Origin of the sequence: Microbacterium sp. Bi121, from assembly GCF_918698005.1 — a bacterium.
Lineage (GTDB): Bacteria > Actinomycetota > Actinomycetes > Actinomycetales > Microbacteriaceae > Microbacterium.
Map to the genome: position 1 here is coordinate 285,068 of NZ_CAKKLJ010000002.1, position 181,025 is coordinate 466,092.

170 protein-coding genes and 1 tRNA gene (1 of these 171 cut by a window edge) are annotated in these 181,025 nt (G+C 67.8%); 110 read left to right on the forward strand and 61 right to left on the reverse strand.

Annotated elements, in window-relative coordinates:
• From LQZ87_RS04030 to LQZ87_RS04040, 3 genes are all read left to right on the forward strand, one after another.
• Positions 1-625: the 3' portion of a 5-(carboxyamino)imidazole ribonucleotide synthase gene (locus LQZ87_RS04030; RefSeq protein ID WP_290368242.1), read on the forward strand. Its footprint begins 536 nt before the window's first position; the window shows 625 of its 1,161 coding nt (coding positions 537-1,161); its start codon lies beyond the left edge, outside the window; the stop codon is at positions 623-625.
• Between the two features lie 121 nt (positions 626-746).
• Positions 747-1,214 carry a 5-(carboxyamino)imidazole ribonucleotide mutase gene (gene purE, locus LQZ87_RS04035; RefSeq protein WP_230102341.1) on the forward strand — a complete coding sequence of 156 codons (468 nt, stop codon included), beginning with the start codon at positions 747-749 and terminating at the stop codon, positions 1,212-1,214.
• Positions 1,211-2,671 (forward strand): LCP family protein, encoded by a 1,461-nt coding sequence (locus tag LQZ87_RS04040; RefSeq protein ID WP_230102168.1) that lies wholly within the window; start codon positions 1,211-1,213, stop codon positions 2,669-2,671. The genes purE and LQZ87_RS04040 overlap by 4 nt, the downstream gene beginning before the upstream one ends.
• A gap of 13 nt (positions 2,672-2,684) precedes the next feature.
• Here LQZ87_RS04040 and LQZ87_RS04045 read toward each other — a convergent pair whose 3' ends face one another.
• Entirely contained in the window at positions 2,685-4,403 is a 1,719-nt protein-coding gene (locus tag LQZ87_RS04045) for a DUF4012 domain-containing protein (RefSeq protein ID WP_230102169.1), read from the reverse strand.
• A gap of 124 nt (positions 4,404-4,527) precedes the next feature.
• On the opposite strand from LQZ87_RS04045, the gene LQZ87_RS04050 reads away from it, so the two are divergent.
• The 29 genes from LQZ87_RS04050 to LQZ87_RS04190 all read left to right on the forward strand — a co-directional run bounded on the left by LQZ87_RS04050 (position 4,528) and on the right by LQZ87_RS04190 (position 36,455).
• Positions 4,528-5,601, forward strand: a complete 1,074-nt coding sequence (locus tag LQZ87_RS04050; RefSeq protein WP_230102170.1) for a glycosyltransferase — start codon at positions 4,528-4,530, stop codon at positions 5,599-5,601.
• Positions 5,602-5,751: 150 nt separating this feature from the next.
• The gene (locus LQZ87_RS04055) at positions 5,752-8,445 is read left to right on the forward strand and encodes a hypothetical protein (RefSeq protein WP_230102171.1); all 2,694 of its coding nucleotides are present in this window, start codon (positions 5,752-5,754) and stop codon (positions 8,443-8,445) included.
• 32 nt (positions 8,446-8,477) lie between these two features.
• The gene (locus LQZ87_RS04060; protein ID WP_230102172.1) at positions 8,478-9,473 is read left to right on the forward strand and encodes a GDP-mannose 4,6-dehydratase; all 996 of its coding nucleotides are present in this window, start codon (positions 8,478-8,480) and stop codon (positions 9,471-9,473) included.
• Positions 9,470-10,627, forward strand: a complete 1,158-nt coding sequence (locus LQZ87_RS04065; protein WP_230102173.1) for a LegC family aminotransferase — start codon at positions 9,470-9,472, stop codon at positions 10,625-10,627. Before LQZ87_RS04060 ends, LQZ87_RS04065 begins: the two co-directional genes overlap by 4 nt.
• The gene (gene neuC, locus LQZ87_RS04070; RefSeq protein ID WP_230102174.1) at positions 10,624-11,790 is read left to right on the forward strand and encodes a UDP-N-acetylglucosamine 2-epimerase; all 1,167 of its coding nucleotides are present in this window, start codon (positions 10,624-10,626) and stop codon (positions 11,788-11,790) included. Before LQZ87_RS04065 ends, neuC begins: the two co-directional genes overlap by 4 nt.
• Positions 11,783-12,880, forward strand: a complete 1,098-nt coding sequence (locus LQZ87_RS04075) for an N-acetylneuraminate synthase family protein (RefSeq protein WP_230102175.1) — start codon at positions 11,783-11,785, stop codon at positions 12,878-12,880. The genes neuC and LQZ87_RS04075 overlap by 8 nt, the downstream gene beginning before the upstream one ends.
• Positions 12,873-13,511, forward strand: coding sequence for a NeuD/PglB/VioB family sugar acetyltransferase (locus LQZ87_RS04080; protein ID WP_230102176.1), 639 nt, complete (start codon positions 12,873-12,875; stop codon positions 13,509-13,511). Before LQZ87_RS04075 ends, LQZ87_RS04080 begins: the two co-directional genes overlap by 8 nt.
• On the forward strand, positions 13,508-14,554 hold the full coding sequence (locus LQZ87_RS04085) for a nucleotidyltransferase family protein (RefSeq protein WP_230102177.1): 1,047 nt from the start codon (positions 13,508-13,510) through the stop codon (positions 14,552-14,554). Before LQZ87_RS04080 ends, LQZ87_RS04085 begins: the two co-directional genes overlap by 4 nt.
• The gene (locus LQZ87_RS04090) at positions 14,551-15,249 is read left to right on the forward strand and encodes an acylneuraminate cytidylyltransferase family protein (protein ID WP_290368243.1); all 699 of its coding nucleotides are present in this window, start codon (positions 14,551-14,553) and stop codon (positions 15,247-15,249) included. The genes LQZ87_RS04085 and LQZ87_RS04090 overlap by 4 nt, the downstream gene beginning before the upstream one ends.
• Positions 15,246-16,721, forward strand: coding sequence for a hypothetical protein (locus LQZ87_RS04095; protein WP_230102179.1), 1,476 nt, complete (start codon positions 15,246-15,248; stop codon positions 16,719-16,721). Before LQZ87_RS04090 ends, LQZ87_RS04095 begins: the two co-directional genes overlap by 4 nt.
• A gap of 79 nt (positions 16,722-16,800) precedes the next feature.
• Entirely contained in the window at positions 16,801-17,730 is a 930-nt protein-coding gene (locus tag LQZ87_RS04100) for an ABC transporter permease (protein WP_230102180.1), read from the forward strand.
• Entirely contained in the window at positions 17,727-18,464 is a 738-nt protein-coding gene (locus LQZ87_RS04105) for an ABC transporter ATP-binding protein (protein ID WP_230102181.1), read from the forward strand. Before LQZ87_RS04100 ends, LQZ87_RS04105 begins: the two co-directional genes overlap by 4 nt.
• A complete protein-coding gene (locus LQZ87_RS04110) occupies positions 18,461-20,398 on the forward strand; it encodes a DUF6541 family protein (protein ID WP_230102182.1) in 1,938 nt (645 codons plus the stop codon). The genes LQZ87_RS04105 and LQZ87_RS04110 overlap by 4 nt, the downstream gene beginning before the upstream one ends.
• Before the next feature lie 32 nt (positions 20,399-20,430).
• The gene (locus tag LQZ87_RS04115; RefSeq protein ID WP_230102183.1) at positions 20,431-21,159 is read left to right on the forward strand and encodes a glycosyltransferase family 2 protein; all 729 of its coding nucleotides are present in this window, start codon (positions 20,431-20,433) and stop codon (positions 21,157-21,159) included.
• Positions 21,156-21,557 (forward strand): DUF2304 domain-containing protein, encoded by a 402-nt coding sequence (locus tag LQZ87_RS04120; RefSeq protein ID WP_230102184.1) that lies wholly within the window; start codon positions 21,156-21,158, stop codon positions 21,555-21,557. The genes LQZ87_RS04115 and LQZ87_RS04120 overlap by 4 nt, the downstream gene beginning before the upstream one ends.
• On the forward strand, positions 21,554-22,786 hold the full coding sequence (locus LQZ87_RS04125) for a glycosyltransferase family 4 protein (protein WP_230102185.1): 1,233 nt from the start codon (positions 21,554-21,556) through the stop codon (positions 22,784-22,786). Before LQZ87_RS04120 ends, LQZ87_RS04125 begins: the two co-directional genes overlap by 4 nt.
• Positions 22,783-23,394, forward strand: a complete 612-nt coding sequence (locus tag LQZ87_RS04130) for an acyltransferase (protein ID WP_230102186.1) — start codon at positions 22,783-22,785, stop codon at positions 23,392-23,394. Before LQZ87_RS04125 ends, LQZ87_RS04130 begins: the two co-directional genes overlap by 4 nt.
• Positions 23,391-24,488 (forward strand): DegT/DnrJ/EryC1/StrS family aminotransferase, encoded by a 1,098-nt coding sequence (locus tag LQZ87_RS04135; protein ID WP_230102187.1) that lies wholly within the window; start codon positions 23,391-23,393, stop codon positions 24,486-24,488. The genes LQZ87_RS04130 and LQZ87_RS04135 overlap by 4 nt, the downstream gene beginning before the upstream one ends.
• Entirely contained in the window at positions 24,485-25,471 is a 987-nt protein-coding gene (locus LQZ87_RS04140) for a Gfo/Idh/MocA family oxidoreductase (RefSeq protein WP_230102342.1), read from the forward strand. The genes LQZ87_RS04135 and LQZ87_RS04140 overlap by 4 nt, the downstream gene beginning before the upstream one ends.
• 3 nt (positions 25,472-25,474) lie before the next feature.
• Positions 25,475-27,259: an ABC transporter ATP-binding protein/permease gene (locus LQZ87_RS04145; protein WP_230102188.1), complete on the forward strand. Its 1,785-nt coding sequence runs from the start codon at positions 25,475-25,477 to the stop codon at positions 27,257-27,259.
• Complete coding sequence (locus tag LQZ87_RS04150; protein WP_230102189.1) at positions 27,256-27,666, forward strand: hypothetical protein; 411 nt, start codon at positions 27,256-27,258, stop codon at positions 27,664-27,666. Before LQZ87_RS04145 ends, LQZ87_RS04150 begins: the two co-directional genes overlap by 4 nt.
• A gap of 11 nt (positions 27,667-27,677) precedes the next feature.
• The gene (locus LQZ87_RS04155) at positions 27,678-28,979 is read left to right on the forward strand and encodes a glycosyltransferase (RefSeq protein WP_230102190.1); all 1,302 of its coding nucleotides are present in this window, start codon (positions 27,678-27,680) and stop codon (positions 28,977-28,979) included.
• Positions 28,976-30,145: a glycosyltransferase gene (locus tag LQZ87_RS04160; RefSeq protein ID WP_230102191.1), complete on the forward strand. Its 1,170-nt coding sequence runs from the start codon at positions 28,976-28,978 to the stop codon at positions 30,143-30,145. The genes LQZ87_RS04155 and LQZ87_RS04160 overlap by 4 nt, the downstream gene beginning before the upstream one ends.
• Positions 30,142-31,281: a hypothetical protein gene (locus LQZ87_RS04165; protein WP_230102192.1), complete on the forward strand. Its 1,140-nt coding sequence runs from the start codon at positions 30,142-30,144 to the stop codon at positions 31,279-31,281. Before LQZ87_RS04160 ends, LQZ87_RS04165 begins: the two co-directional genes overlap by 4 nt.
• 83 nt (positions 31,282-31,364) lie before the next feature.
• Positions 31,365-32,435, forward strand: a complete 1,071-nt coding sequence (gene wecB, locus LQZ87_RS04170; RefSeq protein ID WP_230102193.1) for a UDP-N-acetylglucosamine 2-epimerase (non-hydrolyzing) — start codon at positions 31,365-31,367, stop codon at positions 32,433-32,435.
• Between the two features lie 46 nt (positions 32,436-32,481).
• Entirely contained in the window at positions 32,482-33,777 is a 1,296-nt protein-coding gene (locus LQZ87_RS04175; RefSeq protein WP_230102194.1) for a nucleotide sugar dehydrogenase, read from the forward strand.
• The gene (gene glf / locus LQZ87_RS04180; protein WP_230102195.1) at positions 33,777-34,913 is read left to right on the forward strand and encodes a UDP-galactopyranose mutase; all 1,137 of its coding nucleotides are present in this window, start codon (positions 33,777-33,779) and stop codon (positions 34,911-34,913) included. Before LQZ87_RS04175 ends, glf begins: the two co-directional genes overlap by 1 nt.
• Before the next feature lie 10 nt (positions 34,914-34,923).
• Positions 34,924-35,718 carry an ABC transporter permease gene (locus LQZ87_RS04185; RefSeq protein ID WP_230102196.1) on the forward strand — a complete coding sequence of 265 codons (795 nt, stop codon included), beginning with the start codon at positions 34,924-34,926 and terminating at the stop codon, positions 35,716-35,718.
• Complete coding sequence (locus LQZ87_RS04190; protein ID WP_230102197.1) at positions 35,718-36,455, forward strand: ABC transporter ATP-binding protein; 738 nt, start codon at positions 35,718-35,720, stop codon at positions 36,453-36,455. Before LQZ87_RS04185 ends, LQZ87_RS04190 begins: the two co-directional genes overlap by 1 nt.
• Positions 36,456-36,457: 2 nt before the next feature.
• Here the strand turns inward: LQZ87_RS04190 and LQZ87_RS04195 are convergent, their stop codons facing one another.
• The 5 genes from LQZ87_RS04195 to LQZ87_RS04215 all read right to left on the reverse strand — a co-directional run bounded on the left by LQZ87_RS04195 (position 36,458) and on the right by LQZ87_RS04215 (position 42,724).
• Complete coding sequence (locus tag LQZ87_RS04195) at positions 36,458-37,042, reverse strand: hypothetical protein (protein ID WP_230102198.1); 585 nt, start codon at positions 37,040-37,042, stop codon at positions 36,458-36,460.
• Positions 37,042-37,995: a glycosyltransferase gene (locus LQZ87_RS04200; RefSeq protein WP_230102199.1), complete on the reverse strand. Its 954-nt coding sequence runs from the start codon at positions 37,993-37,995 to the stop codon at positions 37,042-37,044. Before LQZ87_RS04200 ends, LQZ87_RS04195 begins: the two co-directional genes overlap by 1 nt.
• Positions 37,992-39,902, reverse strand: coding sequence for a glycosyltransferase (locus LQZ87_RS04205; protein WP_230102200.1), 1,911 nt, complete (start codon positions 39,900-39,902; stop codon positions 37,992-37,994). The genes LQZ87_RS04200 and LQZ87_RS04205 overlap by 4 nt, the downstream gene beginning before the upstream one ends.
• A gap of 102 nt (positions 39,903-40,004) precedes the next feature.
• The gene (locus tag LQZ87_RS04210) at positions 40,005-41,306 is read right to left on the reverse strand and encodes an O-antigen ligase family protein (RefSeq protein WP_230102201.1); all 1,302 of its coding nucleotides are present in this window, start codon (positions 41,304-41,306) and stop codon (positions 40,005-40,007) included.
• Positions 41,303-42,724: an O-antigen ligase family protein gene (locus LQZ87_RS04215; RefSeq protein WP_230102202.1), complete on the reverse strand. Its 1,422-nt coding sequence runs from the start codon at positions 42,722-42,724 to the stop codon at positions 41,303-41,305. The genes LQZ87_RS04210 and LQZ87_RS04215 overlap by 4 nt, the downstream gene beginning before the upstream one ends.
• Positions 42,725-42,790: 66 nt before the next feature.
• Between LQZ87_RS04215 and manA the strand changes: the two genes are divergently transcribed.
• The 4 genes from manA (at position 42,791) to LQZ87_RS04235 (ending at position 48,692) form a co-directional block, all read left to right on the forward strand.
• Positions 42,791-43,918, forward strand: a complete 1,128-nt coding sequence (gene manA / locus LQZ87_RS04220; protein ID WP_230102203.1) for a mannose-6-phosphate isomerase, class I — start codon at positions 42,791-42,793, stop codon at positions 43,916-43,918.
• Positions 43,919-44,043: 125 nt separating this feature from the next.
• Entirely contained in the window at positions 44,044-44,361 is a 318-nt protein-coding gene (locus LQZ87_RS04225; protein WP_230102204.1) for a WhiB family transcriptional regulator, read from the forward strand.
• 72 nt (positions 44,362-44,433) lie between these two features.
• Positions 44,434-47,325 carry a glycosyltransferase gene (locus LQZ87_RS04230; protein WP_230102205.1) on the forward strand — a complete coding sequence of 964 codons (2,892 nt, stop codon included), beginning with the start codon at positions 44,434-44,436 and terminating at the stop codon, positions 47,323-47,325.
• Positions 47,322-48,692: a DUF5719 family protein gene (locus tag LQZ87_RS04235; RefSeq protein ID WP_230102206.1), complete on the forward strand. Its 1,371-nt coding sequence runs from the start codon at positions 47,322-47,324 to the stop codon at positions 48,690-48,692. The genes LQZ87_RS04230 and LQZ87_RS04235 overlap by 4 nt, the downstream gene beginning before the upstream one ends.
• A gap of 25 nt (positions 48,693-48,717) precedes the next feature.
• Here the strand turns inward: LQZ87_RS04235 and LQZ87_RS04240 are convergent, their stop codons facing one another.
• On the reverse strand, positions 48,718-49,143 hold the full coding sequence (locus LQZ87_RS04240) for a hypothetical protein (RefSeq protein ID WP_230102207.1): 426 nt from the start codon (positions 49,141-49,143) through the stop codon (positions 48,718-48,720).
• Positions 49,144-49,209: 66 nt separating this feature from the next.
• On the opposite strand from LQZ87_RS04240, the gene LQZ87_RS04245 reads away from it, so the two are divergent.
• Positions 49,210-49,416, forward strand: coding sequence for a DUF3499 family protein (locus LQZ87_RS04245; RefSeq protein ID WP_147037642.1), 207 nt, complete (start codon positions 49,210-49,212; stop codon positions 49,414-49,416).
• 25 nt (positions 49,417-49,441) lie between these two features.
• Here the strand turns inward: LQZ87_RS04245 and LQZ87_RS04250 are convergent, their stop codons facing one another.
• Positions 49,442-50,251, reverse strand: a complete 810-nt coding sequence (locus tag LQZ87_RS04250; RefSeq protein WP_230102208.1) for an RDD family protein — start codon at positions 50,249-50,251, stop codon at positions 49,442-49,444.
• Positions 50,252-50,267: 16 nt separating this feature from the next.
• Between LQZ87_RS04250 and LQZ87_RS04255 the strand changes: the two genes are divergently transcribed.
• Entirely contained in the window at positions 50,268-51,260 is a 993-nt protein-coding gene (locus LQZ87_RS04255) for a stage II sporulation protein M (RefSeq protein ID WP_230102343.1), read from the forward strand.
• Between the two features lie 12 nt (positions 51,261-51,272).
• Here the strand turns inward: LQZ87_RS04255 and aqpZ are convergent, their stop codons facing one another.
• The 8 genes from aqpZ to LQZ87_RS04295 form a co-directional block, all read right to left on the reverse strand.
• Positions 51,273-52,055 carry an aquaporin Z gene (gene aqpZ / locus LQZ87_RS04260; RefSeq protein WP_230102209.1) on the reverse strand — a complete coding sequence of 261 codons (783 nt, stop codon included), beginning with the start codon at positions 52,053-52,055 and terminating at the stop codon, positions 51,273-51,275.
• Positions 52,056-52,172: 117 nt separating this feature from the next.
• A complete protein-coding gene (locus LQZ87_RS04265) occupies positions 52,173-53,669 on the reverse strand; it encodes a catalase (protein ID WP_230102210.1) in 1,497 nt (498 codons plus the stop codon).
• A gap of 1 nt (position 53,670) precedes the next feature.
• Positions 53,671-54,108, reverse strand: a complete 438-nt coding sequence (locus tag LQZ87_RS04270; RefSeq protein WP_230102211.1) for a Fur family transcriptional regulator — start codon at positions 54,106-54,108, stop codon at positions 53,671-53,673.
• 237 nt (positions 54,109-54,345) lie between these two features.
• Positions 54,346-55,653, reverse strand: a complete 1,308-nt coding sequence (locus LQZ87_RS04275) for a DUF58 domain-containing protein (RefSeq protein WP_230102212.1) — start codon at positions 55,651-55,653, stop codon at positions 54,346-54,348.
• The gene (locus tag LQZ87_RS04280; RefSeq protein WP_230102344.1) at positions 55,654-56,577 is read right to left on the reverse strand and encodes a MoxR family ATPase; all 924 of its coding nucleotides are present in this window, start codon (positions 56,575-56,577) and stop codon (positions 55,654-55,656) included. It lies immediately after the preceding gene.
• A 68-nt stretch (positions 56,578-56,645) separates the two neighbouring features.
• Positions 56,646-57,830 carry a DUF4350 domain-containing protein gene (locus tag LQZ87_RS04285; RefSeq protein ID WP_230102213.1) on the reverse strand — a complete coding sequence of 395 codons (1,185 nt, stop codon included), beginning with the start codon at positions 57,828-57,830 and terminating at the stop codon, positions 56,646-56,648.
• Positions 57,827-58,510 carry a DUF4129 domain-containing protein gene (locus LQZ87_RS04290; RefSeq protein WP_230102214.1) on the reverse strand — a complete coding sequence of 228 codons (684 nt, stop codon included), beginning with the start codon at positions 58,508-58,510 and terminating at the stop codon, positions 57,827-57,829. The genes LQZ87_RS04285 and LQZ87_RS04290 overlap by 4 nt, the downstream gene beginning before the upstream one ends.
• Positions 58,507-59,796 carry a hypothetical protein gene (locus tag LQZ87_RS04295; RefSeq protein ID WP_230102215.1) on the reverse strand — a complete coding sequence of 430 codons (1,290 nt, stop codon included), beginning with the start codon at positions 59,794-59,796 and terminating at the stop codon, positions 58,507-58,509. The genes LQZ87_RS04290 and LQZ87_RS04295 overlap by 4 nt, the downstream gene beginning before the upstream one ends.
• 175 nt (positions 59,797-59,971) lie before the next feature.
• Here LQZ87_RS04295 and mtrA point away from each other — a divergent pair, with 175 nt between their 5' ends.
• The 5 genes from mtrA (at position 59,972) to raiA (ending at position 65,589) form a co-directional block, all read left to right on the forward strand.
• A complete protein-coding gene (gene mtrA / locus LQZ87_RS04300) occupies positions 59,972-60,652 on the forward strand; it encodes an MtrAB system response regulator MtrA (protein WP_230102216.1) in 681 nt (226 codons plus the stop codon).
• Positions 60,653-60,678: 26 nt separating this feature from the next.
• Positions 60,679-62,367, forward strand: coding sequence for an MtrAB system histidine kinase MtrB (gene mtrB, locus LQZ87_RS04305; RefSeq protein ID WP_230102217.1), 1,689 nt, complete (start codon positions 60,679-60,681; stop codon positions 62,365-62,367).
• Positions 62,364-64,070 (forward strand): LpqB family beta-propeller domain-containing protein, encoded by a 1,707-nt coding sequence (locus LQZ87_RS04310; protein ID WP_230102218.1) that lies wholly within the window; start codon positions 62,364-62,366, stop codon positions 64,068-64,070. Before mtrB ends, LQZ87_RS04310 begins: the two co-directional genes overlap by 4 nt.
• Positions 64,071-64,171: 101 nt before the next feature.
• Positions 64,172-64,813: a phosphoribosyltransferase family protein gene (locus LQZ87_RS04315; protein ID WP_230102219.1), complete on the forward strand. Its 642-nt coding sequence runs from the start codon at positions 64,172-64,174 to the stop codon at positions 64,811-64,813.
• 113 nt (positions 64,814-64,926) lie between these two features.
• Entirely contained in the window at positions 64,927-65,589 is a 663-nt protein-coding gene (raiA, locus tag LQZ87_RS04320; RefSeq protein ID WP_230102220.1) for a ribosome-associated translation inhibitor RaiA, read from the forward strand.
• 54 nt (positions 65,590-65,643) lie between these two features.
• Here the strand turns inward: raiA and LQZ87_RS04325 are convergent, their stop codons facing one another.
• The 4 genes from LQZ87_RS04325 to LQZ87_RS04340 all read right to left on the reverse strand — a co-directional run bounded on the left by LQZ87_RS04325 (position 65,644) and on the right by LQZ87_RS04340 (position 71,244).
• Positions 65,644-66,966 carry a hypothetical protein gene (locus LQZ87_RS04325; protein ID WP_230102221.1) on the reverse strand — a complete coding sequence of 441 codons (1,323 nt, stop codon included), beginning with the start codon at positions 66,964-66,966 and terminating at the stop codon, positions 65,644-65,646.
• Positions 66,967-67,037: 71 nt separating this feature from the next.
• Entirely contained in the window at positions 67,038-69,899 is a 2,862-nt protein-coding gene (locus LQZ87_RS04330) for an FtsX-like permease family protein (RefSeq protein ID WP_230102222.1), read from the reverse strand.
• Entirely contained in the window at positions 69,896-70,618 is a 723-nt protein-coding gene (locus LQZ87_RS04335) for an ABC transporter ATP-binding protein (RefSeq protein ID WP_230102223.1), read from the reverse strand. Before LQZ87_RS04335 ends, LQZ87_RS04330 begins: the two co-directional genes overlap by 4 nt.
• 5 nt (positions 70,619-70,623) lie before the next feature.
• Positions 70,624-71,244: a PadR family transcriptional regulator gene (locus LQZ87_RS04340; protein WP_230102224.1), complete on the reverse strand. Its 621-nt coding sequence runs from the start codon at positions 71,242-71,244 to the stop codon at positions 70,624-70,626.
• Between the two features lie 190 nt (positions 71,245-71,434).
• On the opposite strand from LQZ87_RS04340, the gene secA reads away from it, so the two are divergent.
• Together secA and LQZ87_RS04350 are read left to right on the forward strand one after the other, a co-directional pair.
• Positions 71,435-74,206 (forward strand): preprotein translocase subunit SecA, encoded by a 2,772-nt coding sequence (gene secA / locus LQZ87_RS04345; RefSeq protein ID WP_230102225.1) that lies wholly within the window; start codon positions 71,435-71,437, stop codon positions 74,204-74,206.
• 46 nt (positions 74,207-74,252) lie between these two features.
• Positions 74,253-75,479, forward strand: a complete 1,227-nt coding sequence (locus LQZ87_RS04350) for a pyridoxal phosphate-dependent aminotransferase (protein WP_230102226.1) — start codon at positions 74,253-74,255, stop codon at positions 75,477-75,479.
• Here the strand turns inward: LQZ87_RS04350 and LQZ87_RS04355 are convergent.
• Together LQZ87_RS04355 and LQZ87_RS04360 are read right to left on the reverse strand one after the other, a co-directional pair.
• Complete coding sequence (locus LQZ87_RS04355; protein ID WP_230102227.1) at positions 75,403-76,650, reverse strand: hypothetical protein; 1,248 nt, start codon at positions 76,648-76,650, stop codon at positions 75,403-75,405. The genes LQZ87_RS04350 and LQZ87_RS04355 overlap by 77 nt on opposite strands.
• Positions 76,647-77,267 carry an SAF domain-containing protein gene (locus LQZ87_RS04360; RefSeq protein ID WP_230102228.1) on the reverse strand — a complete coding sequence of 207 codons (621 nt, stop codon included), beginning with the start codon at positions 77,265-77,267 and terminating at the stop codon, positions 76,647-76,649. The genes LQZ87_RS04355 and LQZ87_RS04360 overlap by 4 nt, the downstream gene beginning before the upstream one ends.
• A gap of 98 nt (positions 77,268-77,365) precedes the next feature.
• On the opposite strand from LQZ87_RS04360, the gene LQZ87_RS04365 reads away from it, so the two are divergent.
• Positions 77,366-77,644 (forward strand): helix-turn-helix domain-containing protein, encoded by a 279-nt coding sequence (locus tag LQZ87_RS04365; RefSeq protein ID WP_230102229.1) that lies wholly within the window; start codon positions 77,366-77,368, stop codon positions 77,642-77,644.
• 29 nt (positions 77,645-77,673) lie between these two features.
• Here the strand turns inward: LQZ87_RS04365 and LQZ87_RS04370 are convergent, their stop codons facing one another.
• Positions 77,674-78,264, reverse strand: coding sequence for a hypothetical protein (locus tag LQZ87_RS04370; protein WP_230102230.1), 591 nt, complete (start codon positions 78,262-78,264; stop codon positions 77,674-77,676).
• A 124-nt stretch (positions 78,265-78,388) separates the two neighbouring features.
• On the opposite strand from LQZ87_RS04370, the gene LQZ87_RS04375 reads away from it, so the two are divergent.
• Positions 78,389-78,775 (forward strand): Rv3235 family protein, encoded by a 387-nt coding sequence (locus LQZ87_RS04375; RefSeq protein ID WP_230102231.1) that lies wholly within the window; start codon positions 78,389-78,391, stop codon positions 78,773-78,775.
• Between the two features lie 29 nt (positions 78,776-78,804).
• Complete coding sequence (locus tag LQZ87_RS04380; protein ID WP_230102232.1) at positions 78,805-80,289, forward strand: PAS domain-containing sensor histidine kinase; 1,485 nt, start codon at positions 78,805-78,807, stop codon at positions 80,287-80,289.
• Positions 80,290-80,370: 81 nt separating this feature from the next.
• Here the strand turns inward: LQZ87_RS04380 and LQZ87_RS04385 are convergent, their stop codons facing one another.
• Positions 80,371-80,619, reverse strand: coding sequence for a WhiB family transcriptional regulator (locus tag LQZ87_RS04385; protein ID WP_017203224.1), 249 nt, complete (start codon positions 80,617-80,619; stop codon positions 80,371-80,373).
• Between the two features lie 207 nt (positions 80,620-80,826).
• On the opposite strand from LQZ87_RS04385, the gene LQZ87_RS04390 reads away from it, so the two are divergent.
• Complete coding sequence (locus tag LQZ87_RS04390; protein ID WP_230102233.1) at positions 80,827-81,255, forward strand: hypothetical protein; 429 nt, start codon at positions 80,827-80,829, stop codon at positions 81,253-81,255.
• On the opposite strand, the gene bcp is transcribed toward LQZ87_RS04390, so the two are convergent.
• The 3 genes from bcp to aroA are packed head-to-tail and all read right to left on the reverse strand — an operon-like array spanning position 81,256 to position 84,141.
• Entirely contained in the window at positions 81,256-81,732 is a 477-nt protein-coding gene (gene bcp / locus LQZ87_RS04395) for a thioredoxin-dependent thiol peroxidase (protein ID WP_230102234.1), read from the reverse strand. It abuts the gene before it with no gap.
• Positions 81,733-81,742: 10 nt separating this feature from the next.
• Positions 81,743-82,813 carry a ribosome small subunit-dependent GTPase A gene (rsgA, locus tag LQZ87_RS04400; RefSeq protein ID WP_230102235.1) on the reverse strand — a complete coding sequence of 357 codons (1,071 nt, stop codon included), beginning with the start codon at positions 82,811-82,813 and terminating at the stop codon, positions 81,743-81,745.
• Complete coding sequence (aroA, locus tag LQZ87_RS04405) at positions 82,810-84,141, reverse strand: 3-phosphoshikimate 1-carboxyvinyltransferase (RefSeq protein ID WP_230102236.1); 1,332 nt, start codon at positions 84,139-84,141, stop codon at positions 82,810-82,812. Before aroA ends, rsgA begins: the two co-directional genes overlap by 4 nt.
• Positions 84,142-84,248: 107 nt before the next feature.
• Between aroA and LQZ87_RS04410 the strand changes: the two genes are divergently transcribed.
• Genes LQZ87_RS04410 through LQZ87_RS04420 form a run of 3 tightly spaced genes read left to right on the forward strand, consistent with a single transcriptional unit; the run spans position 84,249 to position 86,435 of the window.
• Positions 84,249-84,854 carry a sigma-70 family RNA polymerase sigma factor gene (locus LQZ87_RS04410; protein ID WP_230102345.1) on the forward strand — a complete coding sequence of 202 codons (606 nt, stop codon included), beginning with the start codon at positions 84,249-84,251 and terminating at the stop codon, positions 84,852-84,854.
• Positions 84,851-85,096: a zf-HC2 domain-containing protein gene (locus LQZ87_RS04415; protein ID WP_230102237.1), complete on the forward strand. Its 246-nt coding sequence runs from the start codon at positions 84,851-84,853 to the stop codon at positions 85,094-85,096. The genes LQZ87_RS04410 and LQZ87_RS04415 overlap by 4 nt, the downstream gene beginning before the upstream one ends.
• A gap of 46 nt (positions 85,097-85,142) precedes the next feature.
• A complete protein-coding gene (locus LQZ87_RS04420; RefSeq protein ID WP_230102238.1) occupies positions 85,143-86,435 on the forward strand; it encodes a GNAT family N-acetyltransferase in 1,293 nt (430 codons plus the stop codon).
• An 18-nt stretch (positions 86,436-86,453) separates the two neighbouring features.
• On the opposite strand, the gene LQZ87_RS04425 is transcribed toward LQZ87_RS04420, so the two are convergent.
• Positions 86,454-90,140, reverse strand: coding sequence for a multifunctional oxoglutarate decarboxylase/oxoglutarate dehydrogenase thiamine pyrophosphate-binding subunit/dihydrolipoyllysine-residue succinyltransferase subunit (locus tag LQZ87_RS04425; protein WP_230102239.1), 3,687 nt, complete (start codon positions 90,138-90,140; stop codon positions 86,454-86,456).
• Positions 90,141-90,296: 156 nt separating this feature from the next.
• Between LQZ87_RS04425 and LQZ87_RS04430 the strand changes: the two genes are divergently transcribed.
• The 3 genes from LQZ87_RS04430 (at position 90,297) to LQZ87_RS04440 (ending at position 94,273) form a co-directional block, all read left to right on the forward strand.
• Entirely contained in the window at positions 90,297-91,751 is a 1,455-nt protein-coding gene (locus LQZ87_RS04430) for a GuaB1 family IMP dehydrogenase-related protein (protein ID WP_230102240.1), read from the forward strand.
• Positions 91,752-91,895: 144 nt separating this feature from the next.
• Positions 91,896-93,215: a hemolysin family protein gene (locus LQZ87_RS04435; RefSeq protein ID WP_230102241.1), complete on the forward strand. Its 1,320-nt coding sequence runs from the start codon at positions 91,896-91,898 to the stop codon at positions 93,213-93,215.
• A complete protein-coding gene (locus LQZ87_RS04440) occupies positions 93,212-94,273 on the forward strand; it encodes a hemolysin family protein (protein WP_230102242.1) in 1,062 nt (353 codons plus the stop codon). The genes LQZ87_RS04435 and LQZ87_RS04440 overlap by 4 nt, the downstream gene beginning before the upstream one ends.
• Before the next feature lie 18 nt (positions 94,274-94,291).
• Here the strand turns inward: LQZ87_RS04440 and LQZ87_RS04445 are convergent, their stop codons facing one another.
• Positions 94,292-95,359, reverse strand: a complete 1,068-nt coding sequence (locus LQZ87_RS04445; RefSeq protein ID WP_230102243.1) for an NADH:flavin oxidoreductase/NADH oxidase — start codon at positions 95,357-95,359, stop codon at positions 94,292-94,294.
• Positions 95,360-95,411: 52 nt separating this feature from the next.
• On the opposite strand from LQZ87_RS04445, the gene LQZ87_RS04450 reads away from it, so the two are divergent.
• The 5 genes from LQZ87_RS04450 to LQZ87_RS04470 are packed head-to-tail and all read left to right on the forward strand — an operon-like array spanning position 95,412 to position 99,653.
• Entirely contained in the window at positions 95,412-96,245 is an 834-nt protein-coding gene (locus LQZ87_RS04450) for an ADP/ATP-dependent (S)-NAD(P)H-hydrate dehydratase (protein ID WP_230102244.1), read from the forward strand.
• Positions 96,246-96,247: 2 nt separating this feature from the next.
• On the forward strand, positions 96,248-97,465 hold the full coding sequence (locus LQZ87_RS04455) for a hypothetical protein (protein WP_230102346.1): 1,218 nt from the start codon (positions 96,248-96,250) through the stop codon (positions 97,463-97,465).
• Positions 97,466-97,475: 10 nt separating this feature from the next.
• On the forward strand, positions 97,476-97,793 hold the full coding sequence (locus LQZ87_RS04460; protein WP_230102245.1) for a thiamine-binding protein: 318 nt from the start codon (positions 97,476-97,478) through the stop codon (positions 97,791-97,793).
• Positions 97,794-97,838: 45 nt separating this feature from the next.
• Entirely contained in the window at positions 97,839-99,017 is a 1,179-nt protein-coding gene (locus LQZ87_RS04465) for an MFS transporter (protein ID WP_230102246.1), read from the forward strand.
• Positions 99,018-99,026: 9 nt separating this feature from the next.
• The gene (locus LQZ87_RS04470) at positions 99,027-99,653 is read left to right on the forward strand and encodes an NUDIX domain-containing protein (RefSeq protein ID WP_230102247.1); all 627 of its coding nucleotides are present in this window, start codon (positions 99,027-99,029) and stop codon (positions 99,651-99,653) included.
• A 4-nt stretch (positions 99,654-99,657) separates the two neighbouring features.
• On the opposite strand, the gene LQZ87_RS04475 is transcribed toward LQZ87_RS04470, so the two are convergent.
• Together LQZ87_RS04475 and LQZ87_RS04480 are read right to left on the reverse strand one after the other, a co-directional pair.
• Positions 99,658-100,866: a homoserine O-acetyltransferase gene (locus tag LQZ87_RS04475; protein ID WP_230102248.1), complete on the reverse strand. Its 1,209-nt coding sequence runs from the start codon at positions 100,864-100,866 to the stop codon at positions 99,658-99,660.
• Positions 100,867-101,010: 144 nt separating this feature from the next.
• Positions 101,011-102,333 (reverse strand): bifunctional o-acetylhomoserine/o-acetylserine sulfhydrylase, encoded by a 1,323-nt coding sequence (locus tag LQZ87_RS04480; RefSeq protein ID WP_230102249.1) that lies wholly within the window; start codon positions 102,331-102,333, stop codon positions 101,011-101,013.
• 149 nt (positions 102,334-102,482) lie between these two features.
• Between LQZ87_RS04480 and LQZ87_RS04485 the strand changes: the two genes are divergently transcribed.
• Genes LQZ87_RS04485 through LQZ87_RS04495 form a run of 3 tightly spaced genes read left to right on the forward strand, consistent with a single transcriptional unit; the run spans position 102,483 to position 104,624 of the window.
• Positions 102,483-103,286, forward strand: a complete 804-nt coding sequence (locus LQZ87_RS04485; RefSeq protein WP_230102250.1) for an SDR family oxidoreductase — start codon at positions 102,483-102,485, stop codon at positions 103,284-103,286.
• A 5-nt stretch (positions 103,287-103,291) separates the two neighbouring features.
• Complete coding sequence (locus LQZ87_RS04490; protein WP_230102251.1) at positions 103,292-103,993, forward strand: uracil-DNA glycosylase; 702 nt, start codon at positions 103,292-103,294, stop codon at positions 103,991-103,993.
• A 28-nt stretch (positions 103,994-104,021) separates the two neighbouring features.
• A complete protein-coding gene (locus LQZ87_RS04495) occupies positions 104,022-104,624 on the forward strand; it encodes a GNAT family N-acetyltransferase (protein ID WP_230102252.1) in 603 nt (200 codons plus the stop codon).
• Here LQZ87_RS04495 and LQZ87_RS04500 read toward each other — a convergent pair.
• The 6 genes from LQZ87_RS04500 to LQZ87_RS04525 form a co-directional block, all read right to left on the reverse strand.
• Positions 104,593-105,417 (reverse strand): ABC transporter ATP-binding protein, encoded by an 825-nt coding sequence (locus LQZ87_RS04500; RefSeq protein WP_230102253.1) that lies wholly within the window; start codon positions 105,415-105,417, stop codon positions 104,593-104,595. The two genes, LQZ87_RS04495 and LQZ87_RS04500, sit on opposite strands and share 32 nt — an antisense overlap.
• Positions 105,414-106,205 (reverse strand): ABC transporter ATP-binding protein, encoded by a 792-nt coding sequence (locus LQZ87_RS04505; protein ID WP_230102254.1) that lies wholly within the window; start codon positions 106,203-106,205, stop codon positions 105,414-105,416. The genes LQZ87_RS04500 and LQZ87_RS04505 overlap by 4 nt, the downstream gene beginning before the upstream one ends.
• Positions 106,202-107,083, reverse strand: coding sequence for an ABC transporter permease (locus LQZ87_RS04510; RefSeq protein ID WP_230102347.1), 882 nt, complete (start codon positions 107,081-107,083; stop codon positions 106,202-106,204). Before LQZ87_RS04510 ends, LQZ87_RS04505 begins: the two co-directional genes overlap by 4 nt.
• Positions 107,083-108,030, reverse strand: coding sequence for an ABC transporter permease (locus LQZ87_RS04515; protein WP_230102255.1), 948 nt, complete (start codon positions 108,028-108,030; stop codon positions 107,083-107,085). The genes LQZ87_RS04510 and LQZ87_RS04515 overlap by 1 nt, the downstream gene beginning before the upstream one ends.
• A 20-nt stretch (positions 108,031-108,050) precedes the next feature.
• Positions 108,051-109,568 (reverse strand): ABC transporter substrate-binding protein, encoded by a 1,518-nt coding sequence (locus LQZ87_RS04520; protein ID WP_230102256.1) that lies wholly within the window; start codon positions 109,566-109,568, stop codon positions 108,051-108,053.
• A gap of 71 nt (positions 109,569-109,639) precedes the next feature.
• A complete protein-coding gene (locus tag LQZ87_RS04525; protein WP_230102257.1) occupies positions 109,640-110,563 on the reverse strand; it encodes an alpha/beta hydrolase in 924 nt (307 codons plus the stop codon).
• Between the two features lie 164 nt (positions 110,564-110,727).
• Here LQZ87_RS04525 and LQZ87_RS04530 point away from each other — a divergent pair, with 164 nt between their 5' ends.
• Complete coding sequence (locus LQZ87_RS04530) at positions 110,728-112,254, forward strand: glycosyltransferase (RefSeq protein ID WP_230102258.1); 1,527 nt, start codon at positions 110,728-110,730, stop codon at positions 112,252-112,254.
• On the opposite strand, the gene LQZ87_RS04535 is transcribed toward LQZ87_RS04530, so the two are convergent.
• Positions 112,243-113,355, reverse strand: coding sequence for an acyltransferase (locus LQZ87_RS04535; RefSeq protein WP_230102259.1), 1,113 nt, complete (start codon positions 113,353-113,355; stop codon positions 112,243-112,245). The genes LQZ87_RS04530 and LQZ87_RS04535 overlap by 12 nt on opposite strands.
• 43 nt (positions 113,356-113,398) lie before the next feature.
• Here LQZ87_RS04535 and LQZ87_RS04540 point away from each other — a divergent pair, with 43 nt between their 5' ends.
• The 3 genes from LQZ87_RS04540 to LQZ87_RS04550 are packed head-to-tail and all read left to right on the forward strand — an operon-like array spanning position 113,399 to position 115,124.
• On the forward strand, positions 113,399-113,875 hold the full coding sequence (locus LQZ87_RS04540) for a carboxymuconolactone decarboxylase family protein (protein ID WP_230102260.1): 477 nt from the start codon (positions 113,399-113,401) through the stop codon (positions 113,873-113,875).
• A complete protein-coding gene (locus LQZ87_RS04545; RefSeq protein ID WP_230102261.1) occupies positions 113,872-114,579 on the forward strand; it encodes a tyrosine-protein phosphatase in 708 nt (235 codons plus the stop codon). The genes LQZ87_RS04540 and LQZ87_RS04545 overlap by 4 nt, the downstream gene beginning before the upstream one ends.
• A 53-nt stretch (positions 114,580-114,632) precedes the next feature.
• On the forward strand, positions 114,633-115,124 hold the full coding sequence (locus tag LQZ87_RS04550; protein ID WP_230102262.1) for an SIP domain-containing protein: 492 nt from the start codon (positions 114,633-114,635) through the stop codon (positions 115,122-115,124).
• Here the strand turns inward: LQZ87_RS04550 and LQZ87_RS04555 are convergent.
• From LQZ87_RS04555 to LQZ87_RS04570, 4 genes are all read right to left on the reverse strand, one after another.
• Entirely contained in the window at positions 115,117-115,569 is a 453-nt protein-coding gene (locus tag LQZ87_RS04555; protein ID WP_230102263.1) for a Fe-S oxidoreductase, read from the reverse strand. The two genes, LQZ87_RS04550 and LQZ87_RS04555, sit on opposite strands and share 8 nt — an antisense overlap.
• Complete coding sequence (locus LQZ87_RS04560; protein ID WP_230102264.1) at positions 115,566-116,363, reverse strand: arginase family protein; 798 nt, start codon at positions 116,361-116,363, stop codon at positions 115,566-115,568. Before LQZ87_RS04560 ends, LQZ87_RS04555 begins: the two co-directional genes overlap by 4 nt.
• Before the next feature lie 78 nt (positions 116,364-116,441).
• Positions 116,442-117,185: a PspA/IM30 family protein gene (locus tag LQZ87_RS04565; RefSeq protein WP_230102265.1), complete on the reverse strand. Its 744-nt coding sequence runs from the start codon at positions 117,183-117,185 to the stop codon at positions 116,442-116,444.
• Between the two features lie 73 nt (positions 117,186-117,258).
• Positions 117,259-119,295 carry a TPM domain-containing protein gene (locus LQZ87_RS04570; RefSeq protein WP_230102266.1) on the reverse strand — a complete coding sequence of 679 codons (2,037 nt, stop codon included), beginning with the start codon at positions 119,293-119,295 and terminating at the stop codon, positions 117,259-117,261.
• A gap of 133 nt (positions 119,296-119,428) precedes the next feature.
• Here LQZ87_RS04570 and LQZ87_RS04575 point away from each other — a divergent pair, with 133 nt between their 5' ends.
• From LQZ87_RS04575 to LQZ87_RS04590, 4 genes are all read left to right on the forward strand, one after another.
• On the forward strand, positions 119,429-120,268 hold the full coding sequence (locus LQZ87_RS04575; RefSeq protein ID WP_230102267.1) for a DUF3097 domain-containing protein: 840 nt from the start codon (positions 119,429-119,431) through the stop codon (positions 120,266-120,268).
• Positions 120,269-120,351: 83 nt separating this feature from the next.
• Complete coding sequence (gene trmB, locus LQZ87_RS04580) at positions 120,352-121,017, forward strand: tRNA (guanosine(46)-N7)-methyltransferase TrmB (protein WP_230102268.1); 666 nt, start codon at positions 120,352-120,354, stop codon at positions 121,015-121,017.
• Entirely contained in the window at positions 121,014-121,832 is an 819-nt protein-coding gene (locus tag LQZ87_RS04585) for a CPBP family intramembrane glutamic endopeptidase (RefSeq protein ID WP_230102269.1), read from the forward strand. The genes trmB and LQZ87_RS04585 overlap by 4 nt, the downstream gene beginning before the upstream one ends.
• A gap of 27 nt (positions 121,833-121,859) precedes the next feature.
• The gene (locus tag LQZ87_RS04590; RefSeq protein ID WP_230102270.1) at positions 121,860-122,252 is read left to right on the forward strand and encodes a DUF1304 domain-containing protein; all 393 of its coding nucleotides are present in this window, start codon (positions 121,860-121,862) and stop codon (positions 122,250-122,252) included.
• On the opposite strand, the gene LQZ87_RS04595 is transcribed toward LQZ87_RS04590, so the two are convergent.
• The 4 genes from LQZ87_RS04595 to LQZ87_RS04610 all read right to left on the reverse strand — a co-directional run bounded on the left by LQZ87_RS04595 (position 122,245) and on the right by LQZ87_RS04610 (position 126,230).
• Positions 122,245-122,865, reverse strand: a complete 621-nt coding sequence (locus LQZ87_RS04595) for a GyrI-like domain-containing protein (protein ID WP_230102271.1) — start codon at positions 122,863-122,865, stop codon at positions 122,245-122,247. The two genes, LQZ87_RS04590 and LQZ87_RS04595, sit on opposite strands and share 8 nt — an antisense overlap.
• Positions 122,862-123,965 (reverse strand): serine hydrolase domain-containing protein, encoded by a 1,104-nt coding sequence (locus LQZ87_RS04600; RefSeq protein WP_230102272.1) that lies wholly within the window; start codon positions 123,963-123,965, stop codon positions 122,862-122,864. Before LQZ87_RS04600 ends, LQZ87_RS04595 begins: the two co-directional genes overlap by 4 nt.
• Positions 123,966-124,009: 44 nt before the next feature.
• A complete protein-coding gene (thrC, locus tag LQZ87_RS04605; RefSeq protein WP_230102273.1) occupies positions 124,010-125,434 on the reverse strand; it encodes a threonine synthase in 1,425 nt (474 codons plus the stop codon).
• 106 nt (positions 125,435-125,540) lie between these two features.
• Positions 125,541-126,230, reverse strand: coding sequence for a nucleotidyltransferase domain-containing protein (locus LQZ87_RS04610; protein WP_230102274.1), 690 nt, complete (start codon positions 126,228-126,230; stop codon positions 125,541-125,543).
• A gap of 45 nt (positions 126,231-126,275) precedes the next feature.
• Between LQZ87_RS04610 and LQZ87_RS04615 the strand changes: the two genes are divergently transcribed.
• Positions 126,276-127,139 (forward strand): transposase, encoded by an 864-nt coding sequence (locus LQZ87_RS04615; protein ID WP_230102275.1) that lies wholly within the window; start codon positions 126,276-126,278, stop codon positions 127,137-127,139.
• 38 nt (positions 127,140-127,177) lie between these two features.
• Here LQZ87_RS04615 and LQZ87_RS04620 read toward each other — a convergent pair.
• A tRNA-Arg gene (locus LQZ87_RS04620) sits at positions 127,178-127,250 on the reverse strand.
• A 16-nt stretch (positions 127,251-127,266) separates the two neighbouring features.
• Entirely contained in the window at positions 127,267-128,067 is an 801-nt protein-coding gene (locus tag LQZ87_RS04625; RefSeq protein ID WP_230102276.1) for an SGNH/GDSL hydrolase family protein, read from the reverse strand.
• A 59-nt stretch (positions 128,068-128,126) separates the two neighbouring features.
• Here LQZ87_RS04625 and argS point away from each other — a divergent pair, with 59 nt between their 5' ends.
• Together argS and LQZ87_RS04635 are read left to right on the forward strand one after the other, a co-directional pair.
• The gene (gene argS / locus LQZ87_RS04630) at positions 128,127-129,791 is read left to right on the forward strand and encodes an arginine--tRNA ligase (protein WP_230102277.1); all 1,665 of its coding nucleotides are present in this window, start codon (positions 128,127-128,129) and stop codon (positions 129,789-129,791) included.
• 19 nt (positions 129,792-129,810) lie between these two features.
• Positions 129,811-130,647 (forward strand): DUF2993 domain-containing protein, encoded by an 837-nt coding sequence (locus LQZ87_RS04635; RefSeq protein ID WP_230102278.1) that lies wholly within the window; start codon positions 129,811-129,813, stop codon positions 130,645-130,647.
• On the opposite strand, the gene LQZ87_RS04640 is transcribed toward LQZ87_RS04635, so the two are convergent.
• The gene (locus LQZ87_RS04640) at positions 130,644-131,657 is read right to left on the reverse strand and encodes a YihY/virulence factor BrkB family protein (RefSeq protein ID WP_230102279.1); all 1,014 of its coding nucleotides are present in this window, start codon (positions 131,655-131,657) and stop codon (positions 130,644-130,646) included. The two genes, LQZ87_RS04635 and LQZ87_RS04640, sit on opposite strands and share 4 nt — an antisense overlap.
• 138 nt (positions 131,658-131,795) lie before the next feature.
• On the opposite strand from LQZ87_RS04640, the gene lysA reads away from it, so the two are divergent.
• The 6 genes from lysA to LQZ87_RS04670 all read left to right on the forward strand — a co-directional run bounded on the left by lysA (position 131,796) and on the right by LQZ87_RS04670 (position 139,122).
• Positions 131,796-133,205 carry a diaminopimelate decarboxylase gene (lysA, locus tag LQZ87_RS04645; protein WP_230102280.1) on the forward strand — a complete coding sequence of 470 codons (1,410 nt, stop codon included), beginning with the start codon at positions 131,796-131,798 and terminating at the stop codon, positions 133,203-133,205.
• On the forward strand, positions 133,202-134,524 hold the full coding sequence (locus LQZ87_RS04650) for a homoserine dehydrogenase (protein ID WP_230102281.1): 1,323 nt from the start codon (positions 133,202-133,204) through the stop codon (positions 134,522-134,524). Before lysA ends, LQZ87_RS04650 begins: the two co-directional genes overlap by 4 nt.
• Positions 134,524-135,459, forward strand: a complete 936-nt coding sequence (gene thrB / locus LQZ87_RS04655; RefSeq protein WP_230102282.1) for a homoserine kinase — start codon at positions 134,524-134,526, stop codon at positions 135,457-135,459. The genes LQZ87_RS04650 and thrB overlap by 1 nt, the downstream gene beginning before the upstream one ends.
• A 167-nt stretch (positions 135,460-135,626) precedes the next feature.
• Complete coding sequence (gene rho, locus LQZ87_RS04660) at positions 135,627-137,591, forward strand: transcription termination factor Rho (protein ID WP_230102283.1); 1,965 nt, start codon at positions 135,627-135,629, stop codon at positions 137,589-137,591.
• Positions 137,592-137,610: 19 nt separating this feature from the next.
• Complete coding sequence (prfA, locus tag LQZ87_RS04665) at positions 137,611-138,687, forward strand: peptide chain release factor 1 (protein ID WP_230102284.1); 1,077 nt, start codon at positions 137,611-137,613, stop codon at positions 138,685-138,687.
• Between the two features lie 33 nt (positions 138,688-138,720).
• Entirely contained in the window at positions 138,721-139,122 is a 402-nt protein-coding gene (locus tag LQZ87_RS04670) for a phage holin family protein (RefSeq protein ID WP_230102285.1), read from the forward strand.
• Position 139,123: 1 nt separating this feature from the next.
• On the opposite strand, the gene epsC is transcribed toward LQZ87_RS04670, so the two are convergent.
• Together epsC and cysK are read right to left on the reverse strand one after the other, a co-directional pair.
• Complete coding sequence (gene epsC / locus LQZ87_RS04675; protein ID WP_230102286.1) at positions 139,124-139,696, reverse strand: serine O-acetyltransferase EpsC; 573 nt, start codon at positions 139,694-139,696, stop codon at positions 139,124-139,126.
• 8 nt (positions 139,697-139,704) lie between these two features.
• Positions 139,705-140,643, reverse strand: a complete 939-nt coding sequence (gene cysK, locus LQZ87_RS04680) for a cysteine synthase A (protein WP_230102287.1) — start codon at positions 140,641-140,643, stop codon at positions 139,705-139,707.
• 107 nt (positions 140,644-140,750) lie between these two features.
• Here cysK and prmC point away from each other — a divergent pair, with 107 nt between their 5' ends.
• The 16 genes from prmC (at position 140,751) to LQZ87_RS04760 (ending at position 156,529) form a co-directional block, all read left to right on the forward strand.
• The gene (gene prmC / locus LQZ87_RS04685; RefSeq protein WP_230102288.1) at positions 140,751-141,611 is read left to right on the forward strand and encodes a peptide chain release factor N(5)-glutamine methyltransferase; all 861 of its coding nucleotides are present in this window, start codon (positions 140,751-140,753) and stop codon (positions 141,609-141,611) included.
• A gap of 47 nt (positions 141,612-141,658) precedes the next feature.
• A complete protein-coding gene (locus tag LQZ87_RS04690) occupies positions 141,659-142,360 on the forward strand; it encodes an L-threonylcarbamoyladenylate synthase (RefSeq protein WP_230102289.1) in 702 nt (233 codons plus the stop codon).
• Entirely contained in the window at positions 142,357-143,520 is a 1,164-nt protein-coding gene (locus LQZ87_RS04695) for an MraY family glycosyltransferase (RefSeq protein WP_230102290.1), read from the forward strand. The genes LQZ87_RS04690 and LQZ87_RS04695 overlap by 4 nt, the downstream gene beginning before the upstream one ends.
• A complete protein-coding gene (locus tag LQZ87_RS04700) occupies positions 143,517-144,002 on the forward strand; it encodes a hypothetical protein (protein WP_230102291.1) in 486 nt (161 codons plus the stop codon). The genes LQZ87_RS04695 and LQZ87_RS04700 overlap by 4 nt, the downstream gene beginning before the upstream one ends.
• Before the next feature lie 134 nt (positions 144,003-144,136).
• The gene (gene atpB, locus LQZ87_RS04705) at positions 144,137-144,940 is read left to right on the forward strand and encodes a F0F1 ATP synthase subunit A (RefSeq protein WP_230102292.1); all 804 of its coding nucleotides are present in this window, start codon (positions 144,137-144,139) and stop codon (positions 144,938-144,940) included.
• Between the two features lie 49 nt (positions 144,941-144,989).
• Positions 144,990-145,238: a F0F1 ATP synthase subunit C gene (atpE, locus tag LQZ87_RS04710; RefSeq protein WP_147037730.1), complete on the forward strand. Its 249-nt coding sequence runs from the start codon at positions 144,990-144,992 to the stop codon at positions 145,236-145,238.
• A gap of 28 nt (positions 145,239-145,266) precedes the next feature.
• Positions 145,267-145,818 (forward strand): F0F1 ATP synthase subunit B, encoded by a 552-nt coding sequence (locus tag LQZ87_RS04715; RefSeq protein WP_230102293.1) that lies wholly within the window; start codon positions 145,267-145,269, stop codon positions 145,816-145,818.
• A complete protein-coding gene (locus LQZ87_RS04720; protein ID WP_230102294.1) occupies positions 145,818-146,606 on the forward strand; it encodes a F0F1 ATP synthase subunit delta in 789 nt (262 codons plus the stop codon). The genes LQZ87_RS04715 and LQZ87_RS04720 overlap by 1 nt, the downstream gene beginning before the upstream one ends.
• Positions 146,607-146,653: 47 nt before the next feature.
• Positions 146,654-148,294: a F0F1 ATP synthase subunit alpha gene (gene atpA, locus LQZ87_RS04725; RefSeq protein ID WP_230102295.1), complete on the forward strand. Its 1,641-nt coding sequence runs from the start codon at positions 146,654-146,656 to the stop codon at positions 148,292-148,294.
• 17 nt (positions 148,295-148,311) lie between these two features.
• Complete coding sequence (locus LQZ87_RS04730; RefSeq protein ID WP_230102296.1) at positions 148,312-149,214, forward strand: F0F1 ATP synthase subunit gamma; 903 nt, start codon at positions 148,312-148,314, stop codon at positions 149,212-149,214.
• 23 nt (positions 149,215-149,237) lie between these two features.
• A complete protein-coding gene (gene atpD, locus LQZ87_RS04735) occupies positions 149,238-150,689 on the forward strand; it encodes a F0F1 ATP synthase subunit beta (RefSeq protein ID WP_230102297.1) in 1,452 nt (483 codons plus the stop codon).
• Between the two features lie 2 nt (positions 150,690-150,691).
• Positions 150,692-150,952 carry a F0F1 ATP synthase subunit epsilon gene (locus tag LQZ87_RS04740; protein ID WP_194422197.1) on the forward strand — a complete coding sequence of 87 codons (261 nt, stop codon included), beginning with the start codon at positions 150,692-150,694 and terminating at the stop codon, positions 150,950-150,952.
• 76 nt (positions 150,953-151,028) lie between these two features.
• Positions 151,029-151,775: a peroxide stress protein YaaA gene (gene yaaA, locus LQZ87_RS04745; RefSeq protein ID WP_230102298.1), complete on the forward strand. Its 747-nt coding sequence runs from the start codon at positions 151,029-151,031 to the stop codon at positions 151,773-151,775.
• A gap of 90 nt (positions 151,776-151,865) precedes the next feature.
• The gene (locus LQZ87_RS04750) at positions 151,866-152,696 is read left to right on the forward strand and encodes a DUF5684 domain-containing protein (protein WP_230102299.1); all 831 of its coding nucleotides are present in this window, start codon (positions 151,866-151,868) and stop codon (positions 152,694-152,696) included.
• Positions 152,697-152,807: 111 nt separating this feature from the next.
• A complete protein-coding gene (locus tag LQZ87_RS04755) occupies positions 152,808-153,680 on the forward strand; it encodes a protein phosphatase 2C domain-containing protein (RefSeq protein WP_230102300.1) in 873 nt (290 codons plus the stop codon).
• 56 nt (positions 153,681-153,736) lie between these two features.
• Positions 153,737-156,529, forward strand: coding sequence for an FtsK/SpoIIIE domain-containing protein (locus tag LQZ87_RS04760; RefSeq protein ID WP_230102301.1), 2,793 nt, complete (start codon positions 153,737-153,739; stop codon positions 156,527-156,529).
• Here LQZ87_RS04760 and ald read toward each other — a convergent pair.
• Positions 156,518-157,630: an alanine dehydrogenase gene (gene ald / locus LQZ87_RS04765; RefSeq protein WP_230102302.1), complete on the reverse strand. Its 1,113-nt coding sequence runs from the start codon at positions 157,628-157,630 to the stop codon at positions 156,518-156,520. The genes LQZ87_RS04760 and ald overlap by 12 nt on opposite strands.
• Before the next feature lie 58 nt (positions 157,631-157,688).
• Positions 157,689-158,684, reverse strand: coding sequence for an asparaginase (locus LQZ87_RS04770; protein ID WP_230102303.1), 996 nt, complete (start codon positions 158,682-158,684; stop codon positions 157,689-157,691).
• Between the two features lie 59 nt (positions 158,685-158,743).
• Here LQZ87_RS04770 and LQZ87_RS04775 point away from each other — a divergent pair, with 59 nt between their 5' ends.
• Entirely contained in the window at positions 158,744-159,217 is a 474-nt protein-coding gene (locus LQZ87_RS04775; protein ID WP_230102304.1) for an OsmC family protein, read from the forward strand.
• A 4-nt stretch (positions 159,218-159,221) separates the two neighbouring features.
• Here the strand turns inward: LQZ87_RS04775 and LQZ87_RS04780 are convergent, their stop codons facing one another.
• Entirely contained in the window at positions 159,222-160,025 is an 804-nt protein-coding gene (locus tag LQZ87_RS04780) for a lysophospholipid acyltransferase family protein (RefSeq protein WP_230102305.1), read from the reverse strand.
• A 123-nt stretch (positions 160,026-160,148) separates the two neighbouring features.
• Between LQZ87_RS04780 and LQZ87_RS04785 the strand changes: the two genes are divergently transcribed.
• Together LQZ87_RS04785 and dxr are read left to right on the forward strand one after the other, a co-directional pair.
• Entirely contained in the window at positions 160,149-161,102 is a 954-nt protein-coding gene (locus LQZ87_RS04785) for an FKBP-type peptidyl-prolyl cis-trans isomerase (RefSeq protein WP_230102306.1), read from the forward strand.
• Positions 161,103-161,130: 28 nt separating this feature from the next.
• Complete coding sequence (dxr, locus tag LQZ87_RS04790) at positions 161,131-162,213, forward strand: 1-deoxy-D-xylulose-5-phosphate reductoisomerase (protein ID WP_230102307.1); 1,083 nt, start codon at positions 161,131-161,133, stop codon at positions 162,211-162,213.
• Positions 162,214-162,243: 30 nt separating this feature from the next.
• Here dxr and LQZ87_RS04795 read toward each other — a convergent pair whose 3' ends face one another.
• From LQZ87_RS04795 to LQZ87_RS04805, 3 genes are all read right to left on the reverse strand, one after another.
• Complete coding sequence (locus LQZ87_RS04795; protein WP_230102308.1) at positions 162,244-163,857, reverse strand: UDP-N-acetylmuramoyl-L-alanyl-D-glutamate--2,6-diaminopimelate ligase; 1,614 nt, start codon at positions 163,855-163,857, stop codon at positions 162,244-162,246.
• A 72-nt stretch (positions 163,858-163,929) separates the two neighbouring features.
• A complete protein-coding gene (locus LQZ87_RS04800; RefSeq protein WP_230102309.1) occupies positions 163,930-164,598 on the reverse strand; it encodes a YcnI family protein in 669 nt (222 codons plus the stop codon).
• A gap of 113 nt (positions 164,599-164,711) precedes the next feature.
• Complete coding sequence (locus tag LQZ87_RS04805; RefSeq protein WP_230102310.1) at positions 164,712-165,302, reverse strand: hypothetical protein; 591 nt, start codon at positions 165,300-165,302, stop codon at positions 164,712-164,714.
• Positions 165,303-165,375: 73 nt separating this feature from the next.
• On the opposite strand from LQZ87_RS04805, the gene LQZ87_RS04810 reads away from it, so the two are divergent.
• On the forward strand, positions 165,376-166,686 hold the full coding sequence (locus LQZ87_RS04810) for a site-2 protease family protein (RefSeq protein ID WP_230102311.1): 1,311 nt from the start codon (positions 165,376-165,378) through the stop codon (positions 166,684-166,686).
• A gap of 15 nt (positions 166,687-166,701) precedes the next feature.
• Here LQZ87_RS04810 and LQZ87_RS04815 read toward each other — a convergent pair whose 3' ends face one another.
• Entirely contained in the window at positions 166,702-168,588 is a 1,887-nt protein-coding gene (locus LQZ87_RS04815; RefSeq protein ID WP_230102312.1) for a chorismate-binding protein, read from the reverse strand.
• A 210-nt stretch (positions 168,589-168,798) separates the two neighbouring features.
• Here LQZ87_RS04815 and ispG point away from each other — a divergent pair, with 210 nt between their 5' ends.
• Positions 168,799-169,929: a flavodoxin-dependent (E)-4-hydroxy-3-methylbut-2-enyl-diphosphate synthase gene (gene ispG, locus LQZ87_RS04820; protein WP_230102348.1), complete on the forward strand. Its 1,131-nt coding sequence runs from the start codon at positions 168,799-168,801 to the stop codon at positions 169,927-169,929.
• Positions 169,929-170,786: a hypothetical protein gene (locus LQZ87_RS04825; protein WP_230102313.1), complete on the forward strand. Its 858-nt coding sequence runs from the start codon at positions 169,929-169,931 to the stop codon at positions 170,784-170,786. The genes ispG and LQZ87_RS04825 overlap by 1 nt, the downstream gene beginning before the upstream one ends.
• A gap of 42 nt (positions 170,787-170,828) precedes the next feature.
• Here the strand turns inward: LQZ87_RS04825 and LQZ87_RS04830 are convergent, their stop codons facing one another.
• Positions 170,829-171,650, reverse strand: coding sequence for an HNH endonuclease signature motif containing protein (locus LQZ87_RS04830; RefSeq protein WP_230102314.1), 822 nt, complete (start codon positions 171,648-171,650; stop codon positions 170,829-170,831).
• 109 nt (positions 171,651-171,759) lie between these two features.
• Between LQZ87_RS04830 and LQZ87_RS04835 the strand changes: the two genes are divergently transcribed.
• Positions 171,760-172,374 carry an HAD family hydrolase gene (locus tag LQZ87_RS04835; protein ID WP_230102315.1) on the forward strand — a complete coding sequence of 205 codons (615 nt, stop codon included), beginning with the start codon at positions 171,760-171,762 and terminating at the stop codon, positions 172,372-172,374.
• A gap of 29 nt (positions 172,375-172,403) precedes the next feature.
• On the forward strand, positions 172,404-173,303 hold the full coding sequence (locus LQZ87_RS04840; RefSeq protein ID WP_230102349.1) for an aminoglycoside phosphotransferase family protein: 900 nt from the start codon (positions 172,404-172,406) through the stop codon (positions 173,301-173,303).
• Between the two features lie 6 nt (positions 173,304-173,309).
• On the opposite strand, the gene LQZ87_RS04845 is transcribed toward LQZ87_RS04840, so the two are convergent.
• The gene (locus LQZ87_RS04845; RefSeq protein WP_230102316.1) at positions 173,310-174,155 is read right to left on the reverse strand and encodes an aminoglycoside phosphotransferase family protein; all 846 of its coding nucleotides are present in this window, start codon (positions 174,153-174,155) and stop codon (positions 173,310-173,312) included.
• A complete protein-coding gene (locus LQZ87_RS04850) occupies positions 174,152-175,573 on the reverse strand; it encodes an RNB domain-containing ribonuclease (RefSeq protein ID WP_230102317.1) in 1,422 nt (473 codons plus the stop codon). Before LQZ87_RS04850 ends, LQZ87_RS04845 begins: the two co-directional genes overlap by 4 nt.
• A 53-nt stretch (positions 175,574-175,626) precedes the next feature.
• Between LQZ87_RS04850 and LQZ87_RS04855 the strand changes: the two genes are divergently transcribed.
• The 6 genes from LQZ87_RS04855 to LQZ87_RS04880 form a co-directional block, all read left to right on the forward strand.
• Positions 175,627-176,397, forward strand: coding sequence for an isocitrate lyase/phosphoenolpyruvate mutase family protein (locus tag LQZ87_RS04855; RefSeq protein ID WP_230102318.1), 771 nt, complete (start codon positions 175,627-175,629; stop codon positions 176,395-176,397).
• Between the two features lie 40 nt (positions 176,398-176,437).
• Positions 176,438-178,192: a proline--tRNA ligase gene (locus LQZ87_RS04860; RefSeq protein WP_230102319.1), complete on the forward strand. Its 1,755-nt coding sequence runs from the start codon at positions 176,438-176,440 to the stop codon at positions 178,190-178,192.
• 50 nt (positions 178,193-178,242) lie between these two features.
• On the forward strand, positions 178,243-179,229 hold the full coding sequence (locus LQZ87_RS04865; protein ID WP_230102320.1) for a TIGR00730 family Rossman fold protein: 987 nt from the start codon (positions 178,243-178,245) through the stop codon (positions 179,227-179,229).
• 83 nt (positions 179,230-179,312) lie between these two features.
• Positions 179,313-180,296 carry a transcription termination factor NusA gene (nusA, locus tag LQZ87_RS04870; RefSeq protein WP_230102321.1) on the forward strand — a complete coding sequence of 328 codons (984 nt, stop codon included), beginning with the start codon at positions 179,313-179,315 and terminating at the stop codon, positions 180,294-180,296.
• Positions 180,297-180,337: 41 nt separating this feature from the next.
• Positions 180,338-180,610: a YlxR family protein gene (locus LQZ87_RS04875; protein WP_230102322.1), complete on the forward strand. Its 273-nt coding sequence runs from the start codon at positions 180,338-180,340 to the stop codon at positions 180,608-180,610.
• Positions 180,611-180,704: 94 nt separating this feature from the next.
• A partial coding sequence (locus LQZ87_RS04880) for a translation initiation factor IF-2 N-terminal domain-containing protein (protein ID WP_230102323.1) occupies positions 180,705-181,025 on the forward strand: 321 nt, incomplete at its 3' end.

Genomic DNA, 181,025 nt, shown 5'->3' on the forward strand with positions numbered 1-181,025 from the left:
CGAGGCCGGCGATGCGCTGCTCGTCGAGGAGCTGGTGTCCTTCCGACGCGAGCTCGCTCAGCAGATCGCGCGCCGGCCGAGCGGGCAGATGGTGGCCTATCCGGTCGTCGAGACCGTGCAGCGCGATGGTGTGTGCGCCGAGGTGTTCGCGCCGGCGCCCGGCGCGGGGGAGCGATTGGCGCACATGGCTGAGGGGATCGGCCGGCTGATCGCGGAGGGCCTCGGGGTGACCGGGATGCTCGCGGTCGAGCTGTTCGAGACCGATGACGAGCGGATCCTCGTGAACGAGCTGGCGATGCGTCCGCACAACAGCGGCCATTGGAGCCAGGACGGCGCTGTCACCGGGCAGTTCGAACAGCACCTCAGGGCTGTGGCCGATCTGCCGCTCGGCGATGCGACACCGACCGCCGAGTGGGCGACGATGGTCAACATCCTCGGCGGCCCGGCCGACGGCACCTTCGAGAGCCGCTTCGAGGCTGCGATGTCCGAGCATCCTGACGCGAAGATCCACACGTACGGCAAGGCTGCACGGCCCGGGCGCAAGGTCGGACACGTCAACGTCTCGGGCGACGACCTCGACGACATCGTGTACAAGGCCCGCGCCGCCGCCGCACATTTCGCCTGAATCTGCTGAGAACGCGGAGCCAAACGTCGCGCCGTTCAGTCGAACATCGGCGACCAGAAAGTAGCCTGGGTTGGTGACTGAGCAACTGCACTCCTCCAGCGTGCCCGTCGTCGGCGTCGTGATGGGTTCCGACTCCGACTGGCGCGTGATGAGCGACGCCTCCCAGGCGCTCACCGACTTCGGCATCCCGCACGAGGTCGAGGTCGTCTCGGCGCACCGGACGCCGGACAAGCTCATGTCTTATGCACGCGAGGCGCGAGCACGCGGCATCCGGGTCATCATCGCCGGCGCAGGCGGAGCAGCGCACCTGCCCGGCATGGTCGCTTCGATGACGCCGCTGCCCGTGATCGGCGTCCCCGTCCCGCTGGCGCACCTGGACGGCATGGACTCTCTGCTCTCCATCGTGCAGATGCCGGCCGGCATCCCCGTCGCGACGGTGTCGATCGGCGGTGCTCGCAATGCCGGGATCCTCGCTGCCCGCATTCTCGGAGCGGCGGATGCCGCGATCGCGGACAGTCTCGAGGACTACGCGAAGACCCTCGAGTCGCAGGTGGCGGAGAAGAACGAGCGGCTGAAGGATTCCCTGTGACCCTTGCCGCACCGCACGCGACGGCGGGCGTCGGCCGCCGGCTGATCGAGCCGCGGCCGCTGCGCAACCCCGACAGCGCCGATCCGGCGTTCATGGGCCGGCGCGGCTGGTGGCTGGTCGCGATGAACGTCCTGGTTCCCGGTTCTGCGCAGATCCTCGCGGGGCGCAATCGCAAGCTCGGACGGTTCGGCCTCGGGGCGACGCTGCTCGGGTGGCTGCTGGTCCTCGTGGCTGCCGGCATCGCACTGTTCGCGCGTTCCACACTCGTGTGGCTGGTGAGCGGTCCGCTGTCGTGGGCTGTGCTGACGCTCGTGCAGGTGCTGCTCATCGGGTATTTCGTGTTGTGGCTGGTGCTCACGACCGATACGTTGCGGCTGGTGCGTCTGGTGAAGGTGCCGCCGGCCTCGCGGTGGGCGATTCCGATCGCGTCACTGCTCGTGCTTGCGCTCGTCGGCGGGGGCGCGCTGTACGCAGCCAGTGCGGCAGCATCCGGCCGCGGTGCCCTCGGAGACATTTTCGCCAACAGCGGTCCGAGCGTCGAGCCCAGCGACGGGTACTACAACATCCTGCTCCTCGGGGCCGACAGCGGTGACGGACGCGACTCCATGCGCTTCGACAGCATCTCTGTCGCGTCGATCAACGCGGACACCGGAGCTGTGACGATCTTCGGCATCCCGCGTGAATTGCCGCACCCGCCGTTCAGTGACGGCAGCCCGATGCAAGAGCTGTACCCGGACGGATTCCAGGGTCAGTCATCGGCGACCTGCGGATGGAACGGCTGGGTGAATCACATCCGCTACGCCGCCGAGGTCTGCCGTGAGGACGAGGGCGCGAGCCTGTATCCGGATGCGGCCGCCCACGGCTCCGCTCCGGGGATCGAAGCGACCAAGGACGCCGCAGAGGGGATCCTCGGCATTCAGATCCCGTACTACGTCTTCATCGACATGCACGGGTTCGCCGACATGATCGACGCGCTCGGCGGCGTCGACATCAACGTCACGGAGCGGCTGCCCAAGGGTGGACCGCCCGAGGGCTGGACCGGCAACGATGTCAATGAATGGGCGATCGGCTGGATCGAACCAGGGCAGCAGCACATGAACGGCGACACCGCTCAGTGGTACGCCCGGTCGCGCTACACCACGAGCGACTGGGATCGCATGGAGCGGCAGCGCGAGCTGCAGGTCGCGATGCTGAAGCAGTTCACACCGCAGAACGTGCTGTCGCGGTTCAACGAGATCGCGGCCGCCGGCACGGTTCTCATCGACACCGACCTCCCCAAGGACAAGCTGCCGGAGTTCTTCGACCTGATGATGAAGGCCAAGGAGCAGCCGGTCACATCGATCGAGTTGACCCCGGCTAGCGGTGTCGACGAGTTCGAGCCGGACTACGCCCACATCCGTGAACTGGCGCAGGAGACGCTGCATCCGCCGACGGCCACGCCGACGCCGACGCCGTAGGTTGGGCGGCGATTCAGCCGCAGTCGACGTCCGCTCGGACGACGTCCGGTGACGCGAGGAGCGGTGTGTGGTGGACGCGTGCGACTCGTTCGCCTGCGCCACCGCCGGTGAAGGTGGCGGTGACGGTCGTCGATTCGCCGGGGGATACCGTCACATCCTGCTGGACGACAGGGCGGGCGCCCAGCATCGCCGTCGTCGCCCCGCCGCGAACAGTCGATCCGTCCGGCCCGTAGACGGCGATGAGCGTTCGGATGTCACCCGGGGCGCCGTCAGCCGGTGCTGGCGCTGCGGCCGCGATGCCTTCAGGGACCTCGCTCGTCCACGTCACGCGCACCTGAGTCGTGGGTGCGCCTTCGCACGTGCCGATGGCCGTGCTGATCGTCGCGTCGGCGTACGCGCCGAGAGGCGCTCCGGTCCGGTCGTTGAACAGCACCCCGATGTCGGACGCGCTCTCGCCGTCGGTCGGCGGTGCGCCGGCGAGACTGGATGCGGCGAGCAGTTCTTGCTCCTCGGGGCGGGCGCTCCAGACACGAATGCGGTCGTCGGTCGCGGCTCCGCTGAGAGCTGCGAGCACGGCGGCCGGCTCCTGAGAGGACAGCGCGGCTGTGAGGACGGCAGTCGCGGCATGCGCGAATGCAGCATCCTGTGCTCTGGGATCGGCCGCAGTCGCCGGCACCTCGGCGGTGAGGATGGAGACGAGTGACCGGTCGGTCGCGCTGAATCCATCGAAGGTCACGCCGCCTGTGGCCGCGAGGATCCTGCGCATGGTCTCGATATCGACCGCCACGACACCGTCGACCTTGCCGCCGAACGCGTCCTGCCATCGCTGAGCCAGGTGCTCCCCGGCCAGGGAGAACTCCGGGATGCTCGTCAGATCGCGCGCCACGCGACCAGGGGCGTCGCCGAACAGTGCGACCACCGCATCATCCGTCGGGGCGGGATCCTTCAACGAGGGAAGATCGTGTCCGGTCATGGCGCGGTCGATGGAGATCGCTCCATCATCGGCGCTGACCAGGACGAGGGCTGCGATCGCACCGCCCTGCGAGCGCAGCTCGGCGTTGTTCTGCACCGCGATGAGGTAGGTGCGCGGTTCGGAGCCACCGAGCATGCCCGGCAGCAGCAGGGACGCATCGTGCAGCGCCCCCACGTTGGATGCCGCGTCGCGGAGGAGAGCTTTGGCCTCGCGCACCGCATCCGCGATCGGGGGAAGAGAGACCTCGGCGTCGATGAGGCGCGCCCGAGCGTTCGCGCCTGCCAGTGCCGAGGCGGCGTCTGCGAGGGGCTCGGCGATGGTCGGCAGTGTGGTCAGGTCGATCCGGCTCCCGGCGAACCCCAGCGTCGCCAGGTCGACGTCGGGGGCGAGGGCGACGATCGGCGCGACGGCGTCGTCCGCGACGTCGTCGGCGATCTCGGCGACCTCGCGGACGGCGGTGAGGTTCTGGCCCAGCCAGGGGATGAACTCGAAGCCTCGCCAGATCGGGTCGGAGGTGAGGTCGTGGGCGAGGGCGGCATGGTCCGCGATGCGGGGTGCGATCCGCTCGGCGCGTTCGTAGGCGCGTTCGTCGATCGCGCTGCGCAGCTGGGCCGCGGAATGGCGGAGGTTCTGGAGCTCGCTGAACGCGCCGAAGCCGCGGACGACCACCCAGCTGACCGCGAACACGATGACCACGGCGACCACGGCGATGGTCCACCCGGCCCAACGCCGTCGTGTCGGCAGTCGCCCGTCGCTCATGACTGCATTCAAGCACGTCGCGGCGTGCTGCCGATGTTCGCGATTCGGGTTCAGCCCGGTCCCTGGGGCGTCGAAGGGTGAGGCGATCCGTGTAACCGCTCGTCTGCGCGATTACGCTGTGCACATGAGTGCTGAGCTGCGCGTCGTCCTCGACCAGATCGCGAGCGTCGTCGACGTCGATCAGGCCGGCGCGGCACGCGATCTCGTCGTCGGGCTCGTCGAGACCGCACCGAAGGACTGCACAGTGGAGGTCATCGTCCCCTCCGGCTCGGCGGCTGAGATCGACGGCGTCGCCTCCGTGCACGCGTTGGGCCTCCGCCGACGCGAACTCGCGGCGTCCTGGCAACTCGGTCTGGTCTCCGGCGTCGGTGGAGGACTGATCCACGCGCCGTCCTTGATGGCACCGCTCGCCAAGCACGACCGAGTGCATGATCACGATCAGACGGCGATCACCGTGTGGGATCTGAATGCGTGGGAGGCGCCGCAGACGCTGTCCAAGTCCGCGGTGGCCTGGCAGCGCGGGATGCTGCGGCGAGCGGCGAAGCATGCCGATGCCGTGGTCGTGCCTTCGCACGCGATGGCGGAGCGGATCGGAGAGCTCGCGAAGCTCGGCGATCGGGTGCGGGTGATCGCCGGCGCCCCGCCCACCGGTTTCGCTGTTCCGGTCGATGCCGGTGCGCGCAGGGGTGAACTGTCTCTGCCGTCGCGCTATGTGGTGCTGACCGGGACTGCCGGCGAGTTGGAGTCCGGCTTCCGGGCCGCGGCCGCAGCCGACATCGATGCGGTCGTGCTGGATGTCGCTGAGGGAGCAGAGCCGCGGCTCGCCGACGCAGCCTCGGCCGCCGGCCTGCCGGAGCGACGCGCGCACATCCGCGGCACGCTGTCGCTCGAGGACCGGGCCGCGGTGCTCGGAGCGGCTTCCGCTCTGGTGGCGACCAGCGAACGGTCCGCGTGGCCATGGCGGGCGATGGAGGCTCTGACCCTGGGAGTTCCGATCGTCGCTGCTGCCAGCGGTGGGCATCGCGACGCGATCGCTGAAGGCGGGATGCTCGTGTCTTCCGACGAGATCGCGGATGCGGTGGTGGATGCCGTGGCTGCGGGGGAGCGGCGGCTCAGGGTGCTCGCAAGCGACAGAGCGAAGGCGTTCTCGTGGGCGAGTTCGGCGGAGCGCGTGTGGGCGCTGCACGCCGATCTTTGACGCATTTTGTGCGGGTTCGGAGCCTGCACGCTGGCTGACAGTTCGTGCGACACGCCGGTTTCTTATGCGGATCTATGAATCCCAGTGGCATCATCTCGCAACTTCAGTCACACTAGTCACATGTCTCGTCGTGCCCAACGCTCCGGATCCGTGCGTCACCGTACTCGGTTCCTGACCGTATTCGTCGCCGCCATCGCCGTCGTCATCGGCACGGTCGCGCCGCTTGAGTCGGCGACGGCGTCTGCAGCGATGTCCTCGTCGACGAGCCTCGCGCGGTCGACGGGCGATGTGACGCAGACGGGCATGGTCAAGACGTCGCTTGCCGGGTTCAATCCCGGCAACATCATCAGCGATGCGATGTTCACGAACTCGGGCACGATGACCGAGGCGCAGATCCAGTCGTTCCTGAACGGGAAAGTCGCGAAGTGCGTCGTCGGCAAGGACGAGGACGGTCTGCCGTTCGTCTGCCTCAAGGACTTGAAAGTACCGACGCAGTCGAAGGCGGCCGACAAGTACTGCTCGGCGTACGCAGGCGCTTCGAGTGAGCCAGCGGCGCGGATTCTCTACAAGGTGGCTCGCGCCTGCAACATCAATCCGCAGGTGCTGATCGTCATGCTCCAGAAGGAGCAGGGTCTCGTGAACCACGTGTGGCCGAGCAACTGGCGATACAACAAGGCGATGGGCCAGGCGTGCCCGGATACGGCACCCTGCGACACGGCATTCGCCGGCTTCTTCGCGCAGGTGTACGGCGCTGCGCGCCAGATGCAGATCTACATGGAGGGCAAGTACTTCCAGTGGTACAAGGCCGGCAGGACCTGGCCGGTGCTCTACCACCCGAATGCCTCCTGCGGTACGGCGCCCGTGTATATCGCGAACAAGGCGACAGAGGCCCTTTACTACTACACGCCGTACCAGCCCAACGCGGCAGCGCTGAAGGCGGGTTACGGGACGGGCGACGGCTGCTCGAGCTATGGCAACCGAAACTTCTACAACTACTTCACCGACTGGTTCGGGTCGACGCAGACCCCGGCGATCACACCCACCGGAGCCATCGCCACCGAGTGGAAGCGCATGGGCGGCGCTTCGGGCGCGCTGGGGAAGCCCGCTGCGGTAGTGCAGGCCGTAACGGACCCGAACGGCAACGGGTTCGCGCAGAAGTTCGCGGGAGGTTGGATCCACTCATCCGCGGCGGGGACGTTCTCCTCACTGACGCCGATCATGACGGCTTACAGCGCGGCCGGCTGGTTGCGTGGAAGCCTCGGATGGCCGCTCTCGCAGACGGCCTGCGCCAACGGCTCCTGCACGCAATTGTTCGACGGTGGGATCATCTCCTACGCGAGCGGAAAACCAGCGACGACGACTCTCGGCCTCACAGAGCGGTCGTTGTATGCGGCATCCCCCGGGCTGAGCACTGTCGGAGCGATGGTCGGCGAACTGCAGGTGGTGGGTGACCCGAACGGCGGGGGGCTCGCTCAGAAGTATCAGAACGGGTGGATGCATGCCTCCTCTTCAGGAGCGTTCTGGTCATCGACGGGCATCATGACCGGCTACAGCCGCGCCGGGTGGCTTCGCGGTTTCCTCGGCTGGCCGATCAAGGCGGAGCAGATCGTTAGCGATCCGAATGGGAACGGTGTCGCGCAGGAGTTCCAAGGCGGCTGGGTGCACTCTTCAACCGCAGGCACGTTCAGTTCGTCGACCGAGATGATGAAGGCTTATAGCGCTGCCGGCTGGGTGCGCGGACAGCTCGGCTGGCCGACGAGCGACGAGGCGTGCACCGGGCAGGCGTGTGCCCAGGCCTTCACCAAGGGTGTGATCGGATACGTCAAGGGCCAGGGCGCCGTCACGAAGATCGGCGTCACACCCGCAGCGATGAAGACGGCCGCCACCCAACAGGTGAACGTGACGAAGTCGCTCGGTGCCGCACAGGCACCGCTCCAGGTGATCGCGGATCCGAACGGCAGCGGGCTGGCTCAGAAGTTCGCGAACGGATGGGTGCACTCCTCGGATAAGGGAACGTTCGTCTCCTCGACGAGCGTCATGACCGCGTACAGCTCCGCTGGGTGGTTGCGTGGCACGCTCGGCTGGCCCACGGGGATCGAGACCTGCTCTGGAACGCTGTGCTCTCAGCCGTTCGAAGGGGGCACGATCGCCTACTCGCCCGGCAAACCCGCTGTCGCGTTGCATGGCATCGCTGCCCAGGCGTTTGCAACGCTCCGATCCCCGCAGGCGACCGGTATCGGTGCTGCGGCTGCTGGCGTCCAGGTCGTGAAGGACCCGAACGGAAACGGGCTCGCTCGCAAGTACGCGGCAGGATGGCTGCATGCCTCGGATCGAGGAACGTTCTCGTCGAGCCTCAGAATCATGACCGGCTACAGCGCTGCGGGCTGGCTTCGTGGTTCGCTGGGGTGGCCGGTGAAGGCTGAGCAGACTGTGACCGATCCGAAGGGCAATGGTGTCGCTCAGGAGTTCGAGGGTGGCTGGATCCACTCGTCGAACGCAGGCACGTACGCGTCCTCCAGCAAGATCATGGCAGGGTACAGCGCGGCGGGCTGGGTGCGTGGCGACCTGGGCTGGCCGGTGAAGGCCGAGCAGGTCGTGACCGACCGCAACGGCAATGGCGTCGCCCAGTCGTTCCAGGGCGGTTGGGTGCATTCATCGGCCGCAGGAACGTTCGCATCGTCGTCGACCGTGATGAAGGCGTACAGCGCGGCCGGATGGCTGCGGGGCAAGCTCGGATGGCCGACGGGAGCCGAGACCTGCTCCGGGACAACGTGCTCGCAGACGTTCACAGGCGGCACGATCTCGTACTCTCCTGGCAAGCCGGCGGTCACCACCTTCAAGTGAGGGTGAGCGGCTGCGATGGCTAGACTGGGAGTATGAAGGTACTGCTCACAGGCGCTGACGGTTTCATCGGATCGCACCTCGCGGAGCAGCTCGTCAGGGATGGACACGACGTCCGGGCACTCGTGCTGTACAACTCGTTCGACTCGCGTGGATGGCTTGACGGGATCTCTCCCGACGTGGCCTCTCAGATCGAGTTCCTCCCTGGAGACATCCGCGATCCCGCGCTGATGATGTCGGCTGTTCGCGACCGCGACGCCGTCCTGCACCTCGCCGCGCTGATAGCGATCCCGTACTCGTACGCTGCTCCCGACCTCTACGTCCAGACGAACATCCAGGGCACCCTGAACCTCCTCAATGCGGCGCGGGCGGCGGACGTGAGCCGTTTCATCCACACTTCGACGAGCGAGGTCTACGGCACGGCTCGCTACGTCCCCATGGACGAGGGGCACCCGCTCCAGGGGCAGTCGCCGTACTCGGCCTCCAAGATCGCCGCCGACCAGATGGTCAACTCATATCACGCGTCCTTCGGCCTGCCGACGGTGACGATCCGCCCGTTCAACACGTTCGGGCCCCGGCAATCGGCGCGTGCCGTGATTCCTACGATCATCAGCCAGCTCGCGGCGGGTAAGCGTGAGATCCAGCTCGGCGCGCTGACACCGACGCGCGACTTCACCTACGTGCCTGACACTGTGGCGGGCTTCACTACTGCACTCACGAGCACCGCGGGAGTTGGCGAGGTCATCAACCTCGGCGTCGGCTTCGAGGTCTCGATCGGGCGCACTTTCGAGCTCATCGCCGAAGCCATGGGAATCGACGCGGTCGCCACCGAAGACCCCGCGCGACTGCGCCCGGCCAACTCCGAGGTCGAACGACTCTTCTCCGACAACACCAAGGCGAGGGAGATCCTCGGCTGGGCTCCCCGCTTCAGCGGCGACGACGGCTTCCGCGAGGGGCTGCGCGAGACCGCGCAGTGGTTCACCGACCCGGACAACCTCGCCCGCTATCGGACCGACGCGTACGTCGTATGAGCGTCGCGGCAGAGGTCGTCGGCGCCATCCGCAGTGTCGTCGGCGACGACTCGTTCGTCGGACTCCACATCCCGAGTATCACCGAGCGTGAGAAGGCCAGGGTGCTCGAGTGTCTGGACTCGACTTTCGTCTCCAGCGTCGGCACATTCGTCACAGATTTCGAGGACGGCATCGCCTCGTACACCGGCGCGGCGCACGCGATCGCCGTCTCCAACGGAACTTCCGCGCTCCAGGTGGCTCTCGAACTCGCCGGTGTGCGTCCTGGCGACGCGGTGATCGTCCCGACACTCTCATTCGTCGCGACAGCCAACGCCGTCTCCCATGCCGGGGCCGTGCCGTTCTTCGTCGACAGTGACGAGGAGACGCTCGGGATGTCCGTCGAAGCTGTCGCGCGTGTACTGCGTGCCGCAAGCTCCGGGCCTGACGGCCTGGTCGACGGAAGCACGGGGCGGCGGATCGCCGCGATCGTTCCGATGCACACCCTCGGCCATCCGATGCGGATCGTCGAGCTGGTGGCGCTCGGGGACGAGTACGGCGTGCCCGTCGTCGAGGACGCCGCTGAGTCCCTCGGCAGCCGGGTCGCTGACATGCACACCGGAATCTTCGGCCGCCTGGGCATTCTCAGTTTCAACGGGAACAAGATCCTCACAACGGGCGGCGGCGGCATGATTCTCACCGCGGACGACGAACTCGCCCGACGCGCCAAACACGTGACCACGACGGCGAAGCTTCCACATCGCTGGGAGTTCGAACACGACGAGGTCGCCTACAACTACCGAATGCCGAATCTGAACGCCGCACTGGGCGTGGCCCAACTCGAGCGGCTACCCGAGTTTCTCTCGGCCAAGCGCATGCTCGCCGGCCGGTACCGGTCGGCGTTCGCCGACATGCCTGGACTGCACTTCCTCGCCGAACCGACCGGAACAACCAGCAACTACTGGCTCTGCGCGCTGCGCGTCGATGGCGGCTTGCGCGAGCGTGACGCGGTGCTGGAGGCGACCAACGACGCCGGGCTGCAGTGCCGACCGTTCTGGAATCTGCTCCACAGGCAAGCGCCGTACCGCGATCTTCCCCGTGCAGAGACTCCAGTCGCCGAGGCGTTGCATGCCAGTACGATCTGCATCCCCAGCACGCCGTCGCTGGCGGCCGCATGAGGACGATCGCGGTTCTGACCGGGACGCGGGCGGACTACGGATTGCTGCGGGGCCTTCTTCGTGCCATCGAAGACGACCCGGAGCTCGCGCTGCGGCTGATCGCCACCGGCACCCATCTCGTCGACGAGTTCGGACGGACGAGCAGCGAGATCGAGGCTGACGGATTCGCCGTCGCCGCAGCCGTTCCGATCTGGACCGGCTGCGACGACCGGCTGGCCGTTGCCGCAGATGTGGGTGCTGCGATACCCCGCTATGCACACGCGCTCGCCGAGATCGCTCCCGATGTGCTGGTAGTTCTCGGTGACAGGCTCGAAGCTTTCGCCGCAGCGACCGCGGCGACGATCCTCTCCGTGCCCGTCGCGCACATCCACGGCGGCGAGGTCACCGAAGGCGCGATGGATGACGCGCTGCGGCACTCGCTGACGAAGATGTCATACCTGCATTTCGCGTCCACAGAGGATCATCGCCGCCGCGTCATCCAGCTCGGGGAAGCGCCGGACCGCGTGTACGCCCATGGCGCCCCGATCGTCGACGCGCTGGATGCTCTTGAATTGCTGTCCAAGGGTGAGGTCGAGCGTCGATTCGGCATCCGCCTGCCTGAACCGACGGCTCTGGTCACCTTCCATCCTGCCGTGATGGATGCCGCAGAGCCCGAGGTTCTCGTCGATGAGCTTCTCCATGGCCTCCTCGCCGTGAACGGGCTGCACATGGTCATCACGGGGTCGAACTCGGACATCGGCACGGCGGACGTGCGAGCCCGCATCGCGGCCTTCGTCACCGAGCATCCCGACAGAGTCGACTTCGTCGAGTCCTTTGGTCAGCTCGGGTACCTCAGCGCGATGTCCTCCGTCGCCGTCGTCGCGGGCAACTCGTCGAGCACCGTGCTCGAGGCTCCGGTCCTCGGCGTTCCATCCGTGCTCATCGGGGACCGACAGAAGGGTCGCCCGATCGCGGAGTCCGTCGCTGTCCCCCGGCCGGATCGCCACTCGATCGCGGCCGCCGTGCGCGCGGCGATCGAGCGAACCTCGACCACGGTCGAGACCAGCATCTTCGGGGGCTCCGGCTTCGCTGAACGCACCGCCGCTACCCTGCGTGACGCGACCATTCCGCGCCCGCCACGCAAGTCCTTCCACGACCTTCAGGGAGAACCCGCCCATGACTGACCAGGTTTTCGTCATCGCAGAAGCAGGAGTGAACCACAACGGTTCGCTCGAGACGGCCAAGGAACTCGTCGATCTCGCCGCGTCCGCCGGCGCTGACGCCGTGAAGTTCCAGACGTTCTCGGCTGATGCACTTGCGCTGCAGAGCGCCGCGCTTGCCGACTACCAGCGACTGTCCGACGAAGACGGTCGCACGCAGCATGATCTGCTGCGACAGCTCGAACTGACGCACGAAGAGTTCCGCTCCCTGCGTGACCACTGTGACTCACGCGGCATCCAGTTCCTGTCGACGGCCTTTGACGAGGCGGGGCTCGACTTCCTCGTCGGCGAACTCGGCATCCCGATCGTCAAGATCGCCTCGGGTGACCTGACGTTCGCCCCGCTACTGGTCGCCGCCGGTCGTACGGGGCTTCCGATCATCCTCTCAACCGGGATGGCCGAGATTCCCGAAATCCAGCGGGCGCTGCGATTCCTTGCAGCCGGGGTGGCGCAGGCACATGGCGTACTGCCGGTCGGCACACGCCTGCACGAGGACAAACTCGCCCGTGCCTGGGCGCAACGAGACCAGTTCGTCGACTTCTCGCAGCACGTGACGATCCTGCACTGCACCACCGAGTATCCGGCGGCTGACGAGCATCTCAACCTTCGCGCGATGCAGACAATCGCCGAGACGTTCGGACACAGGGTCGGCTATTCGGATCACTCGCTGGGATCGCTGGCCTCTGTCATCGCGGTCGGCCTGGGCGCCACTGTCGTTGAGAAGCACTTCACCTTCGACGTGAACGCAGACGGCCCAGACCACGCTGCGTCGCTCGACCCGGACGGGCTGCACGCGTATGTCGCAGACCTGCGACGCGTGCCGGTGATGCTCGGTTCGCGCGAGAAGCACTGTCAGCCGGTGGAGGAGGGGAATCGCGCGGTCGTGCGCCGCAGCCTCGTCGCCACGCGCACCATCGCCGCCGGCGCGACGATCGTCGAGGATGACGTCGCCTGCTTCCGACCTGCATCGGGCCGGACATCGTTCGATTTCTGGGAGGTCGTCGGCACTAGCGCCAGTCGGGCGTACCGCAGGGGTGATCTGATCGATGCCTGACCTCATCCTTCTCGGCGGCGGGGGACATGCGCGATCCGTGCTCGCTGCGCTTCTCGCCGCGGGGGAGAGTGTGCGCGGATACCTCGCCCCCGAGCCGTCGCCGGACTGGTCGCTGCCCTACCTGGGCGACGATGACGTCCTCGACGGTCTGGATCCGGCGGACGTCCGCATCGTGAACGGACTAGGCTCAATCGCCTCCACAGCAGCCCGCCGCCGGTTGCACGATCACACAATCGCGCGCGGGTTCACCGTCGTCGGCGTGATTCATCCCCGCGCGATCGTCGATCCTGAAGCCAGCATCGATCCGTCGGCGCAGGTGCTCGCCGGCGCCATCGTGAGCGCCGGGGCGACGATCGACGTGGACGCCATCGTCAACAGCGGAGCGATCGTCGAGCACGACTGCATCGTGGAGGCGCATGCGCACGTCTCGCCGGGGGCTGTACTGGGCGGGGAGGTCCGTATCGGCGGCGGCGCCCACATCGGGCTCGGCTCCCGTGTGCTACAAGGGCTCACGATAGGGTCGGGGAGTGTCGTCGGTGCGGGAGCGGTCGTGATCTCGGACGTGGCTCCGGGCGTCACAGTGGTCGGCGTGCCCGCGCGGCCCCGCCCGAACAAGGAAGTGCATGCATGATCGACAGGACGGACCTGATCGTTGCGCCGGACACGACGATCAGGACGACATTGATACACCTGGACCGCAGCCGCCTTCAAGTCGTGTTCGTCGAGGACGTCGAGGGTCGGCTGGTCGGTGCCGTCAGCGACGGCGACGTGCGTCGAGGACTGCTCTCGGGCTCCGGGTTGGAGGACCGTGTTGAGGCAGTGATGAATCGGACTCCGGCCACCGTTGCTCCGACCGCGAGCCAGGAAGTCGTCGACGAGCTCAAGTCGCGCCGCGGCATCCGAGTGGTCGCGGTCGTCGACGACGCCGGGCGAATGGTCGATGTGGTGGCGGAGGGCGACCGCATCGCGACGCCTCTGCCCACGCCGGTCGTGCTGATGGCCGGCGGTCGGGGACAGAGGCTCTATCCGATCACGAAGGACATCCCCAAACCGCTGGTGCCGCTGGGCGACGTGCCGATGATCGATATCATCCTCAGCCGACTGTACGATCAGGGCTTCCGTCGGGTGCATGTCTCGGTGAATCACCTGGGTCATCTCATCGAGGAGCATCTCGGAGACGGTGCAGAGCACGGCCTCGAGATCACGTATCTGCATGAACCAGCGCCACTGGGGACCGCCGGCGCTCTGGCGCAGCTCCGTGGTGCCGTCGATGAGCCCTTCGTGGTGATGAACTCCGACCTGCTCACCCAGGTCGATCTTCGTCGCATGCTCGCATCCCACACGGCTGCCGGACACACGGCCACCATCGGCGCGCGCGAGTACGGGTTCGAGATCCCGTTCGGGGTGATTCGACGCGAAGGCGACCGGGTAACCGCGCTCGCGGAGAAGCCCTATCACAGCGAGCTCGTCAGCGCCGGCATCTATGTGCTGGACCCGAGAGTGCTGGAGTCGCTCGCGGCCGACGAGTACTGCGACATGCCGACGGTGCTCGCCCGGCTCATGGACGAAGGTCGGTCCGTCGGAGCCTTCGAGATCCACGAGGAGTGGATCGACGTGGGGCGCCCAGAGGATCTTGAGCGCGCTCGACAGGCGTGGGAACGGAGCGGACGATGAGGATCTGCACGATAACGGTGAGAGCAGGATCGAAAGGCGTGCCGGGGAAGAACCTCCGTATCGTGGCAGGCAGACCGCTGTTCGGCCACTCGGTGGCGCAGGCCGTCGCCACCGGACTGTTCGACGAGGTCGTGGTCTCCAGCGACTCGGACGAGATCCTGGCTCTAGCCCCCACGTTCGGTGCCACCGGGGTCATCCGCCGCCCGCCGGAGATGGCGACGGACACCGCGGGCAAGGTCCCGGCCATCGCCCACGCCGTGCGCAGCACGGAAGATCGCACCGGTGCCCGATACGACGTGTGTGTCGATCTCGACGCGACCAGCCCGCTTCGCACCGTCGACGACATCCGCACTGCCGTGTCGATGTTCGAAGAGGTCCGTCCAGAGTCCCTGATCACAGGGTCGGAAGCACGCCGGAATCCGTATTTCAACCTTGTCGAAGAGCAGCCGGACGGCACTGTCGCGGTGAGCAAGAAGCCCGACGATGCGGTTCTGCGCCGACAGGATGCGCCTCGTTGCTTCGATATGAACGGCTCGATCTACGTCTGGCGCCGGGAGTCGCTGCTGGAGGATCAAGTGGTGTTCCTTCCGTCAACGATCCTGTACGAGATGCCGGCGGAGCGATCCATCGACGTCGACAGCGAGTTCGATTTCCGCATCGTCGAATGGCTGATGGACCAGCGGGTCGACCTGTGACCGATCACGCCGATCTCGATGGACGCACCTCGGATGCCGTGCGCGCCATCCTCGAACTGGAGGAGGAGTCGCCTGACTCGCTCTTCGAGGTGCTTCCAGGGGCCACTGTTCCGTTCTGGGCGCACGTGCGCGTCCAGATCGCCTGGGCGCTCGGCGAACGGCAGACGGGGAGCGTGTCCGTCGCGTCGGAATCCACGTGGACGCGTTGGGGCGAGTTCAGGCGCGTCGTCCGCGGCCACCTCCCCAGCCGATGGGATGCCGTGCGCCACGGCCGCGCACACGACGTATGCTTCTACGTCTCCGGTACGACGCTCACCGTCGCAGGTGATCGTGCGCGTAACTGGCTCGTGGACGACTTCGCCTTCGTGACACCCGGCGCGGTCGTCGTGCAGAAGAAGCCGCTCCCTGCGCCCGCCGGAGCGCCGCTGTTCCGACCGACGCTGAGCATGGAGCCCGCGACAGCCCGGGCCAGGTGGCGCGAGCGCGGCGCGATGCTGCCCACCGGATTCGCAGACGGTGTGCGACGACTGCTCCGTGAGTACGCGTCGAGGCTCGGAGTCGAGGCCGACGCCTTCGACGACATCGGCACGCGCGCGCTGCGGACGGAACGTCTTCGTCCGTTCGAGATGGACGAACTGCGTCGGATGCTGGACAGGATGCGCCCACGCCTTGTCGTGTTCGACAACGGATCGTATTCGTATCACGGCGAGACGGTCGGTGCGATGAAGGACGCAGGCGCGTACGTCGTCGAACCGCAGCACGGCTGGATTGGTCCCTCGCATGCCGCCTACAACTACGGGCGAGCATTCCAGGAGCCATCGCTTCGACGCGCCCTCCCGGACGAGGTGCTGACGTTCGGGGACTACTGGACGGATTCGATCCGTCACCCCGGTCGAGTCACAACCATCGGCAAGCCTCATCTCGAGCGTCAGGCGGCGTTGGCCGAGGCCGAGCGCCCGAGACGGATACTCGTCATCTCCTCACGCACCGATCCGAGCGCGACAGATGGGTTCGTCGCCGATCTGCACGCCGCAGTGGGCGGTGACTGGGCGATCGCGTTCCGTCCGCATCCGGGCGAGCGCGCGGAGACAGCACGACGGTACCCGCGGATCGCGTCGACTCCCGGCATCGCCGTGGACGTCGAACCCGACGTTTACGAGTCCCTGAAGCATGCTGCCGTGGTCATCGGGGAGGCGAGCACGGTGCTGTTCGAAGCACGCGCATTCGGCTGCACGGTGATCGCGCGCGACAGCGCATTCGCGCAAAACGTCATCGGCGACGCATTCGGTGTGCGCGTCGTCGACGTCCCCGGCGTCGCGGCGAGGCTCGCCGACATCGAGCACGGAGGGCGGTTCGTCGCGACGGCCGACCCCGCGATCTGGGCGCCGGATGCCGTTGCCGCCTACGCGCAGTGGCTGGAAAGACGTGTCGCCGACGACGACGCGCATGCGACGCGCACGCGTCCGCGATGAGTGGCGACTCAGGTTCTCTGTCCTAGAATGGCGTCATCCCCGCGGCGTAACCGTCGTCGCGTGCTGAATGAGTAGGCCCGTGACTGACACCCGAGATCTTTTCGCCGCTGTCCCGCGCAACCAGTTCGACACACCGGGCAAGAGCCGTGGCCTGATCGACGTGGTGCGCTGGCGCTACCTTCTCCTGCTCCTAGTGCGCACAGGTGTCACCACGCGGTACCGCAACTCCGTGCTCGGCTGGACATGGTCGTACGTGCGTCCCGGCGCCCAGTTCCTGGTGTTCTGGGTGGTTCTCGGACTTTTCCTGAACCTCGATCGGGGCATCCCGAACTATGCGGTGTACCTCTTCTCGGGGATCATCGTCATCAACCTTTTCTCCGAGGCGTTCAAGAACGCGACGACGTCGATCGTCGGCAATGCGCCGCTGGTACGGAAGGTCTTCCTGCCGCGGCAGTTGTTCGCGGTCTCTGCTGCCATCGTGGCATTGGTGCACTTCCTGCCGCAGCTCGCGCTGCTGTTGCTGGTCTGCCTCGTGCTCGGCTGGATCACGCACGTGTCGCTCCTCGGAGTGCTAGCGATCTTCGCAGCAATCGCACTCGTACTCCTATTCAGCCTGGGTCTCGGTCTGCTGTTCGGCGCGCTCAACGTGCGCTATCGGGATGCCGAGAACATCGTCGAACTCCTCCTGCTACTGGCCACGTGGGCGTCGCCGGTTCTGTACAGCTGGACTCAGGTGCAGGATGCGATCGTCAGCAAGCTCGGCTGGCCGCAGTGGCTCGTGGAGGTCTACCTTCTGAACCCGATCACACAGGCCGTGGAGTTATTCCACTACGCGTTCTGGCGCCCGGTTTCCGAGGGAACGATCACGATCGAGGGGATCGGCATGGCCGATCTGCCTCCGAATCTGGGCTGGAATACCCTGTGGACGTTCCTCATCGCCATCGTCACTCTGCTGATCGGACAGGCTGTCTTCCGCCGCCTCGAGGGAAGGTTCGCCCAGGACCTATGACTGCGCACACCGTGTCCAAGCCCAGCATCATCATCGACGACGCTCGCAAGCGCTTCACCCTCAATCACGCGTTCTCGCTCAAGGACACCGTCGTGTCGTGGATCAAGCGACGCAAACTCACCAGCGAATTCGAAGCGCTCAAGGGGGTCGACCTCGTCATTGAAGAGGGCGAGTCAGTGGCGATCCTCGGCTTTAACGGATCCGGCAAGTCCACCCTGCTCAAGCTCATCTCCGGTGTGATGGAGCCTGACGAGGGCGATGTCCTCACTCGTGGTCGGGTCGCCGGCCTCATCGAGGTCGGTGCGGGTTTTCATCCCGAACTCTCCGGGCGAGAGAATGTGTTCCTGAACGCCGCGATCCTCGGGATGAAACGGCATGAGATTGAGGAACGCTACGATGAGATCGTCGCGTTCAGCGAAATCGAGCAGTTCATCGACCAGGAGGTCAAGCACTACTCGTCGGGCATGTTCATGCGTCTTGCGTTCTCAGTTGCGATCCACGTCGAACTCGACGTGCTCCTCGTCGATGAGATCCTCTCCGTCGGCGACGCTCCGTTCCGTGAGAAGTGCAGGCTGAAGTTCGAAGAGCTCATCGAGCAGGGCAAGACGCTTGTCGTAGTCAGCCACGACATGGAGATGGTGCGCGAGCTGTGCACCCGCGGCGTCGTCATCAACAAGGGCGAGGTGGTCTTCGACGGCGACATCGAGGGCGCGATCGCGCTGGTAGACCGATGATTGGCGAGTGGGTCGCCGCGCTGCCGGCGCTGCTCGTCGCGGTTGCGCTCTTCTTCGTACCCGGTGGCGTCGCACTCGCGGGTATCGGGGTGCGCCGCCTGCCCCTCGTTGCGTTCGCACCCCCGGTGAGTGCGATCATGCTCGCTGCCGTCGGCTTGATCTTCGGCTTCGCCGGCGTCTCCTGGAATCCGCTGACCGTCGCGCTAGCGCTGCTGCTGCTCGCCGCAGTCGCCTGGCTGCTGGGTGTCTTCCTCGGGCGCGTGCGTGTCGAGCATCGGACTTTCGTCGGCAGGACGTGGGTGCTCCCCGTGGCGATCGCGGTCGGGATGCTCGTGACTGGATGGCGGCTGATCGCCTACATCGGACCGGCGTCGGCGATCTCGCAGACGAACGATGCGGTGTTCCATCTGAATGCCGTCCAGTACATCCTGGACACCTCTGACGCGTCCGTCCTGCACGTGAGCGGCGTGATCGGTGGGCACAGTTTCTATCCGGCCGTGTGGCACGGCTTCGTCTCACTCATCGTCCTCGTCACAGGGGTGGAGATCCCCGTCGCGGCGAACGTCGTCACGCTCGTCATTGGGGCCGGCATCTGGACGCTCGGCATCGCATGGCTGACGCGGGTGCTCACCGGCTCCGGGATCGTTGCAGGGTTCGCGGCTGTGTTCGCTGGTGCGCTGCAGACCTTCCCGCTGCTGCTGTTTCAATGGGGCGTCCTCTATCCGAACGCGCTGTCGACTGCGCTCGTTCCGGCCGCGGTGGCGGCGGTGGTATCGCTGCCACGTTGGCTTCTCGCAGACCGCACGGTGCGCCACGGCATCCTCGGAGTGATCCTCGTCGGAATCGCCGCGGTCTCTCTGCTCCTAGCGCAGCCGTCGACGGCGGTCCCGTGGGCGCTGCTGTGTGCGATCTGGTTCACGTTCTGGATTCTGCGCAACCCTGTGCCGCGCGCCCTTGTGGCAAGACTCGGTCTCGTCGTCCTCGCGTGGGCGGTCGTCGCAGTGACGTGGCGATACCTCGCATCCGGTACCAGTGGGTCGCACTGGCCTCCGTTCCGGAGCCGCGGGGAGGCACTTCTCGACATCCTCCTGAACGGGCACATGCGCATCCCGTGGGCCGTGGGCATAAGCGTCCTCATGGTCGTCGGGCTCGCGGTCGCCGTGCGGCGTCGGCCTCTGCAGTGGTTTGCAGTGGGCTGGGTCGCGGTGAGCGTGCTCTACTTCCTCGTCGCCACCGTCGGTCGCGAGAACATCCGCAACGGGGTGCTCGCCGTGTGGTACGCCGACCCGTACCGTCTCGCAGCTCTCGCCCCGATCGTCGTCGTGCCTCTTGCCGCCATCGGCTTCGATGCGCTAGTGCGGCTGGTCCGGCAGCGGGTGCTGCGAAAGCATGGCGATGACGACACGCGCACCACCCTGATCCCGCTCGCGGTCGCTGTGGTGGGCATGGTGGTGCTGGTGCTGCTGCGCCCGGTCGCGATGCCCCAGTTCCTCGACGCGACCGTCGAACTGCACTCGAAGTACGCCGTCGAGGAAAGCGACTATCTCGAGCCGGATGAACGGGAGCTTCTCGAAGATCTGCGAGAGTACGTGCCGCCAGGGGATCGCATCATCGCCAATCCGTCCACGGGAGCGGGATTCGGGTACATGCTCGCCGGCTACGACGTGTTCCCTCGCACCTGGTCGCCCCCCGCTGGCAAGGCGTGGAACGTCCTCGCGGAGGATCTGCGGGATGCCGCATCCGATCCCGCCGTGTGCACGGCGTTGCACGCGTTTGGCGACCCCGAGTTCGTGCTCGACTTCGGGCCGGGCGAGGCGCGGGCCGGCCGGTGGCTGATGCCGGGGATGACCGATTTCGCTGGCGAGGACGGCTTCGAGCTTGTTGCAGAGCGGGGTGATGCGTCTCTGTGGCGCATCACGGCATGCGCTCCGTGAAACGGTCGGCCGAGTCGGTAGGATCACAGGCGATGCGTCCACTAGAGCTGTCCGTTCTCGTCGTGATTCCGGCGCTGAACGAAGAGAATTCCGTCGCGGACGTGGTCCGCAACGTGCGCTCCGCGGTCCCGACCGCGACGGTCGTGGTCATCGACGACGGATCAACCGACGCGACTGCCCGGCGTGCCGCAGAGGCGGGTGCGGAGGTGTTGACGCTGCCGTACAACCTCGGTGTCGGCGGGGCGATGCGCGCGGGCTATCGCTTCGCACTCGATCGCGGTTTCGGCGTCGTCGTGCAAGTGGACGCCGATGGACAGCATGACGCGGTCGCCATTCCGCAGCTGATCGCTGCGCTCGACGAGGCCGATCTCGTTATCGGGGCGCGATTCGCCGGTGTTGGGGAGTACGGCGCGCGCGGACCACGGAGATGGGCGATGCGTCTGCTCGCCGTCGTGATGAGCTCGGTGGCGCACACCAGGCTCACCGACGTCACGAGCGGCTTCAAAGCTGCGGGCCCCAGGGCAGTGCGCCTGTTCGCGGACAGCTTCCCTGCGGAGTACCTCGGTGACACCATCGAGTCGCTCGTGATTGCTGCACGGTCGGGGCTCATCATCCGTCAGCTGCCGGTGGTGATGCACGAACGCCAGGCCGGTACGCCGTCGCACCACCCGATCAAGGCCGCGGTGTACCTATTCCGTGCCTGCGCCGCGTTCGGCCTCGCGATGATGCGGCCGCGCACGCCGCTGGAGGAGGAAGCGTGAATCCGATCACCTATGCCTTCGGCATTGCTGCCGCCGTCTTCGCCCTCATCGCCATCGTCGAGCTGATGCGCCGGGGAACGCTGCGCGAACGCCACGCAGTGTGGTGGTTTGTCGGCGGCGTCCTTGCATTGGTCATCGCGATCTTCCCGCAGACGCTGACCTGGGCCGCCCGCACGCTGGGTGTGAGCGTTCCGACGAACCTCGTGTTCTTCATCGCCATCGGACTCCTCTTCCTCGTGAGTCTGCAGTACGGGGCCGAGCTCACTCGCGTCGAGGAGAAGCTGCGCACGCTCGCCGAACGATCCGCGTTCCACGAGCACCGCATCGCCGAGCTCGAGCGACGCCTCAGTGCGCCGAAGCATCCCGATGACCAGAGCCCGGAGGACCGCACCGAATGAGACGCCCGATCCGTGCCCTGATCGCCTCTCGTCTTTTCCCACCGGAGGTGAGCGCCGGCGCGTTCCGGCTCGGCGCGCTCGCCCGATCCCTCTCCCGTCGCGAGGCGGAGGTGACCGTGCTGACGACGACGCCCCCGAGCACGGCGCCCACGATCGCCGACCCCCCTGGCGTGCATGTGCGCCGCTGGCCCGTGCTGCGCGACGCCGGCGGAAACGTCCGCGGTTACGTGCAGTACATGAGCTTCGACATCCCACTGATGCTGCGCGTCCTCACGCGCCGCTTCGACGTCGCAGTCTCGGAGTCCCCGCCGACGACGGGCCTTGTGGTCGTGCTCGCCGGCATTCTGCGCCGGAAGCCCGTGGTGTACTACGCCGCAGACGTGTGGACCGACGGGGTCATCTCGATGGGTGCTCCCAAAGCGGTGATCACGATCATGAAGATGCTCGAGCGCACCGTACTTGCGCGCTCCGCTCGTATCATCTCGGTCTCGGATGAGGTGACGGAGCGGCTCATCGCGCTCGGCGCCGACCGTGGCCGGGTCACGACCGTCGGCAACGGCGTAGACACGGACGTGTTCACCCCGGAGGTGGAGCCGGCGGCGTCCGACCGCTACTTCGTGTACACCGGCACGATGTCCGAGTGGCAGCAGCCCGAGATCTTCGTCCGCGGGTTCGCTCAGATCTCCGATGAGGTTCCCGACGTGCGGTTGCGATTCTTCGGACAGGGCGCGATGAAGGAGCAGCTGCAGCGGATCGCGGAGGAACTCGTGCCCGGACGGGTCGAGTTCGGCGGAGTCGTCACCCCAGAGGAGTCGGCGTCCTGGATCCGCGGCGCGGTCGCCTCGCTCGTGAGCATCGTGCCGGGAATCGGCTACGACTTCGCGCGACCGACGAAGACGTACGCCGCGGCCGCCGTCGGAACCCCGGTGCTCTTCGCAGGTCCCGCCACCGGCTCGGAGCTGGTGCGTTCGGCTCAACTCGGTCACGCCGTCGATTTCAACCCTGTGGCCGTGGCCGCGGCCATGCGGGAGCTGATCGCCGAGACCGAGGACGGGACGCGTGAGCGGTTGCGTGCGCAGCGGAGCTCGTGGGCGAGAGCGAACGTGTCTCTCACCGCGGTCGCAGCGCGCGTCTCGGCGGTGGTCTCCCAGGCGGCCCTGGGCACCGCGGGTAAGCTGGGGGACGCTTCGGACAGACCCGCTGACCGAGATGAAGGGCAGGCCGCGTGACTCGCTCCACTTCTGTTCGCATCGTCGACTCCGCCGACGTCGCAGCTGACGCATCTATCGGCGATGGCACCTCTATCTGGCACCTCGCGCAGGTGCGCGAGAACGTGCGGATGGGCGAGAACTGCATCGTCGGGCGTGGCGCGTACATCGGCAACGGCGTGGTCATGGGCGACAACTGCAAGGTGCAGAACTACGCACTCGTCTACGAACCGGCTCGACTCGGTGACGGCGTTTTCATCGGCCCGGCCGTGGTTCTCACGAACGACACGTACCCTCGCGCTATCAATGCGGACGGTTCGCTCAAGAGCGCCCATGACTGGACGCCCGTCGGCGTGACAATCGAGCGCGGGGCATCCGTCGGCGCGCGTGCGACCTGCGTCGCCCCTGTGAGGATCGGGGCCTGGGCGACGGTCGCCGCCGGTGCCGTCGTCGTCAAGGACGTTCAGCCCTACGCACTCGTCGCGGGCGTCCCTGCGCGCCGAATCGGCTGGGTGGGGGAGTCGGGCATCCCGCTCGTGGCGGGCGAGGACGAGGACGTGTGGGTCTGCCCGAACACCGGCGACCGGTATGTAGAGAACGATGGCATTTTGAGCAAGGAGTCCGTGTGAGCGATTTCATTCCCCCCGCGAAGCCGATCATCGGTGATGAGGAGCGGGAAGCCGTCGATCGTGTGATGCGCAGCGGCATGGTCGCACAGGGGCCGGAGGTCGCCGCATTCGAAAGCGAGTTCTCGGAGCATTTCGTCGCGGGCCGCGCGGCGGTCGCGGTGAATTCGGGTACGGCAGGTCTGCACCTGGGCCTGCTGGCGGCGGGCGTGGGTGCGGGTGACGAGGTCATCGTCCCGTCGTTCACCTTCGCGGCGACGGGCAACTCGGTGGCGTTGACGGGTGCGACGCCCGTGTTCGTCGACATCGAGCCGGACACTTTCACGCTGGATCCTGAGGCCGTTGCCGCGGCGCTCACGTCCGCGACGAAGGGGATCATGCCAGTGCATCTGTACGGGCACCCCGCGCGGATGCGGGAGTTGGAGGCGCTGGCCGCGGAGCGCGGCGTCGCATTGTACGAGGATGCCGCGCAGGCGCACGGTGCGTCGCTGGAGGGGCGCCCGGTCGGCACGTTCGGCGAGTTCGCGATGTTCAGCCTGTACCCGACGAAGAACATGACCAGTGGCGAAGGCGGCATGGTGACCGCCGCCACGGAGGACCTCGCCCGTCGGGTGAAGCTGCTGCGCAACCAGGGCATGGAGAAGCAGTACGAGAACGAGATCATCGGGTTCAATGCCCGCATGACGGACATCCACGCTGCTATCGGCCGTGTGCAGTTGACGAAGGTTGACGCGTGGACGAAAACGCGGCAGCAGAACGCAGCCTTCCTCGATGCGAATCTGCGCGGCGTGCTCACACCGCCGGTCGCCGATGGCGCGGTGCACGTGTACCACCAGTACACGATCCGGGTTCCCGAGGACCGTGACGGGTTCGTCGCCGCGCTCAAGGCGGAGCACAATGTGGGCGCCGGGGTGTACTACCCGATCCCGAACCACCGTCTGCCCTCGCTCGCACCCTACGCTCCGGGGCTGGATCTTCGCGAGACGGAGCGGGCCGCGCGTGAGGTCGTCTCCCTGCCGGTGCATCCGTCGCTGTCGCAGGACGATCTGGATCGGATCGTCGCCGCGGTGAACGCTGTCGCGAAGGCGGGTGCCTGATGGTGTTGCGCGCTGGTCTACTCGGTGTGGGCATGATGGGCCGCCATCATGCCCGTGTGTTGCGTGAGCTGGACGGAGTCGAGCTCGCCGCGATCGCTGATCCGGGCGGAGACCCGCATGGCGTGGCCGGAAACTTGCAGGTCCTTCCGGATATCGACGCGCTGATCGATGCGGGCATCGACATCGCCGTGGTGGCGGTGCCGACTCGGTTCCACGAGGATGCTGCGCTGAAGCTTGCGGCCGCCGGTGTTCATACGCTGGTCGAGAAGCCGATTGCGCACAGCATCGAGGCAGGACAGCGGATGGTTGATGCGTTCGCGGCTGCAGGTCTGGTCGGTGCCGTCGGGCACATCGAGCGTTTCAACCCCGCTCTGCAGGAGCTGCGCCGTCGGATCGAAGCAGGCGAGCTGGGCGCTCTGTACCAGGTCGCCACACGCCGTCAGGGCCCGTTCCCGTCGCGTATCGCTGACGTGGGCGTGGCAAAGGATCTCGCATCCCATGACGTTGATCTCACCGCGTGGGTCGTGCAATCCGACTACGAGCGGGTCTTCGCGCAGACCGCGTTTAAGTCCGGTCGTGAATACGAGGACATGATCACGATCACCGGGCGCACAGCATCCGGTGTGATCGTGAACAACATCGTGAACTGGCTGTCTCCGATGAAGGAGCGTGTCACGGTCGTCACGGGTGAGAAGGGCGCCTTCATCGCCGACACCTCCACAGGCGACCTCACGTTCTACGCCAACGGAACGATCCCGCTCGAGTGGGAGTCTGTGTCGTCGTTCCGAGGTGTGTCGGAGGGCGATGTCACGCGTTTCGCGTTCGCCAAGCGCGAGCCGTTGCGTGTCGAGCACGAGAACTTCCGTGACGCCGTCCTGGGACAGCAGACCGATGTCGTCACGATGGAACAGGGACAGCGCACGCTCGTCGTCGTGGAAGCGGCCCTGGAATCCGCCCGCGTCGGCGAGTCAGTGCACCTCTGAGCCATGCTCGAGATCTTTCGCACCCTGAGGCGGCTGCTGCCCCTGCTGCCGCCGTCCACGGGCAGGTTCCTGACGGTCTTCGGCTTAGTGTCGGCGGTCCTCGCTCTGATCGATGTCACCGCGCTGATGCTGCTCGCGGTCGCCCTGGCGGGGACGGTCGCCGGCACGGGTGCCTCGCTTCCGCTGGTGGGCAAAATTCCCCAGGACCAACTGGTGTGGCTGATCCTCATTCTGGCCGCGATCGTCATCGCGAAGTCCGCAGCCAACGTCTGGTTGCAGTGGATCGCCACGCGCCGGTTCGCGAGCTACGAGCTGGCGGTCGGGCAGGAGCTGTTCGGCGCCTACATCCGCTCCTCGTGGACCGACCGGATATCGCGTAACAGCGCCCAGATCGTCGCTATGACCGACAGCGCGATCGCGAACGTCGTCGCGGGTTTCCTGCTGCCGATCACGACCTTGCCCGGCCTGCTCGTGACGTCTGTCGGGGTCGTCGCCGTCATCGTCGTGGCGCAGCCGCTGACAGCGCTGATCACGATCGTGTACCTCGGCGGTATCGCACTGCTGCAGTACTTCGTGCTCAGCGGGAAGACTCGCCAGGCCGCCAGGGTCGCCCGTGATTCCTCCCTTCGCGTTGCCGCTCTGATCTCGGGGATGATCGCCGCGCTGAAGGAGATCACGCTCCGTGACAAGGCGGACGAGGTGACTGCAGTGGTCGGCGCAACCCGTGCACGCACCTCGCAGGCGCGGGCGAATTCGAGCTTCCTATCCGCCGTGCCGCGATTCGTGTTCGATGCGGCCATCATCGGCGGGTTCATCGTCGTGGGCGGTGGAGCGTATCTCACCAACGGCGGTGACATGGGCGCAACGATCTCGGCGGTCGCACTCTTCGGCGTCGCCGGGTTCCGGCTCGTGCCCTCGCTGACTGGTTTTCAGACCGTGCTCACCCGCACGGTCACCGCGGCTCCGTACATCGAACTCGTCATCGCCGATATCGAGGCCTCGAAGAGATATCACGCCGACCGCGAGATGCTCGGGTACGAGCCGCTCCCGGCCCAGCCGCAAGCTCTGCGACTGGAGGACGTGTCATTCGCGTTCCCGGGCAGCGACGTCGCCGCCGTTCGCGATGTCTCCCTCGACATACCGCTCGGCAGCACGGTCGGCATCGCCGGTGCCTCCGGTGCGGGTAAGTCGACGCTCGTCGACCTGCTCCTCGGTCTGCTCTCACCTACCGGGGGGGCCATCAGCGTCGACGACCGCCCGCTGGCCGATGTGCTGCGGGCGTGGCGGAGCCACGTCGGGTATGTGCCTCAGGAGGTCACTCTGTTCGATGGCAGCATCGCGCAAAACATCGCGCTGACGTGGAGCGACGATTACGACCGTGCTCGGGTCGAGGAGGCAGCACGTCGTGCGCAGCTGTGGAGCGTCATCGAGGGACGAGCCGATGGTCTCGACACCCGGGTGGGCGAGCGTGGCCTGAGCCTGTCCGGGGGGCAGAGGCAGCGTCTCGGCATCGCCCGCGCCCTCTACAACGAGCCCCTGGTGCTCGTGCTCGATGAGGCGACCAGCGCCTTGGATACCAAGACCGAGGCCGATGTCGCCGAGGCGATCCGGGAACTGCACGGCGACGTGACGGTCATTGCCGTCGCGCACCGCCTCAGCACCATCCGCGACTCCGATCAGATCATCTTCATGCAGGACGGCACGATAGGCGCCCAGGGCACGTTCGACGAGGTCGTCGCGACCAACCCGGCGTTCGCGGCGCAGGCACGTCTGGCGGGTCTCGCGTGAACGTGGTCGTCGTGACGACGCGCGCTCCGACCAGTCAGCCGCTGGGTGATCTGTCGGACACGGTGCGTGTTCGCTGGATGATGCCCACGGGCGGAGTGCACTCGTCGGCAGAGGTGCTGGTCATCGCGCAGCCGCATGGACCCGTCGCGCGCGCGGCGGATCGCATCTCGAGGATGCTGTCGCGGAACGCAGCTGCGCGGATGCTTCTGCGGATGTCTCCGCTGGATCCGGGCGCGCGATTCTGGCGCGCGGTTCGCGGTGACGCGCGCGTGCGCGAGTTCCTCTGCGGAGTCGACCTGCTGGTCGCCGGCGACCGCGACGCCAACTTCACCTGCTGGCAGCTCGCGCGCCGCGCGGATCTCCGTGCAGTGAGCGGCTATGCGGCGGCGAAGCAGGAAGTACCGTGAGAGGCGGGCCGATGAGACGACCCCACCTGCTGTACACAGCGTGGAGCTTTCCCCCGAGCCGTGCGGGCGGGGTGTACCGGGCGCTCGCAACAGTCAATGCGTTCGCGCGCGCGGGCTGGGATGTCACTGTACTCACCGTTCCGCGTGCGGTCTTCGAGACCAGCACCGGTATCGACCCGTCCCTCGAGGAGACGGTGGATCCGGGCGTTCGAGTGGTGCGCGTCGACCCACACGCCACTGCGCATCGCAACGATCTGCGGGCGTGGAGTCGACTGCGCGCGCGCAACATCGAGCTCTGGCGCGGTATCGATCGACTGCGCGATCTTCGAAGTTTTCCCGAGCTCACCTACGGTCGCTGGCGTCCCGAGCTGGAGAGGGCAGCGGCGCGCGTGCACGCAGCGCATCCGGTCGACCTGTGCATCGGAACCGCGAACCCGAACGTGGACTTCTCGACTGGAGCGTACCTCGCGCGTCGCTACGAGATCCCGTATGTGATGGACTACCGCGACGCGTGGACGCTGGACGTGTTCAGCGGCGAGACTCTCCACAGCTGGATCCCCGGAGTGGCGCGCCTCGAGCGCAGGCTCCTGTCGTCCGCGACCGAGGTGTGGTTCGTCAATGATCCGATCCGAGCGTGGCATGAGCGTCGGTACGGTCGAGGCGACCGGATGCACGTCGTGGCGAACGGCTTCGACGAGTATGAGGTGCCGCTCACCGCGCCCGTTCGACCGGATCGGGTGAATGGACTGGTCTTCGGCTACATCGGCACAGTGACGGATCAGGTTCCGATCGCGCCGCTACTGCAGGGCTGGCGCTTGGCCAGAGAACGCGGCGATGTGCCCGCGTCCGCTCAACTCGTGATCCACGGGTACCTGGGCCACACCGGCGACGGTGCCGCCTCGGGAGTGCTGGGTGAGTTCGCGGCGGACGGCGTGAGCTTCCTCGGGCCCGTGAGCAAGTCGCGGATCGGCGAGGCCTACGCAGATTTCGACGCCTTGGTGCTTGCGCTCGGTACCGGCAAGTACGTCACCAGCGGAAAGGTCTATGAGTACGCGGCAACCGGTATCCCGATCATCTCGGTGCACGACCCTGGTAACGCGGCCACGGACGTCATCCAAGGCGCTCCTGGTTGGGTCGGCGCCCGATCACTCGGTGCGTCCGACATCGCCGATGCGCTGGGTGAGACAGCAGGCATTGCTGCGTGCCAGAGTCCCGAGGAGCGGGCGAAAGCGCAGGCCTGGGGCTCGCGCTACGCGCGCCACGCGCAGCTGGCTCCGCGGATCGAAGCCCTGCGGCGGGTGGTGCGACCATGAACACGACGCGGATCGCTCTGACGAAGGGGTCACTGCGGATTCCCCCGACCTATTTCGCCGTGCAGCATGCTCTCGCGCTCGCCGATGACTTCGACTTCAGGATGTTCACGATGGCCGCCGAGGTCACCGACGCGGATGTGCTGCGGGGGATCCGAGTAGAAGACGCGTCGGCCGGTTCGCTCGTGCCGTCGCGACGGCTCTCCTGGAGCCGTCGCGAGCGGGCCCTCCCGCTGCTCTTCGGGCGCATGAGACGTCAGATCCAGCAGTTTGCACCGGAAGTGGTGCACCAGCACTTCGCGAACTGGTCGCAGCCGGCCGTCGCGGCATCACGCCGGCTCGGCGTGCCTCTCCTGCTCACCGTTCATGGTGCAGACGTGTATGTGCCGCTGACCCCGCTCTCCGAGCGGAACGCGTTCGGCAAGCCCATGCTCCGGTGGCACCAACGCACTGTGACGAGGGCATTCGACGCCTCGACGCGGATTCTCGCGGTGAGCGAGTATCTCGCGGGCATGGTTGTCAGAGCCGGAGCCGATTCGGCGCGGGTGGAGGTGCACTACCAGGGCGTCGATACCGACCTCTATCGCCCTGCAGCTGCCGTGCGCGACGGGATTCCGCGGGTCGTCTTCGTCGGCGCGCTCTCTCCGGCGAAGGGGGTGCGCGACCTTATCCGCGCATCCATCGACATCGTCGGTGGCGTTCCTCACGAGCTCGTCCTCGTCGGCGACGGGGCGCTGCGCGCGGAAGCTGAGGCCGCGGCCGCTGAGCACTCCCATATCGACGTGCGCGGGCCGGTCGACCGAGCTGGCGTCCGCGACGCGCTTTCGGGTGCGTCGGTCTTCGTTCTTCCTACGCAACGGTACGGTCGCTGGCGCGAGGCCGCAGGCCTTGTGTCGCTGGAGGCGCAGGCGTCCGGTGTCCCGGCGATTGTCTACGATTCAGGGGGAGCGGCCGAGATGCTCGAAGACGGCAGCACGGGCGTCGTCGTGCCAGAGGGAGATATCCCGGCGCTCGGTGATGCGATCCGCTCCGTGCTCGCCCTGCCGGGTGCCGACTGGAGGGCCATGAGCGCCAGGGCCAGGGACTTCGTCGTCGAGAAGCGGAGCCTGCGCACCAGCGCTGCTGAGCTGTCCGCGCACTATCGCGATCTGACCGAGGAGCACTCATGACCCGCCCGCGCATCCTCTGCATCTCCTTCTCGGACATCCGCAGCGACGCCCGCGTCCTGAGGCAGCTGGAGGTGCTCGCCCGACATGGCGACGTCACCACCCTGTCGTACGGCGACCGCCCGGACGCCGCCGCGGATCATCTCTCGATTCCGAGCGAGCTGCCCTCACTGCCGCAGACGCCCGTCGGCGTCGTCAAACTCGCGCTGCGTCGATTCCGATCCGTCGCCATGGAGGCACCTGCCGTGAAGGCAGCCAGGGCACTTCTGGGCGGCCGGGAGTTCGACATCGTGGTGGCCAACGAGGCACGCGCGCTTCCTCTCGCCTTCGAGGTGGCGGGGGCACCGAAGATCTGGTGCGATCTGCACGAGTGGGCGCCGGAGGAGCGGACGCATGTGCTGTCGTGGCGTGTTCTGGTCGCGCCGTTCATGACTTGGGTATGCGCGCAGTATCTCCCGCGAGCGGATGCCGCGACGACTGTGAACGCGTCGATCGCGCAGATGTACGAGGAGCAGTTCGGAGTCCGCTGCGAGATCGTCCGGAACGCCATCGAGTACCGGCCGGAACTCTCGCCGTCGCCTGCGGCGGACAGCATCCGTCTGGTGCACAGCGGTGGGGCGGTGCCGGGGCGCAACCTGGAGGCGATCATCGATGCCGTCGACCTGCTCGGCGACGGGCACACCCTTGACCTCTACCTGGTGAAGTCCAGGCAGGCGGATGCCTATTGGCGCCAGCTGGTCGCTCGCGTCGAAGCGAGCCCCCGTACGCAGCTGCACGCCGCGGTGGCACCTGACGATCTGCCGGCGACGCTGAATCCCTACGACCTCGGTGTCTTCGCGCTGCCGCACCATACGCCGAACCACCGGCTGATGCTGCCGAACAAGTTCTTCGATTTCGTCCAGGCGCGCCTCGGCTTCGTCTTCGGCTCGGCGGTCGAGACCGACCGACTCATCAATGAGAATGGTCTCGGTGTCATCGTGCCCGGATACTCCGCGGAAGATCTGGCGGACGCAATTCGCGGTCTGACCGCAGATCAGATCGCCGGCTTCAAGTTGGCTGCCGACCGTGTCGCCGAACGGCTGTCTTCGAAGTCCGATGTGCTCGTCGAAGACGAGATTCTGCGCAGGCTCGTGGCGTAGACCGCGCGCGTGCGTGCGCGGTCTACCATCCGCGATGCGCGTGGTCCATCGGAGGATCAGACGGGCACCCTAAGATTGACGCCGTGAAGATCGTCAGTGTCGTGGGCGCGCGCCCGCAGTTCGTCAAGCTCGCTCCCATCCACAAGGCGGCGCTCGCCGCCGGGGTGGAGCACATCATCGTGCACACCGGACAGCACTACGACCCGATGCTGTCGGACGTGTTCTTCGACGACCTGGGCATCGGCGCGCCAGACGTGCACCTGGGCGTCGGGAGCGGGTCGCACGGGGTGCAGACCGGATCGATGCTCGCGGCCCTCGACGCAGTGTTCGACGAGCATCGGCCCGACTGGGTGCTCGTCTACGGCGACACGAACTCGACGGTCGCGGCAGCCCTCAGCGCGGTGAAGATGCATATCCCCGTCGCGCACCTGGAAGCCGGCCTGCGCAGTTTCAACCGGCGGATGCCCGAAGAGCACAACCGCGTCATGACCGACCACGCGGCAGACCTGCTGCTGGCTCCGACCCAGGTGGCAGTCGACCACCTTGCGACCGAGGGGCTGGCCGGCCGGACTGTGCTCGTAGGCGACGTCATGACCGACGTGCTCTTCGAGGTTCGCGACGATGTCGCCGGTCGACCTTCCGCGCTGCTGGAGGAGTTGGGCCTGACCCGTGGCGGGTACTACGTCGCGACGATCCATCGAGCCGAGAACACCGATGATCCGGATCGTCTTCGGGACGTGGTAGCCGGTCTGGCCGGGCTCGACAAGCCTGTGGTTCTTCTCGCCCACCCGCGGGTCGTCGCCAAGGCCGCTTCACACGACATCCAGCTCATGGAGGGATCTTTGATCGCACACGCACCTCTGGCGTACCCCGAGCTCATCGCCGCCGCGCTCTCGAGCGCAGGTGTCGTCACCGACTCCGGCGGCCTCCAGAAGGAGGCGTTCTTGTTGGGTGTCCCGTGCACGACGGTGCGCACGGAGACCGAGTGGGTCGAGACGGTTCAACTGGGATGGAACGTCCTCGCGAACAGCGCCGAAGAGATCGCCGCGGCCGTGACGCGGCCTCGGCCTATCGCTACTGACGCGGCACCGTACGGTGATGGCCACGCAGCGGAGCGCGTGATCAGCGAGCTCCTCGACGCTGCCGAAGCCTGAGTCTGCCTGAGCGTCCGCCACACCTTCGCCCCGTAGACTGGATCTCATGCGTATTGCCGTCGTCGCCCTCGGAAAGATCGGGCTTCCCCTCGCCGTCCAGTTCGCCGACTCCGGTCATGAGGTGGTGGGGGTCGACGTGAACCAGCGGGCAGTCGACACCATCAACGCGGGGCTCGAGCCCTTCCCGGGTGAGGCTCATCTGCAGGAGAAGCTGTCTGAGCTGATTCCGGCCGGTCGGCTTCGTGCGACGACGGATTACGCGGACGCGATCCCCGGTGCGGATGCCGTGGTGCTGGTCGCGCCGGTGTTCGTGAACGATGAGACCTGGGAGCCGGACTTCAAGTACATGGACGCGGCGACGCGTTCGCTCGCTGAGCATCTGACCCCGGGCACGCTCGTCTCGTACGAGACGACTCTCCCAGTGGGAACGACCCGTAACCGGTGGAAGCCGATGCTCGAGGAGGGGTCGGGTCTTGTCGAGGGGAAGGATTTCTTCTTGGCGTATTCGCCGGAGCGCGTCCTGACGGGGCGGGTCTTCGCCGACCTCCGTAAGTATCCGAAGCTGATCGGCGCGCTCTCGGAGGAGGGCAACCGGCGGGCGCGGGAGTTCTATGAGGCGGTGCTGCAGTTCGATGAGCGTCCCGACCTTGCCCAGCCGAACGGGGTGTGGGACCTCGGGTCGACGGAGGCGTCGGAGATGGCGAAGCTCGCTGAGACGACGTACCGGGATGTGAACATCGGGTTGGCGAACCAGTTCGGCCTGTTCGCCGCGTCGCACGGTATCGACGTGTACAAGGTGATCGAGGCGTGCAACTCGCAGCCGTACAGCCACATCCACCGTCCGGGTATCGCCGTGGGCGGGCACTGCATCCCCGTGTATCCGCGGCTGTACCTGTCGACGGATCCGGATGCGGACATCGTGCGCGTGGCCCGGCAGCTCAACGCGTCGATGCCGGAACGTCTGGTCGCGCAGGCTGAGGGGATCCTCGGCGATCTGTCCGGGCAGAAGGCTGTCGTGCTGGGTGCTGCGTACCGGGGCGGGGTGAAGGAGACCGCGTTCTCCGGCGTGTTCCCGACCGTGAAGGCGCTGACGGATCGTGGGGCGCAGGTCGTCGTGCACGACCCGCTCTACACAGACGAGGAACTGCGCGGGCTCGGGTTCGACCCGTACGAGATCGGCGGGGACGCTGACCTGGTCATCCTGCAGACCGACCACGCCGACTACAAGACCCTCACCCCGGCAGACCTCCCCGGTGTGAAGCTCCTCGTCGACGGACGCAACGCCACCGACGCCGCCCTCTGGGCAGGAACACCCCGCGTCGTCGTCGGGACGGCCGCCTGATGGATCTCCTCGTCGTAGGGTCGGGTTTCTTCGGCCTCACCATTGCTGAGCGTGCCGCTGAAGCCGGCCGCAAGGTCACCGTCATCGACCGCCGCCCTCACATCGGCGGCAACGCCTACAGCGAGGCGGAGCCCGAAACCGGTATCGAGGTCCACCGCTACGGTGCACACCTGTTCCATACGTCGAACGCGACGGTATGGGAGTACGTGAACCGCTTCACGTCCTTCACGAACTACGTCCACCGCGTGTACACGAACCACAACAGCGTCGTGTATCCGATGCCAGTGAACCTCGGAACGATCAACCAGTTCTTTCAGGCCGCGTACTCGCCGGACGAAGCACGAGCCCTCATCAAGGAACAGGCTGGCGAGTTCGACGTCAAGACAGCGCAGAACTTCGAAGAGAAGGGCATCGCCCTCGTCGGCCGCCCTCTCTTCGAGGCGTTCTTCCGTGACTACACGGCGAAGCAGTGGCAGACCGACCCGCACAAGCTCTCCGGTGACATCGTCAGCCGTCTGCCCGTCCGGTACAACTACGACAACCGGTACTTCAACGACACATGGGAGGGCCTGCCCACCGACGGCTACACCGCGTGGCTGGAGCGGATGGCCGAGCACCCCAACATCGACGTGAAGCTGAACGTGGACTTCTTCGACGAGTCGCAGCCTTTGAACAAGAGGGCGCTCGTCGGTCAGGTGCCGATCGTATACACCGGCCCGGTGGATCGCTACTTCGACTACGCCGAGGGTGAGCTCAGCTGGCGCACGCTCGATTTCGAACAGGAAGTGCTCAACATCGGCGACTTCCAGGGCACCCCGGTCATGAACTATCCCGACATGGATGTCCCCTTCACCCGCATCCACGAGTTCAAGCACTTCCACCCGGAGCGCAAGGACGTGTACCCGACGGACAAGACCGTCATCATGCGCGAGTTCTCCCGGTTCGCTGAGAAGAGCGACGAGCCGTACTATCCGGTGAACACGCCCGCTGATCGCGATGGACTGCTGGCCTACCGTGAGCTGCAGAAGGGCGAGAAGGACGTCCACTTCGGCGGGCGCCTCGGCACGTACCAGTACCTCGACATGCACATGGCCATCGGCTCGGCGCTGTCGATGTGGAACAACACTCTCTCTTAGACTCAGAATCGTGAGTCACGCTGCTGTCGGGGCGCCGGGAACGCCCCGGCGGTATCTGCATTCGTTGTGGTTGCTGTCTGCCCGCGACCTGAAGGTTCGTTACTCGACGAGCTTCCTCGGATACCTCTGGTCCGTCCTCGATCCGCTCGTCATGAGTGCGATCTACTGGTTCGTGTTCACCCAGATCTTCAAGCGCGACGTCGGTGAAGATCCGTATATCGTGTTCCTGATCAGCGCACTGCTGCCGTGGGTGTGGTTCAACTCTTCGGTGTCGGATTTCACAAAGGCATTCAAGCGCGACTCCAGACTGGTGCGCTCAACGAACATCCCTCGTTCGATCTGGGTCAACCGCATCGTCCTCAGCAAGGGGATGGAGTTCCTGTTCTCGCTCCCTGTGCTCGTACTCTTCGCGGTGTTCTCGCCCGGGACACAGTTCGGGTGGGGCATCCTGTGGTTCCCCGTGGCCATGCTTCTCCAGGTGATCCTGCTCGTCGGACTCGGGATGCTCGTCGCACCGCTCTGCGCGCTGTATTCCGACCTGGAGCGCACCACAGGACTGATCCTGCGAGCACTCTTCTACGCCACACCCATCATCTACAGCGTGAACAACCTGCCGGGCCCGTTCGAGACGATCGGATCCTTCAATCCGCTGGCGGGCATCTTCACCCTCTATCGGATGGCCTTCTTCCCCGACCAGTGGCACACGAACACCGTGGTCATCGGTGCGGTCATGAGCATTCTGATCTTCGTTCTCGGCTCGTGGGTGTTCCGCACGCTCGAGCGTCCCGTGCTGAAGGAGCTGTGATGTCTGCCGCGATCGACGTCCAGAGACTCGGCGTCCATTTCCGTCGCAATCGTCGGGGACGGCGAAGCTTCAAGGACATGTTCGCGGGCGCGTCACGCCGTAGCCGCCCCGGCGAGTTCTGGGCGCTGCGCGACGTCTCATTCACCGTTCAGCAGGGCGAATCGATCGGCGTGGTGGGCCGCAACGGCCAAGGCAAGTCGACACTGTTGCGGCTTGTCGCCGGGGTCCTGCTCCCCGATGAGGGCTCAGTCACCGTGCATGGGGGAGTGGCCCCACTGATCGAACTCACCGGCGGCTTCGTCGGCGATCTCACGGTTCGTGAGAACGTGCGGATGACCGCCGGGCTGCACGGCATGTCGAAGGCGGAGATCGCACGTCGGTACGACGAGATGATCGCGTTCGCGGAGCTGGAGGACTTCCAGGAGACCCCCTACAAGCACTTGTCCAACGGTATGAAAGTGCGGCTCGCGTTCTCGGTCGTGTCACAGCTCAACGAGCCGATCCTCCTGGTCGATGAGGTCCTGGCGGTCGGCGACAAGGCGTTCCGTGACAAGTGCTACCAGCGCATCGACGAGCTGCTCGCCGAGGGGCGCACGCTGTTCTTCGTCAGCCACAATGAGCGCGACCTTCGCCGCTTCTGCAAGCGTGGCCTCTACCTCAACAAGGGCGCGCTGGTGCTGGATGCCGGGATCGACGAGGTCCTCGACCGCTACAACGCCGACTCCGGCGTGAAGTGATTTCAGAGTCCGACGAGCGCGCGTACCTTCTGCAGGGCCGCGCTGGCCGCATCGAGAGGCGCCTGCGGATCTGAACCGTTGTCGTACGCCGCACGAAGGTCGCCGAGCCTCGAAGCATACTGCGACACCGCGTCGCTCCAGTCCGCAGCGAGCGAACTCGGGGCGGGGGTGTCCGACAGTACGGCGGCATCGTTCTGCAGCGAATCGACGATCTGCGCGCCGAGATCCATGTTGTCCTGCACCAGCTGCAGCCCTCTTACCCCGTCATCCAGCCGTGGCTGGACCTTGCCGACGAACGTATCCATGTCGGGATCCGCAGCCGGCGGCTGAGTCGGGACGGGCTCGGACGTAGGCGTGGAAGTGGGCGTCGGTGCTGATGTCGGCGAGGGCGACGCCGTCGCCGACGAACTGGCGCTCGGAGACGGAGATGGTGTTGGCTCACCGTCGCGAGGCAGCAGGAAGAACAGCAACGTCCCGACGATCGCCAGCGCGAGAACAGACAGGCCCACGATCAGCCAGATGCGACCCTTGTTGCTCTTCTTCTCCTCCGGGAAGATCCATTCGGCTCGAGGCTGTCCGTCGCTCATCACTTCTCCAATGCGGGCATGGGCTGCCAGGTGCGATCACGTGCGGCCTTGCCGCCGTCGCGGAGACCCCGGAACAGGTTACTGGTGCCGCGCACCGTTCTCTCGACGAACACGAGGCGGATGAGTTCTTTGAAGAAGGTCGCCGTCGTGCCGAGGCCGAATAACACTGGGTTGTAGACGCCGTGGACCCGGTAGTAGTGCTTGATGAACGCCCGGTTGCGCATGATGTAGTAGCGGTAGGCGTTGCTGGACGCGTTCATGTGCCGCACGCCCATATCCCACTGCTTGATCTCACGGGTGCGACGCAGCACGAACTCGTCGACGATCACAGCGGTCGTGAGCCGCGAGGCGAGCCAGCCGTACACCTGGTCGTCCCAATAGATGAAGAAGCGAGGGTCGGGGAGTCCGATCTGCGACACGATCGAGCGGTGGATGAACATGCCCTCGAAGCATCCGCTGTTCATCTCCTTGAAGCCGGACTCATCGAACCCGGCCGGTGCGAACGGGATCGGGATGCCCATGCGCTCGGCGATGCGGTACTGCCAGTAGAACTCGCTGCCGTCGTAGTCGTAGCGGCGTCCTTGGATGCTCTTGAAGCGGGGGGCCCACTTGCCCATCTTGGCGAGGCCGTCGGGGAGAACCTCGACGTCGTCGTCCATCATCCAGATCCACTCGCTGCCGAGTTCGTACGCGGTGCGCATGCCCTCGCTGAATCCGCCGGATCCACCGGTGTTGGTTTCCAGCTTGCGATACACGATCTCTGTGCCGATGCCGTCGCGGAACGACTCGACGACTTCAGTGGTGTCATCCGCTGAAGCGTTGTCGATGATGACGACGCGGCCTGGCTTCGGATCCATCGCGGTGATGCTCGTGAGGAGGCCGGACAACAGGTGGGAGCGGTTGTAGGTGACGATGACGATCGCCGAAGACGCGGGATCGAACGCCGCGGTCATGCCGTCTCCTCGAAGATCTGCTGCCAGGACTCTGGCGAGACGAGCTCCGGCAGCGCCTGCCGGTACTGACGCTGCAGCTCGGGCCACCGTCGCTGGAGTTCGGCGTGGAGCCGGATCGTGTCGCGCAGCATGCGCCGATACTTCTTGCGGTCACGGGTGTAGATGTTCTTGCCCGAACCGTCCGCGGCGCTCACGAGCGCGCTGTCGAAGGCCGGCACACGCCACCAGTGGGCGTCCTCCTTGCCGAACTCGACCTCCGGCCGTTCCACGTTCGCGGGGTCGGGCTTGTGGAGCCAGTGCGCCACGAGCGTCACAAAGGTGAACCATCGCAGTTGTAGACCGCTCGGGCTGTCGAACTCGTGCCGAGAGGTCTGCTTGTACACGCGTCGCCCGTACCGCGAATGCAAGACCGCCGACGGATCGCGGTGGACCGTGGTCTCCGGATACTCGGCGGCGAGGGCCCTGGCAGCAGGCATCGCCGTCGCCAGGTTCTTCGGCATGTGGTCTGGGCCGGATAGGACATCACGCAGTGCGCGTGCCCGGAGCTCGACGGGGTAGTACTGCATCATCATGAGGTGCTTGAGATCGGCGCGACGGCTGTGTCTGATCAGCCGCCCACCGCGTGGCGCGTTCGAGTGCAGGAGACCTGCGACGATGCGGTTCCGCGCGTGGAAGTACGCCTGCCAGTCGATCGTGTCGTCCTTGTTCACCCACGAGACGTGCCAGAGCGCAACGCCGGGCATGGAGACGGTCGGGAATCCGGCTTCGCCTGCCCGCAGGCAGAACTCGGCGTCGTCCCATTTAATGAATGCGGGCAGCGCGAGGCCGACCTCGCGGATCGCATCGAGGGGGATCAGGCACATCCACCAGCCGTTGTAGTCGGCATCCATGCGCATGTGCAGGAGTGTGGACTGACGCAGGTTCGATGCGCCGAAGTCGTGCGGCATCTCCTCCTGATACAGGTTGCGCCACATGAACGGCGCTTCATCGACGACCTCTGCCCAACCGTGCAGCTTGGGGCGGTCGAGCAGGTCGAACATGTGCCCGCCGACGAGGACGGGTTTCGTGGCGTACTGGCCGAACACGATCGAGCGACGCAGGGACTCCGGCTCCAACCGCACGTCATCGTCGAGCAGCTGCACGAAGTCGCTTTCGGGACGTTGCAGTGTCTCGTGCATGGCGCGCGCGAATCCACCCGAGCCGCCGAGATTCGGCTGACGCACCACTTGCAGCGTGTCGCCGAGTTGACTTGCGACCCCATCGAAGCCGTCCTGGTCAGCGACGAGCTGGGTGCCCTGGTCGATGAGGAAGATTCGGTCGACGAACTCGAGGGCGTCCGGCGACGCGGCAAGCGCCTGAAGCGTCTCCACGCAGTAGTCGGGCTTGTTGAAGGTCGTGATGCCGAGGGAGGCCTTGCCCGCGCGAGCGGGCTCTTGCTCCGTCGTCCACTCCGCGCCCTCGAGCACTGCCTGCTTGTCCTCGGCGACGATGTCGAACCAGATCCAGCCACCGTCGCTGTATTGAGTGAGTTCGAGGTCGAAGGCTGTCGTGGCCTCACCTGTCACCTCGCGCGTATCGATGCGCTGACGTACTCCAGAGCCGTTCGAGCGGTACACGAGGATCGTCGCGGGCCCCGTGGTGCGAACCGTGAGCCGCACCTGCCGAACGCTCGTCCAGTGCTGCCAGTAGGAAGCGGGAAACGCGTTGAAGTACGTGCCGAGCGAGACCCGTCGTCCCGAGACGATGCGTGCGCGGTGGCGCCCGAGGATGTTGCCGAGCTGCGCACGGTTCGAGACGCGAACCGGCTTCTCATCGATGAACGACCAGGTTTCCGGGTCGGCGTAAAGCGGAAGCAGATCAGGGTCGCGGTCGAGGGGAAAGACGACATTCTGAAGGACGTGAGTCACGTGATGGATCTCCGAAGTTCTATTCCCGCAGGACCCGGTTCGGGTGCCCAACGGGGTTCGACGAGCAGGAACAGCCTACCCGTCGCAGTTGTGGATGACCCGTCACCCCTCCGCACGCAGCGTCGGTATCACCCCGGTGTTGGCCGCATCGATGTTCTCGCGCCATGACCTCGACTGTCCGGCGCGCAGAGCGCACAGGACGAGCATGAACCATCCGGCGCCCGCGAGCGTGAAGCTCTCGAACATCGAATCCACAGCGAGCGTCACGAGCACCAGCGGCGTCCAGGCGTAGACGACGGAACGGCGCGCGCTGGCGACCAGCCACGAGCGCACGATCGCCACTCCACCCAGCAGCAGGAACAGCACGAGCCCGATGATGCCGAGCTGGAGCAGCACGTCGAAGAACGCGTTCAGCGCCGTCTGGTGGTGGTCGGCGAGCCAGTAGTTGATGTAGACGAAGGGGTACTCGCCGCGATCCCACGGCCCGAACCAGCCCCACCCCTGGAGGGGCTTGACCGCTGAGAAGTCGAGGATCTTGTTCCACAGATCCGCTCGGGTCGAGAAGTCGGATCCCGCGCCCATCCACCTGATGATGGGATGCCGGAACGCGAACGCCAGGGCGAGTGCCAGCGCGACCAGCGCGCCGAGCGCCCACTGCGCGAACGTGCGTCGCTCAACCGGAGCGTGGCGGACGATCGTCAGTGCGCCCGTCACGACGCCGACGGCTGCAGCGAGCACGAGGACCGTCGGGGACGCGGACAGCAGGGCGAGGAAGCCGGCCAATGCGATCGACGGGACGGCGATGGGGGCGATCACCGACTGCGAGCGCCATTCGATGACGAACGTGATGAGTGCGATCACGGCGACGAAGCCGAGCATGTTCCTCGTGCCGAACAGGCCCTGGATAGGGCCGCCGATGGCGAGGTTGCCCGCGATGTCCAGGAAATGGATCGGCACGTCGAGGAGTACGCCGGAGAGGATCTCGACGCCGAGCGAGAGCCCGAGCGTGACCCGGAGCGTGTCGCCGATCGCACGCACCGTCTGCAGCGTGTCGCGGATGTGGCCGATCGTGATCGCGATCACGGCGAAGCCGAGCAGCCACAGCCACCCGATGAAGGTGTCCGATCTGTCGGTCGTCCAGATGATGCTCACCAGCGCCAGCGTCAGGAACATCAGCAGCGACGTGGGTGCGATGCGCAGCAGCGAGAGCTCCTCGCGGCGGACGAACAGGATCGCGATGCCCAGTAGAGCGAGCAGGAGCACGATCGTCGCGAACGTCGCAGCCGAGGTCATCCGCTCGATCGCGAATGATCCGAACGTCGCCCCGAGTGCTGTGAGCGTGTACGCACGCGCCATCTCCACAGACCCGAGCAGGCGGGCGAGCGCAGCCTGACCCCCCGTCACGGGATGCGCCGAGCCTCACGGCCGCGCTCGGTGACGCGGGACTTCTCATCGAGGCCTACTCCGATCAGGGGAACGGCCTTGATCTTGAACGAGAACAGCACGAGCAGCATCCATCCCCAGAGCATGATCGGCGTGGACTCGACGAGGCCCTGGACGAGCAGGATCACCGTGAACAGGATCGGCAGCAGCGTCAGAGGGGAGAACGGACGGTCGGCTCGCAGATCCCAGCGCGGCCGGTCTGCTGCGAAGAACCACGCCCGCCACAGCAGGCTCAGATAGGCGGCTGCCATCAGGATCACGCCGACGACGCCGAGCTGCATCAGCACGTCCAGCCACATGTTGTGCGCGTGGAAGACCGTGATGCCGTGGTCCACGATCCACCTGTCGAACGCCGGCTCTGTGGGAACCCATGGGCTGGAGAAGCCATTCCCGAAGATCGGGTGGTGTCCGGCGCGCTCGACGACCTTCGCCCAGATGAGGTCGGTCCGTCCGGTGAGATCTGCACCTCGTCCCAGCGCGGTGAACAGGGGCTCGCGGAAGACCACGACGGCGGCGACGGCGATCGTGACGAGCGTGCCGCACGTGGCGTAGATCCGTGCGCGTGCACCCGGCGCGTGCGTCCGTCTGATGAGGATCGCGACGACCAGCACGACAGCGACCGCCGCGGCGCAGACGTACGCCGTGGCGGACGACGCCCGGAGCATCAGATACGCCGCGACGACGATCCACAGCGCATGCGTGACGCGCCAGCGCGCACGCTGCGCGATGCGCACACCGAACGTGATGATCGCGAACAGACACAGGATCGCGAGCACGTTCGCGTTGCCGACGATCCCCTGGATGCGTCCGCCGTCGAAGAGGTTTTCTCGCACCCAGTACCACTGCGCATCGACGTCGCCCTCGGGGAGCGTCAGGAAGTTGGGCAGCAGTGGATGCCGGAGCACCACCGCGACGAGCAGCTCGAGCGCGAGGGACAGGCCGACGATCCACTTGAAGGCGGATGCCAGGGACTGCACGATCTCGTGCCACGTGAGCACGTGGGCGATCAGCAGTGCGGTGACGGTGACGGCCGCCAGCAGCACCCACGTCACGATCGTGGCGGCGCGCCACTGCGACCACGCCAAAGACAGCAGCGCGAGCGCGACATAGCCCAGCGCCGCCCACGGGAGTCGCCGCCAGGCGAACGGGTGCGGACGGTTCTTCGCGAGCATCGGGATGCCTATGGCGCACGATCCGAGAACCGACAGTCCGAGGACCACCGCGGCCCCGACCTCGCCGAGCAGGTTGTATACGGCGGTGTGCGCGAACACGACGAACAGCATGAGCGTGGTGTACCCGCGCAGCAGAAGATGCCCCGTCGACTCGCGCTCCGGCGCGGTGGGCGGGGCCGCCACTGGGTGCTTCGTGTACTGCGCCATCGCAATCAGGCTACCGCGCGACACCCTCGGCCCAGCCGTGCCACGGCAGATCGATACGCTGGGCCCATGCTGCTTCGTCTCTCCAACATCCCTCGCGACTACGCCTGGGGATCGCCCACCCTTCTGGCCGAGCTCGAGCGTCGACAGCCGAGCGGCTCCCCGGAGGCGGAGGTCTGGTTCGGCGATCACCCAGGAGACCCTGCCGATGTCGAAGACGGCTCGACGCTGGACGCCGTCACCGGGGGCACCCTTCCGTATCTGCTCAAGCTCCTCGCCGCCGGTGACCCGCTCTCGATCCAGGTGCATCCGACGATCGCACAGGCACGCGACGGCTGGGCACGGGAGACTCATCTCGCCGCTGACGACCCCACCCGCAACTACCGCGACGAGAACCACAAACCGGAGCTCATCGTGGCGCTCAGCGACCGCTTCGAGGCTCTCGGCGGGCTGCGTCCCGTCGCGGACACGCTGCGCCTTCTCGACAGTCTCGGTCCATCTTCCGCCGTCACAGCACTGCGCGTGCGCCTGTCGGCCGACGGGGACGCGCTGGGAGACGCAATCGCCTGGCTGCTCTCCGGCGCGGCGCAGGCCGAGGTGGCCGACATCATCGCGGCACTGGAGCACGCAGCATCCGACGAGTTCGCCCCCGAGCTGGACGCAGCGCGGAGGATCGCGGCTCGCAACCCCGGCGACGCCGGCGTCGTCGTGGCGCTCCTGATGAACTTCATCGTGCTCGGCCGCGGCGAGGGCATCTTCCTGCGCGCCGGGCTGCTGCACGCCTACGTCTCCGGCCTCGGCGTCGAGATCATGGCGGCCAGTGACAACGTCCTGCGCGGCGGGCTGACGCCCAAGCACATCGACGTGCCCGAACTGCTCTCGATTCTGGACACCACGCCGGGGACGGTTCCCGTTCTGCGCCCGGCGACCGCGGGTCCCGTGACGTCGTACCCCGTCGATGTCCCCGACTTCGCGCTGCGCCGTGTCGTGCTCGACGGAGCGCCGGTGTCCGTCGATGTCGTCGCCCCGGCGATGGTGCTGAGCGCCGGGGGAGAGGTGACCGTCGAGGGGGCGGATGCTGCGACCGTCACCGTGCCCGTCGGCCAGGTCGTCTTCGCCTCGGAGGGCGAACGCACCCTGGTGCTGTCGGGGGAGGGAGTCGCCTTCGTCGCCGAGCCGGGCGCGACACGCCGATGACACGCCGTGAACTTTCAATATGCGCTTGAGGGTTTACGATCCGCGACTTGACCGAGGCGAATGACACGGGTGTAATTAGTGGAGCAAAGCCCAGTGGGGGACTGTTATAGGGCAAGGAGAACGATATGACGGGTTACCGTTCCGACGTTCCCGAGAATTGGTTTGTCGATCCGGTCAATCTCGGGGTACCCGGGGTCAGGCGTCCAGAGCATGAAGCGGACACGGCTCTCGCGTGGCAGACCGACGCACTCTGCTCGCAGACCGACCCGGAAGCGTTCTTCCCTGAGAAGGGCGGCTCGACGCGCGATGCGAAGCGCATCTGCTCGTCCTGCGACGTACGCGGCGAATGCCTCGAGTACGCGCTGAACAACGATGAGCGCTTCGGCATCTGGGGCGGTCTCAGCGAGCGCGAGCGCCGCAAGCTCAAGCGTCAGGCCGGCTGAGCGGACTGCTTGGCGGCCACGCCGCGCGGGCTGACGATGTGGTCGAGTCCGAGCGCTTAGGCTGACCAGGCCATGCCAACCCGAGTCCATGCCATCATCGTCGCGCGTCCAGGACAGTCATCTCGTGCTCAGCTGCTGCGGACGCTCGATGCGCTGACGTTGCAGACGCGTCAGCCGGATGCGGTGACACTCGTCGTCTGCGGTGACGGAACGGCGGCTCGCGAGAGCGAGGTGATCGCGCGTTCGGTCGAGGGCATCATCGAAGCCCGGAGCAGCACATCGTTCGCCGAGGCCGTCGCCTACGCGCAGCCGCGTGTGGCCGACGACACCGCTGTGTGGCTGCTCGCGCACGACACGGCGCCGCACCCGCAGGCGCTGGCACAGCTCGCCGGTGCCCTCGAGCGTTCACCGTCCGCCTCGGTCGCCGCTCCCAAGCTCGTGGACGTCGACAACGATCGTGAACTTGTCAGCCTCGGCGTCACCATGACTCGTTGGGGTCGTTCCGTCGAACTGGCTGCGGGTGAACTCGACCAGAATCAGCACGACGGGCGCGAGGACGTCCTCGGCGCGGACATCCGCGGCACGCTCATCCGTGCAGAGGTGCGGCGCGATCTGCAGCCCGACCCGGCCCTGGGCGGAGCGGACGAGGGGCTCGACCTCGGCGTCCGAGCCCGTCTGGGCGGCGGACGAGTGGTCCTCGCGCCGAGCGCGCGGATCACGGTCAGCCCCGACGGACCGGCAGCGCTGCCGCAGGGTATGGCGCAGCGAGCCTTCGGCACGCGTCTCGCCCAGCTGCACCGCCGTCTCTCCTATGCTCCAGCGGCAGCCGTGCCCCTGCACTGGCTCACGCTGCTGCCGCTCGCCCTGTGGCGGACGATCGTCCACCTGATCGCGAAGCGTCCGGCGGCGGTGGCACCGGAGTGGGGTGCCGCTGTGACAGCGATGGCGCGCTTCGGTTCCGTCGCCAGATCGCGTCGCGGCATCCGCTCGCACCGAACGGCATCCTGGGCGAGCATCGCGCCGCTCCGCATCACCCGCGGTGAGCTGCACCGTCGCCTCGACGATGGGCACGGTAGCGAGGGCGGTGCCGTCAGCGAACTCGACTTCTTCTCGGGCGGCGGGGCATGGGCGGTTCTCGGCGCGCTGGTCGTGAGCGTGGCCGCCTTCACCACACTCCTCGCGTGGCCTGCCATCGGGGGCGGGGCGCTCCTTCCGATGCGCGACACGCTCGCAGGTCTCTGGGCGGATGCAGCCTGGGGTCAGCGCGGCCTGGGCATCGGAGTGACGGGGCCGGCGGATCCGTTCGCCGGCGTGCTCGCGGTCGTCGGTTCGCTGTGGCCTGGGGCTCCGTCCTTCGCGATGGTGCTGCTGTGGCTGGCGGCCCTGCCGCTGGCCGTTCTGGGCGGGTGGTTCGCCGCGACGCGCATCACGGATCGCGGGGGGCTGCGGATCTTCGGCGGCGTGGCCTGGGCGCTGGCGCCGACCTTCCTCACCGCCCTGATCGAGGGTCGGCCGGCAGCCGTGCTCCTGCATCTGCTGCTGCCGTGGCTCTTCCACACCGCAGTGGTCGCGCACCGCTCCTGGGGTGCGGCGGGTGCCGCATCGATCGTTCTCGCGGCGACTCTCGCGTGCGCGCCCTCGCTCGCCCCGGCGCTTCTCGTGCTCTGGCTGCTGGCGATCATCATCGTGCTCTCCCGCGCCTGGTTCCACGGTGCGGTCAGACTGCTCTGGATCCTGGTGCCGACCGCGGCCCTGTTCGCGCCGCTCATCGTCTGGCAGGTCCGACAGGGGAACATCTGGGCGGTGTTCGCCGACCCCGGTGCTGTGTGGGCGGGCCCCCAGGTCGCTGCCGATTCTGCCGGCCGGCTGCTGCTGGCCACCGGCTTCCCGACCACGGACCTCGCCGGGTGGATGGACGTCCTCGATCCGGCGCTCGCGGCTTGGGCTCCCATTCTCATCGCTCCTGTCGCGCTGCTGGCGCTCGCTGCCGCCGTCGCTCCACGATGGGGTGCCGGCATCGCTCTGCTCGGTGTCACGATGGCCGGCATCGCCACGTCTTTCCTCGCCGTCGGTGTGACGGTCAGTTTCGTCCAGGGCACCCCGGTCGAGATCTGGCCCGGTACCGGACTCAGCCTCGCGTGGGCCGGACTGATCGGGGGTGCGCTCGTCACGCTCGACACGGCGATCACGATGCCGAAGCTCCGCATCCTCGCCGTCACGTTGGCCGGCCTCTCACTCGCCGTCTGCGCGGTGCCGGCACTCACAGCCCTTCACGGCGACCGTACCGAGCTCACCAACGGCCCGGAGAGCACGCTCCCCGCCTATGTGGCTGCCGAAGCGCGCGGCGACCGCGAGATCTCGACTCTCGTGCTGACCCCGCAGAACAACGGTGGACTCGCAGCAGGCGTCGTCTGGGGGCCCAGCGAGACGCTCGGAGCGCAGACGACGATGCTCAGCACCGCGACAGCGCCGCAGGGGGTCGACGTCAGCGCTCTCGCGGTGGACCTCCTCTCCCCGCGCACCTTCGATGCGCCGGCCGAGCTTGCGGCTCACGGCATCCATTTCGTCCTTCTCGATCAGGTGAGCGGCCAGGAGTCGGACGCCGCGCGCGCCTTCCGGGTGGAAGCGATCACCGCACTCGACCAGCGCGCCGGATTCGTGAAGGTCGGCGAGACCGACAAGGGCGTGCTGTGGCGCCTGGACACCAAGCCGGCCGAGCGCGCCGACCTGACCCGCGCCGAAGGCGGCACGGCGAGCACGATCATCGCCGTCCAGCTCGTCCTTCTGCTTGCCGCCCTCCTGCTCGCGATCCCGACCCGTGCTTCCCGCCGTGCAGCTCGGGCGCAGTCCCGTATCGTCGGCCGGTCCTCTGAAGAGCCGATGATCCTGCCTCGCCGTCGTGAGGATCCGCCTCGTGAGCGCGCGGACGACGACGGTGATGATGATGACGAGGAGGACCGATGATCCAGAACCGAGCCGTCCGACTCGTCGCCACCGGTGCACGCTTCCTGACCGGAGCGGCGCTCGCTGTCGGCTGCGTCGTTGCCGTGGTGATCGCTGTCGCGCTGCCGTGGCCCGGCGCGCAGAGCGAACCCGCCCAGGTGTCCGTCACGCCGACGGCGGGCGACACCACTCTTGTCTGCTCCGGGGAGTTCCGCGCACTCGGACGCAACCCGGCGGATGCCGCGCAGCAGATGTCCGCCGGCACGCCGTCACTCACCGTCGGCAGCACCGGCGTCCTCGCCGACTCCGTGCTCGCTGCCCCTGAGATCGGCGAGTCCAGCGGCCCGAAGCGGTTCGTCGGCAGTGCGGAGCAGGGCGGTGCGGCACTCGTGGCCGCAGCGGAATCGCTCACTCTCGCCGCAGACGATCTGTCTGGCCTGGCGGCATCAGCATGTCGAGAGACGCGCACCGAGTCCTGGCTGGTCGGGGGCACGGTCGAGACGGGGACGAGCGACCTGATCATCCTGTCCAACCCCGGCGATGTGACCGCCACCGCGACGCTGACGGTGTTCGGTCCCACCGAGACGTCCACGACCACGCTCGTGCCGGCTGCGACGCAGGTCACCGTGCCGCTGTCGTCCGTCGCCGCCGGAACGCCGTCACCCGTCGTGCGAGTCACCGCTCAGGGCGCGCCGCTGCGCGCTGAGCTGCAGTCGTCGCTCATCCGCACCCTCGATCCCTCCGGCATCGATATCCAGGACTCCGCGGCCGCACCGAACGCGCGCATCGGCTTCGCAGGCATCCAGGTCCTGGACACCAGCGAGGACACCGCACTCACGCTTCTCCGGCTCATGGCCACCGACCAGGCGACCAAGGCGCGGATCGTCGTGCGATCGAACGGCACGGAAGTGATGCAGACCTCCGTCCCGCTCGACGCCCGCATTCCCGCCGAGGTGAATCTCGACCAGCTCGAGCCCGGCGTGTACAGCATCGACATCGAGGCGGATGCCTCGGTGGTCGGTGCGGTCCGTCAGACGACGGGAGCGGGCGCAGGAAGCGATTTCGCATGGACGCCGTCGGCGCCCGAGCTGCGCGGCGAGGTGTTCGTCGCTGTTCCCTCCGGCCCGAGCCCGCGCCTGCATCTGGCGAACTCGTCGGATGCAGATGCATCGATCACCCTGACCCCGACGGCGGGAGGCGCGGCTCAGGAGATCACGATTCCCGCCGGTGGCGACAGCCTTATGGACGTTCGCGCCGACCGGGTGTACGCGCTCACGACGGATCAGCCCGTTCGCGCTGCGGTGATGCTCTCCGGCGCGGATGCGCTGGCCGGATGGCCGGTGTGGCCGGGAGCAGCCGCGCAGGAGCCGATCACCGTCTACCCCTGATCACCCGTCGTCTCGTCGGACGGGCTCAGGGGCCGTCGGGGCCGAACTCCCACGGATCCTTGCCGACGTACTCGGCCGCCGCGCGGAAGACCGCGCTCTCGATGGCAACCCGCCGGTGCATGTCGTCATCGTGTCCCGGCGGCAGGAGGCGCTCGATCGGGATCCGGAAGACCACGATCCGCCGCTGATCGCGATCGATCTCCCAACGGGGGATGCCGTCCGCGTCGGGCTTCATCGGGAGCCCGCCGATCTCGAAGCGCACCTCCTGCAGTTCCGGCCAGGTGCCGCGGAGGAACTCGACCGCCGTGCCGATCGTCGCGTCGAACCGGTCGATGCGGCCGTCGAGCGGCGGAAGGGGCGGACGGACGACCTCACTGCGTCCGAGGCGTCCGTGGCGTCCGTGCCTGGCGCCGCGACGGGGAGGTGAGGCAGCGGTTCGACGGCGGGTCATGTCGAAAGTCTATGTGTTCCGCGCGGCATCCCGACCGGACCGGTCGCGCGGCCTACGCTGATGGAGATGGACGGACGACTCTGCTCGAAGGTGACCTGCGCACGCGAGGCTGTGGCCACGCTGACGTTCGACTACGGCGACCAGATGGCCGCTCTCGGGCCGCTCGGCGGCACTGATCATCCGCACGCCCACGACCTGTGCGCGCAGCACGCCGACCGGCTGTCTGTGCCGGCCGGCTGGATCGTCGTTCGCCACGAGGCGCTGCGCGCCTGACGGCCCTGACGTCCTGATCGAAGCGTCAGACCCCGACGCGTCGGCCGGTCAGCTTCTCAGCCCGCGCATCCGCTATCGCGAGTGCCCTGCGCTCCCTCTCGCGGCGCAGCACCGTGATGGCGACGAGCAGCTGCTCGGGGTGCGCCGCCGGCTGGGGCGAGATGTACGCGGACGATTCGGCAACGAGATCGTGCGCGACGCGAGCGCGAGCGGCGGGCGACATCCGCTCGGCGTGCTGCAGGAACTGGGAGATCCGTCGCGCCAGTCGATCGGGCATCCGCGCGACATCCGCGATCTGCGCCCATCCGGCCAATGCGGGCGGCATCACGGGCGAGAGCGGGACGAGCTTCGGCGTTCGCACACGCTGACTGTACGTGCCCGCGACGAGATCGCCCAGTCGCTGTGAGCGTGCGGTGAAGGCTCCGGACAGGATCGCGACGGCGCCCGCCGTCATGTAGATCTCGAGGACGCCGATCAGCGCGCGGATGAACGCGTGACGGAAGCCTGCCGCGCCGCCGTCCAGCCGCACGATGCGGCCGCCGACGGCCAGGCGACCCAGGCTCCTGCCTCGTGTGGCCAGTTCGACGACGATCGGCACGACGACGAAGCAGACGACGAGGGCGGCGACGGTCAGGATGCCGTCGATCGAACCGCCGATGATGCCGGAGACCACCAGCCACGTGCGGAGCCAGATGAAGAGCGCGAACAGCACCCAGCCGACGGCCATGTCGATCAGCGAGCCCAGGGCCCGCATGAAGAATCCGAGCGGCTGGACGTCGATCGCGACCGCTTCGCCGGAGAGGACCTCGTCGGCGGTGTCGATCGGCGTGGACATGAGTACAGTAAATCAGGTGGATGCCGATGCTCTCGCCGATGCGCGCCGCGCCGAGTGGGAACGACTGAACGAGCTCAGCCGCGCGCGCCTGGACGGCGAGGGCGTCGATGAGCTGATCGTGCGCTATCGCGCGGCATCCGCGGATCTCGCCGAGCTCAAGACCTCGGTCGGGGACTCGCCGCAGGGCGCGTACGTGTCATCCGTGCTTTCGAAGGCGCGCCTGCGCCTGACCGGTGCGTCCGACAGCATCCTGACCCAGATCGCCCGGTTCTTCGTCGACCAGCTCCCGGCGGCTCTGTACCGGCTGCGCTGGACCACCCTCGTGATCGCCGTGGTCTTCATCGCGATCACCGTACTGGTGGCGGCCTGGATCTCGGGCGATCCGGCGCTGGTGGCGACACTCGGGCCGGCGGACTTCCTCGAGCAGTACGCCGAGGAGACGTTCACCGGCTATTACACCGAGAATCCTGCGGCGGTGTTCGCCGGCATGGTGTGGACCAACAACGCCTGGATCGCCGCGCAGTGCGTGCTATTCGGCGTCACGGGTGTCTGGCCTGTGTACGTGATCGTGCAGAACGCGTTCGGCGTCGGCGTCTCCGCCGCCATCATGGCCGCACACGACCGCCTCGACGTCATGGTGCTGTACATCCTGCCGCACGGGATGCTGGAGCTCACGAGCATCTTCGTGGCGGCGGCCGCCGGCCTGCACCTGTTCTGGGCGTGGGTCGCTCCCGGCCGTCGTACCCGAGGCGCAGCCCTCGCCGAAGAGGGCAGGGCGCTGGCGACCGTGGCGATCGGGCTCGTGTTCGCGCTGTTCCTGTCCGGCCTCGTCGAGGGCTTCGTCACCGGCTGGTCGCTTCCGTGGCCGGTGAAGATCGGGATCGGAGCTGCCGCTCTCGCGGTGTTCCTCGTCTACATGCTGCTGGTCGGGCGTCGTGCGTACCGGCGCGGTGAGCGCGGAGACCTCCTCGAGTACGAAGCAGGGACCCCGCAGCTCACCGCCGGCTGAGCGTTTCTCGCGTCAGGCGCGCTTCCTGGCGTCGTGCACGACGGTGCCGTCGAGCAGCGTCTTGTACGCGACGCCGGCGAGCATTGCGCCGACGATCGGGAAGACGATGAACACCCACAGCTGCGAGAGCGGACCGACGCCGCCGTAGATCGCCGCGGCGATCGAGCGTGCCGGGTTCACCGAGGTGTTGTCCACCGGGATGCTGATGAGGTGGATGAGCGTCAGCGTGAGTCCGATCGCGAGCCCGGCGAATGGCGTCGGACGCAGCTTGTGGGTCGTGCCGAGGATCACGAACAGGAACACGGCAGTCAGTACGATCTCGATGATGATGGCCGCCCACATGCCGAATCCGCTGGGGGAGTGCTCTCCCCAGCCGTTGCTGGCGAATCCGGCGTCCTGTGCGGTGGTGAGCCATCCGTCCGGTCCGAACAGACCGATGAGCACGAGGATCGTGCTCGCGACGATGCCGCCGACGACCTGGGCGATGATGTAGCCGGGTACGTCGCGCCACGGGAGGCGTCCTGCGGCAGCGACACCGAGCGTGACAGCGGGGTTGAAGTGTCCGCCCGAGATCGGGCCGAACGCGTAGGCGCCGACGACCACCGTGAGGCCGAAGGCGAAGGCGACGGCCACATACACGGCGGAGCCTGAGCCCGGGTCGGTGAAGTGGTTGGAGGCGAACAGTGCGGTGCCGACGCCGCCGAGGACCAGCAGGAAGGTGCCGAGAGCTTCGGCGGTCAGTTTGGATCCGGTGGACGGGACCGGAGCTGCAGCTTCAGCGAGCGTTTCGCTCATGGAATTCCCTCTCGTCGGTTCGACCGGGATCGATCGAATTCAGGGCACATGCTAGTGGGGCCGGATGCCGAAGCATCCGACCCCACGCGCGAATCGACGATTCAGGGAATCAGCGGCTCACTCGCCGACGCCCACCGGCTCCGCGTTGTCGAACGCACGGCTGGTGAGCGCGCGCACGTCATCAGCGACCTTCTGGTCGACCTGGCCCCAATACCAGAAGAAGCGCTCCTGGATCGCAGGGACGGTCAGCGCGTCGTACTGACCGGCGAGGGTCTCGATGAAGCGCTGGCGCTCCTCGGCGGTGAAGACCTCGTTGATCAGCGTGCGCGCCTGGCCGAAGTCGTCGTCCTCTGCGTGCAGGGTCGCCGCCGTGCGGATGAGCGCGCCGTCGTTCTCCCAGCTCGCCTCGACACCGCGCTGCGGGTCGGCCTCGGGGCCACCGGCCGCACCATAGGAGTTCGGGGTGTAGACCCGGTGCTCTGCGGTGTTGAAGTGGTACTGCATGTTGCCCTCATGCATGTAGTTGCTGATGTGGGTGGCATGCGGCTGGTTGACCGGCAGCTGGTTGAAGTTCGTTCCGATGCGGTGACGCTGGGCGTCCGGGTAGGCGAACACGCGGGCCATGAGCATCTTGTCGGGCGAGATGCCGGTGCCCGGTACCTGGTTGCCCGGCGAGAAAGCGGCCTGCTCGATCTCGGCGAAGAAGTTGCGAGGGTTGCGGTTCAGCGTGAAGGTGCCGACCTTGATGCGCGGGTAGTCCTTCTTCGACCACGTCTTGGTGAGGTCGAACGGGTTGAAGCGGTACGTCTTGGCCTCTTCGTAGGGCATGACCTGAACGTAGACGTCCCACGACGGGTGATCGCCGTTCTCGATCGCCTCGTAGAGGTCGCGACGGTAGTAGTCGGCGTCCTGGCCGGCGATGCGCTCGGCCTCGTCGGAGAACATCGGCTCGACGCCCTGCTTGGTGAGGAAGTGGTACTGCACCCAGAAGCGCTCGCCCTCGGCGTTGACCCACTGGTAGGTGTGCGAGCCGTAGCCGTTCATGTGGCGCCACGAGCGCGGCAGACCGCGATCGCCCATGACGTAGGTGACCTGGTGGGCCGACTCGGGGGAGAGCGTCCAGAAGTCCCACTGCATGTCGGCGTCGCGCAGGGCGGAGCCGGTCAGGCGCTTCTGCGAGTGGATGAAGTCGGGGAACTTCATGCCGTCGCGCAGGAAGAACGTGGGGGTGTTGTTGCCCACGATGTCGAGGTTGCCCTCGGTGGTGTAGAAGCGCAGCGAGAATCCGCGCACGTCGCGCCACGTGTCGGGGGAGCCCTGCTCGCCGGCGACCGACGAGAAGCGCAGCAGCGTCTCGCTCGTGGCGCCGGGCTGGAAGACGGCAGCACGCGTGTACTGCGAGACGTCCTCGGTGACGACGAACTCACCGAAGGCTCCGCCGCCCTTGGCGTGCGGGTTGCGCTCCGGCACGCGCTCGCGGTTGAACGAGGCGAGCTTCTCGACCAGGTATCGGTCGTGCAGCGCGGTGATCCCGTCGGGACCGGACGTCAGCGAGTGTGCGTCGCTGGCGACAGGTGTTCCGGTCTGGGTGGTCGTGAAAGTCTTGTCAGTCATTTCACTTCTTCCTTTCGCAGTCGGAGCAGATGGCTCGGTAGGTCACAGAGGCTTCGATGATCCGCATCCCGTGGTCGTGGGACGGATGCAGGCAGGGGGCTTCGCCGACGGCGCACGCGACGTCTTCGACGCGGCCGCATTCGACGCACTGCAGGTGGTGGTGGTTGTCGAACTCGTCCTGCACCTCGTAGAGGGCGCTGCCGGCGTCGGGGAGGCTCACCTTGCGCACGATTCCAGCGCCGGTGAGGTCGCCCAGGATGCCGTGAACGGTGGGCAGGGCCACACCGCTGAGCCGGTCGCGCAATGAGGAGAAGACGGTCTCCGCCGAGGCGTGCGGCCGAGCGGCCAATGCTTCGAGAACGGCGACGCGCTGCACCGTGACACGCAGACCAGCGGCGCGCAGGCGCTCGGGTGCTTCATGCGGGGCGGCGATTGTCATCGCATCCATTGTAGCCTTTTTCTGAATCATTCACAAAAAGGAAACTCGGTTGCCGTGGGGGTTCGGATCGCGAACTGTGTCGGTGTCGCGCACGCATAGCGGCGATATCTGCGACCCGAGGGTCTGGATCGTCCTCCACAGAACAGCGGTGGTCGTTCAGGTAGCGAATCGTGCCGCTGTGACGGGCTCACAGCGGCGAATTTTGCGACCTGAACAGACCGGGCGGATGCTCCGACCTCAGAGACGTCCGGCGGCCTTGAGTTCGAGATACCGGTCGGCGATCTTCGGCGGAAGCTCCTCCGGATCGGCGGCGATGGCCTCGCCGCCTGCGCGACGGATGGCATCCGCGACGTTCTCCGCATCGCGGATGGTGCGTTCTGCGGCGGCCGCGAGATAGATGTCCTCGCGGGAGTCGCGCCGCATGGCGAGCTCTCCGACCGCATCGTCGGTGACGGAGCCGACGAGCACGGTCGTGGCGCGAGAGGCGTTGGGGAACGCGCCCAGGAAGCTGCGAGCGGACTCGGCGGCGTCCTGCGCGGTGAGGACGACGATCAGTGACGGCCGTGTGGTGAGCGTCCGGATCGCCGCGAACGCACCGCCCCAGTCGGTGTCGACGAGCCGGGCGTGCACCGGTGCCATGGCGTCCGTGATCGCCTGCAGGAGTCCGGGGCCGTCGACGCCGGTGACGCGGCCGCGCACGACGCGGTCGTACATCAGCAGATGCACGTGATCGCCCGCTCTCGCGGCGAGGGCTGCGAGCAGGAGGGACGCCTCGAGCGCGGCATCCAGACGGGTGCTGTCGCCGACGCGGGCGGCCGCGGTCCGTCCGGTGTCGATCAGGATGACGACGTGCCGGTCGCGCTCGGGTCGCCAGGTGCGCAGCATCGTCGTCCCCGCGCGGGCGGTCGCGCGCCAATCGATCGAGCGCACGTCGTCGCCTCGGACGTATTCGCGCAGCGAGTCGAATTCGGTGCCCTGCCCACGGACCTGAATGCTGGTGTTGCCGTCGAGTTCACGCAACCGCGCCAGACGTGACGGCAGGTGCTTGCGGGAGGCGAATGCCGGCAGCACGCGGAGGGCGCCGCGCACCTCATGCCTGGCCTGCCTGCCGCCGAGGCCCAGCGGCCCCCGCGAGCGGATGAAGACGAAGGTGCTCACGAGCTCGCCGCGACGACGGGGGAGGAGGGGCACGGTCAGCCGGCGCCGCTCGTCGGCTGGAACGACGAACCGCATCCGCTCGGGACTCGCCCCGGCCGTCGGCTGCCAGGCGTCCCTGATCAGCGCGTTCAGGGTCCGCTGTCCGTGGTTGTGCAGCACCAGCTCGGCGTCGATCGGCTCGCCGATGCGAGCACGCGCAGGCACTCGTCTGGTCACGGTGACCGTACGGGCGCTCGCCGCCAGGGACACGTCGATCGCGAGCAGGATGCCGCACAGCACGAGCCATCCGCCGATGACCGCCCACACCGGTGCACCCGCGATGGCGAGGGCCACGACGGGGACGAGTCCGATCCCGGTGAGGAGGGCGAGGCGGAGGGTGATGAACACTTAGATCGGCACCCGGGTCTGCTGGATCACCGATGCGAGCACGGCGTCCGCCGAGACGCCCTCCATCTCGGCATCCGGTCGCAGCTGCAGTCGGTGCCGCCAGACCGGAACGAGCATGGTCTGCACATGATCGGGGGTGACTGCGGTGGACCCGTTCAGCCACGCCCACGCCTTCGCGGCCGCGAGCAGCGCGGTCGAGGCGCGCGGGCTCGCGCCCAGCAGCACGGACGGGGACTGGCGGGTAGCACGGGCCAGGTCCACGACGTAGCCGAGCACCTCATCGGTGACCTCGACGCGGGCCGCTGCATCCTGAGCGGCACGGATCTCCTCCGCGGTGACGGCCGACTCGACGCCCGTGAGCTCGCGCGGCGAGAAGCCGCCGGCGTGCAGCCGCAGCACCGTGACCTCGGCGTCGCGCTCCGGCATCCCCACGACGAGCTTCATGAGGAAGCGGTCGAGTTGCGCTTCGGGCAGAGAATACGTGCCCTCGTGCTCGATCGGATTCTGCGTCGCAGCGACCAGGAAGGGGTCGGGCAGGTCGCGGCTCTCGCCGTCGGCCGACACCTGCCGCTCCTCCATCGCCTCCAGCAGAGCGGCCTGGGTCTTGGGCGGGGTGCGGTTGATCTCGTCGGCGAGCAGGATGTTCGTGAACACCGGCCCCTGGCGGAACTCGAACTCGCCGGTTCTCGCGTCGTACACGAGCGAACCCGTGACGTCACCCGGCATCAGGTCGGGGGTGAACTGGACGCGCTTGGTGTCCAGACCCAGCGCCCGCGCGAACGATCGCACGACCAGCGTCTTGGCGACACCGGGTACGCCCTCGAGCAGCACATGGCCGCGGGCGAGCAGGCACACCAGAAGTCCGGTGACGGTTCCTGCCTGGCCGACCACGGCCTTGTCGACCTCGGTGCGCACGCGGTGCATGGCCTTGCGCAGCTGAGCGTCATCGAACGCTGCTGGAGCGGCGCCGGTCACGGACTCGTCTGTATCGGTCACTGGGTGTTCCTTTCCACGTGCACGGCGGAATCGACCGCCGTCTCGAGTTCTGCGAGTCGACGGGCAGTGTCGACGAGTTCGGAGTCGTTGGCGGGCAGAGGCCCGGCGAGGAGGTCGTGCAGGGAGCCGCGCGGTATGCGCAGACGATCGGATGCCGCATCCGCGACTTCGACGGGCGTCGAGCGAGCCGTCAGGCCCAGACGCGTCGCGAGGCGCCGCAGCGAGCCGTCCCGCAGCGCGGCGGCGGCATGCGCCGCGTCGCCCGCCTTGGCCGTCAGGCGCGCACGTCCGTGCATCGTCTCGGATGCGCGAACCGTGACCGGGAGCGTCTCGGTGACGAGGGGGCCGAACCGCTGACCCCCTGCGATGCCGGCGACGATCCCGGCGAGCAGCAGCAGGAGGATCGCCGGCGTCACCCAGGGTGGGGTGAGGCTCGCGAGCGTGTCTGGCGTCTGCGCTTCGATGTCGGTGTCCGCGAGCGATGGCACGTACCAGACGACGTGACCGGTCTGACCGAGAAGCGCGAGCCCGAGTGCCGCGTTGCCGTTCTCGGCGAGATGCTCGTTGCTGAAGAGTGACGCACCCTCGATCATCACGGTTCGGATGCCGGCCCGATCATCGATGAGCAGCCCGGCGGCCCCGTCGTCAGAGAAGCATCCGGTGACACCGTCCGCCGGCGCGAAGAAGCGGTCGGGTCGCACCGTGCCGATGTTGGCGAACTCCGGCACATCGCAACCCGCAGCGAGCGCCTCGGCGACGGGCGGGGCCGCATTCTCGCCGAGGTCGAGCAGACGCAGGATCCGTGAGGCGCTGGAGAGGAGCACCGTGTGGTTCGCAGGTTCGATGAGCTCTCGGACCGCGTCGTCCGACAGGGCGTACGGATCGGCCATCACGAGGGTGGTGTCGTCCGATATCGCAGCTTGCGCGTCCCCGCGGGTACGCGCCACGGTGATCTCCACGCCCTGATCGCGCAGCAGCTCGGCCAGGGCGAGAGTGCCGGAATCCTTGGCGCTCTCGGGATCCAGACCATCGCGGGAATCAGGGGCTCCGAAGGAGAGCGCGCTGATGATCAGGGCGAAGACGACGACGGCCGCAGCGATCGCCGCCCAGCCCAGGACCGAGCGCAGTCGGCCCTTCTCGCGAACCGCGGTGCCGGTCGTAAGAACCGTTATGTCGGTCATGCGGGCACGCTCTCGGGGGAGCGCTGCTCGGGCCCGCGCACGGCGGGATGCGCCTTCGAGACGGCATCGTCGATGCTCACCAGCTCGCGGTAGCTCTTCTCGGATGCCGGATGCTGCAGATAGCGCACCTGATCGAACGCGCTCGCCGCGGCGGCGAGTTCTGCGTGCAGCGATCCGAGCTCGGCAGCGCCTTCGCGTGCGATCGCCTGCGCGGTCGCACCGGGCGCGGGGTCGACGATGTCGCGTTCGAGCAGACCGCGTGCGAGCGCACGGAAGCGCAGCACCGTCGCCGCGTCCCAGTCGCCCTCTCGAGCTCTGCGCTCGGCGTCTGTTCGCAGCTGCGACGCTGTGCGGTCGTCGCGCTCCCCGAGCAGCTCGCCGCCGCGGCGCCTCACCCGTCGCGAGGCGCGCGGTCGTCCCCACAGGATGAGGACCGTGATGAGTGCGGCGACGATGACGACCGTGACGATCACGAGGGCAGTGCTGCCGACCTGCTGCCCCGTGTCCGGCGAGAAGAGCCCGGAGACGAACTCCGCGATGTCCTCCGCCAGGTAGTCGAACCACGTCGGCTTCGCATCGGCGTAGCGCGGATTCTGCAGCTCCTGCTCGGCCCAACGGCGCGCGTCGTCACCGTCCGGAGCGTACGGATCGTTCGCGAGAAGGCTGGCGAGGAAGATCATGCCCCGTGATGCCCCGGCGGTGGTGGCGGAGGAGCTTGCGGTGGGGCGTATGGAGCGGGCGGGGGTGCCTCGCCCGCGGCATACGGCTGCGGCGGGTACTGCGGAATCGGCTGCGCCGGATACTCCTGCGCCGGATACTGCGGTGCCCCCGCGTACTGATCCCAGCCCACCGGAGACGCGGCGTACTGCGGAGTCTGCGCGGGCGGTGGGGCGCTGCTGACGGCCCGCTCAGGGTCGACGGCGAACGGATCGCCGAGCTCTGCGTCCGTCGCGCCGAGGTCGCGCCGCTCGAGATAAGTGATCAGGCTGTGGTCGAGACCTTCGTAGCGCATGCGGCAGTCGAGGTAGATGAACGCACCGGCGGCGCACTGCACGACGATCGCGACGGCCTGCAGGACGTACACGAGCAGTTGCGGGGCGACGCCGGCGAGCATCCCCATCGCGAAGGTCGTGACCTCGTCCGCACCGCCGGTGGGGGCTATCACGGGCAGCAGCAGCGTGCCGAGCAGCGACAGCGGAACGCTGATGACGCTCACTGCGATGCTCATGATGATGCTGATCAGGAACATCACGCCGAAGGTGTTCCAGAACCTGCCACGGGTCAGTCGCCATGACCGCACCAGGGCGGGCCGCAGTCGCGCGTGCTCGAGGACGAGCACGGAGGGGACGAGGAGCAGCTTCGTGCTCAGCCACACCCAGAGCGGAATCGCGGCCAGGACGACGAGGATGCCGATCACCACGGTGACCGCTACGCCCTCGCCGGAGCCGCCGACGCCGGCCATCACGCCGAGGGCGATGATCCCGCCGATCACGACCATGAGGACGATCGCGGCCAGCGCCTGCAGCAGGCTCCAGCCGATCAGGCGCCAGAACGCAGGGCGCATCCGCTTCCAGAGGCGTCCGAGCGGGGCCTTCTGTCCCAGTGCGGCTTCGCCGATGTCGGCCGCGACGACGCCCTGCATGACCGCGGTGAACGCGAGGCTCACGAAGCTCATCGCCAGGACGACGAGGCCGTTGATGGCGATCGTCCCCCACAGCACGGGGTAGAAATCCGGGTTGCTCGGCGACAGCGACTCGATGCGAGCGAACGTGGCGAGTGCCACGGCGCCGACGACGACGAGCGTGACGACGGCGATGACGAGCTGGATGACGATCGCGAACCCGAACAGCACCTTGGGGTTGTGCCGCAGCGCGGCGAACGGCTTTCCGATCAGGGCGCCGAACGTCAGCGGATGGAGCGGGACGAGTCCGGCCTTGACCGCCGGTGTCCAGTTCTGTGCGCTCATCGAGCTCCCCTCCCAGGTGCACGACCATCGTGTCATATCCGTCGCCTGCCGCCGTGAACGGATCGGAAGCGCTACCGTGATCGAAATGTTGTCATGAAGTACGCTGGGGAACGACCGCGTTCAGCCTTCACTCGAACGGCGGCGCGCCTGGGTAGAAAGATGGGGCTGGGATCAGATGACCTCACGGATCCTCGTGGTCGACGACGATACCGCGCTGGCCGAGATGATCGGCATCGTGCTGCGCACCGAGGGCTTCGAGCCCGTCTTCTGCGCCGATGGTGCGGAGGCCGTCGAGGAGTGGCGCACCCAGCACCCTGACCTCGTGCTCCTCGACCTCATGCTCCCCGGTATGGACGGCATCGAGATCTGCACCCGCATCCGCGCCGAATCCGGCATCCCGATCATCATGCTCACGGCTCGCGGCGACACGGCCGACGTGGTTCGGGGTCTCGAGGTCGGTGCCGACGACTACATGGTCAAGCCCTTCAACCCGAAGGAGCTCGTCGCGCGCATCCGCACCCGGCTGCGCCCGGTCACCCAGGCGATCAGCGAGATCCTGCGCATCGGCGACCTCGTCGTCGACGTCGACGCGCACGAAGTGCGCCGCGGCACCACGCCGATCCCTCTCACGCCGCTCGAGTTCCAGCTGCTGGTGGCGCTGGCATCCAAGCCCCAGCAGGTGTTCTCGCGCGAGATGCTGCTCGAACAGGTGTGGGGCTACCACTACAAGGCCGACACGCGACTCGTCAACGTGCACGTGCAGCGCCTGCGCGCCAAGGTCGAGCTCGACCCGGACGCGCCGAAGATCGTCATGACGGTCCGCGGCGTCGGTTACCGGGCCGGGAGCGTCAGCTAGGGACCCGAACCGATGAGGAGCGCGCGTTGATCGCGACGAGCGCGACGCCGACGGCCGCCGTGGTGTGGCGCGATCCGCGGAGCTGGCCGGAGGTCGCCGCCACGTTGTGGCGTCGTTCGCTGCGGTTCCGCACCATCACGATCACGCTGCTGTTGACCACGATGGCGATCTTCATCACCAGCGTGATCATGGCCCTGGTGATCCAGAACAACCTGTTCGAGTCGCGCCGTGACGAGGTGCTCTCCGATGCGCTGCGGGCCGTCGCGGAGGCGCAGAACCGCGTCGACGCGGCGGAGGTCACGGACGACCCTTCCGGCCTGCGTGCGCTGTGGACGGATGTGCAGGAGACGATCCCGCGGGCGTCCTCGTCGTCGCGCGTCTACGCCTCTCCGATCGACGACACGCCGGTCGGCAGCGGCGTGCAGGGATTCCGCACCGATCTGAGCGCCGACCTGATCAGCCCCGGCCTGCGCGAGCGCGTGGTGTCGTTCCCCGACCGTCAGTCGTGGCAGTCGATCGCCATCCCCATGCCCGATGGGTCGGTGGCGCCGGGCATCGTCGTCGGCCAGCAGCTGTTCCTGCCAGGCGTCGGCGCGTTCGAGGTGTACATCGCGTACGACCTCGCCGACTCGCAGCAGACGCTGCAGTTCGTGCAGAGCACGCTGTGGGCGGCCGGGTTCGTGCTCATCGCGATCGTGGCGGTGATCTCGTGGCTCGTGCTCCGCCTCGTGTCCAAGCCGATCATCGAAGCCTCGGAGACCAGCGCCCGGCTCGCGGCGGGCGACCTCGACGTGCGGCTGCCCGTGCACGGCGAGGACGAGCTTGCGACGCTCGCACAGTCGTTCAACGCGATGGCCGACAGCATCGAGGCCCAGATCAAAGAGCTCGGCGAGCTCTCGCTCGTGCAGCAGCGATTCGTCTCGGACGTCTCGCACGAGCTCCGCACGCCGCTGACGACCATCCGGCTCGCGGCCGACATGCTCAACGATCAGCGTGACCAGTTCGACCCCACGACCTCCCGCACCGCCGAGCTGCTCTACACGCAGGTCCAGCGGTTCGAGACGCTGCTGAGCGACCTGCTCGAGATCAGCCGCTACGACGCGGGGTCCGTGCAGCTCGAGCTGGACGCCACCAGCCTCGCCGAGCTCGCCGAGGATGTCATCGAGCAGATGCGTCCGCTCGCCGAAGAGCGCGGCTCCGAGCTGCGTCTGGTCGCACCGGGCGGATATTCGCCGGTCGAGATGGACCCGCGGCGCGTGCGCCGCGTGCTGCGGAACCTCATCGGCAACGCGATCGAGCACGGGGAGCAGCATCCGATCGTGATCACGGTGGACAGCAACCAGTACGCCGTCGCCGTCGGCGTCCGCGACTTCGGCCTGGGCATGACACCGGAGGACGCCGAGCGCGTGTTCGACCGGTTCTGGCGCGCCGATCCCTCGCGCCAGCGCACGATCGGCGGAACGGGCCTGGGGCTGTCGATCGCGCTGGGGGATGCCACGCTGCACGGCGGCACCCTGGCGGTCTGGTCCGAGCTCACCGTCGGCACGAACTTCGTGCTGACGATCCCGCGTGATCCTGCGCAGCGCGATGGCACCTCACCCGTGTCGCTCGAGCCGCAGGAGAGCATCGCGGACGTCGGTCCGCTGACACAGCCCATTCAGCTGACGGAGCTGCGCGAGATGTACTTCGACGCACGATCGGAGGACGACTCATGACCCGTTGGCATCGCCGCTTGAGCATCGTGGCTTTCGCCGCGCTGACCGCCGTCCTCGCCGGATGCACGAGTCTGCCGAGCGCCGGAGAGGTCAACGTGGGGCTCGTCCTGGACGACGTCGACCTCGACCCCGACATCAGCCAGATCGCCGCGAGGCCGCTCGAGGGGGCGAGCCCGGCAGAGATCGTCGAAGGATTCCTGGACGCTGCGCTCACGCCAGACAACGGGTGGGCGATCGCACGGGAGTTCCTGAGCCCTGAGTTCGCGGCGACCTGGCGGCCCAGCGCCGGCGTGACGATCGATTCCGGCGCCGGAATGCGGGAGTTCTCATCGGATCTGGAGAGCGACGACGCCGAAACGGGCGACGTGAGCGTGGTGCTCGACCTCGTCGCCCGAGTCGATGAGGACGGCGCGTACGCCGAACTGCCAGGAGACGAATCCGTCGCATCCTTCGCCGTCGCCAAGAACGACGAGGGGGAGTGGCGCATCACCGAGGCGGCGGACGGCATCGTGCTGGATGCCGGCGCGTTCGAACAGGTGTATCGGCAATATCCACTGCAGTACTTCGATCAGAGCTGGACGCACCTGGTGCCTGACCTCCGGTGGTATCCGCGCAGGCAGACGATCGCGACCACCCTCACGCAGGCGCTGCTCGACGGAAGCCCTGGCGAGTGGCTCGCTCCTGCGGTCCGCAGCGCATTTCCTGGTGATGTCTCGTTGGCGAGCGACTCGGTGCCGATCAGCCCCGAGAAGATCGCCACCGTAGAACTGACGGCCGCGGCGGCGGCGTTGGACGATCGGCAGCTCTCTCGCATGCGGACACAGCTCGAGGCGACTCTCCGGCCGGCGGGTGTGACCGAGGTGCGGCTGCTCGTCAACGGTCGCGATCTCGGTGCGGGAACGGCCGCCGTGGAGACGGGACGCGCCGAGTCCAGCCCCGTCGTCCTCACTGAAGACGCGTTCGGATCGTTCGTCGGGCAGGAGATCACGCCGTACGACGGAATCAGCGACCAGATCATCGAGGTCGCCTCGTCGGTCGCTGCCGTGGATGTCGCAGCGGATGACTCGCTGGCGGCCATGCAGTTCAAGAACGGCGCGATCTACATCGTCGAAGACGGGCAGGTCAACCAGATCCCCACCAGACCGGGGCAGATCGCGCCGTCGATAGACCCGTACGGCTACACCTGGACCGTGCCGAGGGCGTCGCCGCACGACGTCGAGGCCTGGCGGTCCGATGTCACCTCGGTCAAGGTCGCAGAGGCATTCCCCGGTGCCTCATCCATCATGCAGCTGCGCGTCGCGTCCGACGGCGTGCGCCTGGCAGCCGTGATCAGCGTCGGCGGCCAGCGCTGGATCGCGCTCGCCGCGATCACCCGCGACGACGCGCACGCGCCGGTCGCGCTCGGCGATGTGCACCTGGTGGCGCAGATCGACGGCACACCCCTTGCGCTGTCGTGGATCGGCGAGGACGCTCTCGGCGTCCTCATTCAGGACGAGTCCGCTCATCTCGTGGTCACGCAGAGCGTGGGAGGCCCAGGGACCGCGGCTGCCGCGCCCAGCGGCGCCCTCATGCTCTCCGGCGGCCGCACGAACTCCGCGCTGCGCATCCTCGGCGATGAGGGCGTGCTGTACGCCCAGCGCGGCACGACGTGGCAGCTGGGGCTCTCCGGAGTGCTGGTGCTCGGCACGCACGCCGGACAGTAGGCGCGCGCCAGGCAGGCGACTCGTCCTGCACAGGAGCGCGTCGTCCGCAGGTCGTGCGCTCGGCGTCGCGCGGTGCGCGCGCAGGACGTCACCGTAGAGACATGGCACTGTGGGCGGCGCTGGCGGACGAGATCGCGGCCTTCGTGCTGGCCGGATGCTGCGCCGGATGCGATGCGCCGGGGACGCTGCTGTGCGATGAGTGTCGAGCGGCGCTCACCGCTGAGCCGGTGCACACCTCGACCCCCGACGGGATGCCGGTCATCTCGGCGCTTGCTTTCGACGGCATCGTCGCGCGCTGCATCCGCCGGGTGAAGGAGGACGGTGAGACCCTGCTCGCGCGGCCTCTCGGCGCGGCCCTCGCGGACGCGGCGGCAGGACTGCTCGCCGTCCATCCGAATGCGCTGCTCGTGCCGGTGCCGACGAGCGCGGCGTCGTTCCGTCGTCGCGGGTACCGGGTGCCCGACCTGCTCCTGCGGCGTGCAGGGCTTGCACCCGCACGGCTTCTCAGACCGACCAGACGAACCAGGGACCAGCGTGACCTCGATGTCGAGGAGCGTCGCCGGAACGTGACGGGAAGCATGCGGGCGCGACACGCCCGGGACGCGGGTGACGTCGTCGTCGTCGACGATGTCGTGACCACCGGATCGACCCTCGACGAAGCCGCCAGGGCGCTGACAGCGGCAGGTTTCCGGGTGTGCGGGGCCGTCACTCTGGCGGCGACGCCGCGCCGACGAGAATTCTGAGGGAACACATTGTGAAGGAACCGTGACATCGAGGGAAACGCGGACTACGGTAGGGGACCACAAGGCGACCACGGTCCGCCCTTGGCCGGGAGGACCGGGACAAGGAGGCAGCAATGGAAACAAGCATCGTTGGCGTCGGGGTGGGTATCACCGATCGCTTCCGAACCGTTGTCGAAGAGAAGATCGCCCGTGTTCAGCAGTTTGCCGCGAAGGCGCAGAGGCTGGATGTGAAGGTGACGCATCGCGCCTATCGTGGCGGACGCGTACCGGATGAGACCGTCGAGCTCACGCTGGTCGGCAAGGGCCCCATCGTTCGCGCCGAGGCCGTCGACGGAGACAAGTTCGTCGCCCTCGACCTCGCGGTCGACAAGCTCGCCGAGCAGCTGCGCCGCGCGAAGGAGAAGCGGGTCGACGGTCGTCAGCACCCTCGCGGTGCGCATTTCGAGAAGGGCAGCGGCTCGCTCGAGGGCATCGACGTGCAGCCGGCATCCGTGGACGTGTTGCAAGCGGTCGCCACAGGTACGATCCCGGTGCAGAGCGAGGAGGAAGAGGAGTACTCGCCCGTCGTCATCCGTACCAAGAACTTCGAAGCCGAGTGGATGACGGTCGAGGAGGCCGTCGATCGCATGGAGCTCGTCGGGCACGATTTCTTCCTGTTCGTCGACGCTCGCACCGATCACCCCAGCGTCGTGTACCGGCGCAAGGGCTGGGACTACGGCGTGATCTCGCTGACCACCCAGGCGTCGCCTGAGCACGCGGAGGCGCTCGCATCCTGACGTGATCGGAGAAGGCCCGGCATGCAATGCCGGGCCTTCTCCGTGTTCTGACCCTCAGTCGAAGATGCCGTCCAGGATGCTTCCGATGACCAGGCCGCCCATGATGCCGCCCATGATGTCGCCACCGCCGCCGCGGCGTCCACCGCCCCAGCCGTCGCCGCCCCAGCCCTGCTGCTGTTGCGGACGCGCCGAGTCGATGTCGCGCTGGGCCAGCTGAAGCGCCTCGGCGGCGAGCTGGGCGACCCGACGGGACGCAGCCAGAGCCTGCTCGCGGGTCTCCTCCGGCGCGATCAGCTCGGGGATGTCGATGCGGAGGCGCTCTGCTTCGGCGAACCGCGTTCGCGCGTCGGCCCCGATCCAGCCCCTGTGGCCGGAGATGAGTCCTCGGGCGACGCCGAGCTGCCGGTCGGCGTCATCCAGCGAGTGCTGCACCTGCGCCACACTGGGCAGCGGGTTCTGAGCGCGGTACTGCGCCTTGGCGATCGCGTCGTCGAGGGCGGTGTTGGCGGTGCGCAACTGGGTGAGCTCCGCGAACGGGTCGTTGCGGGATCCGGCGGGGGAGAGCGCTTCGAGTGCCTGCTCCAGCCCGGCGACGGCGGCCGTGACGGCGGGCGCCTTCGGAGCGCTCCGGGCGGCGATGATGTCTCCGCGCGAGTCTGCGACGACCTCGGCGAGGGTGGACTCGGCGCGGAGCGCCTCGATCTCGAAGTCCTCCACTGCATCCATGAGGGCGCCGGCGCGGCGGGTGGCCTCCGTCGCCGTCTCGAGCGCGAGGTTCGCCTCTTCGTTCTGTCGCGCGGCGCGCCGGCGCTCCGAGACGTCTGCGCCGTGGGTGGCGAAGGCGATGAGCTGCTCCGCTTCGTCTGCGGATGCCGAGATCTGGTGCATCGCCGATTCGGCGTAGCGCGTCGAGAGTCGCTCGATGCTCGAGCGCGTCTGCGGGATGCGCGCGGCGAGCGCCTCGGCATCTCTGCGGACCTGTTCGATGATCTGGGGAGCCTGGCGTACGCGCGACACCGAGTCGGCGAGGGCGGCGGTCTTCTCGTCGAGGAGGTCTTCTGCCCACTCGCACAGCTGCACTATGCGAGCGTTGCGGGTGCGCAGCTCTTCGTCGGTGTCGGGGATCTCGTCGTGATTGAGCTGATGCAGTTGGAACGCCTCACGGAGGTGCGTCTTCACCGACTCGAGTGCGGCCTTCAGATCCGTCGTGAGCGAGACGCCCAGCTCGGCTTCGGCGAACGCGAGTTCGTCACCGGCGGTGCGGATCCGCTCGTCCGCTGCGACGAGAGCCTGCTCGGCCCGGCGCGCCAGATCGGCATCCTGGGCCGCCTGAGCGGCCTCCTGCTCACGTTTACGCTTGCCCCAGAAACCTGCCATGGCTCGATCCTACTTTCCGTATGCGATGCGCGCGCTGTGGATCATCTCTGATCCGCAGCGCGGGTCGCGGGTCAGGCGATGACCGTTCGGCGCGTGAGCTCCGGCGTTCGGGGCGGGATGAGCCAGGATGCCACGGCGATCAGCAGGGGCAGCGCGAGCGCCAGTCCCGCCAGCGCCACCCAGGGCATGTCCGCCACGAGCAGCTCACCCCGGGACTGGATCGCGAACCCGATCGGCGGGAGGATCCCGGCCGCAGCTCCCGCGATCGTGCCGAATCCGGCGATGATGAGCCCCTGCCAGAAACCGATCCGTCGTCGAAGGCCCGGCGTGCCGCCGACCGCTGTGAGCGTGGCGTCGTCCGGCCGGCGTTCGAAGCGAGCAAGGCCCAGCGCCACGGCGGACGCCCCGAGGACCAGCACGGCGACGCCGATGAGGGTGGGGATCATCCAGAACCAGTCCGTGGTCGGACCGCGCTCGTATGACGGTGAGAGTGCCACGTCGGGACTGCTGAGGAGCGTGGCGTGGGAGTACACGCGATCCATGTCCTCGTTCGCGAGCGGCTCGGGCATCGCGGCGACGACCGTGACCGGCTGGACCACCATACCGAGTCGCTCGGCTGTTTCCGGAGCGATGACGATCGCCAGCGGCTGATCCGGCACATCGAGCACGATCGCTTCGACGGCCCGCTCCCACTGCGCTTCGGCGACGGGCGACAGCTCAGGCTGTCGTTGCCAGACGTTGTCCGGAAGGCGCCCTTCATACGACTCGCGAGCCGTCCACGCGGCGACGTCGATGGTGCCGTCGGTCACCCACCGATCGTCGGTGACGAGTGCACTGCCGGCACGGAACGCTGCGAGATGAGCGGCTGAGAGATCCACGCCGAGCACCGTTGACAGTGCAGCGGGCTCGACGACGGAGATCGGGTTCATCGGCGACTGCATGAAGCCGTAGGACATGGTCACGGTCGGATCGAGCAGGTGTTCTTCGGGCATCACGGCCATGATCCACTGATCGTCCGCTGGAACATCGTCGGACGACGGGTAGTACACGGGCTCTGATTGCGCCTGGACGAGCCCGACGCTCGACGCACCCGCGTCTGTCACGAGCTCGACCGCGGCGTCCGCTGCGGCATCCGCCTGCTCGGCGTTCACCGGCATGACCATTCGGTTGCCTGCCGGGTAGAACTGCACGAACAGCGAGCCGACGGGTCCCTGGTAGAACCAGTTCCGGCTCGAGTTGCCGATCTGCATCGACGACTGAGACATCGCGAAGACTGCGATGAACACGGTCGCCCCGATGGCAGCGAAGGCGGGAACGGTGCGCGAGGCATTCGCCGCGGCATCCCGCGACGCCACCCGGGCGGACAGGCTGAGACGAGACAGGGTGCGCGAGGTGAGCCAGAGCAGCCACCTGCCCGAGAGGAGGATGCCGATCTGCACGAGGATGGGGCCGATCACGATCCCGAACGGCGGGATCGCCCGCAGGGGGGAATCTCCCGCGAGTTCCTCGTATGGCACAGCACCCAGGGAAGCCGTCAGTACCGCGCTCGCGATCGTGATCCCCACTCCCACGATCAGGATGACCGAGCCCCAGATCGGTCGCGATGCTCTCGGCGTCTGCGGCCGTCGTGCGCCGCGCAGGGCGCTCAGCGTGTCCGAACGTGCGACGGTGCGCGCCGGGATCGCCGCCGATGCGGTTCCCACAAGGACGGAGAAGACCAGAATGGCGGCGAGCGCCACCCACGGCATGTGGAAACCCCAGTACCGGGTGCCGGAGCCGTCATCTGTGAAAGCCATGATGACCGCGGCGAGCCCGGTGCCGAGAGCGAGTCCTATCAGTCCGCCGACAAGACCGAGGACGGTCCCCTGCAGGACCACGGTGCGGCGGAGGTCGGCTCCGGTCGCACCGACGCTCGCGGCGACGGCGAGCGAGCGCTGCTGGCGACGGGCCGCCACGGAGAACGCCGCCCCGGCGAGCATGATGACCACGTACGCGGCGAAGAGGCCGGACGCCACCAGCATCATCACGAGACCCTGCCACGCGAAGTACTCGCCCATGCCTGCCCATGGGTCCCCGGCCTTCGCCGCCGGCGGGTCGAGCATCACATCACGCGAGTAAGCGATGATTCCGTTCTCGTTCAGCGCCTCAACATCGCTCCAGGTCAGGGGTGTGCTCGGCAGGAACCACTGCGTCGATCCGCTCAGAGCGCCGGCGGGGAGGAACAGAGCCGTCTGATCCGACGGTACGGTCTTCGCGGTCATCGTCCCCACGACCGTGAACGTCTCGCCGGAGTCCGTCATCTCGACGTCTCCGCCGATCGCGATGTCGAACCGCTCGAGACCGGCCGGCGTCACGAGGATCTCGTCGGATGCCGCGGGCATCCGCCCCTCGACGAGGTCGAAGCGGCCATCGAATCGCTCGTCCCACACCTCACCGGCCCAAGCGGACAGCGTCGCCACCCCGGCACCCGTGTTCGCGCGGATCTGGCCTTCGGTCACCGGGATCGTCTCGGTCCCTGATGGGAGGGCGCCGATCGGGTCCGGCAGCGGGTCGCCGTCGGTCACCGTCATCTGATCGTTCTCGAAGGGATAGCCGTTCCAGTCCGGCTGCGTCGGTGCCTGCCAGAACCCGGAGTCCGGCACGCCGACCGGCTGCACCCACGCCTCCATCTGGCCGAGTTCTGCGCGCACGGCCTCCTCCGGCGTGGATGCGGCGCTCCACGAGACGATCGAGAACGCCGCCATGCCGGCGATCGGCAGCGCTATGAGTGTCGCGATCAGGATGCTCGACGAGATCGTGCGCCGTACCTGACGATGCGCGAGCCGTGAGGCGACTCGCCAGCGGGCGCGATGCGTGCCGCGCTCGCGAGTCGGTCGCGGTTCCGGGCTTCGTCTCGTCGACCGGCTGCGCTGCCGTTCGAGTGTCGAGCTCATTGCGCTGCGCCGGTCAGCAGGCTCTCGGCGCCGTCGCGTCGAGTCTCGTCGATGATGCGGCCGTCACGGAGGAAGACAACTCGGTCCGCGAAGGCCGCATGGCGTGCCTCATGCGTGACGAGGATGCCCGCGGCTCCCGCGTCGACCCGCGCTCGCAGCATCTTCAGCACCATCTCGCCCGTGACGGAATCCAAGGCGCCCGTTGGCTCATCTGCGAGGATGAGGCGCCGGCCGCCGACCACGGCTCTGGCGATCGCAACGCGCTGCTGCTGCCCGCCCGACAGGTCGTCGGGGTAGGAGTCGAGCTTGTCGGCGAGGCCGACCGAGGCGAGAGCGTCCTTGCCGGCACGGCGGGCGACTCTCCCGCGGAATCCGTCGAGCTCGAGCGGGAGGATCACGTTCTCGATGGCTGTGAGCGTCGGGATGAGGTTGAAGTCCTGGAACACGAATCCGAGCGAGCGGCGACGCAGTTTCGCGACCTGGGAGCGGGACTGCTCGCTGAGATAGGACCCCTCGATGATCACCTCGCCGCTGGTCGGGGTCGCGAGGCCCCCGGCGATCGACAGGAGAGTCGACTTGCCGGAGCCCGAGGCCCCCATGATGGCGACCAGTTCGCCCTGCCTGACCTCGAGGTCGACGCCGGACAGCGCGGAGACCGCTGTCGCGCCCTGCCCGTACTGCTGGGTGATGCCGACGAGCTGCAGCACTGCTTCGGTCATGATCCTCATCCCTCGGTCTCGGTGCCGACGGCGTGCCCCTGTCGAACGACCGGGCGCCCTCGCTTGGGCCGCTCGGTCGCGAGCTCGAGTCCCATCGCATGGTTCGGATGAAGCGCCAGGCGCTGCTCGGTGTGATCCAGCCAGCGCACCTCTGCCTCCGCGGCGAAGATCATCGAGTCCACCACCAGGGACCACGCGAGCTCGGCCGGTCCCTCAGGGTCGCCGCCCGCGTACTTGGCCCGCTGCATGCTCTGCAGGTGCGACAGCGACGCGCGTCGCTGCGCCTGGATGACCGCGGCGACGTCGACGCCGGGCAGCGTGGCGGCGACGGCGAGTTTGATCGCGAGCTCGTCTCGCGTGGCCTGGGTGCGCACGACGGGGGAGGAGAGCCACTGCGCGACCTCGGCGGATCCGGCATCCGTGATCTGCCAGTACACGTGGCCCTGTTCGTCTGCTTCGCCGCGCTGCACCAGAGCGTCACGCTCGAGGCGTTCGAGCGTGTTGTAGATCTGCCCGACGTTCAGCGGCCATGTCGAGCCGGTGCGGCGGTCGAACTCCGCACGCAGCTGATACCCGTAGCAGGGCCCCTGGTCGAGGATGGCGAGCAGGCTCTGGCGAACGGACACGGTGACCTCCTGAAGTCATTTCTGAGTAAATATATACACGGAAATGGGTCGCTACTGCCAGATCGGGCCGAACGGCGTGTCCTGTGCAGACGACGTGCAGGTCACGGGCCGGTAACATAGCGAAGTATGCCCGGCACCGAAGCCCGATCTGGGTGGCTGGGATCTGACCCACAACAGGGAGATGACTTAAGTGGCGAATCCTCTTGAGAAGCTGCTGCGCGCAGGTGAAGGCCGCATCCTTCGGCGCCTGAACCAGGTGGTCAAGGCCGTCGGCGCCCTCGAGGGGGACTTCGAGAAGCTCACCGATGAGGATCTCGCGAACGAGACCACGGTGCTGCGCGAGCGCTTCCAGAACGGCGAGACGCTCGACCAGCTCATGCCCGAGGCCTTCGCCGCCGTGCGCGAGGCGGCCAAGCGCACACTCGGCATGCGCGCCTACGACGTGCAGCTCATGGGTGGCGCAGCCCTTCACCTCGGCAACATCGCCGAGATGAAGACCGGTGAGGGCAAGACGCTCGTCGCCACCTTCCCCGCGTATCTGAACGCGATCGCCGGCGAGGGCGTGCACGTCATCACGGTCAACGACTTCCTTGCCTCGTACCAGGCCGAGCTCATGGGTCGCGTGTACCGGGCGCTGGGCATGACGACCGGCATCATCGTCTCGGGCCAGACGCCTGCGGTGCGCCGTGAGCAGTACGCCGCGGACATCACGTACGGCACGAACAACGAGTTCGGCTTCGACTACCTGCGCGACAACATGGCGTGGCGCAAGGAGGACCTCGTCCAGCGCGAGCACTTCTTCGCCATCGTCGACGAGGTCGACTCGATCCTCATCGACGAGGCTCGCACGCCGCTGATCATCTCCGGTCCGTCCTCGGGCGAGGCCAACCGCTGGTTCACCGAGTTCGCGAAGATCGCCCGCACGCTCGAAGCGGGCGAGGATTACGAGGTCGATGAGAAGAAGCGCACGATCGGCGTGCTCGAGCCCGGTATCGAGAAGGTCGAGGACTACCTCGGCATCGACAACCTGTACGAGTCCGCCAACACGCCGCTGATCTCGTTCCTCAACAACTCGATCAAGGCGCTCGCGCTGTTCAAGAAGAACACCGACTACGTCGTGATGAACGACGAGGTCATGATCGTCGACGAGCACACCGGCCGCATCCTGGTCGGCCGCCGATACAACGAGGGCATCCACCAGGCCATCGAGGCCAAGGAGAGCGTTCCGGTCAAGGCCGAGAACCAGACCCTCGCCACCGTCACGCTGCAGAACTACTTCCGCCTGTACGACAAGCTCGCGGGCATGACCGGCACCGCCGAGACCGAAGCGGCCGAGTTCATGTCGACCTACAAGCTCGGCGTCGTGCAGATCCCGACGAACAAGCCGATGATCCGCAAGGACAACGCCGACCTCGTCTACAAGAACGAGACGGCGAAGTTCGCCCAGGTCGTCGAGGACATCGCGGAGCGTCACGAGACCGGTCAGCCGGTCCTGGTCGGCACCGTCAGCGTCGAGAAGAGCGAGTACCTCTCTCGCCTGCTGGCGAAGAAGGGGATCAAGCACGAGGTCCTCAACGCCAAGAACCACGCACGTGAGGCCGAGATCGTCGCCCGCGCCGGACGCCTCGGTGCCGTCACCGTCGCGACGAACATGGCCGGTCGAGGCACCGACATCATGCTCGGCGGCAACGCCGAATTCCTTGCCGTCCAGGAGCTCAGGGGCAAGGGCCTCGACCCGGCGGAGACGCCCGAGGAGTACGAGGCCGCCTGGGACGAAGCGTACGAGGCCATGAAGGCCGTCGTCGCCGAGGAGAGCACCAAGGTCACCGAAGCCGGCGGCCTCTACGTGCTCGGCACCGAGCGCCACGAATCGCGCCGCATCGACAACCAGCTGCGCGGACGTTCAGGACGTCAGGGCGACCCGGGAGAGAGCCGCTTCTACCTGAGCCTCACCGACGACCTGATGCGTCTGTTCCAGTCCGGAGCAGCTGAGGCAATCCTCGCCCGGACGAACTTCCCCGACGATGTCCCGATCGAATCCGGCCTCGTCTCGCGTGCGATCCGCAGCGCCCAGTCGCAGGTCGAATCGCGCAACGCGGAGATGCGCAAGAACGTCCTCAAGTACGACGACGTCCTCAACCGCCAGCGCGAGGCGATCTACGCGGATCGCCGACACATCCTGCAGGGCGACGACATCGCCGACCGCGTCCAGCACTTCATCGAGGATGCCGTCACCGGTGTCGTCACCGACCACACCGGCGAGGGCCACACCGAGAGCTGGGACTTCGACGCGCTGTGGACCGAGCTGAAGACGCTCTACCCCGTCAGCGTCACGATCGACGAGGTCGTCGCCGAGGCTGGCGGACGCAAGGGCGGGATCACGACGGACGGTCTCACGCGCGAGCTGCTCTCCGACGCGAAGATCGCCTATGAGAAGCGCGAGGCGGCCCTCGGCGAGGCTGCCATGCGCGAGCTGGAACGCCGCGTCGTCCTCCAGGTGCTCGACCGCCGCTGGCGCGACCACCTCTACGAGATGGACTACCTGAAGGACGGCATCGGTCTGCGCGCCATGGCGCAGCGCGATCCGCTCATCGAGTACCAGCGCGAGGGCTTCTCCATGTTCCAGTCCATGATGGGCCAGATCAAGGAGGAGTCGGTCGGATACCTCTACAACCTCGAGGTCGAGGTGCGTCGTGCCGCGGACTCCGAGGTCACCGAGGTCGAGGCGAAGGGTCTCGTCAGCGATGGCGGCGAGCAGCGCCTCGAGTACTCCGCGCCCAACGACGCCGGCGAGGTCGAGGTGCGCAACGACCGCGGCCAGGTGAAGAAGGCGGCGCCCGAGACGGATGCCGCGGCTCCGCAGGAGAGCGCGCGCGGCGCGTTCGGCCAGCGGGTCGATGCTCCGGCAGCCGCTCCGCAGAACCGTGAACAGCGCCGAGCCGCAGACAAGAAGAAGCGCTGAACTTCCGTTGAGAAAGCCTGCCGGTGAATGCCGGTAGGCTTTCTCAATGACCCACACGCGCACCTTCGACCAGTCGTCGAAGCTGAAGAACGTCCTGTACGAGATCCGAGGCAAGGTTCCGGCAGAGGCGGCGCGTCTGGAAGCAGAGGGCCACAGCATCCTCAAGCTCAACACCGGAAATCCGGCGATCTTCGGCTTCGAGGCACCCCACCAGATCGTCCACGACATGCTGGCGGCTCTTCCGACCGCGCACGGCTACAGCGACAGCCGAGGCATCATCTCCGCCCGCAGGGCCGTCGTCAGCCGGTACGAGCAGATCGAGGACTTTCCGCCGTTCGGGCCGGATGACGTCTACCTCGGCAACGGTGTCTCCGAGCTCATCACGATGACGATGCAGGCCCTGCTCGACGAGGGCGACGAGGTCCTGATCCCCGCACCGGACTACCCGCTGTGGACGGCGATGACGAGCCTGGCCGCAGGCACCCCTGTGCACTATGTCTGCGATGAGAACAACGGCTGGCAGCCCGACCTGGAGGACATCCGCGCCAAGGTGACGCCGCGCACGAAGGCCCTCGTCATCATCAACCCCAACAACCCCACTGGTGCCGTGTACTCGCGCGAGGTGCTCGAGGGGCTCGTGCAGATCGCGCGTGAGAACGAGCTGCTGCTCCTCTCCGACGAGATCTACGACCGCATCCTTTTCGATGACGCCGAGCACATCTCCACCGCGACGCTGGCGCCCGACCTGCTGTGCCTCACATTCAACGGACTTTCGAAGACCTACCGCGTCGCCGGGTACCGCGCGGGCTGGCTCGTCATCACCGGGCCCCAGCGTCACGCCAAGGGATTCCTCGAGGGCATCACGCTGCTGGCATCCACGCGGCTGTGCCCGAACGTCCCCTCGCAGCACGCCATGCAGGCGGCTCTGGGAGGCGTTCAGTCGATCGATGCGCTGATCGCTCCCACAGGGCGCCTGCACGAGCAGCGCGACATCGCCTGGCAGGGCCTCGAGTCGATCCCCGGAGTGAGCTGCGTCAAGCCGCAGGGAGCGCTGTACGCGTTTCCCAGGCTCGACCCCGAGGTGCACGCCATCCATGACGACGAGAAGTTCGTCTACGACCTGTTGATCGCCGAGCGCATCCTGCTGGTTCAGGGGACCGGATTCAACTGGCCGACACCTGATCACTTCCGCGTCGTCACCCTGCCGGAACCGCGGGTGCTCGGCGAAGCCATCGAGCGACTCGGGAACTTCCTCTCGACCTACCGGCAGTGACGGTCGTGCGCGTCGGCGCCGGTTCCAGATGCTCGGCGAGGCGCCGGACCGCTGCGACGAGAGCCGACCGCGGCGTGACATCCGCCATGGGCCCGGCGTGCAGCAGGGCGGCGTCGGCCGCGCGCTGATCGAACGGCAGGAAGGTCACGTCGGTGATGCCGGCGAAGCGCTCGAGCGCACGTCGAACCTGTCCACGTGCGTCGATGCCGAGCGGGCCAGGGCGCACCTGGTTGGCGACGACCACGATGCGCGCGGTGGGGCCGACGAGTCCGCGCAACTCTGCGTGATCACGCAAGAAACGCGAGATCGAGAGGGGATCGGCGGCGGTGACGGCGACGATGACATCGGCCTCGCGCAGCACCGCAGTGGTGGCGGCATGGCGGCGAGGGCCGCTGAGGTCGTCTGAGACCTCCTCGTAGGATTCGAACGACGCCGACACATCGACGACGGTCTCCTCGACCCACTCCCTGCACACGCCGAGGGTCGCGCGCAACCGGTCGGCAGACAGCTCCGGCCAGCGCGACGGCCGGTTGAGCCCGGCGAGGACGTCGACGGTGCCCGCGCTGGTCTCCATCGCCACCGCGACGCGGTCGAGCTCCGCCGGATCCAGGCCGCCCAGTTCGGCGCGACGGCAGGCGGCCGCGATACCAGGAGCATCGTCGCCGAGGCCGAGCAGCAGCGCCAGCGACGGGGCGACCGTGTCGGCGTCGATCAGCGCGCACCGCCGACCACGCGAGAGCTCGAGCGCGAGCTGGATCGCGACGGTCGACCTGCCTGGAGCACCGTGCGAGCCCCAGACCGCCACCACACGCCGATGCGACGGTTCGCTCCTCGTCGCCGTACGGGGCGTCTCATCGTCGAGGGCGTCGGCGATCTGCCAGGCGTCGGCGTCCTCCGGCAGCGCCTCGGGGAGTCCGTATCGGCTCAGCAGTCGCGAGTCTCCCGCGCCGAGCGTCACGATCCGCACTCCTGCGGCGTCGCACGCCGCGACGAGGTCGGCGTTCAGGACCGTGCGGGTCGCGGGGAGGATGATCGCCTCGGCGTCATGGAGCTGATCGTGCAGCACATCGGGATCGGGTGCGATGCCGACGATGCGATGGCCGATGCGCTCCAGTTCTCTGGCGAGCTCGGTCGCCCTGGGGTCGGCGACGGCGACGATCACGGCCGTCACGAGCCGGACCCGACGGGAACGATCGACAGCGCGGCGCCGGCGTTGATGGCTGCGAGCACATCCGCCACATCGGCGCGATCGATCACGAGTTCGACGGCAGCGCTGCGCTGTGCGAGCATTCCGTCGCTCTCGGGGATGGATGCCACGACGACGTCGGCGGCGAGGATCCGTGGCGCGTCGTACTCTCCGTCGTCCTCCAGCGGCGGCGAATACCACAGCTCCACCGGCGTACCCGCCTCGACGCGGGCGGGAATGCCGACGCTGCTGTCCACGACGATGTTCGTCGTCCGCCCGCTCTGCGCGTCTGCCGCTGCCGTGGTCGAGAGCAGTTCGCCGCTCTCCACGGTGCGGGCGGCGATCATGCCGGGCTGGAGGTCCTGAGGCGCGAGGTAGCCATCCACGACGGCGCCGAGACTCACCTCGACGACGCGGAAGTCGCCGGAGGCGAGCGACTCGCCCTGGGTGATCGTGCGGTTCGCCTGCAGCACTGGCGTCGTGTTCCGTGCGGAGGAGACGATCAGCCAGACGCCGGCGATCGAGAGGATCACGAGCACGACGCCGATGAGGAACCGGATGTCGCCCCAGAACGGGCGTCTGGGACGTGGGTGGGTCGTCATGACTTCATCGTCACAGAATCGCCGCTGTCGAGTCGGAAGTTATCCACAGGAGGGAGCGGTGGTGCAGGTCGCCCGCGCCGGCACGTCAGAATGGACGCATGGCCGATTCGCCCGCATCTGCTCCCCGCTTCCTCGCGCCCGCGCAGGTCGCCGAGCTGCTGAGCATCGAGGTCGATGAGGTCATCGCCCTCGTGATGGCCGGGCGTCTCCGCGGCGCGCAGCTGGGCACGCCGGCGCGGTGGCGGGTGGAGGAGAGCAGCATCGCCGACTACCTCGCGGAGCAGACCGAGGAGGCGCGGCGCATGGCTCTGTGGCGACAGGCGGACGAGGCGAGCTTCCCCGAGGTGTGGGGGCCGCAGCGTCCGCACCGTTCCTGACTGATTCGCGCGGGCCCTGACGCAACCGGTCAGATCGCGCCGCTGGCGGTGCGAACCCACTGCACTGCAGTGAAGGGCACGATCCGGAAGCCGCGCACGACGGTGGACAGCCGCGGCTCGCCTGGGTCGTGCATGGCCAGATCGAGGTGGTCGTCCCCGGCGCGATCGATCGTGCCGTGCAGCCGCTCTCCGTCCGTGAGAGCAAGACGCACGGCGAGGCGGCGTCGAGCGAAGTCGCGGAGGAGAAAGCCCATGGTCATGCGGGAGCGCATGCCGTCGTTCGGAATCTCGACGTCCTCGAGCGTCTCCAGGATCGCCCCATGATGCGTCTCGACACCCGCTACGGCCGCGATGGGGACGATCAATGCGGCCGGGGCGTCCTGGGTCTGGATGGCGATCCAATCTGCTCCGACCGCGCGCAGACGACCCGTCTGCCGCTCGCCGTCGGCGAGTCGCACGGCGAACGGCGCATCGCTGCGCTGCATCAGTCGCAGCCGTTGCAGGAGCGTGAGCTTCGAGATCCGCAGCCGCTCCGACTCGGCATCCAGCGCCGCTTTCTCGGCCTCCCACTCGGCGGCGAGCTGACCTTCGAGGTCTTCGAACAGACGATCCCAATGCACACCGAGAGCGTACGGCAGGGGTGCGCGGCGGCGTACGAGTTATCCACATCTTCTGCATGCGGCCCGGCGGAGCACTGCGCTCGCGTGCTCTACTTGCACCCATTGCTGACCGAGAGTGACGATGATGACGCTTCAAGAGTATTTCGCACCGCAGCCGACGCCCGCGTCGGATCTCCCAGACCCCGCACCGCTGCTGCGCAGTCTCACGCAGGGCGTCCTCGAGGTCTTCGCCGGTGTACGAGAACTCGACCAGCTCGCCCGTTGGTTCAGTGAAGAGGCGTTCCGAAAGCTCAGCGCGCGAGCGAACCTCTCTTCCCGAGCCCGCAGCGCCAGGGGTACGGCCCCGGCGCGACCGGTGTTCGAAGTCCTGTCGATCCGGGAGTCCGAGCCGGCGGACGGCATCGTCGAGGCGGTCGTGATCGTCGCAGGACCGGGCCGCACCAGGGCGGTCGCCATCCGGCTCGAGGGTCTCGACCGGCGTTGGCGCGCCACGTCGTTCGCCGTGCTCTGATCGCCGCTCGCGCTGACTAGTCTGGAAGGGTGTCGACCCTCAGTGACCTTGTCCATGCCCAGGGCTGCCTGAACGACGAAGACGTCGAATGGCTCCATCGTCTCGCCGGTGACGGCCAGCTTCTTGCGGATCTCGCCTCCGCGGACATCGTGATCTGGGTGGCCACCGAAGACGGTTCCTTCGTCGCCGTCGCGCACACTCGTCCGAGCGGGGCAGCGACCCTGTTCTACCGCGACATCGTCGGCGAGCGCGTTCGACCGCAGTGGCGGACTCAGGTGCAGGGCGCGTTCGACTCCGGCGAGATCGTCGACTCGTCGTCACCGGACTGGTTCGAGGAGACTCCGACTCGCGTGCGGGCGGTGCCGATCGTCCGGTCGCGGGCACGGGACGGGCAGATGCCGCCCGTGATCGGGGTCGTCACCCGGCACACGAATCTCGGCGAGGCGCGGACGCCTTCACGCCAGCAGATCACGTTCGACGAGTGCGCCAACGACCTGTTCCGCATGATCGGCTCCGGGGAGTTCCCCGATCTCGCTGCTCCCACGTCTCCTCGCCGCGGAGCCCCGCGCGCGTCGGACGGGCTCATCCGCATCGACGTCGACGGCATCAGCACTTTTGCCAGCCCCAACGCGCTCTCCGCGTTCAACCGGATGGGCTTCGACGACGAGCTCGAGGGGGAGTCCCTCGCCGAGGTGACCACGCGCATCCTGCCCAGCACTCGCCAGGTCGACGAGTCGCTCCCGGTCGTCGTGACCGGGCGTGCGCCATGGCGCACGGACATCGAGGCGCGGGGGGTCACGGTGTCGCTGCGGGCGATCCCGCTCCGCGACCATGGCACGCGCATCGGCGCCATCATCCTCTGCCGCGATGTCAGCGAGCTCCGTCACCAGGAGCAGGAGCTCATCACCAAGGACGCGACCATCCGCGAGATCCACCATCGGGTCAAGAACAACCTGCAGACCGTGGCCTCGCTGCTGCGGATCCAGGCGCGCCGTACGCACTCGGATGAGGCTCGGGATGCTCTCACCCAGGCCATGCGCCGTGTCGACGCGATCGCCGTCGTGCACGACACCCTGGCGCAGGGGCTGACGCAGAAGGTCGATTTCGACGAGGTGTTCCACCGCGTGCTCAAGCTCGTCGCCGAGGTCGCATCCGCTCCGAACACTCGGGCGCGGACGCAGTCCACCGGCCATTTCGGCGTGCTGCCCAGCGAGTACGCGACTCCGCTGGCACTGGCGCTCACCGAGGTCGTCACGAACGCCGTCGAGCATGGACTCGCGGGCAAGGAGGGCACGGTGACGATCGACGCCGTGCGCACGGACGACAAGCTGCATGTGTCGGTGCGCGACAGCGGTCACGGACTGCCGGAGGGTCGTGTCGGCCAGGGGCTGGGCACCCAGATCATCCGCACCCTCATTCAGGGGGAGCTGGGCGGCAGCATCGAGTGGCGCGGTGCGGAGGGCGAAGGCACCGAGGTGTCGATCGACATCCCGCTGCGCTGGCTCAACAAATGACTCATGGTTGAGCGAGGCGGGAAGCGCCGTGTCGAGACCTCGGTCCGCAGGCGGCTCGGCTGACCCGGTGGATCCGGTGGATTAGGAAGCGCGGCGTGCGCGTGCGGCGCGGCGCTTGAGTGCGCGGCGCTCGTCCTCGGAGAGGCCGCCCCAGACGCCGGAGTCCTGGCTGGTCTCGAGGGCGTACTGCAGACAGATCTCGGTCACCGTGCAGGTGGCGCAGACGGTTTTCGCCTTTTCGATCTGGTCGACGGCGGGGCCGGTGTTCCCGACGGGGAAGAACAGCTCGGGGTCGACGGTCAAGCAGGCGGCTTTGTCGCGCCAGTCCATGGGGGCTCCTCGGTGTGGATGAACGGTGAGCGTTCGCGATGCGAAGACTCGATTGCGAGCGACGATATCGGGGTTCGACGCTCATCAGTAGTGCGAGCGGATACTCGCCCCACGCCGCTGTGGGAGCACATGACTGTTAACATTGTGTTACAGCCGTGGCGTGAAATCAAGGATTTTCTGCCAGCAATCTGATTTCTCGGAGACACCGTGCGTTCATCTGCCATCGCCTCAGCCGCCGCCGCGGTGCTCGCTCTCGAGGGTCTCGCCCTCCTGATGTTCGCCGTCATCGACCTGGTCGGACTGGGCGCGGGGGAGGCGGCATCGCTGTCGACGGCGATCGCGCTGATCGTCCTGACTCTGATCGGAGCGGCCGCGCTGTTCGCCTTCGCGGCGGGTACGAGGCGCGGGCGCACCTGGGCTCGCTCCGGCGGGGTGGTGCTTCAGGTGCTGGCGATCGCGATCGCCCTGGCCTCGCTCACGGTACCGCCTGTCCCGTGGCCCTTCGTGCTCGGTGTCGGGATCCCAGGGGTGGTCGGGTTCGTGCTGCTGATCGCGAGTACGCGCATCGAGGCCAGGCGCGAGCGCAAGGCCGACGCAGGCGACGCGGGCGCAGGCGACCGGCCTGTCGAGAGCTGATCAGGCGTCGACGCCGAGCGCCTTGCGCAGTCGGGCGACGTGCCCGGTCGCCTTGACGTTGTACTGCGCGAGCGTGATGATGCCGTCCTCGTCCAGCACGAAGGTCGAGCGGATGACGCCCTCGATGACTTTGCCGTAGTTCATCTTCTCGCCCCACACGCCGTAGGCGCTGTGCACGGCGTGATCCGGGTCGCTGAGCAGCGTGAAGGTCAGCCCGTCGCGGTCGCGGAACTCGGCGAGCTTCGCCGGCTCGTCGCGCGCGACGCCGACGACCCGGTATCCGGCACCCTGCAGTGAAGCGATGCTGTCGCGGAAGTCGCACGCCTGGGTCGTGCATCCGGGAGTCATCGCAGCCGGGTAGAAGTACAGAATGGTCTTCTGACCGCGCAGGTCGGACAGGCTGACGGTGTCGCCGTCCTGATCCGTGAGCGAGAAGTCGGGGGCAGGGGTACCGGGTTCCAGGCGCAGATTCGTCACGCCTCCCAGCCTACTTCGCGTCTCTTCCCTCTGCCTTGTCCGAGAATGTCTGGAGGAGGCGCTGGAGCGAGTCCAGCCGAGCGAGTTCGGCGGCGCCGAGCTCTCCGCGATCCGCTGCCTCGATCAGTGCGCAATCGGGGGCGTCGGCGAGATGCGTGCATCCTCGTGGGCAGTTCTCGGCGATCTCGGCGAGTTCGGTGAACGCCGCGAGGATGTGCGAGGGGTCGACGTGTCCGAGACCGAACGAGCGGACGCCGGGGGTGTCGATGACCCACCCTGTGCCCGCCGGGGTCTCGTATCGCAGCGAGACTGTCGAGGATGAGGTGTGGCGTCCGCGGCCTGTCACCTGATTGACATGGCCGGTCGCACGACCGGCGGACGGAACCAGAGCATTGACGAGCGTCGACTTGCCGACCCCGGAGTGGCCGACGAAGACGGTGGAGTGTCCGATCAGCGCCTCGCCGATCTCGTCCACCGGCATCTCGTCGCGCTCGCTCGTGAACACGCGGAGGTCGAGCCCCGCGAAATGGGCGAGGAACGGCGCAGGATCGGCGAGATCGGTCTTGGTGACGACGAGAAGCGGGCGGATGCCGGCATCCAGGGCCGCCACGAGGTAACGATCGACCAGCCGGGGCCGGGGTTCGGGGTCCGCCGCAGCCACGACGATGAGCATCTGATCGGCATTCGCGACGATCACACGCTCGACCTGATCGGTGTCATCGGCGCTGCGCCGCAGAAGCGACGCGCGCGGATCGAGTCCGACGATGCGCGCGAGCGTGCCCACGACGCCGGAGGTGTCGCCGACGACGCGAGCCTGATCGCCCGTGACGATTGGTGTGCGCCGCAGCTCACGCGCTCTGGTCGTGGTGATGACGCGCTCATCGGAGCCGCCCTCGTCGAGCATCACGCTGTAGCGTCCGCGGTCGACTCCGAGCACGCGACCGATCTCTGCGTCCTCGTGCGCCGGACGTCGCTTGGTCCGCGGACGGTTCGCCTTCGGATTCGGACGGGTGCGGATGCTGCTCTCGTCGAAGTCCTCGAACTCGTCGTCGAGGTCGTCGTCCGGATCGAGCCAGCTCACGCGCCGCTGCCTCCTCCGGCCAGCATCCGATCCCAGAGCAGGGTGAACTCCGGCAGGGTCTTGGCCGTGGTGCCGATGTCGTCGACGACGACGCCAGGCACCCGCAGCCCGATCAGGGCGCCCGTGGTCGCGATGCGGTGGTCGTGGTACGCCGCCCATTCGCCGCCGTGCAGCGGCCGGGGGATCACCCGCAGCCCATCGGACAGCTCTTCGACCTCGCCGCCGAGCGCCGCGAGGTTCGCGATGAGGGCTGCGATGCGATCGGTCTCGTGCAGACGGATGTGTCCGATCCCGCGGATGGACGTCGGCCTGTCGGCGAACGCGGCGAGTCCGACGATCGTGGGGGTCAGCTCGCTGGCGGCCGACAGATCCAGATCCAGACCACGGATGCCGTCGCCGGCGCGCACGGTCATCGTGCCGCTGTGACGGCCGACGTGCGCTCCCATGGCCTGCAGGATGTCGGGCAGGAGCGCGCCCGGTTGAGTGGAGTGCAGGGGCCAGCCGGGGATCGACACCTCGCCGCCGGTGATCATCGCCGCGGCGAGGAACGGTGCGGCGTTCGACAGATCCGGCTCGATCGCGATCTCCTTGGCGCGGGGGACCCCGCTTTCGACGAGCCACTCGCCGACGGCCGGTCGCTCGATGCGGATGCCCCGGCGGCTCAGGGACTCGATGGTCATGTCGATGTGCGGAAGACTCGGCAGGTGCTCGCCGGTGTGCACGAGATGCAGGCCGACATCGAAGCGAGGAGCGGCCAGCAGGAGCCCGGAGACGAACTGGCTGGATGCGGAGGCGTCGATCTCGATCCGACCGCCACGGATGCGGCCGTGACCGCGGATCGTGAACGGCAGCGACCAGGTGCCCTCGTCGTCGATGTCGACACCGAGGTCGCGCAGCGCGGTGATCATGGCTCCCATCGGCCGGTGCAGAGCGCTCTCATGGGCGGTCAGATGCACGTCCTGCGCTGCCAGCCCCGCCAGAGGCGCGATGAAACGCATCACGGTGCCCGCCTGACCGCAGTCGATCGTCGCGTCTCCGTGGAGCGGTTCCGGCGTGATCACGAGGTCTGGACCGAACTCGCCGGTTCCGTCGACCTCCTCGATTCCGATGCCCAGCGCACGCAGCGCTTCGACCATGTGGCGCGAGTCGTCCGAGTGCAGCGGAGCGATCAGTCGGCCTGGTCCGTCGGCGATCGCGGCGATCATCAGTTCGCGGTTCGTGAGCGACTTCGACCCGGGGATCGCCAGGGTCGCGTGCACGGCTCCGGCGGCTGCGGGCGCTGCGTAGGCGCCCGCGGCGGGAGATGGGGAATAGGTCGTGTCGCTCATCGGTTTCAACCTTAGTGAATGGCCCCGAGAACGCTGAGAGAGGAGGGGGCGTGATCGCAACGATCGAGCGTGAGCTCGAAGTCCTCATCGGCCTAGACTGGCCGTTGATGGATGACACGACTTCCGTAGACACTCCCGACGACGCTCAGCGCCAGTTCGAGGAGCAGGCGATCCCCTTCATGGATCAGCTGTACGCCGCGGCGATGCGCATGACGCGCAATCCCGCTGACGCCGCTGATCTCGTGCAGGAGACGTTCGTCAAGGCGTTCGCGTCCTGGTCGTCGTTCACTCAGGGCACGAACCTGAAGGCGTGGCTGTACCGCATCCTCACGAACACCTACATCAACATCTACCGCAAGAAACAGCGCGAGCCGTTCCAGGGGACGATCGACGAGCTCGAGGACTGGCAGATGGGCGGTGCGGAGTCGACGACGGCCACGCACAGCCGTTCGGCTGAGGCCGAGGCGATCGACCGGATGCCGGCATCCGCCGTGAAGGACGCGCTGCAGGAGGTCCCTGAGGACTTCCGCCTGGCGGTGTACCTGGCAGACGTCGAGGGATTCGCGTATCAGGAGATCGCCGACATCATGAAGACCCCCATCGGCACCGTGATGAGCCGCCTGCATCGTGGCAGGCGGATGCTGCGGGAGCTGCTGGCGGATTATGCCGCCGAGCGAGGAATCGCCACGGCAACCACGAGGAGCAGGAAATGACCGATTGCGGCTGTGACAAGGCCCGTCAGGATCTCGAGGAGTACCTCCGCAACGAGGTGTGCAAGACAGAGCACTCGCAGATCCGTGAGCACATCGAGAACTGCCCGTCCTGCCAGGGAGAGGCGCTGGTCGCCAGCACCCTGACCGAGGTCGTGGCGCGCGCATGCAAGGAGACGGCTCCTGAGGAGCTGCGCGACCTCGTGCTCGCCAAGCTGCGCGCGGTGCAGGCGACGGCCCACTGACGCGTCGCGCTGTCGCCGCGTCCGCTGCCTCCCATAGGCTGGCACGATGACCGACGCACGCCAGATCCCCGTCGACCTCGCATCCGCCGACCGCCTGAGAGCTCAGGGCCTGACCTACCGGCTCATCGACACCGCATCGGATGCCGATGCTGAAGCGTTCCTCCGCGCGGACACCCGTGGATTCCTGGATGCCGAGCCGGAGGCCGATGTCGTAGCCGCCGATCATGAGGGCATCAGGGAGCGTCGCAACATCGGTGTCTTCGAGGCCGATGCCCCCGTCGGAACGTGGCCCGTCGCCACGGTGAACTCCTGGGTCGCGCCGCTCACCGTTCCCGGCGGAGAGCTCGGCATGTGGGCTATCAGCTCGGTGACGGTCTCCGGCACGCACCGGAGGCGGGGGATCGCGCGGGCCCTGCTCGAGGGTGAGCTGCGGGCCGCGGCATCCGCCGGTGTTCCGATCGCCGGGCTCACGGCATCCGAGGCGACCATCTACGGCCGCTATGGCTTCGCACCGGCAGTCCCGGTGGCCAAGGTCATCGTCGACACCCGACGAGCCGGCTGGGCTGCGCCGGCGCCGGCGGGCCGTGTCGAGTACGTCGACAAGGATGCGCTGCCCACGACGGTCGCGACGGTCCACGACGTCGAACGGACGCAGCGTGCCGGGCAGATCGCGGGCTGGCCGCGGCGCTGGGGCCGCATGACCGGCGTCGCTCCGGGGAATCCCTCAGCGGCAAAGGTGCGCGGCGTCCGCTACGTCGACGGCGAGGGAAACGTGCGGGGTGTCCTCGTGTACACGCTGGAGGACATCCCCGGTGCGTTCCGGTCGGAGATGCAGATCTCGCTGCTGTCGGCTGTGACGCCGGATGCGCTCTCCGCACTGTGGAGCTTCGCACTGCAGCACGACCTCGTCGACAGGGTGACCGCTGATCTGCGCCCCGTGGATGACCCGCTGCCGTGGATGGTGCAGGATCCCCGCGGCGTCGAGATCCGTGTGCACGACCACGGCTGGCTGCGGATCCTCGATGTCGTCGCGGTGCTTGAGGCCCGCACGTATCGGGCGCCCCTCGACCTCGTGCTGAGAGTCGACGACTCCCTGGGCTTCGCCGCCGGGACGTGGCGGCTGACGGTCACCGACGGGCGGGCTGCCGTCGTGTGGGCCGAATCCGGGATACCGGATGCCGTGCTCGACGTCGCCACGCTTTCGGCGCTCTACGTCGGGGGAGTCAGCGCGACGCAATTGCGCAACGCCGGGCGTCTGGATGCCGCGGCAGAGGTCGCGGCATCCATCGACGACGCGTTCCGCGCCGTGCAGGCGCCCGTCCTCGGCATCTGGTACTGAGGACGAGCGCCCTGGTCGTCAGTCCAGCGTCAGCGCGCGCTTGAGCAGGTCTGCCTGCTCGCTGGCGTGCACCTTCGACGAGCCCGTCGCCGGTGACGCCGACGCGGCGCGGGACACCGCACGGAAGCCGCGGTCGCGGACCTTGTCGAACTCGAGCGCCAGGAACGGCCACGCGCCCTGGTTCTCCGGCTCGTCCTGCACCCACACCAATTCGGCGTTCGGGTACGTGTCGGTGATCTGCTTCAGCCCCTCCATGGGGGTCGGGTACAGCTGCTCGAGGCGGACCAGGGCGATCTGATCGTTGGGGTTCTTCTCGAGCTCGCTGCGCAGATCCCAGTGGATCTTGCCCGAGTGCACGAGCACGCGCTTGACCTCATTGCGGTCGAGCTGGCGCTCGTCGTCGAGCACGGGCTCGAAGCGGCCGGTGGTGAAGTCCTCGACGTTGCTGGTCGCGCCGCGCAGTCGCAGCATGGCCTTCGGCGTGAAGACGATGAGCGGCTTGCGCGGGCGAGCGTACGCCTGGCGGCGCAGCAGGTGGAAGTGCGAAGCGGGCGTCGACGGTCGGGCGACGATCATGTTCTCCTGCGCGCACAGCTGCAGGAAGCGCTCGATGCGCGCGGACGAGTGATCGGGTCCCTGTCCTTCGTAGCCATGGGGGAGGAGGAGTGTGACGCCGGACTGCTGACCCCACTTCTGCTCCGCCGCCGAGATGTACTCATCGACGACAGCCTGTGCGGTGTTGGCGAAGTCGCCGAACTGCGCCTCCCAGAGCACCAGCGCCTCCGGCGCCTCCACCGAGTATCCGTACTCGTAGCCCATCGCGGCATACTCGCTGAGCAACGAGTCGTAGATGAAGAACCGGCCCTGATTCTCGGACAGGTTCGCCAGCGGCAGCCACTCCTGGCCGTTCGCGCGGTCGTGCAGCACCGCGTGGCGCTGCACGAAGGTGCCGCGGCGCGAGTCCTGGCCGGCGAGGCGCACCGTGGTGCCCTCGACGAGGAGCGAGCCGAATGCGAGCAGTTCGCCGAAGCCCCAGTCGATGTTTCCCGTCTTGGTCATCTCGACCCGCTTGTCCAGCAGCTGCTGGATCTTCGGGTGGACGGTGAAGCCCTCCGGCTTGTTGCCGAAGGCCTCGCCGATCAGCGAGACGACCTCGTTCGAGATGCCGGTGACGTCCGGCGCGCCGACGACCTCGTCCACAGGCGCGAGGTCGGGGGCGATCGGCGTCGCTCCGGTCTCGGCGGCGTGCGTCTCGGCGAAGGCGACCTCGAGGCGGCTCTGGAAGTCCGCCTTGGCCTGCTCGTACTCCTCCTCGGTGATGTCGCCTCGACCGACGAGAGCCTCGGTGTAGAGCTTGCGCACCGAGCGCTTGGCCTGGATGAGGTCGGTCATCAGCGGCTGCGTCATCGACGGGTCGTCACCCTCGTTGTGACCCCGGCGGCGGTAGCAGACGAGGTCGATCACCACGTCGCGGTTGAACCGCTCGCGGTACTCGAACGCCAGCTGAGCAACATGAATGACCGACTCGGGGTCGTCGCCGTTCACGTGGAAGATCGGTGCCTGGATGGTCTTGGCGACATCCGTCGCGTAGACCGAGGAGCGGGCATCCGTCGGCGTGGTCGTGAAGCCGACCTGGTTGTTGACGACCACGTGGATCGTGCCGCCGGTGCGGTAGCCGCGCAGCTGCGACATCTGCATGGTCTCGACCACGACGCCCTGACCCGCGAACGCGGCGTCGCCGTGGACGAGGATCGGCAGCCACGAGAAGGTGCCGATGGGCTTGCGATCCTGCTTGGCCCGGACGATGCCCTCGAGGACGCCGTCGACGGTCTCGAGGTGCGACGGGTTGGCCGCCAGGTACACCGGCAGCTCGGACTTGTCGTCGGCGACGAACGTGCCCTCGGTGCCCAGGTGGTACTTGACATCACCGGAACCGCGCTGGTTGCCGGGCATCTGCGTGCCCTCGAACTCGCGGAACACCTGACCGTAGGTCTTGCCGGCGATGTTGGTGAGGACGTTCAGGCGACCGCGGTGCGCCATGCCGATCGCGGCGCCGTCGAGCCCGCCGGTCGCTGCGCCCTGCAGGATCTCGTCGAGCAGCGGGATCAGGGACTCGCCGCCCTCGAGGGAGAACCGCTTCTGCCCGACGAACTTCGTCTGCAGGAAGGTCTCGAAGGCCTCGGCCTCGTTGAGCTTGCGAAGGACACGCAGCTGCTCGTCGTGGCCTGGCTTCTGGTACTTGATCTCGAGCTTTTCCTGGAACCAGCGACGCTGCTCCGGGTCCTGGATGTGCATGTACTCGATGCCGAGCGTGCGGCAGTAGGAGTCGCGCAGCACGCCGAGGATGTCGCGCAGCTTCATGACGCGCTTGCCGCCGAAGCCGCCGGTGACGAACTCGCGGTCGAGATCCCAGAACGTCAGTCCATGGCTCTCGATCTCGAGGTCGGGGTGCGAGCGCTGGACGTACTCGAGCGGGTCGATGTCGGCCATCAGGTGGCCGCGCACGCGGTAGGAGTTGATCAGCTCCTGCACGCGCGACTGCTTGTCGACGCGCTCGGCGAGGTCGACCGCGATGTCGGAGTTCCAGCGGATCGGCGCGTACGGGATGCGCAGCGCGGCGAAGATCTCGTCGTAGAAGCCGCGCTGGCCGATGAGGAGCTCGTGCACCTTCTTGAGGAACTCGCCCGAACCGGCGCCCTGGATGACGCGGTGGTCGTAGGTGCTGGTGAGGGTGATCGTCTTGCCGATGCCGAGCTCGGCGAGCGTCTTGTCGCTGGAGCCCTGGAACTCGGCAGGGTACTCGAGGGCGCCGGCGCCGATGATGCAGCCCTGGCCCTTCATGAGACGCGGCACCGAGTGCACCGTTCCGATTCCACCCGGGTTGGTCAGCGAGACCGTGGTGCCGGCGAAATCGGTGGCGGTGAGCTTGTTGCCGCGGGCGCGGGTGACGAGGTCCTCGTAGGCGGCGAGGTACTCGGTGAACGTCAGCGTGTCGGCGTTCTTGATGCTCGGCACCATGAGTGCGCGAGTCCCGTCCGGCTTGGGGAGGTCGATCGCGATGCCGAAGTTGATGTGAGCCGGGGCGACGACGGAGGGCTTGCCGTCGATCTCGGCGTAGAAGACGTTCTGGCTGGGGAACTCCTTGAACGTCTGGATCAGTGCCCAGCCGATGAGGTGCGTGAAGCTCACCTTGCCGCCGCGCGAGCGCGACATGTGGTTGTTGATGACGATCCGGTTGTCGATCATCAGCTTCGCCGGGATCGTGCGGACGCTGGTCGCGGTGGGAACGGTGAGGGACTGGTCCATGTTCGCCGCGAGGGTCTTCGGCATGCCGCGAAGGACGGTGACCTTGTCCTCATCGACAGCGACCTCGTCGGCCGGCTTGGCCTTCGGCTCGGGCTTGGGCGCCTGTGCGGGGATGGGCGCCTGTTTGGCGGGCTTCGCCGTGGTCTTCGCGACCGGCTGCGTGCCGATCACGGGGATGGGAGCGGTGACGGGATGCTGATCAGTCGCCGTGCTCGCCGTGGGGGATGCGGGAGCGGCGGATACGGCATCCGGCGTGTAGTTCTCCAGGATCGGCCACCACTCCTTGTCGACGGAGTTGCGATCGGCCTTGAACTGTTCGAACAGCTCGTCGACGAGCCAGGAATTGGCTCCGAAATCTCCGTCGTCCGAACCCCCGACGCCGGCTACCTGGTTGGCCACGCGTTATCGCCCTCTTTCATCGCTGAAGATATTTGTGCACGCGAGTTCGGGAGGCCCCCGGGTTCGCGCATCCTGCCGTCTAGCCTAACGTGTTCTCGCACGGGGACAGGTGACGTGACGCGCCCGCGGAGCGGGCGGAAAAGCTACCGTGGAGTCATGAAGTTCGTCAGCGAGCAGCCAGCCGTAGATCTCACGTACTCGGATGTGTTCCTGGTGCCGCGCCGGTCGGACATCACCAGTCGGCTCGAGGTCGATCTCGCGCCCCAGGACGGCACCCCGGCGACCATTCCGCTGGTCGCGTCGAACATGAACTCGGTGACCGGTCCTCGGCTCGCGGCCGTCCTCGCGCGACGCGGTGGTCTGGGCATCCTGCCCCAGGACATGCCGCTGCAGGATCTGGATGCCGCGATCCGCGAGGTCAAGGCACAGCCGGTGCAGTGGGACACCCCGCTCGTTCTGTCGCCGGCGGCGACTGTCGCCGATGCGCTGCAGCTGCTGCCGCCCGTGGCAGGGCACGGGGTCGTCGTCGCCGATGGGAGCCGGGGCATCGACGCTTCCGCGGTGCGCGGCATCCTGCCCGCCACGCGGCTGGCGACGGCATTGCCGGACGCTCAGCTCGGCGATCTCGTGCGCTCCGGCAGCCCCGCGCTGGAGGCGGAGGATGCAGCCGACGCACGCGCGGCGTTCGATGTGATCACCGAGACAGGGGCCGAACTGGTCACGGTGCTCGACCACGGACACCTCGTCGGCACGCTGAGCGCTCGCAGTGCTCTGCGGTCGACTCTGTACTCGCCGGCCGTCGACGCTCAGGGGCGGCTCGCGGTCGGAGCGGCCATCGGCATCAACGGCGACGTCGCCGCGAAGGCGCGCGCCCTGGCTGCAGCGGGCGTGGACGTCCTCGTCCTCGACACGGCGCACGGGCATCAGGAGGGCATGCTCCGGGCTCTCACCACCGTGTCCGCTCTCGATCTCGGCATCCCGCTGGTGGCGGGCAACATCGTCACCGCCGACGGCGTGAACGACCTCGTCGACGCCGGAGCATCCATCCTCAAAGTCGGCGTCGGCCCCGGCGCCATGTGCACGACCCGCATGATGACCGCTGTCGGGCGTCCGCAGTTCTCCGCCGTGCTCGAGACCGCAGAGGCCGCGCACTCCGCCGGGGCGCACGTATGGGCGGACGGGGGAGTGCGGTACCCGCGAGACGTCGCCCTCGCTCTCGCCGCCGGTGCGGCATCCGTCATGATCGGCTCGTGGTTCGCCGGAACCATCGAGGCGCCGGGCCGACTGCAGGCGGACGGCGACGGGCGCCTGTACAAGGAGTCCTGGGGCATGGCCTCGACCAAGGCGGTGCAGGCGCGCTTCGGACGTCTCGACGCGTACGAACGGGCTCGCAAGGAGCTCTTCGCAGAGGGCATCTCCTCGTCGAGGATCTACCTCGACCCGCTGCGGCCGGGCGTCGAAGATCTGCTCGACATGATCACGTCCGGCGTGCGCTCGTCGTTCACCTACGCCGGTGCCGCCTCCGTGCCCGAGTTCCATGACCGTGCGCTGGTGGGACGTCAGTCCGCGGCGGGGTACGAAGAGGGCAAGGCGCTGCCGGTCAGCTGGTAGCCGGCCGCGCTCGCAGGAACTCACAGCGAAAACAACAGAGAGCGTCCGGGCGATTCGGTAGAATCGATGCACCATGGACGACCCTCCCAGTTGTAGTACATCGCCCCATTGCCCGCGCTGCCACTCCGAGGAGGGGAGCGTCTGATGGATTACGTCATGTTGGGCGTGGGGCTCCTGCTCACGGTGGGGACGGGCCTGTTCGTCGCCAGCGAGTTCGCGCTCGTCAACCTCGACCGCGCTGAACTCGAAGCACGTCAGGCGCGCGGTGAATCGCGGCTGTCGCTGACGATCAGCGCCCTCAAGCACACCTCCACCCATCTGTCGTCCGCTCAGCTCGGCATCACGCTGACCACGCTGCTGACCGGTTACACGATGGAACCGGCTCTCTCGAACCTGCTGAGTCCCGTCCTCCTCGGGTGGGGCTTGTCAGAAGCATCGGTGAGCCCGATCTCGACGATCGTGGCGATGTTCATCGCGACCGTGCTGTCGATGATCCTCGGCGAACTCGTCCCGAAGAACTTCGCGCTCGCTCTCCCGCGGGCCACGGCGAAGCTCGTCGTCCCGTTCCAAGTGGCGTTCACGACCGTGTTCAAGCCGGCGATCCTGCTTCTCAACAACAGCGCCAACGGCATCCTTCGTTCGATGGGCATCGAACCCAAGGAAGAGCTCTCCGGAGCACGCACCGCCGAGGAGCTCTCCTCGCTCGTCCGCCGCTCCGCCAGCGCCGGCGTCCTCGAGGCCGATACGGCGACCCTGCTCGATCGCAGCCTCACGTTCGCCCGACTGTCCGCCGACGACGTCATGACGCCGCGGCCGAGTATGCACGCGATCGCCGCGAGCGACTCCGCCGAGGATGTCATCCAGCTCGCGCGCCGCACCGGCCACAGCCGCTTCCCCGTCTACGACGACGACTTGGACGACATCACAGGCGTCGTCCACTTGAAAGCCGCCGTCTCGGTGCCGCGTGAGCGTCGCAACGAGGTGCCGGTCGGCGCGCTCGCGACAGAACCGCTGCGCGTCCCCGAGACCCTGCACCTCGACGTGCTGATCTCCGAGCTGCGCGCCAAGGGCTACCAGCTCGCGATCGTCGTCGACGAGTACGGCGGGACCGCCGGAATCGTGACCCTCGAGGACCTGGTCGAGGAGATCGTCGGCGAGGTCTCTGATGAGCACGACCGAAGCCGCGCCGGCGTCGTGCAGGGGCGTGACTCGATCACGTTCCCCGGCGAGCTGCGCCCGGACGAGCTGCGGAACCGCACGGGTGTGCGCGTGCCGGAAGGTGATGTCTACGACACCGTCGGCGGCTACATCATGAGCGTTCTCGAGCGCGTTCCGGCCACCGGTGACGAGGTCACCCTCGACTCCGGTGTGCTGCAGGTCGTCCGCATGGACGGCCGCCGTGTCGACCGCATCCGGTACACCCCGGTGCCGGTCGATGCCACAACCGAGGAGGTGACCCGATGAGCGACTGGATGGGAATCCTCTGGCTCGTGATCCTGCTGATCGCGAACGCCTTCTTCGTCGGCGCCGAGTTCGCCGTGATCTCCGCGCGCCGTTCGCAGATCGAGCCGCGTGCAGAGCAGGGATCGCGTGCTGCGAAGACCGCCCTGTACGCGATGGAGCACGCGACGCTCATGCTCGCGACATCGCAACTCGGCATCACGATCTGCTCGCTGCTGATCCTGAACGTCTCAGAACCGGCGATCCACCACCTGCTCGGCGTGCCGATGCACGCCCTCGGATGGGCCGAGCCCGTCGTCGACATCGTCGGATTCGTCATCGCCCTGGTGCTGGTGTCCTACCTGCACGTCGTGTTCGGCGAGATGGTGCCGAAGAACCTCGCGTTCTCAGTGCCGGATCGGGCGGTGCTGATGCTCGCACCGCCGTTGGTCTGGGTCTCGAAGGTCTTCCACCCCGTGATCTGGGTGCTCAATGCAGCAGCGAACGGTGTGCTGAGGCTGTTCCGCGTCGAGCCGAAGAACGAGGCGGCGTCGACCTTCACGATCGACGAGGTCGCGACCATCGTCAACCAGTCGAGACGCGAGGGCGTTCTGAGCGACGCCTCAGGTGCGGTCGCGAAGGCCGTCGAGTTCACCGACAAGAAGGCGCGTGACGTCGCCGTCGCCCTGAGCGATCTGGTGACGCTGCCGCAGACGACCACGCCGGATGACATCGAGCGGGCCGTGGCCCGGTACGGTTTCTCGCGCTATGTGATCGTCGACGACGAGAGCATGCCGCTCGGGTACGTGCACCTGAAGGACATCCTCCGTGCGTCGGAGGGCGACGACGCGGCTGCGAAGACGCTGGTGCCGATCCCCTCCAAGCGCATCCACCACATGGTGCCGGTGCAGGAGGACACCGACCTCGAGGATGCACTGGCGATCATGCGTCGCGCCGGCCGCCACCTCGCCAGGGTGCGCGACGCCCGAGGCGAGACCACGGCGGTGCTGTTCCTCGAGGACATCCTCGAGGAGCTCGTCGGCGAGGTCCAGGACGCGACCAGGAGGGTGCACGGCCGATAGTCGACGGCCGCCGCAGGATCAACGCCAGCGTGCGCGCAGGTACTGCGGCGGCCAGACGACCTCTGCACCGAGCTCGTGGGCCGCGCGCAGTCCGAAGTGCGGATCTCGCAGCCATTCGCGACCCGCGAAGACGGCGTCGGCCGAGCCGTCGGCGAGGATCTGCTCGGCCTGCGCCGCATCGGTGATGAGGCCGACCGCCGATACGGGGATCCCGCCCTCCTGACGCACCGTGGCGGCCAGCGGTACCTGATACCCCGGGTGGACGTCGATTCGCTGGTGTGCGACCAGGCCTCCGCTGGAGACATCGATGAGGTCGGCACCGCGAGCGATCGCCCACTCGGCCACCGTCGCGGCCTCGTCAGGGGTGAACCCGCCCTCGGCGTGATCGGTGGCAGAGATGCGCACGAGTATCGGCACGCCGCTGCCTGCGACCTCGCGCACGGCATCGACCACCCTCAGCAGCAGCCGTGCGCGGTGCTCCAGCGACCCGCCGTACGCATCGGAACGTCGGTTGGACAGGGGGGAGAGGAACTGGTGCAGCAGGTAGCCGTGCGCGCTGTGCACCTCGAGCACGTCGAATCCGGCATCCAGCGCTCTTCGGGCCGCGTCCCGGAATCCGATGACGATGCGCTCGATGCCGTCAGCGTCCAGGGCGACCGGCTCGGCGAACCCCTCGAAGGCCACGGCGGAGGGAGCGACCGTCGCCCACCCGCCGTCCGCCTCCGGCACGGAGCCGCGATCATCCGCCCACGGCCACCACGTCGAGGCTTTGCGTCCGGCATGGGCGAGCTGGATGCCCGCGATTCCGCCGCGGTGATGGATGGCCTCGACGACCGGCGCCCAGGCGTCGCGCTGCTCGTCGTTCCAGATGCCGGTGTCCCGCGGGGAGATGCGCCCCTCGGGGACGACGCTGGTGGCTTCGGCGACGATCAGCCCGGCACCTCCGGACGCGAACTGGGTGAGGTGCGCGTGATGCCATTCCTGTGCGACGCCGTCCACGGCGCTGTACATGCACATCGGTGATACCCAGAGCCGGTTCGGGAATGTGACGGAACGGATGCGGAGCGGGGAGAAGAGAAGACTCACGCTTCGAACGTAGTACCGGCGTGGAGGGGGTCGGCGCGCTAGCGTGGAAGACATGGTCGATGTCCGCGAATGGTCCCGTGCGGACACAGTGCCGTTTCTGCGCGTGCCGACCGCGGACGATGACAAGTACTCTCGCGGCGTCGTCGCCGTGCGCACCGGTTCGAACGCGTACCCGGGCGCCGCCGTGCTCGGCGTCGAGGCGGCGTGGCGCACCGGTGCAGGGTTCGTCCGCTTCGTCGGGGAGGGGAGGGCGGCGGATGCCGTGATCACCCGGCGCCCCGAGACCGTCGCCGCGGCAGACATCGGCAGTACGCGCGTCGACGCCTGGGTGATCGGCTCCGGCACGAGTGCGGCGCACCGCAGCTGGGACGAGGATCGCGCGCTCCACGACATCCTCGCCGGCACGGCGCCGGTCGCCGTCGACGCGGGCGCCCTCGATCTCGCGCCGAACGCCGTCGCACCGCTGGTCGTCACCCCGCACGCGGGCGAGTTCGCTCGGCTGCGCGCGCGGCTCGGCCTGAACGCGGGCAGCTCAGGCGATCGTGCGGCTGACGCTGCCGAGGTGGCGGCGCTGCTGTCCGCGACTGTCCTTCTCAAGGGTGCGACGACGCTGATAGCCGCTCCCGACGGCAGCGTCACGAATGTCACGGGAGCGCCGGGATGGCTCGCCACCGCGGGTGCCGGCGACGTACTGGCCGGGATGCTCGGCGCGCTGATCGCCACGAACGCGGATGCTCCACTCGATGAGGTCGCGGCCGCCGCGACGTGGCTGCACGGGTACGCGGCGGCGCTGGCATCCGGTGCCGCCGACGGACCGGGGCACCCGATCGTCGCGCTCGACGTCGCCGAGGCGATCCCCGCTGCCATCGAAGACCTGCTCTCGTGAAGATGCGCGTGACGGCCCTGTGGGCCGCCTTCCTCGCCGCGCACGTGATCGTCGCCTGGCTGGGCTGGGTGTACCCGACCCAGCCCATGGGCGATGTCGTGCTCGTGTATCAGCCGTGGTCCGCCTCGGCGCTCAGCGGCGGCGCGATCGTCGGGATCACCGAGTCGTGGGTCTACCCGCAGCCGGCGCTGCTGCCGATGCTGCTCACCCAGCTGCTGGCGTGGCCCCTGAACGGCCTCGCCGGCACGACCGGCGCGTATCTGATCGGCTGGGCTGTGCTCGTGACGGCTCTGGATGCCGTCGGCTTCGGCGTGCTCGTCGGGCGCGACGGCGCGGCCGCTCGGCGGTCGGCCGGCTGGTTCTGGACGGCTGCGCTCCTGCTGCTCGGTCCCATCGCGATGTACCGCATCGACGCGATCACGGTGCCGTTGGCGGTGATCGGCGGCTGCTGGCTCGTGAAGCGCCCGGCGCTGGCCGCTGCCATGCTCGCCCTCGCCGCGTGGATCAAGATCTGGCCGGGTGCACTGTTCGTCGCTGCGGTGGCGGCGGCGCGGACGCGCATGCGGATGCTGCTGGTCTTCCTCGCGGCGACTGCGGGGATCGTCGTGCTGCTGTTCCTCCTCGGCGCCGACCGGCACCTGCTCGGGTTCGTGTTCGAGCAGACCGGGCGCGGGCTGCAGATCGAATCCGTCGCCGCGACGCCCTTCATGTGGATGGCGGCGGCGGGGGCGGCATCCATCGACTACAGCTACGAGATCCTCACCTTCCAGATAGGCGCGCCGGGGGTCGACGCGGTCTCGGCGCTGCTCACTCCGCTCATGGCGCTCGCCGCGGTCGGCGCTCTTGTCTACGGCGCGTTCAAGGCGGCACGCGGAGCATCCTTTCCGCGACTGTTCCCTCCGCTCGCCCTCACGCTCGTCGCCGTGCTGATCGTGACGAACAAGGTCGGCTCGCCGCAGTTCCAGACCTGGCTGATCGCGCCCGTCATCCTCTGGATCGTGTTCGACAGGACCCGTTCCGGGCTCCCCGTCGCGCTCGTCCTCGCGCTCAGTGCGCTGACCTGTCTCGTCTACCCGCTCACCTACGACGGACTGCTCCGCGCCGAGCCGCTGCCGGTGCTGCTGCTGACCGTGCGCAACGTGCTGGTGACCGTGCTGCTGATCATGGCCGCACGGGCGCTCGTGCGCGTTCCTGTTCCCCGAACCCACCAGAGAAACTGAGGTACCGATCATGCTCATCGCCTTCTCCGTCGCCCCCGGCGGCACCGGCAACGCCGACGGATCCGTGCACGACGCCGTCGCGGCAGCGGTCAAGGTCGTTCGCGAGTCCGGGCTCGCGCATCGCACGACCAGCATGTTCACCGAGGTCGAGGGCCCGGACTGGGACACGGTCATGGACGTCGTCAAGCGCGCCACCGAGGCCGTGATGCCCTTCGGCTCTCGGGTTTCACTCGTCCTCAAAGCCGACATCCGGCCCGGGTTCTCCGGGGAGCTCGACGCCAAGGTCGAGCGACTCGAGGCGGCCATCGAGGACTCCGACGCCCAGTAGCATTGTCTGGTGACTCACTCCTCGACATTTTCGAGGGGTGCGGCGATGATGGCGCTCCTCTCCCTCGCCATCGGCTCCTTCGGCATAGGCATGACGGAGTTCGTCGTGATGGGCCTGCTCCCGAACGTCGCACAGGATCTGCTGCCCACGCAGTGGGCCGCGTCTCCTGAAGAGGCGATCGGTCAGACCGGCATCCTCATCTCGCTCTACGCGCTCGGCGTCGTGATCGGCGCGCCGACGATCGCCGGGCTCGTGGCGCGCTTCCCGCGTCACCGGGTGATGATCGGTCTCGCGATCGCGCTCACGGTGTTCAACGCGCTGACGGTCGTCATGCCCACCTTCGAACTCGTCGGAGCCTCCCGACTGCTCGCCGGACTCCCGCACGGTGCGTACTTCGGCATCGGCGCACTGGTCGCCGCTGACGTACTCGGACCCGGCAAGCGCGCGCAGGGCGTGGCGTTCATCCTCACAGGGCTCACGATCGCGAACGTCGTCGGCGTGCCGCTGGGGACATTCCTCGGGCAGCAGTGGGGTTGGCGCACGGCGTTCCTCGTCGTGACGCTCGTGTTCGCGCTCGCCACCGCGTCGATCGCTCTGTTCGTGCCGAAGCATCCCGGCGAACCGGGCAGAACACTGCGTTCGGAGCTCGGCGTGTTCCGCGTCGGTCAGGTCTGGCTCACGCTCGGCATCGGCGCGATCGGGTTCGGCGGTTTCTTCGCGGTCTACAGCTATGTCGCGCCGCTGGTCACGGACGTCGCCGGCTCTCCGGAGTGGGCCGTGCCGATCGTGCTCGTCATCGTCGGGCTCGGGATGACGGTGGGCAACCTGCTCGGCGGATTCATGGCCGACCGCGACCTGCGCCGCACGCTGCTGATCGGCATGGGAGGGATGGCGCTCGTTCTCGCGATGCTGGCACTGCTGTCGTTCCAGATCATCCTTCTCGCGGTCTTCGCGTTCGCCGTCGGACTGGTCTCGTCGGTGCTGAGTCCGGCGATCCAGACCCGGCTCATGGATGTCGCGGGCGACAACCAGTCGATCGCAGCGGCGATGAACCACTCGGCGCTCAACATCGGCAACAGCCTGGGTGCCTTCCTCGGCGGTGCCGTGATCGCCGTCGGCTGGGGGTTCACCGCGCCGGCATGGACAGGAGCCGTGCTCGCCGTCATCGGGCTGGGAATCACGATGGTGGCGTACCGCTCGGAGCGGGTGACGGCGACCGCATAGGGTGAGGGCATGGATCAGACCATGCTCGTCGGCGGGACCGCCGTTCTGCTGCGTGCCGCGCATCCGGGGATCGAGACGCTTCTGATCCGTCGTCCTGACCGCGGCTCGTTCGCCAGCGCCTGGGTCTTTCCCGGCGGCGTCGTCGAGGACGTCGATATCATGACGGGCGACACCGAGCACGCCACGGCTGCTCGGGCAGCCGCCCGCGAATGTGAGGAAGAGGTCGGACTGCGTCCGACGGCGCTCACGACCCTCTCGTGCTGGGTGCCGCCGATCGAGGCGCCCAAGCGCGTCCGCACCTGGTTCTTCCTGGCTGAGGCCCCGGACGGCGAGGTGCGGGCTGCGCCCGACGAGGTGATCGACGTGCAGTGGCTGTCGCCGGCGGAAGCTCTACGACGGCACGCGGACGGGGAGATCGTGCTCTTCCCGCCGACGTGGGTCACTCTTCAGGGACTGGCGGCGCACTCGTCCATCGCGGCCGCTGTCGCCGCGGCATCTGTTCCGGAGCTGTACTCCACGCACCTTCTGGGCGACGGCGTGTTCCTCTGGGCGGGCGATGCCGAGCATCCGGATGGCGGTTCGGGGCGGCACCGGCTCGGAACAGCCGCGCTGCCCTGGGAGTACGTGCGCGACTGACCGTTCAGGCTGCGAGGAGTCGCCGCAGGTGGTGGCTGACAGCATCCGTCTCGATGAGGAAGCCGTCGTGGCCGAAGTCGCTGTTCAGCACGACCGCCTCGTTGCCGTCGAGGGTGTTCGGGATGCTGCGCGCGATGCGGTGCTGCCCGTCGACGGGGAACAGGCGGTCGGTGTCGATGCCGAGCACGAGCGTCGTCGCCGTGACCGACTGCAGTGCGCTCTCTACGCCGCCGCGTCCGCGGCCGACGTCGTGCGAGTTCATCGCCTCGACGAGAGTCAGGTAGCTGTTGGCGTCGAACCGGCGCGTGAACTTGTTGCCGTGGAAGTCGAGGTACGACTCGACGGCGAAGCGTCCGCCGCGACCGAGGGGGGAGACCTCGGACTGCCACGACCGCTGGAAACGCTGGTTCAGCTCGATCGGACTGCGGTAGTTCAGAAGCGCCATGCGGCGGGCGAGAGCCAGCCCGCGGTGGGGGCCTTCGCCGACGCTCTGGTCGTAGTACTCGCCGGCCTGGAACCGCGGGTCGATGCGGATCGCCTCGAGCTGCACGGAGTTCAGGGCGATCTGGTCGGCGGTGTTCACCGGGGGAGTGGACAGCACGGCGAGGCGCTCGACGCGCTCCGGGTGGGAGATTCCCCACTCCAGCGCGTGCATCCCGCCCATGGATCCGCCGACGACGGCGGCCCAACGGTCGATGCCCAGGGCGTCGGCGAGGCGGACCTGCCCCGCTACCTGATCCCGGATCGTCAGGTACGGGAAGCGCGACGCCCACTCGTAACCGTCGGGGGCGATGCTGGCGGGGCCCGTGGAGCCCTGGCATCCGCCGAGCATGTTCGGAGCGATGACGAACCAGCGGTCGGTGTCGAGTGCCGCTCCTGGTCCGACGACATCATGCCACCAGCCGTCGGTGGGATGCCCAGGGCCGGCATCGCCGCGCAGATGACTGTCGCCGGTCAGGGCGTGCAGCACGAGGATCGCGTTGTCGCGTGCGGCGTTGAGCGTGCCCCACGACTCGTATGCGACGCGGATGCCCGGCAGCTCCTGTCCGATCTCGGTGCGGAAGGCGCCGAAGGCGGCGAACTTGCGGTTGCCCGCGGGGTCGCCGTCGCGCCATGCTCCCGTCACGGGCGGACGAGCACGCAGGAGGCGGGCGTCGTCTTCGGTCACGCGCGCCGATGGCACGGTGTCCTCGGAGGTGCTCTGCCAGTCCATGTCTCCATTGTCGCGGCTCCTGTCCGCTCGCGGGCGAACGTTACGTCGCGCTCGCCGTGCGGGCGGAAACATCGCAGAAACGCACGAATCTCGCAGAGTTCCGGAGAGAGTCTGCGAGATTCGTGCGCTACTGCGAAAGGATGCTCAGGCGCGAGCGGCCTCCGAGACACGGCGAGCTGCGGCGAGGGCCTCGTCGAGGTCGGCCTTGAGGTCGTCGATGTTCTCCAGCCCCACCGACAGACGCACCAGCCCGGGCGTGACGCCTGAGGTCAGCTGCTGCTCCGGCGTGAGCTGCGAGTGCGTGGTGGATGCAGGGTGGATGACGAGCGAGCGCACGTCGCCGATGTTCGCCAGGTGGCTGAACAGCGACAGCGAGTTCACGAACTCACGGCCGGCCTCCACGCCGCCCTTCAGCTCGAACGACAGCACGGCGCCGACGCCCTTCGGCGCGTACTCGTTGGCCTTGGCGTACCACGGCGATGAGGGCAGCCCGGAGTAGTTCACCGAGGCGACATCGGGGTGGTTCTCGAGCCACTCCGCGATCTCCTGCGCGTTCTGCACGTGGCGCTCGATGCGCAGCGACAGCGTCTCGATGCCCTGGATCAGGTTCCAGGCGCTCTGCGGCGCGATGGCCGATCCGAGGTCGCGCAGCAGCTGCACTCGGGCCTTGATGATGTAGGCGAGGGCGTCGCCGACAGCGGCGGTGTAGACCGCGCCGTGGTACGACGGGTCGGGCTGGGTGAGCTCGGGGAACTTCTCGGCGTGCTCGGTCCAGGCGAACGTGCCGCCGTCGATGATCGCGCCACCGATGGTGGTGCCGTGGCCACCGAGGAACTTGGTGACCGAGTGCACGACGATGTCGGCGCCGTGCTCGAACGGGCGGATCAGGTACGGCGTCGCGATCGTGTTGTCGACGATCAGCGGGATGCCGCTCTCGTGGGCGACGTCGGCGATGCCTCGGATGTCGAGCACGTTGATCTTCGGGTTGCCGATGGTCTCGGCGAAGAACAGCTTGGTGTTCGGGCGGACCGCGGCGCGCCACTCCTCGATGTCGTCCTGGTTCTCGACGAACGTGACCTCGACGCCGAGCTTGGCGAGCGTGTACTTGAAGAGGTTGTAGGTGCCGCCGTAGATCGAGCTCGACGAGACGAAGTGGTCGCCGGCCTGTGCGATGTTCAGCACGGCGAACGTCGATGCGGCCTGACCGCTGGAGAGGACGAGCGCGCCCGTACCGCCCTCGAGGGCCGCGAGGCGCTGCTCGAGAACGTCCTGCGTCGGGTTCTGGATGCGGGTGTAGATGTTGCCGAACTCGGCGAGGGCGAACAGGTTCGCTGCATGGTCGGCGTTGTCGAACACGTACGACGTGGTCTGGTAGATCGGCGTGGCTCGAGCCTTCGTCACGGGGTCGGGCGCTGCGCCGGAGTGGATCTGCTTGGTCTCGAAACGCCAGGTCTCGGGTGCGGACATTGTGTGCCTCCTCGGCTGGATTCGAAATCGATGCGGCGGATGCCGTTGATGTGAGATTACGGAACGAGCCCTCGCCCGACAACGCGCGGGAAATGTTACGTAACATCCCGGATCCGCGTGATCGTGCGGAAAAGCCGTACGGTGGAGGCATGGTTACACAGGCAGGTGCGGCGAGGCGCGCAGTGGTGACGGGTGCGAGCTCCGGGATCGGCGAGGCGACGGTGCGCGATCTGCGCTCGCGCGGGTGGGAGGTCGTGGGCGTGGCCCGCCGAGCGGACCGCCTGCAGGCGCTGGCCGACGAGACCGGCGCATCGGCGGTGGCATGCGATCTCACGAGTGAGGATGCCGTGGCCGCCCTCATCGGCGAGCTCGAAGCCTCTGGACCGGTGCACGCGCTGGTCCAGGTGGCCGGAGGCGCCCGCGGCACCGACCGCGTCGAGGACGGCAGCACGGAGGACTGGCAGTGGATGTACGAGGTGAACGTCCTCGCCACCCAACGTCTCGTCGCCCGCATCCTTCCGCTGCTGCGCCGAGCTGCGGCATCCGACGGGCATGCCGATGCGGTGTTCGTGACGTCGACCGCTGCCCAGACGGCGTATCAGGGCGGCGGCGGATACAACGCTGCCAAGGCCGCAGAATCCATGCTCGTGAAGGCCTTGCGTCAAGAACTGAACGGCGAGCCGATCCGCGTCGTCGAGGTCGCGCCGGGCATGGTGCACACCGAGGAGTTCACGTTGAACAGGCTCGGCGGAGATCAGGTGGCGGCCGAATCCGTCTATGCCGGGGTCGAGGCGCCGCTCACGGCGCACGACGTCGCCGACGTCATCGGGTACGCCCTGGATGCTCCTGGTCATGTGAATCTCGACCTCATCACGATGCGCCCTGTCGCGCAGTCGGCGCAGCACATCCTCGCCCGCGGCCCGCTGCGCGTGCGCCCCGAGGCCGAGGACTGAGGTCAGTGCCGGGCAGATCGCTGGAGCAGCTCGCCGACGAGGGCCTGATCGATCGGGGCTGGGCGGCTGCTCTGGCCCCCGTGGCCGAAGACATCCGTGCTTTGGGTGAGCGGCTGCGCGCCGAACAGGCCGGCGGTGCCGGATACCTTCCCGACGGCGCGCACGTGCTGCGGGCCTTCCAGCGTCCGCTCGCGGACGTCCGGGTGCTCATCACGGGGCAGGACCCGTACCCGACCCCAGGTCACGCGATCGGACTGTCGTTCGCCGTCGACAAGGATGTGCGCCCGCTGCCGCGGAGTCTGTCGAACATCTACGCCGAGCGTCAGAGCGATCTCGGCATCCCTCCTGCGCCGCACGGCGACCTGACGGCGTGGAGCGATCAGGGCGTGCTGCTGCTGAACAGAGTGCTGACCGTGCGGCCCGGTGCCCCGGCGTCCCATCGCGGCTGGGGCTGGGAACAGGTCACCGAGCTCGCGATCCGCACCCTCGTCGCCCGCGACCAGCCGCTCGTCGCGATCCTCTGGGGCCGGGATGCCGCTAATCTCCAGCCTCTGCTCGGAGAGACACCTGTCATCGCCTCGGCCCACCCTTCGCCGCTGTCGGCCCGACGCGGGTTCTTCGGGTCGAGGCCGTTCTCACGCGCGAACGCTCTGCTCGAGGAGCAGGGTGCGTCGCCGGTGAACTGGCGTGTGGCCGGCGAAGCATGAGCTCACTCGCTGCGGTTAGGCTGAGCGAGTGCAGTTCGAACCAGGCGACCAGCGTCGCCGGTTGCCGCGCCACCTGCAGGCGCCGGCACCCGAGCCGGACACCTTCTCGTACACGATCCGCCCCGCTCGGGTGGGGGATCTGCCCGACGTCCGCGGCATCTACAACCACTACGTCGCCAACTCCGTCGTCACCTTCGACGAGAAGGCCTCGACGCATCGCTATTGGCGCGAGAAGTTCGCATTCCTGGCCAAGCTCAAGCTGCCGTTCCTCGTAGCCGTCACGCCGTCGAACGAGGTGATCGGCTATGCGCTCGTGCAGCCGTGGGCGAGCAAGTCCGCCTACCGGTACACCGTCGAGGACTCGATCTACCTCGGTCCGGGCGCCGGAGGCAAGGGGCTGGGCACAGCGCTGCTCGAGGCCCTGATCGAGGCATGCGAGCAGATCGGTCTGCGCGAGGTCGTCGCGGTGATCAGCGACAGCGGCGCCGAGGCATCCATCCGGCTGCACGAGAAGCACGGTTTCACCGAAGTCGGCAGGATGGGCCGGGTCGGATTCAAGTTCGGTCGGTCGCTGGGAATTGTCTACCTGCAGCGATCGCTCAAACCGAAGGGGCGTCGTCGCCGGAGCTGACCTGGCCTCGGCCGGGGATCACCGGAATGGCTGAGAGCAACTTCTTCGTGTATTCCTGTTGCGGATGCAGCAGCACGTCGCGGGTCGTTCCTCGCTCGACGATCGCTCCGTCGTTCATGACGGCGACGGTGTCGCACAGGTTCTGCACGACGCCGATGTCGTGCGAGACGAGGATCAGGGTGAGGTCCTCGGTCTCGAGCAGATGCTCGAGCACCTCGAGGATCTGCGCGCGGACGGTGACGTCGAGGGCAGACAGCGGCTCATCGCCGACGAGGATGCGCGGGCGGTGCACGATCGCGCGCGCGATCGCCACGCGTTGGCGTTGACCGCCGGAGAACTCGTGCGGGTAGCGATCGGCCATCGAGGGCTCGAGTCCGACCTGGGCGAGCACCTCGCGCACCCGTGCCCGCCGGTCGTCGTCGATGCCGAGCGCCCACAGCGGTTCGGCGATGATCTGGCCGGCGTTCATGCGCGGGTCCAGCGACGCGTAGGGGTCCTGGAACACCAGCCCCGTCGCCCGTCGCAGCCAGTGCAGCGAACGAGCGGATGCCGCGGCATCCACCTCGCGTCCGTCGACGCGCACGCTGCCCGTCGTCGGGCGATCCAGGCCCAGCAACAGGCGAATCAGTGTCGACTTGCCCGACCCTGATTCGCCGATGATGCCGATCGACTCGCCGGATTCGATGTCGAGGTCGGTGGGCTGCAGAGCCGTCTGACGGCCGGCTCGCTCGAACACCGACCGGGTCGGCACGGCGAAGTCGCGGCTGAGCCCGCGGGCCTCGATGAGGCTCATGAGTCGTCTCCGTCCGGTCGCCACAGCGTCGCTGTGGCGTCGCGGAGCAGCCCCTGGGTGATCGGCGACGCCGGGGCGCTGAGCAGTGTCGACACGGGTGCTGCCTCGATTACGCGGCCGTCCTCCAGCACGACGCCATCGGTCGCGACCTGAGCGAGAACGGCGAGGTCGTGGGTGATGAACATCAGCGACATGCCGTGCTCGGAAGTGAGCGAGAGCAGCAGCTTCAGGATCTCGGCCTGGATCGTCACGTCGAGAGCGGTGGTGGGTTCGTCGGCGATGAGAAGCCGAGGGCGGCAGGCGAGGGCCATGGCGATCGCGACGCGCTGACGCTGGCCCCCGGAGAGCTGGTGCGGATACTTGTCGACGATCGTCTCGGGGTCTGGCAGGCGCACGCGGGCTGCCTCTTCGATCGCGCGCTGACGCGCTTCGCGCTTGCTGACGCCGGTGTGGATGCGCACCGATTCCGCGATCTGCCGGCCGACGGTGCGGATGGGGTTGAGGGCAGTGCGCGGCTCCTGGAAGACGATGCCGATGTCGTCGCCGCGGAATCGCGCCAGTTCCCGCTCCGGCATCCCGAGCAGCTCCGTGCCATCCCAGCGGATGCTGCCCCGAGCCGTCGCTCCGTCGGGGAGGAGCCCGAGCACGGCGAGCGCGGTGATCGACTTGCCCGAGCCGGATTCGCCGATGAGGCCCAGTCGAGCACCGTCCGGAACCTCGAACGAGATGCCGTCGACGACGCGGTCGCCGTCGATCTCGACGATCAGATTCTGCACGACGAGGCTCACGCGACCACCGCCGGGGTGTGGGACTCGGCTTCTCGACGCCGCGCTGACCTGTGCTGCAGCGTCGGGTCCGTGGCCTCACGCAATGCGTCGCCGAGCAGGTTGAGCGCGAGGACCGTGATGGTGATGGCCAGGCCCGGCCAGACCACCGACAGCGGATGGATGCTGATGTATCGCTGAAGGTCGGAGAGCAGGATGCCCCAGGAGGGCTCGGTCACCGAGGCGCCGAAGCCGAGATAGGAGAGCCCCGCCTCGGCGAGCACGGCGACGGCCATCGACCACGACAACTGCACGATGAAGACAGGCGCGACGTTCGGCAGCAGATGCCGGACGAGGTTCTGCGCCGGGGTAAGGCCGGATGCACGGCCGGCGAGCACGAAATCGCTCTGCTGCACGCGACGCAGCTCTGGCCGGGTGACGCGGGCGATGTTGACGCCGAAGCCGATTCCGACCGCCCAGACCACGACCCACAGCGACCCTCCCCACACCGAGGAGATCATCATCGCGATGATGAGCACCGGGAACGCGATGAGGATGTCGACGAGAACAGCGACGGCCTCGCGCATCCAGCGGAACGTCAGCGCCCCGAGGGCCGCCAGCGCGATGCCGACGAGCGTCGCGACGATCCCGGCGCCGATGCTGACGAAGACGGTGGTGCGCGCTCCGGCCATGATGAGGCTCAGGATGTCGCGACCTGTGCCGTCGGTGCCCAGCAGATGCGGCCAGCTGGGTGCGGCCCAGCGGTTGCGGACGTCCGCGTCGAGAGGGTTGAACGGCGTCCAGAACAGTGCCACCAACGCGATGAGGGCGATCGCCGCGACGGCGATCAGACTGAAACGTCCCGTGGCACCGGACCACAGTCTGCGCAACCAGCTCGGCATCATGCCTCCCTCTGCCGTGGGTCGACGACGTGGTGGATGAGGTCGACGATGAAGCCGATCACGAGCACGAGACCGGTGAGGACCAGCAGCTCGCTCTGCACCTTCACCAGATCGCGGGTGCCGACGTCGGCGACGAGCATCCGGCCGATGCCTGGAAGGGTGAACAGCTGCTCGATGATCACCGAGCCGACGACGATGCCGGCGACCTGCAGTCCCAGCACCGTGACGATCGACAGTCCGACGGCCGGGATGCCGTGCTGGATCAGTGCGCGGTTGCGGGTGAGCCCCTTGGCAGCGGCCGTGCGGACGAAGTCCTGACCGCGGGCCTGCAGAGTGGCGCTGCGCACGAACCGCAATAGCATGGCGCCCTCGACGATGCCGATCGTCAGGGCGGGCAGCAGAAGAGAGCGGAAGGCCTGCCATGGCTCGTCCCAGCCCCCTCGGGGGAAACCCTGAGCGGGCAACCAGCCGAGCAGCACCGCGAAAACGACGATCAGCATCATGCCGGCCCAGATCACCGGCACGGCGGCGAGGGCCTGCGATGCGACGCTGATCGCCGTTCCGCCGGCGCGTCCGCGCAGCAGGGCCGACAGGACGCCGAAGGGCACGGCGATCAGCAGGGCGATCACCAGCGCCATGATGCCGAGCGGCACCGTCACCCGCGCCTTCTCTGCGATCTCCGCGCCGACCGATGCGCCGCTCAGCTGCGATGTGCCGAGGTCACCGGTGAGCACGCCTCCGATCCAATCGCCGTACTGCACCGGCAGCGGGCGATTCAGACCCAGCGATTCGCGGAGCGCCTCGACGGTTGCCTGCGGTGCCTGCGTTCCGGCGATGAGCTGCGCCACATCGCCGGGGAAGACGCGCAGCGTGAGGAAGATCAGCACGCTCGACACGAGGAGTCCCGCGATGAGCAGGGCCCCTCGTGTCAGCGTGTACCGGATCACTCTGCGACAGTCGGCTCAGGTCACTCGCCGGCGACCGTGACGCCGGCGAGGTTGATGCGGGAGTTGATCGAGTCCTCGGGGAAGCCCGAGACGATCGGCCGCACAGCTGTGATGGTCTGGCCGTTGTACAGCCAGTCCGCCGCGTGGTCCTCCGACACCAGGCGGGCGGCCTCGGCGAGGAGCTTCGCGGAGGCGCCGGCGTCGGTCTCGGCGAGAGCCTGGGTGTACAGGCCCTGCACCTTGGGGTTGTCGTAGCCGAAGTAGTACTCCGGGTTGGCGAAGTTGCCGAAGTCGCGCGGCTCGACGTGCAGCACGAAGCTGAGCTCGTAGTCCTTGTTCGTGTAGACGTCCTCGAGCCACGTCGGGAACTCGACCGGGTTGACGTCGAGGGTGACGCCGACCTTCGCGAAGTCCGAGATCAGGACCTGCGGCACCGTGGTGCCGTAGAACGACGGGATGGTGAGCGTGAGCTCGAGGTCCTCCTGGCCGGCTTCGGCGAGCAGCTTCTTCGCCTTCTCCGGGTCGTAGGGTGCGACATCGGAGAGGTCTTCGTAGCCGGGGTCGAGCTCGGGGATCGGGCCGTACAGCGGTTCGCCCGCTCCGACGGCCTCGATGAGGCCTTCGTGGTCGATGGCGAGGCGCAGCGCCTCGCGCACGCGGACGTCGTCGAGCGGCGCCTTGGCGTTGTTGAAGGCGAGCGTGGCCTTGTCGGTGGTGCGACCGGTCGTCAGGGTGAACTCGCCGGAGCTCTCGAGCTCGGGCGCGAGGTTCGGGTCGACGGCCGTCAGCACATCGAGGCTGCCGTCGAGGGCTGCGTTGACTCCGGCGGTGAAGTCCGGAATGTACTCGAAGACGACCTCCGCGACACCGGCCGGCTCGCCCCAGTAGTCGGCGTAGCGGTCGAATGTGATGCTGCTGCCGCGGCTCCAGTTCTGCAGGACGAACGGACCGGTGCCGTTCTCCGCGGTCTGCAGATCCGTCTTGTCGCCGTTCTTGAAGACGAGACCCGCGGGCCCTGTGAGAGAGAACAGGAAGTTCTGGTTCGGCTCGGTGAGGGTGATCACGACGGTCTTCTCGTCCGGAGCCGTGATTGACTCGACCGTGGCGAACTCGGCGTTCCCCTGCAAGGACTCGTCGGTGCGGACCGCGTCGTAGGATGCCACGACATCCGCGGACGTGAGAGCCGCACCATCGTGGAACGTGACGCCCTCGTTGAGGGTGAACGTGTAGGTCAGGCCGTCGCCGGAGACCTCGTAGTCCGAGGCGAGACGAGGCTCGATCGAGTTGTCCTGGGCGCGCGTGACGAGGCCCTCGTAGATGTTGTCGACGAGCACCTGCTCGAGGGCCGCACCGCTCGTGTGGCGGATGTCGAGGTTGGTGGGTTCGAGAACCAGCCCGACCGTGAGCGTGGCGGCTGGGTCCGGCTCGCCGACCGAGGTCTGAGTCGGCTCGGGGGAGGATCCCCCGCACGCGGTGAGGATGATGGCAGTCGCGGCGAGCGCGGAGACGACGCCGAGGCGTCTGGTGCGGCGGAACATGATGGGTGCTGGGTCCTCTCGGGCGGCGGGTGCTGTGTGCCGGGCGGATGATGTCTGGTCGGAGATGAAGATCAGGCCGGAGAGACGAAGGCGGCGCGGATGAGCTCGGCGAGCTCGGTCGGCGCGGTCTCCTGGACGTTGTGGGTGGCGTCGATGGCGACGATGTGGGAGCCCGGCACGCGACGCCGGAAGTCTTCTGCGTCTGGTTCTGTGACGAAACCGCGTGCTGCCCTGACGAGGGTGATCGGCGCCGCGGCGGCGGCGAGGTCATCCCAGCCGCCGGCATCGAGAACGGCGCCAGGGCCGGCATCGCCCGACGAGGGCATCGCCAGTGCCCTCGCGGCGAGATGGGCGAAGTGGTGCTTCCACTCGATGCGCCCGTCGGGGCGCACCCGTGTGTTCAGGAACACTCCGCGTGCGGTCTCGGGGCGGGTGCTGCCGAAACCCAGTGACATGGCGCGGTCGACGAGCTCGTCCCTCGTGGCGAAGTCGGTCGGGCCTTCGTAGAAGGCACGCAGGGCCGAGGGGCCGCCTGAGGTGTCGATCCCCGGCGTGATGTCGACGATGACGAGCTCGCGAACGAGTTCAGGATGCGTGGATGCCACGGCCGCCGCGGTCAGCCCACCCAGGGACTGCCCGACGAGGATCTGCGGCTGCGTGGTCCACTCCTGCAGCGCCAAGGCGATGTCGGGGGCAAGTGCGCGGCCCGAGTAGTCGGCGTCGTCGCGCCAGCTCGAGTCCCCGTGTCCTGCGAGGTCGATCGCGAGAACCGGCTCCTTGAGCAGCAGGACGGTCGTGTCCCAGGTGTGTGCGTTGAGACCGGCTCCATGCAGAAGGGTCACGGCGGGTGCGCCGGTGCCGTAGCGCAGCGCGCTCAGCTCGCGACCGTCCGGCAGCGTGAGCGTCAGCCGCTCGACGGCGGGAACAGATACACCGAGTGCCTCCGCCTGGAGCGGGAGGTAGTGAAACTCGCTGATCTCAGTCGTCACGCCCATATTCTGCTCCGAACCGCTGCCCAGTGTGAAACTCTGAAGCAATCTGTCAATCCTTGGTGCGGATTGAGTGCGCGAAAGTGGAGGAAAAGACGCGTCCGTCTTGTCGTTATGCGTTCCGGGTGTCTGAAGCCGGTTCCCAGCGGAGGTTGTTAGCGTCGTGGCGTATGCGGTCGTCCATTCTCTCTCCCCGCTTCCGACCTGGCAAGCAGTTCGCACTGACGTGGAGCATCCCTGAGCCGTTCGGCGGCATGACCGGAGCGCTCATGCATCGGTCCCGTTCCTTCGCGCTGCTGGCCGATCGCCCGGTGGACATCCTCACTCTCGATGACCGCGTCGACTATCCGGAGCTCGAGCAGCGCCTGCGTGCCAGGGGCGAACTGATCGACGGCATCCGCATCATCAACATCTGGGACTGGCTCCGCGACCGCGAAGACTCCGGCGAGGACGCCGGTGGGGCGGAGACTGCGCCTCGCCACATCCATGACCCGATTCCCGTTGACGCCGACTCCGTGGAACACCGGCACGGCGACGTCGTCCTGCTCAGAGAGGTTCGCGCGGCTGACGGCGGGGCACTGGCTGCGGATCGGTTCCGTCGTGACGGCACCCTGCTCGTGACGGACCGCCGCGATCCGCAGACCCGCAAGCGGAGCGTGGTGCTCTACGACCGGCGCGGCCGGCCGGTGCGCAGCTGGGGGAGTGCCTGGGGCCTCTATCGCCACTGGCTGGACGAACTCGTCGGCGACGACGAGAGCTTCCTCATCGTCGATTCGAAGACCGCCGCCCGGTTCGCCCGCACCTACCGTCGGCGCAACGTCGTCACGATGCACGTGCTGCACGGGTCGCACCGCACGGCGGACGGTTCAGGTCTCAGCTCCTCCCGACGGAGCGTGCTCGAGAACCTCGGGGACTTCGACTCCGTCGCGCTGCTGACTCGGGCGCAGCGGGCGGACCTGATCAGCGACCTCGGACCTCACGAGAACGTCGCCGTCATCCCGAACGGTTTCAATGACGTCATGTCCGGCGGTCCGGCCGCGCATCGCCGCGGCCGAGGCCTCATGCTCGCTTCCTTGACGGCTCGCAAGCGCGTCTCGCACGCAGTGAAGGCGGTGGCACGTGCATCCAGAGAGGCCGATGTGACACTCGACGTCTTCGGCGAAGGGGTGCGGCGCCCCCTGCTGGAGAAGACGATCAGGTCGCAGCGGATGCAGCAGCGGGTGTCGCTGCGCGGGCACGACGATGCGGCCAGATCAGCATTCGCCACGGCGGATTTCATGCTGCTGACCTCGAAGGCCGAGGGGCTTCCTCTCGCGCTCGTCGAGGGCATGGCGGCCGGCTGCGTGCCGATCGCCTACGACATCCCCTACGGACCCGCCGACGTGATCGCGCACGGGTCGAACGGGTTCCTCGTGCCGCCGGGGGACGTCGACGGCCTGGCGCAGCGCATCGTCGAGTTGCAGCGGATGCCGCGTCACCGCGTCGAGACGATGCGGCGGCGTGCCAGGGCCACCGCCGCGCAGTTCAGCGATCGAGCAGTCGTTCGTGCCTGGGCGCGCGAGATGGAGCGCGCGTACGAGCGCAAGCACGCCGCATCCTCGCCGCAATCCACGATCCGACGTCTGCGCCGAGCCATCGGCCGCGCGAAACGACGGATCATCCGACTCAGCGGCCGATACGAGCGATCAGACGCGTGAGCGCATCCGCTCGAGCGGCGCGGCACCCGCCCCGGCGGCTCGCGCCAACCGGTGAGCTGGTGCCTCGAGGACGCGATGGAACAGGGCGCCGAGAAAAAGACTTGCTGGGATGCCGACGGCCGCGACCAGCGCCCAGTTCTCGCTTCCCCACAGGTAGGCGAGCGTTCCGATCAGCGGGACATGGACGAGATACAGACTGTACGAGGTGCGCCCGAGCCACTGCGGCACAGGAGACTCCAGCCCCGCGCGCAGCCGCGGCCAGCCCATCGCGACAACGATGACCAGGGCGGCACCGATCCCGGCGAGCCCCCACATCGCGCGCCCCACGATGCTCGACGGCTCCGCGAACGGCCGCGTCAGCCAACTGGCGATGAGGAGCGTCAGCGCGATCGTGGTGACACATGGCCAGAACGCCCGGGGGCGGGGTCTGCGCACCCAGGCGAGCAGATCGTCGAGGCGTACGGCCATCAGCGAGCCCAGCATGAACACGGGCAGGTACACGAGTGCTTCCACATCGATGATCCGCCCGACGACAGTGAGTGCGCACGCGGCGGTCGCCGCCAGCATCGCGTGACGACGCAGCACCACGGCAAGGACGACGAACAGGGGGAGTGCGAGGGAGAAGATCAGCTCCCACCGCAGCGACCACAGCACGTTGTTGATGTCGTAGCTCTTCGTCAGCAGGAGCGCTTCGTCGAGGAACGAGCCCCAGCTCACGCTCGACGCCTGCGCGTTCTGCATCCACGAGCCATCCGGCATGCTCGCGGGGTCGCGCGGCACGAGCGCGATGAGCGCGGTGGCCAGCACGACCGATCCCCAGACGGGCAGATAGAGCCGCAGTACGCGGGTGGGATAGTAGCGAATCCAGCTGAATCCTTCGCGCAGCACCGGCAGGGTCACCACGAAGCCGGAGAGCACGAAGAACACCAGGACGGCTTCCGTCCCGGCGAACGCGAGCTTGACCGGGCTCTGGGTGAGCCAGGCGGAGAGCGTCTCGTCCAGGTGCGGCATCGCCACGAGGCTGCAGTGATAGATCACCACCACCAGCGAGGCCATTCCACGGACCCCGTCGAGACTCGCTATGCGCTGAGAGTTCGCCATCTGCACCAACGCTAGACAGGGGGTCTGAGCCTAAGCTGAGGGCATGAGCGAGACGCGAGTGCACCTGTCGAAGACCGAGCCGGCGGCGTACGAGGCCCTGGACCAGTTCTCCCGCACCGTGGGGCAGATCTGCCGCGACAACGGCATCGACGATCGTCTCAAGGAGCTCGTCATGATCCACTGCTCGCAGCTGAACGGATGCGCGTACTGCACGCGCATCCACCTCGACCGCGCGGTCAAGGCCGGACTCGACGCGGACACGCTCCTCCAGATCGCCACCTGGCGCGAGAGCGGGGTGTTCTCCGACCGGGAACGTGCAGCACTCGAACTGGCCGAATCCTTCACCTTCATCCACGATGAGGGCGTCTCGGACGACGTGTACGACCGGGTGGGCAGCGTGTTCACCGAGAAGGAGTACGCGGCATTGAGCTGGGCGTGCGTGTCGATCAATGCGTTCAATCGCGTCGTGATCGCCGGCCGCTATCCGGTCCTGCCGCGGGTTGAGAAGGCGACGGCGTGACGGTTCTCGATATCGAGGGCGTCTTCAACGTCCGGGATGTCGGTGGAATGGCGACCGCGCGGGGGCGTGTCCGTGAGGGGGCGCTTCTGCGATCGGGGAGTCTCGTCGCTGCGACGCCGTCGGGCATCGCCGAGATCGAGCGCAGGGTCGGACACATCGTCGACCTGCGCGACGGGCAGGAGGTCGCTGAGGCGCCGTCGGCGGTGACCTCCATCGCCACCACGCACCTGCCGCTGTTCCTCGGGTCCGTCGCCTCGTTCTTCGATGAGGACATGGGGCTCGGCGAGATGTACCGCCATCTGCTCGACGAGAGCGGCCAGCGGCTGGCCGACGCCGTACGCGTCATCGCCACAGAGAATCGCACCCTCGTGCACTGCACAGTGGGCAAGGATCGGACAGGCGTCACCGTGGCGCTCGCGCTGTCGGCTGTCGAGGCCGATCGGGATGCCGTGGTCGCCGACTACGCCCTGACGGCGTCGCTTCTCCCGCAGGAGAGGAACCGCCGCATCACGGCGTTTCTGCGGGCGCAGCATCCGCACGCCGAGAACGCGGTCGCGCTCGCCACGCTGTCGCCGGCGGAGGTGATGCGCAGCCTGCTCGACCAGGTGGACGCGCGCTGGGGTTCGGCCGCCGACTACCTGCGCGCGCACGGTCTCGCCGACGACGAACTCGCGGCGCTTCGCGACAGTCTCGTCGAACGGTGACCTCCGACGGGCAAGGTAAGGCAACCCTTCATCGGTGATATGATGAAGGAATCATGACGATGTCCATCGACGTTCGCAGCGGCCGCGCCCAGCGCCGGGCCGCTCGTCTGCGCTCGCACCACCTGGTGACGGCCGACGAGAACTCGCTGCTCGAGCTCGAGACGTTCCTGGCGACGCTCCCGCTGTGCGCCTCCGGACGCGTGTTCATCGAGGTGCCTGACGCGAGCGACATCGGCGTCATCGACGCGCCGGCCCGGATGACGGTCACCTGGCTCGCGCGCTCGTCGCGCTCCGGGGCGCCTGGCACCGGTCGCTCCTGCGCACCGGGGGCCGCCCTGGCGCGAGCCACCTGCGCGTGGGCGGACGAGATGCTCTGCGACAGCGAGCTCCCGACGCATGTGACGCTCTTCGGCGGTTACCTCGGCACGGCCGACATCGTCGAGCACCTGACCGGAACGCTCGATGTCCCGGCATCCACGATCAGCGCCCCAGAACGCTTCGGTCTGCTGCCTGCGCCTTCGACAGGCTCAGGGACCGCTATCTAGAGCGGACGTAGTTCCCGTCCTCGAGACCCGCCTCGATCTCGAACCTGTTCCGCAACGGGTTCCGCCCGGCGAACAGATACAGCACGGGCATGAGGAATCCGTACGTCAACCACTGCGCCTTGTGCACGGCCTCGTGCCGCAGCACCGCGTCGGTCGGGTTCGTGTCCCCTGTCAGGTAGCAGCCGCCGACGCACACCCCGCCGCGGTTGAAGGTCCACTTCGGCATGTCCCGGAAGACCCACAGGCCCGCTCGTCGCTCGACGGGCCCCGTGCTCCACAGGGACCCCCATACCCATCCGACGGCCGTTCCCCAGGCGTAACCGATCCGGCTGATCGGTGAGCGGAGCAGGAACGACGGGATGCGGCGGTCGAATCTGCGACCCCGTTCCACCGCGGCGTCAGCGGCCGGCTGCCAGTCGGGCACGGTGTGCGACGTCGGTGTCATGCCACGGCCGCCACGAGTCGGAGGATAGCACCGAGGTCGTCGACCGCATCCAGCGGGGAGCGCGGAGCGAAGCCGGCGATCGTCGCGCCGGCGAGCGGAACACGCTCGCGGAGTGCACGAACGGCGGATGACAGTGCGGCTGCAGTGGCGCCGAACGGAGCGGCGGTGGAGACGCCTGCCATCTCGGCAGGATCGAGGACGTCGACGTCGATGTGCACCCACACGCGGGACGCGCCGGTGCGCTCGACTGCGTTGGCGAGCGCCTCCGCATCATCGAGCTCGTCGACGGAGAGCTGCGTCAGGCGTGACAACGGATCCTCTTCGGCGTCGTCGAGGACGCGCGCGCCGGCGACGATCACGCGCTCGGCCGGGAGCCCGGGGGACAGGGCGAGCTGCCGCTCGCCTTCGCCGAGGATCGCGCGCAGCGCCATGCCCGAGAACGCCCCGGACGGCGAGGTCTCATCCGTGTGAAGGTCGGGATGCGCGTCGAACCAGACGAGTGCGACGTCATCCAGATCGATCGTGTCGAGAGCGGCGACGGTGACGCTGCAGTCGCCGCCGACCAGAACGGTGTCGGGTGTCATCGCTTCGGCGATCATCGCCCGGATCCGCTGCAGCGAGCTCAATCGGTGCACGCCGGTGCCCAGGGCTTCGCCGGCCTCCAGCGGGATGTCGAGCACGGTCGTGGCGTTGCGGGGCAGGTCGCCGGCGATCGCGGATGCACCGTCGACGAGGAGCATCGCCCTGGCAGAGGGAGACCCCTGCCATTGCGGGACGACGAGGAATCGGGCCACGGGGACCTCCTGGGATGTGACGGTGATGCGGGGGTTAACGGAGATGCCCCGGGCACGAGGCCCGGGGCATCCGGAGCCTCAGGACTCGAGCTGCGCCCGCGACTGCGATGAGCCGCCGGCCTTGAGCTCGGCGAGGCGGGCTTCGACCTCGGTGAGCTCGCCGAGGTCATCCAGGCTCTCGAACTGCGCGTCGAGGCTGGACGCCGCGAGCTCCACCTTGCCCTGGGCGAGAGCCTCCTGCCGGCGGACCTTGTCCTCGAAGCGTCCGAGCTCGCTGGTCGGGTCGAGTACGTTGATCGACGAGACCGCGTCCTGCACCTTGGTCTGCGCCTCGGCGACCTTCGCGCGGGCCAGGAGTTCGCTGCGCTTGGCCTTGAGTTCGCCGAGCTTCTCCTTCATGCCGTTCAGGCCGCTCTTGAGCTTGTCGACGACTTCGGTCTGCGAGGCGATGGTGGGCTCGGCCGCGCTCGCTTCGCGCTCCTCGCCGATCTGGCGCTGCAGGGCGATCTTGGCGAGGTTGTCGAACTTGTCGGCGTCGGCGGTGTTGCCGGAGCTGCGCAGCTCGTCGGCCTTGCGGCTCGCAGCGATCGCCTTGTTGCCCCAGTCCTTGGCCGCCTGGACGTCTTCCTCGTGGTCGCGCTCGAGCAGGCGCAGGTTGCCGATGGTCTCGGCGATGGCGGCCTCGGCGTCAGCGACGTTGTTGGTGTAGTCGCGGACGAGCTGATCGATCATCTTCTGCGGGTCTTCGGCCTGATCGATGAGGGCGTTGATGTTCGCCTTCATGAGTGTCGAGATGCGACTGAAGATGGACTGCTTGGCCATGGTGTTTCCTTTCGGTTGGAACGGGGTCGTTCGAGTTCGTGCTGTTCGTGAGCGTGCGAAGAAGGAGCGGATGCTAGAACCGACCCCCTCGTGACCGGCCTCCGCTTCGGGAGCTGCTGCGTGAGCCGCCGCCGAAGCTCGATGGGCGACTGCTGCGGCTGCTGCCGCTGGAGCGCCACCCGCCACCGGAACTCCAACCACCGCCTCCACCGCCTCCGCCTCCGCCGCTGAACAGGCCGCCGAGAATGCCGCCGAGGATGGCTCCGCCCAGGTCGCTGCCGCGGTTGTTGTAACCGCCGCCGTAGCCGCCCCCGAGGCCGCCGGACCACCCGCCGGTGTTGAATGTGTCGACCTCACTGCGCGCCGACGCGAGCGCCTCCGAGGCCAGGCTGTACGCGCGCGTCGCGCGGTCGAGGGCGAGGACCGGGTCAGCACCCTGCGCGGCGATGGCTTCGGCGTAGGCCGAGTTCGCCTCGGACAGCCGGGTGCGTGCCATGGCGCCGATCGCGCCGCGTCGGGTGCTGATGAAGTCGTTCGTCGTGGCGATCTGCGCCTGCGCCTGGGTCAGGCGCTGCTCGAGCATGCGCGCCGTGCGCTGCGCCTGCTCGCTCGTCTCACGTGCGTGGCCGAGTGCGCCGTCGATCTCGGTGTTCACGGCGCCCAGAGCGTCCAGAACCTGTTGCGGATTGCGCGACGTTCCCTGCAGAGCGGTCTGGGCCGCGTCGATGTTCGAGCGGGTCCTAGCGACGATCGGGGCGAGCTGGCCCTGTGCATCCGGCATGGCTCCGGCCGCGGCGATGTCGGCTTCGAGATCGGTGATCATCGCGCGTGCCTGATCCTCGACAGCGGTCAGGTTCGATCCGAGGGTCGTCACGGCGTCGATCAGATGCTCGGACTGCTCGACGGCCTCCTCTGCCGTGCGGATCGAGAAGGCGGCTTCGCCGTTCTTGTTCGCCGCGATCGCAGCTCCGGCTTCGGCGATCTCCGAATCGGCGAGTGCGAGACGCTGCTGTGCCTGGTAGGAGTTGTCGCGCACCGTCGCGAGGGCCGCGCCGTCGTACGTCTGCCCGAGAGCCGCGAGCGCGGGTTCGACCGTGGCCAGAGTCTGCTCCGCCGTCGCGCGTCGAGCCTTGATGCGCTCGAGCGCCTGCGGTGCCTCTGCCTCGAGCTTGCGCAGCTCTTCGAAGGCCTCGATGTTCTCGTTCAGCAGATCGTCGGCTTCATCGCAGAGCTGGATGATCTGGATGTGCCAGGCGCGGCGCTGCTCCACCGTGTCGGGCACCTCGTCGTCGATCTTCTGCTTGAGCGAGAAGGCCTCGGCGACCTTGGCGTGAGCCGACTCGACGACGTGCGTGAACTCCTGGGTGGAGTCGTCGCCGTACTGGGCCACGGCGAAGCCGAGCTCCTGACGGCTCGAGGTGATGGCGTCGTCGGCCTGCACGAGCGCGGTGCCCGCCTGCTTCTCGAGCTCTTCGTCGTTGACCGAAGAGTACGGGTCGTCGGGGTCGGGGATCGTCGCGACGGCGCCCCGCTTCTTCTTGTTCCGCGAGCGAACCGCGAGCACGATGATCAGGATCACCGCCGCGATCGCGACGAGGATGACGACGATCCAGACGATGCCGCCTCCGTCGACACTCGCTCCCTGCCCGGGGAAGGCATCGGCGGCGGCGATCACGGCGCCGTCCCAGTCGCCGGCTCGCAAGCCGTTCTCCATCGCCTGCACGACGCGGTCGACCTCACCGTCGCTGAGCGGACCGTTCGCATCGGCCGAGATCGCGTACTGGCCGGCATCCACCGCGACGGCGATCAGATACTGGTCGACGGCCAGACCGTTGTCGACGGCGGTCCGGTCGGTCCACGCCACGCTGTCCGACGGATCGGAGAACTCATCGACGAACACGACGTAGAGGTCTCCGCCGTTCGCTTCCGCGAGGGCGGTGAGTCTGCTGTTCACGGCTTCGAGTTCGTTGGACGAGAGCACGCCCGCCTCGTCGGTCACGAAACCGGAGTCGAGGGTCACCGGCGGCGCGGCGAAGGCGGCGGAGGCTGCCCACCCCGAAGCGAACATCGCCACGATCAGCCCCAGAACGACCGTAAACCGAGTCCGCATTGCACTCCCTCCGCGAGGCCACTGGCCCCGTGCGCTCCGAGTCTATTCACTACCGACGACAGACGATAGCGACTCTAGGGAAACAGTCTGTGTCGCCGCAGGGAAGCCCGCACTGACACATACCCTGGATGGCATGGACGATATGTACGGCTCTGACGTGCTCGCTGCTGGGTGGCGGGATCGCGGCGCGAAGAAGGTCCGTGACATCGCGGCCGAGCGCGATCTGGTCGTCGAGGTCGCCGACGACGGGTACTGCGGAGCGGTGACCCGTGTGCAGGGCGGGCACGTCGAGCTCGAGGACCGAGTCGGGCGCAAGCGGGTGTTCCCGCTCGGGGGCGGATTCATGATCGACGGTGAACCGGTGCGGCTCACCGTCGCGGCCGCATCGAAGCAGGGGGTCAGACGCACGGCATCCGGATCGTTCGCCGTCGCCGATCATCGCGCTCGAGTCGCGCTGCCCAGTCGCATCCTCGTGGAGGGCAAACACGATGCCGAGCTCGTCGAGAAGGTCTGGGGTGCGGACCTGCGTGTCGAGGGAGTCGTCGTCGAGTATCTGGAAGGCGTCGACAAGCTCGACGAGCTGCTCGCGAGCGAGCCGCCGAGCGCGACGCGCCGCTATGGCGTGCTGGTCGACCACCTCGTGCCCGGGTCCAAGGAGACGCGGCTCGCGGACGCCATCCTGCGCGGCCCGCACGGCAGGCACCTGAAGATCGTCGGGCATCCCTTCATCGACGTCTGGCAGTGCGTGAAGCCGCAGACGCTCGGCATCGGTCGCTGGCCCGAGATCCCGCGGGGCACCGACTGGAAGACCGGAATCTGCAAGGCGTTCGGCTGGCCGTACGAGTCCCAGGGTGATACCGGCAGGGCCTGGCAGTTCATACTCAGCAAGGTGCACACGTACCGAGACCTCGAGCCGGAGCTGCTCGGACGCGTCGAGGAGCTCATCGACTTCGTGACGGAGCCTGCTGTCTGATCGTGTCCAGTTACGCTTGAGGCATGCCCGAACCCCGTACTTTCCGCGATGAACCGGTCTCCTTCGTACGCCGGAGCGGACGGATGTCTGAGGCACAGGAACGCGCTTTCGACGAGCTCGCCCCGCACTATCTGCTCGACGTGCCCCGTGACATCGCGTGGACGAGCGTGCACCCGGAGGCTCGGATGGATCCGGCGGCCGAGTACGGCCGCCGCGCGCCGCTCATCGTCGAGATCGGCTCCGGCCAGGGGCATGCCATCGTGTCGGCGGCGTCCGCTCGCCCCGATGATGACTTCCTCGCCGTCGAGGTGTTCCGTGCAGGGCTCGCCCGCACCATGCTGGATGCCGACAAGGCGGGCGTCCGCAATCTGCGACTGATCGAGGCGAACGCGCCGGAGGTGCTCTCGACGTACCTGCCGGAGGGCGGCGCAGCCGAGGTCTGGATCTTCTTCTCCGACCCCTGGCACAAGAAGCGTCACACCAAGCGGCGGCTGATCCGCCCCGGCTTCGGGGATGCTGCGGCCCGTGCCCTCGCCGACGGGGGCCTGCTGCGCCTCGCAACGGACTGGGAGGATTACGCGCTCCAGATGCGCGAGGTGCTCGACGCCGAGCCCCTGTTCGAGCGGGCGTTCGAGGGGGAGTGGGCTGCACGATTCGACGGTCGCGTCATGACCGCCTTCGAGCGGAAGGGCATCGCCAAGGGCCGGGAGATCCGCGATCTGGTCTACCGGCGAAAGCACCGGGCGTGACGCGCGCCGAGGTCGGTCGAGTCGCTCCTGCGCTGCTCGTGTGCCTCGCCGCTCCCGCGTTCTTCGTCGCGCAGGTGCCGTGGCTGGGCTGGCTTCTGATGGCCGTCGGGGTCGGAACCGCATGGATCATCGAGCGGAGTGCGGTCACGGCATCCGGTCCGTCGCTCACCCGTGATCTGTCGCTGATCGCACTGGGGATGCTGATCGTCAGCAGCATCCCGCTGGCGGCCGAGCTCGACGATCTGGCGATGCTGCGCTTCACCCTCGCTCTCGGCGGCGCTGTGGTCATCCCGTACGTGATCTCTCGGTTCGTCTACCGCGACCGCGCGATCTCCTTCCCGTGGCGTACGCGCAAGCGCTGGGGTCGACTGCAATGGGGCTGGCTGGTCGCCGTGCTCGTGCTCGGCTGGCTGATCCTGCCGTTCTACTTCATCACCAGCGGCGTCTATCAGAACTGGCCCGTCGTCGATTCCCCCGACCTCGTCGCACGCCTGTTCGTCGGCGTGGGCGCCGTCGGCATCTGGGACGAGCTGTTCTTCATCTGCACGGTCTTCGCGCTGCTCCGCCGGCATTTTCCGGATGCTGCGGCGAACGTGCTGCAGGCCATCGTGTTCGTGTCGTTCCTGTGGGAGCTCGGCTACCGCGAGTGGGGTCCGGCGCTGACCATCCCGTTCGCGCTGCTGCAGGGCTACATCTTCCTGCGGACCCACTCGCTCGCGTACGTCGTGACCGTGCATCTGCTGTTCGACGCCGTCGTGTTCGCCGTCCTGGTGCACGCGCACAATCCGGGACTGCTGCCTGTCTTCCTCGTCTGAGGCCCGATCAGGGTGCAGAATCAACGCATGCTCTTCGTCGGTCTTCTGCTCGCCGCGCTCGCGGCTGCCTTCCACGTGTTCATCTTCGTGCTCGAATCGGTGCGGTGGACCGAGCCAGCGACCAGGAAGATCTTCGGGGTCGCCAGCGAAGCGGATGCCCAGGTCACCAAGCCGCTCGCGTTCAATCAGGGCTTCTACAACTTGTTCCTCGCGATCGCGGCGCTGCTCGGGATCGTCCTGGTGCTGTCCGGTCAGGCGACCGTCGGTCTCACCCTGATCTTCGCCGGTGTGGGAATGATGCTCGCAGCCGCGCTCGTCCTCGTGCTCTCCAACCCGAAGATGGCACGCTCCGCGCTGCTGCAGGGCGGACTGCCGCTGCTGGCGGTCATCGCGCTCGCCGTGGCCGTCGCGATCAGCTGACTGTACGAACGGGCTGACGCAGCAGCGTCCGGCGATTGGCCGGGTCGCCGCGTCTGGGGTCGCTGAAGTAGATCTCGTGGTGCGTTCCCGTCAACCGCAGGCCGTGCTCGGGGATGAACTCGTCATGCATCGTGGCGAGCACCGGCGCCTCATCGTCGTAGCTGCCGACGTGCAGCGTCTGGGCGCACAGGCCCTCGTGCAGCGACTCCAGGCGCACCTCGTCGGCGCGGACATCCGGGTTCTTCGCTGATGCCCTGGCGACGGCATCCGCGAACATCGCATGGTCGACCCATTCGGGCTGCATGATCATCAGCGTCCAGTGCCACGCCGACTTGTCGCGCGACGATGTGAACGAAGCGTGGTCGTCCGCCCACCACAGGCCTTCGAGCGGCATGACGGTGTAGTCGCGGTCGAGGTCGCGCTTGCTGGCGAACTTGAGTCCGTAGGCGATCGGGTAGAGCGCCTCGATGGCCGTCGTGAACTCCGGTGACGTGTTCGGGTCGCCGTGCCCGTCGATCATCAGGTACGACATCGCCGGCACGTCGACGAGGTCGAAGCGGCCCTTTCGCCCACGATACGCGTCGAGCGTCTTCTTGAAGTCGACCTTCGTCATGCCAGCACGTCCCTGAACAGTCCCATGATCTGATCGCCCATCTCGACCTGCGTCAGCACGAGGCAGAAGGATCCATCAGGCGAGATGGAGAGGTCTGTGCCGAGGCCGCCCGACCAGCCGTAGCGCCCGGAGTGTTCGCCTGCGGTCTCGACGGCGACCCCGTAGCCCCATCCGACGCCGTTCCAGAAGCCGGGGAAGAAGCTGTCGTCGGTCTTGACGGATGCCGGCACCTGATCGGTGCGCATCTGATCGACGAGCTCCGGCTCCAGGATCGCGTCGGCGCCGTGGCGTCCGTCGTTCGCGAGCATGCATGCGAACGCTGCGTAGTCGGCCGCCGTGGAGACGAGCTCGGCGTGACTGAGATCGAAGGGCGCCGGAGCCACGTAGAAGCCCCCGCCGGCGGGCTCGACCTGCGCCAGACTTCCTGACTCGTCGTGGCGGTAGGTGGCAGGCAGTCGGTGCGCCTGATCCTTCGGAACCGTGTAGCCGGTATCCGGCATACCGAGAGGATCGAACAGGTCTGCACGCAGATGATCTTCGAGCGGCGCCTGGACCACGCGGGAGAGCAGGATCCCGAGGATGCCGAACGAGTGGTGGTAGCGCCATCCGGTGCCGGGGTGAAAGGCGAGCGGAAGTTCGGCGAGGGCGTCGAGCCAATCCTGGGCTCCGAGCGCGACGGCATCCGAGCCCGCCTCGGTGAGATTGTCGACCATCGCCTGCTTCAGCGGAGACTCCGACGTCATCATGCCGAAACCCGATGTGTTGGTCAGGAGGTCTCGGACCGTGATCGACCGGTGCGCGGGCTCGGTGTCGGACAGCGGCGAGTCGGGCGCGCGCAGGACAAGTCGGTCGGCGAGCTCGGGAAGCCACCTCTCGACCGGGTCGCTCAGGTCGATCAGGCCGTTCTGGACGAGCCGGAGGGCGGCGACGGCGAGAACCGGCTTGGTCATCGACTGAATCCGGAAGAGGGCGTCCTGCTGCACGTCGCCAGCAGCGGTGAACTCGAGCGGGTCACCTGCTCGGCCGGTGACGGCGAGGATGCTCGGTGCCGTGCCCTGCGCGACGTGCCTGTCGAGAATTTCTGCGAGCGTGTCGACCATGCCTCGAGTAAAGCGCCGAACGCCCTTCTCGTAAACCGGAGCGGCTACGCGTGCAGGGCACGCTCGGAGATGTAGGCCCGCAACTGCTGCTCGTCATCCGGCATCTCGACCACGCGCTGCGGCGCATCCAGCAGGGCTCGCGTGTCGGCATCCAACTCAGGACTCTCGCCGAGTGCCTCCTGGATGAGGTCGGCGAACTTCGCGGGCTTGGCGGTCTCGAGCACGAGCATCGGGATGCCGTCCTCGAGCTGCTCGCGGGCGATCTTCACGCCGTCCGCAGTGTGCGGGTCGATCGTGACGCCGGTCCGCTCGTGGACGTCGCGGATGGTTGCGAGTCGGTCGTCGTGCGTGCTCGTGCCGCTGACGATGCCGAACTCGGCCTCGAAACGGCCGAGCTCTGCCGACAGGTCGATCTCGTCGCGTTCTTCGAGCTCGTGCCAGGCGGCGGCGGTGCGCTCGGGGTCGCGGCCCAGCAGGTCGAACACGAATCGCTCGAGGTTCGACGCGCGCGAGACGTCCATCGACGGGCTCGATGTCGCCAGGGTGTCCGCCGAGGTGCGCGGGCGGTAGTGACCGGTGCGGAAGAACTCGTCGAGCACGTTGTTCTCGTTCGTGGCGAGCACGAGACGGCGGATCGGGACGCCCATGGTGCGGGCGTAGTGGCCCGAGAGGATGTTGCCGAAGTTGCCCGAGGGGACAGCGAACGAGACGTGATGGGATGAGCGGTCGGCTTCGGCGATGGCGTCCGTCGCGCGAAGCCACGCCCACACGTAGTAGACGATCTGCGCCGAGATGCGTCCGAAATTGATGGAGTTCACGGCGCCGATGCTGTGCGCTCGTTTGAAGTCCAGGTCGGTGTTCAGGCGCTTGACGAGGTTCTGGCAGTCGTCGAAGACGCCCTCGACGACGATGTTGTGCACGTTCTCGTCCTGCAGTGAATACATCTGGGCGCGCTGGAACGCACTCATGCGCCCCTGCGGCGAGAGCATGAAGACGGAGACGCGGTCGAGGCCGCGCAGGGCGTGCTCGGCGGCGGAGCCCGTGTCTCCGGAGGTCGCGCCGACGACGTTGAGCACGCCGTCGCGGTTTTCGAGGACGTACTCGAGCGCCTGACCGAGGAACTGCATCGCCATGTCCTTGAACGCGAGGGTCGGGCCTTCGGAGAGCCCGACGAGCGTCAGATCGTCGATCGCGGTCAGCGGTACGACCTCTTCGGCGGCGAACTTGCCGTCGCCATAGGCGGCGTCGGTGAGACGGGCGAGATCCTGACGGGGGATGTCGGTGGCGAACAGGCCGATGATCTCGGTCGCGAGCTGCGGGTAGGTCAGCACGCGCAGGCGCTCGAGATCGTCGGCGCCGAGCCGGGGGAGGTGCTCTGGAACGGCGAGGCCGCCGTTGGGGGCGAGCCCTTCGAGGAGGACGTCGCTGAACTGTCCGAGCGTGCCGCCGCGTGTGGAGATGTACTGCACGTCAGGAACCTCGTTCGTGCTCGGGGATGGATGCCGGGTCGTGCTTCCATCGTAGATCGTGCGGTGTGCGTGCTGACGCCCGTTACGGTGCTCCACGCGCCGGGCGTCAGCGGGCGAAGCCGGCTTGCAGTCTGCCGCCCGCAGCGTCGAGTTCGCGTTCCACGGCATCCGCCAGCTGGTCGAAGTCTCCGCTCAGATACGGCACGGCCAGCTCGTCGACGCGCTCAGCCGGCAGTTCACGAAGTCGCCTGGGCAGGTACTTGCCCGTGCCGATCCACCGGCCGGCGGTGAGGAGCATGAGCTCTGCCGTGCGCTCGAAAACGGTCGCGGCGATGACGCGACGCTCGAGCGGGTCAGTCGCGTCGCGCAGATCGTCCAGCACGTCGGTGATGACGTATCGGCGGAAGTCCAGCTCGTGGGCGTCGACGGATGGGCCGCGATCGAGTCGTTCGGACCAGGTGGCGCGCAGCGTCACGAGTTCGATGCCTGCCCGAACCGGGGTGCCCTCGACGAGCATGTGGACGATGACCGGACGGTGCTGCGCGACGCTGCGTTGCGCCCACTCGTCGAATCCCTGCGGCGTGTAGGCGAACACCTCGAAGGCCTCGCGCTCGAACTCGAGGGTGAGGGCAGCGCCGATCTCACCGTCGGGCAGCAGATCGTCGCCGATGAGGAGGAGATCGATGTCGCTCGTCCGAGTGCGCTCGCCGCGAGACGTGCTGCCGCCGATCACCGCGATGGATGCCTTCGGAAATCGGGCCGCGATGAAGCGCTCAGCGAGGTCGACGTAGTCCATCCGGTGATTCTAGGCAGAGCGGAAGGGCTCGGGCACAATGGGACGATGGCACGGGAAGCGGACGTCACACTCGAGGACATCGCGACCGAGCTGTACGCGCTGCCGCCGAAGGTGTTCACCGCGGCGCGCGACGCTCGTGCCAAGCAGCTGGCGGATGCCGCGCGCGCGAAGCGGGTTCGTGCGCTCCGCAAGCCGTTGCTCGCCGCGTGGGTCGTGAACCTGTTCGCGCGTGAACAGGCAGCGGCCCTGCGCGGTGCTCTCGAGTTGGCGAGTGAGCTACGCGAGGCGCAGGACGACTTGGATGCACGCGCACTCTCGGCGCTGGGGCGGCAGCGTCGTGCGCTCGTCGGCGCACTAGCGCAACAGGCGAGCGAGCTCGCGAGCGCTCGAGGGGAGAAGATCACGCCGGCCACGACGGATGCCGTCGAGCAGACGCTGAACGCGGCGATGTTCCGTGCCGATGCGGCGCTCGCCGTGGCGTCCGGAAGGCTGATCCGCCCGTTGGACGCCGCGGGCGAAGACTCCGCAGAGGTGTCCGATGCCGTCGCCGGTGACCTGGATGTCGCGTCAGCAGCCGTACCGGCCCCGACCAGACCGGATGAGTTGGCGGCACGCCGCGCACGCAAGGCCGCCGAGGACGAGCTGCGCTCCGCAGAGCGCGCGCTGAAGAAGGCGGAACAGGACAGAGACGCACTGGAGCGCAAGGCGAAGTCGGTCGCCGAGAAGTCCGAGCGGCTCAGCGCGCGGATCGAGGAACTCGAGCAGGAACTCGAGCGCACGCGGCAGGAGCTCAAGGGGCGGGAGCAGGAGAGCGATGAGGTCGACGCGCTCCGAGGCGATGCCCGCGAGCGCCTCCATGAGGCGCAGCAGGACGTGTCGACCGCTCAGAAGGCGATCGATCGCCTCTAGAAACGACGAAGGCCGCTCGATGAGCGGCCTTCTGCACGTGCCCCCGACAGGAGTCGAACCTGCGACCTACGGTACCGGAAACCGGCGCTCTATCCACTGAGCTACGGAGGCGTACCGAACGACGATATCACTGACCGGGGGTGGTCTCCGCACCGCCCGCTTCGGTCACGGGGGCGGCCTCGATATCCGCGAGAGCGGCGGCAACCTTCTCGGCGAGGTAGCGGTGGCCGTCGGTGGACGGATGCTTGTTGCCGAGGTCGACGTCGATGACGTCGAGGTAGTTCTGATCGGTGATCCAATCCTGCTTGACGGGGGAGATGTACCACCAGCCCCGCGCGCCGGCGAGCGCCGCAAGGTCCGCGTCGATCCGGGCCGTCTCCGCACCGACCGGGAGCTCATGCGGCGCCGGACCCAGGACGACGATCGCCGTCTCGGGGAACTTCGCGGCCAGAGCGTCCCATGCGGCCGTCACCGCGTCCCGATAGCCCTCCGCGCCCTGCGCACGGTCATTGATCGACCCCTGGACGATGACGAGATCGGGAGCGATCGAAGCATCCAGCGCGGTGATGCGCTCGCCGAAGGCCGGACCGTCGAGACCGGGCTTCAGGTAACCGCTGCCGCGCACGCCGTCGACGATCGTCTCGCCCTGCAGCAGATCGGCGAGAACGTAGGCGTATCCGAGGGTCGGGTCGCTGGCCGCTGAGCCGTACGTCCACGAGTCGCCGAACACGAGCACTCTAGGGTTCTCAGGGAGTACGAGCGGCGTCGGAGCGACGACGACGACCTCGTCGGACGCGAGAAGCGGCGCGTCCAGAGCCTGTGGCACCCACGGCCGCCAGACGCCCAGAATCGCCGCTGACACCGCCGCCACGAGGACGACGACCATCACTGTCGCGCGGCTCCGCCGACGCGTACCTCCCCAACCCATGGGAAGAGGGTAAGCGAACGGAAGGTGAACACCAACTCCCGCCCTAGAATCGAGGGGATATGAATCCCGACACTCTCGCCGAAGCCATCCTCGCCGTCGTCACGCCGATCGCGGCATCCTTGCGACCCGACGAGGCGCTCGACATCGATGCGTCCGACATCCCGCTGGAGCGCCCCCGCAACCGCGACCACGGCGACTGGGCGTCGAATCTCGCGATGCGCCTCGCGAAGAAGCTCGGCACGAACCCGCGCGAGCTGGCTCAGCAGATCGCGGACGGCCTCGTCGTCATCGACGGCGTCGCCAGCGCAGAGGTCGCCGGCCCCGGATTCATCAACATCCGTCTCGACGCGGCCGCGGCCGGCGTGCTCGCCAAGACCATCGTCGAAGCCGGCGACGCGTACGGCCGCAACGATTCGCAGCAGGGGGTGAGCGTCAACGTCGAGTTCGTCTCGGCGAACCCGACCGGCCCGCTGCACATCGCGCACACGCGCTGGGCGGCCCTCGGCGATTCCATCGTCCGCCTGCTGCTCGCCAGCGGCGCGAACGCGGTCCGTGAGTACTACATCAATGATGCCGGCGCGCAGATGCAGAGGTTCGCGGCTTCCGTCGTCGCGGCGGCCAAGGGCGAGCCGACGCCGGAGGGCGGCTACCCGGGCGAATACATCGCGTCGCTCGCCGCGCGCGTGCTCGAGTCGCGTCCCGACCTTCTCGACCTCCCCGAGGCCGAGAAGCTCCGCGTGGCTGAGGATCTCGGCTACGAGTACCAGCTCGCCGAGATCAAGCATTCACTCGATCGCTTCAACGTTCCCTTCGACGTCTGGTTCTCCGAGCGCACCCTGCACGCCAAGAGTGCAGCAGGCACCAGCCTCATCGACCAGGCGCTTGATCGACTGCGCGAGCAGGGTCACGTCTTCGACGAGGAAGGTGCGGTGTGGGTGCGCACCACAGACTTCGGCGACGACAAGGATCGCGTCATCCGGCGCTCCAATGGCGAGTACACGTACTTCGCTGCCGACGCGGCCTACTACCTGAACAAGGGCGACCGGGGCTTCCAGAACAAGATCTATCTGCTCGGTGCCGATCACCACGGCTACGTGCACCGGTTGAAGGCCGTCGCGGGTGCCGCCGGTGAGGACCCGGAGAAGAACATCCAGGTGCTCATCGGTCAGATGGTGTCGATCAACGGCGCTCGATTGAGCAAGCGCGCCGGAAACATCATCGAGATGGATGATCTGCTGGACTGGCTCGGCACCGACGCGCTCCGGTACTCCTTGGAGCGCTCGCCGGCCGATTCGCCGCTTGACCTCGACCCGGAGCTGCTGCAGAAGCGCACCAACGACAACCCCGTGTTCTACGTTCAGTACGCGCACGCCCGCACGCACAACGCGAGCCGCAACGCCGCAGACTCTGGCATTGAACGCAGCGAGTTCGCCCCCGAGACCCTCTCCCACGAGACGGAATCGGCGCTGCTCGGTGCCCTGCAGGAGTTCCCGCGCATCGTCGCGTTCGCGGCCGAGGTTCGCGAGCCGCACCGCGTCGCGCGCTACCTCGAGGAACTCGCCGGCCTTTACCACCGGTGGTACGACAACTGCCGGATCACGCCGCTCGGCGACGACCCGATCGAGAGTGTGCACCGCACGCGTCTGTGGCTGAACGACGCCACGGGGCAGGTCCTGCGCAACGGCCTCGATCTGCTCGGCGTCTCGGCGCCCGAGCGCATGTGACATCAGGAGCAGCGAAGCCATGAGCGACGATCACGAGACCCTGCCTTACCCGGAGCCGTCGTCGGAGCATCCGACGCTCGTGATCCCCGGTAGGGGAGACGAGCCGCGCCCCGCCAGGCGTCGCGCGCGCTGGCCGTGGGTCGTGCTCGTCATCGTGGTGGTGCTGGCCGCACTCGCTGTCGCCGGGGAGATCCTGGCCAGGGCCATCCTGCCCGGCGTCGTACGCGGGATCGTCATCGACCAGCTCGAGCTCCCGCAGGACCAGCAGCTCGACGTGGACGCGGCGGGGATCCTGCTGCCGCAGCTGATCGGCGGAAGCCTCGACGAGCTGCACCTGTCGACCGATGCGGTGACGTTCGGCGGCATCACAGGGTCCGCCGACGTCACGGCGACCGGCATCCCGCTGCGCGGCGGCGACCTCACCGATGCGCACGGCACCGTGCGGATCGATCAGGAGCAGTTCACGGATCTGGTGATGGAATCCGAGTTGCCGGTCGATGAGATCGGATTCGACGAGCCGAACGTCACCGCATCCGGGAGCTTCGAGGTCTTCGGCGTGCCGGTGCCGGTGGCGGTCACCGTGACACCAGGAGCGGATGCCGGCGAGCTGCTGCTCACGCCGGTGGAGCTCCAGATCGCCGGTCTCACCCTGAACGCCGCTGACATCGCCGCGCGCTTCGGCGACGCGGCCGCGCAGCTCGCAGGAACCCAGCGCATCTGCATCGCCGATCAACTGCCCGCAGGTCTTACCGTTACCGGCTTGAAGATCGACGGCACGGAGGCCGTGATCGACGTCGACGTGGACGGTGCCATTGCGACGGACGAGAGCCTCCAGCAGAACGGCTCCTGCGACTAGCTCTTCTGCTTCTCGCCGGAATTCCGTTCGGCGGATTCCGCTTCCTCCGCCGAACGCAGGGCCCGTGTCGCGATCGCGACCTCCTGCTGAGCGCGCTGCACGCGCCGTTGCGCGAACGTCCGCGCCCCGTACGTCGCCGAGATCCGATCGTGCGCCTCCTCTGCTCCGGTGGTGATGAGCGCGCACGAGATGAGGATCACCTGGCTGGAGAGGTTCATCCAGATCAGCAGCGCCAGGAGCGAGGCGAACGTCGCCAGCAGCGGGTTCGAGGTGGCCCCGCCGACGAACAGGCTCGAAAGCTCCTGCAGGACGACGAGCCCGATGCCTCCCAGCAACGCGCCTCCCCACATCGCCTTCGCCGGCGCGCGCAGACCGGACAGCAGCAGGAAGATCCCGATGATCAGGGCCACGTCGAGGGCATACACGACAAGCAGCGAGACGACGCGGATGCTCCACTCGGCGATGACGGAGTCGTCTGCCAGGCCGAGCAGGTCGGTGACGAAGCCGAGGCCGATACGGGCGAGGAAGGTCACCGCTGCCGCAGCGATGAACGCGACGGCGATCCCGAGAGCCAGCGCGAGGTTGCGCAGGATCACCCAGACGAAGAGCACGTCGTCCTGAACGGTGCCCGCGATGCTGCGCACCGCCGTCCGCAGGGCCCCGATCGCGCCCAACGCGGCACCGATGAGCGCGACGAGCGAGATGATTCCGGTGATCGTGAACCCGGCCGGCTCGATCTCCGTCGGGTCCTTCACGACACCGTCCGGCCCGACCAGGCCCGGCACGGCCGAGTCGATCGCATCGAGGATCGGCTTCCACGCGTCCGGGTTGCCGGCGAGCCAGATCGCAGCGATGGAGAATCCGAGCAGGAGCCCGGCGAAGACGCTGAACAGAGCGCGATAGGTGACGCTGTCGGCGAGCATCGGACCGCGACGCTCGGAGTACAGCAGATACGCTCGAACGACCCTCAGGCGCAGCACCCAGGCGATCACGGACTTGATAATCTCCATGCCTTCACCGTAATGAATCTCGGATTGAGGCGGCGAGGGGGTTGCGCGGTGCCAGGTCGCCCTGGCAGGTGCCATAGAATCGGGGCAACCTCGAGTGGCCCGTCTTCACCGGGGTTCCCCTCCCATGATTGGTGCTGTGTGCTTCCCCCTGCAGATCCGCTCGCCCCGGAATGGCTCGTCGTGCCAGACGACGCGAATGCGCTCGCAGCAGGAGTGTGGCCGGCATCCGCGAACCGCGCTGCCGATGGAGAGATCGTCCTCGGCGGGATGCCGGTGTCCGAGATCGTCCACGAACACGGAACACCGGTGCTGGTGCTCGACGAAGACGAGGTGCGCAGTCGGGCGCGCGAGTTCCACGACGCATTCGCGGCGGCTACCGCCCAGCACGGCACGACGGCTCGCGTCTACTACGCGGGCAAGGCATTCCTGTCCACCGCAGTCGCTCGCTGGGTGACCGAAGAGGGGCTGGGCGTCGACGTGTGCACGCGCGGTGAGCTCGAGGTCGCACTTGCCGCCGGCGTGGATGCTGCGCGGATCGGTTTCCACGGGAACAACAAGCTCCCGTCCGAGATCGAGCGGGCTGTCGCCGCCGGCGTCGGCACGATCATCGTCGACAGCGCGATCGAGATCGAGCGCATAGCCGCCGCCGCCTCCCGCCTCGACATCGTGCAGCGCGTTCTGGTGCGGGTGAACAGCGGTGTGCACGCCGAGACCCATGACTTCCTCGCGACGGCGCACGAAGACCAGAAGTTCGGCATGCCGTTCGCGGATGCCGAGACCGCCGTCGCTCGCATCCGTGAACTGCCGTCGCTGGAGTTCGCTGGGCTCCACTGTCACATCGGATCGCAGATCTTCGGCGTCGCGGGGTTCCGCGAGTCAGCTGCCCGTGTGCTCGAACTCCACCAGGCGCTGCGCGCCGGCGGCGAGATCCCGATCCTGAACCTCGGCGGCGGCTTCGGCATCGCCTACACGAGCGTCGACGACCCGACGCCCATCGCCCGTCTCGCCTCGGAGATCGTCGACGCCGTGGCGTCCGGATGCGCCGAACGCGGCATCCCGCTGCCGACGCTCGCGTTCGAACCCGGCCGCGCCATCGTCGGCACTGCCGGAGTGACGCTGTACGAAGTCGGCACGACCAAGCCGGTCAGCCTCGACTCCGGCGCCAGCCGTCTGTACGTGAGCGTCGACGGCGGCATGAGCGACAACGCGCGGCCGGCGCTGTACGGCGCGCAGTTCTCCGCCCGCATCGCCTCGCGCACCAGTGACGCCGAGCCGACGCTCTCCCGCGTCGTCGGACGGCACTGCGAGTCGGGAGACATCGTCGTCGACCACGAGTACCTCCCCGATGATGTCGCCCCTGGCGACCTGCTGGCCGTCCCGGCGACGGGTGCGTACTGCGCCTCGCTGGCCAGCAACTACAACCATGTCCCGCGTCCCGCTGTCGTCGCGGTCTCCGGTGGGAGCTCGCGCGTGATCGTGCGCGGCGAGACCATCGATGACCTGCTCGCGCGGGATGCCGGAATCAGCACGAACGAAGGAGCACGATGACCCAGCCCCAATCGAGCGACCAGTATCGACGACTTCGCGTGGCGCTTCTCGGCGCCGGCGCCGTGGGCTCACAGGTCGCCGACCTGCTGCTGCGCCACGGCGACGAGCTGGCAGACCGTGCCGGCGCGTCGCTCGAGCTCGCCGGCATCGCCGTCCGCGACGTGGATGCTCCGCGCGATGTGGAGCTCCCGAAGGAGCTGTTCACCACCGATGCGGACAGCCTCATCGTCGGCAGCGACATCGTCATCGAGCTCATGGGCGGCATCGAACCGGCACGCGGCAACCTGCTGCTCGCTCTGAACTCCGGAGCAGACGTCGTCACGGCCAACAAGGCGCTGCTGGCGACCCACGGCACCGAGCTGTTCGAGGCGGCCGATCAGGTCGGCGCCTCGGTGTACTACGAGGCGGCTGCGGCCGGCGCGATCCCGATCATCCGGCCGCTGCGCGATTCGCTCGCCGGCGACCGCGTCGTCCGCATCATGGGAATCGTCAACGGCACGACCAACTACATCCTCGATCGCATGGACAGCGAGGGCGCCGACTTCGCCGAGGTGCTCGCCGACGCGCAGCGCCTGGGCTATGCCGAAGCCGACCCGACAGCCGACGTCGAAGGCTACGACGCCGCGCAGAAGGCGGCGATCCTGGCATCCCTCGCCTTCCACACCGCCGTCCCTCTCGACGCCGTGCACCGCGAGGGCATCACCGCCATCACGCCGGCGATGATCGAAGAGGCCCGCGCGGCCGGATTCGTCATCAAGCTGCTCGCCGTGTGCGAGCGCATCACGGTTGACGGATCCGAGTCGATCTCGGTGCGCGTCTACCCCGCGCTCGTGGCTCGTACACACCCGCTCGGCTCGGTGCACGGTGCCAACAACGCCGTATTCGTCGAAGCCGAGGCCGCCGGTTCGCTCATGTTCTACGGCGCCGGTGCCGGCGGCGTCCAGACGGCGTCCGCCGTTCTCGGCGACGTCGTCTCGGCAGCGCGACGCCACATCGCCGGCGGCGTCGGGGTCGGGGAGTCGACGCGAGCGAACCTGCCGACCGTTCCGATCGGGCACGTCATCACGCGCTACCAGATCACCCTCGAGGTGAACGACCAGCCAGGTGTTCTGGCCACTGTCGCCGGCATCCTCTCCGAGGGCGGCGTGTCCGTCGCGACCGTCGTGCAGACGGTGCAGGGCGAGGACGACCCCACAGCGCGCCTCATCATCGGCACGCACCGCGCCGCAGATCAGGCGCTCAGCGACACGGTCGAGAAGCTCGCCGCGAGTGACGTCGTCGAGCGCGTCGTCTCCGTGCTGCGCGTGGAAGGCGAGTGATGGCGGCTGTCGAGGGGCGCACGGTGCAGGTGCAGGTTCCAGCCACCAGCGCGAACCTCGGCCCCGGGTTCGACACCCTCGGACTCGCACTGAGCGTGTACGACGAACTGACCGTCACGGCGCTCGACGGCGACCGCCTCGAGATCGACGTCTCCGGGTCGGGTGCCGATGAGATCGCGCGCGACGAGTCGAACCTCGTCGTGCGTTCGATCGAGCATGTCTACAAGTCCGTGGGTCGCGAGATGCCAGGGCTGCGGATCACGGCCAGGAACGGCGTCCCGCACGGTCGAGGGCTGGGGTCGTCCGGCGCCGCGGTGACGGCGGGGGTTCTCGCAGCAAAGGGACTCCTCGCCGGTGACGTCGAGCTCTCCGATGCCGACCTGCTCCGACTGGCGACAGAGCTCGAGGGACACCCGGACAACGTCGCTCCGGCATTGTTCGGCGGTCTGACGATCGCCTGGACTGGCGAGAGCGGACCGCAGCACAAGAAGCTGCTCGTTCACCGTGGTGTCGCCCCGCTCGTACTCGTTCCTGAGCGGACGATGTCGACCACGCTCGCCCGTTCGCTGCAGCCGCCGCAGGTGTCCCGCGAGGATGCCGTGTTCAACGTCTCTCGCACAGCACTGCTGATCGCTGCGCTCATGCAGAGCCCAGAACTGCTGCTCGATGCAACAGCGGACAGACTGCATCAGGACTACCGTGCCGAGGCCATGCCAGAGACTCATGCGCTCGTGCAGGCGCTCCGCTCGGCCGGATTCGCGGCCGTCGTCTCCGGTGCGGGGCCCAGCGTCCTGGTCCTCTGCGACGGTCCTGGCGGTCGCCAGGAGGCGAAGGAACTCGCCGATTCCGTCACTGACACTCCGTGGGAGGGCCTCATGCTGGCCGTCGACGTGCGTGGTGGTACAGTAAGGGAACGAGCGGAGGGTTCCACGTAATTTCGTGACTCTGACCCCCATCGCAATTCTGCGAGACCCGCACGCAACCCCCAGTACTGCTTTTCCGGTGCTGGCTGGCGGACGCCGAGCGTCTGTCCGTGCGATCGCGCACAGCACCCGTTGTGCGCGAGACATGCTCATTTCCCACGACATATAAGGGAGTACTCGTGGAGAATTTCTCCGAGACCCAGAACGACCAGTCGGCAGCCGACGCTTCGGCTCCAGCCGCCGACAGCACCGCAACCGAGACCACGGCTCCGCGCAAGCGCGCTCCGCGTCGGGCGACGACGGCGACAGCAGCTGCCAAGGGCGCCGAGGCGGCTCCTGCCGCTGACGTAGCACCGGCCGCTGCACCTGCCGCTGCTGAGGCGGCACCTGCTGCCGACGCGCCGGCCGCTGACGCGCCCAAGGCGAAGGCACCGCGCCGCAGCCGCGCGAAGAAGGCTGACGCCGACACCACGCCCGCTGAGCCGGACGCTGCCTCGCCGGCAGCCGAGGGCGCAGCATCCGACGCAGCCGAGGCACCCGCCGAGGCGGCTCCGAAGTCGGGCCGGGGACGCCGCACCAAGAAGACCGAGCCCGCAGCAGACGCAGCACCCACCGGTGAAGACGCGAAGTCTGACGCCAAGTCTGGTTCCCAGCCCGAGGCCGCTGACGCAGGCAAGTCCACGAAGTCGGAGAAGCCGGCCGAGGCGGACCAGACCCAGAACGACAAGCAGAGCGATGCCGAAGGTTCCGACGCCGGTGACGGCGACGAGGGCTCCGGCCGCAGCCGCAGCCGTAACCGCAGCCGCAGCCGTGGCCGCGGCGGAAACGCGCAGAGCGGTCAGAACGGCCAGGACGCCCAGCAGAACGCCTCCTCCGATGACGAGGGCAACGGCCGCGGCCGCCAGCGCAACAAGCGCCGCACCAGCGGTGGCGCATCCGACGAGTTCGAGACCGAGATCGGCGAGGACGACGTCCTGATCCCGATCGCCGGCATCCTGGACGTGCTCGACAACTACGCGTTCGTGCGCACTACCGGCTACCTCGCCGGCGCCAGCGACGTCTACGTCTCGCTCGGCCAGGTGAAGAAGTACAACCTGCGCAAGGGCGATGCGATCGTCGGCGCCATCAAGCAGCCCCGCGAGGGCGAGCAGCAGGGCCGCCAGAAGTACAACGCGCTGGTGAAGGTCGACTCGATCAACGGCCTGTCCGTCGAGGACGCCGCCACCCGCGTCGAGTTCGGCAAGCTCACGCCGCTCTACCCGCAGGAGCGCCTGCGACTCGAGACCGCTCCTGAAAAGCTCACGCAGCGCATCATCGACCTCGTCGCTCCGATCGGCAAGGGGCAGCGCGGTCTCATCGTCGCGCCGCCGAAGGCCGGCAAGACGATCGTCCTGCAGCAGATCGCGAACGCGATCGCTCAGAACAACCCCGAAGTCCACCTCATGGTCGTGCTGGTCGATGAGCGCCCCGAAGAGGTCACCGACATGGAGCGCACCGTCAAGGGCGAGGTCATCGCCTCGACGTTCGACCGTCCGGCAGAAGACCACACCACGGTCGCCGAGCTCGCCATCGAGCGCGCGAAGCGCCTCGTGGAACTCGGTCGCGACGTCGTCGTGCTTCTCGACTCGATCACCCGCCTCGGCCGTGCCTACAACATCGCCACGCCCACCTCGGGCCGTGTGCTCACCGGTGGCGTCGACGCTGCAGCGCTCTACCCGCCGAAGCGCTTCTTCGGAGCAGCTCGCAACATCGAGAACGGCGGATCGCTCACGATCCTCGCCACGGCTCTCGTCGAGACCGGATCCAAGATGGATGAGGTCATCTTCGAGGAGTTCAAGGGCACCGGAAACAGCGAGCTCCGCCTGTCGCGCGCCCTCGCCGACAAGCGCATCTTCCCGGCCGTCGACGTCAACGCGTCGTCCACCCGCCGTGAGGAGATGCTCCTGTCGCAGGATGAGGTCAAGATCACCTGGAAGCTGCGTCGCGCCCTCGCCGGCCTCGACACCCAGCAGGCCCTCGAGGTCGTGCTCGGCAAGCTCAAGGAGACGCAGTCGAACGTCGAGTTCCTCGTGCAGATGCAGAAGTCGATGCCCGCTCCCGTCGCCGGTGGACACAGCCACGGGCACGAGAACAGCATCCGCTGATCCGCTCAGGAGATACGGCGTGTTCGAGTCCGTTCAGGCTCTGATCGATGAACACCGCCGGGTGCAGGAGGAGCTCTCCGACCCGGCGGTGCACGCCGATGCTGCCCGCGCGAAGCGCGTCAATCGGCGCTACGCCGAGCTCAGCCGCATCGTCACCGCGCATGACGCGTGGATCGCGGCAGTCGACGACCTCGATGCGGCTCGTGAGCTCGCGAAGGACGACGACGCGTTCGCCGAGGAGATCCCTTCCCTCGAGGAGAACGTGCAGCAGACGCAGGAACGACTGCGTCGCCTGCTCATTCCGCGCGACCCGGATGACGCCCGCGACGTGATCATGGAGATCAAGGCGGGGGAGGGCGGCGCCGAGTCCGCACTGTTCGCGGCCGACCTGCTGCGCATGTACACGCAGTACGCCGCTCACAAGGGATGGAAGACCGAGCTGCTCGACCGCAACGAGTCGGACCTCGGCGGCTACAAGGACGTCCAGATCGCGATCAAGGGCTCGAGCTCCGACCCTGCGCAGGGCGTGTGGGCGCATCTGAAGTACGAGGGCGGCGTGCACCGCGTGCAGCGCGTCCCGGCGACCGAGTCGCAGGGCCGCATCCACACGTCGACCACCGGCGTGCTCGTGTTCCCAGAGGTCGATGAACCTGAAGAGCTTCAGATCGACCAGAACGACCTGAAGATCGACGTCTACCGTTCGTCCGGCCCTGGCGGGCAGTCCGTCAACACGACCGACTCTGCGGTGCGCATCACGCACATGCCGACCGGCATCGTCGTCTCGATGCAGAACGAGAAGTCCCAGCTGCAGAACCGCGAGGCCGGTATGCGCGTGCTGCGCGCCCGCCTGCTCGCCAAGCAGCAGGAGGAACGGGATGCCGCGGCATCCGATGCCCGCAAGTCCCAGATCCGCGGCATGGACCGGTCGGAGCGGATCCGCACCTACAACTTCCCCGAGAACCGCATCGCGGATCACCGCACCGGCTTCAAGGCGTACAACCTCGATCAGGTCATGGACGGTGCACTCGATCCGATCATCGAGTCCGCGATCACGGCGGATGAAGAGGCGCGCCTCGCCGCTGTCGGCGGAGACTGACCTTGCGCGCCGTCCGGGTCTAGGATCGGCGGCGTGATCACCTTTCTCATTCGACTGTTCGTCTTCCTCGCCTCTGCGGCGATCGGACTGATCGTCGCGGATCTCGTCCTGCCCGGCTTCATGATCCAGTGGGATCGCTGGTGGGGCTTCGTCATCTGCATCGTGATCTTCGCGATCCTGCAGAGTGCGTTGAGCCCGCTGATCGCGAGACTCGCTGACCGCTACGCCCCGGTGCTGACCGGGGGCATCGGCATCGTCTCGACGCTCGTCGCCCTGATCGTCGTCGTGCTGCTGCCGATCGGCGGCCTGCGGATAACGGATGCCGCCGGTTGGATCGTCGGCGCGGTGATCGTCTGGATCGTGACAGCGCTGTGCACGCTGCTGCTGCCGATGATCTTCCTCAAGCGTGACGCGAAAGAGCGGCGGAAGGGCTGAGTCAGATCGAGTAGTCGGAGGCGAGGCGCAGGTCGCTGAAATCGTCGTGGCCACGTCGCTTGCGAGCACGAGCGGGGACGCCGGTGAGGATGCTCTCCTCCGGGGCATCCTTAGTCACGACGGCGTTCGCGCCGACCACGGTGTTGCGTCCGATCGTGATCGGCCCGAGGATCTTCGCACCAGCTCCGACGACGACGCCGTTGGCGAGGGTGGGATGCCGCTTGCCGGTGTCGTCGCTGGTACGACCGCCGAGAGTCACCCCGTGATACAGCATCACGTCGTCGCCGATCTCTGCGGTCTCCCCGATCACCACGCCTGAACCGTGGTCGATGAAGAACCGCCGGCCGATCTTCGCGCCGGGGTGGATCTCGATCCCGGTCAGCGCCCGAGCGAGCTGCGAGTTCGCGCGTGCGGGAAGACGCAGTCCGCGACGCCACAGCGCGTGCGAGGCGCGGTGCGCCCAGACGGCGTGCAGCCCCGGGTACAGCGCAGCGACCTCGAGGCCCGTACGAGCGGCGGGGTCGCGCAGACGCGCGGCGGCGATGTCCTCGCGGAGGCGCGAGAGGGGACTCATGTGGGGGATCAGCTCTCGCGCAGATCCTCGAAGAGCGCGGTCGAGATGTAGCGCTCACCGGTGTCCGGCATGACGACGACGATGGTCTTGCCTGCGTTCTCCGGCCGAGCCGCGACCTGCAGAGCAGCCGAGAGAGCCGCACCGGAGGACATGCCGACCAGCAGGCCCTCCTGCGCCGCGAGCTCGCGCGCGAGGCGCAGCGACTCGTCGAACTCGACGGCGATGACCTCATCGAGCACCTCGCGATCGAGGACGTCAGGAACGAAGTTCGGGCCGATGCCCTGGATCTTGTGCGGACCGGGGTGGCCCTCGGTCAGAACGGGAGAGTCCTTCGGTTCGACGGCGATGACCTTCACGTCGGGCTTGGCCGCCTTCAGCGCCTGACCGGTGCCGGTGACCGTGCCGCCGGTGCCGACGCCCGCGATGAAGATGTCGACGTCGCCGTCGGTGTCGCGGAGGATCTCCTGCGCCGTGGTCTCGCGGTGGATCTGCGGGTTCGCCGCGTTCTCGAACTGCTTGATCCAGATGGCGCCGGGGGTGTCGGCGACGATCTTCTTCGTCTCCTCGATCGCTCCGCTCATGCCCTTGGTCGGATCGGTGAGGACGATCTCCGCGCCGAACGCCTTCAGCAGCACTCGACGCTCCTTCGACATGGATGCCGGCATCGTGAGAATCACCCTGTAGCCGCGGGCAGCCCCCACCATCGCCAGCGCGATGCCGGTGTTGCCGCTGGTCGATTCGACGATCGTGCCGCCGGGCTTCAGCTCACCCGATGCCTCCGCGGCGTTGATCATCGCGATGCCGATGCGGTCCTTCACGCTCGACGCGGGGTTGTAGAACTCGAGTTTCGCGAGCACGGTCGCCCCGACGCCCTCGGTGACGCGGTTCAGGCGCACCAGGGGGGTGTTGCCGAAAGCGGTCGTGATGTCGTCGTGGATGCCGGGCATGGCTGGCCTTTCGTTCGCGGAACGGGTGCGCTCTCAGCCTATGCGAGCGGATGCAGCGCCGGGGTCAATATGACGGGCTACCCGATGCGAGGACGTACGCTGAAGGGATGCCCGAACAGACCCTCGCAGCCGCCGTCCGCGCCGCCGCAGAGCGCCTTGCAGCAGCCGGCGTACCGGACCCGGTCGTGGACGCCGAGCTGTTGATCGGACACATCCGCGGGCTCCGTCGCGGTGAGGTGCAGGCCGGGATGGTGCGCGGCGATCTGCTCAGCGAGCCGGAGGACGCCGCGCTCCAGCAGCTGGTCGCCCGGCGTGCCGCCCGCGAACCTCTGCAGCATCTGACGGGCACCGCTCCGTTCCGTCACATCGAGCTCGCCGTCGGCCCCGGAGTGTTCGTGCCTCGGCCGGAGACCGAGATCGTGGCGCAGTTCGCGATAGACGCGCTGGCGGCGGATGCCGACCCGTCTCCCATCGGGGTCGACCTCTGCACCGGCAGCGGAGCGATCGCGCTGGCGATGGCGACGGAGGTGCCGCACTCGCGCGTCTTCGCCGTCGAACTCTCACCCGACGCGCACGTCTGGGCGGCTCGCAACACCGCTGGAGCCGAGAACCTCTCCCTCGTCCACGGGGACCTCGCCGACACGCTCGGCGAACTCGACGGCACGGCATCCGTCGTCATCTCCAATCCACCGTACGTACCCGATGACGCGATCCCGCGGGACCCGGAGGTGCGCCTGCACGACCCGGCGATGGCGCTGTACGGGGGACCGGACGGACTCGACGTCGTGCGCGTCCTCAGCCGACGGGCGCTCCGGCTGCTGCGTTCGGGGGGAACCCTCGTGATCGAGCACGGCGAGCTGCAGGGAGCGGAGATCCGCACTCTGCTCGAGGCCGACGGCTGGCGTGCGACGACCACCCACCGCGACCTCGCCCAGCGAGACCGCGCGACCACTGCTCTCAAACCCTGACGCCGAGCCGGGGAGTCTGCGGTTCGAACCCGTAGACTGTCGACGTCATGTCCTCTCTCTTCGACTGCGGCGACGAGGCTCAGCTGCTCGCCGGAATGCGTCACGCGCGTCAGGCGATCGCCCGCGGTGAGCTCATCGTGATGCCCACGGACACCGTCTACGGCGTCGCTGCCGACGCTTTCGCGCCGGCTGCGGTGCAGCGTCTGCTCGATGCGAAGGGACGCGGCCGCGATCAGCCTCCGCCTGTTCTGGTGGCGGGGCAGTCGGCACTCGCAGCCCTCGTCGAGGAGATCCCCGAACCCGTCCAGCGTCTGGTCGACGAATTCTGGCCGGGCGGACTGACGATCGTGCTCCCGGCGCAGCCCTCCCTTTCGTGGGACCTCGGAGACACGCTCGGCACCGTCGCGGTTCGCATGCCCGACCAGCGGGTCGCTCTCGAACTGCTGGCAGAGACCGGTCCGCTCGCGGTCTCGAGCGCCAACCTCACCGGCAAGGCCGCAGCGATCTCGGCCGCGGACGCGCAGGGCATGCTCGGCGACAGCGTCGCGGTGTACCTCGACGGCGGATACAGCGAGACCGGCGTCGCCTCCACGATCATCGACGCGACGTCGCTGGTACGACGGGGCGCGGATGCCGCGATCGAGCCGCGCGTGCGGGTGCTGCGAGAAGGCGCCGTCACCCGGCGCCGACTCGAAAGCATCCTCGGCGATCTGCTCGAGCCGGAGGACGCGGCGGACGGCGCGGCGTGAAGCAGTACCTCTTCACGATCATCCTGACGGCAACCATCACGTTCGTGATGTCCTGGGCCGTCTGGCAGCTCAGCCTCCGATTCAAGCTCTACCCCGGCATCAGGGAGCGCGACGTCCACACGACCCCGACGCCGCGGCTCGGGGGAGTGGCGATGTTCCTCGGCATCGCCGCCGCCGTCGGCGTATCAGCGGCCAATCCCTTCTTCAGCATCATCTGGGTCCCGCCTCAGACCATGTGGGCGATCCTGGGCGCCGCGCTTCTGATCGCGATCATCGGCGTCATCGACGATCTGTGGGACCTGGACTGGATGATCAAGCTCGGCGCGCAGTTCCTCGCGGCGGGGATCATCACGGTCGTCGGCGGTCTGCAGATCCTCTCGCTCCCGCTGGGGGAGATGGTCATCGTCTCCAGCTGGTTGAGCATCGCCGTGACGATGATCGCGATCGTCGTCGTCATGAACGCGGTGAACTTCATCGACGGACTCGACGGCCTGGTCGCCGGCGTCTGCCTCATCGCGAACGGCGTGTTCTTCGCGTACTCGTTCATCCTCACGCGCGACTCGGGCGCTTCGAGCTACTTCAACCTCGCATCGTTCATCGCTGCAGTCCTGATCGGCGCGTGCATCGGCTTCCTGCCGCTGAACTGGAGCCCCGCGAAGCTGTTCATGGGCGACTCGGGCGCGCTGGTCATGGGACTGCTCATGGCGACGTCGGCGATCTCCCTGACCGGCCAGATGTCCTCGGCCGCGATGGACCCGGAGGAATTCGGGCGCTCCCAGCTGCTCGGTGCTTTCATCCCGATCCTGCTCCCGCTGGTCGTCGTGATCCTCCCGCTGCTGGACTTCGGTCTCGCCGTCTTCCGGCGGATGAGCGCCGGTCGCTCGCCGTTCGCACCTGACCGCAAGCACCTCCATCACCGCATGCTGGATCTCGGGCACCGCGACCGCGACGCCGTCCTGATCTTCTACGCCTGGACGGCAGTGATCTCACTCGCCGTGCTGCTGATGTACGTCGGATCCCGCGAGGACTGGCCGGGCCAGTACCTGCCGGGCGTTGCGTTCGGAGTCGTCGGCGCCGCTGCCTGTCTGACAGTGACCCTTCTGCCCTCCCATCGCGCATCGAGCGCGCCGGAGCCGACCCCATCCCTGGAGACCCGATGAGCGATTCACCCGCCCAGCCCACCGCCCCGGCCATCAATCCGGTGCTGCGGACCGTCCTGCTCTGGACGGGCATCGCAGCAGCGGCGCTGATCATCCTCGGGGGAGGCATCGGCTATCTCGTCGCCGGCTCTGACGGGCTCTGGAGCGGTCTGACCGGTGTCGGACTCGCCGTCGTCTTCCTGGCGCTCACGCCGATCAGCGTGCTCATCGCCAACCGCTTCTACGGTCGCGAGATGTTCGCGACCGTCTTCTTCGGGATCGTCATGGGCGGGTGGCTGCTCAAGCTCGTCATCTTCATCGTCGCCATCGTGATCCTCCGCGGCCAGAGCTGGGTCGTGCCCGCCGTCATCTTCCTCTCGCTCGTCGCGGGGATCGTCGTGAGTCTCGTCATCGACGCTGTCGCATTCAGCCGACTCCGAGTGCCGCACGTGTCGGACGTGACGCTTCCGACGAGCGATCCGGAAGCGCGCGAGGATTCGTGAGCCTGAAAAAATCTTGATAGTCTGAATCCGGGTTCGCTGAGCGACTTCCTGCGTCGTGCGAGAAATCCCGACTCAGCTCGAATCCCTCACCAAATCTTCGCGTCGATCTTGATCGATGCCCAGAAGCTGGAGCAATGTTGACTCACGCCGGGAGCCTCCTCGTCCGATTCGCAACGGATGAATTCCACCCACCGTCGATCGCGGAATTCTTCCCGGAGATCCTCTTCAACATCGGCCCGCTCGCGGTGCACCGCATCCACCTGGTGCAGTTCCTCGCGACCCTCGTCGTCGTGCTCATCCTCTGGCTCGGCACCCGCAAGCTGAAGCTGGTCCCCGGTCGTGGACAGGCTCTGCTCGAGATGGGCTTCGACCTCGTCCGCGTCAACATCGCGCACGACATGATCGGGAAGAAGGACGGCGACAGGTTCCTGCCGCTGCTGACCACCATCTTCTTCATGGTGCTCTTCTTCAACATCACCGGCGTCATCCCGTTCCTGAACATCGCAGGAACGAGCATCATCGCAGTTCCGCTCCTGCTCGCGGTGATCTCCTACGTCACCTTCATCTACGCCGGTGTGCGCAAGAGCCCGTGGGGCTTCATCCGCAACTCGCTCTTCCCTCCCGGCGTTCCGCCGGCGCTGTACATCATCGTCGCGCCGCTGGAGTTCATCTCGACGTTCATCGTCCGTCCGGTCACGCTCACGCTGCGACTGCTGATGAACATGATGGTCGGCCACCTCATGCTGGTGCTCTTCTTCGCGGCGACCCAGTTCTTCATCTTCTCGATGGGCGGCTTCTGGACGGTGCTGGGTGCGGGAACGCTAGCCTTCGGCTTCGCCTTCACGGCCTTCGAGATCCTGGTGGCCTTCCTCCAGGCGTACGTCTTCACCATCCTCACCGCGGTCTACATCCAGCTCGCAGTCGCGGAAGAACACTAAACACAGCTAGCGGGGAGCCCCGGCTCCCCAACAATGAAAGGAAGATCCAGTGGATCCCATCTCTGTTCTCGCCCAGATCAACGTCGACATCACCGGCTCGATCGCCAACGTCGGCTACGGCCTGGCAGCCATCGGCCCGGCCATCGGTGTGGGTATCGTCGTCGGCAAGACGATCGAGGGCATTGCTCGCCAGCCTGAGCTGTCCGGCAAGCTCCAGGGCACCATGTGGATCGGTATCGCCTTCACCGAGGCCCTCGCGTTCGTCGGTATCGGCGTGGCGTTCCTCTTCGGCTACTGATCCCTCCCACCACACGTAAGGAGACAGGATGCTGAACGCTCTTGTCACGCTCGCAGCCGAGGAGGCGGAGCACAATCCGCTTCTTCCGGCGATGTACGACATCGTCTGGTCCGCGGTCTGCTTCGTCATCATCCTGCTCGTGGCGTGGAAGGTCGCACTTCCGAACGTGGCGAAGATGCTCGACGAGCGCTCCGCCGCGATCGAGGGCAACATCGCCAAGGCCGATGAGGCGCAGAAGCAGGCGGAGGCGGCTCTTGAGGAGTACACCCGTCAGCTCGCCGAGGCACGCACCGAGGCCGGTCAGATCCGCGAGTCCGCTCGCGAGGACGGCAAGAAGATCATCGCCGAGGCCAAGGAGTCAGCGACCACCGAGGCTGCTCGCGTCACCGCGGCTGCGCAGACCCAGCTCGAGGCAGAACGTCAGTCGACGCTCGTCGCCCTGCGCTCCGAGGTAGGCACGCTCGCGATCGACCTCGCCGGTGGCGTGGTCGGAGAGACGCTGTCCGATGACGCTCGCGCCACCGCGGTCGTGGACCGCTTCCTCGCAGACCTCGAAGCCTCAGAGAAGGCGGCCAAGTAATGGGCAGCGCGACCACTCAGGCACTCGCGGCTTCGACGGCGGCTCTCGCTCAGGCGAAGGGCGTCACCCTCGATACGGCCGGTGAGCTGTTCACCGCTGCGCGTCTTGTGGGCGAATCCGGTCAGCTGAGCGGCGCGCTTGCGGATCCTGCTGCTCCAGCAGGCCTGCGCGAGACGCTCGTCGCGTCGGTCTTCGCCGGTATGTCTGACGCGACCCGGCAGGTCATCACGACCGCTGTCGGGCAGCGCTGGTCGGATGCCGACGGACTCGTCGACGGCATCGAGGAGCTCGCCATTCGCGCAACGGCGATCGCAGAGCCTTCTGCCGACATCGAGGGGGAGCTGTTCTCCTTCCTCGGCGTCGTCGCCTCGAACGCGGAACTCGAGCTCGCGCTCGGCGGCCGTCTCGGTGACAACACCGCGAAGGGCGCCCTCGTCGAGAAGCTGCTCGGCGGCAAGGCGGGAGCACCGACCGTGCTCATCGTCTCGTCACTGGTGCGCCAGCCCCGCGGACGCCGCGTGCGCCAGCTGCTGAACCGGGCGATGAAGATCGTCTCGGCACAGGGCGGTCGCATCGTGGCCACGGTTCACACGGCTACGCCGCTGTCGACCACGCAGCGCACCCGACTCAGCGACGCACTGGCAGCCCGCTATGAAGGCGCTGTCTCGATCAACGAAGTGATCGACCCCACGGTCGTGGGCGGACTGCGTGTGCAGGTCGCCGACGACGTCATCGACGGCAGCATCTCCGCGCGGCTCGCCGAACTTCGACAGAAGCTCGCGGGCTAATACGACTTCGCGCGGGAAACCGCGCACCCAGATACAAAGGGAAGACAATGGCAGAACTTTCGATCAGCCCCGACGTCATCCGTGACGCGCTGAAGGACTTCGCCGCTGCGTACGAGCCCACCGGCGCGGCAGCTACCGAGGTCGGCACCGTCGTGGACGCTGCGGACGGCATCGCCCACATCGAGGGCCTGCCCGGCGTCATGGCGAACGAGCTCCTCACGTTCGCCAACGGAACGCAGGGCCTCGCACTGAACCTCGACGAGCACGAGATCGGCACGGTCGTCCTCGGCGACTTCGCCGGCATCGAGGCCGGTCAGGAAGTTCGCCGCACCGGCGAGGTCCTCTCGGTCGCGATCGGCGACGGCTACCTCGGCCGCGTGGTCGATCCGCTCGGCAACCCGATCGACGGCCTCGGCGAGGTCGCCACCACGGGTCGCCGCGAGCTCGAACTGCAGGCGCCTGGCGTCATGCAGCGCAAGAGCGTGCACGAGCCGATGCAGACCGGCATCAAGGCCATCGACGCCATGATCCCCGTCGGTCGTGGTCAGCGTCAGCTGATCATCGGCGACCGCCAGACCGGCAAGACGGCCATCGCGATCGACACGATCATCAACCAGAAGGCCAACTGGGAGTCCGGAGACGTCAACAAGCAGGTTCGCTGCATCTACGTCGCCATCGGTCAGAAGGGCTCCACGATCGCCTCCGTCAAGGGCGCGCTCGAGGACGCCGGTGCGATGGAGTACACCACCATCGTCGCTGCTCCCGCTTCCGACCCGGCCGGCTTCAAGTACATCGCGCCCTACACGGGCTCGGCCATCGGCCAGCACTGGATGTACGAGGGCAAGCATGTCCTGATCATCTTCGACGACCTGTCGAAGCAGGCCGAGGCGTACCGCGCCGTGTCACTGCTGCTGCGTCGTCCGCCGGGACGCGAGGCGTACCCCGGTGACGTCTTCTACCTGCACTCCCGTCTGCTGGAGCGCTGCGCGAAGCTGTCCGACGAGCTGGGTGCCGGTTCCATGACGGGTCTGCCGATCATCGAGACCAAGGCAAACGACGTCTCGGCGTACATTCCGACCAACGTGATCTCGATCACCGACGGCCAGATCTTCCTGCAGTCCGACCTCTTCAACGCCAACCAGCGCCCGGCGGTCGACGTGGGAATCTCGGTTTCGCGAGTCGGTGGTGACGCTCAGGTCAAGAGCATCAAGAAGGTCTCCGGAACGTTGAAGCTCGAGCTCGCGCAGTACCGCTCGCTCGAGGCCTTCGCGATGTTCGCGAGCGACCTCGACGCGGCATCCCGTCGCCAGCTCGACCGCGGCGCGCGACTGACCGAGCTGCTCAAGCAGCCTCAGTACTCGCCGTACCCGGTCGAGGACCAGGTCGTCTCGATCTGGGCCGGCACCAACGGCAAGCTCGACACGATCGAGGTCTCGGACGTGCTGCGCTTCGAGCGTGAGCTTCTGGACCACCTGCGTCGCAACACCACCGTGCTCGACACGCTGCGTGAGACGAACGTGCTCAGCGACGACACCGTCGCAGAGCTCGACAAGCAGGTCGATGCGTTCATCCTCGAGTTCCAGGGTGGCAAGGGCCAGTCCATCGGCGCCGTCGGCAACGAGGAGCACGCCGCGCAGGATGTGGACGACGTCAACCAGGAGAAGATCGTCAAGGGTCGTCGCGCGTAAGGCGCGGGTACTGAACCATGGGCGCTCAACTCCGGGTCTACAAGCAGAAGATCTCTTCTGCTCAGACGACCAAGAAGATCACGAAGGCGATGGAGCTCATCGCGGCTTCGCGCATTCAGAAGGCGATGGCGCGCGTGCGCGCGTCGTCGCCCTTCGCGCGCGCAGTCACGCAGGCCGTCTCCGCCGTTGCGACGTATTCCAACGTCGACCACCCGCTCACCCGTGAGCCCGACACGATCCGTCGCTCCGCCGTCGTGATCTTCTCGTCGGACCGCGGCCTCGCCGGTGCGTTCAACTCGCAGATCCTTCGCGAGGCGATGGAGCTCGGCGAGCTGATCCGCTCCCAGGGCAGCGAGCCGGTGTACTACCTCGTCGGACGCAAGGCTGTCGGGTACTTCCAGTTCCGCGGCATCCAGGCAGCGGCGGAGTGGACGGGCGACACGGATACCCCGCATTTCAAGACCGCAGAGGAGATCTCGGCCACGCTGCTCGAGGCCTTCAACCGCGGTGGCGAAGACGGCGGTGTCGACGAACTCCACCTCGTCTACAACCGGTTCGTCAGCATGATGACGCAGTCTCCCGAGACAGTGCGCCTGCTTCCGCTCGAGATCGTCGAGAACGAGGCATCCAGCGAGCCGTCGGGGACGGTCTACCCGCTCTACGAGTTCGAACCGGATGCCGAGACCGTGCTCGACGCGATCCTGCCGGTGTACATCCAGAGCCGGGTCTTCAACGCCCTGCTGCAGTCGTCGGCCGCCAAGCAGGCCGCGACGCAGAAGGCCATGAAGTCCGCAAGCGACAACGCCGACAAGCTCATCACCGACTACACCCGCCTGCGCAACAACGCGCGTCAGGCGGAGATCACGCAGCAGATCGCTGAGATCGTCGGCGGCGCCGACGCCCTCTCGTCGAGCAAATAGACCATCAAGAAAGAGACGAAGATATGACCCCCACCGCCACAGCTGAGGCTGGGACCGCGGTCGTCGGGCGCGTCGCACGCGTCACGGGCCCGGTCGTCGACATCGAGTTCCCGCACGACTCGATCCCTGACATCTACAACGCGCTGAAGACCACGATCACGATCGGCTCCGAGTCGACCGAGATCACGCTCGAGGTCGCACAGCACCTCGGTGACGACCTCGTTCGCGCCATCTCGCTGAAGCCGACTGACGGCATGGTTCGCGGCCAGGAAGTGCGCGACACCGGCGAGGCCATCTCGGTCCCCGTCGGCGACGTCACCAAGGGCAAGGTCTTCAACGTCATCGGCGAGGTGCTCAACGCCGAGCCTGGTGAGACGATCGAGATCACCGAGCGCTGGCCGATTCACCGCAAGGCTCCGAGCTTCGACCAGCTCGAGTCGAAGACGACGATGTTCGAGACCGGCATCAAGTCCATCGACCTTCTCACTCCGTACGTGCTGGGCGGAAAGATCGGCCTGTTCGGCGGCGCCGGCGTCGGCAAGACCGTCCTCATCCAGGAGATGATCCAGCGCGTCGCGCAGGACCACGGTGGTGTGTCGGTGTTCGCCGGTGTCGGTGAGCGCACCCGTGAGGGCAACGACCTGATCGCCGAGATGGAGGAGGCGGGCGTCTTCGACAAGACCGCCCTCGTCTTCGGCCAGATGGATGAGCCTCCGGGAACGCGTCTTCGCGTCGCCCTGTCGGCTCTGACGATGGCGGAGTACTTCCGCGACGTGCAGAAGCAGGACGTGCTGCTGTTCATCGACAACATCTTCCGCTTCACGCAGGCCGGTTCCGAGGTCTCCACGCTGCTGGGCCGCATGCCCTCCGCCGTGGGTTACCAGCCGAACCTCGCCGACGAGATGGGTGTGCTCCAGGAGCGCATCACCTCGACCCGCGGTCACTCGATCACCTCGCTGCAGGCGATCTACGTTCCCGCCGACGACTACACCGACCCGGCACCGGCCACGACCTTCGCGCACCTCGACGCGACGACCGAGCTCAGCCGTGAGATCGCGTCGAAGGGCCTGTACCCGGCCATCGACCCGCTGACCTCGACGTCGCGCATCATGGACCCCCGCTACTTGGGCGAGGACCACTACCGCGTGGCCACCACGGTCAAGCAGATCCTTCAGAAGAACAAGGAACTGCAGGAGATCATCGCGATCCTCGGTGTCGACGAGCTCTCCGAAGAGGACAAGATCGTCGTGTCGCGTGCACGTCGCATCCAGCAGTTCCTCTCGCAGAACACCTACATGGCGAAGAAGTTCACCGGTGTCGAGGGCTCGACGGTTCCGCTCAAGGAGACCATCGAGTCGTTCGACGCGATCGCCAAGGGCGAGTTCGACCACGTCGCAGAGCAGGCGTTCTTCAACGTCGGCGGTATCTCCGACGTGGAAGAGAAGTGGGCGCAGATCCAGAAGGAGAACGGCTGATCATGGCATTGCAGGTCAGCCTCGTCTCCGCGGACGCGGAGGTCTGGACGGGAGAGGCTTCGCTCGTCGTCGCCAAGACCGTCGAGGGCGAGATCGGCATCATGACCGGCCACGAGCCGATCCTCGCGATCCTCGCCGAGGGCGAGGTCCGCATCACGCAGCTGGACGGCACGAAGGTGCTCGCCAACGCTCAGGACGGTTTCCTCTCGATGGAGGGCAGCCAGCTCACGATCGTCGCCGGCAACGCGGCGCTCATCGCCTGATTCACCTCATAGAGAACGCGCCCGTCCGTCACCCATTCGGTGGCGGACGGGCGCGTTCTCGCCTGTGCGAGGACACATGAAGGTACTTCTCCCGCCGTCGGAGACCAAACGCCCTGGCGGCTCCGGTGCGCCGCTCGCGCTCGGCGAGCTCGGCCTGCCAGCGCTCGCGCCTCAGCGCGAGGCGGTCGTGGACGCGCTCGTCGCGCTTGCGGCGGATGCCGGTGAGTCGCAGCGCGTCCTGAAGCTGAGTGACCGCCAGGTCGGCGACATCGAGCAAAACAGGATGCTGCGCGCCTCGGCGACCATGCCGGCCGTCGATCGCTACACGGGCGTGCTCTACGACGCTCTGGATGCCGGGACGCTGAGCGCTCCGTCACGGCGATGGCTGGGCGCGCACGCCTGGGTGCATGCGGCGCCGTTCGGCCCGGTCGGCGCTTTGGACGCGATCCCGTCCTATCGCCTGGCTGCCGGGACGTCGCTTCCGGGGTTCGTGCCCCTGAGACGGCACTGGGCCGAGGCCGTCAGTTCAGCGATCGCGCAGGAAGCACCGGCATTCGTGCTCGATCTGCGGAGCGAAGCGTACGTCGCGCTCGGGCCGGTGCCGGCATCCGTCCCCTCGACGTACGTCCGCGTCGTGACCGCCTCAGGACGGGCGCTCAACCACTTCAACAAGAAGGCGAAGGGTGAGCTCGTGCGAGCCCTCGCGGAGGATCGGCCGCGGGTGCGCTCCCTCGCAGGCCTTCGCAAGTGGGCCTCTGGTCGCGCGATCGAGATCCGCGATGCGGGGGAGGACGGCATCGTCGAACTGGTCGTCGCATCCTGATCAGCGCAGCGTGTGCCTGTTGCGCCATGCACCGGTCACGCTAGTGTGTTTCACGCGATGCGGATCGCGTCGTTCACTACGGAGGGGCTCATGAACTCTTACTACGACGACGGCGGAGCGCTCGCGTTTCTCGCTTTCCTGCTTCTGATCGTTCCGATCATCGCGCTGGTCATCTACGTGATCTCGTCGCTGTTCCTGATGAACATCTTCGAGAAGGCAGGGGTGCAGGGCAAGTGGCGCGCCTGGATCCCGATCTACAACAGCATGATCTTCCTCAAGCTCGGCGACATGAGCCCGTGGCTGATCCTGTACGCGGCTGGAGCATCCATCCTGCTCAGCTGGCTTCCGGTCATCGGTCAGCTGCTCGGCCTCGCCTCGTTCGTATTGATGGTGCTCGCGGCGTACCGCGTCGGACTCAAGCTCAACAAGGGCGCCGGGTTCGTGGTCCTCTACGCGCTCGGCATCTTGACCGCGGGGATCACGACGCTCGTCTGGCTCGGCATCAACGCCTTCGACAAGTCGCGCTGGAACGCGCAGATCGCCCCGGCGCAGTGGGCCGGCAACGGCTTCTTCGGCGACCGCACGGTGTGGGACGGCGTGCCCGTCCAGCCGTCCGCAGCCGCGGCACCCGGCTACGGTGCTCCGCAGGGCTACGGTGCTCCGCAGGGCTACCAGCAGCCCGGTGGTTACCCCCAGCAGGCTCCCGGCTACCAGCCCCCGGCTCCCGGTTACCAGCAGCCCGGCTACCAGCCCCCGGCAGCTCCACAGACGCCTCCGGCGGCACCGGGAGCGCCCACGCCGCCTCCCGCGGCCCCGGCTGCTCCTCCGGCGGCTCCGACCACTCCGCCGACCGCGCCGCCTCCGGCAGCTCCGCCCGCTCCACCTGCTCCGCCGGCGGACCCCAACCAGCCGCCCGCCTGATCGCGCACGAAGGGCCCTCGAGCAATCGAGGGTCCTTCGTCATGTGAAGGGCGTGGCTCCGATAACGTAGACGTATGGCTCGCAACGCCGCATCGACCCCGGAGGATCCTTTTGTCTGAGACGACCACGCATTCGCACAGCGTCGCCGTTGCAGATGATGATGAGATCAGCCTCACCTGGGCGGGAGCGACCGACACCGGGCGCCGCCGCGACAACAACCAGGACGCCTTCCTCGCCGAGTTCCCGCTCTTCGTCGTCGCCGACGGCATGGGCGGACACGCCGGTGGAGAGATCGCCAGCCAGAGCACGATCACGCGTCTGAAGGATGTCGTGGACTCGGGCGGCGTGACCACGGACGCGATCGAAGCCGCGCTGGAGCACGCGGTGGAGGACATCGCCGCGCACCCCGAGACCACAGACGAGGGAACGGGGACGACGCTCACCGGCATCTTCTTCGACATCGCCGACGGTGAGCCCCGTTGGGTGTCGCTGAACATCGGCGACTCACGCGTCTACCTGATGCGCGAGCAGCGGCTGGTCCAGGTCACGACCGATCATTCCGTCGTGCAGGAGCTGATCAGCTCGGGGCGCCTCAGCCCGGAGGAAGCGGAGAGCCACCCCTACAGCAACGTGATCACGCGCGCGGTGGGCGCGAGTGAGCTGACGCCACCGGACTACCTCGGCATCGAGGCACTGGACGGCGACCGGTTCGTCATCTGCTCCGATGGGCTCACGAAGGAGCTCACGGACTACGGCATCCAGCACTTCCTTCGCGAGAACGCCGACCCGGCAGCAGCCGTCGACGCGATGCTCGCAGCCGCCCTCGAGAACGGCGGGCGCGACAACGTCACGTTGATCGTCGTGAAGATCGAGCGCACAGGACAGGACGATGAGGCGGATGCCGTCACCGCCAAGATCGACACGATCGACGCGCCCGCTGCAGCAGCGGACTCGCCCTCCACATCCGGCGAATCGGCCGAATAGCCCGAACGGCTGTGCACAACAGCATCCACTGATCGCGGATCCCCTCAGATGGGGGGATGGACCTCCAATCCCTGTCGCTTCCTGCTGCTGCCGAAGAACCTCCTCGGCAGCCGGTGCCCTTCCTCGCCGCAGTGGTGCCCATTGCCGCAGGTGTCGTCCTGTGGCTCATGACCGGCTCGATCTTCTCGCTGTGCTTCGCCGCACTCGGACCGCTGATGATCGGCGCATCGCTGCTGGATGGAATGCGCAGTCGCCGCAGAGCGCGCCGGCAGGCCGCCGAGCGTGAGACGCACGCCTGGAGCACGGTCGAGCAGGAGCTCCAGCGCAGACACCGTCGAGAACGGCGTGAGATGCGGCGCAGCTTCCCCGATGCCGCGTCGTCTCTGCGGGAACCGCCGTTGCGCGACCTGCGACCGATCGACGCGGGCACGCCCGTGGTCATCGGTTCGGGGGATCGCCCGAGTGCCCTGCGCGTGCACGGCGACGACACGGAGCATTCGCGGGACTTCCGTGAGCGTGCCGCGGTGATCTCCGACGCACCGATCGCTGTGCCGATGGGGCGGGGCGTGTGCCTGCGTGGTCCGCTTCCGGTTGTGACCTCTGCAGCGCGCGCACTGGTGGTGCAGCTGTGTCTGCAGCATGCTCCCTCGCAACTGGCACTGTCCGGTGGGGGCCTCGAACCACTCGGCCTCGCCGGTTTTCCGCACGCCGGCAGACCGCGGCGTGGTGCGTGGCGGCTCGCCGTCGTGATCGGTGACGAAGAAGTGCCGGATGCTGCAGTGCAGATCCGACTGCGTGACGTGGACGGCGATGTGCCGGAGGGCGTGACCACGGTCATCGACTGCGTCGATCCGTCGCGGGCGCGTCTGCGTACGGCCGAGGGACTGGAGGACATCGCAGTGGAGTGCCTGTCGCGGCCGCAGGCCGTGGCGATCGCGGCGTCGAGCGTCGAGCGCGAGGGGGAGCTCGCGCAGCTTCCCGACCGTGTGGCCCTCGGCGACCTGACCCCGGCCGGGGACGCGACCGGTCTCTTCGCCGTGATCGGGCAGACCGAGACCGCATCGCACGGCGTCGACCTCGTCGAGGACGGGCCGCATGCGATCGTCACGGGAATGACGGGCTCGGGCAAGAGCGAGCTTCTCGTGACCTGGGTCACGGCGATCGCGCACGCGCACAGTCCCGAGCAGGTTGCGTTCGTGCTCGCCGACTTCAAGGGCGGCACGGCTTTCGACCCGCTGCGGGAATTGCCGCATGTCACCGCCGTCATCACGGATCTCGATGACGACGGTGCTCGGCGCGGAGTGCAGAGTCTCACCGCCGAGCTGCGCCGACGAGAGACTCTCCTCGCCGAGCTCGGGGCACGCAGCATCACCGAGACGGCCGGGCGCATGGGCAGGCTCGTCATCGTCGTCGACGAGTTCGCTGCACTGCTGCAGGAGCATCCCGATCTCGCCGTCGTCTTCACAGACATCGCCGCGCGAGGCCGTGCGCTCGGCATGCATCTGATCCTGGGCACGCAGCGCGCTGCCGGAGTCATCCGGGACGCGCTTGCCGCGAACTGCCCTCTGCGGGTGAGCCTGCGGGTCGCCGATGCCGCAGACAGTCGTCTGGTGATCGGCACGGATGACGCCGCCGAGCTCTCCGGTGGAGCGGAGTCGCGCGGACTCGCCTTCGTCCGGCGATCTCAGGACGAGCGGCCGATCGCCACGCGCATCGCCCTCACCGGCGTTTCAGATCTGCGTGCAGTCGGCGCACGGTGGGCGGATGCCGCCCCTCCAGCCAGCCCGTGGCTGCCGTCCCTCCCGCATCGACTCCCTCTCGAGCAGCTCGAGCGTCGGCACGCCGAGGCGACCGGCAGCGCCGAGGACGGCGTACTGCTCGTCGGACTCGGTGACGAGCCGGAGAGGCAGCGGCAGCGCGCGGTGGTCCTCCAAGCGGGGCGCGACAGAGGACTCGCGATCGTCGGCGGGAGCGGATCAGGGCGTTCCGGTGTGCTGCGCGTGCTGGCGGTGCAGAGCCCCGATGCGCTGTGGGTGACGGCGGACCCCGAGCAGGCGTGGGATGCTGTGGCCGACCTGTCCGCCGGGCATGTGTCGCCGCGGCTGGTGCTGTGCGACGACCTGGATCAGCTGATCGGCCGGTTGCCCTCCGAACACGGCATGGCGTTCGTGGAGCGGCTGGAGACGCTCATCCGCTCCGGTGCGGCACGGCGGATGACTTTCGCGCTGGCGACGGGGCGTGTATCAGGGCAGTTGGCGCGCGTCATGGACGCGCTGCCGACTCGTATGATCCTGCGCACGGGCACGAAGCTGGAGCATCTGGCCGCGGGGGGAGACAACGACGGCTACGTGCGCGGCCGCTTGCCGGGGCGTGCGCGCGTCGGGGACACCGAGGTGCAGATCGCGTGGGCTGATCGCACTCCGGAGGCCGCCGGGGGCGACGCGGGGCACCGATGGAAGCCGTCGGCCCGGCTCGTCGGTGTCGTCGCACCCGGTGTGCGCCGAACCGTGGAGTGCCTGCGCAGTGCACACTCGGAGAGCGAGGTCGCACCCGTCGGAGACACTGCGACCGACGCCCCCGGTACGCGGATCATCGTCGGGGACGCCGAGAGCTGGCAACGCCAGTGGGCGCTCTGGCAACGTGTACGTGCGGAGGGGGAGATGCTCGTGCTCGCCGAGTGCGCGTCGGAGCTGCGATCGCTCGCCGGATGCCGTGAACTGCCCCCGTACGCTGAAACGCACAGGGGCAGAGCATGGAGCATCGTCGATGGTCGGGCACCTCAGCGCGTGATCATCCCCGAGCTCGACCCGAGCGTCGCCGTGCGGGCCGGACGAGACTCAGAGCACTGAGCTCACCGGCCGCGCATCCAACCCGTGCGCGACGGCGACACCCTCGTTCACGACGGCGCCGCTCGTCACGTTCAGGCCGGCAGCGAGAGCGGGGTCGGCGCCGAGTGCGCTGCGCCAGCCGTGCGAGGCGATCTTCCGCACGTACGGCAGCGTCGCGTTCGTGAGCGCAGACGTCGAGGTGTTCGGCACCGCGCCCGGCATGTTCGCGACGCAGTAGAACACCGTGTCGTGCACGGCGAACGTCGGGTCGGCATGGGTCGTGGCGTGCGTGTCCTCGAAGCATCCGCCCTGGTCGACGGCGATGTCGACGAGGACGCTGCCCGGCCGCATCTGGGAGACCATCTCGTTCGTGACGAGTTTCGGAGCGCGTGCTCCGGGGATGAGCACGGAACCGATCACCAGGTCCGAATCCAGCACGGCACGCCGGAGGTCGAGAGGATTGGATGCCGCGGTCTTCACCCGCCCGCCGAAGTGATCGTCCAGCATCCGCAGGCGGGGGATGTTCGTGTCGAAGACCGTGACGTCCGCGCCCATGCCGCTGGCGATGACCGCTGCATTGGCGCCCGCGACGCCGCCGCCGATCACGGTGACCGTCGCGGGGCGCGTGCCCGGCACGCCGGACATCAGCAGGCCGAGGCCGCCGTTCGAGCGCATCAGCGTGTTCGCGCCGACCAGGGGAGCGAGGCGACCGGCGACCTCGCTCATCGGCGCCAGCAGCGGCAGGCTGCCGTTCGGCAGCTGCACCGTCTCGTAGGCGATGGCCGTGATCCCGCTGGCGATCAGCCGCTCGGTCAGCGGACGATCGGCGGCGAGGTGAAGATACGTGAAGAGGGTGAGATCATCGCGGAAGTACTCGTACTCGCTCGCGATCGGCTCTTTGACCTTGAGCAGCAACTCCGCGCGGGCCCACACCTCCGCCGCGTCATCCAGCAGTGTCGCGCCGGCGTCGGAGTACTCCTCATCCGGCATGGACGAGCCGATTCCGGCGCCGGACTGCACGAAGACCTCGTGACCGGCGGCGACCAGATCGTGCACGCCCGACGGTGTCAGCGCGACGCGGTACTCGTTGTTCTTGATCTCGGTGGGGACGCTGATCCTCATCGTGATTTCCTCTCCACCCCTCATCGTCGAGGGGATCGTACGGCCCAGGGTCAGGGCATCAGATTCCGGCGCCGGGACGGATCATCCCGACGTCGCTCCCACCGCCGAGGACGGCGAGGGGAAGTGCTTCGGCCAGTGAGGCCACATCGGCCTCGCTGAGTGCTCCTGCGCGTGCGAGAAGCGTCGCGGCGACGATCGTCGAGGCCCGCGCCGCACCGTCGAGCATCTTCAGCGCGACCGTCGCGCCGTTCGGCGCGATCATGACCATGACCCCCTCGGCGCCGCCCTTGGCGAAGACGCCGAGCTTCTCGATCGCGACCGTGTCGGGCTTACCAGGGCCCTCGATCGTCCAGGGGTTCTCCTTCACGGCGCGCACCAGAGTTCCGGCGACGCGGTGCAGCGCGAAGGGGGAGCGCTCCGACGCTGTCCCGATGCGGTGCATGGCCCGTGCGAGACCGGTGAGGGTGATCGCGTGAACGGGCGCGCCGCAGCCGTCGATCGACGTGTGCGCGATCTTCTCACCGGTCAGCCGTTCGACGACCTCGCGGATGTGAGCCTGCATGGGGTGCAACTGATCCAGGTAGCCATCGGTTCGCCAGCCCGTGGCGACGCAGGCGCGCAGCATCGCCGCATGCTTGCCTGAACAGTTCATGCGGATGCGGGAGGGCTGCCCGTGTTCGCGCACGAGCTCGTCACGAGAAGCGCTGTCGCTCGGCCACGCCGGAGGGCACGCGAGATGGTCCTCGGTCAAGCCGCCGCCGGTGAGGATCTCGCGAACGACGTTCGCATGACGTTCGGTGCCGACATGGCTCGCCGTCGCCAGCGCGAGCTGCTCGCCGGCGAGTTCGGCGCCCGCGGTGATGCAGGCGATCGCCTGGAGCGGCTTCAGGCTGGACCGCGGGAGGAACAGCGACTCAGGGTTGCCGAGCCTGCGGACCACCTCGCCGTCCGGCGACATGACGATCGCTGCACCCGCGTGACGGGATTCGACGAAGCCGCTGCGTTCGACGACGGCGAGTTCAACGGCATCCGCGACGGTGAGAGTCTCCAGCACGGCTCCAGCCTAACGGCCGCACCAGCGCCACGCGGTGTACGGCATGCGAGACTGGCGCCATGACTCTCGGCGAACACCGCTACGCGCTCACCGCGACCTGGAACGGCAACCTCGGCACTGGAACGAGCGGCTACCGCGAGTACTCCCGGGATGTGACGCTCTCCGTCGACGGCAAAGCCGACGTGCTGGCATCCGCTGACAAGCCGTTCCGGGGAGACCCGACGCGGTGGAACCCCGAGGACATGCTGCTCGCGGCGTTGTCCGAGTGTCATCTGCTGTCGTACCTGCACGCGTGCGTGACCGCCGGCGTGGTGGTCGTCTCTTACCAGGACCGCGCCACCGGCGTCATGACCGAGGACGGCCGCAGCGGTGCGGCGTTCACGGATGTGCTGCTTCGCCCAGAGGTCGTCGTGGCTGATCCGTCGATGATCGAACGGGCAGAGCACGCTCACGCCGAGGCGAACCGCATGTGCTTCATCGCGAACTCGGTGAACTTCCCTGTGCGCCACGAAGCAGTCGTGACGTCGCGCTGACCCGTCAGCGGCGCTCGTGGGGGAGCGCCTGCTTGATCTTCTCGATCGGGGTCTGCGCCGGCGGCTCGTTGTACACGCCGGCGAGCTCCTGCTCGCTGAGGGCGTGGATGCCGGCCATGATCTCATCCGTGGCCAGTCGTCGCGCCTTGCCGCTTGCGGCCGGTCCGTGCACTGAGACGTCGATCGGGTCTCCGAAGCGGACCGTGATCCGTTCCTTCATGGAGGGAATCGTTGCGCCTTTGGGCATCACCTTGTCCGTGCCGATGAGCCCGACCGGGACGACGGGAGCGCCCGTCTGCAGCGCCAGGAAGGCGACGCCGGTGCGGCCCTTGTAGAGGCGTCCATCCGTAGACCGGGTGCCCTCGGGGTACAACGCGACCGTGAGACCCTCGTCGAGCAGCCGACGCTGCTGATCCAGCGCGTCGAGAGCAGCCTGACCAGCGCCGCGGCGCACCGGGATCGCGCCGATCGACTGGAAGAAGTTGCGCTTGACCGCCCCGGTGAACCCATGGCCCTCGAAGTAGGAGGACTTCGCGAGGAAGTGCACCGGCCGAGGAGCGGCGACGGGGATGGCGATCGAGTCGATGAAGGAGAGATGGTTGCTCGCGAAGATGACGGGCCCGTCGACCGGGACCTTGTCGCGCCCTTCGACACGTGGCCGGTAGATGAGGCGCGCAAGGGGTCTGATCACCGCACGACCGAGCGCGTAGGTGAATCCGGCACGCCGGGGAGCAGCGGTCTCCTCCGGCGTCGCGTCTGCGGGTGTCTCGGCGTTCGGTTCGGGAAGGTCGGACTGCGCAGAGCTCATCGGATCAGGCTACTCCGCGGTCCATTCCATCTGCGGAATGCGGACGCGGCATGCCCATACAGCGGGGGCAAAGGCGCGTGCGGCAAGATGGGATGGTTCCCTTTCTCGATCCGAGGTATCACTGTGCGCACTCGCCCGCTCGTCGCCCTGTCCACCATGGCCGCTGCCGTTCTGCTGCTCGCCGGCTGCACCGGCACTGACGGGACCACGGGTGATGACGCAGAGTCCGCATCGGGCGACCTGTGCTCCGCGACGGTCGAATCCGGCGCTGCCGCCGAGAGCGTCAAGGTCGACGGCGACTTCGGCACGGCATCCACGGCGACGTTCGATCTCGAGCAGAAGGTCGACGAGGCGCAGCGCTCGGTGCTGTCCGAGGGGGACGGCGAGAAGATCGCCGACGGCGATTACGTGCAGTACGCGCTCAGCGCCTTCGACGGCGACTCCGGCGATCGACTGGGTGATGCCGGCTACACGGAGGGAGAGCTGCTCCCCGTTCAGCTCACCGCTGATGTACCGATGGGCCAGCTGATCGGCTGCGCGACCGTCGGCTCCCGTCTGTCCATCGTGTTCCCGACCACGGAGGACGCAGCCGCGCAGTACTACGTCCTCGACGTCCTCGACGTCGTGCCGACCGCGGCTTGGGGCAAGGACAAGGAGCCGACCGCGGGGATGCCGGCTGTGACTCTGGCCGAGGACGGTCAACCGAGCGTCGAGATCCCCGAGGGGGATGCTCCGTCCGAGCTGCAGGTCTCCGTGCTCAAGGAGGGCGATGGCATCGCGGTCGAAGACGGCGACACCACGCTTCTGCAGTACTACGGGGTCGACTGGTCGACCGGCGAGAGCTTCGACTCCTCGTGGAAGAACGGGGCGCCGATCTCGATCGACGGCAACACCTACGTTCCCGGTTTCGTCGAGGCGCTGAAGGGCCAGAAGGCCGGCTCTCAGGTGCTCGTCGTCATCCCGCCGTCGCTCGGATACGGCGAAGAAGGCAGCAGCGACCACGAGCTGGCCGGCAAGACCCTGGTGTTCGTGATCGACATCCTCGCCACGATGCACCCCGCCGCGGCTGCCCAGTAGGCCGCAGCGCCGGGCATAGGCTGGCGGCATGCGTCGCATCATCGTCCTCGGGTCCACCGGCTCCATCGGCACGCAAGCGCTGGATGTGATCCGCGCGAATCCGCGCAGGTTCGAGCTGGTGGGTCTTGCGGCGGGCACCAATGCCGAGGTCCTCGGGCAGCAGGCCGATCTGTTCCAGATAGAGCACACCGCACTCGGAGCCGCTGAGGCCGAGCAGCTCGTTCGCGACGTCGAGGCGGACGTCGTCCTCAACGCCATCACCGGTTCGATAGGCCTGGGTTCGACCCTTGCAGCCTTGAAAGCCGGCCGAACGCTCGCGCTCGCGAACAAGGAGTCGCTGATCGTCGGCGGCGAGCTCGTGAAATCCGCTGCTGCCGAAGGGCAGATCGTCCCCGTCGACTCCGAGCACTCCGCGCTCGCGCAGGCTCTCCGGTCGGGGACGCACGCGGAGATCCGGCGGCTGGTCGTCACGGCATCCGGCGGGCCGTTCCGCGGGCGCACGCGCGAGCAGATGACCGGCGTCACTCCGGCGGAAGCGCTGGCGCACCCGACCTGGGACATGGGACGCGTCGTCACCACCAACTCCGCCACGCTCGTGAACAAGGGCCTCGAGGTCATCGAGGCGCACCTGCTGTTCGACGTCGACTACGACGACATCCAGGTGGTCGTCCATCCCCAATCGATCGTGCACTCGATGGTGGAGTTCATCGACGGGTCGACGATCGCGCAGGCCTCGCCTCCGGACATGCGGCTGCCCATCTCGCTCGCGCTGGACTGGCCGCACCGCATCGGCGGCGTCGGACGCCCCCTGGACTGGACTCAGGCGACCAGCTGGGACTTCGAGCCGCTCGACGATGAGGCGTTCCCGTCCGTCGTGCTCGCGAAGAGCGTCGGCCGTGCCGGTCGGACGTTCCCCGCCGTGTTCAACGCGGCGAACGAGCAGGCCGTGGACGCCTTCCACGAGGGACGGCTGTCATTCCTCGGCATCGTCGACACGATCGCTCGGGTCGTCGACGCGCACGAAGCGCCGGATGCCCTGACGGTCGAGTCGCTGGCGGACGCCGAGGCATGGGCTCGCACGATCGCCGACCGCCTGATCGCCTCGGCATAGCCGTTTCGGCTCGTCGTCTGACGCCGAGTCTCAGTCCGGGTAGGGCACCGGCCAGTGCGGCTCCGGCACGGGCCATCCGGCCTCACGCACGGCTCGCCGGGCGAGCTCACGCGCCGAGTACGGAGTCCGAACGCCGCGGATGTCGCGGTAGTCCTGGTGGCCGGGGCCGGCCCACAGGATCGCATCGCCGTCCGTGACCATGCCGACGGCGGCGACGATGGCCTCTTCCGGCGGCGAGAACTCGTGGATCTCGGCATCCGGCTGCGCCGTGCGCGCACCATCGAGCAGCGTCGCGCGGATGGATGTCGGATCCTCGAAGCGCGGGTGGTGATCGGTGATGACGAGGATGTCGCTGCCCTCGACGGCCGTGCGTCCCATGTCGCGCCGCTTGGTGGCGTCGCGGTCGCCGTCGGCGCCGAACAGCATCAGCACCTTCCCGGGGGTGACGCGACGGACCGCGGCGAGCGTCTTCACGAAGGCATCAGGTGTGTGTCCGAAGTCGACGTAGACGGCCGGCCCCCGTTCGCCGGAGACGAGTTCTGTGCGTCCTGGCAGATACGCATCGATGCGTCCATCGCGGGTGAGTGCCCCGGTGATGCGCTCCCAGGCGTATCCGCCCTCGAGCAGCATGATGATCGCGAGGGCCGCGTTGGCGGCCATGTGCGGGCCGATCACGGGAACGACGGTCGTGAGGGTGCGTCCTTCGGGGCCGGTCATCGTGAACCGCGTACCGCGCTGGCGCTCCTCGTCGATCGTGACGACCCAGTCGGCCTGTGCGGCCTCGTCGGGGTTCGCGGCGATGGCCGGGGTGCCGACCGTGACGACGGGCACCTCGGATGCTGCGACGACGTCGGTGCCGAATACGGAGTCGAGCGAGATCACGGCCCGCCGAGAGCGGTCGGGCCGGAACAGCGGCAGCTTCGCCTCGAAGTACTCGATCATGTCGGCGTAGTCGTCGAGATGGTCGTGCGAGAGGTTCGTGAATCCGGCGACGTCGAAGACGATGCCGTCCACCCGGCGACGGGACAGCGCCTGCGCGCTGACCTCGACGGCGACGGCCTCGACGTCGCGCTCCCGCATCAGTGCGAGCAGGGCGTGCGTCTCCGACGCCTCGGGCGTGGTGAGCCGCGAGATGATGACCTCTCCGGCGATGTGACGCTCCGCTGTGGAGGACAAGCCGGCGACGACACCGATCTGACGGAGGATCCCCTCGAGCAGGTGCGTGACGCTCGTCTTCCCGTTCGTCCCCGTGGTGCCGAACAGCAGCGGCAGGTCGTCGTCGGCTCCGGTGCCGTACACCCAGGCGCTGAGCGCTCCGAGCACTCCTCGGGGGTCGTCGACGATCACGATCGGCAGACCGGCATCCTGCGCGAGGTCGGCGCCGTCGGCATCGGTGACGATCGCGACGGCACCCTTCTCGGCGGCGGTGGCGGCGAACACCGCACCGTGCTGGTTGACGCCGCGGATGGCGACGAAGACCTCACCTGCTCGCAGGTCGGCGGTCGCGAGGGTGATTCCGGTCAGGGTGACGCCGTCGATCTCACCGCGGGTGGCGGCGCCGAATCGGGCGGCGAGGTCCGTCAGGGCCCGCTGTGGCGGAGCTTCAGGACGGAGCACGGGGGGAAGGCTGGGCTGAGTAGACATAGCCTTCACATGATCTCACGCGCGATCTCGGGAGCGCGCTGGGCACCTTGCCCGGCGCGCCCCGAGGTCAGCTCAGCGCTTCGCGCGGCGGGATGCCCGAACCGCGATCACTAGGGCGGCGATGCCGGCGAGCAGCCCGGCTGAGCCGAGGACGATGCCGACGGCGGGTGCGGGGTCGGCGGTGTCGGTGGTCGCTTCGGCGCCGGCATCCGTGGTCTGCGCGTGGTCGCCGTGACCGGTCTCCGAGCCGGCATCCGTCACCGTGACGACAGGAGCCGGCGACTCGAGGTCATGCGGGTCCTGACCCTCATCCGCGATCTCGACCCACTCGTTCACACCGGTCTCGCATCGCTGTTCGACGGGGAAGGCGAGCGTCTCCGGCGCATCCTCGCCGACTCGGACGGCCATCGTGACCGCGCCGCGCAGGTCGTGGGCGACGGGTTCGGTGGCCGTGTACGTGACTGCGGAGACGAGACCGTTGTCTGCACGCTCGACGTCGATGTCCCACATGGCGTCGATCGTGGGCGAGACGGAGGTGAGCCCCTCGGGCATCGTGATGCGCAGGGCGGCGGTGGGGGAGTTCTCGCAGCCGTGCGTGAACGAGAACGTGAGGACGGCGGAGCCCTCCGGTGTCACCGTGTCGGGGGTGACACCCACGTGCGCCTGGGCTGCGGCGGCTGGGACGAGGACGAGGCCTGCGGCGAGGGCGGCGATCAGTGCGCCGCGACGGGTCTTCAGCATGGTTTCTCCTTGAACGTGTGCAGAGTCGTCTCTGCGTGCGGGCGCGCCGATGGCGCGCGGAATCCGCGGTGTATGAGTGGCACGTGTGCGCCGATAGCCGCCGAAAGCGGTTCTCAGACGCAGGAGAGCGTTGGGGGTCCTCGGCGTCGCACGTCGCCGACGAGGATCGTCGAGACGAAGACGCGGGTCGTGTCCGCGATCGATGCCGGCACCGGCCAGTCCGCGTGCGGTTGAAGGGCCCGGCGGCGCAGCACGGCTCGCACCCACCGGTGGATCGCGCGCAGCACGGTCTCGCCGCGCCACAGCAGCGCGGTCGTCAGGACGGCGGCGACGACGTGGGCGCCGAGCATCGCGGTGTCGGGGGCGGCGGCTTCTTCAGCCGAACCGAGCGTCTCCACGAATACGAGACTCAGCGTGTGCTGGTGACCCGCATTCGCGACGGCCGGGGTGACGGTCGCGTTCAACGCGACGAACAGAACGTGGAAGACGCTCTGCGACAGCAGCACGACGGCGCTGAGACGCACGATGCTGGCGCGCCGGCCGATCAGCAGGGCGGCGATCGGGGTGAGGAACACGCTCAGCGCGGCGATCAGCAACGGGTGCGGTGCCGCGCCGCCGCCGACCGTGTGCGATACGGCGGCGATGATCGTCGCGACAGAGGCGGCGGCTGCTCCACGCAGGAGTCGCAGCTGCCGGGAGGTCACCCCCTCAGCCTACTGCGGGCACCCCGGTTGCTCGTGCGGCGGATTCCTAGTTCGCTGGCAGTAGTTTTGGGGAGTGGAAATCCTCCTCTACATCCTCGGCATCGTGTTCATGCTGATCGGCCTCGGACTGTCGATCGGGTTGCACGAGATCGGGCATCTCGTCCCGGCGAAGCTGTTCGGTGTGCGGGTGGGTCAGTACATGATCGGATTCGGGCCCCGACTCTGGTCCAAGCGCATCGGCGAGACCGAGTACGGCTTCAAGGCTCTGCCGGTCGGCGGCTTCATCTCGATGTCGGGCATGTATCCGGCATCCGACGGCAAGCAGGTGCGAGGGCTCTTCGCGTCGCTGGTCCAGGATGCTCGGACCGCGAACGACGAGACGATCGCGGAGGGTGCCGAGGAGCGCGTGTTCTACCGGTTGCCGGTCTGGAAGCGGATCATCGTCATGCTCGGCGGCCCGGTGATGAATCTGGTTCTCGCTGCAGTGATCTTCACGATCCTGGCATCCGGGATCGGTCTGCAGCAGGGCACGACGACGATCGCCAGTGTGACGGAGTGTGTTCTGCCGGCCGGGACCACGCAGACCGAGTGCGAACCGGGCGATCCGGCATCCCCCGCTGCTGAGGCCGGCATCGTGCCGGGTGATGTGCTCGTCTCGATCGACGGTCAGCCAGTATCGGATTTCGCCGACGCGACGGAGATCGTGCAGGCGTCGCCGGGGAAGACCCTCGACCTCGTGGTCTCGCGCGACGGCGGGCAGCAGCACCTGTCGATCACTCCGATCGCTGCGAAACGAGAGCTGACGGACGCCGGGGGACAGCCGCGGCTGGATGCGAACGGCCAGCAGATCGTCGCGGAGGTCGGGTATGTCGGCATGGGCGCGCAGATGGGATTCGTACCGCAGCCCATCGGCACAGGTGCGGAGCTGACCGGCCAGAACGTCGCACGCGTGGGTGAGCTGATCGTTCAGCTGCCGGTGAAGCTCTGGGACGTCGGCGTCTCCCTCGTCACCGGATCCGATCGTGACCCGGACGGCCCCCTGAGCGTCGTCGGCGTCGGGCGCCTCGCCGGCGAGGTCGCCGCGACGGATGCTCCGATCCTGAACCGCTTCGTCGTGCTGCTGAGCCTCCTCGGCTCGCTGAACGTCGCACTCTTCGTGTTCAACCTCATCCCGCTGCTGCCGCTGGACGGGGGGCACGTCGCGGTGGCGCTGTGGGACGGCATCCGGCGCGCGTGGGCGCAGCTGTTCCGTCGCCCGCCGCCCGTACCAGTGGATGCGACCAGGCTCGTGCCGCTCACGGTCGTCGTCGCCGTCGTGCTGATCGCGATGGGCGCGCTGTTGATGATCGCCGACGTCGTGAACCCGGTGAACCTGTTCCAGTAGTCAGGTGCGCAGTAGTCAGCCGAGCGCGTGCGCGATCAGCCGCTCGAGGGTGCGGATGCCGTCGCGCGACAGGATCGACTCGAGGTGTCCCTGGACGCTGGCGAAGCGCTCGCCGCGCAGGGCGTACACGTCGCCGGTGACGGGGTCGGCTGAGACCGCCGCCGCTCCCACCCGCTCCGTGCCGGGGGCGACTCGGGCGGTGAATGTGTTGTAGAAGCCGATCGAGGCATCCTCTCCGAAGATCGGGACGGTCTTCTGCAGTCCCTGATGCGGACTGCTCAGCGGTACGAGATCGATGCCCAGCGAATCCGCGAGGATCTGATGGCTGAGGCACACCGCCAGCAGTGGGCGGCCCTGGTGGTTCCGGCGCGTCACGATCTCGCGCATACGCGAGATGCGCGGCGAAACCACGTCCCGCGGGTCGCCGGGACCGGGCCCGGCGACGACGAGCTCGGCCGCGTTGACATCGGCATCCTGCACCTCGCTCCACGGCACGATCCTGGCGTCGAGCCCCAGGTGTCGCAGCTGGTGGGCGAGCATGGTGGTGAAGCGGTCCTCGGCGTCGATCACCAGTGCGCTCCGGCCGGCGAACGGGCCGGAAGCGCCGTCGCCCTGCGGGTTGATCCAGAACTCGGCCAGGCGCGAGTTGCGCGAGGCGAGCAGTTCGGCCACCTCGGGGTCGTCCGCGAGCGTCACCGGAGCGGCATCCGGCTGGTCCGGGTCGGCCGTCGTCTCCGCCACCGTGTCGCGGGGGATCGCGCCGATGGCGCCGAGGACGCCGGCGGCCTTGCCGTGCGTCTCGCTGACCTCGCCGTACGGGTCGGAGTGACGCACGAGCGTGGCGCCGACGGGAACGCGGAGGCGGCCGTTCTCGAGATAGACGGTGCGGATGAGGATCGGCGCGTCGACGTCGTGCCCGCCCTCGACGTTGGGGGTGAAGAGGGCTGCGACGCCGGAGTAGTAGCCGCGCGGGCTGGTTTCGTGCCGCCGGATCACGGCGCACGCGTTCTGCATCGGTGAGCCCGTGACGGTCGGGGCGAACATCGTCTCGCGGAGGATGTCGCGCGGGTCGAGGCGACTGCGGCCGCGCAACATGTACTCGGTGTGCGTGAGGCGCGACATCTGCTTCAGGTGCGGGCCGGTGATGCGGCCGCCGTCCGAGCAGACGGCGCTCATCATCTTGAGCTCCTCGTCCACGACCATGAAGAGCTCTTCGGTCTCCTTGGTGGAGGAGAGGAATCCGATCAGCGTCTCCTTCGTCGCGCCGCCCGCGGGGTGGCGGAAGGTTCCGGAGATCGGGTTCATGGTGACGATCCCGTCGCGGGCGACGACGTGGGCCTCGGGACTCGCACCCACGGCGATGTACCCGGGCGTGACGACCGCGAACGTCCAGTACGCTCCGCGCTCGTGTTCGAGCAGGGCGCGGAACCAGGTGAGGGCGGCCCGTCGTTCGTCGGCATCCACTGTCGCGGTGTAGTCGCGGCGGATGACGAAGTTCGCGCCCTCGCCTCGTCCGATCTCGTCGGAGATGACGCGGGTGACGATCTCGGCGTAGTCGTCGTCGCTGATGTCGAACCCGGCGTCTGTCAGGGGCACGGGTTCGGCGGGCAGGGCGGCGAGCGCCTCCCTGATCGGGAGGTGCCGGTGATCGTCGACCATCAGGCAGCGCAGGGGAGTGCCGTCGTCCACGGCGTCGAAGCCGCGCTCGCGCACCTGCCGGTACGGGACCATCGCGAACACTTCGCGGGCGATGCCGTCGCGGGTGAGCGGGATGTCGCCGAGCAGGTCGACGTCGTGGATCTGCCCGGTGAGGATCTCGACGGTCTGCGCGCCGTCGCGGGCGATCAGCACGAAGGAGGCGTCCGGGTCGTCGGCGAGCGCGGCGAGCAGGGGTTCGGTCATCGATGTCTCCTGTGGAGTGCTCCGGCTCGGACATACGAAAAGACCGCCCCGGAGGCGGTCTGGATTCGAGTATCTGCGAACGCACCGCCTAGAAGGCGGGCCACCAGGTGATCGTTCGCATGCGCTGAAACTATCACAGTGCTGGGTGGCATCCAGCCCCTGTCGATGAGAGCCGCGTAACCTTGAGTCGTGCCTGCAGTCAATCTTGGGATGCCGAGCGTCCCCGAAGTCCTGAGCCCTCGTCGCAAGTCCCGTCAGATCAAGGTCGGCAAGGTGCTGGTCGGCGGTGACGCGCCTGTCAGCGTCCAGTCGATGACGACGACCAAGACGACCGACATCAATGGGACGCTTCAGCAGATAGCCGAGCTGACTGCATCCGGTTGCGAGATCGTGCGCGTGGCTGTGCCGCATCAGGACGATGCCGACGCGCTGAAGATCATCGCGATGAAGAGTCAGATCCCGGTGATCGCCGACATCCACTTCCAGCCCCGCTACATCTACACCGCTATCGACGCCGGCTGCGGCGCCGTGCGCGTGAACCCGGGCAACATCCGGGAGTTCGACGGCAACGTCGGCAAGATCGCGGCGGCGGCCAAGGCTGCCGGCGTCTCGCTGCGCATCGGCGTCAACGCCGGCTCGCTCGACAAGAGGATCCTCCAGAAGTACGGCAAGGCGACCGCTGAGGCGCTCGTCGAGAGCGCCGTCTGGGAGGCATCGCTGTTCGAGGAGCACGACTTCCACGACTTCAAGATCTCGGTCAAGCACAACGACCCGATCGTCATGGTCAAGGCCTATCGCCAGCTCGCCGAGCGGGGCGACTGGCCGCTGCACCTCGGCGTCACAGAGGCCGGGCCCGCGTTCCAGGGCACGATCAAGTCGGCCACGGCCTTCGGCATCCTGCTCTCGGAGGGCATCGGCGACACGATCCGCGTCTCGCTGTCGGCGCCTCCTGCGGAGGAGGTCAAGGTGGGCCACCAGATCCTGCAATCGCTGAACCTGCGCGAGCGCAAGCTCGAGATCGTGTCGTGCCCGTCGTGCGGCCGCGCACAGGTCGACGTGTACTCGCTTGCCGATTCGGTGACCGAGGGGCTCAAGGACGTCACCGTTCCCCTGCGCGTCGCCGTCATGGGCTGTGTGGTCAACGGTCCCGGCGAGGCGCGCGAGGCCGACCTCGGAGTGGCTTCCGGCAACGGCAAGGGGCAGATCTTCGTCAAGGGCGAGGTCATCAAGACCGTCCCCGAGGCAGACATCGTCGCCACCCTCATCGAGGAGGCGAACCGCATCGCCGACGAGATGGGACCGGACGCAAAGCCGGGCACCGCTCAGGTGATCACAGCCTGATGCGCTCCACGAACGTCACTTTCCCCGCAGGGTCTCTCACCGGGGATGCCGAAGTGCTTCTGGTCGACCGTGCGGCGTCGATCGTCATCGTCGATGCGACACCCTTCCACCCGGTGGACCACACCTGGCCGGACCAACCGGGCGATTCCGGCGCGATCGTCGCCGGTGATCACCGGATGCCGGTGGCAGAAGCCGTCATGGCGGCCGTGAGCGACGAGGGTCTGCTGGCCATCGGAGCCGATATTCCCGTCAAGCGGGGCGGTGAGGGCTGGACCTGGCTGGTCGGTCACCGTGTCGACGGCGACATCCCGATTGACGTCGCCCCGGGGCATCGTGTCGCGCTCGAGGTGGATGCTGACACCCGTGCGGGTCTCAGCCGCGGGCACACGGCCTGCCATCTCGCCTCACTAGCTCTGGACGCCGCGCTCGCCGATCTGTGGCGCAAGGAGGTCGGCGTCGACCCGCTGGGCAACCCAGACTTCGAGGGCCGGGCGAATCAGTCCAGCCGGATCCAAGCGAACGGCAGCGTTGACGAGTACCGGCTCGGCAAGAGCCTGCGCAAGGCTGGGTTCGACACCGAGGGGTTGGCCGCGTCGCTCGGCGAGCGTGTGGCTCGCATCAACGAGCTGCTCGCCGGGTGGGTCGACGCCGGCTCCGCGAGCCGGATCGATGTCGACGGCCCGACGATCGTCGACCTCAGGCGCTGGGTGTGCGAGCTGCCCAACGGCGAGGTCTCCTTCCCGTGCGGCGGCACGCATGTGCGCTCGCTCGCCGAGTTCGCGTCGATCTCCGTGTCGTTGGATCTCTCCGACCCTCAGCTTCTCGTGATGACGACGTCGGTGGTGCCGTCCGAGTAGGCAGCAGCCCTCACGCCCGCTTCTCATCAGGCGGCTTCGCGTTCAGGCGGCCTCCGGCCGGAATCGTTTCGGCGGTGGGTCTATTCCCGCCCACGCATACGCGAGAACCGCACGAGGTCTCAGTTCATGCTCTTCGCCGGAACGATGTCGGAGGCGGAACTCCTCGGTGCCGTCGCGCAGGATGCGCCACTGCCCGTGATGCGGCTCCATATGGTGGAACCGGCACAGCAGGATCCCGCGATCGATGTCTGTTCTGCCGCCCTCCGAGAACGGATCGATGTGGTGCGCGGCGAATCCGTGGATCACCGCTTCCGCAGCACCCTCCGGGGTCGGGGGCTCGCCGAGGCCGCGCCGGATCGCATCGTGCTGCTGATTCGAGATCACTCGCTTGAACAGGGCTGTTCGCAGCGGTTCGTCCCAGCGTGCGGGAGCAGCGGCATCCATGTGAATCGCATTCTCGTCTGCCCCGTCGCCGGGGCGCTCGCCATCGGGCGATTCGCCAGGTGATGGTGTCTCTTCCTCGGCGTCGAGAAGGGATTCGCCGACGCGGCTCTGGCGCACAGCATCCGCTCGAGAGGTTCCGGTGATGTCCTGGATGAGGGAGGTCGCGTTGCGGTGCCCGTGCGTCTGGGCGAGCCCGGAGTGACCGGCTTCTCGCCGGGAGCGCCGAGAGATCACGCCGGATGCCACCAGGCTCATCTGCTCCACTGCCTGAACGATCTCATTCGCCTCCCGGAGGACCGAGATCACGGATTCGTCCGCGAGGGATTCGATGCGGTCGGGCAGTTCTTCGGCCTCGGCGCACTCGCCGACGAGATCGCGCATCGCGCTGATCCTGTCGGTGATGTCGGTGAAGAAGGCCATGACTCATGTTCTCGCAGACCACCGACATTCGAAGAAGAATTCGACATCGCAGCGCGCTGACACGGGTGGCGAATGCCCAACACTCGGCATTCCGCGCTAGGTTGCCCCGATGAAGTGGATTCTCTACGACATCGGCGGCGTCCTCGAACTCGTCGACGATCACACCTGGCCGCAACGACTGGAGGAGAGCTGGAGCGATCGCCTCGGCATCCCCGTCGATGAACTGCGTGACCGCTTGGATGCCGCAGACCTTCCTGACACGACGGTGCAGGCGGGCGTCGCGGGGGAGTACTGGCGGAAATTCGGCATCGCCCTGGACATCGACGACGCGGAAGTCGCCGCGATGCGGGAACAGATGTGGGACGCCTACTGCGGCGAGGCGAACATCCAACTCCTCGATCACGCGCGCTCTCTGACGGGGCGCGCGGGTCTGGCGATCCTGTCGAACTCCGGCGATGGCGCGCGCGAGGAGGAGGAACGGCGTTTCGGCTTCTCATCGATCTTCGATCCGATCTGCTACAGCCACGAGCAGGGTGCGGCGAAGCCGGATGCCGGCGCATACGAAGCCGCGCTCGACAGGATGGGCGCGTCCCCGGAGCAGGTCCTCTTCATCGACGACAACGAAGGTCCGAAGCGCGGCGCCGAGCGGTGCGGCATCCGTGCTGTTCTGCATCGAGATAACGTCTCGACGATCGCCGCGATCGAGGACTTCCTGGCGGAATGACCCGTGCCGATACCCTCATGACTGTGAGGATGCACGACGACGAGGTGTCCATCGACGACGGGACCCTCAGGAAACTGGTCGACGATCAGTTCCCGCAGTGGCGCTCGATGCCGATCCGACGCGTCGCCGGTTCGGGCACCGTGAACGCGATCTTCCGCATCGGGGAGGATCACGCCGCGCGTCTCCCGCTCACCGGGGACGATCCGGATGCCGCGGCCGAGACGCTGCGCCGCGAGGCCGCTGCGCTCGCCGCGTTCGCCGGTGCCTCTCCGTTCTCGGCTCCCCGCCCTGTCGCGCTCGGACAGCCGGGCGCCGGCTACCCGCTGCCGTGGTCGGTTCAGACGTGGATCCCCGGCATTGTCGCGACACCGGATGCCGTCTCGCATTCGCCGGAGTTCGCCACGGACCTGGCAACGCTCATCCGCGCCGTGCGCGCGACGGACACCGGGGGGCGCGGATTCTCCGGCGTCGGTCGTGGTGGGAACCTGCAGGACGCGGACGAGTGGATGGACCTCTGCTTCACGAAGAGCACGGGACTGCTCCCGGTCGACGATCTGCGCGCCCTCTGGGAGGAACTGCGAGAGCTGCCCGATCCGGGCGCGCTCGCGATGACCCACGGCGACCTGATCCCCGGCAACCTCCTCATCGAGAACGGCCGACTCGTCGGCGTCCTAGACGGCGGCGCCTTCGGTCCGGCCGACCCATCCCTCGACCTCGTGGCGGCCTGGCATCTGCTCGAGGCCGATGCGCGTGCCGTGCTCCGTGCGGACCTGGGATCCGACGACCTCGAGTGGAACAGGGGCAGAGCGTGGGCGTTCCAGCAGGCCATGGGTCTGGTCTGGTACTACGCGGACTCCAATCCGACGATGAGCGCTCTCGGGCGCAGCACGCTGCGACGGATCCTCGACGAGGACGAGATGGGCGACTAGCGGGCGTCAGAACTCCGACAGAATCTCGGCCAGCATCCGATGTCCCTGGGCCTCGAACTCGACGTCACCCACTGCGAAGGCCCAGCACGCGGTGCCGACGGCTTCCTGTAGGCGCTCCAGCCGCCACTGGTTGCGCTCACGCGGATCGTTCCCATACCCCGCGAAGAATGCGGACTCCAGATCGGGGCGGTTGCGCCACTGCTTCGCCGCGAGCCGAGTGAGATCCGTCGCCGCGGGACGGAATCCGAATCGCCCGAAGTCGATGACGCGCACGACATCGCCGTCGATCAGCCAGTTCCGCGGCTGCCAGTCACCGTGGGTGGGCACCACGGCCGCCGAGGTGAGGCAGGAGGACAGCAGGATGCGCCGGGCTTCAGCCGAAGCCTCGGCGTCCAGACGGTTCGGCTTGTCGAGCCAGGACAGGGCCCGCGCGATCGTTCGCGTCCAGTACTCCGCGTCCTCCCGGGTCTCCTGCTCGTGCAGTCGGCGCAGGAGTGCGCCCGCCTGCTCGTACGCCGCTGGCTGCTGTTCAGCATCAGTGCCTTCCAGTAACTGGCCGGGCAGATGGTCGAGAATCATGACGCGCAGATCCGCGTCCGCCGCGCGCAGTCTCGCGGCATGTCCGGAGGCGACGAGCGGCCCGGTGTGCCTCGGATGGGCGGACAGCTCCCGAGCGATGTGGTGGTTGTTCGCATCCCCGGCCTTCACGACCACGTCGCCTGCACTTGTGCGCACGTGGAGCACGATCGATTCGACGAGGTTCCATGACATGTCGCGGACGACTTCGGCGGTTCCCAAGTGTTCGAGCGCCCATGCCTGCTGCACAGGCGAGAGTCGGCCCCATTCGCTCACAGCGCGAACTCCACCTCGCCCTTCGCGATATCCGCGGACACGACCGTCAACGTCACGGTGTCGCCCGGCTTCGTGCCCGCAGGAACGGGGGCGGATGCCGCCACAGCCGGATCCGCGATCTGGATGCCGGCGCGCTCGCCGCCGTCACGGATCTCGATGATGGTCGCCTGGATGGTCTTGCCGATCAGCGGACGAAGAAGCGCCGCCTCCACGCGGTTGACCGTGTCTGCGTTCAACCGCGATGCCCGCTGCGACGACTCCTGCATGAGATCCGGCAGGTCGTTCAGCGACTCGCGTGCCCACGCGGGCACCTCCGAGCCCTCTGAGATCGCGAGGCAGATCGCCAGGGACCAGCGGTCGACGAGGCGTCGCAGGGGAGCGGTGGCATGTGCATACGGGGCGGCGATGGCCGCCTGCTCGATGCCTGAGGGGACGGAGCCGTCGAAGCTCACGTAGCCGGCGCCGCGGAACAGGGAAGCCGCGGCCTCCAGCACGGGCAGCGTCAGCGGGTCGTCGCGGTCGAGGCTGCGCAGGTACTCTCCGTACTCACCGGTCGTCCACGGCCTGCCGAGCGCTTCGGTCTGACGGCGGAAGGCATCGAATGCCTGCTCGTCGGGCGCGGGCATCGTGCGCAGCACGCCGACCTTTGCGTCGACCATGAGTTCGGCGGCCGCCATCCCGGTCATGAGGGAGAGCTGCGCGTTCCACTCCTCGACCGGCAGCGGGGTTCCGCGGACGATCGAGTAGGTGCCGTCCGCACTCTGAACGACCTCCTCGTCGGGCATGTTCAGGCTCGCGCCTCCGCGCTCCTGCTCCTTCGCGATCCGCAGTTCGCCGATCTCGCGCAGCAGTGACGCGGGGGAGTCCTCCCCACGATCGAGCGCAGCCTGGGTGGTGACGTAGTCGAGTTGTGCGCGTGAGCGGATCAGAGCGCGTTCCAGGCGGAACGCCGAGACCGACCCGTCAGAGGTGAGATCGAACGTCCACACCAGAGCGGGGCGATCCACATCCGGCAGCAGGGACGCGTGATCCTCGCTGAGGATCGGCGGATGCAGCGGGATGCGCCCGTCCGCGGCGTAGAGTGTCTGCCCGCGCTCACGAGCGGCGGCATCCACAGCTCCGCCCGGGGCGACGAACGCCGGCACGTCAGCGATCGCATAACGCACGACGTAGCCCGTGCCGTTCTTCGACAGATGGAACGCCTGATCGAGATCCTTCGCGCCCGCCGGGTCCAGAGTCGCGAACGCCACGCCGCGCAGATCGAGTTCGGGTGCCGGTGGGGACGCCGCCGCAGCCTCGGCCTCGGCCTCGACGGAGAACTCGCGAGGCGCATCCAACCCGGTGCGCAGTGCCGCGAGCGCGGCGGCGAGCTCGCTCTGGGCAGCGGACGGGGCGACATGGGCGCGACGCTGAGGCATGACCCCACCCTAATTCCCGCCCTGCAGCGTGCGAACAGGGCTAGCGTGAAGCCATGACCGTTGCAGAGAAGGCAAGCACCCTCCGTTCGCTCTACGCCGCCCCCGAGATCCTCCGGGTCGTCAACATCTGGGACTCCGTCTCGGCCAAGGCCGTCGCAGCCCTCCCCGAGACCACTGCGCTCGCCACCGCCGGCCACTCGATCGCCGCTACCTTCGGCTACGCCGATGGGCAGATTCCGCGCGATCTCATGATCGACATGGTCGGCATCATCGCGGCATCCACCGACCTCCCCGTCAGCGCGGACCTCGACGATGCGTACGGCGACGCGGGGGAGACCACCCGCCTCGCCATCGGCGCAGGCATCGTCGGCGCCAATGTCGAGGACCGTCTGAAGCCCCTCGGCGAATCCGTAGCGGTCGTCGAATCGATCGTCAAGGCAGCAGAGGCCGAAGGAATCCCCTTCGCCCTCAACGCACGTACCGACGCGTTCGTGCGTGCGGGAGAACGGCCGATCGATGAGAGCATCAAGGACGCGATCGAGCGAGGTCGTGCCTTCCTCGACGCCGGCGCGACCTGTGTCTTCATCCCCGGCATCCTGAATGCGGACGTCACGACCCAACTCGTCGACGGCATCGGCCGCGGCAAGATCAGCGTGATCGGCCTGCCGGGTGCGCTCACCGCGTCCGAGTACGAGGCTCTCGGCGTCGCCCGCATCTCGTACGGTCCGATGATCCAGCGCGTCGCCCTCACCGCCGTGCAGGATGTCGCAACCAGCCTGTATGCCGACGGCGTGATCCCGGAGGGCACGCGCGCCCTGAACTGACCGTACGGATCGTGTGATCACGCGTCACTAGACTTGACGCGTGGTCACACGTCTATCGAACTTCTTCCTCCGCACGCTCCGCGAAGACCCGGCCGGCGCCGAGATCGCCAGCCACAAGCTGCTGATCCGCGCCGGATACATCCGACCGCAGGCAGCAGGTATCTTCGCCTGGCTGCCGCTGGGCCTCAAGGTCAAGGCGAAGATCGAGGCCGTCGTCCGTGAGGAGATGGCTGACGCCGGCGCGCAGGAAGTCCACTTCCCGGCGCTCATGCCGCGCGAGGCGTACGCCGCAACCGGGCGCTGGGACGAGTACGGCGATCTGCTGTTCCGACTCCAGGATCGCAAGGGCGGCGACTACCTGCTCGCACCGACGCACGAAGAGGCCTTCACGCTGCTCGTGAAGGACCTGTACTCGTCGTACAAGGACCTGCCGCTGACGATCTTCCAGATCCAGGACAAATACCGCGACGAGGCGCGCCCGCGCGCAGGCCTGCTCCGCGGTCGCGAGTTCACGATGAAGGACGCGTATTCGTTCGACGCATCCGATGCCGGCCTCGACACGAGTTACATGGCTCAGCGCGACGCCTATGAGCGCATCTTCCAGCGCCTCGGGCTCGAGTACGCGATCGTGCAGGCGGATGCCGGCGCCATGGGCGGTTCGCGCTCCGAGGAGTTCCTGCACCCGACGCCCGTCGGCGAGGACACGTTCGTGCGCAGCGAGGGCGGGTACGCCGCCAACGTCGAAGCGTTCACGACAGCGGTTCCGGATGCCGTCCCCTTCGATGACGCGCCTGAGGCTGTGGTCTTCGACTCCCCGAACACCCCGACGATCGAAACGCTCGTCGCGCACTCGAACGCGGTCCTCGACCGTGAGGTCACCGCGGCGGACACGCTCAAGAACGTCGTGCTGGCGCTGACCCATCTCGACGGCACCCGCGAACTCGTCGTCGTCGGCATCCCCGGCGACCGCGAGGTCGACGACAAACGCGCCGAAGTCGCCTTCGCGCCCGCCGAGGTGTCCACGGCGACGCCCGACGACTTCGAGGCGAATCCGCTGCTCGTGAAGGGGTACATCGGACCCTGGTCGCCGACCGGAGCCGTCCTCGGCGAAGAGTCCGCCACCGGTATCCGCTACCTCGTGGATCCCCGCGTCGCCGACGGCACGCAGTGGATCACGGGCGCCAACATCGATCAGAAGCACGCGCACACGGTCATCGCCGGTCGCGACTTCATCGCCGACGGCATCGTCGAGATCGCGAACGTCCGCGACGGCGACCCCGCCCCCGACGGCTCCGGCCCTGTCTCGCTCGCGCGCGGCATGGAGATCGGACACGTCTTCCAGCTCGGCCGCAAGTACGCCGAGGCGCTGGGGCTCAAGGTGCTCGACGAGAACGGCAAGCTCGTGACCGTGACGATGGGCTCGTACGGCATCGGCGTCACCCGCATCCTCGCGATAATCGCCGAGCTCAACAACGACGAGCGGGGCCTGATCTGGCCGGCATCCGTCGCGCCGTTCGACGTTCACGTCGTGGCCGCAGGACGCGACCAGGTCGCCTTCGACGTCGCAGCGCAGGCGTCGGCCGACCTCGAGGCGGCAGGCCTCGACGTGCTCTACGACGACCGCCCGAAGGTGTCGCCCGGTGTGAAGTTCGGCGACGCCGAGCTCGTCGGCATCCCGCGGGTGCTCGTCGTCGGCCGTGGCGCCGCCGACGGCCAGGTCGAGCTCTGGGACCGCCGCTCCGGGGAGCGCGAGAGCCTCGCGCTCGCTGACGCCGTCGCACGACTGACACGCTGATCATGACGGACGGGCAGCACGACGCACTGAACGAGGCCATCGAGCGAATCATGGCTGAGACGGACGTGGCTGCGAACCGCTCGCTGATCCGAAGGATCGTGCGCACCGGCATTCAGCTCGGCGAAGACGGCACGGAACGGCTCAACCTCAAGATCGCGTCTGCGGCGCTGGCCGAGATGCGCGACGCCTTCCGGCTGTTCCAGCCCTACGCGGACGTCCCCAAGGTGACCGTGTTCGGTTCGGCGCGAACACGGCAGGACGATCCGCTGTACAGCCAAGCCCGATCCGTCGCCGAGGCGCTCGCCCAACGAGGTTGGATGGTCGTGACGGGCGCGGGGCCCGGGATCATGCAGGCCGCAGCAGAGGGCGCGGGAGAGAGGATGGCACTCGGAGTCTCGATCCGCCTGCCGTTCGAGGAGAAGCCCAGCGCGGTGATCGCCGATGAGACCCACTCGGTCGAGATGAAGTACTTCTTCACGCGCAAGCTCATGCTGGTCAAGGAGTCCACGGGTTTCATCTGCCTGCCAGGCGGCTTCGGCACGCTGGACGAGATGTTCGAGCTGCTCACGCTGCAGCAGACCGGCAAGGCCGAGCCCATGCCGATCGTGCTGCTCGACGAACCGGGTGGTACGTTCTGGCGCGGCCTCGAGCGGTTCATCATCGACACGCTGATTCCCGCAGGCGTCATCTCGCCCGACGACTTCGAGCGCGTGCTCGTGACCGACTCCGCCGAAGACGCAGTGACCGAGATCACCGGCTTCTGGCACAACTACGACTCGCTGCGCTGGGTCGACGACCTGCTGGTGCTTCGACTGAAGAACCAGCCCACGGATGCCGAGATCGAGCGCCTCAACGAGGAATTCTCATCGATCGTCGCCGAGGGGCGCATCGAGCGCTCCGGAGCCCTGCCCGTCGAACGTGCGGACAACGATCGAATCGAGCTCCCGCGTCTGGCTCTGCATCTCGGTCAGCGCGAGGTGGGGGGCCTTTACCGGCTCATCGACGCGATCAATCTTCTGGGGTCGGCCCGCGGCTGACAGCTCTCGCGCGGAGCGGGTATCGTTGTACGGATGCCGCGCGTGCACGATGCCGCGGCGAAGAGCTGAATACGGAGGCCGTCATGGACATTGAACTCGGGCTGTTACGAGGGATCGAGAAGGAGAAGGGGATTCCCTTCGACGAACTCGTCACGATCATTCAGCAGGCCATCCTGACCGCTTACGGCAAGCACGTCTCCGCTGACGGCGCGGTTCCGGCCGGTGCGCGAGTCGATCTCGACAGCAAGACCGGTCACGTGACCGTCATGCAGCCCGTCACCGACGACGAGGGCGCCGTGATCGGCGAAGAGGATGCCACCCCCGACGACTTCGGCCGCATCGCCGCGTTCGCCGCGAAGCAGGTCATCAGCCAGCGTCTGCGCGATATCGCCGACGACGCCGTTCTCGGCGAGTTCCGCGGCAAGGAGGGCGACATCGTCGCCGGCGTCATCCAGCAGGGACCGAACCCGCGGATGATCCACGTCGACCTCGGCAGCGTCGAGGCGATCCTGCCGCCGGAGGAGCAGGTGCCGGGCGAGGAGTACGCTCACGGTTCGCGTCTGCGCGTCTACGTGACCAGCGTCGCCAAGGGTCTCAAGGGACCGCAGATCACGGTCTCGCGCACACACCCCGGTCTGGTGCGCAAGCTGTTCGCGCTCGAGGTTCCCGAGATCGCGGCCGGTCTCGTCGAGATCGTGTCGCTGGCGCGCGAGGCCGGCCACAGGACCAAGATCGCCGTGAAGGCCAACGACCCGTCGATCAACGCCAAGGGCGCGTGCATCGGAGAGCTCGGGCGCCGCGTCCGCGCTGTGACGGAGGAGCTCGCCGGCGAGAAGATCGACATCGTCGACCACGACGGCGACCTCGCGACCTTCGTCGCGCACGCGCTGTCGCCCGCGAAGGTGACGAGCGCATTCGTGCTGGATGCGAACACCAAGGCGGTCCGCGCTCTGGTGCCCGACTACCAGCTGTCGCTGGCGATCGGCAAGGAGGGCCAGAACGCCCGCCTCGCGGCCAAGCTCACCGGCGCCAAGATCGACATCCAGCCCGACAGCATCTTGGACTGACGTCCGCGTCGCGGAGTCGTCACCCAGCGGTGCGGTGTAGGATGGATCCCGTACGGACATGCGTCGGCTGTCGCATGCGTGCTTCCCGATCTGCTCTTCTCAGAGTGGTGGCATCCCCAGACGCTCTCATCTTCGATGATCGCGCTGTGATGCCGGGGAGGGGCGCGTGGGTGCATCCGACGCGAGAGTGCCTGGAGAACGCCGTACGGCGCCGGGCCTTCGCACGAGCACTACGCGTGCCGGCATCCATCGGATTCTCCGAGGCCGCCGTCTCGCAGACCATCGAACAGCACCTTCCGCAGAACAAAGGCTGAACGGCTATGGAAACAAAGTGAACGGCTCGAAATGAGACCCGTCCGCGACTAGTGGTCTGCCCTGTCTGGGCAGACCGACCCAGACAGGAGAATTGTGGCTGGTAAACCACGCGTACATGAGATCGCCGCTGAACTCGGCGTCGACAGCAAGGTCGCACTTGCAAAACTGAAGGAGCTCGGCGAGTTCGTCAAGAGCCCCTCGTCGACGATCGAGCCGCCGGTGGCTCGCAAGCTCCGTGCTGCCATCGAGGCGGACGGCGCGATCAAGCCCAAGGCGGACGAGAAGCCGGCGGCGAAGCCCGCGGCCTCCTCGTCTGCGGCCAAGCCCGGCCCCAAGGCGCCGACCCCTGGCCCCAAGCCCGGGCCGAAGCCGGCAGCCGAAAAGCCCGCCGCTGAGGCACCCGCTGCCCCGGAG

Excerpts from the sequence above, each read along its gene's own strand:
- purE (WP_230102341.1), top strand. The coding sequence starts at position 747 with ATGGGTTCCGACTCCGACTGGCGCGTGATGAGCGACGCCTCCCAGGCG.
- LQZ87_RS04045 (WP_230102169.1), bottom strand. The coding sequence starts at position 4,403 with ATGAGCGACGGGCGACTGCCGACACGACGGCGTTGGGCCGGGTGGACC.
- LQZ87_RS04050 (WP_230102170.1), top strand. The coding sequence starts at position 4,528 with ATGAGTGCTGAGCTGCGCGTCGTCCTCGACCAGATCGCGAGCGTCGTC.
- LQZ87_RS04060 (WP_230102172.1), top strand. The coding sequence starts at position 8,478 with ATGAAGGTACTGCTCACAGGCGCTGACGGTTTCATCGGATCGCACCTC.
- LQZ87_RS04065 (WP_230102173.1), top strand. The coding sequence starts at position 9,470 with ATGAGCGTCGCGGCAGAGGTCGTCGGCGCCATCCGCAGTGTCGTCGGC.
- neuC (WP_230102174.1), top strand. The coding sequence starts at position 10,624 with ATGAGGACGATCGCGGTTCTGACCGGGACGCGGGCGGACTACGGATTG.
- LQZ87_RS04075 (WP_230102175.1), top strand. The coding sequence starts at position 11,783 with ATGACTGACCAGGTTTTCGTCATCGCAGAAGCAGGAGTGAACCACAAC.
- LQZ87_RS04080 (WP_230102176.1), top strand. The coding sequence starts at position 12,873 with ATGCCTGACCTCATCCTTCTCGGCGGCGGGGGACATGCGCGATCCGTG.
- LQZ87_RS04085 (WP_230102177.1), top strand. The coding sequence starts at position 13,508 with ATGATCGACAGGACGGACCTGATCGTTGCGCCGGACACGACGATCAGG.
- LQZ87_RS04090 (WP_290368243.1), top strand. The coding sequence starts at position 14,551 with ATGAGGATCTGCACGATAACGGTGAGAGCAGGATCGAAAGGCGTGCCG.
- LQZ87_RS04105 (WP_230102181.1), top strand. The coding sequence starts at position 17,727 with ATGACTGCGCACACCGTGTCCAAGCCCAGCATCATCATCGACGACGCT.
- LQZ87_RS04110 (WP_230102182.1), top strand. The coding sequence starts at position 18,461 with ATGATTGGCGAGTGGGTCGCCGCGCTGCCGGCGCTGCTCGTCGCGGTT.
- LQZ87_RS04115 (WP_230102183.1), top strand. The coding sequence starts at position 20,431 with ATGCGTCCACTAGAGCTGTCCGTTCTCGTCGTGATTCCGGCGCTGAAC.
- LQZ87_RS04125 (WP_230102185.1), top strand. The coding sequence starts at position 21,554 with ATGAGACGCCCGATCCGTGCCCTGATCGCCTCTCGTCTTTTCCCACCG.
- LQZ87_RS04145 (WP_230102188.1), top strand. The coding sequence starts at position 25,475 with ATGCTCGAGATCTTTCGCACCCTGAGGCGGCTGCTGCCCCTGCTGCCG.
- LQZ87_RS04155 (WP_230102190.1), top strand. The coding sequence starts at position 27,678 with ATGAGACGACCCCACCTGCTGTACACAGCGTGGAGCTTTCCCCCGAGC.
- LQZ87_RS04160 (WP_230102191.1), top strand. The coding sequence starts at position 28,976 with ATGAACACGACGCGGATCGCTCTGACGAAGGGGTCACTGCGGATTCCC.
- LQZ87_RS04165 (WP_230102192.1), top strand. The coding sequence starts at position 30,142 with ATGACCCGCCCGCGCATCCTCTGCATCTCCTTCTCGGACATCCGCAGC.
- LQZ87_RS04175 (WP_230102194.1), top strand. The coding sequence starts at position 32,482 with ATGCGTATTGCCGTCGTCGCCCTCGGAAAGATCGGGCTTCCCCTCGCC.
- glf (WP_230102195.1), top strand. The coding sequence starts at position 33,777 with ATGGATCTCCTCGTCGTAGGGTCGGGTTTCTTCGGCCTCACCATTGCT.
- LQZ87_RS04190 (WP_230102197.1), top strand. The coding sequence starts at position 35,718 with ATGTCTGCCGCGATCGACGTCCAGAGACTCGGCGTCCATTTCCGTCGC.
- LQZ87_RS04195 (WP_230102198.1), bottom strand. The coding sequence starts at position 37,042 with ATGAGCGACGGACAGCCTCGAGCCGAATGGATCTTCCCGGAGGAGAAG.
- LQZ87_RS04200 (WP_230102199.1), bottom strand. The coding sequence starts at position 37,995 with ATGACCGCGGCGTTCGATCCCGCGTCTTCGGCGATCGTCATCGTCACC.
- LQZ87_RS04215 (WP_230102202.1), bottom strand. The coding sequence starts at position 42,724 with ATGGCGCAGTACACGAAGCACCCAGTGGCGGCCCCGCCCACCGCGCCG.
- manA (WP_230102203.1), top strand. The coding sequence starts at position 42,791 with ATGCTGCTTCGTCTCTCCAACATCCCTCGCGACTACGCCTGGGGATCG.
- LQZ87_RS04225 (WP_230102204.1), top strand. The coding sequence starts at position 44,044 with ATGACGGGTTACCGTTCCGACGTTCCCGAGAATTGGTTTGTCGATCCG.
- LQZ87_RS04230 (WP_230102205.1), top strand. The coding sequence starts at position 44,434 with ATGCCAACCCGAGTCCATGCCATCATCGTCGCGCGTCCAGGACAGTCA.
- LQZ87_RS04235 (WP_230102206.1), top strand. The coding sequence starts at position 47,322 with ATGATCCAGAACCGAGCCGTCCGACTCGTCGCCACCGGTGCACGCTTC.
- LQZ87_RS04240 (WP_230102207.1), bottom strand. The coding sequence starts at position 49,143 with ATGACCCGCCGTCGAACCGCTGCCTCACCTCCCCGTCGCGGCGCCAGG.
- LQZ87_RS04245 (WP_147037642.1), top strand. The coding sequence starts at position 49,210 with ATGGACGGACGACTCTGCTCGAAGGTGACCTGCGCACGCGAGGCTGTG.
- LQZ87_RS04250 (WP_230102208.1), bottom strand. The coding sequence starts at position 50,251 with ATGTCCACGCCGATCGACACCGCCGACGAGGTCCTCTCCGGCGAAGCG.
- aqpZ (WP_230102209.1), bottom strand. The coding sequence starts at position 52,055 with ATGAGCGAAACGCTCGCTGAAGCTGCAGCTCCGGTCCCGTCCACCGGA.
- LQZ87_RS04265 (WP_230102210.1), bottom strand. The coding sequence starts at position 53,669 with ATGACTGACAAGACTTTCACGACCACCCAGACCGGAACACCTGTCGCC.
- LQZ87_RS04270 (WP_230102211.1), bottom strand. The coding sequence starts at position 54,108 with ATGACAATCGCCGCCCCGCATGAAGCACCCGAGCGCCTGCGCGCCGCT.
- LQZ87_RS04280 (WP_230102344.1), bottom strand. The coding sequence starts at position 56,577 with ATGCACCGCGTGCGCACCGAGGTCGACAAGGCCGTGGTCGGCCAGGCA.
- LQZ87_RS04285 (WP_230102213.1), bottom strand. The coding sequence starts at position 57,830 with ATGACCGACATAACGGTTCTTACGACCGGCACCGCGGTTCGCGAGAAG.
- LQZ87_RS04290 (WP_230102214.1), bottom strand. The coding sequence starts at position 58,510 with ATGATCTTCCTCGCCAGCCTTCTCGCGAACGATCCGTACGCTCCGGAC.
- LQZ87_RS04295 (WP_230102215.1), bottom strand. The coding sequence starts at position 59,796 with ATGAGCGCACAGAACTGGACACCGGCGGTCAAGGCCGGACTCGTCCCG.
- mtrA (WP_230102216.1), top strand. The coding sequence starts at position 59,972 with ATGACCTCACGGATCCTCGTGGTCGACGACGATACCGCGCTGGCCGAG.
- LQZ87_RS04310 (WP_230102218.1), top strand. The coding sequence starts at position 62,364 with ATGACCCGTTGGCATCGCCGCTTGAGCATCGTGGCTTTCGCCGCGCTG.
- LQZ87_RS04315 (WP_230102219.1), top strand. The coding sequence starts at position 64,172 with ATGGCACTGTGGGCGGCGCTGGCGGACGAGATCGCGGCCTTCGTGCTG.
- raiA (WP_230102220.1), top strand. The coding sequence starts at position 64,927 with ATGGAAACAAGCATCGTTGGCGTCGGGGTGGGTATCACCGATCGCTTC.
- LQZ87_RS04325 (WP_230102221.1), bottom strand. The coding sequence starts at position 66,966 with ATGGCAGGTTTCTGGGGCAAGCGTAAACGTGAGCAGGAGGCCGCTCAG.
- LQZ87_RS04330 (WP_230102222.1), bottom strand. The coding sequence starts at position 69,899 with ATGAGCTCGACACTCGAACGGCAGCGCAGCCGGTCGACGAGACGAAGC.
- LQZ87_RS04335 (WP_230102223.1), bottom strand. The coding sequence starts at position 70,618 with ATGACCGAAGCAGTGCTGCAGCTCGTCGGCATCACCCAGCAGTACGGG.
- LQZ87_RS04350 (WP_230102226.1), top strand. The coding sequence starts at position 74,253 with ATGACCCACACGCGCACCTTCGACCAGTCGTCGAAGCTGAAGAACGTC.
- LQZ87_RS04360 (WP_230102228.1), bottom strand. The coding sequence starts at position 77,267 with ATGACGACCCACCCACGTCCCAGACGCCCGTTCTGGGGCGACATCCGG.
- LQZ87_RS04365 (WP_230102229.1), top strand. The coding sequence starts at position 77,366 with ATGGCCGATTCGCCCGCATCTGCTCCCCGCTTCCTCGCGCCCGCGCAG.
- LQZ87_RS04375 (WP_230102231.1), top strand. The coding sequence starts at position 78,389 with ATGACGCTTCAAGAGTATTTCGCACCGCAGCCGACGCCCGCGTCGGAT.
- LQZ87_RS04385 (WP_017203224.1), bottom strand. The coding sequence starts at position 80,619 with ATGGACTGGCGCGACAAAGCCGCCTGCTTGACCGTCGACCCCGAGCTG.
- aroA (WP_230102236.1), bottom strand. The coding sequence starts at position 84,141 with ATGAGCGACACGACCTATTCCCCATCTCCCGCCGCGGGCGCCTACGCA.
- LQZ87_RS04410 (WP_230102345.1), top strand. The coding sequence starts at position 84,249 with ATGGATGACACGACTTCCGTAGACACTCCCGACGACGCTCAGCGCCAG.
- LQZ87_RS04415 (WP_230102237.1), top strand. The coding sequence starts at position 84,851 with ATGACCGATTGCGGCTGTGACAAGGCCCGTCAGGATCTCGAGGAGTAC.
- LQZ87_RS04420 (WP_230102238.1), top strand. The coding sequence starts at position 85,143 with ATGACCGACGCACGCCAGATCCCCGTCGACCTCGCATCCGCCGACCGC.
- LQZ87_RS04430 (WP_230102240.1), top strand. The coding sequence starts at position 90,297 with ATGAAGTTCGTCAGCGAGCAGCCAGCCGTAGATCTCACGTACTCGGAT.
- LQZ87_RS04435 (WP_230102241.1), top strand. The coding sequence starts at position 91,896 with ATGGATTACGTCATGTTGGGCGTGGGGCTCCTGCTCACGGTGGGGACG.
- LQZ87_RS04440 (WP_230102242.1), top strand. The coding sequence starts at position 93,212 with ATGAGCGACTGGATGGGAATCCTCTGGCTCGTGATCCTGCTGATCGCG.
- LQZ87_RS04450 (WP_230102244.1), top strand. The coding sequence starts at position 95,412 with ATGGTCGATGTCCGCGAATGGTCCCGTGCGGACACAGTGCCGTTTCTG.
- LQZ87_RS04455 (WP_230102346.1), top strand. The coding sequence starts at position 96,248 with ATGCGCGTGACGGCCCTGTGGGCCGCCTTCCTCGCCGCGCACGTGATC.
- LQZ87_RS04460 (WP_230102245.1), top strand. The coding sequence starts at position 97,476 with ATGCTCATCGCCTTCTCCGTCGCCCCCGGCGGCACCGGCAACGCCGAC.
- LQZ87_RS04465 (WP_230102246.1), top strand. The coding sequence starts at position 97,839 with ATGATGGCGCTCCTCTCCCTCGCCATCGGCTCCTTCGGCATAGGCATG.
- LQZ87_RS04470 (WP_230102247.1), top strand. The coding sequence starts at position 99,027 with ATGGATCAGACCATGCTCGTCGGCGGGACCGCCGTTCTGCTGCGTGCC.
- LQZ87_RS04475 (WP_230102248.1), bottom strand. The coding sequence starts at position 100,866 with ATGGACTGGCAGAGCACCTCCGAGGACACCGTGCCATCGGCGCGCGTG.
- LQZ87_RS04480 (WP_230102249.1), bottom strand. The coding sequence starts at position 102,333 with ATGTCCGCACCCGAGACCTGGCGTTTCGAGACCAAGCAGATCCACTCC.
- LQZ87_RS04485 (WP_230102250.1), top strand. The coding sequence starts at position 102,483 with ATGGTTACACAGGCAGGTGCGGCGAGGCGCGCAGTGGTGACGGGTGCG.
- LQZ87_RS04500 (WP_230102253.1), bottom strand. The coding sequence starts at position 105,417 with ATGAGCCTCATCGAGGCCCGCGGGCTCAGCCGCGACTTCGCCGTGCCG.
- LQZ87_RS04510 (WP_230102347.1), bottom strand. The coding sequence starts at position 107,083 with ATGCCGAGCTGGTTGCGCAGACTGTGGTCCGGTGCCACGGGACGTTTC.
- LQZ87_RS04520 (WP_230102256.1), bottom strand. The coding sequence starts at position 109,568 with ATGTTCCGCCGCACCAGACGCCTCGGCGTCGTCTCCGCGCTCGCCGCG.
- LQZ87_RS04525 (WP_230102257.1), bottom strand. The coding sequence starts at position 110,563 with ATGGGCGTGACGACTGAGATCAGCGAGTTTCACTACCTCCCGCTCCAG.
- LQZ87_RS04530 (WP_230102258.1), top strand. The coding sequence starts at position 110,728 with ATGCGGTCGTCCATTCTCTCTCCCCGCTTCCGACCTGGCAAGCAGTTC.
- LQZ87_RS04535 (WP_230102259.1), bottom strand. The coding sequence starts at position 113,355 with ATGGCGAACTCTCAGCGCATAGCGAGTCTCGACGGGGTCCGTGGAATG.
- LQZ87_RS04540 (WP_230102260.1), top strand. The coding sequence starts at position 113,399 with ATGAGCGAGACGCGAGTGCACCTGTCGAAGACCGAGCCGGCGGCGTAC.
- LQZ87_RS04550 (WP_230102262.1), top strand. The coding sequence starts at position 114,633 with ATGACGATGTCCATCGACGTTCGCAGCGGCCGCGCCCAGCGCCGGGCC.
- LQZ87_RS04555 (WP_230102263.1), bottom strand. The coding sequence starts at position 115,569 with ATGACACCGACGTCGCACACCGTGCCCGACTGGCAGCCGGCCGCTGAC.
- LQZ87_RS04565 (WP_230102265.1), bottom strand. The coding sequence starts at position 117,185 with ATGGCCAAGCAGTCCATCTTCAGTCGCATCTCGACACTCATGAAGGCG.
- LQZ87_RS04570 (WP_230102266.1), bottom strand. The coding sequence starts at position 119,295 with ATGCGGACTCGGTTTACGGTCGTTCTGGGGCTGATCGTGGCGATGTTC.
- LQZ87_RS04575 (WP_230102267.1), top strand. The coding sequence starts at position 119,429 with ATGGACGATATGTACGGCTCTGACGTGCTCGCTGCTGGGTGGCGGGAT.
- trmB (WP_230102268.1), top strand. The coding sequence starts at position 120,352 with ATGTCTGAGGCACAGGAACGCGCTTTCGACGAGCTCGCCCCGCACTAT.
- LQZ87_RS04590 (WP_230102270.1), top strand. The coding sequence starts at position 121,860 with ATGCTCTTCGTCGGTCTTCTGCTCGCCGCGCTCGCGGCTGCCTTCCAC.
- LQZ87_RS04595 (WP_230102271.1), bottom strand. The coding sequence starts at position 122,865 with ATGACGAAGGTCGACTTCAAGAAGACGCTCGACGCGTATCGTGGGCGA.
- LQZ87_RS04600 (WP_230102272.1), bottom strand. The coding sequence starts at position 123,965 with ATGGTCGACACGCTCGCAGAAATTCTCGACAGGCACGTCGCGCAGGGC.
- LQZ87_RS04610 (WP_230102274.1), bottom strand. The coding sequence starts at position 126,230 with ATGGACTACGTCGACCTCGCTGAGCGCTTCATCGCGGCCCGATTTCCG.
- LQZ87_RS04615 (WP_230102275.1), top strand. The coding sequence starts at position 126,276 with ATGGCACGGGAAGCGGACGTCACACTCGAGGACATCGCGACCGAGCTG.
- LQZ87_RS04625 (WP_230102276.1), bottom strand. The coding sequence starts at position 128,067 with ATGGGTTGGGGAGGTACGCGTCGGCGGAGCCGCGCGACAGTGATGGTC.
- argS (WP_230102277.1), top strand. The coding sequence starts at position 128,127 with ATGAATCCCGACACTCTCGCCGAAGCCATCCTCGCCGTCGTCACGCCG.
- LQZ87_RS04635 (WP_230102278.1), top strand. The coding sequence starts at position 129,811 with ATGAGCGACGATCACGAGACCCTGCCTTACCCGGAGCCGTCGTCGGAG.
- LQZ87_RS04640 (WP_230102279.1), bottom strand. The coding sequence starts at position 131,657 with ATGGAGATTATCAAGTCCGTGATCGCCTGGGTGCTGCGCCTGAGGGTC.
- LQZ87_RS04650 (WP_230102281.1), top strand. The coding sequence starts at position 133,202 with ATGACCCAGCCCCAATCGAGCGACCAGTATCGACGACTTCGCGTGGCG.
- thrB (WP_230102282.1), top strand. The coding sequence starts at position 134,524 with ATGGCGGCTGTCGAGGGGCGCACGGTGCAGGTGCAGGTTCCAGCCACC.
- epsC (WP_230102286.1), bottom strand. The coding sequence starts at position 139,696 with ATGAGTCCCCTCTCGCGCCTCCGCGAGGACATCGCCGCCGCGCGTCTG.
- cysK (WP_230102287.1), bottom strand. The coding sequence starts at position 140,643 with ATGCCCGGCATCCACGACGACATCACGACCGCTTTCGGCAACACCCCC.
- prmC (WP_230102288.1), top strand. The coding sequence starts at position 140,751 with ATGCCCGAACAGACCCTCGCAGCCGCCGTCCGCGCCGCCGCAGAGCGC.
- LQZ87_RS04690 (WP_230102289.1), top strand. The coding sequence starts at position 141,659 with ATGTCCTCTCTCTTCGACTGCGGCGACGAGGCTCAGCTGCTCGCCGGA.
- LQZ87_RS04700 (WP_230102291.1), top strand. The coding sequence starts at position 143,517 with ATGAGCGATTCACCCGCCCAGCCCACCGCCCCGGCCATCAATCCGGTG.
- atpB (WP_230102292.1), top strand. The coding sequence starts at position 144,137 with ATGTTGACTCACGCCGGGAGCCTCCTCGTCCGATTCGCAACGGATGAA.
- LQZ87_RS04715 (WP_230102293.1), top strand. The coding sequence starts at position 145,267 with ATGCTGAACGCTCTTGTCACGCTCGCAGCCGAGGAGGCGGAGCACAAT.
- LQZ87_RS04720 (WP_230102294.1), top strand. The coding sequence starts at position 145,818 with ATGGGCAGCGCGACCACTCAGGCACTCGCGGCTTCGACGGCGGCTCTC.
- atpA (WP_230102295.1), top strand. The coding sequence starts at position 146,654 with ATGGCAGAACTTTCGATCAGCCCCGACGTCATCCGTGACGCGCTGAAG.
- LQZ87_RS04730 (WP_230102296.1), top strand. The coding sequence starts at position 148,312 with ATGGGCGCTCAACTCCGGGTCTACAAGCAGAAGATCTCTTCTGCTCAG.
- atpD (WP_230102297.1), top strand. The coding sequence starts at position 149,238 with ATGACCCCCACCGCCACAGCTGAGGCTGGGACCGCGGTCGTCGGGCGC.
- LQZ87_RS04740 (WP_194422197.1), top strand. The coding sequence starts at position 150,692 with ATGGCATTGCAGGTCAGCCTCGTCTCCGCGGACGCGGAGGTCTGGACG.
- yaaA (WP_230102298.1), top strand. The coding sequence starts at position 151,029 with ATGAAGGTACTTCTCCCGCCGTCGGAGACCAAACGCCCTGGCGGCTCC.
- LQZ87_RS04750 (WP_230102299.1), top strand. The coding sequence starts at position 151,866 with ATGAACTCTTACTACGACGACGGCGGAGCGCTCGCGTTTCTCGCTTTC.
- LQZ87_RS04760 (WP_230102301.1), top strand. The coding sequence starts at position 153,737 with ATGGACCTCCAATCCCTGTCGCTTCCTGCTGCTGCCGAAGAACCTCCT.
- ald (WP_230102302.1), bottom strand. The coding sequence starts at position 157,630 with ATGAGGATCAGCGTCCCCACCGAGATCAAGAACAACGAGTACCGCGTC.
- LQZ87_RS04775 (WP_230102304.1), top strand. The coding sequence starts at position 158,744 with ATGACTCTCGGCGAACACCGCTACGCGCTCACCGCGACCTGGAACGGC.
- LQZ87_RS04780 (WP_230102305.1), bottom strand. The coding sequence starts at position 160,025 with ATGAGCTCTGCGCAGTCCGACCTTCCCGAACCGAACGCCGAGACACCC.
- dxr (WP_230102307.1), top strand. The coding sequence starts at position 161,131 with ATGCGTCGCATCATCGTCCTCGGGTCCACCGGCTCCATCGGCACGCAA.
- LQZ87_RS04795 (WP_230102308.1), bottom strand. The coding sequence starts at position 163,857 with ATGTCTACTCAGCCCAGCCTTCCCCCCGTGCTCCGTCCTGAAGCTCCG.
- LQZ87_RS04800 (WP_230102309.1), bottom strand. The coding sequence starts at position 164,598 with ATGCTGAAGACCCGTCGCGGCGCACTGATCGCCGCCCTCGCCGCAGGC.
- LQZ87_RS04815 (WP_230102312.1), bottom strand. The coding sequence starts at position 168,588 with ATGACCGAACCCCTGCTCGCCGCGCTCGCCGACGACCCGGACGCCTCC.
- ispG (WP_230102348.1), top strand. The coding sequence starts at position 168,799 with ATGCCGAGCGTCCCCGAAGTCCTGAGCCCTCGTCGCAAGTCCCGTCAG.
- LQZ87_RS04825 (WP_230102313.1), top strand. The coding sequence starts at position 169,929 with ATGCGCTCCACGAACGTCACTTTCCCCGCAGGGTCTCTCACCGGGGAT.
- LQZ87_RS04830 (WP_230102314.1), bottom strand. The coding sequence starts at position 171,650 with ATGGCCTTCTTCACCGACATCACCGACAGGATCAGCGCGATGCGCGAT.
- LQZ87_RS04835 (WP_230102315.1), top strand. The coding sequence starts at position 171,760 with ATGAAGTGGATTCTCTACGACATCGGCGGCGTCCTCGAACTCGTCGAC.
- LQZ87_RS04840 (WP_230102349.1), top strand. The coding sequence starts at position 172,404 with ATGCACGACGACGAGGTGTCCATCGACGACGGGACCCTCAGGAAACTG.
- LQZ87_RS04850 (WP_230102317.1), bottom strand. The coding sequence starts at position 175,573 with ATGCCTCAGCGTCGCGCCCATGTCGCCCCGTCCGCTGCCCAGAGCGAG.
- LQZ87_RS04855 (WP_230102318.1), top strand. The coding sequence starts at position 175,627 with ATGACCGTTGCAGAGAAGGCAAGCACCCTCCGTTCGCTCTACGCCGCC.
- LQZ87_RS04865 (WP_230102320.1), top strand. The coding sequence starts at position 178,243 with ATGGCTGAGACGGACGTGGCTGCGAACCGCTCGCTGATCCGAAGGATC.
- nusA (WP_230102321.1), top strand. The coding sequence starts at position 179,313 with ATGGACATTGAACTCGGGCTGTTACGAGGGATCGAGAAGGAGAAGGGG.
- LQZ87_RS04875 (WP_230102322.1), top strand. The coding sequence starts at position 180,338 with ATGGATCCCGTACGGACATGCGTCGGCTGTCGCATGCGTGCTTCCCGA.